The organism is Kribbella italica, from assembly GCF_014205135.1.
In the GTDB taxonomy this organism is placed as follows: Bacteria; Actinomycetota; Actinomycetes; order Propionibacteriales; family Kribbellaceae; genus Kribbella; species Kribbella italica.
The window spans coordinates 7,880,136-8,104,986 of sequence record NZ_JACHMY010000001.1 but is presented as its reverse complement, the minus strand read 5'-3'; the positions used below and the strand labels follow the sequence as shown (position 1 = coordinate 8,104,986).

Below are 224,851 nucleotides of genomic sequence, written 5' to 3'. Positions count from 1 at the left end.
GCTGGACGCGGACCTTCACCTCGACGGCGGCCGAGCTCGCGCGGACCGGCCAGGTCACCCCGACCATCCCGAACGGCTGCGTCTGCGCCGACGCGCTCGACAGCCTCGTCCCGGAGACCTGCCGCAGGGGCAGCTCCCGGTACGACGGTTCGACGTCGTACGCCGACTCGACGTCGTGCGCCGACTCGATGTCTTGCGCCGAAAGGGGCGCGGCATCGGCCGGCGCCGGATCGTTCCAGGGGACGTGGATCACCGGGACGAACAGGGCGAGCCCGGTCACCGCGGTCAAGGTCAGTCGCAGGGATGGTGTGACACGCATCGGAGAGCCTCCGGCCGTTCTGTTCGCTGATGAGCAGCTGTGACAGATTATGCGCAAGGAGTGATCGGATCTCCGGGATTGCCGTCACCCTGCGTGGCGTGTCCGCGCGCGCCGGGCTCAGTCGGCGAGCAAGCCGGCTTCGTGGGCGAGGATCGCGGCCTGGACGCGGTTCTCGCAGCCGAGCTTGGTGAGGATCCGGCTGATGTGCGCCTTCACCGTGCCGACCCCGAGATAGAGCGCGGCGGCGATGTCGGCGTTCGACGCGCCGGTGCCGACCTGCCGCAGTACGTCGCGCTCGGTCGGGGTGAGGGGCGCCAGCCGCGCGGCCGCGTTGCCGTGCTCGGCCGAGACCAGGTGGCGTTCGACCAGTCTGCGGACGATCGAGGGCGCCAGGATCGACTCACCGCGGGCGGCGACCTGGACCGCGTGGATCAGGTCGGCCGGCCCGATGTCCTTCAGCAGGAAGCCGACCGCGCCGGCGGCGAGCGCCTCCGCGACGTACCGGTCCTCGCCGAACGTCGTCAGCACCACGACGTTGGTGTCCGGGAACCGACGGGCGATCTCGGCCGCCGCGGTCAGTCCGTCGCCGCCCGGCATCCGCAGGTCCAGCAGCGCGACGTCGACGGCCTGCTCGCGGCAGGCGCGGACGGCCGCGACACCGTCGGGGACCTCGGCCACCACCTCGACGTCGGGCGCGTGCTCGAGGATCATCCGGACGCCCGCGCGCAGCAACGCCTCGTCGTCGGCCAGCAGGACCCGGATCACCGGCCTACCTTACGACGAAGGCGACCACCAGAATCACCAGCGCGAGGACGACCGGGACCGCGAGGACCAGCGCCAGGCAGCCCGTCCCGAGCAGCCTGGGCAGCGTGAGAACCTCCGCGTCGTCGATCACCGTGGGCTCGGGACCAGGAGCGGGGAGGTCGGGTTCGGGCAGCAGACCGGCGGGGTGCACGGGCAGATCGACGGTCAGCGCGAATCCACCGGTCCGGGTCGGGCCCGCCGCGATCGAGCCGCCCAGCAGACAGATGCGTTCGTCCAGCCCGGCCAGGCCGCGACGGGTGCCCGGTACGGCGCGTTGCGCCGCGGCGCCCGGTCCGTTGGAGATGGTGACCCGGATCCGCTCGTCGATCCGGAGTACGTCGACCACGGCGTGCGCGCCGGGGGCGTGCCGGTGGACGTTCGTCAGGCCCTCGCGGACCGCCCGGTGCACGGCGTACCGGGTGCGGGGATCGGCCTCCGCGAGATCGGCGCCGTTCCAGACCAGCTCGACGTGGACCCCCGCGCGCCGCGACTCCTCCACCAGGGCGGCGAGGTCGGCGCGGGTGCCGGTGTGCGTGCCGAGCCCATCGGGCAGGTCGCCGGCCGGTCCGGCCGAGACCCGGAGCAGGCCGAGGATCTGCCGCAGCTCGTCGAGCGCCGTACTCGCGGTGGTCCGCAGCAGCTCCGCCTGGGCCGTCAGCTGGGGCGCGTCCTTGCCCACGGCAAGTTCCAGCGCGCCCGCGTGCAAGGAGATCAGGCTGAGCCGGTGACCGAGCAGGTCGTGCATCTCCCCCGCGATACGGGTCCGCTCGACGGCCCGGGCCTGGGCTCCGACCAGGGTGCGCGAGCGTTCGAGGTAGTCGTTGCGGTCGCGGAGCAGTCGGGTCTCGGGGCGCCGGTAGCCGAGCAGGACACCGGCCAGTGCCGGTACGCCGATCAGGAGCGCCGACATCACCGCGCCGAGGGCGAGCAGGCCCGGGGTGGGGTCCTCCCCTTCTGACCAGAGGCTGGTGCCGAAGGTGACAACCGTCGCCGCTGTGACGACAGTCCACAGTCGCCACAGCGGGCGGGAGCGTCGGCCGGCGGTGAACGCGATGATCGACGCGCTCAGCACGGGCGAGAGAGCGGGGAGAAGGCAGAGCAGCGCCGTACCGAGCAATGCCCACAAGGGCCAGCGGAACCGCAGCAGCAACAACACACCGGCGGCCAGAGCGGCGACGACGGTCCGGATCGGGTCGGGACCACCGAGCGCGATCGGAACCAGCCCGGTCCCGGCGACGAGCAATACTAGCAAGGTCTCGCGCACCACGACGGCACGGGGCGTGCCCTTCAGCTCGGCGAGAGCACGGGGGCCGGCGCGCCGGAGCTCGGCGACAGCGTTGGGTCCGGCGCGCCGGACCTCGGCGACAGCGTTGGGTCCGGCGCGCCGGACCTCGGCGACAGCGTTGGGGACGGTGCTCCTGAGCTCGGCAACAGCACGGGGAGCGGCTCTCCTGAACTCGGAGACAACGCGGGGAGCGGCGTGCCGGAGCTCGGAGACCGCCGTGCGCAGTTCGGTCCGGAGCGCGGAGAGTTTGGGGGCCGTCGGCATCAAGTTCTCCATCGTCGGTCGGCTGGCCTGGACGATTCTTCGGGCCGGTCGCGGCGGACGACAGTGCCGATCGGCTCGCGCTGCTGTCCGATCGGCCATGATACGAGCCGATCGGCAGGCGCGACGGAGGCGGCGAGCTGACTAGCTTCGAGACATGGAGATCGACCACACGACCGAGGCAGTCCGCATGTTGTCCCGAGCACTGGCCCGCGCGGCCCGGCTCGGCCACCCCACAACCGGGACCGAACACCTGCTGTTCGCCCTCCTGGACGCCGAAACCCCGACCGCCAAGGCCCTGGCCCCCCGCCTGAACGACGCCGGCGCCCTGATGGGCACCCTCGCGGCCCAAGACCCACCCGACTGGATCAGCACCGACAACGCGGACCCGGCTGCGCCGGCCGGCAAGCCTCGGACGACCGCGGGCATGGCCGCCGATGCGGATACGGGTGCGAGTGCGGATGTGGAGCACCTGGTGGCCGCCGTGCTGCGGGAGGCGGATTGGGGGCGGAAGAAGCGGGCGATCGCGGCGGCGGCTGCTACGCCTGCGTTGCGGGCGTGTCTGAGTGGTGCGGTTGTTCACGCTGGCGGGCAAGTCGTCACCTCCTCGCACTTCCTCGCCGCGTTGCTCGATCTCCCCGGTTGCCGTGCGGTCGAGGCGCTCCGCCTGCGACGCGTCGACCGGGCGGCCGTCGCCGCGGCTCTCGATCTCTCGGCCGGCACCTCACCTGCGGCAGCAGCGCACGACGTACTGCGTAGAACCGGCAGCTTCCCCGGCGGCCTCACCGGCCGGCTGGCGAAGTGGATGCGAGGCAGCGAGACACCGATGCTGTTCGGCGCGGCAGCAGAAGCTAGGCGTCAGGCCCTACGCCGCGGCCGCGGCGAGATCGACTCCGCCGACCTCCTGCTCGGCGTCCTGTCCCTCGACCGACTCCTGCTCCAGGCCGGTCGCGACGAAGGAACCCCCGCAGACACCGGCGCCGCGACGCTGGCCGCTGAGGGGATCGTCCTCAGCAGGTTGCTCGCCGCCGCGGCGGTCGACCCTCCGCAACCGTTCGAGCGCCCGTTCCCGGTCCACAGCTCGGCCCGTCAGGCCCGCACCCGCGCCCGCCTGATCGCCTCCGACGAGAACGCACCCGAGATCGGCACCGCGCACCTGGCCGCGGCTCTGCTGGAGGAGCAGAACGGCCCGGTCGCCGCCCTACTGACGGCCGCCGGCATCCACAGACCCGCATCCCCCACGGCACCGCGCCCGTAGCCCGGCCGACCCGCCCCGCCCGGCCTAGCTCCCCGCGGCGCCGCCCCGTACCCCGACTGATCCGCGGCGCCGCCCCGCCAGCCCGACTCTCCCGCGGCGCCCGCCCCTGTATCCCGGCTGACCCGCGATGCCGCCCCGCCAGCCCGACTCCCCGACGGCGCCGCGCCTCGAGCCCGACTGACCCGCGACGCCGGGCCGCCGGCACGAGATCCTGCGGCACCGCCCTCGTACCCGACTTACCCGCGACGCCGCGACGCCGGGCCGCTGGGCCGCTGGGCCGCCGGGCCAAACTCCCCGCGGCACCGCCCTGCACCCCGACCGATCCACGCCGCCGCCGGCCCAACTGCCCGCGGCACCGCCCTGTACCCCGACTGATCTGCGGCGACGCTCCGCCGTACCGTCCTCGCCGCGGCACCGCCCCGCCAACCCGGCTTGCCCGCGGCGCCGCCCCTCGTACCCCGACTCACCCGCGACGCCGGGCCGCCGGGCCGCCGGCCCCAACTCCCCACGGCACCGCCCTGCACCCCGACTGATCCGCGCCGCCGCCCCGCCGTACCGACTGACCCCCGCCGCCGCCCCGCCGTACCGTCCTCGCCGCGGCGCCGCCCCGCCAGCCCGACTCCCGCGGCGCCGCCCTCGTACCCCGACCTACACGCGGCGCCGCCCGGCCGGTCCTCCTCCCCGCCTAGACTGGCTTCGGAAATCGAAGTGAGGGGTGTGGATGCGGAACCAGTTCCGGCTCGAGGATCTCTCCTGCCCGTTGTCGACGACCGTGCGGCATGTCGGCGAGTGGTGGACGTTGCTGATCCTCCACGACGCCTTCGACGGGTTCACCCGGTTCGACGAGTTCGAGCGGAATCTGAAGATCTCCTCGAGCATGCTGACCACGCGACTCAAAACGCTCGTGGACGACGGGCTGCTGGAACGCCGTCAGTACCAGGAGCGTCCGGCCCGGTACGAGTACGTGCTCACCGAGCTGGGCCGGTCGCTCCGGCCGGTGATCGTCGCGCTGGCGGCGTGGGGCAACGAGCGGCTCGCGCCGGCCGAGCGGACGATGATCCTGGTCGACTCCGAGACCGGCGAAGAGGTCGAGCCGGTGCTGGTCGATCGTGCCACCGGGCAGCCGGTGGACGGGCCACGCTACGTGTTCACCTCCGGCCCGGCGGCGAGCCGCGCGATGCGGGAACGCTACGAAGAACGGTGAACACCTGTTCACGCAGGGGAAATTGGACCGACTCGGTACGCTCGTCCTACCGCACCCTTCAAGGGCACGTCGAGGAAGGCACGTCATGGAACTGATTCTGCTGATCGCGGTGGTCGTGATCGCAGTGCTGGCTTACCGCTCCTACCGCCGGACCCAGCTGCAGACCAAGCAGCGGGACGAAGTGACGTCGGCGGAGCTCGAGTCGGTCAAGCGCACCGCGGACGAGGACATCACCAAGTTCGGCGAGGAGCTGCAGGACCTCGACCTGGACATGGTCGGCAAGGACCTCGGCGACGGCGCCCGGCAGGACTACCAGCGCGCACTGGACTCCTACGAGTCGGCCAAGTCGGCGGTCGCCCAGGTCACGGCGGCGGACCAGATCAAGCACGTGATCGAGATCCTCGAGGACGGCCGGTACGCGATGGCCTGCGTGCGCGCCCGGGTCAACAACGAGCCGCTCCCGCAGCGCCGCCCGTCCTGCTTCTTCAACCCCCAGCACGGCCCGTCCGTCGAGGACGTCACGTGGGCCCCGGCCGGCGGAGCGCCGCGCGAGGTCCCGGCCTGCGCCGCGGACGCCGAGCGGGTCCGCGCCGGCGCCGACCCGGACATCCGCAAGGTGATGGTCGGCCCGCAGCGCGTTCCGTACTGGCAGGCCGGACCGGCGTACGCGCCGTACGCGCAGGGCATGTTCGGCGCGCTGGGTGGCGTGATGACCGGCATGTTCATCGGCACCATGCTCGGCGGCATGTTCGCCGGCGGCGGCTACGGCGACATGGCCGGCGGCGGCTTCGAGGGCGGTGACGGCGGCGGCGACATGGGCGGCGACGGTGGCGACGGCGGCGGCTTCGACTTCAGCGAGGACCCGGGCGGCGGCGACATGGGCGGCGGCGACTTCGGCGACTTCGGCGGCTTCGACTTCTGAGCCAAGCACCACCGACGGCCCCTGGGAGCACTGGGCAGATTCTCGGGGTCCTCGCAACACCTGATGGTTTTATGTGGTTGTCAGTAGATCACGCAGGCGCTCGGCTGGGGTTTTCCAGTCGAGCGTTTTGCGTGGTCGGCCGTTGAGTTTCTGGGCGACGTGTTCGAGGTCTTCGGGACTGTGGGCGGACAGGTCGGTGCCCTTGGGGAAGTACTGGCGTAGCAGGCCGTTGGTGTTTTCGTTCGATCCCCTTTGCCAGGGCGAGTGCGGGTCGCAGAAGTAGACCGGAACGCCGGTTGCCACGGTGAACTGCTTGTGGGCGGCCATCTCGCAACCCTGGTCCCAGGTCAGCGAGCCACGTAAATGTGCGGGCAGGGTCTGGATCAAGACCACCAGCACGTCGCGGACCTCTTCGGCGGTGTGCCCGCCGGGCAGGTGCCCGAGCATGACGTAGCGGGTCGAGCGTTCGACCAGGGTCACGATCGCGGACTCGTTGCGGGTGCCGACGATCAGATCGCCTTCCCAGTGGCCAGGAACCGCCCGGTCCTCGACGTCTGCAGGGCGTTCGGAGATCATCACCATCTCGTCGACGAACCGGGGCGTGCGCTGCTCGGGCCTGCGGCGGGGTTTGCGGCGGGTGCGCCCGGTGCGCAGCGCGACCGTGACCTCGCGGCGCAGCCCACCACGGGCCTGGACATAGATCGCCTGGTAGATCGTCTCCGGGCTCACCCGCATGCCCTCGTCGTCGGGGAACTCCATGACCAGAGCCTGACAGATCTGCTCAGGTGACCACTGCTCCCGCAGCTTGCCCGCGACGTAGCCGCGCAGCCGGCCCTCCTGGGCCAGCATCGATTCCTTGGGCCGTGCACGACTGGCTGCCCAGGCCCGCTGCGCCCGGTGCGGCCGGTAGACGCCCTCGACCGAACGGGCGTCGATCTCGCGTTTGACCGTGGACGCCGACCGGCCCAGCGCCCGCCCGATCGCCCGCAGCGAATCGCCCCGGCGACGCAGATCAGCGATCAACTCCCGCTCGGTCACCGTGAGGAACCGAGCATGCAGCTCGGCCTCGACGGCCGCAAGACACGGCCCTGCCGCAACAGCAATGGTGGTCACACCGGTCTTGTAGTCGATCCGGCGACCATCAGTGTGCAGGCGCGCGTCACCGATCTTGCGGACCCCCCGGTCCCAGTCCTGCGCAGTACGCTCATGCACCCCGACCTGCCGTGCCGCATCGCGGCGCCGCACCCCGCCCGCACGCAACCGGTCGTACTCCGACCGCCCCGGATGCCCGGCCGTGCCCGTCTTCCCACGACCACGCACACCAGCCCGCCGAGCCCACCCGTACGCCGTCGCACGACTCACCCCAACCACCCGAGCAGCACCCGAAATACTGCCGCCCTCACGATCCAGCACCTCGAAGAACCTCGCCCTCAACTCCCCAGAAACCACGATCCCCACAACTCCCTGAAAATCCAGGGTGTTGCGGGGATCGTTAGAACCTGCCCTGCTCCCGGGGGCCGTTGTCTTGCCGTGGGCGGCGGACGCGCCTAGCGTCGAGAGATGCACGAGCTCGCCATCACGGAGAGCGTTGTCGATGCGATCGTCGAGAAGATCGGCGACGGACCGGTCGCCGCCGTACGGCTGGAGATCGGCAAGCTGTCCGGCGTGGTGGCCGACTCGGTCCGGTTCTGCTTCGAGGTGGTCGCTCAGGGCACCGGCCTGCAGGACGCCCGGCTGGACATCGACGAGCCGCCGGGGCGGGCGTACTGTCGAAACTGTGGTGACGAGTTCGGCCTCGACGAGCCGATCCTCCTGTGCCCGTGCGGCAGCGCGGACCTCGACATCCTCAGTGGCGAGCAGCTGAGAATCATCTCGGTGGAGGTGCCCTGACATGTGCAGCACCTGCGGTTGCGGTCAGCCGGACGGTGCCGGGACCCGGCTGACCGTCGTGCACGACCACCAGCACGACGACGAGCACGGGCACGGCCACGATCACGGCCATGGACATGGACATGGGCACGGGCACGGGCACGGGCACACCGAGGAGCTGACCGCCCCGGAGACCAGGACCGTCGTGCTCGAGCAGGAGATCCTCGCCAGGAACGACGCGCTCGCGGCCGCCAACCGGCACCGCCTGCAGGAGCACGGCATCGCCGCGGTGAACCTGATGAGCTCACCCGGCTCCGGCAAGACCACCGTGCTGGAGCACACCATCCGTGCGATCGGCGGCCGCCGCCCGGCGCTGGTCGTCGAGGGCGACCAGGAGACCCTGTACGACGCCGAGCGGATCCGTGCGACCGGCAGCAAGGTCGTCCAGATCAACACCGGCGCCGGCTGTCACCTGGACGCGCGGATGCTCGCCTCCGGACTGACCCGGCTGGAGCCGCCGGACGGCGCGCTGGTGTTCGTCGAGAACGTCGGCAACCTGGTCTGCCCGGCGCTGTTCGATCTCGGCGAGGCCGCGCGGGTGGTGATCATCTCGGTCACCGAGGGCGCCGACAAACCGGCCAAGTACCCGTACATGTTCCGCACCGCCGACCTCGTCCTGCTGAACAAGGTCGATCTGCTCCCGTACGTCGACTTCGACGTCGACCTGTGCCTGCGCCTGATCGACGAGGTCCGCCCTGGCGCGCGGGTCCTGCAGGTCTCGGCCACGAAGGGCACCGGCATGCCAACCTGGTACGACTGGCTGGACGCCCTCTAACGCCACTTTGTGCACCCACCGGCCACGATTCGACGCTCACCATGACTGGTGAGTGCTCAAAGTCGGGGGTGGGTGGGCGCGTCCTCGCGGATGGTGGTCGCTGCAGGCATCGTTCGTGTGCGGCCGCCGGCGGCCAGCAGGAGACCCGCGGTGAGGGCGAGCCACAGGTAGGCGTTGCCCGCGACCTGTTCCAGCATGTTCCAGTCGAGTTCGCGGTTGCCGCGGCGTGGGACCCACCAGATCGGCGCGAGCATCAGCAGGCCGAACCAGGCCGCCGCGGTCTGCACCGGGAACCGCCGGCCGACCCGCGTGCCGGTGAGCAGCGCGACGCCGAGCGGGATCATCCAGACCCAGTGGTGGCTCCACGAGACGGGCGAGCAGAGCAGGCTGATCATGCCCGCGATCGCGGTGGCGCCGAGCCGCTCACCGCGCAGCCACAGCGCGCGGGTCAGCCACAGTCCGGCGACGACCGTCAGCAGGACGACAGCCTTCCAGGCCAGGCCGCCGCCGTCCATGTCGCCGGTGACGCGGATCAGGAATCCGTTCCAGGACTGGTTGCCCGAGTAGGCCAGCCCGCCGATCCGGGCGGTGTCGGACAGCAGCTTGGTCCAGTACTCCCACGCTGCCGACGGCGCGATCAGGAACCCGGCCAGCACGGTCACGGCGAACGCCGCCGACGCGTGCGCGAGCGCGCGCCACTGCCGGGTGACGACGAGCATCCCGAAGAACACCAGCGGCGTGAGCTTGATGCCGGCCGCGATCCCGATCCAGATCCCCCGGCGCGGCCGGCGGACCTCCAGTACGTCGTACAGGATCAGCGCACAGAGGATCAGGTTGATCTGTCCGTACGACAGGGTCTCGCGGACCGGTTCGATCAGCAGCGACGCGGCGCTGACGGCGATCAGCCCGGCCGGGCCCCACGAGCTCGCCGGCGGGAGGCGGCGCAGGCACAGCCGCCAGATCACCACGATCGCGAACAGCGAGACCGTGATCGACACGCCGTACGCGACCGGCCAGGGCATCACCGCGACCGGGACCATCACCATCGCACCGAACAGCGGGTAGGTGAACGGCATCGTGATGTCGCGCATCCGGGCCGCGTACAGCGAGGCCGGGTCGTCGAGCACCATCGAACCGCCGAGCCGGTAGACCTTCAGGTCCGCGCCGGTGTGGTCCCAGACGAACGGCAAAAGGATGCCGACGGCAACACAAACTCCCACGGTCAGCCACCAGCGGCGCTTGACCGGGTCCCCCAGGATCCCCTGAATCACCCGCCGAGCGTGACAGGACGAAGGGGTCAGACCGGCCTAGACCGACTGGCAGCTTGATGTCACGGCGTGTCGGGAACTTTTCACCGAATAGGTGACAAGAGCAACAACAGCCAGAGTCGCCGCTATCAGATAGGCGTTGCCGGCCAGTTGTTCCGAGAAAGTCCACTCCAGTTCGCGATTCTCGTGGTTCGGCGGCCACCAGATCGGCGCGGCCGCGAAGACCGTGCACCACAAGATGCCGAAGGCAACCTTCAGCCGGCCGGGCAGTCGCTGCAGGACAGCGACACCGAGCGGGATGCACCAGACCCAGTGGTGGCTCCAGGAGACCGGCGAGCAGAGCAGGCCGAGGAGACCGCAGACGGAGACGGCGGCGAGCCGGTCGCCTTGGTCCCAGAGGATCCGGCAGAAGTAGAGGCCGGCGAGGGCGGTCAGCGCCACGAGGACGAGCCAGACCGGGCCGCCGCCGTCGAGGTCGCCCTGGACCCTGACGAGGAAGCCGTTCCAGGACTGGTTACTGGAGAAGGCGAGTCCGCCGACCCGCGTGGCGTCGGAGACCAGCGAGGTCCAGTACGTCGCAGCCGCGCGCGGCGTGACGGCGAAGCCGATCAGCACGGTCGCGGCGAACCCGGCGGTCGCGTAGGCCAGGGCCTTCCACTGCCGGGTGACGACGAGCAGGCCGAAGAACACCAGCGGCGTGAGCTTGATGCCGGCGGCGATGCCGATCCAGATCCCGCGCCGGGAGTGCTTGGTGTTCAGCACGTCGTACAGGATCAGGGCGCAGAGCATCAGGTTGATCTGCCCGAAACCGAGCGTTTCCCGGACCGGCTCCAACAACAGGGACGCGGCAACCACTCCGAGCATCGCTGCCGACGGCAACGAAACGCAGAGCCGCCAGACCGCGACGAGCGCAACCAGTGTGATCGCGGTCCATCCCACCGCGGCAGCAGGCCACGGCACCAGCGCGAACGGCACCATCACCACCGCCGCGAACGGCGGGTAGGTGAACGGCAGCGGAGTACCGGCCAGGCGTACGTCGTACAGGGCTTTGGCATTGTCCAGCAGGGTCGAGCCACCGAGCCGGTAGACCTTCAGGTCCACCATCGCGTGCCGCCACAGCAACGGCAGAACGATGCACGCGGCAACACACACGACCATCGCCGCGACCCACCGCCAGTTCCCCCGCACGGTGGGAACGATACCGCCGGACCGGGTGACGCCTCGGACTCAGCAGATGCGGGGCAGCTGTTCTCCGATCGGGGTGTCGACGACGCGGGTGGCGCCGAAGGTGGTGCGGGTGACGACCATGCCGGGGTGGTCCGGCACGCACTCGCCGATGACGGCCGCGTCGACGCCCAGCGGGTGGGCCTGGAGCGCGGCCAGGACGGCGTCGGCGTCCTCCGGGGCGACGACGGCCAGCAGCTTGCCCTCGTTGGCGACGTACAGGGGGTCGAGGCCGAGGAAGGCGCAGGCGTTGGCAACGGTCTCGGGGATCGGGAGCAGGCTCTCGGTCAGCTCGATGCCGACGCCGGCGGCCTTGGCGATCTCGTTGAGCGAGGTGGCGACTCCACCGCGGGTCGGGTCGCGCAGGACGTGCAGGTCGAGCGTGACGTCGAGCATCGCGGCGACCAGGCCGTTCAGCGGAGCACAGTCGCTGACCACCTCGGTGCCGAACGAGACGCCCTCGCGCACGCTCATGATCGCGATGCCGTGCACGCCGATCATGCCGCTGACGATCACCACGTCACCCGGTACGGCGCGCTGCGGGCGGATGTCGACGCCGTCGGGGACCAGACCGATCCCGGCGGTGTTCACGTAGACGCCGTCGCCGTGGCCGGAGTCGACCACCTTGGTGTCACCGGTCGCGACGATGACGCCGGCCCGGCGCGCCGCCGTCCCGAGGTCGGCCGCGATCCGGCCGACCACGGACAGCTCGACGCCTTCCTCCAGGATGAACCCGCAGGACAGGTACGCCGCCTGCGCGCCCGACATGGCCAGATCGTTGACCGTGCCGTTGACCGCGAGGTCGCCGATGCTGCCGCCGGGGAAGAACAGCGGCTGCACGACGAACGAGTCGGTCGAGAACGCGAGCCGCGCGCCGCCGAGCGTGACCACGGCGGAGTCCGCCATGCCCTCGAGCAACGGGTTCGCGAAGGCCGGGACGAAGAGGTGCTCGATCAGCTCGGCCGACAGTTGCCCACCGCCACCGTGTCCCATCACCACGGCCGGGTGGTCGCGCAACGGCAGCGGGCAGGTCCACCCGTCGAAGTTCGGCCGGGCGGGATCGGGAAGCATCACCTGCTCAGCCAACGGAACTCACCACCTCGGGCGTCTGCAGCCGCCGGTAGAGGTAGTACGCCGCACAGGCGCCCTCGCTCGAGACCATCGTCGCTCCCAGCGGGTTCCTCGGCGTACAGAGCGTTCCGAACGCCTCGCACTCGTGCGGTTTGATGTGTCCCTGCAGCACCTCGCCGCTGCGGCAGACCTTCGACTCCTCGGTGTCGATGTCCCGGACCTGGAACCGGTACTCGGCGTCGTACGCGCGGTACCGCTCGGACAGCCGCCAGCCGCTCCGCGGGATCATCCCGATCCCCCGCCAGGCGCGGTCCGTCGTCTCGAACACGTCGGAGAGCATCGCCTGGGCGGCCGTGTTGCCCTCGTCGGTGACCGCCCGCCGGTACGCGTTCTCGACCACGTGCTCACCGCGCTCCAGCTGCGTCACCGTGCGCAGGATCCCGGCCAGGATGTCCAGCGGCTCGAACCCGGTGACGACGATCGGCACCTGGTACTTCGCGGCCAGCGGCGGGTACTCCGAGACTCCCATCACGCTGCACACGTGCCCGGCCGCGAGGAACGCCTGGACCCGGCAGTTCGGCGACTCCATGATCGCGGAGATCGCCGGCGGCACCCGGACGTGCGAGACCAGCAGGCTGAAGTTCGCGATGTCCTGCTTCCTGGCCTGGTACACCGTCATCGCGTTCGGCGGCGCCGTCGTCTCGAAGCCGATCCCGAAGAACACCACCTCACGATCCGGGTTCTCCTTCGCGATCCGCAGCGCGTCCAGCGGCGAGTAGACCACCCGGACGTCACCGCCCTCGCTCTTGATCCGGAACAGGTCGCGGCCGCTGCCCGGCACCCGCAGCATGTCCCCGAACGAGCAGAAGACGACGCCGGGCTGGGACGCGATCTCCAGCGCCTTGTCGATGATCTCCAGCGGCGTCACGCAGACCGGGCAGCCCGGCCCGTGGATCATCTCGACGCCGTCCGGCAGCAGCTGGTCGATCCCGTGCCGGACGATCGTGTGGGTCTGCCCGCCGCAGACCTCCATCATCGCCCACGGCTTCGTGACGGTCGCATGGATCTGGTCGACCAGCTTCTTCGCCAGCACCGGATCGCTGAACTCGGCCAAGTACTTCATGTCATCGTCTCCTCTGTCCCCGGCGGCCGCCGTTCGCCGGCCTGCTGCGCCGCGAGTCCCCAGTGGTCCCCGAACTCCTCCTCCAGCGCGCCCAGCTGCCGGTACAGCGCCAGCGACTGCCGCGCCGACTCCTCGTCGAGGCGCTGCAACGCGAACCCGACGTGCACGATCGTGTACTCGCCGACCTCCAGGTCGGGCAGGTAGGCCAGGCAGACGTCCTTCAGCACACCGCCGAAGTCCACCATCCCCATCCGCGTGCCGTCCTCTTCCCGGATCTCCACGACCCGTCCCGGAACCGCTAGACACATGCTGTTTCCTCCTTCGGTACGGGGACGCGGGCCGCGACGGCCAGCTGACCGAGTGCGATCCCGGCATCGGTCGGCGGGACCCGCCGGTGCCGCAGTACGGCGAAGCCGGCCGCGCGCAGCGCCCGGCTACTTGCTGAAAGCAACAATTGGTTGACGAACACCCCGCCGGACAGCGCGACCGTCGACAGCCCGCGCGCGGCCCGGGCCTGCTCGGCGACCTCCACCATCACCTCGACCAAGCCTTGGTGGAACCGTGCCCCGATCACCGTCGGCGGCACTCCGTCGACAACATCCCGCACGACGGCCGCGAGCACCGGCGCCGGGTCGATCAGCCCTTCTGCCCAACGGAAACCGTAGGCCTTGCCGAACGGCGCTACCGCGGAAACGCCTTCCAGCTCGATCGCCGCCTGCGCCTCGTACCCGGCGCGGTGGCACACCCCGGCCAGCGACGACACCGCGTCGAACAGCCGGCCCATGCTCGACGTCGGCGCGCACGCCAGGTTCCGGTCGAGCTGCCGCTCGAGGCGATCCAGTTCGTCTCCCGTACAGGCTTGCACCGCCGGCAGCCGCCGATCCCACTCGATGCCGGCCGCGTGCAAATGCGCCAAGGCCATCCGGCACGGGTTCCGGACCCCCGCATCGCCACCGGGCAAGGGAACGTACGCCAGGTGCGCGTACCGCTCGAACCCGTCGTAGTCGGCCAGCAGCACCTCACCGCCCCAGACCGCGCCGTCGTCGCCGTACCCGGTCCCGTCGAAGGCGAAGCCGATCACCGGCCCACCGTCGTACCCGTGCTCGGCCAGCACCGACGCCAGGTGCGCGTGATGATGCTGTACGCCGACCACCGGCCGCCCGTCGGCGTGCAACTGTGCCCACTGCCGCGACCGGTACGCCGGATGCTTGTCCGCCACCAGCACCTCCGGCCGTACGCCGGTCAGCTCCTCGAGATGCCGTTCGGCCCGCTCGAAGGCGGCCAGCGTCGCGAGGTCGTCCATGTCCCCGACGTGTCCCGACAACCACGCGTACCGCCCACCGGCCACGGCGAAGGTGTTCTTCAGGTCTCCACCAACGGCCAGCACTTGCCGCACCGGGAACGGCAGCGCGACCGGGAACGGCGCATAGCCGCGCGAGCGCCGTACGGGCAGCTCCAGCTCGTCCACCACGCGGACGACGGAGTCGTCGCACGGCACGTGGATCGGCCGGTCGTGCCCGAGCCACGCGTCCGCCAGCGGTGCCAGGCGGTCCAGCGCCTCGGCGTCGTCGATCACGATCGGTTCGCCGGAGACGTTCCCGCTGGTCATCACGAGCACGGTCGGCCCGGGCTGGTCGAAGAGCAGCCGGTGCAGCGGCGTGTACGGCAGCATCACACCCAGGTCCGGGTTGCCCGGCGCGACCTCCGCGACGACCGCGGAGCACACGGTACGGCGCAGCAGCACGATCGGGCGCTGGTGCCCGGTGAGCGACGCCTCCTCGGCCGGCCCGATCACCGCGATCTGCCGCGCGGTCTCCAGGTCCGCGGCCATCACCGCGAACGGCTTGTCGCCACGGTCCTTGCGTTTGCGCAGCATCCCCACAGCCGCCGAGTCACCCGCGTCGCAGACGAGGTGGAATCCCCCGATCCCTTTGACCGCGAGGATCCCGCCGCCGGTCAGCACCCGATGGGCCGCGGCCAGCGCGTTCTCGTCGTACGACGGCCCGGCGCCCGGACGCGAGAAGCTGAGCCGCGGCCCGCAGGCCGGGCAGGCGATCGGTTGCGCGTGGAACCTGCGATCGGCCGGGTCGGCGTACTCGCGCGCGCAGTCCGGGCAGAGCGGAAACCCGGCCATCGTGGTGGCGGTGCGGTCGTACGGCAGGCCGGTGACGATCGTGAAGCGCGGCCCGCAGTTCGTGCAGGTGACGAACGGGTGCCGGTACCGGCGGTCCGCCGGATCGTCCTGCTCGGCCGCACAGTCGTTGCACTGAGCAACATCCGGCGAAACCAGCGTACGGCCCGCCCCGCGGGTCGAGTCCCGGATGACGAAGACAGTGCCACCGCGGGCCGGCACCTCCTCCCACGCCACCGACTCCACCACGGCCAACGGCGGCGCGTCCGTCCCGATCCGGCGCCTGAAGGTTCGCACCGCCTCCGGCGCGCCCTCGACCTCGGCGACCACACCGGCCGCCGTGTTCGCCACCTGTCCGGACAGCCCGAGCTCGCGGGCCAAGGCGTACACGAACGGCCGGAAGCCGACGCCCTGAACCACGCCGGACACGGTGATCCGGACCCGGAAACGGGAACCCTGAGCAGCCGTGGCACCCACCACCTGCCGATGGAATTGTCAGGAATGTCTGGTGCAGGCCGATCGCAGATGGCGAAATCGGTCATCGACGGACTCTTTCCGAAGCCTAGACCCGGACCCGGCGTGGGCACCAGAGGGACAATTCGGAAAGGCCGGGGTCCGTTATCCGGCCGGCGGCGGCCCGAACACCGCGTGCACCCGGCGCAGGTCGCGCAGCCTGGGCTCGGTGTCACCGCGCAGCCACCGGCTGATCGTGCGGACCGAGACCCCGGCCCGCTGCGCGGCGGCCTCCTGCGAGAGGCCCTGCCGGGCCAGCACGGACTCCAGCCAGCTGGCGAACGGCTTGTCCCCCACCCGCGGCGACGCCCCGAGCCACGGCCGGGTCGCGCCGTGCAGCACCTCGACCTCCACGCCGTCGGGGAAGATCCGCACGGTGACGTCGAAAGCGCCGTTGTCCGGGCCCGCGGCGGCCAGCAACGCCGTGGTGATCGCGTCGTACAGCGCTGCGCTCTCGACCTGCTCCAGGACGACCGGTTGCAGCGCCTCGCGGACGAACAGCTCCGCGTCCGGCAGCGCACCCGGCCGGGCCGGGAAGGTGTGGGAGACGACCACCACCGGCGCGACGAACAGGCCGTGGTCGGTGTCGCCCGGCGGGAGGTCAGACATTTGTGCACGGCTCTCAGGGGTGATCCGATGCTCAACCGTAGCCCTCGCGCCACCCCTGGTCGACGCGCTCCGGGAAATCACCTAGCTTAGGCTTACCTAATACTCGAGGAATGTCGCGGAATCGTGGAATCCGGGATTTCCCGACAATGCCATTAATATCCGACACAAGTGTCTGTCCCGGTGCCCGGTCGCGACGTAGCCTCCGAAGGGAACTCCCTGTGACGAGGAGGCCCGGACGATGTCGACGACCCTGGAACCCGAGCAGGCGCAGCAGGAGGCCGACGAGGGTGTCGTGCACATCCTCTGGATGAACGGTGGCCTGAGCTGCGACGGCGACTCCGTCGCGCTCACCGCGGCGACCCAGCCCAGCATCGAGGAGATCGTGCTCGGGGCGTTGCCGGGACTGCCGAAGATCGCGGTGCACTGGCCGCTGATCGACTTCGAGTGCGGCCCGGAGACCGGCGCGGACAACTTCATCGAGTGGTGGCACAAGGCCGACCGCGGTGAACTGGAGCCGTTCGTCCTGGTCGTCGAGGGCTCGATCCCGAACGAGGCGATCAAGACCGACGGGTACTGGGCCGGCTTCGGCAACAACCCGGCCACCGGTCAGCCGATGAAGACGTCGGAGTGGCTGGACCGGCTGGCGCCGAAGGCCACGGCGGTCGTTGCCGTCGGCACCTGTGCGGCGTACGGCGGGATCCACGCGATGGCGGGCAACCCGACCGGCGCGATGGGGGTGCCGGACTACCTGGGCTGGAGCTGGAAGTCGAAGGCGGGCCTGCCGATCGTCTGTGTGCCCGGCTGTCCGATCCATCCTGACAACCTGTCGGAGACGTTGGTCTACCTGCTCTACCAGGTGGCCGGTCAGGCACCGATGATCCCGCTGGACGCCGAGCTGCGGCCGCAGTGGCTGTTCGGCGCGACCGTGCACGAGGGCTGCGACCGCGCCGGGTACTACGAGCAGGGCGACTTCGCCAAGGAGTACGGCTCCCCCAAGTGCCTGGTGAAGCTGGGCTGCTGGGGACCGGTGGTCAACTGCAACGTCCCGAAGCGCGGCTGGATCAACGGCGTCGGCGGCTGCCCGAACGTGGGCGGGATCTGTATCGCCTGCACGATGCCCGGCTTCCCGGACAAGTTCATGCCGTTCATGGACGAGCCGACCGGCGCCCGGATCTCGACCGCGGCCAGCACGGTCTACGGCACCGTCATCCGGCGGCTGCGCAAGATCTCCCAGCACCAGAAGAACAAAGAGCCCAAGTGGCGGCACACGGGCCCGAACCTGACCACCGGCTACGAGAAGGTGCGGCAGCCATGACCACCACCGAACCGAAGATCGGCCAGCACCTGGAACCCGATGCCGGCAAGAGCTCCGATGTCGTCGAGATGGCCTGGGACCCGATCACCCGGATCGTCGGCAGCCTCGGCATCTACGCGAACGTCAACTTCAAGTCCAAGACCGTCGAGCAGTGCCACAGCACGTCGTCGATCTTCCGCGGCTACAGCATCTTCATGAAGGGCAAGGACCCGCGCGACGCGCACTTCATCACCAGCCGGATCTGCGGCATCTGCGGCGACAACCACGCCACCTGCTCGGTCTACGCGCAGAACATGGCGTACGGCGTCGCGCCGCCGCATTTGGGCGAGTGGATCGTCAACCTGGGCGAGGCCGCGGAGTACATGTTCGACCACAACATCTTCCAGGAGAACCTGGTCGGGGTGGACTACTGCGAGCGGATGGTCAAGGAGACCAACCCCGGCGTCCTGGAACTGGCGAACCGGACCGAGGCGCCGCACGCCGGCGACCACGGCTACAAGACGATCGGCGACATCATGCGGTCGCTGAACCCGCTGGAGGGCGACTTCTACCGCGAGGCGCTGCACGTCAGCCGCTACACCCGCGAGATGTTCTGCCTGATGGAGGGCCGGCACGTGCACCCCTCCACGCTGTACCCCGGCGGGGTGGGCACGGTGGCGACGATCCAGCTGTTCACCGACTACCTGACCCGGCTGATGCGCTACATCGAGTTCATGAAGAAGGTCGTGCCGTTGCACGACGACCTGTTCGACTTCTTCTACGAGGCGCTGCCCGGCTACGAGCACGTCGGCGAGCGGCGGGTCCTGCTCGGCTGCTGGGGCAGTCTGCAGGACCCGGCGATCTGCGACTTCGACTACAAGACGATGGACGCCTGGGGCAAACGGATGTTCGTCACCCCCGGGATCGTGGTGGACGGCAAGCTGGTCACCAACAACCTGGTCGACATCAACCTCGGCCTGCGGATCCTGCTCGGCAGCTCGTTCTACGACGACTGGGCCGGCGGCGGTCACGAGAAGTTCGTCGACAAGGACCCGCTGGGCAACCCGATCGACGTCCGGCACCCGTGGAACCAGCACACGATCCCCAAGCCGCAGAAGCGCGACTTCGCCGGCGCCTACAGCTGGACGATGTCGCCCCGCTGGTTCGACGGCACCGACCACCTCGCGCTCGACACCGGGGGCGGACCGCTCGCCCGGCTCTGGTCGACCGCGCTGTCCGGCCTGGTGAACACCGACTACGTGCAGGCCACCGGGCAAAGCGTGAAGATCCAGCTGCCCCGGACCGCGCTGAAGCCGGCCACGGAGTACGAGTGGAAGATCCCGCGCTGGAGCAACGCGCTGGAGCGCAACCGCGCGCGGACCTACTTCCAGGCGTACGCCGCCGCGCTCGCGCTGCACTTCTGCGAGAAGGCGATGGCCGAGGTGCGGGCCGGCCGGACCGAGACCTGGACGCCGTTCAAGGTTCCGAGCGACGCGATCTCGTGCGGCTTCACCGAGGCGGTCCGCGGCGTGCTGTCGCACCACATGGTGATCCGCGACGGCAAGATCGCGAACTACCACCCGTACCCACCGACCCCGTGGAACGGCAGCGTCCGGGACAGCTACGGCACCCCGGGCCCGTACGAGGACGCGGTCCAGAACACGCCGATCTTCGAGGAGAACCCGCCGGAGCGGTTCAAGGGGATCGACATCATGCGGGCGGTCCGCAGCTTCGACCCGTGCCTGCCGTGCGGCGTACACATGTTCGTCGGCAACGGGCGGGAGAAGACTCATCTGCACTCGCCCACCCTCGCGGTGAAGCCGTACTGACATGGCAACGTCCAACGGTCGCGACGTCCAGGAACTGAGCGAGCGGATCGACGTGCTGCTGGACGAGGTCCAGCGGCGCGCCGAACCCGAGATCACGGCCAAGGTCGAGGAGCTGGTCCGAGCGGTGCTGGCGCTGCACGGCGCGGGCCTCCAGCAACTACTGGCGCGGCTGGACGAACCGCAGGTCCGGAGCGTGCTCGAGGACGACCTGGTCGCGGGCCTGCTGCTGCTGCACGACCTCCACCCCGACGACGTGGCGACGCGGATCCAGCACGCGCTGGACAGCGTCCGCCCGTACCTCGGTTCGCATGCCGGCGGCATCGACTACCTCGGCATCGACGACGACGGCGTGGTGCAGCTGCGCCTGCAGGGCAGCTGCGACGGATGTCCCGGTTCCACCGCGACGGTCCGGCTGACCGTGGAGAACGCGGTGCTCGACGCCGCGCCCGAGGCCGTCGCCGTCGCGGTGGAGGGAATGGTCGAGACCAAACCGCGGCAGACGCTGCTGACGATCGAGCCGTTCCGGCCGCAGTCCGAGGGCTGGCACCCGGTCACGCTCGTCACGGCGCCCGGGCAGGTGCAGAAGCTCGTGGTCGCCGAGCTCGAGCTGCTGGTCGCCAACCTGGCCGGCACGTTCTTTGCCTACCGCAACAGTTGCCCGGTCTGCTCGTCGGTCCTGCAGCACGGCCGGCTCGAGGGTGACCTGCTCACCTGCCCGCGCTGCACCGCCCAGTACGACGTACGCCTGGCCGGTCGTGCGCTGGCACCGGTCGGCGCCCCACCGCTCGAGGCGATGCCGCTGCTGCCGGACGGGGTCGAGTGGAAGGTCGCCATCCCGGGGAGGCAACCCGCGTGAGACCGTCCTCGACCCTGAGAGCCCTCGCCCGACCGAAGCCACGTCCCGCCCGGCCGGCTCTCGGGGCGGACGCCGGGGCCGGGGCGGGGATGGACGCCGGGGTCGGGGCGGGGGCCCGGACCGGGGCCGGCGTGGACGCCCCAGCCGGGGCAGGGTTGAGCGCCGGGGCGGGGGTGGATCCCGTGGCGGTTCTTCGAGGGTTCACCGGCGGGGTCCGGGCGCAGCTCGCGCCGGGTGAGCAGTGCGAGATGTGCACGGTCCCGATCGGGCCCGTGCACCCGCATGTGGCCGACGTACCGGATCATCGGCTGCTGTGCACGTGCCGCCCGTGCTACCTGCTGTTCGACGTCGAGGCGGCGTCGCGCGGGCACTACCGCGCCGTACCGGAGAACTACCGGCACGACGTGGACTTCGCGATGACCCCGGCGCAGTGGGAGGCGCTGGGCATCCCGGTCGACCTGGCGTTCCTGTTCCAGCAGACCGATCAAGGGCGGCACGTCGCGTTCTACCCGAGTCCCGGCGGGGCCACCGAGTCGCTGCTCGATCTGGCGAGCTGGGCGGAGGTCGTGGCGGGAGATCCGCTGCTGGCCGGGCTCGTACCGGATGTCGAGGCTGTGCTGCTGCGGCGGTTGGACGACGGGTTCGTCTGCTACCTGGTGCCGATCGACGCCTGCTACGAGCTCGTCGGGCTGGTCCGGCAGTACTGGGAAGGGTTCGCCGGCGGCGAGGAGGTCTGGCAGCAGATCGACGCGTTCTTCGCCGGAGTCGCGGAGAAGTGCCGTGGTTGATCTCGAGTTCACCTGCCTGGGGGCCGATGCCGACCGGTACGCCGCGACGCCGACGATCCAGTTGCACCTGCGCATCACCGAGACGACCGGGACGCCGGTGCACGCGCTCGCGCTGCGCTGCCAGATCCGGATCGAGCCGATCCGACGCCGGTACGACGACACGGAGGGCGAGGCGCTCGCGGACCTGTTCGGGGAACGGGCGCGGTGGGGCGAGACGCTGAAGCCGTTGCAGCTGGCGTTCGTGACGCAGATGGTGGCCGGGTTCACCGGGTCGGCCGACGTCGACCTGGCGCTGCCGTGCAGCTACGACTTCGACGTCGCCGCGCACAAGTACCTGTACGCGCTGCGCGAGGGCGGCGTACCGCTGCTGCTGCTCTTCAACGGGACGATCTTCACCGGGCGGCCGGGGACGTTGTCGGTGACCCCGGTCGCATGGCAGAAGGAGACGTCGTACGCGCTGCCGGTGCCGGTGTGGCGGGCGGCGATGGACCAGCACTTCCCGGGGGCCGCGTGGTTGCGGCTGCGGCGCGAGACCTTCGACAAGCTGTACGACTACCGGGCGCGGGAGGCGCTGCCGGGCTGGGACGACGCGATCGAGCGGCTGCTGAAGGAGAAGCTGGGATGAACCGCTTCGACGGGGTGCAGCAGGTCGCAGACGCGGTGCTGTTCGAGGGGTACGTGCTGTACCCGTACCGGGCGTCGGACGGGAAGAACCGGGTGCGCTGGCAGTTCGGCGTCCTGATGCCGCCTGGGTACGCGGATCCGTCGGAACGGTCGTGGTCGCAGACCGACTGCCTGCTGGACGGGTCGGAGGCTGTGGTGACGGTCCGGCTGCGGTTCCTGCAGGCGCAGCGTCGGACGGTCCTGGACGCCGCGGGAGGTGAAGTCGAGGCGCTGGAGACTGCGGACGCGACGTACGTGCCGTGGGACGAGGCGGTCGAGCAGAGCGTGGACTTCGTGGTGCGGCTGCCGGACCTTCCGCTGCGGAAGGGGTTCTCGATCCCGGGTGGGAGCATCTCCGAGGATCTGGGCGTCGGGCAGCTTCGCCGGACCCGCGAGCCGTTGGCCGGGGTCGTCGACCTGAGTGTTTCTGAGCTGCCCGGACCGTACGGCGTCTGCCGGCTCAGGCTGCGCGTCGAGAACACCAGTGCTGACGGCGATCGCGAAAGAGCTGGTGCCCTGCAGCGGGCGCTGATCGCTCATCACGTGCTGATCGCCGCGGAGGGAGCGCGGTTCCTGTCGTTGCTGGAGCCGCCGGAGTGGGCGACCGGGTATGTCGCGGCGTGCGAGAACGTCGGGATCTTCCCGGTGCTCGCCGGTGACCTCGTGCTGTCGTCGCCGATCATCCTGTACGACCACCCGCGGATCGCGCCGGAGAGCCAGGGCGACCTGTTCGACGCGACCGAGATCGACGAGATCCTCAGTCTGCGGACGATGACGCTGACCGACGAGGAGAAACGTGAGGTGCGCGGGACCGACCCGCGGGCCGCGGCGATGCTCCACCGGGTGGACGCGATGCCGCAGGAGCTGCTCGACCGGCTGCACGGGACGTTGCGGTACGTCCGGGAGGTCACAACGCCGGAGCCGGCGGAGGTTCCGTGGTGGGATCCGGGCAACGACGCCACGGTGTCGCCGGAGACCGACACGGTGCAGGTCGGCGGGGTTGCCGTGGGCAACGGCGTACGGGTGCGGCTGCGGCCGGGGATCCGGCGGGCGGACGCGCAGGACATGTTCCTCGCGGACCGGGTGGGGACGGTGGTCGCCGTACTGGCCGATGTCGACGGGCAGACGCATGTCGCGGTGGCGCTGGACGGTGAGGAGGGTGAGGTGCAGCGGTCGCACGGGCGGTACTTGTACTTCGCGCCGGACGAGCTGGAGCCTTTGGTGGGTGCGGGATGAAGGTGCTGATCGCGGGGTTGGGGAACGTGTTCTGCACCGACGACGCGTTCGGGGTGTCGGTGATCGAGGTGCTGGCGCGGCGGTCGTGGCCGGATGGGGTCGAGGTGCGGGACTTCGGGATCCGCGGGATCCACTTGGCGTACCAGCTGCTGGAGCCGTACCAGCTGGTCGTGCTGGTGGACGTCGTCCAGCGGGGTGAGGTGCCGGGCACGGTGTACGTGATGGAGGCCGAGCCGGGCGCCGTACCGGAGGACGAGGTCGCGATGGACGCGCACGATCTCGGGCCGGACGCGGTGCTGGCCCTGGTGCCGCGGTTGGGTGGGACGTTGGGACGGGTCGTCGTGGTCGGGTGCGAGCCCGCCGAGCTGGGGGCGGGGATCGGGCTGACGCCGGCGGTACAGGGCGCGGTGGAGACCGCGGCCCGCCTGGTGACCGACCTGGTCGTTGCCGAGCGGGTGTCGCCGTAATGTGCCTCGGAATCCCGGGCCGGATCGTCAGCACCGTCGAGGGTTTCGACCTCGGGCAGGTCGAGGTGGCCGGCGTGCTGCGGGAGATCAATCTGGCGCTGCTGGACGGGCCGTTCGTACCGGGTGAGTACATCTTGATCCACAGCGGGTTCGCGCTGGAGCGGATGACGGCCGAGCGGGCCGCCGATGCCTTGGCGTTCTTCGGCGGCGAGTGATGATCACCGCGACGACCGCCGCCGGGCCGCTGCTGTTCGTCCGGTACGCGATGGCGCCGAACCTGCTCGGGTACTGCGGACCGGACGACGCGGGGGCGCTGATCACCTCGTCCGTTCGGGGCGCTGTGGACGAGGTGCGCGATCTGGCCCGGCAGTTCGAGAGTGCGTGGCCGTGCTTGCAGCTCATCGCCCGTGCGGCCGGGCTCGACGATCCGCTCGACCAGCGGGTGGTGGAGGCGTACTGGATCGGCAGTCCGCTGCTCGACGATCTGGGCGCGATGTTCGCAGCGGGTGGGCGGCCGCACCACAGCTACCAGGTGTTCTGCGTGTATCCGTGGGTCGCGTTGCTCGGCGACGGGCGCGCGAGTGGACAGGCGCTGCACGTGCTCGACCAGTGCCGGATCCGGTGGGGCCGGGTGGTCGCCGACACCGGTTCGGAGGTGGTGGTCGAGTCGCGGCCGCTGACCTGGAGCGGACAGGTCCTTGCCCTTGGCCCCCTTCGCCGGGAGACCGTCCGGCGGCACGACCTGCTCGACCCGCTCGCGCCCGGTGAGTGGGTCTCGCTGCACTGGCAGTGGGTGTGCGACCGGCTCACGGCCGAGCAGCTGACCGCGCTGCGCGGTTGGTCGGCGTACCACCTGACGATCGCCAACACCGGACTCACCCTTGGATGAGAGGTCTCTCAGATTCGGCTCACGGGTCGCTCATGGTGGCCCGGCACTGTTCTGGGTATGGCAGAACACAGCGAGGCCCTGGAGTTGCTCACCGGCCCGGCGGCCGGCGAGATCCTCGGTGCCGCGGTCGAGGCCGCCGGTGGAGAGCTGATCGATTGGCGTTCGACGGAGGTTGCTCACCACGCCGAGACCGCTACCGTCGCCTACCGGGCGACTGTCTCGTCAGCAGGGGTTGTCACCGATGAGGTGTTCGGGGCAACTGCCGGCGGGCAGATACCGGCCGGCGTCACGGTGGTCGGAGACGCTGAGACACAGATCGGTGTCTGGAGCGCTGCCAACGATCCTCGGCTTCCTGGGCTGCGGGGTGCGATGGATCCTGTCGCCGTCTCGTCGCTCTTCAGCCGGTGTGGGCTTGGTAGCGGGCCGGTGTCTGTTCGGTTGCGGGCTTATCGGCCGTTACGGCGGGCTGTGGTCGAAGCGATTGGGCCGCTCGGGCGGCTGTTTCTGAAGGTTGTGCCGAGCGGCGACGGGCAAGCGCTGCACGACCGGCATCGACTGCTGACGGGCGCCGGCGTACCGGCTCCTCGGAGTCTTGGGTGGACCGACGACGGGCTCGTCGTCCTGGAGGCGCTGGGTGGGCGGACGCTGCGGTCGGCGTTGCGGTCCGGACATGTCGGCACCGATCCGGCCGAGTTGACCCGGATGCTCGATCGGTTGCCGTCCGAGTTGCTCGAGGCTCCTCGGCGGACTTCCTGGCTCGAGCGCACGTCGTACTACGCACACTCGATCGCGCAGGTCGTACCGGAGCTGGCCAGTTGGTCGGCCGGCCTGTCGTCGGCGATTGTTGCTGAGGGCATCATTGGACCGACGGTTCCTGTGCACGGCGACTTCTACGAGGCGCAGGTGCACGTCGACCAGTCCGGCGCGATCGTCGGACTGCTCGACGTCGACACGGCCGGGCCGGGTGATCGGCTCGATGATCTGGCCTGCCTGGTCGGGCATCTGAGTGTGCTCGCGCAGGTCCTGCCCGCGAACGCCGACGCCATCGACGGGCTGGCCGAGCACTGCCTGTCCACCTTCGACCGGCAGGTCGATCCCGATCAGCTGCGGCTGCGGATCGCCTCGGTCGTCCTCTCACTCGCCACCGGGCCGCACCGTGTGCAGGACGCCGGCTGGCAGCAAGCCACCCGGGAGCGGGTCGCACTGGCCGAACGCTGGTACGACGCCGCTCACCGGGTTCACCGGAGCTCCGTGCTCCCCCTCGAAGAAAGGAACCACCATGAGAGCAACGCGTAAGTGGGCCGTAGTCGGAACCGTCGCCGCGATCTCCGGCATCGGAATCGGTACCGCGGCGTACGCCGCTCCCACCGATCTGAACGACCCGGCCACGACCCAGCCGGCTCAGACGACCACCCTGAACCAGGGCGGCGCGGCCCAGCCGGCCGCTGGCTCGGTGCAGTCCGCCGACACCCCTGGTGAGACCGCCAGCACCAACACCCCGGGCGAGCCCACCTCGGCGAACACTCCCGGCGACACCGCCTCGGCCAACACCCCGGCCGGCGCCACGTCCGCCAACACCCCGGGCGACACCAACTCGGTGAACACCCCCAACGACACCAACTCCGCCAACACTCCCGGCACCGTCAACTCCGCCAACACGCCGGGCACCGCCGACTCGGCGAACTCCCCGAACACGCCCAAGGCGTCCGGCAACCCCGGCACCGCCGACTCGGCCAACTCCCCGAACAACGCCAACTCGGCCAACTCCCCCAGCTGACAGCACAACCTGTGCCCGGACCGGCCCCCTCTCCGGCCCGGGCACAGCCCATCTCCCAACTGGTGAATGGGCTGGACCGTCTACAGGTGCCGGTGGGGGCGGTTCGGGATGTCGGGGCCGAGGATCCAGCTGGGGGCGCCGCTGCTGTCCGGCGTACGGCGTACTGCTGGGTGGTGGTCGGGTTCCCAGTGGGCCGGGTGCTCGGTCAGGCCGAGCAAGTAGGTGACCGTGCATTCGAGGGCCGCCGCGAGCTCGGGCAGGCGGACGACGTCGACGCCGGCGCCGTGCTCGAAGGAGCTGAGGGTCTTGTTCGTGGTCCGGATCCCGCGCCGGGCCAGCCGGGTGACGACCTGTTTCTGGGTCAGCCCCAGCTGCATCCGCCGGGCCCGGAGCCGGTGCGTGACGATCAGGTGCCGGTTCAGGGTCGGGCCACCCACCTCGTCGAACATGCGGGACCTCCCGTCGGTTCCACGATCCTCCGGGTCAGGAGGTCCGTCAATCACCGACCGGCCACGAAGCACTACGAGGGCGCTTCCATCTCCGCGAGCGCGTGCACGGTGTACCGGGCGAAGTTGAACACCGGCGCCCGGCCGAGCAGCCGCTCGAACTCCTCGTGCGAATCGACGTCGTAGATCCACGCCCCGCCGTGCGATCCGACCACGTGGTAGCGCGCGAGCACCTTGCCCTCGCGCTGCAAACGTTCGCCGTACTCCGGCATGGCGCCGACCGCCCGCGCCATCTCCGGCGACAGCAGGCTCAGCTCCATCTGCCAGAGCACGAGGAACTTCATGACCGCAGATGCAACCGTCGCGCCGCTTCGGCGATCGAGCCGGTCACCGACGGGTAGACGGTGAAGGCCTGCGCCACCTGGTCGACCGTCAGGCGCCCGGCGACCGCGAGCGAGATCGGGTGGATCAGCTCGGACGCGCGCGGGGCGACGACCACGCCGCCGACCACGATGCCGGTGTTGGGCAGGCAGAACAGCTTCACGAAACCGTCGCGGACGCCCTGCATCTTGGCCCGCGCGTTGTCGGCCAGCGGGACCTTCGCGACCATCGCCGTACTGCCGCCGGCGTCCAGCGTCGCCTGGGTCAGCCCGACCGTCGCGATCTCCGGCGCGGTGAAGACGTTCGACGAGACCGTCGACTGGTCCAGCGGCGCGACCGCGTCGCCGAGCGCGTGCGACATCGCGATCCGGCCCTGCATCGCGGCCACCGACGCGAGCATCAGGACGCCGGTGCAGTCGCCCGCGGCGTACACCCCGCGGCTCGACGTCCGCGAGACCCGGTCGACGCTGACGAAGCCGCCGTCGTCGAGCGACACGCCCGACTCGACAAGTCCCATGTTTTCCGTGTTCGGCAGCGAACCGACCGCCAGCAGCGCGTGCGAACCGTGCACCGTCCGGCCGTCGGTGAGCGTCACCACGACCCCGTCGCCCTGCCGCTTCACCGACTCCGCGCGGGAGCGTCCGAGTACGGTCAGCCCACGGCGGCGGAAAACGTCTTCCAGTACGGCGGCCGCGTCGGCGTCCTCGCCCGGCAGGACCCGGTCGCGCGACGACACCAGGACGACCTCGCTGCCGAGCGCGTCGTACGCGCTGGCGAACTCGGCGCCGGTCACGCCGGACCCGACCACGATCAGCTTCTCGGGCAGCTCCTGCAGCTCGTAGACCTGCTCCCAGGTCAGGATCCGCTCGCCGTCCGGCTCCGAGCCGGGCAGGATCCGCGGCCGTGCTCCGGTGGCGATCAGGACGACGTCCGCCTCCAGGCGCTCGTCGCCGACCACGACCGTCTCCGGCCCGTCGAGGCTGCCGCGGCCGTGGATCAGGCGGATCTTCTCGTCGGCCAGGCGGCGGGCGATCCCGTCGGACTGGGCGGCGGCCAGCGCCTTGACGCGGCTGTTGACGACGGTGAACTCGACGCTGACCGAGTTCGCCGGGTCGTCGTCGCCGTCGTCCACCCGCAGGCCCAGCTCGCCGGCCTCCACCACCTCGGTCATCACCTCCGCGGTGGCGATCAGAGTCTTGCTGGGGACGCAGTCGGTGAGCACGGCCGAACCGCCGATCCCGTCGGAATCGACAACCGTCACCTCCGCTCCCAGCTGGGCGGCCGCACTCGCCGCTTCGTACCCGCCAGGACCGCCACCGATGATCACAACTCGCGCCACGAGAGGCCATTGTTCCGTATCCTGTGATCTCGTGACCCTGTACGCCGCGTTTGCGTCGAATCTGGACCCGAATCTGATGTCCGACCGGTGCCCGTACTCGCCCCTGCGCGGGACCGGGTGGATCGTCGGCTGGCGCCTCACCTTCGGTGGGGAGGAGCTCGGCTGGGAGGGCTCGATGGCCACGGTCGTCGAGGACCCCGCCGACCCGACCAACCAGGTCTTCGTCGCCCTGTACGACGTCCACCCCAAGGACGTCGAGCGCCTGGACGAGTGGGAGTGGATCGACCAGGGCGTCTACCGCAAGATCCAGGTCCGCGTACAAACCCTGGACGGCACCCAGCTGGCGTGGATGTACGTCCTGAACGCCTACGAGGGCGGCCTCCCGTCGGCCCGCTACCTCGGCATCCTCGCCGAAGCAGCCGAGGCAGCAGGCGCCCCGGACGACTACGTGGCCGACATCCGAGCCCGCCCTTGCCAGTCTTCAGGTCACTGACGTACCGGGCGGTATCGTGCGGTGGTGACCGTCAACGATGCCGTTCTGATTCGTAGTGCTGCTGAGGCGTGGCTGGCTGAGGATCCCGATGGGGACACTCGGGCCGAGCTGCAAGGGCTGTTGGAGGCCGGGGACGAGGCCGGGCTGGCCGATCGGTTCGGGGGGAAGCTCGAGTTCGGGACGGCGGGGCTGCGGGGGGCTGTCGGGGCCGGGCCGAATCGGATGAACCGGGTCGTGGTGATCCGGGCCGCCGCGGGGCTGGCGGCGTACCTGAAGGCCAACGGGCTCACCGACGGTCCCGTGCTGATCGGGTACGACGCGCGCCACAAGTCCGACGTGTTCGCGCGGGACACCGCCGCGGTGATCCGCGGAGCCGGGCTCGACGCCGTGCTGCTGGATCGGCCGACGCCGACGCCGGTGGTCGCGTTCGGGATCCCGCACCTGAAGGCCGTCGCGGGCGTCGTGGTGACGGCGTCGCACAACCCGCCGCAGGACAACGGGTACAAGGTCTACCTCGGCGACGGCTCGCAGATCGTCCCGCCGGCCGACCACGAGATCGCCGCCGCCATCGACGCGGTCGGCGCGTTGGCCGAGGTCCCGCGCGGCGAGGACTGGCAGACCGCCGGCGACGACCTGCTCGACGCCTACCTGGACCGGATCGCCACGCTGGTCCCCCAGGACGCGCCGCGCGACCTCAAGGTCGCCTACACCCCGCTGCACGGTGTCGGCCGGCTGCTCGTCGAGGACGCCGTACGCCGGGCCGGCTTCGCCGCTCCCGCGGTCGTCGCGACGCAGGCCGACCCGGACCCGGACTTCCCGACCGTCGCGTTCCCGAACCCCGAGGAGCCCGGCGCGATCGACGCGGCCCTGGAGCTGGCGCGCGCCGAGGGCGCCGATCTCGCGGTCGCGAACGATCCCGACGCGGACCGGTGCGCGGTCGCCGTACCGGATCCTTCGGCCGACGGTGGCTGGCGAATGCTGCGCGGTGACGAGCTCGGGGCGCTGCTCGGCGAGTTCCTGCTGTCGTCACGGCCCGACGGGGTCGCGGCCTGCTCGATCGTGTCGTCGTCGTTGCTGGGGAAGATCGCCGCGGCGTACGACGTGCGCTACGCGGACACGCTGACCGGCTTCAAGTGGATCGGCCGGGTGCCGGAGCTGGTCTTCGGGTACGAGGAGGCGCTCGGCTACTGCGTCGATCCGGCGGCGGTGAAGGACAAGGACGGGATCTCGACGCTCGTCCGCGTGCTCGAGCTCGGCGCCCGGGCGAAGGCCGAGGGGCGCACGCTGCTCGACCTGCTGGACGACCTGGCGAAGAAGTACGGGCTGCACGCGACCGACCAGCTGTCCGCGCGGGTCGAGGACCTCAGCCTGATCGCCGCCGCGATGGACCGCCTGCGCGCGACCCCGCCGACGACGCTCGGCGGCCACAGTGTCGACCGCATCGACGACCTGAGCGAAGGCAGCGAACACCTGCCCCCCACGGACGGCCTGCGCTACACGCTCTCCGAAGGCGCCCGTGTCGTCGTCCGTCCGTCCGGCACCGAGCCGAAACTCAAGTGCTACTTGGAAGTCGTCGTCCCGGTCGACGGCGACGACGTACCGGCAGCTCGCGCGAAAGCAGCCGAAGAACTGACCGCCATCAAGCAAGACCTCGCAGCAGCAGCTGGAATCTAAGAATAGAAAGTTGAAGGGCCCCTCAGCTGAGGGGCCCTTCAACTTTTTGTACGAAGTGAGGGAGTACCTGGCGGGAAACTCCCTGCGGTTGAGGTCCTAGCGGACCGCGGCGGCTTCCTGGTCGGCCTGCTCGGAACGCAGCGAGCTCTGCAGGGACGAGTGCAGGATGCGCAGCGTGCTGGTCGACTGCATCAGCGCGTCACGCTCGTCGGGGTTGCGGTTGGCCAGTGCGGTGATGTCGTTGATGCTCGCCTCGATCCGGGCGATGCGGTCGGCGACCGTCCCTTCCTGGCTGCTCGCGCGGCGGATCGCCTCGGACGTGACCGTCCAGACGTCCTCCTTGTCGTTGGTGCGGCGCGACAGGTCGACCATCTGGCTGAGCGCGGCGAGATCGCTGTCGATCTGGCTCCGCTCGACCGGTGCCGTGATGCCCGCGGTCGACTGACGGAGCCGGGTGACATGCCCGGACAGCTCCGACCAGCTGCACTTACCGCTCTTGATCTTGTCCAGCACCTTGGTGTACTCGGTGTTGAACTCGTCGTAGTTCACTGTCCTTGACTCCTGCCGTTCGACGTTCGACCCAGACTCTAAGGCGTGCGGACCCGAAACACGGTAACCACACGATCGCAGATCGTGCACGTGTCGGCAAAACGCGAAGGCGCCCGGAGAGCCAACGCTCTCCGGGCGCCTTCGTTACGGCTGAGGCCTAAGCCTTCACCGAACCGAACTCACCGCGAATCAGGCGATCCGGGTGGCCGGGACCGACCAGGTCTGGCAGCTGCCCGGGTGGGTGTTGCGCCCGTTGCCGGTGAAGCCGGCCAGCGACCAGAAGTTGTGGTTGGTCCACGACCCGTGGTCACGCGGGTAGCCCGGCATGTCGCCGGAGTGCGAGACGACGTACTTCCACTCGGTGAGCAGACCGCCGCTCATCGGGTAGTACGCCTTGTTGGCGCCGATGTAGGCCGAGCCGAGGCAGGACGCCTGCAGCTCACGACGACGGCTCTCGGCCAGCGACGCGTCGTACGACATGTTGCTGCCCCGCCAGTGCGACGCGGTCAGGATGCCGGTCATGCTCTGGACGTGGTGCCCGTACTCGTGCGCGATGGTGTTGGTCGCGTAGGCGACGGTGTACGTCGGGTTCTGCGCGTACCAGGTGACCAGCTGACGCCACGGGATGTAGATCGTTCCACCGCGGTAGGAGCAGTAGAACGAGACCCAGCCGGTGACCGGGCCGCAGGCGCTCTTCACGGTGTTGTAGCCGTGCACGACCAGCGCCGGCTTGACGTCCCAGCGGGCGCCCATCCGCCACAGGTTGGGCTTCCACGCGGCGTACAGGCAGCGGACGAGCTCGGACTCGAAGTACCGGACCCGGGCCTCGGTGTTCAGGGCGACGTTCGGCCGCTTGCACTTCGACGCCGCGATGTTGCCGGTGCCGTAGAGCTTGTTGTTCTTGACGGCCTTCAGCGCGCTGGCCGCGTTCCAGCCGGCGTCGCGGCCGGCGTTCGGCACGTTCGCCGGGGTGTCGATGACACCCGGGACCGGCCGTTCTGCCTGGACGGCAGCCGGCGAGGACTGCGCCGCCTGCGCGTTCGGCATCGCGAGGACCGCGCAGCTGGCGACGGCGACGGCGCCGGCCAGGACGCGCAGCTTCTTGCGGGAGAGATAGTTCATGCGCTCCACTCTCGAGTACTGGGGGGACATACCGAAGCCATCCTGGATCACTGAGAGGTTCACTCCGGCCCGAACACGGGTTCCGACGCAGCATCCGGGCGTGAAGTTCCCCTCACCGCGCCGGTGGTCAGCGGAGGATCTGGGCCACCACGGCGACGACCGCCAGAACCGCGATCGCGGCCAGTTCGGGAACGGCCCAGGTGGTGACGACCTCGCCCTCGGCGGTGGCGGCGTGGCGTTCGCGGTGGTTGTCGATCCGGTCGACGACGAACTCGGCGCGGCTGATCGAGTTCTCGGCGCCGAGCTTGCGGCCGCCGACCCGGCTCTTGCGCAGGTCCTTCATGACCAGCTGGACGCCGGGGCAGCGGATCTTGCCGGCGCTGGTGTGCACGCGCAGGATGTCGGTCACGTCGGCGTCCTCGATCCGGTGCCACGGGACGTGGTGGTCGCGGACGTGGTTGCGGATCAGCAGGCCGTCGGGGCGCAGCGTCACCGAAGGGCGCACCAGGCCGACGTACGCGACGAGGATCAGGATGCCGATCAGCGCACCGACCAGCAGGCCACCCGCCGTCCGCCACTCCACCACGATGTCGACCAGACCGGCCAGGCCGATCACCATCACGACGACGCCGGTGATGCGGTTCGACGCCGACAGGTACTGCTCGTTCTCGGTCACCTTCGGTTTCACCCGGACAAGGTAGCCGTTCGGGCCCAGTCGGACGAGGGGAGGCTTCGCGGACGAGGATCGTCCGGGTAGCGGTTTAGCGTGCTGTGCATGAGTGATGACCGGAACGCGACCGAGTACCCGTGGGAGCCGCCGATGGCCGGGACGGAGGTCGAGCACCTGCTGGGATCGCTGAACCGGATGCAGGCCACGTTCCGCTGGAAGGTCGACGGACTGGACGCCGAGGGGCTGAACCTGCGGATCGGGGCCTCCTCGCTGACTCTCGGCGGGCTGCTGAAGCACCTGGCGATGAACGAGGACTACCTGCTCCGGGTGAAGTTCCTGGGCGGCAAGCTCGGTTCGCCGTGGGAGGAGCTCGGCGCGGACGGGAGCGAGACCTGGGAGTTCGACACCGCGGCCCACGACTCCCCCGAGCAGCTCTACGCGTACTTCGACGACGCCGTGGCGCGGTCGCGTCAGGTGGTCGCGGAGGCGCTGGCGAACGGTGGTCTGGACCAGGACGCCGACGTCGCCTGGCCGGAGGGCAACCACGCCAGCCTGCGACGGCTGCTGTTCGACCGGTTGGAGGAGTACGGCCGCCACACCGGCCACGCCGACCTGCTGCGTGAAGCGGTCGACGGCCGGGTCGGGGAAGACCCGCCGGCAGGCTGGCGTCCGGTCTCGGGGACTTACGCCGTCGAGTAGTACCTGCGACCCAACAGGTTCGTGCGACACACCCTAGACTGCGAAAGGTGACGACTACCGACAGCTCCCCCGGCGCAGGGGTGGACAGCCTCGCCGACGTGACCTCGTCCGAGGACCGGTTGCGCAGGTTCCTGCTCGGTCTGCCGGGTGTCGACCAGGTCGGCGCCGAGGCGCGGGCGGCGACGCTGAGCACCCGGTCGATCAAGACCACCGCGAAGGCGTACGCGCTGGACCTGGCGATCCAGATGATCGACCTGACCACGCTGGAGGGCCAGGACACCCCGGGCAAGGTCCGGGCCCTGTGCGCGAAGGCGAAGCGGCCGGACCCGGCCGATCCGACCGCGCCGCAGGTCGCCGCCGTGTGTGTCTACCCGGACCTGGTGGCGACCGCGAAGTACGAGCTGCGCGGCTCCGGGATCAACGTGGCGAGCGTCGCGACGGCGTTCCCGAGCGGCCGGTCCAGCCTGGCGATCAAGATCCAGGACACCAAGGACGCGGTCGCCTCCGGCGCCGACGAGGTCGACATGGTGATCGACCGTGGCGCGTTCCTGTCCGGCCGGTACGGCCTGGTCTTCGACGAGATCGCCGCGATCCGCGACGCCGCCGGTGACGCGCACCTGAAGGTGATCCTGGAGACCGGCGAGCTGGTCACCTACGACAACGTACGCCGCGCGTCCTGGCTGGCGATGCTGGCCGGCGCCGACTTCATCAAGACGTCCACCGGCAAGGTCTCCCCTGCCGCGACCCTCCCGGTCACTCTGGTGATGCTCGAGGCGGTCCGCGACTACCACGAGGCGACCGGCCTGCACATCGGCGTCAAGCCCGCCGGCGGCATCCGTACGGCGAAGGACGCGATCAAGTACCTGGTCACCGTCAACGAGACGGCCGGACCGGACTGGCTGGACCCCGAGCTGTTCCGCTTCGGGGCGTCCAGTCTGCTGAACGACCTGCTGATGCAACGCACCAAGCTGGCCACCGGGCACTACCCCGGCCCCGACTACTTCACGCTGGACTGAGGCATGAGCAGATTCGAGTACGCCCCCGCGCCGGAGTCGCGCGCCATCGTCGACATCAAGTCGTCGTACGGGTTGTTCATCAACGGGAGCTTCACCGAGGCGACCGACGGCAAGCCGTTCAAGACCGTCAGCCCCGCGTCCGAGGAGGTGCTGGCCGAGGTCAGCGAGGCCGGACCGGCTGACGTGGACAAGGCCGTCCGTGCCGCGCGGCGCGCGTACGACAAGGTCTGGGGCCCGATGGCCGGCCGCGACCGCGCCAAGTACCTGTACCGGATCGCCCGGCTGATCCAGGAGCGGTCGCGCGAGCTGGCCGTGCTGGAGTCGCTGGACAACGGCAAGCCGATCCGCGAGTCCCGCGACGTCGACCTGCCGCTGGTGGCCGCGCACTTCTTCTACTACGCCGGCTGGGCCGACAAGCTCGAGTACGCCGGTGCCGGCGAGGACCCGCAGCCGCTGGGTGTCGCCGCGCAGGTGATCCCGTGGAACTTCCCGCTGATGATGCTGGCGTGGAAGATCGCGCCGGCGCTCGCGGCGGGCAACACCGTCGTACTGAAGCCGGCCGAGACGACGCCGCTGACGGCGCTGGCGTTCGCCGAGATCTGCCAGCAGGCCGATCTGCCGCCGGGTGTCGTGAACATCGTCACCGGCGCCGGACGGACCGGGCAGGCGCTGGTCGAGCACGACGGCGTCGACAAGGTCGCGTTCACCGGGTCGACCGCGGTCGGCCGCTCCATCGCCCGCTCGGTCGCGGGCACGGACAAGAAGGTGACGCTCGAGCTCGGCGGCAAGGCCGCGAACATCGTCTTCGAGGACGCGCCGATCGACCAGACCGTCGAGGGCATCGTCAACGGCATCTTCTTCAACCAGGGCCACGTCTGCTGCGCCGGTTCGCGGCTGCTGGTCCAGGAGAGCGTGTACGACGAGGTCCTGGCCCGGCTGAAGCGTCGGATGGGCACGCTGCGGGTCGGCGACCCGCTGGACAAGAACACCGACATCGGCGCGATCAACTCCGCCGAGCAGCTGGCCCGGATCCGCGAGCTGTCGCAGGTCGGCGAGGACGAAGGCGCCGAGCGCTGGTCGCCCGAGTGCGAGCTGCCCACGCAGGGGTTCTGGTTCCCGCCGACGGTCTTCACCGGCGTCTCGCAGGCGCACCGGATCGCCCGCGAGGAGATCTTCGGGCCGGTCCTGTCGGTGCTCACCTTCCGCACCCCGGCCGAGGCCGTCGAGAAGGCCAACAACACGCCGTTCGGGCTGTCCGCGGGCGTCTGGACCGACAAGGGATCGCGGATCCTGTGGATGGCCGACCAGCTACGCGCCGGCGTGGTCTGGGCGAACACGTTCAACCGCTTCGACCCGTCCTCGCCGTTCGGCGGGTACAAGGAGTCGGGCTACGGCCGCGAGGGCGGCCGCCACGGTCTGGAGGCCTACCTTGCCCACTAAGTCGGATGCGCGGCTGGACGTGCGCAAGACCTACAAGCTGTACGTCGGCGGCGCCTTCCCGCGCAGCGAGTCGGGCCGGTCGTACGTCGTGAACGATGCCAAGGGCAAGTTCCTCGCGAACGCGTCGCAGGCCTCCCGCAAGGACGCCCGGGACGCGGTCGTCGCGGCCCGCAAGGCGTTCGGCGGCTGGTCGGCCCGGACGGCGTACAACCGCGGTCAGGTGCTCTACCGGATCGCCGAGGTGATGGAGGGCCGGCACGACCAGTTCAGCGCCGAGGTCGCCGCGGCCGAAGGCCTGTCGCTCGCGAAGGCGCGTCCGCTGGTGGACGCCGCCATCGACCGCTGGGTCTGGTACGCCGGCTGGGCCGACAAACTGGCCCAGGTCGTCGGCTCGAGCAACCCGGTGGCCGGCCCGTACTTCGACTTCTCGGTGCCCGAGGCAACAGGTGTCGTCGCGCTGCTGGCTCCCCAGGACTCCAGCCTGCTCGGCCTCACCAGCGTCCTCGCGCCGGCGATCGTCTCCGGCAACACCGCGGTCGTCGTGACGTCGTTCGAGCGCCCGATCCCCGCGATCACGCTCGGCGAGGTGATGGCCACCTCGGACGTTCCCGGTGGGGTCGCCAACATCCTCACCGGCTCAGCCACCGAGATCGGCCCGTGGCTGGCGTCCCACATGGACGTCAACGCCATCGACCTGTGCGGCATCGAGTCGGCGGACGAGGCCCGCGACCTGGAGGCCGCCGCCGCGGAGAACCTCAAGCGCGTCCGCCGCCCGGCCGACGAGGACTGGCTGGAGTCGCCGGGGCTGTCGCGGTTGACGCAGTACCTGGAACTGAAGACGGTCTGGCACCCCATCGGGGTGTGAGGTCAGCCTTGGCCGGGGTTGTGGATAACCCCGGCCAAATCCTGCCGCTCGCTTGTACCATAAGCAAGGAAGGGCAGAAGGCGGGCGGCGGCGTCAGCGGGGGCCACGTGCAACCGCCAGCAAGGCGGGCGGCGGCGTCAGCGGGGCCGACGGGCAACCGCCAGCAACGAACCGCCGGCGGGCAGCGGCAGACCGGCCCGGATGAGCACGCTCTCCAGCCGCATCGCCGTGTAGCACGCGCGGTTCAGCGGGGCGGCCATGCCGAGTTCGCCTTCGACGTCGGCGTTTTCCTTGCTGCGCAGACGGGCGGCCATCATGGCGGGCAGCAGCAGCGAGACGAACGACGTCACCTTGACCGGCTCGAAGCCGGCAGTTTGGAGTTCGTCGATCAGCATGCGGCGGCTGTAGCGCTTGACGTGGTGGGCCGCGACGTCGGCGGCGCTCCAGAGCCACTGGTGCTGCGGCACGGTGACGAGAATCCCGCCGCCGGGCCTCACCGTCTGGAACATGCCCTTGAGCACCAGCGGTGCGTCCTCGATGTGCTCGATCACGTCGAACGCACCGGCGACGTCGAACTCCGCGTCGTACGGGTTCCGCGTCGCGTCCATCTGGCTCAGCTCGACGTCCGGCATCCTGACCCGCGCGTTGACCAGGCCTTCCTCGAACAGCTCGGTGCCGGCCAGCCGCCAGTCCGGGTGGAGCTGCCGGACGCGGTCGAGCACGTAGCCGTTGCCGCAGCCGAGCTCGAGGAACGAGCCCGCGCCGGGGAAGTACTTGTCGAGCGCCCAGTTGATCAGGTCGCTGCGCGCCCGGTACCAGAAGCTGTTCGCCTCCAGCGCGAACAGTTTCTCGAAGTTCGCCGGGTCGTACCCGCCGCCCGTGCCTGCGTCCACCATGCTGCAACCTATGCCGCGCCGGTACGACGCGCCAAGGGGTCCGCGGTGGTCGCTTCGGAGCACTCGCCGCACCAGATCGCTTCGGAGCGCTCGCCGCACCAGATCGCTTCGGAGCGCTCGCCGCACCAGACCGCTTCGGAGCGCTCGCCGCACCAGACCGCTTCGGAGCGCTCGCCGCACCAGACCGCTTCGGAGCGCTCGCCGTACTGGACCGAAACCTCGGTGCGGCAGCGGGTGCGCGGCACTAGGGTCGGGCCATGATCTTCGCTGCCAAGCCGAAGCCGGGTGACAAGGTTGCCGTGGTCTCGCCGTCCGGTGGACTGCCCGAACTGTTTCCGGCGCCGTACGAGCTCGGGCTGCAGCGGCTCCGGGCCCTCGGCATCGAGCCGGTCGAGTACCCGACCACCCGTCGGCTCGCGACGACACCCGCCGAGCGCGCCGCCGATCTGCACGCGGCGTGGGCGGACCCGTCGATCCGGGCGGTGTTCGCGAGCATCGGCGGCGACGACCAGATCACCGTGCTGAAGCACCTCGACCCGGAGGTCTTCCGCGCCGACCCGAAGCCGTTCTTCGGGTACTCCGACAACACGAACCTGCTCAACTTCCTGTATTCGTTGGGAATTCCGGCCTTCCACGGCGGCAGCGTGATGGCACAGCTCGGCCGCGGCGGCGCGCTGCACCCGGACACCGAGAAGTCGTTGCTCGCGGCCCTTTTCTCCTCGGGGCCGTTCGAGCTGACGCCGGCGTCCGGCTGGACGGACCGCGACAGCGACTGGACCGACCCGCGCACGTTCGAGTCGTCGCCGGCCCTGTTCCCGGCGACGGACTGGCAGTGGTCGGGCCCGTTGACACCGGTCAGCGGACGGCTCTGGGGCGGGTGCCTGGAGATCCTCGACTGGCAGTTGGCGGTCGGGCGCTGGATGCTGCCCGTCGACGAGTACTCCGGCGTCCTCTTCCTGGAGACCAGCGAAGAACTCCCAACCGCGGCCCAGGTCCACCGCATCCTGCGCAACTTCGGCGAACGCGGTCTGCTCCAGCGCTTCCAGGCCGTCCTCTGGGCCCGCCCGAAGGGCTGGTCGCTCGATCAGCCGGTCGCCGACGAGGTCGCCACGGCGTACACGCAGGACCAGTACGCCACCGCCCGTGCGACGGTCGCCGAGTACAACCCGGATGCGGTGTTCGTCAGCGGGCTCGACATCGGGCACACGGATCCCCAGCTGATCCTCCCGTACGGCGGCCAGGCCGACCTTGACCCGGCCGCCGGCCGGATCACCGTCACCTACTGACTCAGCGGATCTCGGTGCGGGTGAGGGCCGGGTTGGGGTCCGGGTAGCACTTGACCGGGGACTTGATGGTGACGAACTTCCACTTGATCGTCGCCTGCAGGTCGAGGCCGGGATTGTCGAAGCTGGAGCCCTGGAGCCTGGTCTCGACGACCCCGGAGCGTCCGGCCTTGAGGTGCACGGTGAGCTGCGGCAGCTTGTACGACGATCCGCCGGCGATCGGCCCGGGGACACGCAGCGTGGCGACGCCGTTCGCGGCCTGGATGCTCGGGGTGGAGTTGAGGCCGGAACCGCCGGAGAGCCAGGCGGACACGTACTGCGCGTTGGCCGGAATCGGGATCCGCAACGACAGGTCGCGGACCTCCTTCAGCTTGAACCCTTTGACCTCGCCCGGCAGCGACCCCGGCTTGAGGTCGACCACGACGTAGAAGTGAGCCCCCGGGCGGACGGTCGCGGGAGCTTTCGCCTCGGCGCCCTGGCGCAGGGAGAGCTGGTGCTGTCCGAACTTGGTGTCCGCCCGGCACGCGTAGCTGACCGCCGAGCCGGCCGCCTGCGCGGGCAGTGGGACGAGGATCAGCCCGACAACCATCACGGGAGCAATTAACTTCCGCAGAGTAGTCATACGATCACTCTAAGCAGTCAACCCTCAGTTTGAGGCCTACCGTCTCAGCCAGTGAGCCGTCAGCGCCCAGCCAAGTACCAGGCCCCCACAGCCGCCGCCGCAAACACCACCGGCACCAGCACAACCAGCAAGAAGCCCCTCAAGTACTTCCTTCGCCGGCCGCGGCGGGACGTTCCGACAACGGTCTCCGGCGAGACAGCGGCGACCGGCCCACCCCCCGATCCCGTGGACAACCCCGCTACCGACCCACCCGCGCCGACCGTCGTACCGATCTCGTCCTGATCGCCGGTCGTCGTACGCAGAGAGGCCAGTAGCGGCGCCTCCTGCTCCAACCGGTAGGCCTCCGCTTCCAACCGCTCGGCGAGCGTATGAGCCTGACCCCAGCGGTCGCCCACCCGGTAAGCCAGGGCCCGCGCGAGGAGTTCGTCGACCTGCCCGATGGCGTCGTGCAGCAACGGGCGGAGGCTCGGTGGATCCTGGTCCGGGTCACGGCCGACCACGTCGGTGATCGACGACGCCACGAACGGCGCGCGCCCGGTCAGCAAGGCATAAGTGACAGCGCCCACGGCGTACACGTCCGCACGCTCGTCGAAGCCGCCATCGCCGCGCCCCTGTTCAGGCGCCATGTACGACGGCGTACCGACAGCTTCGGTCAGACCGGAGGCCTCCGCGGCCCGCTTGGCCAACCCGAGATCGGCCAGGACGATCCGATGCGTCCCACCACCGGACTCCTTGCCGCCCGACGGCCGCAGCAGCAGGTTCGCCGGCGTGATGTCGCGGTGCACGACGCCCTCGGCGTGCAGCGCGGCAACGGCCCGCGCGAGGTCGGCGCCCCACCAGAGCGCGTCGGCCGGGTCGACCGGCCCAGAAGCCAGTACGTCGGCCAGCGTGCCGCCGTCGACGTAGTCCATGACGAAGTACGGCCGCCCATCCTCCAGCGCGCCCAGATCGAAGACCCGGACCACCCGGTCGCTGGCGATCCGCCGCATCAGCCGCGCCTCGGACAGGAACCGCTCGCGCACGTCCGCCCGCGAGGCCCAGTTGTCGGCGAGCACCTTCACCGCGACGTCCACGTCCAGGTCGTCGTCGTACCCGCGCCAGACCGTCGCGAAAGCACCCGCGCCGACCTTCGACCGCAGGCGATACCGTCCGATGGCGTCCATCGGGACTATTCTCGGTGACGGAGAGGATCATGGCGAACACCTGGGGGAGCATGAACGACGAGCTCGAGGAGTTGGCCGCGCGGGCGGCGGGTGGGGATCAGGCCGCCCTGCCGGAGCTGCTGCAGGCGATCCGGCCGCAGGTTCAGCGCCGGGTGGCCAAGTTCCTGCCGTTCCGGGAGGACGCCGAGGAGGCCGCGCAGGACACGCTGATGACGGTCGCCACCAAGATCCACACCTTCAAGGGCACCGGCACGTTCGCCGGCTGGCTGACGATCGTCGCGACCAACCAGGCCCGGCAGACCTACCGCACGCTCAAGCGGCGTTCGGTCGAGCAGTCGGCCGAGGTGCTGCCGGAGGCGATCGACCCGCGGACGACGTCGGTGATCGCCGGTTCGCGCCTCGACCTGCTGGAGGCGCTGGAGCAGCTCGAGTCCCACCACCCGCAGCTCGTCCAGCCGCTCGTCCTGCGGGATCTCGGCGCACTCACGTACGCCGAGATCGCCGAAGAGCTCCAGGTCCCGCTCGGCACCGTGAAGGCCCGTATCCACCAGGCCCGCAAGGAAGTCGCCCAGCGCCTCACCGTCCGCTGACCGGCGGACACCCGGCCCGGAGCCGCAGAGTCCGGGCGCCGGAGTGAGGGGTGGACCCGGCGCGCACGTCGAGGACCACGCTGCAGCCGACACATCTTCCAAGTACCGACCACCAATCGGGGGCCGGTACTTGGAAGGTTTGGGGTGAGGCCTGTCAGGTGCTGTCCTCTAGCGGGCCTTGAACTGCCGCGCGCCCGGGTCGACCGTGGTCTGCCGGATCGCCGGCTGGGGCGCGACGCCCATCCACTTCTGCAGGATCGTCGTCGCCTCCACCCGTTGCGCGGTCGGCAGTCCGCCGATGCTCGACCCGTGGTTGCCGGCCGGCTGCGTGTACCAGTGCGAATCCCGCGTCCCCGGCCCGGGCGCGAACTTCTCCGCGCTCCACGGGTCGTTCTCGCCGTACACGAACAGCATCCGCCGCGCCTGCGTCTTCACCCAGAGGTCGACGTCGAGCATCGCGAACGGCTCGTGCCGCGGCTCGATGCTGTCCGGTACGGCGGCCGGCGCGTCACCGGCCTCGCGGTACCGCAGCAGGCCCTTCAGCCACGTCGTCTTGCTCGCGACGTCCGGCCAGTTGAGCTGCTGCGTCGCCTGGAAGTAGTACGGCAGGAAGCCGGCCGTGCCCTCGTCGGAGTAGAACGCCCAGCCCGAGACCCGGTCGATGAAGTCGAACAGCTGCTGGTCCGTCGCCGCCGCGGTGCCCGGCACCGACGGGCAGCTCGCCTGCGTGTCGTACTGCCAGAAGGCGAACGGCGTGTCCAGTACGGCGGCCTCCAGCGCGCGGTCCGCCGAGCCGAAGGTGCTCTCGTAGGTCAGTCCGTTCGCGGCGGCGTACTCCTTCAGCTTGGCCAGCATCGCGGGCCGCCGGAGCAACGTGTTGCGCTGCAGGTTGCGCAGCGCGAGGTTGCACTGCGGGTCGGTCCCGGCCTCCTGGATGAAGGAGACGTACGAGTCGCGCTTGTTGATCACGTCCTGCGGCGCGACGTACGCGACCGTGGCGTCGACGTCGTTCGGGTAGAACCGGCGGTGGTAGACAGAAGTCATCCCGCCCTTCGAGGCGCCGGTCGACACCCACTTGCCGCCGTACAGGGCCTTCTTGAAGGCCTGGACGATGCGGTGGTGGTCGGTCGCGGCCTGCCAGATGTTCAGCTTCGACCAGTCCTGGCTGGCCGGCGTCGAGTCGTTGAAGAAGCGCTGCTCGACGTTCAGCTGGTTGCCGTCGACCAGCCGCGTCGGCTCGGACGTGAACGCGCCGCCGACCCCGCCGTACCCGGTCGTGTGCAGGACCGTCGGGCGGGCGAAGTCGCGGTGCCACAGCGTGACGCGTTGCTCGAACTTCTCGCCCCGTGGTTTCCGGTGGTCGGCCGGCTGCGTGTACCAGAGCACGAAGAACGGTTTGCCGCTGATCACGGCACTGCTTTCGATCCGCAGCCCCGGGATCGTCGCGAGTTTCGCGGCGACGTCGTCCACGGTGGCGGCCGAGGCCACCACCGGCGTGAGCGACGAACCGATCAGGGCGGCAACAAGTACGGCGACAACACTGACAACGAACCGGCGCATGACGGCTCCTCTGCTGGGGGCGACAGCTTCACAGACTAGGCCGGATCGCCTGTCACCGCGAGATGTTCGTCCACAGGCTCCGGGCCTCGACCGTACGGTGGAGGTCGTCGGCCGCATCGGCGACCGCGCGCCGGATGCCCGGCGGGACGGTGTCGTCGGCAACGAGTGATGCGGCCTGTCCAACCGTGCGCTCGTCCACCGCGAACCGGGGGAAGAACCGGCCGGCGGTGAGCCCGACCGCGATGCCCGCGCGAATCTTCGCGGTCCCGGCGATCTCGGCGAAGTAGCGGTCGACGTACGGCGCGGTGAGCTCGGCCTGCGCCGGGTGCCAGAAGCCGGCGCAGAGCGCGTACAGCTCGTTGACGCCGACCGCCGGGTCGGTCATCACCCGGTTCCAGGCGGCCTCCTTGCCGTCCGGCAACGCGGCGCGGCATTTGGCGGCCTGGATCGTGCCTTCGCTCGAGTGGTCGCGCGCAAGTTCGGCGTCGATCTCTTCTGCGCCGAAGGCGCCAAGGCGGACCAACTGCAGTGTCAGGGCCCAGCGGAGATCTGCATCGACCACCAGACCGGCCGGACTACTTGAGGAGGTGGCCGGGCTGCTTGAGGATTGGCTGAGCCAGGCCTGGAGAAGATCGGCGTCGGTCGTCGTGGCGATGACACCGCGGGCGATCGCGAGCTGCAGACTGCTGCCGGGCGGGCAGGTCGCGAGGCGCTCGGTCAGTGCGTTGGCGAGTTGTCCGCGGAACGGCTCGTACGGAAGAGCGCGGCCGAGCAGGCTCTCCTCGGCCCAGCGCAGCAGCGATCCGACCGCGATGTCGCTGCCCTCCGTGGGCAGCGCCGCGAGCAGGATCTCCAACGCCTGCTGGGGATCCAGGTCGCCGTCGGCGACGGAGTCGCGGATGCTGTTCCAGATCACCGCGCGGGTGGCGCCGTCGGCGATCAACGGGAGCACCTTCGGCAGCGCCGCCAGGCTCGCGGCATCGAGCCGGACCTTCGCCCAGGTGTCGTCGCCGGCGTCCGGTACGACGAGCACGGCCGACGGGTCCAGCGCGACAGGGACCTCGTCGGCGTCCAGCAGTACGTCGACCGAGGCCGGCCGGCCGGCTTCGTCGTACGCGCCGACTGTCAGTCGGTGAGGGCGCTCGGCGTCGTCCGGCCTGGTGCGATGCAGTACGACGCCGTTCGCCGTACGGGTGACGCTGATCGTGTCGAGCCCGGAGGTGCGGAGCCACTGCGCCGACCACTCCGCGAGCCCGACGGCGCCCGCCTCGGTCAGCTTCGCGACGAACTCCGGCAGGTCCGCGTTGCCGAACTCGTGCGCGGCCAGGTGCGCGGTCACGCCGCGCAGGAACACCTCGTCACCCAGGTACGCCGCCAGTTGCTTCAGCACCGCCGCGCCCTTGGCGTACGAGATCCCGTCGAAGTCCTCCAGGGTCTCGCGCGCGTCCTTGACCGGATCGGACGCGACCGGGTGCGTCGACGAGCGCTGGTCGGCCTGCAGGCCCCACCACTTGCGAACGTAGCCGAAGTCCTCCCAGTGCCCGCGGTGGTCGGTGACGTCGTGCGAGACGCGGTGCGCCATGTACTCCGCGAACGACTCGTTGAGCCAGAGGTCGTTCCACCACTTCATCGTGACCAGATCGCCGAACCACATGTGCGCCAGCTCGTGCACGAGGATCCGCGCCCGGGTGCTGCGCTCGGCGTCGGTCACCTGCGACCGGAAGACCAGGGTGTCGGCGACGGTGACGCAGCCCGGGTTCTCCATGGCACCGAGGTTGAAGTCGGGCACGAAGACCTGGTGGTACTCGCCGAACGGGTAGCGGTAGCCGAACAGCCGGTGGTACTCGTCGAAGGCCTGCCCGGTCACCGTGAACAGGTCCTCGGCGTCGCGCTCCAGCGCCGGCGCGAGCGACTGGCGGCAGCCGAGACCGAGCGGGATCCCGTCGTACTCGGAACGGATCAGGTGGTAGGGCCCGGCGACCAGCGTGACGAAGTACGTCGACAGGGGCTTGGTCTCGGCGATCTCCCAGCGGCCTGGGGCGATCTCCTTGGCCGGTCCGTTGCCGAGCACGATCCAGTCCTGGGGAACGGTCGCGGTGATCCGGTACGGCGCTTTGAGGTCGGGCTGGTCGAAGCACGCGAAGTACCGCGGCGCCGACTCCAGCGACGACATCCCGTACAGGTAGACCCGCCCGTCGGCCGCGTCCACCGACCGCTGCATCCCCTCGCCGTCGTGCGCGTACTCCATCACCGCGTCGACGACCAGCTCGTTCTCCCCCGCCAGCCCGCTCAACGGCAACCGCCCGTCGTCCACCAGCCCGACGTCGACCGGTACGCCGTTGAGCGTCACGGACCGCAGCTCGCGGGCCTTCACGTCCACCCACGTCTCACCGGCCGTCGCCGCGAACCACACGGTCGACACCGCCCGGAACGTCTCGTCCCCACCGGTGAAGTCGAAGTCCAGGTGATACCCCCGGACCTCGACCACAGTCGCCCGGGCACGCGCATCGTCCACAGTCAGAGCAGGCATCCCCCGAACCTAGCAACCAAGAGGTCGCGGAACCCCAGCCCGGCAGCCCGCAGCTGCCAGGCTTCACACCACGCCGGGGCTGCAGGCCGCGCGCCCACCGTGCCGATCGGTGTCGGGCCGGACGATCGGCCGGGGCTGCAGGCCGTGCCGGCCGCGCCAGGGCTGCGGGCCGCGCCGCGCCAGGCTGCGCAGCCCAGTCCGGCAGCCGCAGGCTGCCGGCTGCGGCCGGCCCAAGCTGCTAACGCACCCCGCAGTAACCGGTGAAGCACGCGGTGGGTCGCGGGCAGGGCGTGGGCTGGTGACAGCGACCTACGCTCTCGGGCCCAGGGGGTCCTCGTCGGCTGGTGGGGTCGGCGTACGGCGGGTGTCGCTGGTGAGCGAGCGCTCGGGGAGCCACAGGACGAACGTGCTGCCGACGCCGACCTCGGAGTACAGGGAGACCGAGCCGCCGTGGGACTCGACGATCTGGCGGACGATGGCCAGGCCCAGGCCGGCTCGGCGTTGGCCGGTTGACGGGACGGTGGCGGGCGACTGGCGCTGGCCCGAGCGGAAGAAGCGGTCGAAGACGCGGTCGGCGTCCTCCTCGGCGATGCCGGGGCCTTCGTCGCGGACGGCGATCCAGGCCCAGCCGTTGCGGCTACCGACGGCGAGGACGAGTTCGCTGCCACCCCGGGCCAGGCGGACGGCGTTCGACAACAGATTGTCGACGGCCCGGCGCAGCGCCGACGCGTCGCCGGCGGCGATCGGGCCGGGCGCCAGCCGGCGTACGAGGTGGATCTCGCGGTCCGCGGCCAGGAGCGCGTACTCCTCGGCGGCCTCGCCGGCGATCCCGGCCAGGTCGATGTCGGCGTCGACGAAGGCCGGCGACGAACGGCGGGCGGAGGCGAGCAGGTCCTCGACCAAGCGGGTCATCCGCTGGATCGCGCGGGAGACGATCGCGGTCGCCTGCGCCCGGTCCTCGACCGGCGTGTCATCGTGAGCCAGGACAGCGTCGACGTTCGCCTGGATCACCGCCAGCGGATTCCGTAGCTCGTGCGACGCGTCGTCGACGAGCTGGCGCTGGGCGACGAACGCCGACTCCAGCCGGACCAGCATGTCGTCGACCGTGTCGGCGAGGTTGCGCAGCTCGTCGCGCGGACCGGTCAGCGCGATCCGCCGGGACAGGTCGGTCGCGGAGATGTCCTGCGCGGTCGCGGTGATCGCGCGCACCGGCCGCAGCGCGCGACCGGACAACCACCAGCCGGTCCCGAGGCTGACCAGGAACAGCACGCCCATGCCCGCCGCGGAGTAGTTCCGCATGGTCTGCAGGGTCTGGTAGTTGACCGCCGACTGGATGCTCGAGATCTCCGCCGCCTGGATGATGTACCCGGGCTTGAGCTTGATCTCGCCGTTGTTCGCGTAGGTGACCTTCTTGACCGTGATCGGGTCGAGCGGCTTCGGATCCAGGTACGCCGACAGCGCGAAGTACAGCCCACCGAGCAGCAACGCGGACAAGGCGATCAGCACCGCGGAGTACGTCAGCGTGAGCCGGAAACGAATGGTCTGCGCCCAACGGGGCAGCCTCGATGTCACCCCGGTCCGGAAGATCTTCATGTCTCACCTCGTAGCCGGTAGCCCCGGCCGATCACCGTTTCCAGCAAGGGGTCCTCGCCCTCCTGGGTGAGCTTGCGCCGCAGCGTCCCGACCGTCACGCGCACGCTCTGCGTGAAGGGGTCGGCGTTCTCGTCCCACACGTGCTCGAGCAGTTCCTCGGCCGACACGACGTGCCCCGGCCGGGACATCAGATACCGCAGTACGCCGAACTCCTTCAGCGTCAACGGCAGCTCCCGTCCGGCCCGGGTCGCCAGGTGGCGCGCCGAGTCGAGGACGAGATCGCCCACGTGCAGCTGCGTCGACCCGTTCGTCACGTCGCGCCGCAGCAGCGCGCGGATCCGGGCGAGCAGCTCGACCAGCGCGAACGGCTTCGTCAGGTAGTCGTCGGCGCCCTCGTCCAGCCCGCGGACCCGGTCGGCCAGCGAGGCCCGCGCGGTCAGCATCAGCACTCGCAGCTCGCGCCCCGACGCGACCTCGATCTCGCCCCGCCGTACCGCCCGGCACAGGTCGAGGCCGTTGGTGTCGGGCAGCGTGATGTCCAGGATCGCCAGGTCGTACGCCGTCGTGGCCAGCTTCTCGACCGCCTCGGCGCCGGTCAGCGCCGTGTCGACGGCATAGCCGGCCCGGCCGAGTCCCGAACGCAGAGCGCTGACCAGGCCTTCCTCGTCCTCCACCACCAGTAGTCGCACAAGCCAAAGGTAACGGCGATCGCGGCGTGCTCCGGGATGCGCTTTCGTTCGCCTTTCGTTCGGCTTTCCGGTCGTTTTCGCGGCCAGGTGATGAATTGGTCGCACGATCCGATCAGAAGGAGTCACAGATGAACTTCCCCGGAAAGCGTGTCCTGCTCGGCAGCGCGGTCGCCGTCGCGGCCCTCGGCGTCGGTGGTTTCGCGTACGCCGCCGGCAACGACCCCGTGCCGTCGCAGGGCTACGTGACCGTCGAGGACGGCGCGACCACTCCGTCGCCGGGCACTGGTCAGGGCACCGAGGGCCAGACCCGCGACGGCCGCGACTGCCCCGAGAAGAGCGGCGGCCAGGCCCAGCCGGAGCAGAGCCAGGGCCAGCCGTCGCAGCCCGAGCAGAGCCAGACTGATCCCCAGGGCAACGCATGACCGCAGTACTCGAACGCGCCCTCTTCGAGGTGAAGCGGGTCGTGGTCGGCCAGGACCAGCTGGTCGAGCGGATGATGGTGGGCCTGCTGGCCCGCGGTCACTGCCTGCTCGAAGGGGTCCCCGGCGTCGCCAAGACGCTCGCCGTCCGGACCCTCGCGGAGGTGATCGGCGGCCGGTTCGCCCGCCTGCAGTTCACCCCCGACCTGGTCCCCGGTGACATCGTCGGGACCCGGATCTGGCGGCCGTCGGCGGAGGGGTTCGACACCGAGCTCGGTCCGATCTTCGCCCACCTCGTGCTCGCCGACGAGATCAACCGGGCCCCGGCCAAGGTGCAGTCGGCGTTGCTGGAGGCAATGGCCGAGCAGCAGGTCAGCATCGGCGGGGTGAGCTACCCGTTGCCGGAGCCGTTCCTGGTGCTGGCGACGCAGAACCCGATCGAGTCCGAGGGCGTCTACGCGCTGCCCGAGGCGCAGCGGGACCGGTTCCTGCTGAAGATCACCGTCGACTACCCGAGCCCGATGGAGGAGCTCACGATCCTGCAGCGGATGAGCTCGCACCGGCCGCACGCGAACGCCGTACTGACGCCCGACATGGTCCGTGAGTTGCAGGAGGCAACGGAAGACGTCTTCGTGCACAACGCGGTCGCCGAGTACGTCGTACGGCTGGTGCATGCGACGCGCGAGCCGCACCAGTACGGGATCAACGATCTCGGTGGTGTGCTGGAGTTCGGGGTGAGCCCGCGGGCGACGCTCGGACTGGTCGCCGCCGGCCGCGCGCTCGCGTTGCTGCGCGGGCGGGACTACGTGTTGCCGGCCGACGTGTACGACGTCGCGCACGACGTGATGGCGCACCGGCTGGTGCTGACCTTCGACGCGCTCGCCGACGGGGTCGATCCCCGGGTGGTGGTGTCGCGGGTGCTGCACGCGGTCGAGCAGCCGCACGTCGTACCGGCTGATGACGGGCCCGGGATCAACGCCGTGCAGGGATTCGACGCCACGGGTGGAACCGCGGCATGACCGGCCCAGATCTTTTGGCGGGGCGCGAGCGGGCGCTGCGCTCGCTCGAGCTCTCCGTGAAGCGGAAGCTGGAAGGCTTCCTGCACGGCGAGATCACGGGCCTGCTCAGCGGTCCGGGCAGCGAGCCGAACGAGGCGCGGCCGTACCAGGCCGGGCAGGACGACGTCCGGCGGATGGACTGGAACGTGACCGCCCGCTCGCTCGAACCGCACGTCCGGGCGCCGCTCGCCGAACGCGAGCTGGAGACCTGGGCGCTGATCGACGCGTCGGCCAGCATGGACTTCGGTACGGCGCTGAGCGAGAAGCGCGACCTCGCGATCGCTGTGGTCGGCGCGGTCGGTCTGCTGGCCGACCGCCCCGGCAACACCCTGGGAGTCCGAGTAGCCCTGGGCAACCAAGTCCGAAGGATCCCTGCGGTGGGCGGATCAGCCGCACTCCGCCGGACCTTCCGCACACTGCTGTCGTTGCCCAGAGCAACACCAGGCGAGCACCCGGAAACAGACCTCGCCACCGCCATCACCAGATTCAACCGAGAACATCCCAGACCAGGTCTGCGTGTGGTCGTCTCCGACTTTCATACTTCCGATTGGGGAGATGCCCTGCGTCGCCTCGGCGCTCGGCACGAAGTGATTGCAGTCGAGGTGCTCGATCCTCGGGAGCTCGAGCTTCCTGAGGTCGGGCTGCTGACGGTGGTCGACCCCGAGACGGGCCGGCGGCGGGAAGTGCAGACGTCCAGCAAGAGACTGCGGCGGCGGTACGCCGACGCGATGGAGGCGCACCGGGAGCGCACCGCGCAGGCGATCCGGGCCTCGGGAGCGGCGCATCTCGTACTGCGGACCGACACCGACTGGGTGCGGGACGTCGCGGCGTTCGCCTCCGCCCGCAAGCGGGCCGCCGCCCGCCGAACCCCTCGAGGGAGGACCGGTATCCGATGAGATTCGAGCAACCCCTGTGGCTGTGGCTGCTGCTGGTCGCGGCCGCCCTGGTCGTCGCGTACGTGATCGCCCAGCGCCGCCGCAGCCAGTACGCCGTACGCTTCGCGACCCTGCCGATGCTGGAGAAGGTCGCCCCCAAGCGGCCCGGCTGGCGGCGGCACGCGCCGGCGTTCGCGTTCCTGGCCGCGATTGTCGTCCTGACCATCGCGATCGCCCGCCCGGTCACCGACGTCCGCGTCCCCCGCGAACGCGCGACAGTCGTGGTGGCGATGGACATCAGCAACTCGATGGCCGCGACCGACGTCTCGCCGGACCGGTTCAGCGTCGCCAAGGAGGCCGCGACGCAGTTCGTCCGCGACCTGCCCGAGCAGTTCAACGTCGGCCTGGTCTCGTTCGCCCGGACGGCGACCGTGGTCGCACCGCCGAGCACCAACCACCAGGCCGCCGTCGACGCGATCGAGCAGCTCACGCTGTCCGACAGCACGGCGATCGGCGAGGCCGTCCTGACCAGCCTGCAAGCGGTCCGGTCGCTGGACAGCCAGGCCGCCGAGGACCTGCCGCCGGCGCGCATCGTGCTGCTGTCCGACGGCTCCAACACCTCGGGGCGGTCGATCGACGAGGCGGCGCAGGAGGCCACCACGGCCGGCGTACCGGTCTCGACGATCGCGTACGGCACCCCGGACGGCACGATCGATCTCGAAGGCCGGTCGATCCCGGTCCCCGTCGACGCCGAGTCCCTGCAGGGGCTGGCCGAGACCACCAGCGGTTCCTTCTACGCCGCCGAGAGCAACGAGGAACTGCGCGACGTCTACTCCGACCTCCAGTCGTCGATCGGCTGGACCACCGAGGAGCGCGAGATCACCAACCTGGTGGCGGGAGTCGCCCTGGCCGCGGCGCTGCTGGCCGGACTGGCGTCGCTGCTGTGGTTCTCGCGGCTCCCGTGAGCACCCCCTGATCGTCAAGGAGCACTAGTGAGTCCACATCTGGGTCACCCCTTCCGCGGGCCGCACTACCAGCCCGGTCCGCCACCGGCCGCCCCGCCTCCTCCGGAGCAGCAGGCAGCCTTCCCGTTCCCCGTCACCCCGGCCTCCGCCCCGCCGGCTCCCCCCTCTCCGGCCGTGGCACCTCAGGCCGGGGTGACGGCCAAGCCGGTACGCCGTACCGGCCGCACGCTCGCCGCCGGGATCGCGCTGTCGATCCTGGCCGGCGGGCTGGCCGGTGCGGTGACCGGCAACTGGGGCGACGACACCCCACCCGCCGCGACCGCACAGTTGCCGCAGGCATCGGCTCCGTCGGCGGCCGGCGGCGGTGGTCCGTCGATCGCGTCGGCGGCCGAGAGCGTGCTGCCCGGCGTGGTGTCGGTGCGGGCCGGCCGGGCGACCGGCTCGGGCTTCGCGATCGACTCCGAAGGCCACGTGGTCACGAACGCGCACGTGGTGGAAGGAGCCCGCGAGGTCTCGATCGTGCTGTCGAACGGGCGGACGCTGGACACCGAGATCATCGGCGTCGACGCGGACAACGACCTGGCGGTGCTGCAGGTCTCCGGGAACGCGTCGAGCTCGGGACTGCGGTCGCTCCCGCTCGGCCGGTCCGCGGAGCTGAAGGTGGGCGACCCGGTGCTCGCCGTCGGGTCCCCGCTCGGGCTCGAAGGGACCGTGACGGCGGGGATCGTCAGCGCGGTCAACCGGCAGGCGCGGTTCGGCGACAGCGGTGCGCGGCAGACGGCGATCCAGACCGACGCGGCGATCAACCCGGGGAACTCGGGCGGCCCGCTGGTCAACGCCGCCGGTCAGGTGGTCGGCGTCAACACCGCGATCGCCACCCTCGGCAGCTCCAGCCGCTCCGGCAACATCGGCATCGGCTTCGCGATTCCGGTCGACCGGATGACCACGATCGTGCGGGGGCTGATCGACTAATCGGCTGGACGACCGGCCTCGCCGGCTGGTCTGATCAGGCCCAAGCACCTCGGCCCGCCGCGGATTCCATGCCACGCGGCGGGTCGAGGCTCGTCTACGGGTGGAACGGCGGCCGGTGGTAGATCGCGCCGGGCGCCCAGAACGGGCCGATCTCGTAGTACTCGTACACCCCGCTGAAGTAGTCCGGGGCGTCGGTCAGCTCCGGGTCGTACGCCGGTGAGCCGACCAGCGTCGACTGGTCGCGCTCGATCACCACCTGGTCGTCGTCGACCGAGCGGACCAGCTCGACCGGCACCAGGCGCGACTCCTTGCCCAGGCCGAGGAAGCCGCCGTCGACGACCTCGAGCAGCCGGATCTTCTCCTCGTCCTGGTCGAGGAACAAGCCGTCCACCTTGCCGACCTTGTCGCCCGCGGCGTCCACCACGGTCCGGCCCCGGATGTCGTCGCCCGGGTCGGCCAGCACCAGATCGGTGGACCCCAGCTTCACCAGCGATACCTGCGGCTGCTCAGTCATCGTCGTTCTCCCTTCCGGCCCTCCGGTAGCCGGAAGCCGCGCTGGTCAAACGGTCGCTTGCCTGCGCAGTACGCCGGAAACCGGCGCCGGGCCTGGATCGCCGTCGAGGTGCCGCCGCACCCAGTCGTCCAGATCGAAGGCCGCCTCCGCCGGATCGCACAGCAGGTGCTCCCGCCACCAGTCCCCACCGCCTCCCGCCGCGCTCCCGCGCCCCGCCGCGTCCCCGCCTCCCGCCGCGCTCCCGCGCCCCGCCGCGTCCCCGCCTCCCGCCGCGTCCCCGCGCCCCGCGCTCCCGCCTCCCGCCGCGCTCCCGCCTCCCACCGCGGCGCCGCGCCCCGCGCGGGGCGGGTGCTGCGCGCGGACGGCCTGCTCGGATCGTCCGAGGGCAGCAGCGATCTCCTGCCAGCTGCTCCCCCGGAGCCTGGCGAGCGCGACCACCGACTCGACGTACCGGTCGGCCGCCTCCAGGACCGCGCGGGCCGCGCCGAGTTCCTCGGCCGCAGCCGGGACCGCAGCTCCGGCGGTTTCCGCGAGCTGACACGCCTCGTACGACAGTGCGACGCGTGCGACGGCCTCTTCCATGGTTCGAGCATCGAGGCCGACGGCGAGCGGCACAATGCGGGATTCCCGCAGTCAGCCTCTGTCCAGGGCATAGGCTGACTCCATGCGCTACGACCTCGAGGACCTCAGGCTCTTCGTCCACGTCGTGACCGAAGGGTCCATCACCGCAGGCGCGCGACGGATGCACCTGAGCCTCCCGTCGGCCAGCGCCCGGGTCCGCGCGCTCGAAGCGCAGGCCGGTCTGCCTCTGTTGATCCGCGAACGCAGAGGCATCCGCCCGACCCCGGCCGGCAGCACGCTGGCCCGGCACGCCGAGGCCGTGCTCGCCGAGACCATCCGTCTCGACAGCGCGATCGCCGGCTACACCGCTGCCCCGCGCCGACCCGTCGTACTCGTCGCGGGCGCCTCCGGGATGCACCGGATCGTCCCGCTCGCGCTGACGACGTACCTGCGGGCCTACCCCGAGTACGACGTCTCCGTCTCCGAACACCGGACCCCGGAGAGCCTCCGCATGCTCGCCGAGGGCGAGGCCGATCTGGGCATCGTCCTGCACGACGAAGCCGAGGACACCGACCTGACCCTGGAACCCCTCAGCGAAGACCACCTCGTGGTCATCGGCCAAGCGGGCGGCGTACTCACCGGCCGTACCGGCATGACGTACCGCGAGGCCGCCGAGCACCCGATGGTCGGCGTCTCCCTCGACTCGTCCCTACGCCAGTGGATCGACCGCCACCTCCCGGCCAACGCACCGGTCCCCCGCTACCGCACGCTCGTCCCCGACCTGCACACACTGATCGCCCTGGCGACCTCCGGCGCAGGCCTCGCCATCACTCCCCGCCGAGCGGTCACAGCGAGCCCCGACCTCGACATCTGCCCATTGACCGACCCCTGGTCACTACGCCGCCACCTACTGGCCCACGGCACCCGCCGCCCAGCCTCCCGCCGAGCAACAGACGCCCTGGCCGACCACATCCGCGCTACAGCCAACAGCTGACCCACCCGCTCCCGGCTCGCCCACGCCCGCCAGCGTTCGGCACGCACCCAGGCCCCTCGCCTCGAGTGCCGACCCCCGTCAGCCTCAGGTACGCCGTACAGCCAGCCCGTCTGCTAGTTGACCTTGACCGTCGCCGCGCCAGACAGGCCGGCGGCGTGCTGGGTGGTCGCGGCCCGCAGGACGCGCACACCCCAGCTCCCGGCCGTCGGGAACGCGTAGCCGAGCGACGTCACCGTGCTGGTTGGTACGGCGACGCTTCGGACGATCGTCCACGTCGTCGCCCCGGGCTTACGAACCTGCAGGTGCGCGACGGCTCCGGCGTCGTACGGCGACGCGGCGACCTGGTAGGTGACGGCCTTGCCGCGCGTTGCCGAGGTCGGCACGCTCCGCCAGACCACCGTCGCGTAGGAGACCGCGGCGATCACGGGCGAAACGACCGTCTCACTCGGCACCGAGGACGCCAGGACGGCCCGGAAGCTGCCGTTGGCGCCGCTGGTGAACGGGATCGAGGCGATGCCTCCGGCAACAGTCTTGACTGAGCCGACGGTCCCCCACGCGGTGCTGCCGACCGCCTGCCGCTGCAGAGTGACGGTGATCCCGGCCGGCGCCGCGCTCCACGCTCCGGTGGTGTGGTTGTCCTGAACGGTCACCTTCGCGGTGCCGCGCGCGCCGTACGCGACGGCCGGCGCGGAAACGACAGCCCGGCGAGCGGCGTACACCTGAACCGGCTGGCTGATGAGCTTCCGGTAGGCGCCCGTGTCCAGGGAGAAGCTGATCCAGCTCGCACCTGAGACCTTCGGAGTGACCGGCGCCGACGTCCGCAGAGGCCCAGGTGCGGTCGTGCAGAACCGACCCATGCCGACCGAGTCGGCAGGCTTCGGCGCGGACAGCTCGATGTCGCAGGTCTGCAGCGGGTAACCCACCGGGCCATCGGCCGACAGCGTGACCGTCGACTTCCGCCCGACCACCAGCGTCGGCGCGACGGCCTTGGCCTGGAAGTCCGACACGACCACCGACCGCTTGGTCTGCTTGCCGATCAGGCGACCGGCCTGGTCGAACAGAGTCAGTTCGACCTGATGCGTTCCGACCGGCAGGTCGGCGCCCTGCATGCTGACGCTCACGGTTTGCTTCGCGGTTGGCTGCTGCCAGTTGTTCGACGACCATCCCGGTGTCACGGCGATCACGCGCTCGACGCCGTTCACCGTCAACTTCACGGTGGCCGGCCGGCTCCCGCTCAGCAGCGGTCCCTGGACAGTCAGCCCGCTGCCGAAGCCGGACCACCCGAGCACCAGCGGCGCGTCGCCTGGGGTGAAGCCCGCCTGGTTGGCGTGCGTGACGAAGACCGATGAAGCGCGGCCCTGGCCGTAGAAGCCGTCGGTACCGCGGGCCTTGGTCTCGACCCGGTACAGCCCGTCGGCAAGGTCCGACAGGTCCAGGTCGAACAGCGCGTCCTTGCTCAGTCCACGGCTGACGCTGAACGGCGCCGAGGAGGTCATCCGGGTCACGCCGGCGCTGTCGATCAGCCGGAGCTCGGCGACCGCGTCGGCGGGCGCGTAGTCCACGCTGACCCGGAAGGTGCCGGTGGCGTCGGCGACGCCACCGTCGAACAGCTCACCGGCGCGGACGTACTTGACGTCCGAGATCGCCGTCGGACCGCTGATGTAGAGCGTCCCGCCGCCGTAGGCGACCAAGCCGCCGACGGTTGTCAGCTTCGCGGAGAGCAGCGCCGACCCGAACCCAGGTCGCGGGGTGTTCCACTCGCCGAAGCGCAGCGCGACGGTCACCTCGCACCCGTCGGCACACGACCCGGCCGGGATGTCGACCGCACCGGACACGTCGTACCCGAGGGTGACGTCGACCCGCCCGCTGGACTCACCACCGAGGTCGACGGCCAGCCGCACCGTCAGGTCACCGAGCGGAACCGTGCTGTTGGCGGCCGGGCTCAGCACCGTCACCGACGGCTCGGCCGCCGCCGAAGCGGCCGCGGTGGCGGCCGGCAGCGCGAACACGACCAGCCAGAGCGAGAGCACCGCGGGCAAGGCGCGGCGGAACAACGAACGCATGAGAACCCCCAGAACGAACGGCGCACGCGCGCCTCACCGGCCTATCGTTGCCCAAGGCCCGTTCGTTACACCGCGCGGAGCGGCGACTCCGGCTCGCTCACGAGTACCAGCCCCGGGTGCGGAAGCGGCTGGGACCGTAGGCCAGGAAGCCGATGCCGAAGGCGCCGACGAGGCCCGGCAGGACGTAGTCGTAGCCCCAGTCGGTGGCCTGCATCCGGGTCGGCTCCTGGGGGTCGTAGACGACGTCGATCGTGCCGCCGACAGTGGCGTCCACGAAGTTCGTGGTGCTGTCCTCGATCGTCTCGCCGGCCTTTGTGGTGTACCGGACGTCGATGCGTTCGTTCTTGCCGTTCGTCTTGTGCAGCACCGTGGCCGGAACGACCTCGCCGCGGTGCTGGAGGTAGTAGACGTCGCGCGCCAGCCAGCACCCGAAGGCCAGCGCGACGCAGCCGACCACGAGGTAGAGCACCCCGTCGAAGTCCCACTGCCGCCCGCTGCGCCCCTCGCGACGCTGCCGGGCGGCGACGCGCTTGGCCCGGCGCCGGGCCGCTTCGGCCCGGCGGGCTTCTGGTGTCTTCCTGCTGGTCATCGATCCTCCCCGGTAGGTCCGGGGTGGGACGTCCCGGCCGGTGGAGGCGTTCCCTAGGGCTGGGTGAGGAGCGGGCGGGTTCCGTTGAGGACGGCAGCGTAGCGGGAGCGGACCTCGGCGGCCTCGGTGTCGGTGAGGATCGACGACTCGGGCTTGCCGACGGCAACAGACCAGGTGGGTGGGGTGTCAGCATCCGACAACGCCCACGCCGCCTGGCGAGCCGCGCCGAGGGCGACGTACTCGCCGGGCTCGGGCAGCACGACCGGTGCTCCCAGCAACGCAGGAGCAAGAGCCTGTACGGCGCGGGAGCGCGCCGCGCCGCCCAGCAGCAGCACCCGCTCGACCGGAAGGCCCTGCGCCCGCAGGGCGTCGACAGCATCGGCCAGGCCGCACAGCATGCCCTCGACAGCCGCGCGGGCCATCGTCGCGGGCTGCATGGTCGCGCGGGTCAGCCCGTAGACCAGGCCGGTCGAGTGCGGCAGGTCAGGGGTCCGCTCGCCGTCCAGGTAGGGCAGCAGGACCAGCCCGTCGCTCCCGGACGAGTTCAGAGCCGCCTCGTCCAGCTCGGCCAGCTCCATGCCCAGCAGGGTCGCCGTGGCCGACATGACCCGCGCCGCGTTCAGCGTGCAGACCAGCGGCAGGTAGCCCCCGGTGGCGTCGGCAAAGCCGGCGACCAGCCCGCTGGGATCAGCGGTTGGCGTCGTACTGGTCGCGAAAGCTGTGCCGCTGGTCCCCAGCGACACAGCAACGTCACCCGGCTGCAGGTCGAGCCCCAGGGCAGCCGCCATGTTGTCACCGGTCCCGGCCGCGATCACCGCACCGCCGACGGTCTCCCCGACGATCTCCCGAGGCCCAGCGACCCGCGGCAGCGCCAGCGGTCTGCCGAAGGCACGCTCAACCAGGTCAGGCCGGTACGAGTTGGTCGCCGGCGACCACCAGCCGGTCCCGGACGCGTCGCCGCGGTCAGTGGTGAGGTCCCCGATCCCAGCGCGCCCAGCAGCGAGCTGGTGAGTCAGCCAGTCGTGCGGCAACGCCACAGCCGCAGCCCGGGCCGCAGCCTCCGGTGCGGCCGTCTGCACCCAGCGCAGCTTGGTCACCGTGAAGCTCGGCACCGGCAGCGACCCGATCGCCTCGGCCCACGCCTCGGCACCACCCAGCTCGGCGACCAGCTCCGCGGTCGCGTCGGCCGAGCTCGTGTCGTTCCACAGGACCGCCGGGTGCACGGTCGAGCCGTCGCCGTCGAGCAGCACCATCCCGTGCTGCTGCCCACCGACCGACAGCGCCTGTACGTCGTCCAGCAACCCCTCCGACGCGATCTGCCAGGCCTTCAGCCACTCGGCGGGGTCGACCTGGGTGGCGTCGGGGTGCGGCGCACGTCCCTCGCGCAGCACCTCCCCGGTCTCGGCGTCGCAGACCACGACCTTGGTGGCCTGGGTGGAGCAGTCGACACCGGCAACCAGTTTCGGCTGTGTCATCAGACGGAGTTCCTCTCGGAAGCGGCGAGCAGGCGAAGGACCTCGCGGGCCAGGTCGGTCGTGGTCACCAGCGTGGTCACCAGTCCCGACCGGACGGCCGCGATCACCGCGGGAGCCCGGTGCGCGCCGGCCGCCAGCGCGACCCGCTCGGCTGGGCGGCGCAACTGGTCGACCGACACCGCGATGATCATCTGCTCCAGCGGTGACTCGACCAGTTTGCCGCCCACGTCCAGCAGATGCCCACTCACCTCGGCCACGGCGCCTCCCACGACCCCTTCGTCGCGGACCGCCTCCGACACCGCGTCCCACACCGTGGAGCAGCCGGCCCGCCAGGCACCGATCGCGACGACGGAGATGTCCAGCCCGTCGGCCATCGCCAGGGTGTCGGCGATCCCGGGCTGCCGGCGCAGCGCGGTCACCGCGGCGACGTCGTCCACGACGAGCGGCGCGTGCACGGCGTACGCCGTACCGCCGGCCAGCTCGGCCGCGCGGCGGGCCAGGTCGACCGTCGTACCGCCGCCGGCCGGAGAGTGCAGCGAACCGGCCATCTGGATCACCGTGCAGGAGGGCAGCGCGTCGAAGTGGTCGACCATCGCGTCGACCGCCCGGCTCCACGTCAGGCCCAGCAGGTCGCCCGCACGGACCAGTGGCATTACCGTCCGGGCAGCAGCCTCCGCGACCTGCGCCCGGACCTGCTCAGCCGACCCTGTCGCGGTGGTCGCGACGCAGCGCGGGATGCCGAGCACAGCGGCCAGCTCCTCGGACAGCCCCCGGTCGACTGGGCTGGGACTCTTGATCTGGATCTGGACGATCCCCCGCTCCCGGGCGCCCTCCAGCAGCCGGGCGATCTTGAAGCGGCTGAGGCCGAGCTGCTTGGCGATGTCCACCTTGGAGGCGTTGTCCAGGTAGTACCGCCGGGCGACGTCCGCCAGCAGCTCGTCGTCCTCCCCCCGCCAGCTCTCGACCCCCTCCCCGCTCATCCGGCCAGGTCCTCCAGCGTCGCCCGGGCGCCACGCTCGTGCAGGGACGCCAGCGACGCCTTGTACGCCGTCACGAACCGCTCGTCGTCGACCAGGTCGCCGAACAGGTCCCGGTCGGAGACGAACACCAGCGGGTCCTCCCGGTTGTGCTGGGCGCGCTCGACCAGCTTGTCGCGCAGCCGGTCGACCACCTCGATCGGCTCGCCCTGCTCGTCCACGCCCTCGGCGTACCGGGCCCAGGAGGCCACCACCAGGGCAGACCGCTCGACACCACGGTCGGCGGCCAGCTGCTCGCGGATGACGGGCACCAGCCACTTGGGGATCCGGTCCGAGCTCTCGGCGCACAGGCGGGCCAGTGTGTCCCGCACCTCCGGGTTGGCGAACCGCTCGATCAGCTGGTGCTTGTACTGCTCCAGGTCCACCCCCGGTACGGCGGGCAGCGTCGGCTGGCCCTCCTCGGTCATGTAGCCGAGCAGGAAGTCGACGAACAGCTTGTCCTGGCACACCTCGTGCGCGTACCTGTAGCCGGCCAGGTATCCGAGGTAGCACAGCGCCTGGTGGCTCGCGTTGAGCAGTCGCAGCTTCATCAGCTCGTACGGCTCGACGTCCTCGACCACCTGCACCCCAACGTCCTCGTACGCCGGTCGCACGCCGCCGAAGTCGTCCTCCAGCACCCACTGCGTGAACGGCTCGCACACCACCGGCCAGCCGTCCTCCACCCCGAACCGCTCGGCCAGCGCCTCGCGGTCGGAGTCGGCGGTGACCGGCGTGATCCGGTCGACCATGCAGTTCGGGAACCGCACCTCGGCATCGATCCAGTCCGCCAGCTCGGTATCGCGGAGCCGGGCGAAGGCGGTCAGCATCTTCTTCGCGACGTGCCCGTTGCCGGGGATGTTGTCGCACGACATCACCGTGAACGGCTTGGTGCCCGCCGCGCGGTGCCGGGCCAGCGCCTCGACGACGAGCCCGAACGCCGTACCGGGCGTGGCACCCGGTTCCAGGTCGGCGGCCAGACCCGGGTCGTTCGCGTCGAGCTCCCCGGTCACCTGGTTGACGTGGTACCCGCCCTCGGTGATCGTCAGCGAGACGATCCGCGTGGCCGGGTCGGTCATCCGGGCCAGCACCGCCTCCGGGTCGTCCGGGGCGAACAGGTACTCGACGATCGAGCCGATCACCCGCGGCTCGAGCGTGCCGTCCGGGGACTTCACCACCAGCGTGTAGAGGCAGTCCTGCGCCGCCATCACGTCGGCCATCCGCCGGTCCTGCGGCAGGACGCCGACGCCGCAGATCCCCCAGTCGAGCGCCTTGCCGTCGGCCATCAGGCGGTCCAGGTACATCGCCTGGTGGGCCCGGTGGAACCCGCCGACCCCGAAGTGGACGATGCCCGGGCTGACCGTCGTACGGTCGTAGGCCGGAACGCCCACCTGCGGGTCGAGCGAGGACAGCGTGGCGGAACTGAGCTTCTGCAAGGTCACTTGACGGCTCCCAGCGACAGGCCCTGGACCAGCTTGTCCTGGGCGGCGAAGCCGGCGATCAGGACGGGCAGCGACACCACCAGCGAGGCCGCGCAGACCTTGGCCAGGAACAGCCCCTGGCTGGTGACGAAGCCGGTCAGGAACACCGGTGCGGTCTGGGCCACGGTACCTGTCAGCACCCGCGCGAAGAGCAGCTCGTTCCAGCTGAAGATGAAGCAGATCAGCGCCGCCGACGCGATGCCCGGCGTGACCACCGGAGCGACCACGGAACGCAACGTCCGGATCAGCCCGGCGCCGTCCACCGAGGCCGCCTCCAGGATCTCCACCGGCACCTCGGCCAGGAAGCTGCGCAGCATCCAGACCGCGATCGGCAGGTTCATCGAGGTGTAGAGCACGATCAGCAGCCAGATGTTGTCCAGCAGCCCGGTGAACTGCGCGAACAGGTAGATCGGCAGCAGCCCGGCGACCACCGGCAGCATCTTCGTGGACAGGAAGAAGAACATCACGTCGGTCCACTTCTTCACCGGCTTGATCGACAGCGCGTACGCCGCCGGGAACGCCAGCAGGATGACCAGGACCGTGGACAGGATGCTCGCGGTCAGCGAGTTCGCGATCGACGGCCACGGACCGCTGTCGAAGAACGACCGGTAGCCGTCCAGCGTCAGCGGCGCCGCGACGGCCGGCGGGTTCTTGGCCGCGTCCTCCTCGGCGTGGAACGAGGTCAGCGCCATCCACAGCACCGGCAGCACGAACAACGTGCCGACGATCCAGGCCAGCCCGCTCAGCGCGACCCCGCCACCGCGCCGCTTCTTCCCCGTCACGATCGTCACCGTGTTGCTCATCGGCCCTCCTCCTTGAACAGCGACGAGACCGAGCGCAGCGCGAACGTCGCGATGATGATCGTGCCGATCACGACGATCACGCCGGCCGCCGAGGCCCGGCCGTAGTCGTGGGCGGTGTAGAAGGTCTGGTAGATCGTGTACGGCAGGTTCGCCGTACCGAGTCCACCGGACGTGATGGTGAAGACGGCGTCGAAGTTCTGCACCACGTAGATCGAGCCGAGCAGCGCGCTGAGCTCGAGGTACTGGCGCAGGTGCGGCAGCGTCATGTAGCGGAAGATGTCCCACTGGCTGGCGCCGTCGATGCCCGCGGCCTCGATCACGTCCAGCGGCCGGCTCTGCAGCCCGGCCAGCAGGATCAGCATCATGAACGGCGTCCACTGCCAGACCAGCGCGAAGATCACCGACCACAACGGCTGGTTGCTGATCCAGTCCGGTTGTGGCGCGTTGTCCCCGAAGATCCAGGTCAGCAAGCCGTTGAAGAGCCCGTACTCCGGGTTGTAGAGCGCGTGCTTCCACAGCAGCGCGGCCGCGACCGGTACGACGAGGAACGGCGTGATCATCATCGTCCGGACGATCCCGCGGCCGCGGAACCTGCGGTCCAGCAGCAACGCGATGCCGAGCCCGAGCAGCAGGCTGATCAGGACGACGGCCGCGGTCAGCAGGATCGTCACCAGGATCGCCTGCCGCGTGTTCGCGTCCGTCAGCACCCGCCGGAAGTTGTCGATCCCGGCGAAGCCGCGCTCGTCGGGGTAGTAGGCGTTCCAGTCCATGAACGAGGTGATGATCGTGACCACGAACGGCAGCTGGGTCACGACGATCATGAAGATCAGGGCCGGCAGCAACGGCGCCCGCCGGGCCCAGTCGCCGGTCTTGCGCAGCATCGTGGACTGCGATCCAGGCGGACCGGCGGCGTGCCGGCCGCTGGGGCGTGCCTCGGTGTCGACACTCATGACGGCTTCCTCACTTCGCTTCTCGGGAGCGATAGCGCTCCGCCACGTCGTCGGCGAGCACCTGCCCGCGTTTCAGCGCCTCGTCGACGCTCATCCGGCCGGCGATCGCCGAGCTGACGTCCTGGCTGACCTGCGTCCCGAGGTCGGGGAACTCGGGGATGTCGACGAACTGGATCCCGATCGCGGGCCGCGGCTGGACGCCGGGGTTGCGCGGGTCGGCGGCCTCGATCGCCTGCCGGGTCGGTTCGGCGAACGCGCTCGCCTCCTTCACGTACTCCGGGTTGGTGTACGTCGACGCGCGCTTGCCGGCCGGGACGCGGGACCAGCCGAGCTCCTTGCCGACCAGTTCCTCGTACTGCTTGCTGGAGGCCCAGGAGATGAACTTCCAGGCGTTGTCCTTCTTCTTGCTGGCCTCCTGGATGCTCCAGGACCAGGCGTACAGCCAGCCGGAGCTGTCGGTCTTCACGACCGGCGCCGGGGCGTAGCCCATCTTGCCCTTGACCGGTGAGTTCGGTGCCTCCAGCGAACCGGCGGCCGACGTCGCGTCGTACCACATCGCGACGTTGCCCTGGACGAGGTTGTTCAGGCACTCGGTGAAGCCGGCCTGCGGTGCGCCGAGCTCGCCGTGGTTACGGACCAGGTCGACGTAGAACCTGGTCGCCTCGGTGAACTCCGGGGCGTTGACCTTGGCCTGCCAGTCCTCGGTGAACCAGGTGCCGCCGAAGGTGTTCACCACGGTGGTCAGCGGCGCGAACAGCTGGCCCCAGCCGGGCTGGCCGCGCAGGCAGATGCCGCGCATACCGGGCTGGGCGTTGTCGACCTTGGCCGCGATGTCGGCGACCTGCTGCCAGGTCGGCTTCGCGGGCATCGTGACGCCCTTGGACTGCAGGATGTCCTTGCGGTACATGAGGAAACTGGACTCGCCGTAGAACGGCTCGCCGTACACCTGGCCGTCGGCGCCGCTGAGCGACTCCGTCATCGGCTTCAGGACGTCTTCCTGGTTGAAGTTCGGGTCCTTGGCGATGTAGTCCGACAGCGGCGCGATCCACTTGCTGGTGGCGTAGATCGGGATCTCGAAGTTGCTCAGCGAGGCGACGTCGTACTGGCCGGCCTGGCTGGAGAACTCCTGGCTGATCTTGTCCCGGACGTCGTTCTCCGGCAGGACGGTGTAGTTGACCTTGATCCCGGTCTCTTGGGTGAAGTTGTCGGCGGTGAGCTTCTGCAGGTCGATCATCTGCGGGTTGTTCACCATCAGCACGTTGATGCTGTCGGCGCCCCCACCGCCGGCCCCACCACCCCAGCCGGCACAACCACCGGCCGTTGTCACCAAGGTGAGGGCCAGCACGACCGCCCCCACCCGCTTCCGCTGTTCCAGCACGAGCTGCTCCTTCGTTCCGTCGGACTCGCTCATCTGAGCAGGGCGTTGCTCAAAGTAGAGTGAAGCGTTTGCGCGGGGGTGGTGTCAAGAGGTCGCGCCGCATGAGAGCGCCTCGATGCTCACTTGAGCGAAGGAGGTTGAGGGTGAAGCTGAAGGCGGGCGAGCAGGTGGTGCCGGCTAGCGGTCTTCGGCGCGCGCGGCAGCCGCCGCACGCCGGGTCTCCTCGACACCCTCGAAGTAGGACGTCTCGAGCCGCCGGACCCAGAACGGGGTGAATACCGCCGGGAGGTTGGGCCAGAGGCCGAAGGCATCCAGCTCGCTCACCGCCACAACCAGCACGCCGACGGCCGTCAGGCCGATCACCACCCAGACCCCGAACTGGCTGAGCAGGCGGCCGTCGCCGGGCTCCGGTGCAGCGCTCTCCACCAGCGGGATCCGGGTGAGCGCCGAGGCGGTGAAGAGCGCGCAGGACGCCAGTCCGATCGCCAGCAGCGTCACGGCCACCCAGGTCTGGCCGGTGCCCCAGACGCCGTCGAGCCGGACCACGTGGATCGCCTGGACGCCGAGGGTCACCGCAATGAAGGCGTACGCGAGCGTGCCGGGGCGGGTCAGCCGGTTCGGCATGGGGTGGGCTCCGCTCGTGGGGGATGGCTCGCCGGTGACATCGGTGTTCGGATGCCTGGTGTTACCCGGGCGTTCGGGATGACGGAGAATGGCCCGGTGAGTGCGCGTGTTGTGCTGCTGGCCGGGCCGTCCGGGACCGGGAAGTCCCATCTGGCCGAACTGGTCGGGCTGCCGGTGGTCCGCCTCGACGACTTCTACCGTGACGGCGACGACGACGCGATGCCGCGGTCGCCGCTCGGGATCGTCGACTGGGACGACCCCGCGTCCTGGGACGCCGGGCGCGCGGTCGACGCGCTGGAGACCCTGTGCACGACCGGCACCGCGGAGCTGCCGACGTACGACATCAGAGCGAACGCGACCGTCGGGCACCACCGCGTGAGCACCGCCGGCCACCCGCTGGTGATTGCCGAGGGCATCTTCGCCGACCAGGTCGTCGCCGACCTGAAGAGCCGCGGCCTCCTGGCGGCGGCCATCTGCGTACGCCACCACCGGATCGTCACCTTCCTCCGCCGCTTCCAGCGCGACCTCCGCGAACACCGCAAGCCGCCGTTCACCCTGCTACGGCGTGGATTGCTGCTCCTGAAGGACGACCCACGCGTAGTCCGCCGCTGCCTCGACGCCGGCTGCGAACCCCTGAACCCCAAGGCCGCCCGCCGCCGCATCGCCGACCTGCTCGCCGCGGCCTCGACGCACTGAAGAAGACTCAAGCAGTACCGGTGCGGTGCCCGAAGGACGGTGTCGTCAGGACCGCCGACGCATCGGCGGCAGCCGACTGGACCAACGCCCGGATCCGCTCGGAAGCCTGGTCCGCAAGGGTGAACTCCGTCCCCAGCACGCCGATCGCCCCCAGCACCTCGCCGTTGCGGTGATAAACCGGCGCCGCGACCGACCGCAGGTGAGTAACGTCGTCCAGCCGCACCACCGCATCCGGCGTGCCTGAGAAGATCACCTGACCGAAGGCCGTCTGCTCGATCGCGCTCGTCACCCCGGGCCGTACGGGAATCCCGAACGGGTCCACCGACTCGGCCGCGTCGACCACCACCAGCTGACCGCCGTACGGCTGAGCGAAATGCGCACTGAGCCCGGTCGAAGTCCGCAGCGACTCCAGCGCGGCCCGCACGACCTTCCGCCACGGCGCGTCGGACAGCGCAGCCGCCGCGATCCCGAGGAAGCGCGGACCGATCCGGTACGTACTGTCCGGCTCGGCGACGACGAATCCCTGCGCCACCAGATGCTGCAGCAGCCGGTAGACCGTGGCCTTGGGCAACTCGGTCCGGGCCGCGAGATCGACGATCCGGTGACTCCCGCCGCGCTCGGACAGCGCCACGAGCACGTCCAGCACCTTGACCGCCGACGCCCGCGGCGAGTTTTCCGAACCACTGTCGCTCGTCATGATCACAGGTTATTGTAAGCAACCAGCGTTTCGTCAGATGAAACCAAAGTTTCATTTTCCAGCCGCAATGGGCGACGAGTCCCCGCTCGTCGAACCCCGAGGAGGACTGCGCCGTTGAGGAACCTCCAACCACCCCTGTCGCGCCGGCGACTGCTCCAAGCGGCCGCCGTCGGCGTCCCACTGCTCGGTCTGCCGACCCTCCTGGCCGGTTGCGGAGCGGACTCGCAGGCCGGCACCGGACGCCGGATCCGGGTCTCGCAGTCGGTCGACCCGACCACGCTCGACCCGCAGAAGCAGGGCGGGATGACGACGATGAACGTCCTGATCAACCTGTTCGACACCCTCACCGCGCGGGACGTGCACAACGAACTGGTCCCCCGGCTGGCCACCAGCTGGACGGCGGTCGACGACCACCACTGGCGGTTCGTGCTGCGGCGCGGAGTGACCTTCCACAACGGTGAGCGGTTCGACGCCCAGACCGTGAAGTTCAGCATCGAGCGCCTGCTCGACCCCAAGACGCAGTCACCGATCGTCGAGCTGCGCTACGTCACCGGCGTCCGGGTCGTCGACCGGTACACGGTCGACTTCGTGCTCGACCAGCCCGATCCGGTGCTCCCGGCCAAGCTGTCGCTGTTCGGCGGCGTGATGGTCCCGCCGAAGTACCTGGCCGACGCCGGCGACGAGAAGTTCGCCGCCGCGCCGGTCGGCACCGGCCCGTTCCGGTTCGAGAGCTGGAAACGCGGTGTCAGCATCCGGATGCGCGCCTACGAGCAGCACTGGGAGAGCAGACCCGGGTACGACGAGCTGGAGATCCAGACGATCCAGAACCCGGCGTCGGCGCTGGCCGCGTTGCAGAGCGACGAGGTCGACCTGGTGACCGGGCTGGTCCCGGACGCGGCGCTGCAACTCGAGGGCTACAAGGGGGTCCGGGTCAGCTCGTTCCCCGGGCTGCGGATGTCGTACCTGTCGCTGGACACCACCGATCCGGCCTTCTCCGACGTACGGGTGCGCCGGGCCCTGAACCACGCGATGGACGTACCGCTGCTGGTGAAGGCGACGCTGAACGGTCACGGCCGCGAGGTGCCGACGATGATCCCGCGGGAGTCGTTCGGGTTCGATCCGGCGATCGCGCCGTACAGCCGCGATCTCGACCAGGCCCGGCGGCTGCTCGCCCAGGCCGGCCACCCCGACGGACTGTCCACCACGCTCACCGCGTCCAGCACGGACGCGACCACGGCGCAGGCGATCTCCGGCCTGCTCACCAAGGTCGGCGTCCAGGCGAAGGTCTCGCTGCTGGACCCGTCGACGTACTCCCAGCGCCTGACCAGCGACAACCGCAAGGCGCTCGGCCCGATGTACCTGGCGTCCACCACCGGCTGGACCCTCGACGGCTCCAGCCCGGTGCAGTCCAACGTCCGGACCGGCCGCCGGCAGAGCCGCTGGACGAACCCGCTGGCCGACCAGCTGATCGACCGCGAGGAGAACTCGATCCGCCCCGCGGACCGGCAGAAAGCCTTCAGCTCCCTGCAGCGCCTGCTCTCCCAGGAGGCCCCTTTCGTGTTCCTCTACCAAGCCGACACCATCGTGATCTCCAACGACCGGGTGCGCTGGACGCCGAACGTGATCGGCCACCTCGCCCTGCAGAGCGCGGTGCGCGATGACTGACCTGATCGCGTCTCCAGCTCCCGCCGTACGGCGGACCGGCCGGAACCGGACCCTGAGCCTGGGCCGGACGGTGCTCGGCAAGATCGTCTCGTCGCTGATCGTGCTGCTCGTGGTCGCGACCGTGGCGTTCCTGCTGGTCCGGATCTCCGGCGACCCGCTGGCGCTGCTGCTGCCGCCGGACGCCACCAAGGAGCAGGCCGATCAGCTCGCCGCCGAGCTCGGCCTGAACCAGTCGCTGTTCGCGCAGTACGTCGACTACCTCGGCGGCCTGGTCCAGGGCGACCTCGGCCGGTCGATCTTCTTCGACCAGCCCGTGGTGTCGCTGATCGGCGAACGTCTGCCGGCCACTGCCCTGCTCGCGGTCTCGTCCCTCGTCCTGTCGCTGCTGATCTCGTTGCCCGCCGGCATCCTGGCCAGCGTCCACCGCGGCCGGATCACCGACACGATCATCAGCGGGATCGTCCTGATCGGGCAGTCGACCCCGGCGTTCTGGGTCGGCATCGTGTTCATCCTGCTGTTCGCCGTCCGGCTGCACGCGCTGCCGGCCGCCGGGTACGGGAGTGTGGCGCACCTCGTGCTCCCGACCTTCACGCTCGCGATCTACTCGATCGCGGTGGTGGCCCGGGTGCTGCGAACCTCCTTGGCCGAGGAACTGTCGGCCGACTACATCCGTACGGCGACCGCGAAGGGGCTCACCCGCAGCCAGGTCGTGATCGGCCACGGGCTGCGCAACGCGTCGCTTCCCGTCGTCACGGTGGTCGGGCTGGAGCTCGGATCCCTGCTGGGCGGCGCGATCCTGACCGAACAGGTCTTCTCCTGGCCGGGGATCGGCCGGCTCACGGTCGAGGCGATCGCCAACCGCGACTTCCCGCTGGTCCAGGGCGCGGTGCTGTTCTTCGCGCTGGTCTTCGTCGTGGTCAACCTGCTCGTCGACCTGTCGTACACGCTGCTCGACCCGAGAGTGAGGCTCGGCCGATGATCGTTCGCGTTCTCCGGGCCCGGATGGCCGTGCCCGCGTTGATCCTGCTGGCCCTGGTCGTGCTGTGCGCGATCCTGGCGCCGGTGGTCGCACCCGACGATCCCAACGCCCAGGACCTGCTGACCAGACTGAGACCACCCGGCTGGACCGGCGGCCACCTGCTGGGCACCGACAACCTCGGGCGCGACGTGCTCAGCCGGCTGATCTACGGCGCCCGCATCTCGCTGTTCGTGGGGCTGGCGGTCGCGCTGATCTCCGGCACGATCGGCGCGGTGATCGGGATCGTGGCCGGTTACCGCGGCGGCTGGGCCGACCGGGTGCTGATGCGGCTGGCCGACGTCCAGCTCGCGTTCCCCTCGATCCTGCTGGCCCTGGCCGTGGTCGCGTTCCTGGGCAACGGCCTGTGGGTGGTGATCATCGTGCTCGGGGTCACCAACTGGGTCTCGTACGCCCGGGTGACCCGATCGAGCGTGCTGTCGCTGCGCGAACGCGACTTCGTCCTGGAGGCCCGCGCGATCGGCGTCGGGCCGGCCACGATCATGCGGCGTCACCTGCTGCCCAACGTGTTCGCGCCGCTGATCACGATCGCCGCGCTGAACGTCGCCTCGGCGATCGTGGTCGAGTCGGCGCTGAGCTTCCTCGGCCTCGGCGTACCGGCCGAGATCCCGACCTGGGGATCGATGCTGGCCGACGGCCAGCTGTACCTCGGGACCTCCTGGTGGATCGCGGTGTTCCCCGGCCTGGCGCTGATGCTGACCGCACTGTCCATCAACATCACCGGCGACGCGATCCGCGACGCCGTCGACCCGAGGGCGTACCGCCGATGAGCGCACCGATCCTGACCGTCGACGACCTGCGCGTCGACTTCACGCTGCCCGGCCAGACCGTCCACGCCGTCCGCGGCATCTCCTTCGAGCTGCGGGCCGGCCGGACGCTGGCGATCGTCGGCGAGTCCGGCAGCGGCAAGTCGGCCACGGCCTGCGGCGTACTGCGGCTCAACCCCGAGCCGCCCGCGACGTACCCGACCGGCAAGATCCTGTACGACGGCCACGATCTGCTCCGCCTGCCCGAACCGGACCTGCGCACGATCCGCGGCGACCAGATCGCGATGGTCTTCCAGGACCCGATGTCCAGCCTCAACCCCGTACGCCGCATCGGCGCGCAGGTCGCCGAGGTCCTGTGCCGCCACCGTGGCGGACGCGCGTCGCGGTACCGCGACGAGGTCCTCGCGGCCCTGACCTCCGCAGGCATCGACGACCCCGAACGCCGCGCCGCGCAGTACCCGCACCAGCTGTCCGGCGGTCTGCGGCAGCGCGCGATGATCGCGATGGCCCTGGTGGCCGGCCCGCGGCTGCTGATCGCCGACGAACCGACCACCGCGCTGGACGTCACCGTCCAGGCGCAGATCCTCGACGTACTGGCCGATCTGCAGCAGGAACGGCAGATGGCCCTGCTGCTGATCACTCACGACCTCGGCGTGGTCGCCACCATGGCCGACGACGTGCTGGTGATGCGAGCCGGCGAGGTCGTCGAGAGCGGCGACGTGCTGTCGATCCTGACCGACCCGCAGCATCCCTACACCCAGCAGCTGCTGGCCGCGACACCCCGACTGCGCGAGGAGACCCCGGCATGACCGACCAACGGGTGCTGCTCAGCACTTCCCAGCTGTGCAAGGAGTACGACGTCCGCGGCCGCGCCCCAGTCGTTGCTGTAGACAACGTTTCGCTCGAGCTCCGGTCCGGTGAGACGCTCGCGGTGGTCGGCGAGTCCGGCTCGGGCAAGACCACGCTGGCCCGGATGATGCTCGGCCTGCTGCCGCCGACGTCGGGCCGCGTCGAGGTCGGTGGCCGGGATGTGTTCCGGTTGCCGGCCGCTGAGCTGCGCGCGCTGCGCCGCGATCTGCAGGTGGTGCTGCAGGATCCCTTCTCCAGCATGAATCCGCGGCTGCGCGTGGTCGACATCGTCGCCGAACCGCTCGTCACCCACGAGCCGCAGCTGCGCGGCCGGCGCGGCCGGGCCGAGCGGGAGGCGCAGGTCGCCGAACTGCTGACCGCCGTCGGGCTGGAGGCGAACGTCGCCTCCCGGTACCCGCACGAGTTCTCCGGTGGCCAACGGCAACGAATCTCGATCGCGCGGGCGCTGGCGCTCCGGCCCGAGGTGATCGTCCTGGACGAACCGACCAGCGCGCTCGACGTCTCGGTCCAGGCGCAGGTGCTCGACCTGCTGTCGTCGCTGCAGCGCGAGTTCCACCTGAGCTACGTGTTCGTGTCCCACAACCTGGCCGTGGTGCGGAAGCTCGCCGACCGGGTCGCGGTGATGCGGGCCGGAGCCGTGGTCGAGACCGGGCCGGTCGCCACGGTGTTCGACAGCCCGTCCGACCCGTACACGCGGGCGCTGCTGGACGCCGTACTGGAACCGGATCCGCGACGCGCCCGGCGCCGGCGGACGCTGGACGTGGCGTGAGGCCCGGCGAAGGACAGGCGGCTAGGCCCGGCGAAGGACCGGCGGCCAGGTCCGGCGAAGGACCGGCGGCCAGGTCCGGCGAAGGACCGGCGGCGCAGCTCGAGCGGCGACGGCGAAGGGACGGCTCACTGGCCGGACAGGCGGGACAGCACCAGGCCCGCGCCGCCGAGCAGCGCGACGTCGTCGGCGGCCGTGTCCGCCGCCACGACGCGCGGCCGCTCGGCGAACTCGGCCCAGTCGCTGACCGCACGCAGCCGTTCCTCGATCCGGCCGAGGAACTCGCCGCCGCCCACGGCCGCGTCGCCGTGCACGATGTAGAGGCCGGGAGCCAGCAGGTGCTGAACGGACGAGAGCCCGACGGCGAGGTTGTCGGCGTACTCGGCCATCAGGCGGCGCGCGCCGGTGTTCTGGCGGGCGGCGGCGATCAGGTCGCCCACGCCGGTGATCTCGCCGAGGCCGCGAACCGTCGCCTCCTGCCGCAGCCAGGTCGAGGTCGCGATCGTCTTCCAGCAGCCGAGGTTCCCGCAGGAACAACGCCGGCCGCCGACCGCGACCGTGATGTGCGCACCGCTGCGCCCGCCGAGCGGCGCGATCACCTTGCCCTCGTGCAGCAGGCCGACGCCGAGCGTGTCACCGGTCGCGACCGAGGCGAACGACGCGCGGCCCGCGCCCTGACCGAACCAGCGATCGCCGAGCACCTGCAGCCGGGCCCGGTGGTCGACGAAGACCGGGCAGCCGAGCAGCTTGGTCAGCGAGGCCGCGATGGGATACCCGGTGAAGCCCGGCCGGTCGTCGATCCTGCGCAGTACGCCGGTCGTGTGGTCGACCAGACCGGCGCTGGCCACTCCGACGCCACACGGATCGCTGCCCGCCAGGCAGCCTTCCACGGTGTCCTGCAGCGCCGCACGCAGGACGCCGGGGTCGTCGGTCGCCGGGAACTCCTGCTCGGCGCGCTGGACGATCCGGCCCGCCGGGCTCACCAGGGCCACCCGGACCGAGCCGGCGAGCAGCTCGACGCTGCCGATCAGAGACTCGCCCGGCGTTACACCGTCGCCGCGGTCGGCCTCCGCGGTCTCGGCGCCGACCGGCTGCAGGTGCCGATTGCTGCGGGGCACGTCGGCCATCGTTCCATCCTGCCTGAGCACTCGGGTCCGCGTCGGCTCCCGGCCGCGCACCCGAGCTCCGGCCCGTCCGATCGGAGATCGTTGCGATGACTGTACGACACCTCGCCCTGCTGCCCCGCGGAACCGTCAGGGCGCTGGCCGCGGAGGACGCCGTGGCTGTCGTACCGATCGGCGCGGTCGAGCAGCACGGCGACCACCTGCCGCTCGGGACGGACTTCCTGGTGGTGGAGGCGGTTCTCGACCGGGCGCTGGAGCAGCTGGACGACGACGACACCACCTGGGTCCGGCTGCCGACGATGACGTTCGGGCACAGCCCCCACCACCTGTTCACGGCCGCGGTGAGTCTGCGGCCGTCGACGTTGTCCGACGTACTGGCCGACGTCCTGTCCTCGTTGAGCCAGACCGGCTTCCGGCGGATCGTGATCGTCAACGGGCACGGCGGCAACGACGAACTCGTTCGGCTGGCAGTGAAGGCGCATGCCCTGCACACCGAGGGGACCGCCGCTGCCTGCTCGTACTGGACGCTCAGCGCGGAGACCACCGCCGACGCCGCGGCCGCCGAGCGACCCGAGCGGACGCCGGGCCACGCGGGCTGGTTCGAGACGTCGCTGATGCTGGCCGCCCACCCGGAACTCGTCGCCGACGACCGGCCGTTCCAGCCGTCCGACCCGCCGCCGCTCTTCGACCGCAGCCCGGCGCCCGGCCTCACGGTCGAGCGGTACGGCGAGTGGCCGCGCGTCGGCGGCCTCACCGACGACCCCGCGGAGGCGACCGCCGCGACCGGACGGTTGCTGCTCGGCCGCCGGGTCGCCGGGCTGGTCGCCGCGCTCCGCGGCCTCGACCAGGCGACCACATCCGCACCCGGCGACCGACTCCCATCCACCGACCGCGAAAGAGGTCCGCACGCATGATCATCACCGGCATCGACGTCCAGGTCGTCAACCTGCCGCTGACCAGTCCGTTCCGCAGCTCGTTCGAGACCAAGACCGGCGAGACCCGGACCGTCGTCCGGATCCGCACCGACGACGGTCAGGTCGGCTGGGGCGAGACGATGTGGGGCGCACCGGTCGCCCGGCTGACCGAGCAGCTGGCCGCGTCGCTGATCGGCAAGAGCCCGTTCGCGCTGGAGGAGTTCCACGCGACCCACACGATGGTCCCGTTCTTCTACGGGTACGTCGGGTACGCCGCGCTGGCCGGCCTCGACGTCGCCTGCTGGGACCTGATGGGCAAGATCACCGGCCGTCCGCTGACCGACCTGATCGGCGGCCGGGTTCGCGACACCGTCCCGATCACCGCGCTGATCACCCGCGCGGACGCCCCGGACGCGAACGACGCGGACCTTCCGGCCGCGCTCGCCGACCATGCCGCGAAGGTGGTCGCCGAGGGCGGCTTCACCGCGGTCAAGCTCAAGGGCACCAAGGACGTCGACGGCGACGTACGGATCATGCGGGCGCTGCGCGACCGGCTGCCCGAGGCCGAGCTGCGGGTCGACCCGAACGCCGCCTGGAGCGTGCCGGAGTCGATCCGGGCCGGACTCCGGCTCGAGGAGCTCGACCTGGAGTACCTCGAGGACCCCTGCTGGGGCATCGACGGGATGGCCCAGGTCCGGGAGAAGATCCGGATCCCGCTGTGCACGAACATGTGCGTGGTCGCGTTCGAGGACTTCGCGCCGGCGATGCGGCTCGGCGCGGTCGACGTGATCCACGGCGACGTCTACAAGTGGGGCGGGATCAAGGCGACCAAGGACCTGGCCGCGCACTGCGAGACCTTCGGGCTCGGGATGAACCTGCACAGCGGCGGCGAGCTCGGCATCGCGACCGCGGCGCACCTGGCCGTCGTCGCCTCCACGCCGGTGCTGAACCGGGCGATCGACAGCATGTACTACCTGCACGACGACGACATCATCGACCCGATCCCGCTGCACGACGGCCGGCTCACGGTCCCGGACGGCCCCGGCCTCGGCGTACGGGTCGACGAGGACAAGCTCGCCCACTACGCCGCGCTGAACGCCCGCGAAGGCGATCTGGTCAAGTGATGCCGGTGATCGAGGAGCTGCTGACCGAGGCCCGCCGGCGCCGCGCGTTCTCGGCGGCCGCATGGTCGGTGGGCACCACCGACCAGACGCACAGCCGGGGACTGCTCGGTACGACGGCCTGGAGCTCGGAGGTCGCCGTGACCGAGGACAGCCGGTGGGACCTCGCGTCCGTCACCAAACCGGTGGTCGCGATGGCGGTGCTGTCGCTGGTCGAGGACGGCGTCCTCACCTTGGACGACACGATCGCGGACCACCTGCCGTCGTACGCGGGAACCGACAAGGCCGGGATCCGGATTCGTGAACTGCTCACCCACACGTCCGGCATCCCTGGGCAGCAACCGCTCTACCGGTGGGCCCGGACGCGGGACGAACTGCTGGCCGCCATCCGTGCGCTGCCGCTGCTGGGTCCGCCCGGCGCGCAGGTTGCCTACAGCTCGCAGGGCTTCATCCTGCTCGGACTGATCGCCGAGGCCGCCGCCGAGGCGACGCTCGACGTACTGGTGGCCGAGCGGGTCACGCGGCCTGCGGGGATGAGCGGGACCGGGTTCGGCGTCCCTGATCCTGGGGTTGCTGTGGCCACCGAGGACGATCCGTGGCGCGGCCGCGTCGTCCAGGGCGAGGTTCACGACGAGAACGCGGTGGTGCTCGGCGCACCGGCCGGACATGCCGGGCTGTTCGGCACGCTGGCCGATCTGGAAGCTCTCGGCCGAACGCTGTGCGCACGGGGGTGCGGCGCTGCCGGACGGGTGCTGACGGAGGCCGGGTACGCCGCGATGATCGCGCCGCGGACCGATCAGCTGGCGTCGCGGCGGACGCTGGGCTGGCAGGGCGTGGACCCGGTCGACTCCGTGGCCGGTGATCTGATCGGGGCTCGCGGCTACGGGCATCTGGGGTTCACCGGGACGTCGTTGTGGGTGGACCCGGAGCGCGGCAGCTACGTGGTGCTGCTGACCAACCGCGTGCACCCGACCCGGCAGAATCCGGCCATCGGGCGCCTCCGCCGTACGGTGAACAACGCGGGCTTCGCACTCGCCAGTGGCTGAGCACCCGGTGACCCGTCGCTCACGGCGGGTTTTGTTGTTCGGTGGTTGCCTGGCGTTCACCTTCTTCTGATGGGGTCCGAGCGAGGAGTTCCCTGACCTGGCGGAGGAGTTGTGAGGCGGACTGGGCCGGGCGTGACCGTACTGGTCGTGTGCGCCCTGCTGGCGTTGCCGGGCTGCGCGGGTGGTGACGCGGGAGCCGTCACCACCGGTACGGCGAACAAAGCCGCCGCACCCCCGGCCCCGACCGCGCCACCGACCCCCGCGGCGGCGAAGAGCGCGCTGGCGGGGCTCGTCGTCGTACCGAACGGGTACGCCGCGGACGCGCGCGAGCTGAGTGGGCCGTTCACGCTGCAGTCGTTCCTCGGCACGCTCTCCGGCGTACCGGCCGAGGACCGTGCCCTGCTGCTGAACGCGAGCTTCAAGGAGGGCTACCAGGCGGTGCGGGTCAGCCCGGATCGCGAGAAGCAGTACACGATCCGCCTGTTCCGGACCGGCTCGAAGCGCAAGGCGCAGGACCTGCGCGCCGGCTTCCGGAGCCAGGACAACTTCACCGGCAAGTACGGCGTACCGGGCGTTCCCGACGTCCGCACCGGCCGCCGGGTCGGCCCCAACGGCGTCCCCGACGAGGCCGAGGCCGTCGCCCAGGCCGCGTTCGTCACCGGCAACCTGCTCGCCCAGATCACCGTCCGCCAGACCGGCCCGATCGCCGGCAACCTGCAGCCCGACACCACGCTGGCGACCGCGCTCGCTCAGCAGCAGTACAAACGCCTCACCACCAAGCCTTCCAGCTGATCAGCCGTCAGCCCGGAGGTAGTGCGCCCAGTATCCGCGCCAGGGCCCGTACCGCTCGGACAGCTGGATGAGTTCTTTCTCGTCGAGCGCCCGCCCGTAGACACGGGCCGCGGCGCGCAGGAACTCCTTCTCCGTCGGCATCTCGTCCATCCGGCCCAGACCGCGGATCAGCACGAACATCGACGACCACGGGCCGATCCCCGGCAGCGACAGCAGCTGCTCCTTGGCTTCCTCGTACGGCGCCTCACGCAGCTCCGTCTCGGACAGGTCGAGCCAGCGGCGGGCGGCGCCCTGCAGGTACCCCGCCTTGCGCACGTTGCCGATCACCTCGGCCAGGTCGTCGAGCGCCGCGACCTGCTCGGCGTCGGGGAACGCCGGGTAAACGATGCCGTCGGCCTCGAACAAGTTGCCGGTGCGCTCGATCAGCGCCGCTTTCGCCTGCACCGCAACGGCTCTCGGCGTCCGCTGCGACAAGATGGCCCAGGCAACGTTCTCCCACGGCGAGCTGAACTTCACCTGGTGGTACCCGTACAGCCGCTCCACGACCGGCCGAAACGCATCGTCCGCCAGCGCGTAGAAGTCCTCCAGCTCGTCGTCCAAACTCAGAAAGAACCGAATCCGATCCAGCGCCGCCTCGACGGCCGCATCCCCTCGCGCGCCGGTCAGCCGAACGTCCACCGCGCTCCCCTGCGCCGACACCTCGGCCAGCACGGTCTCCCCACCCACCCGCAGCGCCTTCACCAGCCGACCACTACCGACCTGCTGCTCCCCAGCAGTAGGCGAGAACCCACCGACAAACCGCAACGACAACCCGAAGTCGAAGGGTGCCGCCGCGGTCAGCTGATGCTCGGAAGAGGTCATAGAACCCACCATGCCCCACCCCACCGACACTCCGCCGGGGGGGGGATCCGGCTCTCTACCTCACGCTTTTCCCGCCGGCCGCGGCGGGACGTTCCAGCCACGTGATCCGGCGAGACAGCGGCGACCAGCCACAAGCGGGTCAGGCAGTGATCCGATCGATGATCAGCTGCTGGGCCTCGTACGGCGTACCGATGTCCACGGCATCCGCCAAGGACTCCAAAGCCCGCTCGAAGCGCGAGGCGTCGTCGGCGTGGAGCGTGAGCAGCGGCTGACCCGCCGTCACCTCGTCGCCCGGCTTCGCATGCAGCTCGATACCCGCGACCGGTGAGACCGGATCCTCCTTGCGCGCCCGCCCAGCCCCCAGGCGCCAGGCAGCGACACCGACGGCCAGCGCGTCCAGTCGGCTCAGTACGCCGGTGGACTCCGCCTTGACCACGTGCTGCTCCGGCGCGACCGGCAGCTCCGCGTCCGGATCGCCGTCCTGGGCGGCGATCATCCGGCGCCACACATCCATCGCCGACCCGTCGCGCAGCTTCTCCGCCGGATCCACCCCGGTAACCCCAGCGGCCGCGAGCATCTCCGCCGCCAGCGCGACCGTCAGCTCGACGACGTCCGCCGGACCACCACCGGCGAGCACCTCCAGCGACTCCCGCACCTCGAGCGCGTTGCCAGCGGTCAGCCCGAGCGGTGTCGACATGTCGGTCAGCAGCGCGACCGTCCGGACGCCGGCATCCGTGCCCAGGGCAACCATCGTCTCGGCCAGCTCCCGCGCGTCGCCGAGGTCCTTCATGAACGCGCCGGTGCCGACCTTGACGTCCAGCACCAGCGCGCCGGTCCCCTCGGCGATCTTCTTGCTCATGATCGAGCTCGCGATCAGCGGGATCGCCTCGACCGTCCCGGTCACGTCGCGCAGCGCGTACAGCTTCTTGTCGGCCGGCGCGAGCCCGTCGCCGGCCGCGCAGATCACCGCGCCGACGTCCTCGAGCTGGTTCATCAGCTCGGTGTTGGACAGCGCGGCCCGCCAGCCGGGGATCGACTCCAGCTTGTCGAGCGTCCCGCCGGTGTGCCCGAGTCCCCGCCCGGACAGCTGCGGTACGGCGACGCCGCACGCCGCCACCAACGGTGCCAGCGGCAACGTGATCTTGTCCCCGACTCCGCCGGTCGAGTGCTTGTCCGCGGTCGGCCGGGACAGCTTCGCGAAGTCCATCCGCTCGCCGGACGCGATCATCGCCGCGGTCCAGCGGGCGATCTCGCGCCGGGTCATCCCGTTCAGCAGGATCGCCATCGCCAGCGACGACATCTGCTCGTCGGCGACCGCGCCGCGGGTGTAGGCGTCGATCACCCAGTCGATCTGCCCGTCGCTCAGCTCGCCGCGATCACGCTTGGTCCGGATGACGTCCACCGCGTCGAAGCTCACTGGTCCTCCAGGTTCTCGGGCCCGAACGCCTCGGGCAGCAACTCGCTCAGCGGCCGGCTGCCGGTCTTGGACTCCAGCAGCAGGTTCGGCCCGCCGTGCTCGTGCAGCAGCTGCCGGCACCGTCCGCACGGCGTCAGCAGCTCTTCGTTGTGATCCACACAGGTGAACGCCACCAGGCGTCCCCCACCCGTCGCGTGCAGCGCGGAGACCACTCCACACTCAGCGCACAAGGTCAGCCCGTACGACGCGTTCTCGACGTTGCACCCGGCAACCACCCGCCCGTCGTCCACCAGAGCCGCCGCCCCCACGGCGTACCCGGAGTACGGCGCGTAGGCGCGGCGCATGGCGTGGACGGCAGCCTGCCGGAGGGCAGGCCAGTCGACGTCCTCATTCCGTGACGTAGGGCTCACCGTCCGCCTTCGGCGCTCTCACTCGGCCGACCAGACCCGCAACGGCGATGACAGTGGCCAGGTACGGGGCCATCAGCAACAACTCGCCGGGGATCGGGGTCTGGATGATCTGGAGCTGCGACTGCAACTGCGTCGCGAACCCGAAGAACAGCGCGGCGACCATCGCGCCGATCGGGTGCCAGCGGCCCATGATCAGCGCGGCCAGCGCGATGAACCCGTTGCCCGCGGTCATCTCCTTGGAGAACGACCCGGCGTACCCGACGGTGAAGAACGCACCGCCGAGCCCCGCGAGCACCCCCGCCCACAGGACGGCGGAGTACCGCACCCGCTTCACGCGAATGCCGACCGTGTCGGCCGCCTTCGGGTGCTCGCCGACCGCGCGGACCCGCAGACCCCAGCGGGTCTGGAAGAGCACGAACGTGACGACGGCGACCGCGAGGTAGGTCAGGTAGACCAGGATCGTCTGGTTGAACAGGATCGGCCCGACGAACGGGATGTCACCCAGCCCCGGGATCTTCACCGCCGACAGCACGGTCGGCGTGTTCAGGTTCTCCGCGTCCTCCTGCAGGAACTGGTCGAAGAGATACCCGGTGATCCCCGACGCGAACACCACGAGCACGACGCCGAGCACGACCTGGTTCACCAGGTACTTGATCGAGAAGACCGCCAGCAGCGACGCCATCAGCACGCCGCTCACCGCCGCGGCGATCAGCGCCGCCGTCGCGCTGCCCGTCATGCTGGACACGACCGCCGCCGTGAACGCGCCGACCAGGAACTGCCCCTCGATCGCGATGTTGATGACACCGGCCCGCTCGCACAGCACACCGGCCAGCGCGCCGAGGATCAGCGGAGTCGCGAAGTTCAGCGTGCCCTGGAACTGGTTCGCCAGCGGGAACGTCTTGCCCGCCGCCGCCCAGCACAGGAACGCTCCGATGAAGCAGATCCCCAGGACGACGGCCAGCCAGCCCGAGTACTTCTGCGGCACCCGGCGCACCACGTAGGCGCCCGCGGCAACAAGTCCGAGCAGCCCCAGGAAGATGGCCACCGGCTGGGCCGGTACGCCGAGCAGGTTGTTCTGCAGGTCGCCCGAGACCAGCTGGAAGGTCGCCTTGCCGCCGTTGGTGACGATCGCCAGCCCGAGCCCGATCAGCGCGAACACCAGCATCAGGCCACCGACGCGCAACCGCCGTACGCGGTCGGCCGGTGCCTCGATCGCCGCCGGTGCGGGCTCCCGCACCGTGTCCTGGACAGTCGTGTCGCTCATCCGTTCCAGCCTTTCGCGAGGACGGCGCCGGAGCCACGTTCCTTGGGCAGGAACCGGAAGACCGAGCGCACCAGCGCCGGGGCCGCGACGAACAGCACGATCACGGCCTGCAGGACGGTGGTCAGGGTCAGCGGGGTCTGGGTCTGCAACTGCATCTGCAGACCGCCGGCGTTCAGCGCGCCGAAGAGCAGCCCGGCCAGGACCGTGCCCAGCGGCGTACCGCGGCCGAGCAGCGCGACCGTGATCGCGTCGAACCCGATCGACGCGGCGACACCATCGGTCAGCGGGAGATCCGTGCCGAGCACCTGCTGAGTGCCGGCCAGACCGGCGAGCGCACCGGCCACGACCATCGCGACCAGGTAGGCGCGACCGACCGACATGCCCGCCGTACGGGACGCGTCCGCGTTGGCACCGACCGCGCGCAGCTCGAAGCCGATCGTCGAGCGGTTCAGCAACCACCAGACGAAGACCGCGGCCAGCAGCGAGAGCAGGAACCCGACGTGCAGCCGGGTGTCACCGAACTGCGGGTACTGCGCGTTGGAGTCGACGATCGGGCTGATCGGGTCCTCGCGGCCCGGGCGCTTGAAGGCCGTTGTGGTGAGCAACCACTGCAGCAGGTAGATCGCGACGTAGTTGAGCATGATCGTGACGATCACCTCGTGCGCGCCGGTCCGCGCCTTCAGCAGACCGACCACACCGCCCCAGATCGCACCGCCGATCAGGCCGGCCACGATCGCCAGCACCAGGTGCAGGACCGGCGGCAGGTGCCACGCGAACCCGACGTACGCCGCCAGGATCGCGCCGATGATCAGCTGGCCCTGGGCCCCGATGTTGAACAGCCCGGTCCGGAAGGCCAGCGAGACCGCGAGGCCGCCGCAGATCAGCGGGGTCGCCTGGGTCAGCGACTCCGCGATCGGGTTCAGCCCGCCGAGCGCGCCGACGGCCAGGGCCTTGTACGCCTCGCCGACCGCGGTCAGCGCGGCCGACAGGGTGTCCTGCGGCGCGGCGCCGAAGTACGCGACGGCGGCCTTCACCTCGTCGTCGCCGACGATGATCAGGATCGCGCCGACGACCAGCGCCAGCACGATCGCGCTCAGCGAGACCAGTCCCTGCACCGCCCAGGACGGCAGCCCGCTCGCGGCCGGCTCCTTCACCGGGCTCGCGGGCGCCGGTGGCTGGGCCGGCTCGGTGGTCGTGTCGTTGCTCATCTAGATGGTTCCCAACGTGGTCGGGTTCTCGGTCGCCACGACCTCCGCCTCGCGCTTGGAGGCCCCGGCCATCATCAGGCCGAGCTCGTCGCGAGGGGTGTCGGACGGTACGACGCCGACCACCTTGCCGCGGTACATCACCGCGACCCGGTCGGACAGCGCGGCGATCTCGTCCAGCTCGGTGGACACGATCAGCACCGCGGTGCCCTGGTCGCGTTCTTTCACGATCCGGGTGTGCAGGAACTCGATCGAGCCGACGTCGACACCGCGGGTCGGCTGCGAGGCGACCAGCAGCTTCAGCGGCCGGGACAGCTCCCGGGCCAGCACGACCTTCTGCTGGTTGCCGCCGGACAGCGACGAGACCGGCAGGTCCGCGCCCTGCGTACGGATGTCGAACTCCTCGATCCGGGCGTGCGCGTTCTTGTCGATCTCGTCGGTACGCAGCGACAGCCCGCGACCGAACGGCTCGTTGCGGAACAGGTCGAGCACCAGGTTCTCGGCGACGGTGAAGCTGCCGACGAAGCCGTCGTGGCCGCGGTCCTCGGGGACGTACCCGATCCCGGCGTCGAGCCGGTCCCGGGTACTGCGGCCGGTCAGGTCGGCGCCGTCCAGCGAGATCTTGCCGGCCGCGATCGGGGTGAGCCCGAGCAGCGCCTCGGCGAGCTCGGTCTGACCGTTGCCCTGGACACCGGCCACGGCGAGGATCTCGCCGGCCCGGACCTCCAGGTCGACCGCGTCGACGGCGGTGAACCCGCGCTCGTCGATCACCGTCAGGCCCTCGATCGTGAGCACCGGCGCGCCGGGCTGGGCCGGCTCCTTGTCCACCACCAGGTCGACCGCGCGGCCGACCATCAGCTCGGCCAGCTCTTCCTCCGACGCCGACGGCTCGGCCTGGCCGACCACCTTGCCCCGGCGGATCACGGTGATCTTGTCCGCGATCGCCTTGACCTCCTTGAGCTTGTGGGTGATGAAGACGATCGAGGTGCCGTTCTCCTTCAGCTGCCGCATCACCGTGATCAGCTCGTCGATCTCGGCCGGGGTGAGCACCGCGGTCGGCTCGTCCAGGATCAGCACCCGGGCGTCGTTGGTGAGCGCCTTGATGATCTCGACCCGCTGCTGCACCCCGACCGGGATGTCCTCGACCAGGGCCTCGGGGTCGACCTCGAACCCGTACCGGTCGGACAGCTCGCTGACCAGGGCGTGCGCCTTCTTGCGGTCGAGCACACCGCCGGGGTGGGTGTTCTCCCGGCCGAGCATGATGTTCTCGGCGACGGTGAACACCGGGACCAGCATGAAGTGCTGGTGCACCATGCCGATGCCGTGACCGATCGCGTCGCTGGGCGAGGTGATCGCGACCTTCTCGCCGTCGACCACGATCTCGCCGGAGTCGGGCTGCAGCAGCCCGTAGAGCATGTTCATCAGGGTCGACTTGCCGGCACCGTTCTCGCCGAGCAGGCAGTGGATCTCGCCCGGTTCGATCACCAGGTCGATGTGGTCGTTGGCGACCAGCGAGCCGAAGCTCTTGGTCAGCCCCGAGAGCTCTAGATGCATCTGCGGCCTCTCTTCAGACGGCGAGCCAGGAAGGCGAACCCGGTGGGGTCCCGCCTTCCTGGCTCGCACCGTACTACGGAGATGTCTCCTGGGTCAGGAGGCCTTCGGCTGCGCCTTCGACGCGACCGGGACCTTGCCACTGATCAGGTCCTTCTTCAGCTGGTCGATCTCCGACTTCAGCTCGGCCGGGATCTTGCTGTCGAACTCGTGGTACGGCGACAGCCCGGTGCCGTTGTTCTCCAGCGTGCCGACGTAGGGCGTGGTGTCGAACTTGTCGTCCACGGCGGCCTTGATCGCGTCCTGGACCGAGACGTCCATGCCCTTGAAGACACTGCTCAGCAGCACGCTGCAGTACTCCGCGGCGCTCTCGCAGCCGTCGGTGTCGACCCAGATCGCGTTGACCTTGCCGTTGCTGGCCTTCGCGGCCTGCAGACCGCCCAGTCCGGCCGGACCGGCGACGGGGAAGATGATGTCGGCGCCCTGGGTGATCAGGTTCTGCGCCGTGTTCTGGCCCTTCGCCTTGTCCTCGAAGTCACCCGCGAACAGCCCGGTCTGCTTGGCGTCGTCCCAGCCGAGCACGGTGACGTTCTTGCCCTTGGCCTGGTTGTAGTAGCGCACGCCCTCGGCGTACCCGTCCATGAAGATCGTCACGGTCGGGATCTTGATCCCGCCGAAGGTGCCGACCTTGCCGGTCTGGCTCATGCCGGCGGCCAGGTAGCCCGCCAGGAAGCTCGACTGCGCGGTGTTGAAGGCCAGCGGCTTGACGTTGTCGGCCTTCGGCAGCGTCGCCAGGTCTCCCGGGTCGACCAGCGCGAACTTGACCGAGGTGTTCGCCTTGGCCGCCTCGAAGGTGGAGTCGTTCAGCTTGAAGCCGACCCCGACGATGATGTTGCACTTCTGCGTCACCATCGCCTGCATGTTGGTCGGGTAGTCGTTGTCCGACTTCGACTCCGCCTTGGCCTCGGTGACACCGAGCGACTTGACCGCGTCCTCCAGGCCCTTGTACGACGTCTGGTTGAACGACTTGTCGTCGAAACCGCCCGAGTCGGAGACCATGCACGCCTTGAAGTCCTTGTTGGCGTCGTTCCCTCCGCCGGCCGAGTCCTCGGTCGGCTTGCTGCCACACGCGGCGACGGCGAGCGTCAACGCGCTCACGATCGCCAGTCCCCGCACGTACTTCTTCACCGGACGTCTCCTTCGTCGAACCGATTGCAAGGTGTGCCGCACGCCTTCCCCAGCGTGCCGCATCCGCAGACTATAGGGGCCACCCCTGCTTTCTTTGAACGTCACGAGAGCCTCGATACCGGAAAGTGACCGGCCGGTGCGTCACACGACCGCAATTCCTCCGGTCCGTCGCCACCTGTCACCGTCCGTGACCATTCCCCGGTGACAATCTCGTGACAATTGGTCACTCTACGTAGTGCTTGCCTGCAGCAACCTGCAGAATCATTGCCTCAGGCCCGTAACCCGGTGTGGGCTGAGCCCTACTGGGTGCGACCGCGATCGGCGGTCGCCGGTTCGAGGGGAAACCACGATGAACGTACGCAGCAGACGACTCGGCACCGCCGCGGCAGGGCTGATGGTCGCCGCCACCACTCTCACGGTGGTCCAGGCGCCCGGGGCGAGCGCCGCCACCAGCTGCAGGTCCGGTACGCACTGGAAGGCCTGCAGCACGATCACCCAGCGCATCCCGGTGTCGTTCGTGGTCGGCTACAAGCACTCGTACCTCAACCAGCTCGACCGGACGGCGACCGGTTCCTGCTCGTCGACGACCAGCAAGACCGTCAGCTTCGGGGTGAGTGTGGGAGTAAAGGCCGAGGTCAAGGCAGCGATCTTCGCGAGTATGGAGGCCTCGCTGACCGCCGACGTCTCGACCTCGATGCAGACCGGTTACAGCGCCGGGTTCACGTTCCCGGTCAAGCCGAAGAGCCGGGTCTACTGCGAGCGGGGCATCTACAAGGAGAACGTGAAGGGCAACAGCACCTACTCGTGGTACGGGGGTGGCGCGGGCACCACCCGGCAGTCGTGGACGGCGAGCGCCCCGAGCATCGCCGAGTGGCGCATCCACTACTGATCGGCACCACGATGACAAGGACGGCAGCGGCCTGGGTGGGTACGGCGTGTGCCGTGCTCGTCCTGGCCACCGGGTGCGGCCGAACGGGATCCGGGCCGGCGGCGGAGTCCTCTCCGCCGGCCGCGATCCCGACCGTCGCAACGACCGCACCGGGTGACGACGTGACGGTGACGGCGCAGCCGGGTGACCAGGTCCTGCTCACCAAGTCCGGCAGCACTGCGGGCAGCACCCCGTTCAGCGGGAGGTTCGGGCCGGAGTACTCGCTATACGCCCGGTGCCGCGGCGAGGGTGCGATGACGGTGACTGGCCTCGGCGACGAGCCCTGGACGGCCACCTGCGACGGCATTCCGACGCAGCTGACTGTTCTCACTGACGACCGCGTGGTCAACCTGCGGCTGACCACGGTCACCGGGACGAGATGGAGTTTCGTGGTCGCGCGGAGCAAGTCCGCGTCCGCTGGGTGATCCGGGTGTCCCATCGGCCGGATGAGATGATCGGCCGATGGGAAACTCGCACCACCTGTTGCTGTCCGACGTCGCGGCTCGCGTCGAGGAGGTGCGGGAGCAGTCGATCGCCGTACGGCGGGATCTGCACGCGCACCCGGAGCTCGGGTGGCACGAGGTGCGGACGACCGAGGTGATCAGGCAACAACTCGTCGACGCCGGGCTGTCGCCGCAGGTGCTGCCGACCGGGACCGGGCTGATCTGCGACATCGGGTCGGGCGACTCCTGCGTGGCCCTGCGCGCCGACATCGACGCGCTGCCGGTGCCGGACGCGGTCGGGAACCCGTGGCGTTCGACGATCGACGGCGTCGCGCACGCCTGCGGCCACGACATCCACACCTCCGCGCTGGTCGGCGCGGCGCTCGTGCTGGCCGGGATGGCCCGCGACGGGCTGCTCGACCGGCGGGTGCGGCTGATCTTCCAGCCCGCCGAGGAGGTGATGCCCGGCGGCGCGCTGGGCGTGATCGCCGCCGGCGGCCTGGACGGCGTACGGCGGATCTTCGGGCTGCACTGCGATCCCCGGCTGCAGGTCGGTCAGGTCGGCCTGCGGGTCGGCGCGCTGACCGCCGCGGCCGACCGGATCCTCGTTCGGCTGACCGGTCCGGGCGGGCACACGTCCCGCCCGCACCTGACCGGCGACCTGGTCTACGCACTCGCGACGCTGGTCACCGAGCTTCCCGCAGCGCTGTCGCGCCGCGTCGACCCGCGCGCGGGGATGTCACTGGTCTGGGGCCGGATCACCTCCGGCTCGGCCGCGAACGCGATCCCGGCGCGCGGCGAGGCCGAGGGCACGTTGCGCTGCCTCGACGTGAGCGCCTGGCGGCTGGCCGCCGAGCTGATCCCGGGGCTCGCCGAGCAGCTGGTCGCGCCGTACGGCGTACAGGTGGACACCGAGGTCACGCACGGCGTCCCGCCGGTGATGAACGACGCGGCCGCGATCGAGGTGTTCCGGACCGCGGTCGAGCAGACGCTCGGCTCGGACGCGCTCGCGCAGACGGATCAGAGCCTCGGCGGCGAGGACTTCGCGTGGTACCTCGAGCACGTGCCGGGCGCGATGGCGCGGCTCGGCGTACGGCCGCTGGGTGAGGACCGGGCGGCCGACCTGCACACGCCGGGCTTCGACCCGTCCGAGGACGCCATCACCCTCGGCACGAAGGTCCTGGTGTCCTCGGCGTTGCTGGACTAGAAGGCGTCGGTCGGGACGTAGACGCCCCAGACCTCGCGGAGTGCGTTGCAGACCTCGCCGACCGTGGCGCGCGCCTGCAGGGCCTCCTTCATCGGATAGAGGCAGTTGTCGTTGCCTCGGGCAGCGTTCTGCAGATCGGTCAGCGCCTTGTCGACGGCGGCCTGGTCACGTTCTGCACGCAGCTTCTCGAGCCGCGCGACCTGCTGCGCCTCGATCGCCGGGTCGACGCGGAGCGGCTCGTACGGCTCCTCTTCGGCGGCCTGGAACTTGTTGAGCCCGACAACGACCCGTTCGCCGCTGTCGATCTCCAGCGCGATCTTGTACGCCGACCGCTCGATCTCCTGCTTCTGGAAGCCCTTCTCGATCGCGGCCACCGCGCCGCCGTACTCCTCGACCTGGTCCATCAGTTCCCGCGCCGCGGCCTCGACCTCGTCGGTCAGCGCCTCGACGACGTACGAGCCGGCGAACGGGTCGACCGTCGCGGTCACGTCGGTCTCGTAGGCCAGCACCTGCTGCGTGCGCAGCGCGAGCCGGGCCGCCTTCTCGGTCGGCAGCGCGATCGCCTCGTCGTACGAGTTGGTGTGCAGGGACTGCGTGCCCCCCAGTACGGCGGCCAGGCCCTGCACGGCGACGCGGACCAGGTTGACCTCGGGCTGCTGCGCGGTGAGCTGTACGCCGGCCGTCTGGGTGTGGAAGCGCAGCATCAGCGACTTGGGGTTCTCGGCGCCGAACTCGTCGCGCATCACCTGCGCCCAGATCCGGCGGGCGGCGCGGAACTTCGCGACCTCCTCCAGCAGCGTGGTCCGGGCGACGAAGAAGAACGACAACCGCGGCGCGAACTTGTCGACGTCGAGCCCCGCGGCGACCGCGGCGCGGACGTACTCGATCCCGTCGGCCAGCGTGAACGCGATCTCCTGCGCGGGCGTCGCCCCCGCCTCGGCCATGTGGTAGCCGGAGATCGAGATCGTGTTCCAGCGCGGCAGCTCGGCCTGGCAGTACCCGAAGATGTCGCTGATCAGTCGCAGCGACTCCTTCGGCGGGTAGATGTAGGTGCCGCGGGCGATGTACTCCTTGAGTACGTCGTTCTGGATCGTCCCGGTCAGCTTGTCGCCGCTGACGCCCTGCTCCTCCGCGACGAGTTGGTACAGCAGCAACAGCACGGACCCCGGCGCGTTGATCGTCATCGAGGTCGACACCTGGTCCAGCGGAATCTTGTCGAACAGGATCCGCATGTCGTCGATCGAGTCGATCGCCACGCCGACCTTCCCGACCTCCCCGTGCGCCAGCTCCGCGTCGGAGTCGTACCCCATCTGCGTCGGCAGGTCGAACGCGACCGACAACCCCATCGTCCCCGCGTCGATCAGCTGGTGGTACCGCTGATTCGACTCCTTCGCCGTCCCGAACCCGGCGTACTGCCGCATCGTCCACGGCCGCTGCGTGTACATGGTCGGGTAGACACCGCGCGTGAACGGGTACTGCCCCGGCTCCCCCAGCTTCTCCGCCGGATCGAACCCGTCGAGCGGCCCGTACACGGGCTGGAAGTCCGACCCGGACTCGGTCTGATGGCTCATCCCCCCACGGTAAGCCGCCCAGTGCCGGTACTGGTACGCCTGGCCTGGTGAGATCGAGCACGCACCGTGAGCGAGGTCTCAACCCAGGGTGGAGTGACGCCCGGTGTTCGGCTGGGCGCTACCCGTGGTCGCTTCGTGGTCACCCGGGCGTCATCGGCAGGCCCGGACAGTGTCGTCCACGGATCGGCGTTCGGTCATGGAGGCGTCGCCGAGGGTTCACCGGGGGTGGGGAACCTTTCAGGCGTGCGCATCGTGATGGTCGCTGAGTCCTTCCTGCCGCAGATCAATGGCGTGGCGAACACGGTTCGTCATGTCGCCGACCGGTTGCTCGCGCGGGACCACGAGCTGCTGATCATTGCCGCCGGCCCCGGGCCGGACAGTTACCACGGGGTGCGGGTGATTCGGGCCCGGAGCTTCGGGATCCCTGGCTACAAGGAGTTTCCGGTCGGGCTGCCCGATCCGGGGATCGAGCGGGCGATGGCCGACTTCAAGCCGGAGCTCGTACATCTCGCGTCGCCGTTCATCCTCGGCGCGTACGGGCTGCGGGCCGCGCGCCGGCTCGGGCTGCCGACGGTGGCGATCTTCCAGACCGACATCGCCGGGTTCGCCCGGCAGTACCCGTGGTTCGCCAAGACCGACCGGGCCGTGTGGGCCTGGCTGCGGCGGACGCACTCACGCGTCGACCGGACGCTCGCGCCGTCGTCCGCGGCGATGCAGCAGTTGGTCGAGGCCGGCGTACCGCGGGTGCAGCACTGGGGTCGCGGCGTGAACCTCGACCTGTTCGATCCCTCCCACCGCGACGAGCAGTGGCGCCAGGAGATCTCCCCCGACGGCAAGCCGATCGTCGGGTACGTCGGCCGGCTGGCCGCCGAGAAGAAGGTCCGCCGGCTCGCCGAACTCACCGATCTCGGCTGCCACGTCGTGATCGTCGGCGACGGCCCGGACCGCCACTCACTGGAGCACAATTTGCCTGAGGCAACATTCCTGGGAATGCGGCGCGGCGCCGAGCTGGCGTCGATCTTCGCCGGGCTGGACGTGTTCGTGCACACCGGTGAGCACGAGACGTTCTGCCAGACCATCCAGGAGGCGCAGGCGTCCGGAGTCGCGACGGTCGGCCCGGCCGCGGGTGGTCCGCTCGACCTGATCCACCCGGGCGAGAACGGGCTGCTGTTCGAGCCCGGGCAGGCCGGATCGCTGCGGGACGCGGTGTCGTTCCTGCTCGACAACCCCGACGCGCGGGCCTCGATGGCCGCGCACGGGCTGCGCCGGGTGCAGACCCGGACCTGGCCCGCGGTGGTCGACGACCTGGTCGACCGGCACTACGCGGAAGTGATGGCGGCCCACACCGCAGGCCGTCCGGCGAACCCCCGCGCGGCGCGGGTCCGGCGGGCCGCATGACCCACCAGCTCACGCCGTACGGCGAACGACCGCACGCCACGGGCCTGCGGATCGCCCAGCTGGCGAACTTCGTCGGGCCCACGTCCGGCGGCATGCGGACTGCGATCGAGCACCTCGGCCAGGGCTACGTCGAGGCCGGCGCCGAACGGATCCTGATCACGCCCGGCGAACGCGACAGCGTGACCAAGACCGAGCACGGCACGATCGTCCGGATGAAGGCGCCGAAGGTCGGCGGCGGCTACCGCCTGATCACCGACCCGTGGCGGGTGATCGAGACCCTCGAACGCTTCGAGCCGACCACGGTCGAGATCTCCGACAAGTCGACGCTGCTCCCGGTCGCGCGCTGGGCCAAGAAGAACGACATCGGCTCGGTGCTTTTCAGCCATGAACGCCTGGACGCGATGCTGTCGCTGCGAGCGGCTCGCCAGACCCGCCGGAGCGGGGAGGTCCTCAGGCCGGGATGGTGGGGCGGCGAGCCGGGCCAGTACCGCCAGTTCGGCGTGGCCGCCGGAGTCGGCGCGCTCTACAAACTCCTCAGCCGCACGTACGACGCGGTGGTGGTGACGTCGCGCTACGCGGCCGCCGAGTTCGACGAGGTCACCACGCCGCTGATCCGGATCCCGCTCGGCGTCGACCTGGAGACCTTCCACCCGTCGCGCGCCGAGCCGGTCGACGACGGGCTGCTGAAGCTCGTGCACGCCGGCCGTCTGTCGCGGGAGAAGAGCCCGCACCTGGCCGTCGCGACGGCCGCCGAGCTCCACAAGCGCGGCGTACCGCTGCGGATGGACGTGTACGGATCCGGCCCGCACCTCGACGAGCTCATCGCGATCGCCGGCAGCGCGCCCGTTCACTTCCACGGGTACGTCGACGGCCGGACGACGCTCGCCCGGCACCTCGCCGAGGCCGACATCGCCCTGTCGGTCTGCCCGGGCGAGACCTTCGGCCTGGCCGTCCTCGAAGCGCTGGCGGCCGGCACTCCGGTCGTCACCGCGAACACCGGCGGCGCGCGTGAACTGGTCGATGCGACCTGCGGGCGCTGGGCTCCGGCCAACCCGCGCGCGCTCGCGGACGCCGTACAGGAGCTGACGACCGTGCCCGGCCGCAGAGCCGCGGCCCGGAAGCGGGCCGAACTCTACGACTGGGACACGTGCGTGCAGCACATGCTCAAGCTGCACACCCAACTGACTCAGAACAGGATGGCCGCCTAGGTCAGGTGGTCGTAGTCTCCGCGGGCCCACGCGGCATGCCGGTCCGCGGAGAACCGGACGACCTGCTTGGCGTCGACCGGGATCGCGCCACCGAAGTTCCCGTACAGGCGGTCGTAGGCGAACACGTCCAACGCCTTCGCGACCCGGTCCACGACCGCACCCGACAAAGGGATCCGGTTCGGGTACGAACGCATGAAGCTCACCGACGTCCGGTCCGGATTCGCGAAAAGGGTGTCCCCGGCAAGGATCACACCCTTGCCGTCGGCCCCTTCCGCCCAGTGCACGATCGCACTGCCCGGGAAGTGTCCCCCCGGCTGAATCAGCGTGACCCCCGGCAGCAGGTCGAGCTGGCCCGACCAGGTCCGGATCACCGGGTCCTGCCGGGCGACCCACTCGGCGTCGGCCTCCGACACGTACACCGGTACGTCGCCGAGCCGCTTGCTCCACTCCACCTGTACGCCGTACATGTGCGGGTGGCTGGCGATGATCGCCTTCACCTCACCGAGCGCGCGTACCCCCTCGACGGCCGCGTCGTCCAGGTAGCCGATCGGGTCCCAGAGCAGGTTGCCTTCCGGCGTCTGCACGAGCATCGACTGCTGCCCGATCCCGGCGCCCGGCTCGGAAGTGATCCCGTGCAGGCCGGGCTCGACCTCCTTCAGCTTCACCGTGTAGCCGGCCGCGGCCAGCTCCTCCAGCGTGGTCCAGTGCTGGCCGTCGGCCGGCACCCACTGCCGCTCGTCGGCGCAGATCGCGCAGACCTCGACCTGCTCGCTGTGCTCGACCGCGCAGGTCGCACAGATCCAGAAACCCACCGTTGCCGCCTCCTCACTGTTCGGTCTCGTCAGCCCGTTCAATGATCCTGAACCCCGCTGGAACTCACCTGCGCGCGACCGATGTCACACCTGAGCGGTCCGGAACAGTCCAGGCAGGGGAATAGCATCAAATGTAAGCACACCAGCATCGTGGGAGGTTCGGCAGTGGCCGGCAAGCCAGTAGGCACGCTTTACCGGGGCCGCGAGGGCATGTGGTCGTGGGTGGCGCACCGGATCACCGGCGTGGGGATCTTCTTCTTCCTGCTGGTGCACGTGCTCGACACCGCGCTGGTCCGGGTCTCCCCGGAGGCGTACAACGAGGTGATCGGCACCTACAAGAACCCGATCGTCGGCCTGATGGAGGTCGGTCTGGTCGCCGCGATCCTGTTCCACGCCTTCAACGGCATCCGGCTGATCCTGGTGGACTTCTGGGCCAAGGGCCCGCGCTACCAGCGGCAGCTGATGATCGGGGTCGGTGTCGTCTGGGTCGTGCTGTTCGTGCCGTTCGTGATCCGGCACCTGATGCACGTCTTCGGAGGCTGACATGACCGACATCGCTCAGCCCCGCTCGTCGAGCCGGTCGCGTTCGCTCAAGGGCGGCGGCCGCAACCGCTCCGGCCAGACCAACTTCGAGCTGTACGGCTGGCTGTTCATGCGGCTGTCCGGCCTGGCGCTCGTCGTACTGGTGCTCGGCCACCTGTTCGTCAACCTGATGCTCGGCGGCGGGATCACCGCGCTGGACTTCGGGTTCGTGGCCGGCAAGTGGGCCAACCCGCTGTGGCAGGTCTGGGACCTGCTGATGCTGTGGCTGGCAATGCTGCACGGCACCAACGGGATGCGCACGATCATCAACGACTACGCCGAGAAGGACCAGACCAGGTTCTGGCTGAAGGCCCTGCTGATCACCGCCTCGATCGTGATCGTCGTGCTCGGAACCTTGGTCATCTTCACCTTCGACCCCTGCCTAGACCCGAACAGCACACTGACGGTCTGCAAGTAAGGACATCTGAATATGCAGCGGCACCAGTACGACGTAGTGATCGTCGGCGCGGGCGGCGCGGGGATGCGCGCGGCCCTGGAGTCCAGCAAGCGGACCCGGACCGCGGTGCTCACCAAGCTCTACCCGACCCGGTCGCACACCGGCGCGGCCCAGGGCGGCATGTGCGCCGCGCTGGCCAACGTCGAGGAGGACAACTGGGAGTGGCACACCTTCGACACCGTCAAGGGCGGTGACTTCCTGGTCGACCAGGACGCCGCCGAGGTGATGTGCCGAGAGGCCGTCGACGCGGTGCTCGACCTGGAGAAGATGGGCCTGCCGTTCAACCGGACGGCCGAGGGCAAGATCGACCAGCGCTTCTTCGGTGGCCACACCCGCAACCACGGCGAGGCCGTCGTACGGCGCTCGTGCTTCGCGGCGGACCGTACCGGCCACATGATCCTGCAGACGCTGTACCAGCAGTGCATCAAGCAGAACGTCGAGTTCTTCAACGAGTTCTACGTGCTGGACCTGCTGATGGTCGCCGGTCGTGCGACCGGCGTGGTCGCGTACGAGCTGGACACCGGTGAGCTGCACATCTTCAGCGCCAAGTCGATCGTGTTCGCCTCGGGCGGTTTCGGCAAGGTCTTCCGTACGACGTCCAACGCGCACACGCTGACCGGTGACGGCATGGGCATCGTGTGGCGCAAGGGCCTGCCGCTGGAGGACATGGAGTTCTTCCAGTTCCACCCGACCGGTCTGGCCGGCCTCGGCGTACTGCTGTCGGAGGCGGCCCGTGGTGAGGGCGGGATCCTGCGCAACGCGGACAACGAGCGCTTCATGGAGCGGTACGCGCCGACGGTCAAGGACCTCGCGCCGCGGGACATGGTGGCCCGCGCGATGGCGAACGAGGTCCGCGAAGGCCGCGGCTGCGGGCCCGACAAGGCGTACGTGATGCTCGACCTGACCCACCTCGAGCCCGCGCACATCGACGCGAAGCTGCCCGACATCACCGAGTTCGCCCGGACCTACCTCGGCGTCGAGCCGTACACCGAGCAGATCCCGGTCTTCCCGACCGCGCACTACGCGATGGGCGGCATCCCGACCAACATCCGTGGCGAGGCGCTGGCCAACAACGACGACGTGATCCCCGGCCTGTACGCCGCCGGCGAGGTCGCCTGCGTGTCCGTGCACGGCGCCAACCGGCTGGGCACGAACTCGCTGCTCGACATCAACGTGTTCGGCCGCCGGGCCGGGATCGCGGCCGCGGAGTACGCCGGGACCGCGGAGTTCGAGGAGCTTCCGGAGCGGCCCGAGGACTTCGTCGTCGACCTGGTCGAGGGGCTGCGCAACGCCACCGGGGACGAGCGGGTGGCCGCGATCCGGACCGACCTGCAGGCCACGATGGACATCAACGCGCAGGTGTACCGGACCGAGGGTTCGCTGAAGCAGGCGCTGGTCGACATCGAGGGCCTGAAGACCCGGTTCGCGAACGTCGCCGTACAGGACAAGGGCAAGCGGTTCAACACCGACCTGCTCGAGGCCGTCGAGCTCGGTTTCCTGATCGACCTGGCCGAGGTGCTCGTGGTCTCGGCGCTGGAGCGCAAGGAATCCCGCGGCGGGCACTTCCGCGAGGACTACGACAAGCGCGACGACGTGAACTTCATGCGGCACACGATGGCGTACCGCGAGGTCGATGCCGAGGGCAACATCAACATCAGGCTGGACTACAAGCCGGTCGTCCAGACTCGCTACAAGCCGATGGAGCGCAAGTACTGATGGACGTCAAGGTTAAGATCCTCCGGTACAACCCGGAGGTCACCGAGGAGTCCGAGTGGATCACCTACTCGGTCACCCTGCAGCCGGGCGACCGTGTGCTGGACGCGCTGCACAAGATCAAGTGGGAGCAGGACGGCACCCTCACCTTCCGCCGCTCCTGCGCGCACGGCGTCTGCGGTTCGGACGCGATGCGGATCAACGGCCGCAACCGGCTGGCCTGCAAGACGCTGATCAAGGACCTGAACCCGGGCAAGGAGATCACCGTCGAGCCCATCAAGGGCCTGCCGGTGCTCAAGGACCTGGTCGTCGACATGGAGCCGTTCTTCGACGCCTACCGCGCGGTGATGCCGTTCCTGGTCACCGACGGGCACGAGCCGAGCCGCGAGCGGATCCAGTCCCAGTCCGACCGGGAGCGCTTCGACGACACCACCAAGTGCATCCTCTGCGCGGCCTGTACGACGTCCTGCCCGGTGTTCTGGTCCGACGGCCAGTACTTCGGCCCGCAGGCGATCGTCGGCGCGCACCGCTTCATCTTCGACAGCCGCGACGAGGGCACCGAGCAGCGCCTGGAGATCCTGAACGACAAGGAGGGTGTCTGGCGCTGCCGCACCACCTTCAACTGCACCGACGCCTGCCCGCGGGGCATCGAGGTCACCAAGGCCATCCAGGAGGTCAAACGAGCTTTGATCTTCCGTCGGGTCTGAGGGAAAGGAGCTTCCGCTCTCAGCCGTGCACCAACCACCGCGCTCGTCGTTCCAACCGACGGCGGGGTGGTTTGGGCGGCGATCGGCAGTCCACACCCCGACCCCGGGAAGGCAAGGAGCTGCCGCTCCCAGCCGCGCACTAACCACCGCGCTCGCCGTTCCATCCGGCGGCGGGGTGGTTTGGGCGGCGATCGGCAGTCCACACCCCGACCCCCGGAAGGCAAGGAGCTGCCGCTCCCAGCCGCGCACCAACCACCGCGCCCGACGTTCCATCGGACAGCGGAGTGGGTGGGCGGGCGCACGGTGACCTGGCAGGTGCGCCCCGGCGCCCGGGGACAAGGAGCTACCGCTCCCAGCCGCGCAGCAACCACTGCGCCCGGACGTTCCATCCCACGGCGGGGCTGGTCGACGGCACACTACGACCGGCAGAGACACCCCAACCCAGGACGGCCACAGACGGCTGTTCGCTGAGGTGATCAGCCGGACGTGCTGCTTGTAGCTTTCGCCAAGGAGACAGCGGACTACAAGAGTGGCTGAGCGATCTGTAGATAGCCGAGACGGCCGGGGAACAAGGGGATCAATCAGCTGGTTGCCTCGTTCCACTCGATGTCGCTCGGCCGATCACCGCCGGTCGTCAGGAACTCCTTGACCGCCTGACGGATCAGGTCGAGCGAAAGCTCAGAGTCCTTGGGGAATGGTCGCTCGCTTCCCATGTAGTAGTACGTCAGCTCGTCGTAGCGACTGCGCTCGCCGGCGGCGTAGAAGCTGCCCGTATCTGCGAGATACCGCAGACCCCCGACCTGATCGCGCTCGTTCACGGCGACTAGCAGCTCGTGGTCGGTGGACCCTTTTTCGTTGGTGCGACCGTCGACGTACAGCGCGGCAACCGAGTTCTCGAATGGCTCGCGCAGGAGCGCATCGATGAGGCGATCGACATCCTGCGGCGTAGTGATCCACACCGGGTCGTCTTCGTGAGCGAAGGTGAAATAGCTCCTGATCTTCGTCATGGGGTCTCCGGAACTCCTCGGAAGGTCTTCTCGTAGTCGTCTGGTCCGTAGATCGTCAACTCGCTACCCGGCGGCAAGAACTCGGGCAGGAGGGTCGTGCAGCTCATATCTTTCACGCACGGCCGATTGTTCAGGTAAATGGTTGCTCGGGTGATGCCTTCGCGTCGCATCTTCATCGCGAACTTGAGCTCGACGTCAGCGGCCGTGCTCAGTTTCGCACCGCGCCGTACGCGTCCGAGACGCTCGGCGTGACGCTGCGCTTCGCCGTACTCCTCTTCGTGCTGGCCGCTGATGAGATCATGTTCCCCGCCGTCGCCATCGATCCACCTGCCACGGGTCTTCACTCGCTGGCCTTGTACGACGACGCGCCTCGGCAGCTTGTCTACTACTTCTCGGCCGCTCCTGACGCCTTGGCGTGGCGACCTTTCATCCTCCCGCCTTAACTTGTCGCCGGCCCCCGCCGTCTTACCCGATTTGCCCCCTTCCGGCTCCGGCTGGTCGTCGTCCGGCCGACGATCCGTGGGCGGCGTGCTGCTGCCCGGCGCATCCGCTCGACGAGCGGTGCCGTCGCCGGTCGGCCCGGTGGTGCGGATGCCGTCGACCATCTGCTGTGCCCAGCCATGGGCCTTTGGCGGCGCCTGCGAGAGGTAATTCGCGGCAGCTTCACAGGCCCGGGCGGCGGCGTCGAGCTGCTGGGCGACCATAGTCGCGCTGCCGCCGGACAGCTGCATCACTATCGCGGCGTGGTCGCGGCAGATGCGGACCCGGGCGTCGAGCGCGGCGATGACGCGGGGGATCTCGTTGAGGCTGTCAACGAGTCCTTGGGCTACTCGTTGGAGTTCGGACGGCACGAGTGCGGCCTAGAGTTGGTTGGCGTAGCTGGCACAGCCGTTCGAGGCGATGTGTAGCGACTCGACGGCTTGGTCGACGGCCTTGCCGGCGGTATCGAGGATCTGGGCAATGTCGCGGTCAACACCGGTGGTGGTGCCGGCGATCAGGGCTTCGACCTGCGTGCTGCTCTGAGCGAAGCGCTGCTTGAATCCGGCCAACCCACCGGCGGCCTGTTTGGCTTCGTTGGCGATTTGGTGGAGTTGCATCTGGAGTTGCTGGACCTGAGACATGTGCTACCTCGCTTCGGGCAGTTGGGGCGGATAGACAGGCCGCGCCGTGCCCGGGACTCGACGACCGGACAGGACGGCGCGGCAACTCCCAGGCGAGTCAACGCCTCTAGCGGGAGGTTGGAGCGGCGGAACCGGTGAGTGTGCAGCGATCACATTGCACCGAAGGGCTGAGGACGACTCCCTACCGGCTCCACCAGTTCATGGAGTGTCGCTCGCGATGACGACCCGTGTGCCAGTCGCCCGCTCGAAGGTGTTCCTGACGTCGTGGGTCACGGCGAGGGCGTCGAAGTGCAAACGACTCGGGAGGACGACGGTCGTCACCTCGTACCGGTTGACTGCCTCGATCAGAGCTTGAAATGCCGCTGGCGTCGTGTCGGTCTCGTCGACATAGATCGTGCCCATCGCGAAGCCCTCGGCCTTGGCGAACTCTTCCAGCTGGTCCTTGAGGTCGGCCAGCTCGCCATCGGTCATGAGTAGATGCTTGAGGATGTACCCGAGCAGAAGTGGACGCGTGTAGTCGGTGTCGCCGCTCAACACCCCTCGTCCGTCCACTGCCTGAACTTGGCGACCAGGCGCTCCCAGAGCCGATCCCACCATGGTCGGCGACACTGCCCCGTCACGAGAGCTTTGCATCGGACACCGCCGGCTCGATGGTGACCCGCAAACTGGCAAAGCGCCGAGTCATTGCGGCCTGGTGCCGCAGCGCAGCCACTGGCTCATCGGTGTACTCCGCGATGACGTGCTCACCGAACCAGACTCGGACACAGCGGTCGGTGGGGAGTGGAGCTTCCGCGAGGGTCGTCATTCGCCGCTTACCTCCATCGCGATGTCACGGAGTATGAAGGCGTAGAGCACACTGGCCAGCAGCCAGAGGGGCCACATCAGGTGGTACATGGTCCACACATCCCCGTCGAGCAAGTCGGTTGTCGGAGGACAACCATCCAATGACGCTCGGTGATGGGAAACGACACCGGCGCATACGCCTATCTGCGGATATGCGTGTCGTACATATGAGCGTCGGTGACCGGTAGTGTTGGAAGGGTGACGCGTCCGGAGAGGCGAGCCTGTCGGTCATGCGGCGCGCATCTGGCAGCGGACAACCGTGATGATCAGTGTGGGCCGTGCCTTCGGCGCGCTCCGGACCTGATCCTGGTCGCTCCTACCTTGCCTGATGACTTCTGGCAGGATTCCGCGTTACTGGCCGCTGCCGCCGAGCGCCACTTCGGCCAACTGCTCCTCAGCTACCGCAAACTCCAACGGCCGGAGCCGACGCAGGCCCTTGTCGGGCAGTGGCTCGGACTCACCCAGGGCCAGGTCAGCCGCATCGAGCGCAGCAAGACGCCCGTGCACGACCTGGACAAGCTCGATCGCTGGGCGCACGCGTTGCAGATTCCGCCGCGTTTGCTGTGGTTCACGCTCAGTCATAAAGCATCTGATGCATGTAACGACATTGAAAAAGTCTCTAACCTGGAAAGAAGTTACCCGCCCGACCACGAAGGACCCGACGTGCGCCGGAGAGACTTGTTCAAGACCGCTGGGGCGGTCGTCGCCGCCAGCAGCAGTTGGCTGTCCGACACCCCATGGCAGCGCCTCAGTGACAGCGTTCTGCGCGGTCGCGTCGTCGACCGCACAACCGTGCAGTTGGTCGAAGACCGGACCGCAGAGTTTTATACGGCCGAGGAGACGCGCCCGGCACGCGACATCTTGCGAGACCTCCAGAAGCACCGGCAGATGCTCGACTCGCTCCTCGCCAACACCCAGCAATCCAACCTGCGCGATCGTCTGCTGGTGGCGATGGGGGAAAGCGACGCACTGCTTGGCTGGATGCACTTCGATCTCGGCTCGGCCGAGCCAGCCGTGAATGCCTGGCGACGCGCCTTGCAGCTGGCCAACCAGACCGGCGACGGCGCGCTCGCCGCCTGTGCCCTCGGTTACTGGAGCTACCTGGCGGCCGGTCGCGGCGACAGTCGATCCGCAGTCGGCATGCTCGAGCGGGCCGAGTCGGCAGTCAGTGGCATGAACGCGCCGGCCACTCGGTCGTGGATCGCCATCCGCCTCGCGGAGGAAACTGCTCGCTCCGGCGAGTCGACCACATCACTCCGCGCCCTCGACCGGGCGATGACCGCCTTCGACTTCGCCAGCCCGCGGACCGAACGTCCCTGGACCGGCTTCTTCACTGCCAGCCGACTCGGTAGCTCAACGGTCGCGACGTACACCCGGCTGAACCACAGCGAGGCGGACGCCGCGGCCAACTCGCTCCTCGGATCGCTTTCACTTGGCGACAACAAGGTGCGTGGACTGGTGCTGGCCGAGCTGGCGACAGCGGCGGCGCATGCCCGCGACTTCGAGAAAGCTGGCGACCTCAGTCAAAGCGCAATCCGGATCGTCACGCGCACCGAGGCCAACTTCGCTCGCAAGAAGCTGGAAGATCTGGCATCGAGCTTGCCCGCCGGGACAACACCGGCACTGCGGCTGCGGCGTCAGATCACGGCTGGCTTGAGCGCGTCTCGTTCGTAATCCACTTCAAGTAGTCGGGATTGCCGGCCGTGACCGGCAGGAAGACAAGCTCCGGGACGTCGTAGCTGTGATGCTCGCGAATCCAGCTGGTAACGACTTCGGCCAGCTCGCCGGTGGTCTTGATCCAGAGCTGCCACTCAGTGTCGGTCTGGACGGCGCCCTCCCACCGATAGAAGCTCTTGATCGGGCTTGAGATCTGGACGCAAGCGGCCAGCTCGTCTCGTACCAGGCCTGCGGCGAGGGTCTCCGCGGCCTCTTCGCTGTCGGTCGTGGTGATGCCTACAACGTAAGTGGCGTCGGACACGCGTGTCTCTCCCTTGGTCGCTAGGTAGTCAGCCTAGCGAAATCATCCGCACGCAGGATCGCTAGCCCTGGCCTTTCAGTAAGCCATTGATTGTGGCGAAGGCGTCCCAGCCATCGACTGGATCGGGCTCCCCGTCCGGCATCGGCACAACTGTCCACGCCACGGCATTCGGCCGCTGGCCGGTGCTCAGGAATTCGATCGCCGCAGCCCGAGCCTCGGCCGTTGGAATCGCGCTATCGGTATCCATCCTTGTCGGCACAGACCCCATGTCGAACTCGGCGTCCATGGGCTCCGCGAGCGTGCCCACGGAGCGGTACAGCTCGTCGCCCGCGTCCAGGCCCTCACTGAACCTCAGTGAGCTGAAGTCCTGCCCCAGACCAATCGTCAGGACCTCATGAGCGGGCGACTCAAGCTGGAGCCACGTCGGGCGAGCAAGCGCACCGACCTTGTCCAGCAGAGCCACCAGATCACCACCCGAGGTGACCTTGACAGTCTCGCGCTCGTAGAAGCCCGTCAAAGTGTTGCTCACGCCATCCCCTTCCCGGTCCCCCGGTGGACCTTCTGGTCGCCGGACCAGTACACCGTAAAGTTGTGATCCCGCCTGGGAGCTGTGCGTGCTTTGCGCGGGTCACGGGAGTCGAACCGCGTATCAAATCGAACCCTTCAGTCGCCTCGCAGGGCATGGTTTGATACATCAATCTTCTTGAGCGAGTGCTTATCGGCGGCAGTGGCGACGTGATGGGCGTCGATGCAACCCAACCGGTCGTTGCGTACTTGTGAGGTTTGCCCGAGGCGGCACGTGGTGACCCTCTCTTCTTGGGTGCAGACAGTCGCCCGTGGCAACTTGCTGGGGAAGATATTTCCCGTGCTCACCACGCTTGAATCTCCGCAGCCGGCGGTCGCCGACCAGTCGGCTGCTCCGCGCGCGTCGTTCTACGCCCTCGTGGACCGTCTACGGTTGCGCTGGTTCCGACTGCACCGTCGCCGGCTCGCCGAGGCGCTGACGGGCGTCACATCGCTGATCCTGGCGCTCACCGCATTCGCTGTCGCTGGTCGTCTCTGACGTTCGGCCGGCATCAACAGCACTCGAATTCCTCTGCTGAACCCTCGAGGCCCTGATGGGCCCCGGGGGTTCGGCATGTGCCCCCGCGCGCACGCGGTACACCGTCGTACCGAGGTGAACATGTCGGCTGCGCAACGACCGTTCGGCGTACAGGTCTCGGACAGCGCGCGGGTGTGTGTCGACAGTCAGGTGACAGCGGGCTGACACCGGGGCCGCCTTAGCTGGAAGGCGTTCCGTTAGATCCGCTGACAGAAGGAGCGACATGTACCGCAAGCGTGTAGCAGCCACCCTGGCGTGTGGACTCGCCGTCGCGGGATTCGGCGCCATCAGCCCGGCGAACGCGGCCGAGGCCGCACCGGCCGCCGGGAACGTCCGGATGTGGGAGGACCCGGACTTCACCGGCAGCCAGTACGTCGACGCGACGCCCGCCAACTGCCCGGACGGCTGTGACATCGACGGCTGGGACGGCGACAACGAGATCTCGTCGGTCCGCAACGAGACCGCCTGCACGATCCGGCTGTACGCCGACGACAACTTCGCCGGCCGCTCGGTCGACCTGGCCGCGAACACGAACTACTCCAACCTGGAGCAGGTCGGCTTCGACAACGACGCGGAGAGCTTCCAGTTCGTCTGCTGACCTGAACGTCGCTCACGGCGCCCCGGAGACCACTTGGTCTCCGGGGCGCTGTGCTGTGTTCACGAAACAACCGAGCCAACCTGCAACCAACCGGCCACCGCCGGGAGTCGTCCCACCGTGAACAGCGAACAAGGGGTGGGTGTGAATGACCCAGGACGAGAGCCTGCGTGACCTGTACGACGGCTGCTACCGCCGCCTGGTCGCGCAGCTGTACGCGATCTGCGGGAATCTCGGCGAGGCCGAAGACGCTGTCCAGGAGGCGTTCGTGCGAGCGGTGGAGAAGCCGCGCCGGTTCGCCGCCGTGGACAACCCGGAGGCCTGGCTGCGCGTGGTCGCGCTGAACGTGGTGCGCAGCCGCTTCCGCCGCCTGAACCGCTACCGCGGGTTGCTGGCCAAGGAGGCCGCCTCGACCCCGCCTATCGACGTACCGGGTCTGTCGCCTGACCACGTGCACCTAGTCGACGCGCTGCGGCAGCTGCCGCTGGAGCAGCGGGAAGCGATCACGCTGCACCACATCGTCGACCTGCCGGTGCGGGAGGTCGCGATCCAGCTCGGGGTGCCGGAAGGCACGGTCAAAGCCCGGCTGACCCGAGGGCGGGCACGGCTCGCGCCACTCGTACAGGAGTTCGCGGACGACATCGAGGTCGAGGGGCAGGTCAACCCCCGCGCGCCGGTCCGGGACGCAACCGGCCGCTGGTGGGTGGTCACCGGCGAATGGCTCAGCGGATCACGCAGCGACATCGCCTGGACCGACGACCGCGGCCGGACCTGGAAGCACGCGCCGCTGGACCCCGAAAACCCGGCCAGCACCCTGGCCGTCAGCCAGAACGGGCAGACCGCCGTCGCGACCTCATGGGGTGACGGGGCGACGCTGGAGAAGATCGAAGCCGTCCGCCTGTCCACCGACGCCGGCCGGACCTGGCGGACGGTGCAAGATCCTCCGGACTTTCGGGACGGTGGTCCGCTGGCGTTCAGCGACGGCACGGCCCTGCTCCTTGGTCGCGACAGCGATGAGACCAAGCCCTCCAGCTACCGGATCAGCCCGAGCGGCGAGTTCACCGGCCGCTCCGTGGTCGCCGCCCTGAACTCGCTGCAGGGCGACGACAGGCTCCTCTACGGGCTGGTTGCGACCGGTCCGCAGAATCTGGACCAAGGCCGGTCGGTCGCGACCAGCACCGACCGGGGTGCGACCTGGCGATCGTTCGAGCCTCGGTAGTCAGGGGTGCATCCGCGCACCCTTGAGCACCTTGTCCACGGCGTTCTTCGGGCCGTGCAGGGCGATCCCGACCAGGTCGAGCTCGCCCTGCCGGACCGCTTTCACGGCCGCGCGGTTGTCGCGATCGTTGCCGGTGGCAAACAGATCGGCGGTGAAGACCGAGTGCTTCAGCTCCCGCCCGAGCACTCGCCCGTGCGAGACCGTCATCTGTTCCTTGGACCCCTCGAACACGAGCACAGGCTGGCGGAACATCGGGAGGTACGGCGTACCGTCGGCGTCCTCGTACGGCAGCCCGGTGAGCTCGGGCATCGTCGCGGCCAGGCCGGACACGAGGAACGCCGTCACGTTCAGCCGTTGCCAGGTCGCCAAGTCGTCCCGCAGCAGCACCGCGAGCTTGGTGTCGAATCTGATCTGTTCATCCACAGGCTCCAACTTGCCGCGTCGGACGGCCCGCTGGCTTGTACGTTCTTAGCAATACGGCGGATTGCTGGTGACGGCGGTGGCGACGCGGAGGTAGAGGTTGAAGAGGCGGTAGAGGTGGAGCATGTCGCCCTGGGTTGTGATGGTGCGGTCGTCGGTTTTTTCGAGGCCAGGGATGGCGAGGAGGTGAGAGGCGACTGAAGCGGACTGCCAGCGGACGGTGAGCTGGTGGACGGTCTTGGAGAGGGCCGGCGAATCAGCCTCGGCGGCGAGGGCGGGAGCGGCGGCGGGCCTGGCGGAGGCTGGCCTGGCGGGGTCGGGCCTCGTGGGGAGAGTTGTGAGTGCTCTCTGGACGGTCTGTTCGATGCCGGAGCGGGACTCGGCGACCGGGACCAGTTGGGCGGCGAAGCGGTCTTTGGCCTGTTTGACGGGGTAGGTGTGGATCTGGGAGTCCCAGGCCGTCGCTTCGGTGCAGGCGGTGTTGTCCCCGGTGAGGGCGGCGACGGGGACGCCGTACGTCGATGCCGCCGCGTGCAGGAGGCCGATCTCGCCGGTCAGCTTGTCGTCGAGCCAGATGTCCTCGATCTCGTGGCCCATGAAGCTGTGGCTGAGGACGCCGAGAGTCCCGGCGCGGGCGTGGAAGCCCACGCAGACCACGGCGTCGAAGTCCACAGTGAGGCCTTCGATCATGCCCATCGGCTTCGGGCGGCCCTTGATCAGCAGGGCGCGCGGGTCAAGCAGGTCGGGCAGCAGGTTGCGCATCGGGCCGTGGGCGTCGTTGACCAGCACGTACGACGCGCCGGCGGCGTACGCGCCGCGGACGGCGGCGTTGACGTCCTCGGTCATCAGGCCGCGGCCGCGTTCGTAGTCGCGGCCGGGTGGCTGGACGTCCTCCGCGTCGACCAGGCCGGTGATGCCTTCCATGTCCGCGCTGATGTAGACCTTCACCCGAGTCCCCCGCCCTCTCCGCAGCCGTCCGCAGGCAAGCGTAGTGTTCCGAAGGGTGAGCGCGAGTGCGCAGGTCAGGGCCTGGCGACCGGGACTGAACGGTGTCGTCGAGGTCCTGCACGCCTACTTCCCGTCGCACGCGTACCCGAGTCACACCCACGACGCGTGGACCATCCTGCTCGTCGACGAGGGCGTCGTCCGGTACGACCTGGACCAGCGCGAGCACGACCTGAGCCGCGCGCAGGTGTCGATCCTGCCGCCCAACGTGCCGCACGACGGCCGCTCGGTCCGCCCGGAGGGATTTCGCAAGCGGGTGCTCTACCTGGAGCCCGACCGGCTCGGCACCGAGCTGACCGGCGCTGCGGTCGACCAGCCGGAGTTGCTCGACCCCCTGCTCCGGCAGCGCATCGAGCAGCTGCACGGCGTACTGGCTCTGGGCCAGGAGCCGCTGGAGGCCGAGAGCCGCCTCACCCTGATCGAGGAGCGACTGCGCCAGCACCTCAGGCGCCAGGTCATCGCACCGCCTGACCGCCGGGACGCGGGAGTCGCCAGCCGGCTACGCGAGGTGCTGGACGCGCACCTGCCGGGCGGGATCACGCTGGACGAGGCGTCGACGCTGGTGCACGCGCATCCGGCGCACCTGGTCCGCGCGTTCAGCCGGGAGTTCGGCATGCCGCCCCACCGGTACCTGACCGGCCGCCGCGTCGACCTGGCCCGACGCTACCTACTGGAGGGCCGCCCGGCCGCCGAGGTCGCGACGCTGGCCGGCTTCTACGACCAGTCCCACCTGACCAGGCACTTCCGCCGCATGCTCGGTGTGACTCCGAGCAGCTTCGTCAGACCTTGATGTCCTCAGTACGCCGAGACGCCTTGTACGCCTTCACGCCCCACGTACCGAGCAGCCCGGCGATCAGCAGGTTGACCACGATCAGCACGGTGTGCGCGACGTAGTACCCGGTCGGGCGGTCCTCCGTGGTGGCCAGGTTCTTGATGAAGGTCACGTACGTGACGACGTTCCAGACCGCGATCGCGATCAGCACCAGGGCATGCTTACGTTCCAGTTTCACCCTGCCAGTGTGCACGTAGGGGGCGGCCGCGCCTCACTCGGCCGCCCCACCAGAGGGGCGAGCTCTCTACGTGGGAACGACCTTTGTCCAGAGCCGCGACAGCGGCAAGGGAATTAAGCTACCGGCGGGTCACATCAAGGGTTTACCTCTGCGCGACGTCGCTTCCACCCCGGTCGACGGTGCGCAGCAGCTGGGTCCGGTTGGCGACGCCGAAGCGCCGGTACAGGCGGGTGAGCTGCGACTCGACCGCCTTCACGCTCAGGTACAGCGCGGCCGCGATCTCGCGGTTGGTGGAGCCGTCGCGGACCATCGCGACGATCTGCAGCTCGTTGTCGGTCAGCTCGGACGGCTGCCGGCTGCGACTCGGTACGTCGAGCCGCGCGAGCTCCGTCTCCGCGACCTCGCGCCAGGCGGGTGCGCCGTACTGCTCGAACTGCTCGATCGCGTCCAGGAACGCCGTCCGGGCCACCGACCGCCGCCGCGCCTGCCGCGCGACTCGCCCGCGGGTCAGCTCGCAGCGTGCGAGGTCGAGGGGGTACACGTGGTCCCCCGCGGTCGCGATCGTCTTCTCCAGCAGGTCGAGCGCCGCCGCCGGGTCGCCCTGCTTGGCGATCAGCAGCGCCTCGGAGCGTGCCAGCCCGACCCGGACGACCTCGCGGTCGAGCGTGTCGGCCCGCTCGCGGATCTCCGCGATCAGCGCGGCCGCGTCGTCCAGCCGGCCGGAGGCGACCAGCGCCTCGGCGTAGTCCGCGTGCCACGGGATCACGGCCGGGTCGTACGGCATCGCGGCCTCGCCCGACTCCGCGATCGCGTCGAACGCCTCGACCGCGCGCTGCGGATCACCGACCAGTACGCCGACCAGCCCGACCGCGGACAGCGCCGGACCGGTCCACTCGTCGTTGCCGATCACGCGAACCGCCTCGAGCGACCCCTCGGCCATCTCGCGCGCCATCGTCGCCGTACCGCCGGCCCACTCGGCGCGCGCCGCGATCACCATGCCGACCTCGGGCTCGTCGCCCAGGTCCTGCATCAGCTGGAGGCACTCGTGCCCGGAGGCGAGCGCGTCGGCCCCGCGGCCGCTGCGCTCGTAGATCGCGGTCGCCGAGATCAGGATCCCGGCCAGCCAGCGCACCGCGCCGCCGACCCGGACCTCCTCGACCAGCGTGCTGATGCCCTCGATCGCCGCCGCGTTGTTGCCGCGGAACAGCTCGCGCATCGCCGCCATCTGCCGCGCGTGCACGACGCTCTTGGTCAACGGCAGCCCGATCGCCAGCGCACCGGCCTGGTCGAGCAGCCGGTCGGACAGCTGGCCGCCGCCGACCGCGATCTCGACCGGGTGGGCCGCGCTCAACGCGTCGACCAGCGCTTCGGTGTCGCCGCAGCGACGGGCCAGCTCCTGCGCGACCCGGGCGTCCTCGCGGGCGTCGTCGAGCCGGCGGTCGAAGTACGCGCTGTGGCTGCGCATGATCCGCACCTGCGCCTCGAGCCGGTCGTTGCCCTGGGCGGCCTCGAAGGCCTCGGCCAGCAGCTCGATCCGCTGGTCGCGCTCCGGCCAGGCGGCGTCGACCAGCAGCAGCAGCGCCGGCACCTTGACCTCGGCAACGGTCGCGGCCTGTACGGCGAGCCGAGCCATCTCCGCCGACTCCACCAAGTGCCCAGCGGCCGCGGCGTCGTCAGCGGCTTGCGTCAGTCGGCGGGCCCGGTCGTCCGGCGCGTCGGCCGGGGTCCTGTCGGCCGCCAGCTTCCAGAGCGTCGCGGCGGCGCCCAGCGCCCCACGAGCGCCCGCGGTCGTCCCGGCCTCCTCCAGTGCGGCTGCGAGGTCCGCGTCGGCCTCCTGGGTCGCCAGGGCCCGGTGAGTGGCGTTCTCGACCGGCTCCTCGACCACCGCGGCCAGCCGGGCGTGTGCCTGCCGTCGCGCGGCGGACGTCGCTTCGGCGTACACGAACTCGCGCAGCAGCGGGTGGTTGAACCGCAGCCGCTCCGACGAGACGTCGATCAGCCCGAGCCCCTCGGCCTCGGCCAGCTCGAGGTCGACCGAGTGGCCGAGTGACGCGGCCAGCTGCGAGGTCGTGGGGCGCGGGGAGGCCGAGGCGTGCAGCAGGAGCTCGTGTGTCGCCGGGCTGAGGTCGGCCAAGCGGTCCCCGAGCAGAGTCTTCAGCCGCGAAGACACCGGGAGCGGGTCGTTCGGCGAGACGCCCTGCGGGTGCCGCAGCACCGCACGGCCCAGCTCGAGCGCCATGAACGGGTTGCCCGCGCTGGCTGCGTAGATGCGCCGGGCGGTGCGCACCGGGAGCGGGCTGGAGAGCCGGTTGCGCAGGAGAGCCAGTACGTCGGGCTCGGCGAGCGGCGGGACCTCCAACTGCAGCACCGGCTCAGGGCACGCCTCGGCCATCCCCGGCAGGTCGCCGTCGGCGACCTGCTCGGTGGCCAGCATGTGCACGCCCTCGGTCAGCCGGCGGGCGCAGAAGGTCAGCACTTCGAGACTGGACGGGTCGACCCACTGGATGTCGTCCACGACGAGCAGCACCGGCCCGGACGCCGCCAGGCGCCGCAGTACGTGCAGTACGGCGAGGCGCACGGCCAGCTCGTCCCGGACCGTGTCCGGCGCGCTGGCCTTGAGCAGCGCGACCTCCAGCGGCTGGCGGAGGTGGTCGGGCAGCACCTGCCAGGCCAGCTCGAGCTGGTTGGACAGGAGGTCCAGGAGCGTGACGTACGGCAGGCCGGCCTCGCTCTGCGACGGCGCGGCGCTCAGCACCCGCCAGCCGGAGCGGGCACGGTCGGCGACGAGCGCCCGGCCGAGGGCGGACTTGCCGATACCGGTCGGGCCGTAGAGCAGCACGGAGCCACTGGTCTCGAGCTGCGTCCGCGCACGCTCGACCAGTCCGGCGCGCCCGACCAGCTCGTCGTCAGTCATCGATCAACATTCTCCCCGAAGGATTACATTCGCGGACATCACAGTCGAGTGCCACTGGACACGGCGAGTGTCACATACGGATATCCGGACGCCACCCCTTCGTTACCCATCTGTTCACGGCGAGTCCGGTTCGGCCGTGCACAACGTCCGGCGTGTCGCCCGCAACGACGGTGAATTCTCCGGTGGGGCTCAACTGAGAAAAGCCCGGAGAAGAGCGGCGGTGCCGGCCAGGTGCAGCCGCATCGCCTCGCGGGCCGCGGGCGCGTCGCCGGCGAGGATCGCGTCGACGACCTGCTGGTGCTGCTCGTCGGAGTGCACGATGTTGCGTTCCAGCAGCGGGATCGCGTCGAGCAGGGCGTTCAGCCGCATCCGTACGTCGGCGACCGCCGAGGTGAGCGACGGCGAGCCGCTCACCTCCGCGATCGCGAGGTGCAGCCGCGAGTCCATCCGCCGGTAGTCGGTCAGCCTGGCGGCCGCGGTGTCGGCCAGACAGCGCGTGAGGTGGTCGCGCTCGTCGGCTCCGAGGGAACGGGACGCCGCGGCTTCGGCAGCCCCGAGCTCCAGCGCCGACCGCAGGACCAGCGCATCCTCCAGAGCGTCCTGGTGACCGCCGCCCCACTCGTCGCCCAGCTCCTTGGCGAGCTTCTTCGGACCGACGCGGCGCGGCCGCGGCAGGCGGGTGTTGACGAACGTCCCGCCGTACCGGCCGCGGCGGGACTCGACGTACCCGGCCTCGGTGAGCGCGCGGATCGCCTCCCGCAGGGTGACGCGGGAGACGTTCAGCCGCGCGGCCAGGTCACGCTCGGACGGCAGTCGCTCCCCAGGCCCGACCACGCCGAGCTTGATCGACTGCAGCAGCCGCTCGACGGTCTCCTCGAACGGGTTGCCGGACCGCACCGGCCGGAACAACGCCTCCCCAGCACGCGCTTCCTCGACCACCGCACCACCTCTCCCCGTCCGACCCCCTCACCCTAGATCCCGGCGGGCCTAGAGCGGTGTCACGTACGAGCCTGAGATGCCGCCGTCGACGAGGAACGTGTTGGCGGTGATGAACGACGAGTCGTCGGAGGCGAGGAACGCGACCGCGGCGGCGATCTCCTCCGGCTCGCCGAAGCGGCCCATCGGGACGTGCACGAGCCGGCGCTCGGCGCGCTCGGGGTCGGTGGCGAACAGCTCCTGCAGCAGCGGCGTGTTCACCGGCCCCGGGCAGAGCGCGTTCACACGGATCCCCTGCCGGGCGAACTCGACGCCCAGCTCGCGGCTCATCGAGAGCACCCCGCCCTTGGACGCCGAGTACGAGATCTGCGACGTCGCCGCGCCCATCACCGCCACGAACGACGCGGTGTTGATGATGGACCCCTTGCCCTGGCGTTGCATGTACGGGATCGCCGCCTTGCAGCACAGGTACACCGACGTCAGGTTGACCTCCTGTACCTTGCGCCACGCCTCCAGGCCGGTGTCCAGGATCGAGGCGTCCTCGGGCGGCGAGATCCCCGCGTTGTTGAACGCGATGTCGACCGACCCGTACGTGTCGAAGGCCTGCCGGAACAGGCTGTCCACCGCGGCTGCGTCGGTCACGTCGGTCGGCACGAACAGCCCGCCCACCTCGTCGGCCGCGGTCTTGCCGGCCACCGGGTCGAGGTCGCCGATGACGATCCGGGCGCCCTCGGCTGCGAGCCGTCGTACGCTCGCCAGGCCGATGCCGCTGGCTCCGCCGGTGACGACCGCGACGCGGCCCTCGAGGCGGTGTGCTGTGACGTCGGTCATGTCAGTCCTCCGTGCTGATGAAGATGTTCTTGGTCTCGGTGAACGCGGCCAGCGCGTCCGGGCCGAGCTCGCGGCCGAGCCCGGACTGCTTGAAGCCGCCGAACGGCGTCGAGTAGCGCACCGACGAGTGCGAGTTGACCGACAGGTTGCCGGCCTCGATCCCGCGGCTGACCCGCAGCGCACGCCCGACGTCCCGGGTCCAGATCGAGCCGGACAGCCCGTACGCCGAGTCGTTGGCGCGCCGGACCGCGTCGGCCTCGTCGTCGAACGGGACGACCACGACGACCGGGCCGAAGATCTCCTCGGTCAGCGCCGGCGCGTCGTCCGCGAGGCCGGTCAGCACGGTCGGCGGGAACCAGTACCCCGGCCCGTCGGGCGCCGTACCACGAAAGGCGACCGACTCGGAGTCGACGTACGACGCCACGCGCTCGCGCTGCCGCGCGGAGATCAGCGGGCCCATCTCGGTCGTGGCATCGGCCGGATCGCCCACGCGGAGGTCCTTCACCGCCGGCTCGAGCAGCTCCAGGAAGGTGTCGTGCACCGACCGCTCGACCAGGATCCGCGAGCGCGCGCAACAGTCCTGCCCGGCGTTGTCGAACACGCCGTACGGCGCCTGCGCCGCGGCCTTCTCCAGGTCCGCGTCGGCGAAGACCACGTTCGCGGACTTGCCGCCGAGCTCCAGCGTCACCCGCTTCACCTGGTCGGCACAGCCGGCCATCACCTGCTTGCCGACGCCGGTCGACCCGGTGAACACCACCTTGCGCACCGCCGGATGCGTGACGAACCGCTGCCCGACGACCTTGCCGGCGCCCGGCACGATTTCCAGCACGCCCGGCGGGATCCCGGCCTCCAGCGCCAGCTCGCCGAGGCGGATCGCCGTGAGCGGGGTGAGCTCGGCCGGCTTCAGTACGACGGTGTTGCCGGCCGCCAGGGCCGGCGCGAAGCCCCAGCCGGCGATCGGCATCGGGAAGTTCCACGGCACGATCACGCCGACCACGCCGAGCGGCTCGGCGACGGTCAGATCGATGCCTCCGGCAACGGGAATCTGCCGGCCGAACAGGCGCTCGGGCGCGGCCGCGTAGTAGTGCAGGACGTCGCGGACGTTGCCCGCCTCCCAGCGGGCGTTGCCGATCGTGTGGCCGGCGTTCTCGACCTCGAGCGCGGCCAGGTTCTCCAGGTCGGCGTCGACCGCGTCGGCGAACCGGCGCAGCAAGCGGCCGCGGTCCGCCGGGACGACGGCACGCCAGGTGGTGAACGCCTCGGCAGCGCGGGCGATCGCCGCGTCGGTCTGCTCCTCGGAGGCGAGCTCGACCGTGCGGACGACCTTCTCGGTGGCCGGGTTGATCACGTCGTACGTCACGCGGTTCCTCTCCTCGATGCTTCGGCGACCAAGGCGGTGAACAGCCGCAGGTCGTCGGGGTTCTCCTCGGGGTGCCACTGCACGCCGAGCGCGAAGGCCTTGTCCTTGACCTCGGCGGCCTCGACCGTGCCGTCGCCGGCGCGAGCCGTCACGTGCAGGTCGTCGGCGACGACGTCGAGGGCCTGGTGGTGGTAGCAGTGCACGGTGGTGCGGTCGCCGAACAGCTCGGCGGTCAGGGAGCCGGGGTCGATCTTCACGTCGGTGCGGCCGAAGATCGCGGGCGACGGGCGGTGCTCGTCGTGGCCGACCGCTTCGGGCAGGTGCTGCTGCAGGGTGCCGCCGAGCGTGACGTTGAGCATCTGCAGGCCGCGGCAGATCGCGAGCAGCGGGAGATCTTTCTCCAGGGCGGCCCGGATCAGGACGGCTTCGTGGTCGTCGCGGCCGGGTCGGGTGTCGACGGTCTCGGAGTGCGGCACAGCGCCGTACGAGGTGGGATCGACGTCGCAGCCGCCCGCGATCACGAGACCGTCGAGGAGGTCGAGGATCGACGGGTCGGTGCCGACCGGCGGGAGCAGGATCGGTGTACCGCCGGCCGCGACAACGGAGTCGAGATAGACCCTGGGGAGAAGTGCGGCGTCTCGCTCCCACACGCCCCAGATGGTTGGTTCGAGATAGGTGGTGATGCCGATCCGGGGCTTACAGCCGTTCGAAGCCACGGACGCGCTCCCAGTCGGTGACGGCGGCGTCGTACGCGTCCAACTCCACCCGGGCCGCGTTGAGGTAGTGGTCGACCATCTCGTCACCGAACGCCTCGCGGGCCAGCTTCGAGCCGCCGAACAGCGCCGACGCCTCGCGCAGCGTCGTCGGGACGTGCGGTTTGTCGCTGGTGTAGGCGTTCCCGGCCAGCAGGGGCTCGAGCTCCAACTCGTTCTCGATGCCGTACAGGCCGGACGCGATCAGCGCGGCGACGGCGAGGTACGGGTTCACATCGCCGCCGGGTAGGCGGTTCTCGACCCGGAGCGACTGGCCGTGGCCGACGACGCGGAGCGCGCAGGTGCGGTTGTCGAGGCCCCACGCGACGGCGGTCGGGGCGAAGCTGCCGGGCTGGAAACGCTTGTAGGAGTTGATGTTCGGCGCGAGCAGGTAGGTGAGCTCGGGCAGGCAGGCGAGCTGGCCGGCGATGAACTGCTCCATCAGCACGCTGAACCCGTGCTCGCGATCCCCGGCCAGCACCGGGTCGCCGTCCGCTCCGCGGAAGCTCAGATGGATATGACAGGAGTTGCCCTCGCGTTCGTCGTACTTGGCCATGAAGGTCAGGCTTTTGCCGTGCTTGACCGCGATCTCCTTCGCGCCGGTCTTGTAGATCGAGTGGTTGTCGCAGGTCTTCAGCGCTTCGTCGTACCGGAACGCGATCTCCTGCTGGCCGAGGTTGCACTCGCCCTTGGCCGACTCGACGTACAGGCCGGCGCCCTCCATCGAGTTGCGGATGTCGCGCAGCAGCGGCTCGATCCGCGCGGTGCCGAGCAGCGAGTAGTCGACGTTGTACTGGTTCGCCGGGTCGAGGTCCTTGTAGGTCTTGGACCACGCCTGCTCGAAGGTGTCGTTGAACACGATGAACTCGAGCTCGGTGCCGACGTACGCCGACAGGCCGCGCTCGGCGAGCCGGTCGAGCTGCGCCCTGAGGATCTGCCGCGGGCTGGCCGGCATCGGTGTGCCGTCGAGCCACTGGACGTCGCAGATCACCAGCGCGGTGCCGTCGAGCCAGGGCAGCAGCCGGAGCGTGTCGAGGTCGGGGGCCATCAGCAGGTCGCCGTACCCGCGTTCCCACGACGACATCGCGTAGCCGTCGACGGTGTTCATGTCGACGTCGACGGCGAGCAGGTAGTTGCAGCCCTCGGTGCCGTGCTGCAGCACCTCCTCGAGGAAGTAACGCGCGCCGCAGCGTTTGCCCTGCAGCCGGCCCTGCATGTCGGTGATCGCGACCAGCACGGTGTCGATCGTGCCCTCCGCCACCAGGTCCCGCAGTTGCTGCACGGTCAGCTTGCCGGTGCTCGATGCCACGGTCGGTCCCCCGGGGTTCTATTGGTCTGCGGTCAGTCCATTGACGCAAGCCTCCGGCGCGATGTCAATGTGCCCGTTCCCTTGACACAGGGGTCCCGCGCGAGGAACCTCATGGCCATTCCTAGTGGTATGCCCGTAGACCATTGGAGCCACGATGAGCCGGAAGACCTCGCGCGTCGACTACCAGCAGGTGGGCAAGGAGTACCTGGAGCAACGCCAGCTGCGCCGGGGCGCGGCCGGCTGGGTGCTGCTGGCCGGGCTCGGTGTCGCCTACGTCATCTCCGGCGACTTCGCCGGCTGGAACTTCGGCCTGGCCGAGGGCGGCTGGGGCGGGCTGCTGATCGCGACCGTGCTGATGGCCACGATGTACACCTGCATGGTGTTCGGGCTGGCCGAGCTCGCGTCGGCGATCCCGGTCGCGGGCGCCGGGTACGGCTTCGCCCGGCGAGCACTGGGTCCGCTGGGCGGTTTCGCCACGGGGACGGCGATCCTGATCGAGTACGCGATCGCGCCGGCCGCGATCGCGACGTTCATCGGCGGGTACATCGAGGCGCTCGGGCTGTTCGGGCTCACGTCGAGCTGGCCGGTCTACCTCGGGTGCTACGTGATCTTCATCGGCATCCACCTGTACGGCGTGGGCGAGGCGCTGCGGCTCACCATGGCGATCACCGCGGTCGCGGTGGTGGCGCTGGTGGTGTTCGTGATCGCGATGATCCCGCAGTTCGACGCCAACAAGCTGTTCGACATCGTGCCGAACGACGCCGCGGGGGCGAACGAGTTCATCCCGTTCGGGTACGCCGGGGTGCTGGCCGCGCTCGTGTACGGGATCTGGTTCTTCCTGGCCGTCGAGGGCGTGCCGCTGGCCGCCGAGGAAGCGCGCGACCCCGTGCGCGACATGCCGCGCGGCATCATCACCGCGATGGGCATCCTGCTCGTCTTCGCCGCGCTGATGCTCGTCTTCACCGCCGGCGGCGCCGGGTCATCGGTTGTCGCCGACTCGGACAATCCCTTGCCTCTGGCTCTTCGTACGGCGTTGGGTGGAGACCCCTGGGTCGCCGACTTCGTCAACTACGTAGGCCTCGCGGGCCTGGTCGCCAGCTTCTTCTCCATCGTCTACGCGTACTCCCGCCAGCTCTTCGCCCTGTCCCGCGCCGGCTACCTCCCGCGCTTCTTGTCCGTCACCGGCAAGCGCAAGACGCCGTACCTGGCCCTGCTCGTCCCCGGCGCCATCGGCTTCCTGCTCGCCGCCATCACCCAGGACGGCGCGCTCCTGATCAACATCGCGGTCTTCGGCGCCACCGTCTCGTACGTGCTGATGACGCTGTCCCACATCGTCCTCCGCGTTCGCGAACCCGACCTCGCCCGCCCGTACCGCACCCCCGGCGGCACCGTCACCACCGGCATCGCCCTGGTGCTGGCGATCATCGCCGTCGTCGCCACCTTCTTCGTCGACAAGTTGGCGGCTGCCATCACCGCCGCCATCTTCCTCGCCGCCATCGCCTACTTCTGGTTCTACAGCCGCCACCACCTGGTCGCCTCAGCCCCCGAAGAGGAGTTCGCCGCCATCCAGCAGGCGGAGTCGGAGCTGTCGTAGCGAGAACGGCCGCTAGCGCTTAGAGCGTTTCGGGAGGCGGTCGGCGAGGCTCATGGCGGCGATGTTATCGGCGCGGCGAGTCATCCGGCCGCACGTCAGCAGGTGGTCGCGGGGGATGGTTGCGCTTGCTCTTCCAGGACCAGTGTCGTGGGGTCGAAGGTTGATCGGTGGCTGCAGCCGTCGTACGTCGTGACCTCGACGGACCGTGCGTCGACGAACCGGAACGTCGGGACGACGGTTCCGCTGTCGAGGCCGTTCACGCTGCTCCCGTCGTCGTACCAGACCACGGATTCCTGCGACAGCAGACCGCGGTCCCGCCGCAGGCGCACGTCGGATCCGCCCAAGCCCCACACGCGGACGAGCTCGTAGCGGCCGTCCGGTGACGTCACCCGGTCTCGCTCCGGCCCCGGCAAGAGCTCGGCCGTCAGCCACGCAGCGCCCCCGGCGAACACCAGTCCCACAGCTCCGAGCACGACCGCGACGATCGTGACGGCACGGCGTCGCCAGACGAGGACTGCCGCCGTCGCGACGGCCACTGCGGACAGGCCGGTCGAGGCGGCGGTGAAGAACCCCGCGTACCGAAGGTTGAACGGGTCCCACCAGGACAGCACACACGCCGGTACCAGGATCGCAACGGCCACCGCCGGCACCACGACCACCCGTCCACGGACCACGAATCACTCCTCCGTCCGGCAGTCCGCGGGGATGCTCCGCGAAGCGCCGATGGTATCCAGCGGCCGGGTCGCGCTGCGGGACGAGTGAGTGACTGTGTCCGGTCCGGCGCAGTACTGCCGTGGCACTGGTGGGTCTTGGGAAACGGCGGGATGGTGCTGAAAATCGGGTGATTCGGCCGCACCGCCCAAGCGGCCCGATCTGGAGGAGCGCGTCATGCGATCTTTCGTCACCCGTCCCCGCGCGTTCGCCGTACTGCTGGTCGGTACGGCGCTCGCGTTCAGTCCACTCGGTGGTCAGGCCGAGGCGAAGTTGCCGGCCGACGCGACTGGGAACCCGTGCTACAGCCCGGCCGAGTCGACCTCGGCGCGTGGTGGTCAGGAGGCCGACCACCGGGAGTTGAGCGCGGCCGAGCAGAAGGCCGTCGAGGCCCGGACCGCCGAGCTGGTCGCGGCCAAGCGGGCCCGCGGGCTGGCGCCGGCGCCCGGCAAGCTGGCCGCGGCGAACGTGCCGGTCTACATCCACGTCATGCGCAGCAGCACCGGCGCGGGTGACGTCACCGCGAGCCAGATCACCCAGCAGATCGCGGAGCTGAACCAGAACTTCGCCGGCGGCGAGTCCAGCGCGGCGGCGAACACCGGGTTCACGTTCTCACTGGCCGGGACCTACCGGTACAACAACTCTACCTGGCACCGCGACGGCCAGAGCACGACGTACCGGGCGCAGACCCGCAAGGGCGGCAAGAACGCGCTCAACATCTGGCTGGTCAACTTCAGCTACCTCGGCATCGCGACCTTCCCGTGGGACTACGCGAGCAACCCGTCGATCGACGGCATCCGGGTGCAGTACAGCTCGCTGCCCGGCGGTTCGTCGACGAACTTCAACCTCGGCAAGACCGCGACCCACGAGGCCGGTCACTGGTTCGGGCTCTACCACACGTTCCAAGGCGGCTGTACGTCGACGAACGACTCGGTGAGCGACACGCCCGCCCAGGGCAGCGCGAGCAGCGGCTGCCCGACCGGCCGGGACTCGTGCTCGCTGCCGGGCCTGGACCCGATCCGCAACTACATGGACTACTCCTACGACTCCTGCTACAACCAGTTCACACCGGGTCAGAGCACCCGGATCAGCAACATGTGGACGGCGTACCGGGCCTGATCCCTCACGTTCTCCGTGGCCGGTCCCCTTACCTTGGCAGGGACCGGTCACGGACCGTACGGCGGTTGGTATGCCAACCGCCGCGTGACTGTTGGCCTGGAGGTTGTCTAGAGTGCCGCCGATGCGTGTGCTCCTGACGGCGTGCGCGACCACCGTGATGCTGGTGGCCGGCCCGCTCACAGCGACCGCCGCCGCCCAGGGCTCCCGGAGCCCGGTCGGTGGCGTCCAACTGACCGCGCAGTCGAAGGTCGTCGCCGCCGGTGCGACGCCGCCGGCGGTGCAGGCCGGCTCGTACGTCGTGGCGGACCTGGACACGGGGACCGTGCTGGCGGCCAAGGCGCCGCACGCGAAGCTGCGGCCGGCCAGCACGCTGAAGACGCTGACGGCGCTGGTGCTGCTGCCGCGGCTCGACAAGGGCGACGTCGTGGTCGGGTCGGACCGTGACGCGGGGATCGAGGGCAGCAAGGTCGGGGTGTACCCCGGGCTGCGGTACTCGGTGGACCTGCTGTTCCAGGGGATGTTCCTGGCGTCCGGGAACGACGCCGTGCACGCGCTGGCCGAGCACGACCAGGGCGGGACCCCGGCGACGATCGACCGGATGAACAAGAAGGCAACCGAGATCGGTGCGCTCGACACGCATGTGACGGACCCGACGGGGCTGGATGCGGACGGGCAGGTGTCGTCGGCGTACGACCTCGCCTTGTTCGCGCAGGCGGGGCTGGGGCGGCCGGACTTCGCGAAGTACGCGTCGACGAAGTACACGAACTTTCCGCTGGCCAAGGCGGGGACGTACCAGGTCGCGAACCAGAACAAGCTGCTGTTCAACTACGACGGGGCCCTGGGGATCAAGACGGGCTACACGACGCTGGCCCGCAACACGTTCATCGGCGCCGCCCGGCGGGACGGGCACACGCTGGTCGTCACGCTGATGAACTCACCCCACGGCATCACCGAGGACGCCACGAAGCTGCTCGACTGGTCCTTCAGCCACTACACGGCGCTCAGCTCGGTCGGCACACTGGTCAAACCGGCGACGGCGGCCAAGACCGGCCCGAACGTGTCGAAGAAGTCCGCCGCTGGTACGCCGCTGCCGAAGCGCACGCAAGCGGCTCTGATACCGGCCCTGGCCGTGCAGTCCCTGGCGTTGAGGATCCCGTCCTGGGCGTACGCCGCGCCGCTGTTCGTGCTCCTGGCCCTCTTCCTGCGCAGGCCGAGATCGCTGAAGATTCACAACAAGCGAAGCAGGAGCAGAAGGCACTAGCTGCCGAGCATGTGGTGGGGAGGGAGGGGCGCGCGTCCCCGGCCGCTGCCTTCGGCGCGGGAACCCGGCGGGCGCGTCAGCGGCGTAGCGAGCGCGCTGCTCTGGCCAACTGGACGGTGATGGCTGTGGCTGTGGCGCCGAGGAGGGCTCCGGCGGCTACTGCGACGGTGTCGGCCTTGCGGGCCGGGATCGGGACGACCTTGAACTTCTTGCCGGGTGGGCCCGGGAGGAGGCCGTTCTCGTCCGGTTCGGGGTTGGTGGAGCCGTTCGTCCGGCGGCGCGGTAGCACCTGCTCGGTCTCGAAGGGCATGGCGGCGCGGGCGGCTTCCTCGGCTTCGCCGGTGTGCCAGCGGTGGTCGAGAGTCGCTTCCTTGGTCCACGCGGCGATCAGCATGATGACCCGCGTCATCAGGTAGATCCACACCAGCAGCGCGAGCGGCAGCGCCAGAGCGCCGTACGCCGCGTTGCTGCCGATCACGTTGTTGACGTAGGCGTTGCCGAGCTTCTGGGCGGCGAAGAAGACGATGCCACCGGCAAGGGCAGCGATCAGTGCCACCTTGCGGGGCAGGATGATCCGCGGCATCGCCGTCTGCAGATACAGGAACAGGACCGCGCCGGCCGCGATGCCGACCACCACGCTGATCGCCCCGAGGCCCCAGTTCGCCAGCCAGGTACCGTCCAGGTCGATCCACTCGACGATCTTCTTCGACAGCCCGGACAGCACCGACGAAGCCAGCGTGGCGAGAACGCCGATCAGGCCGAGGCCGACCAGGGCGCCGAGGTCGGTGACCTTCAGCTTGATCGCGTTGCCCGGCTGGTCGTCCAGCTCGTGCATCGACCGGATCGAGGCGCGCAACGAGTCGATCCAGCCGAGGCCGGTGAGCAGCAGCGAGACGCCGGAGATCAGCCCGATGGTGCCGGCGTTCGCGATCAGCGCGTCGATGTCGATCTGGTCGCCGATGCCCGGCAGGTTCTTGGCCAGGGCCTTCTTCATCACGTCGATCGCGTCGTCTTCCAGCAGCTTCCCGACGACGGCCGCGGCCAGCACGATCAGCGGGAACATCGACAGGAAGCCGAAGAAGCTCGTTGCCCCGGCCAACCGGTTGCCGCGCCGGTCGCCGTACCGCTTCCAGGCCCGCCACAGCTGGGTGCGGCTGAACCGCGCCCAGACCGCCTTGCCCCGTTCCTTCACGCCCATTGCTCTCCTGTACCCGTCCTGCCCGCCTGTACGCCGTACAGCCTGGCAGGTGGTTCAGCCCTTGAGCGGGAAGGCGCGCTGCGGGCGCCAGACGCCGTCGGCGCCGTGCTCGTACCGGCTGAACGCGGAGACGTCGAAGGCGCAGTCGTAGTCCGCGAGCAGGTCGTACGCGCGGTCCAGCGCCTCCTTGTCGAGGTCGTGGGCCACGGTCACGTGCGGGTGGTACGGGAACCGCAGGTCGACCGAGAGCGGGCCGGAGCGAACCTGCGACTGCAGGACCTCGCAGGACGAGATGCCTTCGGCCAGCGTGACGAACACCACGGGAGAGATCGGCCGGAAGGTCGCCGTACCGCGCAGACGGATCCGGAAACTCGGGAACCGCGCCGCCAGCTCGAGCAGGTGCTCGTCGATCCGCGGCAGATCCTCGTCCGGGACCTCGGTCGGCGGGAGCAGCGTCACGTGGGTCGGAATCGAGGAGGCCATCGGGTCACCGAAGTCGGCCCGGTACTTCTGCAGCTCCGAGCCGAAGGGTTCGGCGATCGGAATCGCGACACCGATCGTTGCCATCCGCCTACCGCCCCGAGCCCGGGGCGCTGGTGGAATGCGCCGCCGGCGCAGGAGTGAGATCGAGGACGGCTGCTGGCATACCCCGATTCTGACACCGTCCGAGGTCGCATCAGTACCGGGGACGGTGTCGGGTTACTCATACGAACAGCTCTGAGGGGGGTTGAGGCCGGCGTGGATGCGGCCGGGCCGTCGCTGGTGGCTGAGGCCGCGGCGGGCGGGAGGGAATGCGAGAGACGGTGGTGCCGTCGAGCGGCGGCCGGGGGCGAGTTGCCGGGGTTCGGTGGGGCGGCGTTGCCCGGATGAGGACGTTGCCGGGTGCGGTGGGCGGCGTTGCCGGGTGCGGCGGGCGGGGGCGTTGCCCGGGTACGGCGGGCGGCGGCGCTGCCCGGGGGTACGGCAGCCGGTGGGCTTCCCAGGGAGACGGCAGCCGGCGGTCTTCCCAGGGGGCCGGCGGCCGGCGGCCTTCCCGGGGTACCGCACCCCGGCGGCCTTGCCGGGGTGCGGCGGGCTGGGCGTTGCCGTTTGTGGTGGGCGGGGGCATGGCCGTGCCTGGTGAGTGGCGGCGCTGCCGGGTGCGGTGAGTGGCGGCGTCGCCCGGATGCGGTGAGTGGCGGCGCTGCCGGGGTGCGTGGGTGGGTGACGGCGTTGCCGGGTGTGGTGGGTGGGGCGTCGCGGGGTGGGTGGGCCCGGGTGGTCGTAGGGTCGGGGGATGAGTTCTCGTCAGGCTGTGGTGGTTCCCGGTGGGGAGTACGGGCCGCAGGGGCCGTTGCTGATGTTTGCGGGCGAGGCTGCTGAGCGGCGGGGGGCGACGATCCATCCGGTGCAGTGGCAGAACCGGGAGGCTGCGACGACGCTGACCGAGGAGCAGTTGCTGGCGTGGGTGATCGGGCAGGTGTCGCCGCACCTGCCGATCGGGGTTGCCGGTTCAGGGCTGTTGCTGATCGGGAAGTCGCTCGGGACGCACGCGGCGGCGTTGGCGGCCGAGCGAGGGCACCCTGCGGTGTGGTTGACGCCCTTGCTGCACCACAAGCAGGTTGTCGATGCGCTGGAACGGTCCCGGGCGCCGTTCCTGCTGGTGGGTGGGACCAACGATCCCCTGTGGGACGGCGACGTGGCCCGCCGGTTGACGCCGCACGTACTAGAGATCCCGGAGGCCGACCACGGAATGTACGTCCCGGGCCGACTCGCCGCGTCCGCCGCGGTGCTCGGTGAGGTGACCACAAAGATCGAAGACTTCCTCGACGAAGTCGTCTGGCTCTAGGCGTTCACCGCATGATCCAGTTCTTCGACTCCAAGTAGGCCGCGTGCCAGACATCACCTACGCAGAGTTCCAGGATCTGACGGCCTCGATTCAGCACAACGCCGTCCATCTGGAGACGCGTGACGCGTACGGCACCGAGACCGAGTTGCCGCACATGGCCAAGTGGGCGGCCGGCGAGCCGGACGATCTCGACTGGCTGCAAAGCTGGTGCACGAAGGTTCGCAACCATGTGAAGAACGGCAGAACCGTACGGCGAGCAAAAATCGTCTCCGAACCGCTGAGTGACTATCAGCGCTGGGCGTACACCCTGATCGGCCCGATGGTCGAAGCCGGTGAAGACATCCGACGGGTTCCGCGACGATCGACCTCGTCGATCGCCATTCCCGGTAACGACTTCTACGTGCTCGATGACAGGTTGGTCGTCTTCCTCCACTACGCGGGCTCCGGCCTGAACATCGCCCTGACCACGTCAACAGACAGCGCCGATCTCGACAGATGCCGCAGCGCCTTCGAACAGGTCTGGGCATTGTCGATCCCCCACCGTGACTACAAGCCCGAGTAGCGCTGCCCAGAAAGGCCGCGGAAGCTCTCGGAACCCGGCTCCGTGAACTGCGCAAGGATGCCCGGTCTGGCCGGCCGGGACGGGCTGGCACTTCGCGGGTCAGCAACTCGAGCACGGCACACAGGCGCCTTTCGACGAAGACCTCGGGCTTTGTTGTGCGACGTGCGCGCACCAGGGCGCCTCGGCGCTTGACGAGATGTTCTTCACTACTTCCTCAGCCCGAACAGCCGACAGCAACCACTAAACTGTTCTTCTTCTCTGTTCTTCTTCTCTGTTCTTCTTCTCTGTTCTTCTTCTCTGTTCTTCTTCTCTGTTCTTCTTCTCTGTTCTTCTTCTCTGTTCTTCTTCTCTGTTCTTCTTCTCTGTTCTTCTTCTCTGTTCTTCTTCTCTGTTCTTCTTCTCTGTTCTTCTTCTCTGTTCTTCTTCTCTGTTCTTCTTCTCTGTTCTTCTTCTCTGTTCTTCTTCTCTGTTCTTCTTCTCTGTTCTTCTTCTCTGTTCTAGGCCGTGGTGGCTGGGTTGCCGTCGACTGCGGCCTTTAGTTTGGGGACGAGTTGGTCGAGGACGATTGGCAGGCTGAGGATCGAGACGAAGCTGGTGGCGCCGTAGAGCTGGTCGTCGTAGTTTTCCTCGACGAAGACGTCTCGGCCCTGGGTGCGGACCGGGAGGTTCTTGTAGAGCGGGTCGGCCTGGAGCTTTGCCGTGCCGCCCTTGGTCGGGAACCAGACGAGCGCCTGCTGGTCGAGCAACTTGATGCGCTCCTTGCTGATGTTGGCGCCGAACTTGTCGCCGATCAGGCTGTCCAGGTCGGCCGGTAGCGTGAAGCCGAGGTCGGTCAGCAGGCGTGAGCGTGGGTCCTGGCTGCCGTAGATGAAGTACCCCTCGTACGGCGTCGCCATCAGCGCCGGCTTGCCCTGGAACTCGGGGTGCTCGGAGCGGACGGTCGCGAAGCGGGCCTCGATGCCCTTGACCAATTCGTCGGCCTGCTTCGGCTTGCCGACGGCCTGGCCGACCGTGCGGGTCACGTCCTGCCAGGCGACGCCGTAGTCCGGTACGCCGGGCGGCTGCGCCACCGTCGGGGCGATCGCGCTGAGCTTCTTGTAGTCGTCGGCGGTGACGCCGGAGTACAGCCCGATGATCAGGTCCGGCCGCAGCGCGGCGATCTTCTCGAACTGGATGCCGTCCTTGTCGCTGAGCACGGTCGGCAAGGGCCGGTCGCCGAGCTTCTCCTTGGCCCACGGGAACAGCGCGCCGGGCTTCTCGCCGAACCACTCGGTGGTGCCGACCGGCGCGACGTCGAGCGCGAGCAGCGCGTCCTGGTCGACGAGGCCGACCGAGACGACCCGCTGGGGCGCCGCCTTGACCTCGGTGGCGCCGAACTTGTGCTTGATCGTCGCCGGGAAGGCGCCGGTCTCGGAACCGGCGGTCGACCCGCCCTCGGCGGCGGGCTCGTCGGCGCCGGACCCGCAGGCGGTGAGAACGAACGGGACGACGGCCAGCAACGCGAGCGGTCGCAGCAGGGAGCGCATGGGAACCTCACAAAGACACAAGGGAAGGAATGCACCGACTGGGCGGGACACTGTATTAGGTTGCCCTAACCTTAGCTGGGCGACTATTTGAGGCGTCAGGCGGTGTGGGTCGACCACTTGAGGCGTCAGGCGGCGTGGGTCGACGACCTGAAGCGCCAGGCGGCGTGGGGTCGACGGCCTGAGGCGTCAGGTGGTCGTTCAGTCCCGGTGGTACTTGGTGACCGATTCGTCCTGCTTCACCTGGTCGGCGACGGCCTGGATGCGGGCGGTCCACTCGTCCACGCGGAAAGCGCCGGCCAAGAACTGGCCGGTCAGATCCCCGGCCGCCTTGCCGAGCGTCGGGTACCAGTCGTCGAAGTACCAGCCGATCGCCTGGTCCCCCGCCGCGGTCAGCAGGTCGCGCGCCGAGCGCAGCGCCGTACTGATCTCCTGACCGTCAGCAGCACCCCGTACGACGGTCAGCCGGTTGGTCTCCTTGGTCACCTGCCCGGCGACCTCCCGCGACAGCATCGCCCGCAGGTACTCGACGCCGCCGGGCTCGTTCGGCCCCTGGGCCGGGACCAGCAGCGGCGAACCAGGCGCGACGTGCACCCCGCGCGGCAGCGCCGGCGAGCCGTCCAGCGGCGGCAGCGCGAACATGGTCAGCCCGAAGCCCGCCGGGATGACCGGCTTCATCTCGTTCTCCAGCCAGTTCCCGCACGGCAGCAGGCCGGCCTTGGACTGCATCAGCCGGGTCTGCGAGCCGGTGTGGTCGAGCTGGGCGCTTCCCGTGGCGATCAGGCCGCGCCGGGCCAGCTCACCGAACGCGGTGATCGCCCGGGTGACGCTCTGGTCCTTCCAGGCGCCGTCCTCGAGGTTGTCGATCCGCTTGGCGACGTCGTGCCCGCCGGTCTTCACCGCGAGCGTCAGGACCGCCTCGAACACGTAGTACGGGTGTACTCCGGCGTACGTGAAGGCGCCGAGCCCGGCAGCCCTCATCTCGGCGCCCAGCGCGAGCAGCTCGGGCCAGGTACGCGGTACGTCCCAGCCGCGCTGCTGGAAGAGCCGGGCGGAGTACCAGAGGCCGTAGACGTCGACCAGGTAGTTCAGCGACCGCAGCGACCCGTCGTACCGGCCGGAGTCGAGCATGCCGGGCAGTACGACGTCCTCGACGGCCTCGTCCTTGTTGTCCCAGGACGGGGCCGCCAGCAGCGGCCCGAGGTCGGACAGGTGCCCGTCGGCGACCAGGCGGCTCACGGACAGCGCCTTGTCCCCGGTGTTCAGTACGACGTCAGGCGGGCTCCCCGCCGCGAACCGCGACTGCAGCAGGTCCCGCAGCTGTTTGGTCGGCGTGACGGTGACGACCGCCTGCCCGTACTTGGCCCGGTACTGCGGGGCGCCGAAGCCGCCGTACTCCTCGGAGACGACGACCTCGAGCGGCCGATCGGCCACCACCCCGAACGGGTTGTCCTTCGTCCGGGCCGGCCCACTGGGCTTCTCGGTCGAGCAACCAGTAAGCAGGGCGCTCGCGAGAGCGCCCTGCAGTACCGTACGCCGCTTCAGCACGTCCGAAGGCTACTTCACGCCTCCGGCGGTCACGGAGACCTGCAGCTGACGCTGGAAGATGATGTAGACGACCAGCACCGGTGCCACCGTGATCACCACGGCCGCGAACAGCGCACCGAAGTCCACCGCGTACCCGGCCTGCGACGCGAACGACGCCATGCCCTGCGAGAGCACGTAGTTCTTCGAGTCGGTGTTCAGGGCGACGGGCAGCAGGAACTGGTTCCACAACCCCAGGAAGTTGAAGATGGCGACCGAGGCCATGCCCGGCCGGGCCATCGGCAGCATCACCGAGAAGAACGTGCGCCACTCGCCCGCGCCGTCGATCTGCGCCGCCTCGTAGATCTCGTGCGGCAGCGCCTTGAAGAAGCTGTGCAGGAAGAACACGGTGAACGGCAGCGCGAACGCGACGTAGGTGATGATCAACCCTGGCAGGGTGTTGAGCAGCGCGAAGTTCTTCAGCACGAAGAACAGCGGCACGATCGCCAGGAAGACCGGGAACGTCAGGCCGGCCAGCATCGAGTAGTAGATCAGCCGGTTGCCGGGGAACGAGAACCTCGCCAGCACGTACGCGCACATGGCGCCGAGGATCATCACCAGCACCAGCGCGGTGCCCACGACGATCACGGTGTTCGCGAAGTAACGGCCGATGCCGGCCGTCGTCCAGGCGTTGACGTAGTTCTCGAAGCGCAGCTGGCCCGGCAGCGACAGCGGGTTGCCCAGCACCTCCTGCGTCGACTTGAACGAGGACAGCACGGTCCACACCAGCGGCAGGATGACCAGCAGCGACCACAGGATCAGCGCGAGGTGGGCGACGGTCGCCACGCCCCGGCCCTCCGGGGCGCGCTCGCGAGGCGCCCGGGAGTCGGCCACGACGGCCCGGTCGGCGGTGGTTGTCGTCATCGGCGTTTCACCTTCCGCTCGCGTCCGCCGGTCAGGGCGTTCACTGTGAAGACCAGGAGCGCGAACAGCATCGTCACCGCGGCGAGGATCACGCCCATCGCCGTCGAGTACCCGAACTGCCCCTTGGTGAAGGCAGTGGTGAACAGCTGCTGCGGCATCACCAGGGTCGAGTTCTGCGGCCCGCCGCCGGGGTTCAGCGCCTGCATGTAGACGAACCCGTCGAGCGCCGCGATGCCGAGATAGATGTACGCCGTCTGCACGTTGTCGCGGATCAGCGGCACCGTGATGGACACCGCGCTGCGGAACCGGCCGGCGCCGTCGATCCGGGCCGCCTCGAACACCTCGGGCTCGATCCCCCGGATGGCGGCGATGAACAGCACCATGTAGAAGCCGACGAAGCCCCAGATCATCACGAACATCGAGGCCGGCATCGCGGTCCGCGCGTCACCGAGCCAGGCGTAGTTCTCGAACCCGGACAGGCCGACCTTCGTCAGCAGCGCGTCCAGGACGCCCGAGCCGGGGGTGAACACCTGGGCCCAGATCAGGCCGATCACGATCGCGGGGATCACGTACGGGAAGAACGAGATGATCCGGTAGAAGCCGGCGTACCGCAGTCCCCGGACGGTCCCGGTCCCGGAGCCGCCGATCGTCACCAGCGTGGCCAGCGTCAGCGCCAGCACGATCGTCACGATCGGTACGACGATGACGAGCAGGACGTTGTTGCGGACGGCCTTGAGGAAGATGTCGTCGTGGAACAGCTTCACGTAGTTGTCGAAGCCGACGAAGTTCATCCCCGAGCTGAACCCCGACCAGTCGGTCAGCGAGTACCACAGCGCCTGCACGAACGGCGACACCACGAAGATCACGAAGACCGCCACCGGCAGGCCGAGGAACACGAGCATGAAGCTGGCCCGGTCGAAGGTCAGCGGCCGGCGGCGCCGCCGGACGGCGGACCGCGTGGGTCCACCGTCCGGCACGACATCTGGCGTCATGGTCACTTGGTGACCGGGATCTTCTTGACGGAGCTGTCGTTACGCACCTTGTCCGTGATCTGCTGCAGGCCCTTGGTCAGGCCCGCCGCGTCGGTCTGACCGGACAGGAACGAGTTCCAGACCACGAGGTTGTCGGTGTTCATGCCGTACAGGCCGACGAACTGGTAGTCGAAGATGTTCGTCCCGGCGGCGTCCAGCATCGCGGTCTGCGACTGCAGCGCGGTCGACCCGAAGCCGTCGGCGGGCACCAGGCCCTTGACGATCGTCGGCGCCAGCCGCGTCTTGGCGAAGTTGGTCGCCGCCTCCTTGGACAGCATCGCCCGCAGGAGCTCCTTGCCGCCGGCAACGTTCTTGCCCTTCGACGGGACGATGAACGGCTCGCCGGCCGCGCTGCGCAGCGACTCGTACGGCAGCTTCGGGCTGGCGGTCAGCGTCGGCTCCGGGATGCCCTTCATCTGGAAGCCGCTCTTGGTGGCCTTCTTCATCTCGTTCTCGATCCACGAGCCCGAGGGGTAGAGCACGGCCTGCTGGTCGTTGCTCCACTTGGCCTGCGCGGCGGTGAACTGGGTGCCGGAGCCACCGGGAACGAAGTACCCGCTCTTGACCATAGTCTCCATGGCCTTGAACACGCCCTGGATCTGCGGCTTCGACCAGCAGTCGCCCTCGAGGTTCTCCAGCGACAGCCGGACCTCGTCGCCACCCTCCTTGATCGCCGAGTCGACGGCCAGGGTGTGGTAGTAGGTCGCCGACTCCTTGCCGAAGACGAACAGGTACTTGCCCTTGGCCTTGGCCTTGGCGCCGAGGTCGAGCAGCGCGTCGTAGGTCTTCGGCGGCTCCCAGCCGTTCTCCTTGAACAGGCTCTCGGAGTACCACAGGCCGTACAGGGTCAGCACGTAGTTCATCGCGACGAACTTGCCGTCGAAGGTGCCGGGGATCTTCGCGCCGGGGTAGAGGGTGTCGGCGATCTTGGTGCCCTCGTAGTTGTTGGCCTCGAAGACGTCGTCCAGCGTCTCCAGCTGCTCCAGGATCGTGCCGAAGCCGATCTGGGCCTTGCCGGAGTTGTCGATCAGGTCCGGCGGGTTGCCACCGACGAAGCGCGGCTGCAGCTGCTGGGCGATCTCGGTGGACGGAGCGACCTTGACCGTCGAGCCCGCGAACTTCTGCTGGACGAGGTTGGCCGCGAACGACACGTAGTCGTAGCCGTACCCACCGTTGAAGATCACCGCCTCGACGGTCGCCTTGTCCGCCATGCCGAACGGGTTGTCCGCGGTCTTGTCGGCGCCGCCGCCGGTGGAACCGCTGTCGTCGCTGCCGCTGCCGGCGCAGGCCGCCAGGAGCGTGCTGCCGCCGGTGGCCAGCAAGGTGCCGACCGCCGCGCGCTGCAGGAACAGGCGCCGCGACAGTTTGTTGGGAGTACTCATGGTCCCGCCTTCCGAGTGTGTTTCAGGCAGTACGACGGATCCGGCCGGCGTACTTTGCTTCCAGGGCGTGGTTGTGGTCGTCGCCGCCGGGAATGTTCGCGGACAGGTAGACCGGAGGGTTCTCACCGGCTTCGGCGAAGCGGCGCAGCACCTCTGCGACCAGCATCTGCGCAATCAGCGCGGCGGTGATGGACGACACGGCGCAGACCTTGCCGATTCCCGGCAGGTCGAGCACGGAGTCGCCGTACGGGGCGTGGTTGTCGAGCACCACGTCGGCGAAGTCGATCAGCTTCTTGCCCGACGGGTGCCGCGAGTCGACGCCGGCGGTGTGCTGCAGCGACGTGATCGCGATCAGGGGGTGACCGTTCTCCTTGACGACGCTCGCCAGCTCGACGATCGAGCCGTTGACGCCGGAGTTGGAGGCGATCACGAACAGGTCGTTCTTCTGCGCGGCGCTCAGCTCGTAGAGCCGGCGCGAGATCGACGGATCGCGCTCGAGCTCGCCGCCGCGCAGCAGCTCGACCGGCTCACCGCCGAGCAGGACCAGGTCGCGCAGCGCGAGCCGGTTGGTAGCGATCAGGCCACCGGCACGGCCGGCGATCTCCATCGCGAGCGCCTCGGAGTGACCGGACCCGAAGGCCTGGATCACGCCGTCGTTGCGCAGCGACGTGACGAACAGGTCCGCCGCGTCCTGGATCGGGCCGTCGATCTGCTCGGTGACGGCGGCCAGGATCGGTGTCAGAGTGTGAACATACGACTGCGCACTGACGCCACCGGTCTCGGTTCCGGTCCCCGCGTGTGCGCCCGTACTGCCATCTGTCGTGCTGGCCATCAGAGGCCCCGCCCCTCCACTAATGTGTTCGTCGCGACACACTTCGTGCCGACAAGTGCGCAAGTTTGCGGTTTGCTGGACAGAACTTTTCTCACCTGGCAGCTAAAGTCAAGGCTCATCTCACTCTTCCCTCCAGATCGGGACCGTTGCGTGACCTTGCACGTTATTGTCCATTAACGGCTCTGATTGAGCAGTTTGGAGCACCGCCTATGTCCGTCGACCACGCCCTTCCGGAACCACAGGACACAGTGGTCCTGCGACCTGCCACCACACTGGTCCTGGGCGGTGACCTCGGCGGCACGTCCACCCGGATCGTGATCGCTGATCATGACGGCAACGTAGTCGGTCGCGGGGCTGCCGCGGGCGGAAACCCGACCAGCCACCCCGCCAGCGCGGCGGCGAACTTCGGTCAGGCCATCCGCCAAGCGCTCACCGGCCTCGATCCGGCCCTCGCGCTCGACCCGACCACGGTGAAGGCCGCGGTGATCGGCGCGGCGGGCGGTTCCGCCCTGTCCAAGCCGGAGGTCGCGGCGCAGTTCGACGCGGCCTGGTCCGGCGCCGGGCTGGTCTGCACACCCCGCTACATCGGCGATCTCGAGGTGGCGTTCGCCTCCGGGACGCCCGAGGCGGACGGCGCCGTCCTGATTGCGGGCACGGGCAGCGCCGCCGGCCTGGTCCGCGACCACCGCCTGGTCCGTACGGCGGACGGCCACGGCTGGCTGCTCGGCGACGACGGGTCCGGCTTCTGGCTCGGCCGGGAGGCGCTGCGCAGTCTGCTGCGCGCGCTCGATCTGGGCGAGCCGATCGGCGGGCTGGGCGAGGCCGTCGTCCAGGCCGTGCTGCCGGATCGCCAAGAGGGGGGTGTCGCGGAGCGTGAAGGCTACGATCTGCTGCGTGACGACCTGATCAGGACCGTGAACTCGCGCCCGCCGGTCCTCCTGGCCGAGCTGGCCCGCACGGTGGTGGCGGCGTACGACCAGAACGACAAGACGGCACACGCCCTGGTGAAACGCGCAGCCGAACTGCTCACAGAAACGGTCAGCCGGCTGCGGACAACGTCGGACAACGGCCCTCTGGTGCTCGCGGGCAGCGTCGCGGGCGAGTCGTCCCCGGTCGGCCGGTTGCTGCGGCAGAGCATCCGCGACCACTTCCACGGCGAGGTCCTGACCGCCCACGACGGCGTCGGCGGGGCCACCTGGCTCGCCCTCGGCGCCCTGGACCCGGCGCTGGCGACCCGCGACAACCACACCCGCTTGGTGGCCCCACCCGCCTGAGCGTCATCGGCGCCGATGGGATGATGGCGGCGTGACTGCTCTGACCACTCAGGCGACTCGGGTGACTCCGCGGCGTGGTGGGCAGTGGTTGCTCGACCTGCTCGCCGTGATGATCGTGTCGACGCTGATCACGGTCGGGAGCCTGATCGTCCTGGTCAAGGCGGGCGCGTACGGCCGCGGCCTCGGGACCGTCCTGGGTGTCCTCTTCCTCGGCTCGGCCTTCGTCCTGCAGATCGTGAACGAGATCCTGCTCCCCCGCCGCAACGGCGGCCGGACCGTCGGCATGCTGGCGTTCGGGCTCCGCACACTGACGCTGGAAGGCACGCTGCCGAGCTGGAAGCAGTTCCTGGTCCGGTACCTGCTCTGGGTGGTCGACGGCCTGTTCTGGGGGCTGGTCGGGTTCGTGGTGATCTGCTGTACGCCGTACCGGCAACGGGTCGGCGACCTGGCCGCCCGGACGGTCGTGGTCCGGTCGACGGTCTCAGCCGACGAGGCGGTTCTCCCAGGCCCAGACGGCGAGCTCGGTGCGGTTGCGCAGCCCGAGCTTCCGCTGGGCGCCGGCCAGGTGCGACTTGACGGTCGAGAGTGACAGTGTCAGTTCGTCGGTGATCTCGCTGTTCATCCGCCCGCGCGCGACCGCGCGGACCACGTCGGCCTCGCGCTCGGTCAGCGGGTGCTCCACGGGCGCCGTCGGCGCGGCTGCCTGGGCGAAGCGTTCGAGCAGCCGGGCGGTGACCGACGGGGAGACGATCGACTCGCCGTCGGCGGCCGCGCGGACCGCCTCGACCAGCAGCCGCGGGCCGGCGTCCTTGACCAGGAACCCGCAGGCCCCGGCGCGCAGCGCGGCGTACACGTTCTCGTCGACGTCGTACGTCGTGACCACGACCACGCGCAGCGGGTCGGCGACGCCGGGACCGGCCAGGAGCTTGGTCGCCTGGATCCCGTCGATCAGCGGCATCCGGATGTCCATCAGGACGACGTCCGGCCGCAGCTCGCGGCCGCGCCGGACCGCTTCCTCGCCGTCGGCGGCCTCGGCGACCACCTCGAAGTCGGGCTCGGACTCGAGGATCAGGCGGAAGCCGGTCCGGACCATGGCCTGGTCGTCGGCCAGCAGGATCCGTACGGGCATGGCGTCCTCTCCTTCAGTGGAACCGCTGCTCGACCGGCAACGTGGCGTGCACCCGCCACTCGTCCGTGGGGCCGGCGCCGGACGACAACGTACCGCCCAGCGCCTGAGCCCGCTCGGCCATGCCCACCAAGCCGTACCCCTCACCGCGTTCGGCCTGCGCCGGCACGGCGTTGACGACCGTGAGCTCCAGCGCCGCGGTCAGACCCTTGCGTCGCAGTCCGGCCGAGACCTCGATCGGTGACCCCGGTACGGCGTACCGCCGCGCGTTGGTGACCGCCTCCAGCACGATCCGGTGCGCGGCGGTGATCAGGGCCGGGGGCAACGACAACCGGTCGACCTCGGGGGTGGTGGTCAGCCGAACGCGCGGGTCGTTGCCGCAGGCCTCTTTCAGCTCCGCCAGCAGCGCCGGGCGAGGCGGGTCGTCGCCGGTCCTGGTGTCGCCCGGCTCCTCGGTGCGCAGCATGCCGACCAGCCTTCGCATCGCACTCAGGGCCTCGCCGCCGGCCTGCTCGATCTCCGGGTAGGAACCGGGCCGTTCGTCGCGGCGGGCGGCGGCGACCTGTGCGCCCTGCGCGAGGACCACGATCCCGGTCACGTGGTGCGCGACGAAGTCGTGCAGCTCGCGGGCCAACGTGAGCCGTTCGGACTCGCGCGCGCGGGCCAGCTCCGCGTCGTACCGGCCGTCGGCGTCGCGCAGGACGAGACCGGTCGCCACGCTGCCACCCCACATCAGTGCGGCCGGTACGGCGAGCAGGGCCCAGGACGAGTCGAGTCCGAAGCGAAGCGGCGCCGCGATGGTTGCGGCGACGCCGACCAGTACGACGAGCGGGGCAACGGACCGCGAAGGGAGCTGGTGGCAGACGGCTCCGCACAGCAGGGCCAGCGCAAGAGCCTCGGTCAGCGGCGACTGTGCTTGGACGGGTGCTCCGGCCCAGTCCGCGAGTCCGCTCACGACGCTGACCAGCAGTGAGGCCGATGCGACGACGAGGGTGAGCAGCGCGATCCGCCCGAAGTGGCGCCGGAGGACGGCGACCACGGCGGCGCCCACCCCGATCGCCGGGGTGATCGACGTGAACGACGCGGCGAGCAGCCCACCGTCCGGTGCCGGGTGGACCAGCGTGATCGCGAGGTCGGCCGCGGTGAGCAGCGCGAGGCCCACGATCTCCGCGACCAGCGGTGCCCGCCGGCGGTGGGCGACGACGCGGCCCGTGCCCGAGCCGGATCCACGGGTGCGGCCAGGACTCGTCATGGTCCCAGCATGCCTGCTGCGACCGTCTCCGCACGTCAGCTCGACGGCTGGACTCCACCCTGGCCGAAAGGACGAGGGGCCGCCGCGGATCCGGCCGTTCGGTCGTGCCGCGGCGGTGCGCGCCGTCATTACGTTCGGGGCGAGAAGGTTCGTTCACCGTGAGGAAGGCCAGGTTATGAGACGCCTACGAGTAGGACTCGCCGCCGCGACGTCGATCTCGTTGCTCGCCGTAGTGTTTCCGCTGACATCGACCGCCGGCACCACTGCCGCCGCCCCCGATCTGTCGAAGTACACCGGGCAGAAGCTGACCTGGGGTCAGTGCACCTTCGAGGCCGAGGTACCCGTCCAGTGCGCCCAGCTGACCGTGCCCCGGGACTGGGCGGCACCGGACGCGGGCAAGGACCTGAAGGTGTCGGTCAGCCGGGTCTCGGCGACCGGCGCGAAGGACGACTACCAGGGCGTCGTCCTGACCAACCCGGGCGGGCCCGGTGGTCAGGGCACCGGACTGGCCGCCGGGCTGGCCAAGCTGCAGCCGACGCTGAACGCGCAGTACGACGTACTGGGGATGGACCCGCGCGGCACCGGGCAGGAGGGCGCTGCCGGACAGGCCGGGCTCGGCATCACCTGCCAGGTACCGAGCGGCCGGGTGCCCGAAGGACCACAGGACGCTCGCGACCGGTCGGCCAAGAGCATCGCCGACCACCAGCAGATCCCCAAGGCGATCGCCGAGGCCTGCCAGAGCGTCGCCGAGGCGCCGTACATCACCACCTGGCAGACCGCGCACGACATGGACCTGCTGCGTCAGTTGCTCAAGGCACCCAAGTTGAACTACCTCGGGTACTCGTACGGGACCTGGCTGGGCGCGAAGTACGCGTCGCTGTTCCCGGCCACGACCGGCCGGATGGTGCTCGACTCCAGTGTGGACTTCCAGGGGCGGCTGCAGGCCGACTTCGAGGACTTCGCCCGGATGGGTCAACGGCAGAGCGAGAAGCTCTACCTGCCGTGGCTGAACCGGAACCTCCCGGAGGTGTTCGGCACCACGCCCGCCCAGGCCGCGGCCGCCATCGAGAAGGGCCGCGACAAGGGTGCCGTGCAAGGTCTGGACCCCGACACCTACGACAGTCTGCTGATCGGCAACGGAAGTGCGATCGGCTGGATCCTCAACGCCCTCGTGCTCTCGGTGGTCATCGAGGGCGACCAGGCCGGACAGAAGAAGCTGGCCGCGTTGCCGGCCGGACTGCGGAGCCTGGCCGACACGGTGTCCCGCCAGCGGTTGGGCGTGCCTGTCGCGAAGCTCACCACCGCCGCGGTCGTGAGGGCCAACCTCGGCCAGGACACCCCGGACTACCAGCAGGTGCCGATCACCCGGTTCGCGGTGGCCTGCGGCGATCAGGTGACCAAGTCGACCCAGTGGTACAAGGCGCTGAGCGACGTCCAGGGGCCGAAGTACCCCTTGTTCGGCTGGCAGTACGGGCTCAGCGAGGTGTGCGGTCCGTGGTCCGACGCGCCCCAGCAGACCCTGCCGGAGCTGCCGAAGTCCGTCCGGGGCAACGTGCTGGTGGTGCAGGGCGAGTTCGACCCGCAGACGTCGTACGAGCAGGCGATGAACGCGGTCCGCAAGGCGCCGGGCGTCGACGTACTGCGGGTGGACGACGCGGCCTTCCACGGGCAGTACGGCCTGGAAGGCAACCCGTGCGTCGACGGCGTGGTGAACACCTACTTCTTGTACGGCTCGAAGAGCGGCAACAGCCTGTGCCCGTCGGTGCCGCTGCCGGGTGAGAGCAAGGTCTACCCGGTGCGCGGACCGGTCGACAAGTACCTGGGCACTCATCGGGCCGGCCGCGCCGGGGCGCTGAAATCGGTCGACAACCCGCTGCGGCTCGAGCTGTCCGACCAGATCTCGGCAGTGAACCAGCCGATCAGGTAGCGATCGGCCGTAGCTCGACCGCAGTGAAGGCCGCCTCCGGGATGCGGGCCGCGATCTCCTCGGCCCGCTCCTCGGAGGCGACGTCGATGATGAACACGCCGGCGAGTTGCTCCTTCGCCTCCGTGTACGGGCCGTCGGTGGTGGCGCGGACGCCCTCGCGGACGCGGACCACCTTCGCCCGCGACGGCGCCTCCAACGGGTCGGCGGAGATCAGTTCGCCGTTCGCGGACAGTTCGGCGAGCAGGTCGTCGAGCTGCTGCGTGAGCGCCTTGCGCGCGGCCACGCGGCCGAAATGTCGAGCCGTCGGTGGCTGTGGCGACGTACCGTCCGAACCAGCACCGATGCGAAGGACTGTCCGATGAGAGAGACCGATCTGCGCCTGCCCGACGGCCGCGCGCTGCACGTGTACGACACGCATCCGGGCGACGACCACCGGGTCCCGGTCGTCTGGCACCACGGCACCCCCAACCTCGGGACACCGCCCGCGCCACTGCTGGAGGCCTCCGACTGGCTCGGGCTGCGCTGGGTCTCGTTCGACCGGCCCGGGTACGGCGGGTCGACGGTCGCGCCCGGCCGGACGATGGGCTCGGTCGCCCGGGACGCCGAGGACGTCGCGGACGCGCTCGGACTCGGCCGGTTCAGCGTGATGGGCTACTCCGGCGGCGGCTCGTACGCGCTCGGTTGCGCGGCGACGCTCGGCGACCGGGTGCAGGCGGTCGTCAGCCTGGCCGGCATCGCGCCGTACGGCGTACCGGGGCTGGACTGGTTCGGCGGGATGATCCGGTCCGGCGTCACCAATCTCCAGGCGGCGCGGACCGGCCGCGTGGCGCGGGCAGCGTTGGCGGACGAGGACTACGACCCCGAGTTCGCGCCGGTCGACCTGGCGCTCTTCGACGGGCCGTGGGGCTGGCTCGGGCAGATCGCCGGGCCTGTCGCGCTCACGGCCGGGCCCTACGGGCCGATCGACGACGACGTCTCGTACCTGCTGCCCTGGGGCTGCGACCCGGCCGGGATCACCGCACCGGTGCTGCTGCTGCACGGCGGCATCGACCGGATCATCCCGCCCACGCACGGCGACTGGCTGGCCGAGCACCTCCCGTGCGCCGAGCTGAACCGGTACGACGCCGACAGCCACATCTCGATCCTCGGCCACGCCGAGTCCGCCCTCGACTGGCTGCGCGACCACGCCGACGGGCCGACGGCGTACCCGCTGGGCTGAAAGGGCGGGCGCGGCGGCTGAGGCGTGTGCGAGCGGGTACTTAAGCCTGATGAGGCGCGACGTACTGGTGGCGGAGCGGTACCGGGTGGGTGATCCCCTCGGGCGCGGTGGCATGGGCGAGGTGTTCCGCGCGACCGACGAACAGCTCGGCCGGGAGGTCGCGCTCAAGCTGCTGCTGCCCGCACGGCGGGAGCCGGAGATGGCCGAACGCTTCCACCGTGAGGCACGGGCGGCGGCGTCGCTGTCCGACCCGCACGTGGTCGCGGCGTACGACTTCGGACCGTACGAGGACGGCTTCTTCCTGGCGATGGAGCTCGTCGAGGGCCGGACCCTCGCGGTCGAGCTGCGGCTGTCCGGCCCGTTCGGTCCCGACCGCGCGCTCGACGTGATCCGGCAGAGTGCGGCCGGGCTGGCCGCGGCGCACCGCAACGACATCGTGCACCGCGACCTGAAGCCGCAGAACCTGCTGATCACCGCCGACGGCACGGTCAAGGTCACCGACTTCGGCATCGCGCGGTTCCTCACCGACACCACGACGACGCTGACCGCGACCGGGCAGATCCTCGGGTCGATTCACTACCTGGCCCCCGAGCGTGCCCAGGGGCTCCCCGCGGGCAAGGCCTCCGACGTGTACGCGCTCGGTTGTGTGCTCTACCAGCTCGTCACCGGCCACCCGCCGTTCCAGGGCGACCAGCCGGCCGCGGTCATGTACCAGCAGGTGTCGACCGAGCCGACCCCGCCGAGCGACCTGCGGCCGCGGCTGGCCGGCGAGTTCGAGGCCCTGCTGATGAGCATGCTCGCGAAGAACCCGGACGACAGGCCGACCGCGGCCCAGGTCGCCGGTACGGCGGTCCTGCCGGACGGTCGCGGGCCCGCCGGTACGGCGGTCCTGCCGGACGGTCGCGGGCCCGCCGGTACGGCGGTTCTGCGGGACGGTCGCGGCGCGGCGGACCGCAGCTCTGCCGTCTCCGGCGAGCCGGACTCCGGCAGGCCCCGGCGTTTCCCCGGCGGGTGGTCTCGGCGGAGGCTGATCGGCGCCGGCGCCGCGGTCGCCGTCCTCGCCGGAGCCGGGGCGGGCGTCGTACTGGACCACCGCGACCGGCGGCTGCCGGAGACGAACAACCTGACGCCGCCGTCGACCCAGCGGAGCACGCCGGTCGTGCCGCCGACCCCGAAGCCCACCTCGACCCGTCCTCCCAGCACCACCACCGTCACCACCGAGCGGCGGGCGAGTACCACCAGCAAGCCCGTGGCCGACCCGTCCAAGCCGCCTGGAAACGGCAAGCCGAGCAAGCCCGGTAAGCCCGACAAGCCCGGCCAGAGCAAGTCGAAGACCAAGAACCCGAACAGGCCCTAGCCCTATTCCAAGCAAAAGCTTGACATCGGATCCAGGCTGCCGCATATTCCAAGCATGTCTTTGGAATCTGAGGATCCCCGTCGGCGGCGGTTGCTGGACGATCCGCTCGCGATCCGGGCGATGGCCCACCCGGTGCGGCTCGACCTGCAGGCGTTGCTGGGCAAGGAAGGGCCGCTGACCGCGGCCGATGCGGCGCGGCGGCTGGGGATCAGCCAGGCGCTGGCCTCCCACCACCTGCGGCAGCTGGCGAAGTACGACTTCGTCGAGCCGGCGCCGGGCAAGGACAACCGCGAACGTCCCTGGCGACTGGTGTCCACGTCCCAGACGTGGCGCAGCGCGCGGCTGACCAGCGAGGGCGCGGCCGCCGCGGACATCCTCGAGCAGCTGATCGCCGAGCGCGCGCTGAACAACCTGACCGACTGGCAGCAGCGGCGCCGGAGCGAGCCCGACGTACTGGTGGAGAACTCGGGGATCAGCCACACCGGGATCTACCTGACCGGCGAGGAGCTGGCCGAGCTTGAGGAGCAGATCGGCGGGTTGCTCCAGCGGTACGTCGACGAGCGGCCGATCGACGACAAGTCCACCCGTCCCGCGGGCAGCCGGCTGATCGACATCACCAGGATCGTGAGCGTGCTCCCCGAGGAGACCCCATGAAAGACCTGTGGGCGGTACTGGTCCGGCGCCGCGACTACCGGCTGGTGCTGAGCGCCGGGCTGATCTCACTGACCGGCGACTGGATCCTGCGGACCGGGCTCGCCTTTCACGTCTACCAGCTGACCGGCTCGACCCTGGCCTCGGGCGGACTGCTGCTCGCGTCGTTCGTGCCGCTGGTGGTGCTGGGCTCGCTGGCGGGTGTTTTCGTCGACCGGTGGGACCGGCGGCGAACGATGATCGTGGTCAACCTGCTGCACGCGATCGTGCTGCTGCCGCTGCTCTTCGTCCGCGACGAGAGCGGGCTGTGGGTGGTCTACGCGATCGTGCTCGCGCAGAGTTGCCTGCAGCAGTTCTTCCGGCCGGCCGAGCAGTCGCTGGTGCCGCACCTGGTCGACCCGCAGCAGTTGGTGACGGCGAATGCGTTGAACAGCCAAAGCAACGACATCGCCCGGTTGACCGGCGCCGCGCTCGGTGGAGTGCTGGCGACCGCGGGCGGGATGCCGCTGCTGGCGGCGGTCGACGCGGCGACCTATCTCCTGGCGATGGGCTTGCTGTGCGGCGTGAAGCACCGGGCGGTGGCCGTGGTGCGGGAGCGGACCTCCGGCGCGGTGCAGCGGTTGAAGGCGGAGTGGATCGACGGGCTGCGGATCTGCCTGAGCAGCAGGGCGATGCGGATCGTGTTCGTCTTCGGGCTGGTGACCGGCGTCGGCGAGGGCGCGATGAGCACGCTGTTCGCGCCGTTCGTGAGCGCGGAGCTGGGCGGCGACAGTACGGCGTACGGGTTGATCGTGTCGGCCCAGGCGGTCGGCGGGATCGCCGGCGGGCTGGTCGCGGCGGCGGTCGGCGCGCGGTTCGCGGCGGCGAGGCTGTGGGGTGTGGGGGCGATCCTGTTCGGGCTGATCGACCTGGCCCTGTTCTGTTACCCCTTGTTCTACGACGGTTTGACTCCGGCGTACGTGCTGATGATCGCGGTGGGACTGCCCGGCGCGTTCGTCGTCGCCGCCTCGATGACCGTGGTGCAGCGACTCACCGACGACGCCTCACGAGGTCGCGTCTTCGGCGCGCTGTTCGCCGCCGAAGGGCTCGCCGTACTGGTCGGGATCACCGCGTCCGGGCTGCTCGGCGAGGTCGTCGGCATCATCCCGGTCCTGATCTTCCAGGGCCTCGGCTTCACCGTCGGAGGGCTGGTGGTCCTCGCCCGGAGCAGTCTGCTCGAGGAGAAGGCACCAGCCCTCGTCGGCGCTAGCTGACCTCTTCGGTGGCCGCGACCCGGTGGACCCGGACCCGGGCCACCCGGCGGCCGTCCATCTCGGTGACGGTGATGTTGTAGCCGTCGACGGCGCCTTCGTCGCCGACCGCGGGAACACGGCCGAGCTGGGCGGCGAGGAAGCCGGCGACCGTCTCGTACGGGCCGTCGGGCAGCTCGACGCCGGTCTCGTCGGCGAAGTCGTCGAGGTTGAGCAGCCCGTCGACCTCGACGTCACCGCTGCGCAGGCGGGTGGTCTCGCCCACCTCCTCGTCGTACTCGTCCTTGATGTCGCCGATCAGCTCCTCGACCAGGTCCTCGAGCGTGACGATGCCGGCGGTGCCGCCGTACTCGTCGAGCACGATCGCCAGGTGCGTCGAGCGGCGGCGCATCTCGGTCAGCGTCGGCAGCAGCTTCGCGGTGTCCGGCAGCATCAGGACGTCGCGCGCGAGGTCGCCGACCCGGACCGACCGCGACGCGACCGCCGGGTCGAACAGGTCCCGCACGTGCACGAACCCGACGATGTCGTCGGCCGAGCCGTTCATCACCGGGTAGCGCGAGTGCGGCCGCTCGGCGGCGAACTTGACCGCCTTGTACGCCGGCATCTCGGCGTCGACGAAGTCCACCTCGGTCCGCGGCAGCATCAGCTCGCGCAGCTGCCGGCTGCCGGCCTCGAAGACGTCGTCGACGATCCGGCGTTCCTCCTCGCCGAGCGACTCGTGACCCGACACGAGGTCACGCAGCTCCTCGTCGGTCATCACCTCACGGTTGGCGTTGGGGTCGCCGCCGAGCGCGCGGACCACCAGGTCCGTCGACCGGGACAGCAGCCAGATCACCGGCCGGACGGCCGAGGCGATCCGGTCGACCAGCGGCGCCAGGCCGAGCGCGAACGTCTCGGCGCGCTGCAGCGCGAGCCGTTTGGCCGCCAGCTCGCCGATCACGATCGACACGTAGGAGATGGCCACCGTGATCAGGACCAGGGCGACGGTGCTCGCCACGGACTCGGGCAGGCCGAGGTCCTGCAGGTGCGGAGCCAGCCCGTCGGCCAGTGTCGCGCCACCGAAGGCGGCGGACAGGAAGCCCATCAGGGTGACGCCGATCTGCACGGCGGACAGGAAACGGTTGGGATTCGCGGCGACCCGGGCGACGGTCTCGCCGCGCCGGCCTCGGGTGGCGATCGACTTGATCTGGCTCTCCCGAAGGGAGACCAGGGCCATCTCGGCGGCGGCGAACACACCACCGATCAGCACGAAGACGAAGATCAAAACGATGTTGAGCAGGGTCTCGTTCATGGGCTGGGAGTTCCTAGCGTCCTCTCCGGGCCAGCGGGAGAGGACGCGGGAGTAGGGCGACGTCCATCGATCAAGAGTAGCGGCGCCGGGTCTCACGATGCATGTTCAATTCTGTTGGTTTATGATCATTCGCATGACGACGCGTGGCGCGCGACGGACAGACACCAAGCTGTCCGACGGCCGGGACCTCATCTACTACGACCCGGCGGACGCTCCCGTGCGGGTGCCGCTGGCCGACACCCGCGGCCTGGCCGCCCCGAAACCGCAGGTCGACCTGCGCACCGATCCGCTCACCGGCGACATGATCACCTTCGCCACCCACCGCAACACCCGGACCTACCTGCCGCCGGCCGACCAGTGCCCGCTGGACGCCAGTACGCCGGACAACCCGACCGAGATCCCCGACCACGACTACAACGTGGCCGTCTTCGCGAACCGGTTCCCCTCGTTCGCCGGCCCCGGCCGGACCGAGGTCGTCTGCTTCACCAGCGACCACACCCAGTCGTTCACCGACCTGTCCCAGGGCCAGGCCCGGCTGGTCGTCGAGGCGTGGGCCGACCGGGTCGCCGAGCTGAGCGCCCGGCCGGACGTCGAGTACGTGTTCCCGTTCGAGAACCGCGGCCGCGAGATCGGCGTCACCCTGAGCCACCCGCACGGCCAGATCTACGCCTACCCGTTCCTCCCGCCGCGGATCCGCACGCTGATGGCCCGCGCCCGCGAGCACTTCGAGGCGACCGGCGGCAACCTGTTCGCCGACATCCTGGCCGCCGAGCGCAAGGACGGCACCCGCGTCGTCGCCGAGAACGAGACGTGGACGGCGTTCGTGCCGGAGGCCGCGCGCTGGCCGGTCGAGGTCCACCTGTACCCGCACCGCCAGGTCGCCGACATCAGCGAGCTGACCGACACCGAGCGCGACGACTTCGTCCAGCTGTACCTCGACGTACTGCGCCGCTTCGACGGCCTGTACGACGACCGCCTGCCCTACATCGCCGCCTGGCACGCGGCGCCGGTCCGCGTCGACCGCGAGCTCGGCTACCTGCACCTCGAGCTGCTGTCGATCCGCCGGGCCGCGGACAAGGTGAAGTACCTGGCCGGCTCCGAGTCGGGCATGGGTGCCTTCATCTCCGACACCCGCCCCGAGGACGTCGCCGAGACGCTTCGTAAGGTCGGCTCGTGAGTAGCTTCGAAGAGGTCTTCGGTACGACGCCGGACGGCGCCTGGCGGGCTCCCGGCCGGGTCAACCTGATCGGCGAGCACACCGACTACAACGACGGCCTGGTGCTGCCGATCGCGTTGCCGAACGAGATCTCGGTCACGGCGTCGGCGCGGGACGACGGCATCGTCGCGGTCTCGTCGAACGGGCAGCAAGCGGTCATCGAGTTCGCCCTCGACTCACTGACGCCCGGATCGGTCACCGACTGGGCGACGTACCCGGCGGGCATGGCGTGGATCCTGCGCGAGTCCGGCTACGCGATCGGCGGCGCGAACCTGTTCGTCGACTCCGACCTGCCGACCGGCGCCGGCCTGTCGTCGTCGGCCGCGCTGCTCTGCGCGACCGGTGTCGCCCTGCTGGGCCTGCGCGGCATCGAGGTCGACCCGGCGGAGGTCGCGCGGCTGGCGCAGAAGGCCGAGAACCAGTACGTCGGTGCGCCGGTCGGGCTGATGGACCAGATGGCGTCGATGTGCTGCACCGCCGGGCACGCGCTGTACTTCGACATCCGCGCGATGTCGACGACGCAGATCCCGTTCGACCCCGAGGCCGACGGGCTCACGCTGCTGGTGATCGATGTGAAGGCACCGCACCGGCACGTCGACGGCGAGTACGCCGCACGACGCAAGAGCTGCGAGAACGCGGCCGCCGCGCTCGGCGTACCGGCTCTGCGGTCGATCGCCCTGGCCGACCTCGACGACGCCCTGTCGCGGCTGTCCGACGACGTCGACCGCCGGCGGGTCCGGCACGTGGTGACCGAGATCGACCGCGTCGAGCAGGCCGTCGCCCTGATGCACGCCGGCCGCCTGCGCGACGTCGGCCCGCTGTTCACGGCGTCGCACGCCTCCCTCCGCGACGACTTCGAGATCACCGTGCCGGAACTCGACGTAGCCGTCGACACCGCCCTGGCCGCAGGCGCCCTCGGCGCGCGGATGACGGGCGGCGGCTTCGGCGGCTGCATCATCGCGCTGGTCGAGACCACCAAGGCGGACGAAACCTTCAAGGCGATCGAGAAGGCCTTCGCCGACCACGGCTTCCGGACACCGACGTCGCTGGCAGCAACTCCGTCGCCTGGTGCTTCCAAGCTCTCTTAGGAAGTAGCGAGCACCAGTTCGCAGCCCGTGTCTCGCATGGACTTGCGGGCTGATTGGGTGAGCCCGGTGTCGGTGACGATGACGTCCAGGTCGTTCCAGGTGGCGAACGTGCTTAGACCGACCGTGCCCCACTTGGTGTGGTCGGCGACCAGCACGACCTCGCGGCTGGCGGCGATGAACGACCGGTTCGTCTCGGCCTCCATCAGGTTCGGCGTACTGAGACCGTGCTCGGCATCGACGCCGTGCGCGCCGAGGAACAGCATGTCCAGGTGCAGCGACTGCAGCGCGGCCGTCGCGATCGGCCCGACCAGCGCGTCCGACGGCGTACGGATCCCGCCGATCAGCACGACCGTCCGGTCCGATCGGCCGTTGCCGTGGAAGACGTCGGCGATCCGTGCCGAGTTGGTCACGACGGTCAGGTTCTCCACGCGCAGCAGCTGACGCGCCAGCGCGTACGTCGTCGTACCGGCTCCGATGCCGATCGCACTGTCCGGCCGAACGCGCCGCGCGGCCTCCGCAGCGATCGCCTGCTTGGCGCCCGACTCCTGCGTGAGCTTCGCGTCGAACCCGGGCTCGTGCGCGCTGCGCAGCCCGACCGACGTCGCACCGCCGTGCACCTTGTGCAGCAGGCCGCTGGAGTCCAGCGCGTCCAGGTCGCGGCGGATCGTCATGTCCGAGACCCCGAAGCGATCGACCAGTTCGGCGACCGTGACCGCGCCCCGGCTGTTGACCTCGGCAACGATCGTGGCCTGCCGCTGGGCAGCCAGCTGACCGCCCCGGCCGCGGGTCGGTTCGGCGTTTCCGGCAGCGTTCACAGGCACAGACTACGGTCTGCGACGCGTCGGCGCAGTGGGAAAGTGTTGTTTCCTGTGCGGCCCACCCCGAAATAGCGTTGCCTCCCGACCGTCCCGGGCGTCACGCTGCGGAGATGCGATTCCCCGACGACGTCCCCGTGCTCACCGACGGCCCCGTCACCCTGCGCGCCCACACCACGGCCGACATCGGCCCGGCGTACGCGACGTGCCAGGACCCGGAGATGCAGCGCTGGACGACCATCCCGGTGCCGTACCTGCAGGAGCACGCGGTCGCCTTCCTGACCGAGCAGATCCCGGCCGGCTGGGCCGACGGCAGCTCGTACTCCTGGGCGATCGAGTACGACGGCCGCTACGCGGGGACCGTCGACCTGCGCGACCGCCAGGGCGGCGTCGGCGAGATCGGGTTCGCGGTGTCGCCGTGGGCCCGCGGCAACGGCGTGATGACGCGCGCGGTGAAGCTCGCGGTCCGGTACGCGTTCGAGGCGGCCCGCTGGCACCGCGTCGTCTGGCGCGCGTACGTCGGCAACTGGGGATCGCGGCGGGTCGCGTGGAAGGCCGGGTTCCGGTCGATGGTGACGATGCCCGACGAGGGCCTGCAGCGCGGCGTACGACGTGACGAGTGGGTCGCGTCGATCACCCGCGACGACGAGCCGGAGCCGCAGGGCAACTGGTGGGCCATCCCGGTGGTCGAGGGCAACGGAGTCCGCCTGCGCCCGCTCGAGGCGAAGGACGCCGAACGGGTGATGGCCGCGTGCAACGACGAGCGAACCAAGCTGTGGCTGGCCGGCCTGCCCTCGCCGTACGGGCTGGACGACGCGCACGGGTTCATCGAGGGCCGGCTCGCCCTGGCGGCCGGCGGCGACGGCGTCTCGTGGGCGATCGCGGACCCGGAGACCGACGAGCTGCTGGGCAACGTCAGCGCCTTCGACCTGCGCAACCGGATCGACCCGACGATCGCCGAGATCGGCTACTGGGGTCACCCGGACGCGCGCGGCCGCGGTGTGATGTCGGCCGCGGTCGGGCTGGCGATCAAGCACGCGTTCACGCCGCTCGACGACGGCGGACTCGGCCGGCGCCGGCTCGTCCTGTACGCCGCCGCGCCGAACTCGGCGTCCGCGCACGTGGCCGAGGTCAACGGTTTCACCCGCACCGGCCTGGCCCGCGCCGCGAGCCCGCGCCGCGACGGCCGGTACGAGGACCTGATCTGCTTCGACCTGCTCGCGACCGAGCACCCTGACTATCGGAAACTGCTGGAAAACGTGGTGGATTGAGCGAGTCGTCCACAGTGTGAGGCGGATTTGTTCGACTGGCGACACCGCTTCCCCTCGCCGTCCGGCGCCAGGGCTGCTTGAATCGACAGGTGAGAGATCGTGAGGAGCTCGTCCGCCGCTGGCAGGCGGGGTGGTCGGTGTCGAGGGGCTGGACCAAGGTCGAGGACGACAACGACGGGATCCTGACCGTGCGCGCGGGCGAGGACAACCGTGCCATGGAGTACGTCGTGCTCGACGCGGACGACAAACCGGAACGGGTCGAGCGTGCGGCCGAGCTGGCGATGGCTGCCGGTGGTGGCCGGGGCGCCGGCTGGATCACGCTGGCCACCGACGACCGTGAGGCCCGGGTCGACCAGTTCGAGGAGCTCGGGCTGGAGGTGCAGCGCGAGCAGGACTGGTTGATGACCATCCAGCTGTCCGAGCAGCCGGCGCTGCAGCTGAACGACCGGTACGCCCTGCACACCGAGCTGGAGTCCGACCTGATCGTCTGCCGGGCCACCGTGCACGGCGGCGTGGTGTCGAGCGGCCGGATGGCGGTGGTCGGCGAGGACGCCGTGGCGGACCGGATCGAGACCGATCCGCAGCACCGGCGGCGCGGCCTCGGCAGCGCCGTGATGGCGTCGCTGGTCGAGACCGCCGCGGCGCACGGCGCCAAGCGCGGCATCCTGATCGCGTCGATCGACGGCCTGCGGCTCTACCGGAGCCTGGGCTGGAAGGTCGTCGCGGACATCGTCATCGCACGCTGCTGAGTGCGCCTGGCCTGCGCGCTCCTTCCTTCTGCACTGAGGGTACAAGTTTGCGATCCGAGCTGTGGGACTTATCCACAGCCTCTTCGCTAGCTCCCGCCGCGGGCCGCCTCGACGGTCGCGCGGAGGGCGTCCTCGGTCGGCACGGGCCGGATACCGAAAGCTTCTTCGGCCTGGGTCGAGTCGAGGACGAACGGCGCCCGGAACTGGTACTGCAGTTCCCGGATCTCCTTGGCCTGCGGGTTGAACAACCCACCGAGCCACAGCACCGCGCCCGGCATCTCCGTCACGCGCGCTGCTGGCAGGCCCGCCAGCCGGGCCGCGTGTGCTGCCAGGTCCCGGATCGACACCGGCGGCGCCGTCGGCACCAACCACGTCCGGCCCCACGCGTTCTCGTCGTCGGCGACGGCGAGCAGCGTCCGCGCGACATCGTCGACGGCCGTCCAGCTGTGCGGCGCGTCCAGATCGGCCGGTACGGCGACCTGCTTGCCCTTCAGCACCCCGGGCAGCACAGCGACCGTGAAGAACGACAGCGCACCCGCGCCCAGGTAGTCCGAGCCGCGCACTTCCGCCGTACGGATCCGGCCGGCGCGGTGCGCCGCGAGAGCGTCGGCCCAGACCTTCGCGCGGACCTCGCCCTTGGCCGAGTTCGGCCGGTCCGGGTCCTGCTCGCGCATCGGCCCGTCCGGAGCGCCGTACGGGTAGAGGTTTCCGGTCGTGACCAGTACGGCGCCGGTCTGCTCGGCCGCCGCGATCAGTGAGGCGCCGAGCGCCGGCCACTGCGAGACCCACTGCGGGTACGGCGGACCGCCAGCACTCACCAACGTGCTCGCGCCGGCCACGATCGCGCTCAGCGCCGCGGGGTCGGACGCGTCCGCGGCCACCTTGGTGAGTGCTGGGTGATCGGGTCCGCTGCCGGAGCGGGTGACGAGCTTGACCTCTTCGCCGCGGTCGACGAGCAACCGCGCGACCGCCGTACCTACTGGCCCTGCGCCGACGACCACGTGCATGACTGGTCTCCCCAGAATTGTGGACTAGGGCTGAACGCTAGTACGTCAAAGGTCTGTAAGGGCCGGAACGTCCTTCGTCACAAGGGCTCGTCCGGACTGGCGATCTCCGCTACGTTGCCTCGGGTGTCCAACACTCAGTACGACGAATTCCCTGGCCACCAAGGTCCTCGGCGCGCGAAACGACGTGGTGTCGCCGGACCTGTGCTCGCGGCTCTCGTCGTCCTCGGGCTGGTCGCGGGTGGCGGGTGGTACTTCACCCGGGACGGCAAGGACGCCGCGCCCACCAGCCAGGACGAGCCGCTGACCGCCGTCACCTCCGGCACCCCGCCCGCCGGCGACGCGACGCCCACGCCGACTCCGAGCGCGACCCCGACGCCGACACCGACGGCCACGCCGAGCAAGACGCCGTCGAAGACGCCGAGCGCGACGCCCACGCCGACCCGGTCGACCACGGCGCCGAGCCGCGGCACCACGCGGACGCCGAAGCCGTCGCCCAAGCCGACGAAGTCGTCGCCGAAGCCGAGCCACTCCAGTACGCCGAAGCCGACCACGACCAAGCCGGCTCCGGTCGGCGGCACGATGGAGAACCAGGTCCTGCAGCTCACGAACAACGAGCGCCAGAAGGCCGGCTGCGGGCCGCTGCGGACGAACAGCGCGCTGGCCCGGGCGGCCGAGGACCACGCCGCCGACATGGTCGACAACCACTACTTCGACCACAACAGCCAGGACGGCCGCAGCCCGTTCGACCGGATGAAGACCGCCGGGTTCAAGGGCGGTTCGATGGCCGAGAACATCGCCGTCGGCTACAGCTCCGCGGCGGCCGTGGTGAAGGGCTGGATGAACAGCGAGGGCCACCGCAAGAACATGCTCAACTGCAGCTACTCGATGATCGGGATCGGCTACGACAACGGCCAGGTCAAGCCCGACTGGGGCAACGGGAGCTGGGTGCAGGACTTCGGCGGCTGAGGGCGAATCTTCGGGGTGCGTTAAGACCGATCGAACGCTTGTAACAGTGGCCTTGCTGATCGGTTAAGGTCTCTGTTCGGTAACCAGGGGGGCCTGGAGCTACGCGCGGGGATCGACGAACGACTCGGTACGAACGAACGAAGAGGATTTCGCCCACCCATGACGGACTCGCCAACCCCTGGGCGACACCGGAGCAGAAGAGCAGCGCGCAAACGCAGCCGAGGCCTGATCGGCCCGGTCGTGAGTGCCCTGTCGGTGTTGCTGGCCATCGGACCCGTGGTCTACCTGATGTCGCACCGCGACGGCTCGGACGTCGCCGACGGGCAGACCAAGGTCCTCAACGTCTCCGAGGACAACGCCGGCCCCGCGGCCGTCGACGACAGTTCCGCACCGGGCAAGCCCGGCAAGCCGCTGGTCACCGTCACCAAGACCCTGCCGAACGGCGTCACCACCACGATCGCCCCGACCGGTACGCCGGCGCTGGGATCGGCCGAGTCGACCACCACGTCGACGGCCACCACCGCGCCGAGCACCGTGGTCACCTCCGCGCCGGGCGGCGTCGTCACGGTGACGGTCAAGCCGAGCGGCCGGCCGACGATCGCCGGCGACAGCGCGAAGCCGAAGCCGAAGCCGTCGACCACGAAGTCGACCACCAAGACCCCACGGCCGCCGACGACGACCCAGACGACGCCGGACGACCCGCCGCCGCCCCCGTCGGGTGGTGGCGGCACCAGCGCGATCGAGCGCGACGTACTGGACCTGACCAATGCCGCCCGCCGCAACCAGGGCTGCCGCCCGCTCCAGCTGGACGACAGCCTGGTCGAGGCAGCCGGCCGGCACGCGTCGGACATGGTCCGCCGGCACTACATGGACCACACCAACCCTGACGGCCAGGACCCGGGCGACCGGATCTCGGCGGCCGGATTCCGCGGCAACGGCTGGGGCGAGAACATCGCCGCCGGCTACAGCACCGCGCAGCGCGTGTTCAACGCCTGGATGAACAGCGACGGGCACCGGGCCAACATCCTGAACTGCAAGTTCAACCGGATCGGCATCGGGTACGACGAGGGCCAGGTCAAGTCGGAGTGGGGCCCGGGCAGCTGGGTCCAGGACTTCGGCAAGGTCAGCAGCTGATCGCCGGCTCCTGTCGAGCGCGACACGCGCTGGGTTTTTGTCAGGACAATGTTTTGTCGCCGGACCACTGCCCGGCCGGTGCGGTTTGTCGAACCGCGACAGCCGGCGGCGGCTTGGTCGGCGCACGCAACGGGTAGATCCGTCCTTGCACTTCGCTCGGCGCCCCTCACTGGCGCCCGGCAACCTCACCGCGAGACGCATGAGGCACGTCTTGGGGGCGACCGTGAAAGGAACACGCAGGTCATGTCAGAGCCCGGAGCCACCGCTCGGCGCCGGCGCAGCCGAAGGGCCGCTCCGCAACCGTCGCGGGTCCGCCGTCCGCTGATCGCCATCGCATCCGTCATCCTGGTGATCACCCCGATCTCCTGGATCCTGCTGCACCAGCCGCAGAGCGACCAGGCCGACGCGTCCGTCCCGTACGTCACTCGCGACGACGACACGTACATCACCGCGTCGACCGATCCGGTGGTCGACACGACGGACGCGCCGCCGACCGCCGTACCGTCGACTCCGCCGACGCCGGGGAAGACCCCGTCGACGCCTGGTGTGACGCCGCCGCTCACGCCAGGTCAGACGCCTGGTACGCCGGGCACGGCGGACCCGACGACCACCCCGACCGACGGACCGACCGGCGAGCCGACCGACCCGCCGACCTCGGGGACGACGACGGCGCCGCCTCCGAGCAGCGAGACCCAGAACCCGCGCCCGACCAAGACCCCGACCCGGACGCCGACGGACGACCCGACCCCGTCGACCCCGCCGCCGAACAACGACGACGGCAACATGAGCGGCGCCGAGGTCGAGCTCTTCAGCCTGGTCGACAACGCCCGCCAGGACCGCGGCTGCGCACCACTGCAGCGCAACAGCAGCCTGTCGAACGGCGCCGGCAGCGACGCCGACACCCGGGCGAGGAACGGCCAGGTCTCGGACGGCGGTAACAGCTACGCCGCGACCGGTGGCGATGGCATGAGCGCCAAGTCGGCGTTCGACAAGCTGAAGTCCGAGCGTGGCGGCACGATCTTCAACTGCGGCCTGGACGAGCTCGGGGTCGGCCGCGGGGACTCGACCCGCGAGGAGGGCGGCGCCCTGTGCGATCTTCTCGACGTTGGGTGTACCGAGAGGACCCGTGTCGCCTGGGTCGTCGACTTCGACTAGGTGAGATCATGGGGAAAGGTGCTTGAGCCGCTCCCCCGTGCGGGGATAGCTTGAGCCTCCACCGATCCGTGGGAGGCCGGATGTCCGGGGAGCGCGACGATCTCGATCCGGCCCGGCCTGCGCTGTTCGGGATCCCACCCGACGCGCTGGCCGACGAACGCCCCGACAACCGCCCCGGCGAAGCCAAACGCATGGGCCTCAGCCGCCACACCGAGGAAGGCGCCGTCCTGGCGTTCGCCTCCTCCCTGGACCGAGCCAAACCAGGCCACCGCATGGTGGCCTGGCTCCTGCTCGTCATGTTCAGCGCCCCCGCGCTGTACACCTTGATCACCCTCCTCTAGCCGAGCGAAGCGAAGGCTCGGGGCGACGTGCTTCCCCCCGCCCTCACTCCCTGACCCGGTCGCCCTACTGCTGGCTGAGTTGTTTCTGGAGGTTCTCGTCGAGGGCTTCCAGGAACTGTTCGGTGGTGAGCCATTCCTGGTCGGGGGCGATCAGGCGGGCGAGGTCCTTGGTCATCTGGCCCTGTTCGACGGTTCGGACGCAGACCTGCTCGAGGGTCTCGGCGAAGCCGATCACCTCCGGCGTACCGTCGAGCTTGCCGCGGTGCTTGAGGCCGCCGGTCCAGGCGAAGATCGACGCGATCGGGTTCGTCGACGTCGGTTCGCCGCGCTGGTGCCGGCGGTAGTGGCGGGTGACCGTGCCGTGCGCCGCCTCGGCCTCGACGGTCTGCCCGTCGGGCGTCATCAGCACCGACGTCATCAGCCCGAGTGACCCGAACCCCTGCGCGACCGTGTCCGACTGCACGTCCCCGTCGTAGTTCTTGCAGGCCCAGACGTACCCGCCGTCCCACTTCAGCGCCGACGCGACCATGTCGTCGATCAGGCGGTGCTCGTACGACAGCCCACGCCGTACGAACTCAGCCTCGAACTCGGCCTCGTAGATTGCCTGGAAGACGTCCTTGAACAGCCCGTCGTACGCCTTGAGCACCGTGTTCTTGGTCGACAGGTAGACCGGGTAGTCCCGCCGCAGCCCGTACGCGAACGACGCGCGGGCGAAGTCCTCGATCGACTTGGTGAAGTTGTACATCCCCAGCGCGACCCCGCCGTCCGGCCCGTACGTCGCGACGACGTGCTGGATCGGCTCCGACCCGTCCTCCGGCGTGAACGTGATGGTCAGCTCGCCGGCGCCGGGGACCGTGAAGTTGGTCGCCTTGTACTGGTCGCCGTGCGCGTGCCGCCCGATCACGATCGGCTTGGTCCAGCCGGGCACCAGCCGCGGCACGTTCCGGATGATGATCGGCTCCCGGAACACGACGCCGCCGAGGATGTTGCGAATCGTCGCGTTCGGCGAGGCCCACATCTCCCGCAGCCCGAACTCCTCCACCCGCGCCGCGTCCGCCGTGATCGTCGCGCACTTCACCCCCGCGCCGTACCGCTTGATCGCCTCCGCCGCCTCCACCGTCACCTGGTCGCCGGTCGCGTCCCGGTGCTCGATCCCGAGGTCGTAGTACTCCAGCTCGAGATCCAGCGACGGCCGAATCAACCGCTCCTTCACGAACCGCCAGATGATCCGCGTCATCTCGTCCCCGTCGAGCTCCACCACCGGCCGCTCCACCTTGATCCGCCGCACGCGATCCTCCACTATCTTGACATCAAGACATCTCTCTTGACATCAAGATAACCCGCTGCGGGCCGCATGTCACGCCGGGCCCTGGAGTAACCCCTCGCGCCGGAGAGAATGCGCGCATGACACGTTCGGTGGAAGAGTCCTGGGGCCTGATCACCAGCTGGCTGGAGCAGAACCTGCCCGCCGCGCATCAAGCCCTCGAGCCACCCGCGTCCCCAGCCGCCATCGATGCGATCAGCAAGGAGGTCGGCCGCCCGCTCCCGGCCGACCTGCTCGCATGGCTCGACCTGACCAACGGCATCCGCGGGCCGGCGACCTTCGGCAACCTGCTGCCGCCGTTCTACACCCCGCTGATCTGCGAGGGCATGCTCACTCGCCATCGGATGATGCACAGCGTGTACGCGGACCTGCCGCACGAGGACGCAGACAGTCCGGCAGGGTCGTACTCGTTCGTCTGGCTGGACACGTTCCTGCCGCTGGCCGCATCGGGGACCGACGTCGACCTCTTCGTGGACCTGAGGGACGGCGAGCTGCACGGCTGCGTCGATGAACTCGACGCGACCGAGGGCAGCACCGGGCCTGTCTGGCCGAGTACGGCGGCCATGCTGTCCCAGGTCGCCGACGCGTTCGTGCTCGGTCAGCCCGTCCAGTGGGCCTACGGTTCAGGCGACTCGACCGAGTACCGGCCGCAGCTCGAGGACGGCCGTCTCAGCTGGGACTAGCCGATCGAGTGGTCTTTCCAGAATTGGGTGAGGTCTTTCGACGTTGCGGCTTGGGCGGCGGATTTGAAGGCTTGGGGAGTGGCTACGCCGTACCAGTGGGCCGCCGTGTAGGACTTGAGCATCTTGGCCATCGCCGCACCGCCAAGGGTTCGTTCGAGGTCGTGGAGCATGCAGGCGCCGTACGAGTAGACGTACGCCGACCAGCCCGGTGTCTTCGACCAGTAGCCCATGTCGTTCGTGATCAGGTGGTCGAGCGGGCCGGGCCAGCAGTCGGGCTGGTTGTCGCCGGTGTGGATGTACGACGCGTAGACGGCGAACGACTCGTCCAGCCACGGGTCGGCGTACTCGTTGTTGCCGACGATGCCGTAGAACCACTGGTGGGCGAGTTCGTGGACGACCGGGCCTTCCTCGTTCGGCGGGGCGATCAGCAGGACGAAGCCGGGGTACTCCATGCCGTAGAACGATTCCCAGTTGTCGTTCAGCACCAGGTCGACCTCGCCATACGGGTACTTGCCGAAGCGGCGGCCGAAGTCGTCGAGGGCGGCGGCCGCGCGGGTCTGCGCGTCCTTGATCGCGGCGGGCGGCACCACCTGAGTCCACGACGTGCGGATGGTGACACCGCCCGGCGACTTCGTGACGGCCTGCTGGAGCGGTCCGACGGCCCAGGCGAAATCCCTGACCTGCTTGGCTTTCGAGATGGTCGTCGTACGACGGGAGGTCGTGACCGTGCCGGTCGCCGGAACCAGCAGCCCGCCCGGGTGGTCGAGCCGGACGGTGAAGTCGGCGGCGAGCGTGTAGTAGCTCTCGCCGATGCCGACGTCAGGCTCGAGGTGCCAGCCGGCCTGGTCGCGAACCGCCAGCACCGGAAGGGCGTTGCCGAAGAAGCTGTACGCCCCCGAGCGCCCGAACTGCTCGGCCCGCGCCGGCGCCGTCATCGTGACGTCGAAGGCGACGCTCGAGCGTTGCCCCGGCCGCAGCGGCTTCTTCAGGCTGACCTTCACGGCGGTGCAGTTCACCGTCAGCGCCGCCGCGGTCCCACCGTCGAAACGGCTGACCCTGACCGGCGACGACTTGCAGCCGTCCCACGCGTTGCCCCAGAGCCGCAGATACACCTCACGCAACGGCGTGTCGCCGGTGTTGGTGAAGGAGATCTTCTCCCGCCCGGTCCAGGTCACACCGGTCGCGTCAGCGGCCAGCCGGACGTCGTACGCCGCCTGCCCGGGCGTCCGCGCGGCGGCCAGCACCTGCTCGTTGCCTTCAGCAACCGAAGCGACCGACGCACCCGCAGAGGGCGCAGCACCCGAAGCCACCGCGCCCGGAGCCGTCAGCCCCGTGGCCAGACCGGCGAGCACCACACCCAGCACCACAACTCGTCGCACGATGACTCCCCAGGGTCAGCAGGTGCGACGAGACTACCGAGTCGACGGCGCAGGATCAGGACCCTCGGGCAGCCATTCACCCACAGTGAAAGAGTCCCCGACCGCGACCACCCCGGGCGTCAGCACCGCGGCCTTCATCCCGAAGCTCACCCCGCCCCCGTACGACGGCTCGCGCCGGTACTTGGCCAGCGTCCGCGTCGGCTCCGGGCCGCTCTTCTGCCCGGTCGACTGGTCCACCGTCGGCACCGCGCAGCGGATCGCCCGCGCCGCGTACCCGAGCTCCAGCGAACCAGCAACAGCCCGCAGCACCCGGTCCTCGGTGTGCGGCGTGGTCCAGCCGGAGACCACGAGGTTCGGCCGGAAGCGGTTCATCGGGATCGCCTCGCCGCCGGACTCGACGATCCGCGCGTTCAGCTCGTCGAGCGACGCCAGCGACGTGATCAGCAGCGCATGCGCGTCGCCGAATCCGGTCTGCCCGGCATGAACGCCCCATCCCGGCCGCTCGTGCTCCGGCGTCACGCGGACCAGCGACGCCGGTCGCCCGAGCCGCTCGGTGAACCACGCGTCGGCCGCCGGGTCCTGCACCACGCCGGCGCCGAACCACTTGGCGAACAGGCTCACGTCGCGCCGCTTCCCGTCGTACGCGACCTCGATCTCCAGCGCATCCGAAGAGCCGTCCGACAGCCGCAGCCCGTCGCCGTCGAGCACCTCGACCCGCAGCGGCGCCATCGCGGGCAGGCTGCGCTGGCTGTAGAAGGCGCCGTCGGGGCCGACCAGCATGAAGCTGCGATCGTGCTTCAGCCCGGTGACGCCGATCTCGGCGCGGTCGGCGGAGACGCCGGCCAGGCCCTTCACGGGGTAGTAGGTCAGCGCGGAAACTCGGACGTCGGCCACCGGCCCACAGTAATCTCCGCCGGGGCCGCCGGACGGCAAAGCTGACGCCGAATTGTTCAGTTAGCCGAAGGTGCCCGAGGGCGCCGCGGGCGAGACGAAGGTTTCGCCGTCGGTCAGCGGGTCGGCCTTGCCGGCCAGCTCGGGCAGCGGCATCACCTCGTACGGCGGTTGCGCGCGCCGCCCGGCCGCGGTCAGGTCCGGCACGGGCTGCCGCGATGCGACCAGCACGACGTTGCCGAAGGACTTGCCGCGCAGGACCTTCCGCTCGGCCAGTACGACGCCGTCGCCGAAGGTTTCGCGGGCCGTCGCTGCCACTCGCCGGACGAAGGCCAGGCCGGCCGATCCGTCGATCAGGTTCTGGACCAGTACGCCGCCCGGCCGCAGGACTCGCGCGCACTCGGCGGCGAACTCGCGGGTGACCAGGTTCTCCGGGACGGCTTCGCGGACGAACGCGTCGACGATCAGCAGGTCGACGGAGTCCTCGTACACACCGCTGATCCCCGCCCGGCCGGTCTCCGGGCGGACCTTGATCCCGGACCGCTTCGGCAGCGGCAGCGCCTCACGGACGAACTCGGTCAGGTCCTCGTCCGGTTCGAGCACGATCTGCCGCGAGCGCGGGCGCGTCACGGCGACGTACCGGGCCAGCGACAGCCCGGCCCCGCCGACGTGCAGGACGGAGATCGGCTGCTTCCGCGCGGCGACGGCGTCCACCACGTCGCCGATCCGGCGCATGTACTCGAAGCTGAGGTGCGTGGGGTCGGCCAGATCCACCTGGGACTGCAGCGAGCCGTCTACCCGCACGACGAACGTCCCGTCAGCGGCCGGCTCGACGGTCGCTGTGCCCGACCCGACTGTGCGCTCCATCCCAGCATCCTTTCACTCTGGAACGGAGCGCACGCCGGGACTACTCGGACGTCGCGGCGACCGCGATGTCCGCGTTGTCGGAGAAGAGGCCGTCGATGCCGGCCTTGCGGTACGCCGCGATCTCGGCGAACAGGTTGCCGGAGTCGCTGGCGACCGTGGAGCTGCGCAGGTTCGGCGGGAGGAACGAGTTCTCCACGCGGAACGTGTACGGGTGGACGACCAGGCCGGCCTTGTGCGCGTCGCGGACCAGCGGCGTGGGCGTGCCGAGCTTGCCGGTGGCGTCGACGGGGATGACCTGGTCCTTCGACGGACCGACGCCGTCGGCGTACCTGGCGACGTCACGCAGACCCCGCGCCGACACGACGTCGGCGTACGTGCGCTTGTCCCCCGCGACGACGAAGTCGTACGGCGCACCGACCGAGCTCGTCAGCTGGACGAGCGGAACGCGCAGCTGCTTGTCGAGGGCCTTCAGGTTCGCGACCTCGAAGGACTGCACGTAGACCTTCGCGTCGGAGCGGTTCAGCCCGTTGCGGTTCAGGACCTTGACCAGCTCGGGCTCGAGCGCGAGGCCCTGCAGCTGGAAGTACGTCGGGTGCTTGGTCTCCGGGTAGATCCCGATCGGCCGGTCCAGCTCGCGCGACAGCCGCTTGGTCAGGTCGATGACCTCCTGCAGCGTCGGGATCTGGTACCGCCCGTTGAACACGGTGTTGTGCTGCCGGATCGCCGGGATCCGCTCGGTCGCGCGGAGCGTCTTCAGCTCCTTCAGCGTGAAGTCCTCGGTGAACCACCCGGTCAGCGCGACACCGTCCAGGATCTTGGTCTTCTTCCGCCCGGCGAACTCCGGGTGCGCCGCGACGTCCGTCGTCCCACCGATCTCCGGCTCGTGCCGGGTGACCAGCACGTGGTCCTTGGTGGTGACCAGGTCCGGCTCGACGAAGTCGGCGCCCATCCGCGCCGCCAGCTCGTACGACGCCAGCGTGTGCTCCGGGCGGTAGCCGGACGCGCCGCGGTGGCCGACCACCACGAACCGGTCGCGCCGCTGCGCGGACGAGGCGTCGTGCTGGGTCGCGGCCGAGACGTCCTGCTGTCCCACCGGCGCCGAGCCGCCGGACACCTGCGGGACGACCAGCGCCGCGCCGACGGTCAGCGCCGAGGCGCCGATCGCGACGAACTGCCGGGAAAGCTTCATCCGAGTTCTCCTTACACGTCAGGGGACTGTGACGCCCTCGGGCCACCCTCGGGCTACCTGGAGACCTCCGGGCAGCCCTCCATGGTCCACCTGGCGTCCACCGGGTGAACGCTACCGCCGTACGCCGTACCGGAGGTGGCAGGAATCACCGGCCCCACCGTCGCCAGCGGGCGTGCGGGTTGCTAGCGTCCGAACTACAGCCAGTCGAGTTCCCAAGGAGCGTGTCGTGAGCACTACCCCCGTGAAGGTGGCCGTCACCGGCGCCGCCGGTCAGATCGGTTACAGCCTGCTGTTCCGGATCGCGAGCGGTGCACTGCTGGGCCCGGACACCCCGGTCGAGCTGCGGCTGCTGGAGATCACCCCGGCGCTGAAGACGCTGGAGGGGGTCGTGATGGAGCTCGACGACAGCGCGTTCCCGACGCTGGCCGGCGTCGAGATCGGCGACGACCCGAACGTCATCTTCGACGGCGCGAACGTCGCCCTGCTGGTCGGCGCCCGGCCGCGGACCAAGGGGATGGAGCGCGGCGACCTGCTCGAGGCCAACGGTGCGATCTTCACCGGCCAGGGCAAGGCGCTGAACGACCACGCCGCCGACGACATCCGGATCACCGTCACCGGCAACCCGGCCAACACCAACGCGCTGATCGCCAAGAGCAACGCGCCGGACATCCCGGCCGAGCGCTTCTCCGCGCTGACCCGTCTGGACCACAACCGCGCGCTGGCGCAGCTGGCCCGCAAGACCGGTACGCACGTGACGGACCTGAAGAAGCTGACGATCTGGGGCAACCACAGCGCGACCCAGTACCCGGACATCTTCCACGCCGAGGTCGGCGGCAAGAACGCGGCCGAGGTCGTCAACGACCAGACCTGGCTGGAGAACGACTTCATCCCGACCGTGCAGAAGCGCGGCGCGGCGATCATCGAGGCCCGCGGCGCCTCCTCGGCGGCGTCGGCCGCGGCCGCGACGATCGACCACACCCGGGACTGGCTGCGCGGTTCGGCCGACGGCGACTGGCTGTCGATGGCGGTCGTGTCGGACGGCTCGTACGGCGTACCGGAGGGCCTGATCTCGTCGTTCCCGGTGACCACCAAGGACGGCAACTGGGAGATCGTCCAGGACCTGGAGGTCAACGACTTCTCCCGCGGCCGGATCGACGCGAGCACGACCGAGCTCGGCGAGGAGCGCGACGCGGTCAAGGCGCTCGGCCTGATCGGCTGACCCAGAACGCTTGCAGGCGAAGGCCCCCGGGATCCCCGGGGGCCTTCGCTCGTTCTAGCGCAACCGGTACGCGTTGAGCACGGTCTGCGTCGCCGTGTTGCCGTCGCGGTCGACGACCACCGACTTCAGCGAGACGAGCTGACCGGTGGGCGTCTTGAAGACCGCCTTGTACTTGCCCTTCCCCGCCGGCAGCACACTCGCCCGCTGCCAGGTCTTCCCGCCGTCACCCGACACCTGGACGACGACCGACTTGGCCGGCGTCACCTTCGCGCCGGGCGCACTCGTGACGGCCAGGTCCAGCACGCTGACCGGCTGCCGTTTGACGGCGTTCCGCTCGTCGACCCGCGGCGTGAAGCGCACGGCCTTCAGCGGCAGCAGCTCCTTGGTCTCACCGGTGTCCTGCGAGCTGAACGTCCAGACGCCTTCCATCCGGTTCGCCAGCTGCAGCATCGGCCGGTTCTGCACGATCTCCAGCCGGTACGACGCCTTGCCGGCCGGCACGTCCTCCAGGTAGAGCTGCCCCGGGATCGGCGACTCGTCGTACAGCTTGCCGTCGCGGAACAGCTTGGTGCTGCTCGCCACGACCTCGTCCGACATCCCGTCGTGGCCGTCCCCGTCGCCGTTCGGGAACAGGAACAGGTCCATCACGTTGCCCTCGCGGTAGACCCCGCCGCCGGCGACGTCCATCGTCGCGGCCGCGGCGCCCCAGCGTTCGCCGTACGAAGCACCGGGGCGGAAGGACGCGTCGGTGGACGAGTACGCCAGCGGGAAGGTGTAGTACTCGCCGTCCTCGACGAACGTGTTGACCTGAGCCGCCCAGGTGACGCCCTTGGCCTCGAGCAGGTGGGTGACCCGGCTCGGCACGCTGTACGGGATCGGCCAGCCGGAGGCGCTCATCTGCAGGCCCGGCAGGGCTCCGAACCGCTCGTCGAAGACCTGCTGACCGGCGTGGTCCGCGGTGTAGAGCGTCGACAGCTCGGCCAGCTCGTGGTCCCGCACGGTCCGTTGGTAGCCGGTGAAGTAGCTCCCGGTCCGGCCTTGCAGCAGGTCGTACGTGTACGGCGTGTTGCGGAAGTCGCCGTTCTTGCCGGGCACACCCCAGCGGGACGCGACGAACGACCTCATCTGGTCGGCGGGAACCGCCGGGCCCATCGACCCGACGAACATCTGGTCGAGCCCTTGCGCGTAGGTGGAGTTGCTCTGCACGAATCCGCCGATCGGGCGTTCGTAGCCGATCTCGGCCCGCGCCAGCCGCGCGTCGGACCTCGGCAGCGTCATCCGGACCGGCCCGGCCTTGCGCGCGTCGACCGCGACGGTCGTCGCCCGGTCGACCACGAGCTTCGGCCAGACCAGCTGGTAGATGCGCTCCTTGGCGTCGAGCAGGTTGCCGTCGACGAAGTACTCGCCCTTCGGCAGCCGCAGCTTCGCGGTGCCCTGGGCGTCGGTCCGGACCGCGACGAACTGCTCACCGTCCAGGCCGAGCAGGGTCGTGTAGTTGACGGCGGTGCCCTTGCCGTCCGGGCCGAGGTGCTTGACGGTGACGTCGTAGCTCTCGATCTCCTTCTCGACGGCGAGCGGGACGCCCAGGCTGGTGCTCCCACCGGTGGCGACCAGGCGGCCGGCGTACTGGCCGTCCGCGCCTTGGTGCCGGGTGTCGGAGGTGACCGTGACGGACGCCGTGCCGCCCGCGGGCACGGTGACGCTCTGCGCCGCGAGCTTGAACGCGGTCGCCGGGGCCGGCTTGCCGTCCGGGCCGGTCGCGGTGAGCTGCAGCTTCAGCGTGACGGCAGCCGTGCCAAGGTTGCGGAAGGCAACCTGCTTGGCGACCGGCTTGTCGTCGGCGTGCGGCCACAGCGCTTTGCCGAACGAGAGGCTGCCCGGCGTTGCCGTCAGCAACTGGGTGATCGCCTGGCCTGCGTCGACGCGGCCGGCGCCCTGCTGGTAGACGGTCTGGCCGGCGATGACCTTGGCCGATCCCATCACGACGGGCTTGAGCTCGTTCGCCTTCCAGGCCGGGTGCTGCTGCGCGAGCAGCGCGGCGGTTCCCGCGACGTGCGGCGTCGCCATCGACGTACCGGACAGCATCAGGTACTGCGTACCGACCGGGTCGCCGATGTCGGCGTCCTTGGCCCGCGCGGCGACGATGTCCACGCCCGGGCCGGTGACGTCGGGCTTGATCGCGCCGTCGCCGACCCGCGGACCGCGGCTGGAGAACTCCGCCAGCTGGTCGGACTTGTCGACCGCGCCGACGGTCAGCGCCGCGTCCGCGCTGCCGGGTGACGAGACGGTCCCGTCACCCGGCCCTTCGTTGCCTGCCGCAACGACGAACAGCGTGCCGGTACGCGCGGTGAGCTGGTTGATCGCGGCCTCGATCGGGTCGACCTCCGGGGTGTCCGGGCCGCCGATGCTGAAGTTGACGACCTTCGCCTTCTGCTCGACCGCGGCCCACTGCAGCCCGGCGAGCATCGCCGAGTCCGAGCAACTGCCGCCGTTGTCGCAGACCTTGCCGTCGAGCAGCGTCGCGTCCGGCGCGACCCCTTTGTACTTGCCGCCCGACGCCGCACCCGAGCCGGCCACCGTCGACGCGACGTGCGTGCCGTGGCCGAACTGGTCGCCCGAGGGGTCGGTGGTGAAGTTCTTCGTGGCGCCGATCCGGCCCTTGAAGTCGGGGTGCTTCGGGTCGATGCCGGTGTCCAGGATCGCGACCTTGACGCCCTTGCCGGTGAACCCGGCCTGCCAGGCCTTCGGCGCGCCGATCTGCGGGACGGACTTGTCCAGCAGGACCTTGCGCTTGGCGTCCAGCCAGACGTGATCGATCGCGGCGGCGTCGCGGGTCTGTCCGGTGACCTGGCGGAGGAACTGCCCGGTCGTCGACTTGTCGACCGTGACGGCGGTCGCGCCGATCGCGGGGAGGTCCTTGGTTTTCGTTGCTCCTGGCAATGGCTTTGCCGCTGAACGACCCTGGGTGGAGACGATCAGCGGGATCGTCGTCGACCGCTGGTCGTCGTACCCCATCTCCAGCAGGCCGGACACGTCGAACAACCGCCGGTCGAGCTTGCCCGACGTCACCGCCGAGCTGACGTCGAGCGGAAGCACCGACAGCCGGCCGCGCGACCGCTGCAGCTTGAAGACCACCTTGTCCCGGCCGGGACCGGGGTCGACCGTCACGTTCTTGCCGTTCACGACGACTCGGTCGCCGGTGACCAGTGTGACGACTTGCGTTGACCGACTCGTGGCCGACGGCAACGCTCCTGCGTCAGGCTGCTGCTGCGCGTGTGCTCCGGGCCCTTCCACCACACCGATCGCCAGCGCTCCGGCCAGTACGCCGGTTGCCGCCGTCAACCATCTCTTCCTGCGCTCCATCTCCCGCTCTCCCCTCCGTCACCGGACGGTGACGACACGGGTACGACGCGTGTGCGGAGAGAAAAGATGCCGCGGATTCTGGAGCGTGCCCGTTCGGTCAGCCGTTCGGGACGATCAGGCCGAGCACGAGGATCGCGGCACCGGCACCGAGCAGCAGCGCTGCGTCGAACATGCGACCACGAACGTGCAGCAGACCGGCCTGGTCGTCGTTGAGCACGAGACGGAGCAGCCCCGCGAGCAGGACACTGCCGGAGAAGGTGAGGATGCCGTTCCGCCAGTTGTAGAACGTGAGGATGACCAGCCCGGTCAGCCCTGCCAGCACACAGATCGCCAACGGCCACTCACTCCGCCGCTGCTGCTCGGTCGCGGCGGCCATCAGCCGACCGTTCCGGGGCGGGAGGCGGCTGCGTCCGGCGTGGGGGTGGTCATGCGGCGGAGCCGGTGGCTGCTTCGGCGGCTTCGATGACGTTGGTGAGGAGCATGGCGCGGGTCATCGGGCCGATGCCGCCGGGCATGGGGGCGATCCAGGCAGCGGCCTCGCGGGCGGCCGGGGCGATGTCGCCGACGATCTTGCCCTCGGCGCTGCGGCTGGTGCCGACGTCGAGCAGGACCGCGCCCGGCTTCACCATGTCGGCGGTGATCAGCCCGGCCGATCCGGCGGCGGCGATCACGATGTCGCCGGTGCGGACCACGGAGGCGAGGTCCTTGGTGCCGGTGTGGCACTGGGTGACGGTCGCGTTCTCGGACTTGCGGGTGAACAGCAGGCCCATCGGCCGCCCGGCGGTGACGCCGCGGCCGACCACGACCACGTGGGCGCCGGCGATCGGTACGTCGTACCGGCGGAGGATCTCGACGCAGCCTTTCGGCGTACAGGGCAGCGGGCCTTCCTGGCCGAGGACCAGCTTGCCGAGGCTGACCGGGTGCAGGCCGTCGGCGTCCTTGAGCGGGTCGATCAGGCCGAGGATCTCGTTGGTGTCGACGTGCTTGGGCAGCGGCAGCTGGACGATGAAGCCGGTGCAGGCCGGGTTCTCGTTCAGCTCACGGACCTTCGCGGCGATCTCGTCCTGCGTGGTGTCGGCCGGCAGCTCGACCTCGATCGAGGAGATCCCCACCGCCGCACAGTCCCGGTGCTTGCCCGCGACGTACGCCCGGCTCCCCGGATCGTCCCCGACCAGAATCGTCCCGAGCCCCGGCACGATCCCCTGCTCCGCGAGCTTGGTCACCCGCACCTTGAGCTCGTCCTTGATCGCCGCCGCCGTCGCCTTGCCATCCAAAACCTGAGCCGTCACAGCACAGGAGTCTGCCACGCCTCCCACCGACCCCGTGACCTACCCAGCACCACACGCCAGCAACTACTTGAGAGGAGCGGCAAGCCCACATCCGCCCTTCCGATTCACGTCCACCACCGCCGCCCACGGCTCCCGACCACGAGCACCACCGCCGAACCACATCTGCCACAGCAAGTACCGACCCCCGACCCCCGCACAGCTGCTCTCGGACCAACCTGCCGAGAGGCTCACGAATCCCCACCCCAGCGCACATCCGCGAGCTTGCCTCGCCCCCAGCCCACCTCCTCCCGCGCCCAACCAACAACCCAAACCACCCCCAGCCCCATCCCGAGCACCGTGACCCGCACCACAACTCCTGACCGATCGGTTGAAAACTGGCCGATCGGTCAGCCATGCTGGTTGACATGGCAGAGAACACCCCCGCCCGCGAGCGCACCCGGCGGGAGATCGAGCAGCAGGCGGTCGCCCTGTTCGCGAGCAAGGGGTACAGCGCGACCTCGCTGCAGGACATCGCGACCGCGGCCGGCTGTTCGAAGGCGACCGTGCTCTACCACTTCAACGGCAAGGCCGCCGTCCTGGCCGCCGCGCTCGAGCCGTCCAAGCAGGCGCTCAAGGAAGTCATCGCCGAGGCCGAGCGGCTGCCCGCCGAGGAGGCGCAGGAGCTCGCGATCGTGCGGTTCAGCGAGCTGGCGGTCGGCGCGCGCGGGCTGATCGCCGTACTGTCCGACATCCTGCCGACGATCGACGAGATGCCCGAGTTCGCCGAGCTGATCGGCGAGGGCATCCGGCTGACCGAGATCATGGCCGGCCAGAGCCACGACCAGCTCGAGCTGGACGTCGCCAAGTTCGCCATCAACGGCCTGCTCGGCGAGTGCCGGCACCCGGGCGAACGCTCCGACGCCGAACTGCTGGAGCTCTGTAACACGGCACTCCGCCGCCTGCTCAGACCACCGGGCCGGCCCGCGTGAACCCCTCGCCGGCACCTCGCCACTCCTTGCCAACGCCCCCGCCTCATTCCCTTGCCCCTCACCACCCCCGACTCGATCACTTGCCAGCTCCCCGGCCGCCCCGCCTGAATCCCTTGCCCGCCCGGCCCACCCGAAACGGATGTAGCGACTGATGGCCAATCTCCTGTACCGGCTCGGCCGGTTCTCCTACCAACGCCGGCGGCTCGTCGCCGCGATCTGGACCTTCGTGCTGGTCCTGCTCGGGGTCGGCGCGCTGACCCTGGGCGGCCAGACCGCGAACACGTTCTCGATCCCGGGCACCGAGTCGCAGCGAGCGCTCGACGCGCTGGCCAAGGACATGCCGGCCGCCAGCGGCGCGTCGGCGAGCGTGGTCGTCAAGGCCCCGGCCGGCAAGACGCTGATGGACCCGCAGGTCAAGGCCGCGGTCGGTGTCACCGTCGCCAAGGTGGCCAAGGTCCCCGAGGTCGCCGGCGCCGTCGACCCGTACACCGCCAAGGCGATCAGCCAGGACGGTTCGACCGGACTCATCCAGGTCTCGTTCACCAAGTCCGCCGACCAGCTCTCCGAGGAGAGCACCAAGGCGTACGACGGACTGAACGCGCTCAGCTCCGGCGACCTCCAGGTCGTCCCGGGCGGCGCCGTGGTCGGTGGGCCGCCGGAGATCGGCAGCACCGAGATCATCGGCGTCGCGATCGCGGCCGTCATCCTGGTGATCACCTTCGGCTCACTCGTGGCCGCGGGCATGACGTTGCTGACGGCACTCATCGGCGTACTGGCCGGCATGGCCGGGCTGTTCCTGGTCACCGCGTTCACCGAGGTCTCGTCGACCGCGCCGATCCTCGCGCTGATGCTCGGCCTGGCCGTCGGCATCGACTACGCGTTGTTCATCAGCTCGCGGCACCGCTCGCAACTCGCCGAGGGCATGGATCCGGAGGAGTCGGTCGCGCGGGCGACGGCGACCGCCGGCTCCGCCGTCCTGTTCGCCGGTGCGACGGTCGTGATCGCGCTGGCCGGGCTGAGCCTGGTCGGCGTACCGTTCCTGACCGCGATGGGTCTGGCCGCGGCCGCGACCGTGCTGACCGCCGTACTGGTAGCCCTGACGCTGCTTCCGGCCATGCTCGGCTTCGTCGGCAACCGGGTGCTGCCGCGCAAGCTCCGGAACCACGGCGCCCACGCGGCCGAGCCGGTCGCCGCCAAGGAGGGCTTCGGCTTCCGCTGGGCCCGGCTGGTGACCCGCTTCCGCGTCCCGATCGTTGCCCTGGGCATCCTCGGGCTCGGCGCGCTGGCGCTGCCGGTGCAGGACATGCGGCTGGCGATGCCGGACGGAGCGACCGCGTCGGAGAGCTCGAACCAGCGGATCGCGTACGACCTGTCCGCGGCCGCCTTCGGTCCGGGCTCGAACGGCCCGCTCGTGGTCGTCGTCAAGACGCCGAACGCCCAGCAGTCCGAGGCGCTGGTCGGTCAGGTGCTCGGCGCGACGAAGGGCCTGAAGGACATCGTCGCGGCGCAGCCCGGCCCGGCGAGCGAGGACGGCGCGACCCGGCTGATCAGCGTGATCCCGGCCAGCGGGCCGGCGAGCGAGCAGACCGCCGACCTGGTCGGTGACCTGCGGGACACGCTCAAGCCGCTGTCGGCCAACGGCGCCGACATCTCGATCACCGGCAACACGGCGATCGGTGTCGACGTCTCGCAGAAGCTGACCGACGCGCTCCCGACGTACCTGCTGGTCGTGATCGGGTTGTCGTTCCTGCTGCTCCTGCTGGCGTTCCGGTCGATCCTCGTCCCGCTGAAGGCGACGCTGGGCTTCCTGCTGACGATCGGCGCGACGTTCGGCATCACCGTCGGCGTCTTCCAGCTCGGCTGGGGCGCGGCGCTGTTCGGGGTGGACTCGCCCGGCCCGCTGGTCAGCTTCCTGCCGATCATCATGATGGGCATCCTGTTCGGCCTGGCGATGGACTACGAGGTGTTCATCGTGTCCCGGGTCCGCGAGGAGTTCGTGCACGGCAAGCACGCCACCGAGGCGACCGTCGCCGGCGTCGGGCACGGCGCCCGGGTGGTGACCGCGGCCGCGCTGATCATGGCGGCGGTGTTCGCGGGCTTCATCCTGGTGCACGACCCGATCATCAAGACGATCGGCTTCGGGCTGACCGTCGGCGTCCTGATCGACGCGTTCGTGGTCCGGATGACGATCGTCCCGGCGGTGCTGTCGCTGCTCGGCGACCGCGCCTGGTGGTTCCCGAAGTGGCTCGACCGGATCACCCCGAAGGTCGACATCGAGGGCGAGTCCCTGCGCGTGGACGAGGCCGGGAAGCCGGCCGAGAAGGATCTCGTCGGCGCCTGAGGCAGGGCCGGGCGTACGGCGTGCGCGAGCGAAGGGCCGGGCGGCTGCCCGGCCCTTCGCCGTGTCCGGAATGTCCGCGCTCTTGCTGAGGTTGCGGTGGTTAGTTTATTCTTTAACTACCTGCTCAGCGAGGAGACCTTCATGCCTGCCGTGACCGTCAGCGACATCACCGTGCTGCCCCGCGTCCACCAGCCCGACCCGGCCGTGTCCCGTGAGCGCGCGGTCCGCTCGGTGACGTCGGCCCCGAGCGGGTACGAGGGCGAGGGCTTCCCCGTCCGCCGGGCCTTCGCGGGCGTGGACCTGCGGGACCTCGACCCGTTCATCCACATGGACCAGATGGGCGAGGTCGAGTACGCGCCGGGCGAGCCGAAGGGCACGCCGTGGCACCCGCACCGCGGCTTCGAGACCGTCACCTACATGCTCGACGGGATCATGGAGCACCAGGACTCCCAGGGCAACGGTGGTGTGATCACCAACGGCGACACCCAGTGGATGACGGCCGGTTCGGGCTTGCTGCACATCGAGACCCCGCCTGAGCACCTCGTCGTGAGCGGCGGACTGTTCCACGGGATCCAGCTGTGGGTGAACCTGCCGAAGGCGCAGAAGTGGGCGGCGCCGCGGTACCAGGACATTCGCGGTGGCGACTCGGCGCTGCTGTCGACGCCGGACGGTGGTGCGCTGATCCGGGTCATCGCCGGTTCGGTCGGCGGGTACGACGGGCCGGGGTCGACGCACACGCCGATCACGCTGGTGCACGCCTCGGTGAGCCCGGGGGCGGAGATGGTGCTGCCTTGGCAGGCGGACTACAACGCGCTCGTGTACGTCTTGGCCGGTCAGGGCACGGTGGGTGCTGAGCGGCGGCCGTTCCGCAAGGGGCAGCTCGCTGTCTTCGGTCCTGGCGACACGATCCGGACGGCGGCGTCGCCGTCGCAGCCGGTGGCGGAGCCGAACCTCGACGTCCTGGTGCTCGGCGGCCGGCCGATTCGCGAGCCCGTCGCGATGGCCGGGCCGTTCGTGATGAACACGCGCGACGAGGTCGTCCAGGCCTTCGAGGACTTCCAGGCGGGGAGGCTCGGCACGATCCCCGCCGTACACGGTGCTCCGACCGACCTGCGCGAGTCGAACTAGCCTTCGGGGTAGAAGACGAAGATCGTGCAGCCCTCGGTGGTTTGAGGGATGTGGCGGCTGCCGGCCGGGCAGTGGATGAAGCTCCCGGCCGGGTAGTCGCGCAGGCCGTCGTTGAAGACACCGTCGACGACGTACACCTCTTCGGGACCCGGCTCGTGCACGTCGACGCCTTGCCAGGTTGAGCCCGGATCCATTTCCAGGACGTGGGCCGAGGCGCCGGCGGGGCTTTTCCACAGCGAGCGCAGCCGGATTCCGGGGAAGATCTCTCGGGTCGGTCGGTCGTCCGCTGGGGTGGTCCACTCGAAGTCCATGACTGCCAGCCTGCCGCGATGGATGACTGGCAGACAGTGTCAGGAAAGTCTTCATCGGGTACTTTTTTGCCATGGCGGTTCATCGGGTCGTCGCGCTGGTCAAGGCGCCGCAGAGCACGTTCGAGCTGGGCTGTGCGGCGGGTGTGTTCCGCGGCGACGACTACCGCTTCAGCGTGTGCACAGAGACGCCGGGCGCCGTGCCGACCACGAACGGTTTCGACCTGGTCGTGCCGGCGGGGCTGCGGGCAGTCGATCGCGCCGACACGGTGATCCTGCCGGGCTGGTTGCCGATCGACGAACCGCCATCGACGGCTGTCCTTCGCGCGCTGCAGCGGGCCCATCGGCGTGGGGCTCGCCTGGTCAGCATCTGCTCCGGTGCGTTCGCGCTGGCCGCGACCGGTCTGCTGGACGGGCGGGCTGCGACCACGCACTGGGCGTACGGCGACGAGTTGCAGCGCCGGTTCCCCGCCGTACGGGTTGATCCTGATGTGCTCTACATCGACCACGGCGACCTCGCCACCAGCGCGGGCTCCGGCACCGGGCTCGATCTGTGCCTGCACCTGGTCCGCACCGATCACGGCGCCGCGTACGCCGCCCGCGTGGCGCGGCGGATGGTGATGCCGCCGCAGCGCGAGGGCGGGCAGATCCAGTACCGGGTCGAAACGCCCAGCCCCGCCGTCGATTCCCTCGGTCCACTGCTCGACTGGGCGGCCGACCGGTTGTCCGAGCCGTTGACCGTCGACGACCTCGCCGCCCGCTCCGCGATGTCGCCCCGGACCCTCACCCGCCGCTTCACCGAACAACTCGGGACCACCCCGGGCCAGTGGCTGCTCGCCCAACGCATCGCCCGCACCCGCCAACTCCTCGAGACCACCGACCTCCCCGTCGAGACCATCGCCCACCAGGTCGGCCTCTCCACCGCGGTCAACCTCCGCCGCCGCTTCCAGTCGGCCCTCAAGACCACCCCCAGCGCCTACCGCCGGGCCTTCAAGAACTGAGGCCCCGACCGTCGTACGCGCTCCGGCCGACGCCCATCACTGGTCAACCCCCTCCAACGCTGTCCCGGGCGGTGTCTCTGAGCGTGGGCTTGGGCGGCCGCCGCTGCTTGATCAGTGGTGCACGTCGGCGACTCGCCGCGGCGGCGGGTGACCTGTGGGAGGTGTAGACCGGTTGGTGGGGTGATGTGGATGCGTCGCGTGCTGGTGGTTCTGGTGCTGCTGCTGGTCGCCGGGTGTTCCGGGCCGGGTGAGGTGCGGGTCGACTTGGGGCCGGCTGTGGTGCCGGCTGATGCGGTGGCTCACGTGAAGGTCAGCGGGCTGGGTGGTGGCGACCGGGTCGAGGTGGTGGCGGAGGCTACCGATCAGGCGGGGAAGAACTGGCGCGCCTCGGCGTCGTACAAGGCTGATGACCATGGGTTCGTCGACCTCGACCGGACCGCGCCGGTGAGTGAGAGCTACGCCGGGGTGGACGGGATGGGGTTGTTCTGGGCGATGAATCCGCCGGACGGCGACCCGCAGCGGCAGCTCTACCTGCCCGAGGTGAACGGCGACGGGCCGCGCGAAGTGGTGCGGATCAGCGTGCGGGACGGCGAGAAGACGCTCGCCACGGCGACGCAGACCCGGCGGTGGGCGACCGACGAGGTCACCGTCCGGACGCTGACGTTGGCGAAGGACAAGGTGGTCGGGCGGCTGTTCCTGCCGAAGCCGGACGGGAAGCGGCATCCGGGCGTGTTCCTGCTCGGCGGGTCCGAGGGCGGGATGAGCCAGGCCGCCGGGGCCGCGCTCCTGGCCTCGCACGGGTTCCCGGCCCTGACCGTCGCGTACTTCGCCGCGCCGGGACTCCCGAAGACCTTGCAGGAGATCCCGCTAGAGTACTTCGCGACCGCGGCCAAGATCCTCGCGGCCCAGCCGGCGGTCGATCCCGCGCACGTCGTCGCGCTCGGCGCGTCCCGCGGCGCCGAGGCCTCACTGCTGATCGCGCAGACCTTCCCCGACCTGATCCACGGCGCGGTCCTCTACGCCCCGACCTCGAAGGTCGCCCCCGGCTTCCCCGACTACCTCGCGAACTCCTGGACCCTCCACGGCCGGCCGCTGACCACCGACACCCTCATCCCGGTCGACCACGTCAGCGGCCCGGTCCTCGCCATCGCCGGTACGGCGGACGGCATCTGGCAGTCGGCACCGGCCGCCCAGCTGATCGACACTGAGCTCACCACCGCCCACAACCCCTATCCCCACAAGGCTCTGATCTACCCCGGCGCCGGCCACAACGTCGGCACGTTCCCGTACCTGCCGCAAGGCACCCAGTTCTACGAGGCCCTCGCCGACCACACCGCCTACCTCGGCGGTGACCGCCCCACCAACGCCGCGGCCCAGGCCAGCTCCTGGCCGCAGGTCCTCGCGCTGCTCCGCAGCCTCTAGAAGTTGTCGAGGCTGATGTACAAGGGGATCCGGTCGTCGTCGGGATCCGCGCCGTAGTCCAGTGCGAACGACCGCGCGGCCGGCGGGCCGCCGTACTGCGGGTTCAACTCGCTGGACGACAGGCTCATCGTCATCAGCGCGACGTCGACGTACGGGTCGCCGAGGCCGAGCCGGCCCAGATCCAGTACGCCGGTGAACCGCATCGTCTCCGGGTCGACCAGGATGTTCGGCATGCAGTAGTCGCCATGCGTGACAACCACCCGCGAGCCTGGGAACGGCGAGTCGAACGGGCAGTCGGTCAGCGAGTGCAGTTGCCGGAGGCACTCAGCGACAGCCCGCAGTACGGCGGGCCGCTCGGCGGCGGGCCACGGCTGCGAGGCGTCCCGCCCGGGCAGGGCCGTGGTCAGCATCCAGTCGTTGCCTCGATCAAGCAATGGTGGGCACCCGAAGCCGGTTGCGCCGAGCCAGGCGACGCGGTCGGCTTCGTCGGCGACATCCGATCCGGCCTTGTAGTACAGGGTTTCCGTCGCCCGCTCGAGGCGGACAACGGTCGCACCGGAACACCCGACGTTGACCGGTTCGGCATGCCGTGCGCCGAACCGGTCGGCCAGGGTGTCGAGGTCCACCCCGACACCCTAGGCCTTCGTCAGCGAGATCTCACCGGAGATTCCGGTGCAGGGCTGTGATGAGCTCGCCGTCGGACGTGTCTCCGTCCAGCGACCAGATCATCGCGCCGCCGAGGCCGCGGTGGTTGATGTAGCGGGCCTTGCGCTTCATCTCGACCGGGTCGTCCCAGGTCCAGAACGTCGTCCCGTCGAACAGCCAGGCGAAGCCGGCCTTCTCGTCGCGGTGGACGGTGAAGTTGGCCAGCTGGGCCTTGAGCAGCTTGTAGTCCTCGTAGCCCGCCTCGTACGTCGCGGGCGCAGCGGCGGTCGCGGGCTGGAAGAGGCCGTTGTTCTGGTTCGTCACGCCGGTCCAGCCGCGGCTGTAGAACGGGACGCCCATCACCAGCTTGTTCCGCGGCGCACCGCGGGACAGGTACGCGTCGATCTTCACCTGCGAGCTGAACTCGGCCGGCGCGGGATCACCGGCAGGGCCGTCGATCGCGGACTGCTGGTTGGTCTGCAGATCCCAGGTGCCGTGGTAGTCGTAGCCCTGCGTCGTCCCGAAGGTCAGGTCCTTGAAGATCTTCTTGACCTCGAACCCGTTGTCCACCTGGGCCGGTGCGGCCGGCAGGAACGCCGACAGCGTGTGGCGGTTCTTGAACGGCCACGACGACCGGTCGAGCTGCTTGCGGTACTCGCGCACCAGCGCGGTGAAGTTCTGCTTGTCCTCGGGCCGGATCACGTTGCCCGGGTTGCCTTCGCTGCCCGGCCACTCCCAGTCCAGGTCGATGCCGTCGAAGACACCCTTCGCGGCACCGGCCGGCGCACCCGGCAGGTTGCCCTTGATCCACAGGTCCAGGCAGGACTTCACGCTCGCGGCCCGGCTGGCGGGGGTGAGCGCGGCGTCGGAGAAGTACTTCGACCCGGTCCAGCCGCCGAGCGAGATGCTGATCCGCAGCTTCGGGTACTTCTTCTTCAGCTGCTTGAGCTGGTTCAGGTTGCCCGACAGCGGCTGACCGGCGACGTCGGCCTTGCCGTTGACGCTCTGCTCAGCGGTGAACGGCCGCTGGTAGTCGGCCCACGGGTCGCTGCTGATGCACTTGCCCTGCTCGTCCAGGAACCCGAACGCGTAGTTCAGGTGCGTCAGCTTCGCAGCCGTGCCGTTCTTCACCAGGTCGCTGACCAGGAAGTTGCGGTCGTAACCGCTCCACTGCGTGTAGTACCCGACCACGCGCTTGCTGCTGCCGTGCGCTTCGGCCGGTACGGCCGTCAACCCCACCGGTGCCACCACGGCCAAGGCCGTGAGCACCACGAAACTCCGACGACGTTTCACTGACATCGATCTCCCCACCGGGCGGTCACATCGGGACAGGTGCGGCTCACCCTAAGTGCCACCGAGGAGTTCGGCAATGTCTCTACCGAAGTCAGTTCGCCGTCCAGGATTTCCCCACGTCCTTGGGTTAGTCGCTCGACCGGCGGACCACGAGCTCGAACCGGCTCGTCACGTGCTCGGCCGCTCGCTCCGGCGCGGCCAGCCGCCGGACCAGCAGCTCGACGCCGCGCCGCGCGATCTCGTCGACCGACGGTGCGACGCTGGTCAACGGCGGATTGCTGTACCGCGCTTCCTCGACGTCGTCGAACCCGACCACCGCCAGCTCACCCGGTACGTCGATCCCGAGCTCGGCGCACCCCACCAGCGCGCCGAGCGCCAGCGAGTCGTTCAACGCGAACACCGCGTCCGGGGCCTTCGCCCGGCCGCGCGCGCCCGGCCTGCGCACGAGGTCGATCATCCCCGCCCGTCCGGCCTCCCGGGTCCACGGGATCGCCAGCTCGCCCGCTGGATCCAGGCCCGCTTCGGCCAGCGCCGCCAGGAAACCCCGCCGCCGCAGCCGCCCCGACTTGTTCGCCTTCGCATCTCCGAGCAACACGACCCGACGCTTGCCCACAGCAACCAAATGCGCGACCGCGGCGTGGGCCCCCTCGACGTTCGGGATCGCGACGTGGTCGAAAGGCCCGTCGAGCTGCCGGTCACCGATCAGCACCAGCGGGTACGCCGAGCCGGCCGCGAGCCGCGCATCCGCCTTCGTCAGCTCGATCGCACTCAGCAACGCACCGTCCGTCAGGCTGCTCCGCCCACCCCCGAGCACCAGCCGCTCACGCTCCCGCCGTCCACCCGTCACCTCGACCATCACGGTCAGCTCGTGCCGCTCGGCCTCCTGTACGACCGCCTCGGCCAGGTCCGCGAAGTACCGCTCCCGCAGACTCGGTACGCCGAGCGCGATCAGCCCGGTCCGCCCCAGCCGCAGCCCGCGCGCCGCGGCGCTCCGCTGGTACCCGAGCTCGTCGATCGCCGCCTGGACCTTCGCCCGCACCTCGGCCGACACGTGCACGTACCCGTTGACCACGTTCGACACGGTCCGCGGCGACACCCCGGCGTACCGGGCCACGTCGCTCTGCCGCACCACCACCCGCGCTCCTCACACCCGCGTCCGCCGACCACTCTCGAAGGCTTCGATGATCGCAGTACCGACCTCCAGCGCTCGCAGCCCCGCCGTCGCGGGCACCGGCGGCCGCTCGCCGCGACGCAGCGCCGGGAGCAGGACGTCGAGATGCCGGTCGAAGGTCTGCTCGAACGACCGGCTCCGATCGTCGAAGTAGCCCGCCTCCCACACCTCGCGGGTCGGGTCGCCGGCCTTCGAGAATGTGTAGCGCTTGACCGTGTCCTCGACCAGCAGACGGCCGGCGCGGCCGTTGACCTCCAGCTGATGCGTGCCGGGATACGCGTACGACGAGTCGTAGCTGCCGACCAGCGATCCCACCGCGCCGCTCGCGAACCGCAGCACCGCGGCGATCGTGCCGCCCTTCAGCTCCGCCGACACGGCTTCGATCGGGCCGCCGAGCTGTTCGAGCATGTCGATGCCGTGGCACTGCGTCTCGATCAGGTTCGCGTACGGGTGGTGCGCCGAGCTGCCCTCACCGGCGAACCGCCAGGTCAGGAACTCCAGCTCCCCCAGACGCCCGGCCGTCACGTCGTCGTACGCGCGCTGGACCGGTACGGCGTACCGGTGGTTGAAGTTGATCGCGAAGAACGTGTCACCGGCCTCCTCGAGCAGCGTGCGCCCTTCGGCGAGGTCGAAGACGAGTGGCTTCTCCACCAGCAAAGGGATTCCGCGGGTGAGCAGGTGCCGGGTCAGGGCGAAGTGCTCGGTGTTCGGCAGGCAGACCGCGACGAGCTCGGGCTGTACGTCGTCGATCATCCGGTCGACGTCGTCGTACCCGGTGGTGTGCCATTCGGCCGCTCGAGCCTGCGCCCGGCCGAGATCGCGCGACCAGATCCCGGCCAGCTCGGCCTCCGGGTGCTGCGCGAACGCCCGCGCGTGCTGGCGTCCCCATCCACCGGCGCCGACCACGGCGACGCGCACGGGCTCATGCATCCTGCGTCACCACGACCTTGCCCGTCTCCCCGCCGAGGAAGGCCTCGAAGGCCGCCTGCGTCTCGGACAGGTCGAAGGTGTGGGTGATCACGCGGCTCACCTCGTCGAGGTTGGCCAGCAGGATCTCGTGATTGGTCGCCAGATCGGCGTACGGGAAGTACTCGCTCCCGATCACGCCCGCCTCGTTGGCCACCAGGTCCGGCGAGACCTCCAGCTCGAGTCCTTGCCCATGGCCCACACAGACCAGCACGCCACGCCGCCCTAGTTTCCGTACGGCGGCCTGCCGCGCCTCCGACCGCCCACTCGCATCCACCGCCGCGTCCACCAGCGGCAGATCCTCTGGTTGCACCGGCATCGCGCCCAGCCCTGCCGCGAAGTCCAGCCGCCACGGCGACGGATCGCTCACGTACACAGGGAAATCCGCACCGAACCGCAACTTCGCCATCAGCAGCACCCCGAGCCCCACCGGGCCGACCCCCGCGACGTACAGATCCTCGATCCCCGGCCGCAGCAGCAACGCCCGATCCAGCGCGTGCCCGCTAGTCCCCATCAAGTCCAGCAACGCCGTCGCGGTCGCGAACGGAACCCGCTCGTCCACCGCGAAGAACACCCGCTCGTCCACCACTTCGTAAGGCCCCAACCCGCCCGCCCGGTTGAACCCCATGTCCCCCTGCTTGGCGAGACACACGTTGGTCGCCCCCGCCCGGCAACTCCGGCACTCGCCACAGAACACCATCAGGTAAACAACTCCCCGCGTCCCCACCGCCGTCGACGTCCCCGCTCCCGCCGCGATCACCTCCCCCGCAGCCTCATGCCCCTGCACCACCTCGGCCCCACCCGCGAAAGCTCCCCGGTCACTCCCACAAATCGCATTCGCCCGGCACCGCACCACCAACTCCCCATCCCCCGGCTCCGGCGGCTCCACCTCCCGGAAGTCCACCCGCCCACCACCAACCAGCACCGCCGCCGTCTTCGCCATACCCCTGTGATTCCACCCTTTGCCACGTGGCAAACCTGCGACTTCTCAGCCTGTGGCAACAGCCTCGGTCTCGGTCGTTCCGTCGAACGCCGAGAAGGCGACCGCAGGAGTACGGTCGCCTTCTCGGATGGAGAAACTCAGTGGAAGAAGTGCCGCGTCCCCGTGAAGTACATGGTGACGCCGGCCTTTTGGGCGGCCTCGATGGCGGCCTCGTCGCGGATGGAGCCGCCGGGCTGGACCACCGCGGTGACGCCGGCTTCGAGGAGGACCTCCAGGCCGTCGGGGAACGGGAAGAAGGCGTCGGAGGCGGCGACGGAGCCGGCGGCGCGTTCGCCGGCGCGGGTGACGGCGAGGCGGCAGGAGTCGACGCGGTTGACCTGGCCCATGCCGACGCCGACCGACGCGCCCTGCGCGGCGAGCAGGATGGCGTTGGACTTGACGGCGCGGCAGGCCTTCCAGGCGAAGGCGAGGTCGGCCAGCACCTCCGGAGAGGCTGCTTCGCCGGCGGCCAGGGTCCACGCGTTCGGGTCGTCGCCCTCGGCCTGGAAGCGGTCGCTGTGCTGCAGCAGCAGCCCGCCGCTGATCGCGCGCATCTCGACCAGCTCGGCGTTCGACCGGGGCGGCGCGACCAGCAGGCGGATGTTCTTCTTCGCGGAGAGGATCTCGACCGCGCCGTCCTCGTACGCCGGGGCGACGAGTACCTCGGTGAAGATCTCCGCGACCTGCTTGGCCAGCTCGACCGAGACCGGCGCGTTGGTCGCGATCACACCGCCGTACGCCGAGACCGGGTCGCACTCGTGCGCGCGCCGGTGCGCCTCGGCGATGTCGGCGCCGACCGCGATACCGCACGGGTTGGCGTGCTTGATGATCGCCACCGCCGGCTCGGCGAAGTCGTACGCCGTGCGCCGCGCGGCGTCCGCGTCGACGTAGTTGTTGTACGACATCTCCTTGCCGTGCAGCTGCTCGGCGCCGGCCAGGCCGCCGCGGCCGTTCAGGTACAGCGCGGCCGGCTGGTGCGGGTTCTCGCCGTAGCGCAGCACGGCCTTCTTGTCCCACGCCGATCCGACCCAGGCCGGGAACACCGAGCCGTCGCCGGTGTCGGTGAGCACGCTGCCCATCCAGGACGCGACGGCGACGTCGTACTCGGCGGTGTGCACGAAGGCCGCGGCGGCCAGCTTCTGCCGCTCGGCCAGCGAGAAACCGCCCTCGTCGAGCACGGTGTAGATCGCGTCGTACTGCGCCGGCGAGGTCACCACGGCGACGTTCGCGTGGTTCTTCGCGGCACCGCGGACCATCGACGGGCCGCCGATGTCGATCTGCTCGATGCACTCCTCGGTGGAGGCACCGGAGGCGACCGTCTCGGTGAACGGGTACAGGTTGCTGACCAGCAGATCGAACGGCTCGACCCGCATCTCGGCCAGTTGCTCGACGTGGTCGGGCTTGCGGACGTCGGCCAGCAGCCCGGCGTGCACCTTCGGGTGCAGGGTCTTGACCCGCCCGTCCAGGCACTCGGGGAAGCCGGTCAGCTCCTCCACCTTGGTCACCGGTACGCCGGTCGCGGCGATCCGCGCGGCCGTGGAACCGGTGGACACGATCTGGACGCCGGCCTCGGACAGCGCCTTGGCGAGCTCCTCCAGACCGGTCTTGTCGTAGACGCTGATCAGCGCCCGGCGGATCGGCCTGCGGTCGGTGCTCACTTCAGTCGAACCTTTCGTCCGGTGATGGTCCAGCCTTGGCGAACCAGCCGGCCGACCCAGTCCACCAGCTGGTGGCGCTCGACCTCCTTGATCCGCTCGGTCAGGGTTTCTTCGGTGTCGTCGTCCTCGACGCCGACGACGACCTGGCCGATGATCGGGCCGGTGTCGACGCCGCCGTCGACGAAGAACAGCGTCGCGCCGGCCACCTTCACGCCGTACGCGAGCGCGTCGCGGGGGCCGTGGATGCCGGGAAAGGCCGGCAGCAGCGCGTTGTGGGTGTTGATGTAGCGGTCGCCGAAGGCGGCCAGGAAGTCGTCGCCGACCAGCTTCAGGAACCCGGCCGAGACGACCAGATCAGGCTGGTACTGCGCGACCGACGCGGTCAGCGCGCGGTCCCAGTCGGCCCGCTCGGCGTACTCCTTGACCTTGTGCACGAACGTCGGCACGCCGGCCGCCGCGGCCTTGCCGAGACCGGCGATGCCGTCACGGTCCGCGCCGACGGCGACCACCTGGGCGCCGTACGCGGGATCCTGGCAGGCGTCGAGCAGGGCCTGCAGGTTCGAGCCGGAGCCGGAGACGAGCACGACGAGGCGTGCGGCTTCAGGCGTAGGCGCCACCGGGTCTGTCACGCGCCAAACCTTATCGCCCGGGCTCAGCCCGCCGACCGCCGCCCGTTCACTCGAGGTGGTCGGGGGCCTTCCGGCGAGCCGCCAGTACGCCGGCCGCGATCGCCGCGCCGATCGCCATCCCGGCCCCGAGCAGCCCGGCGGCCGGGAGCGCGCTGGAGACGCCGAAGTCGGCCATCCGTCCCGGGCCGGCCGACCCACCGGCCAGCAGCATCAGGATCAGCAGTCCGACACTCGCCAGCAGCGCCGACATCGCGCCGCGCAGCGCGAACGCGTCCCAGCCCAGCGCGTCGGACTCCGGCGCGGCCAGTCCACGCCGCGCCACGACCAGCCCGGCGACGGCTCCGGCGAGCAACGGGACGATCGCGGTCAGCACCAGGAAGTACGTCGGCGTCCCGCCGTCACTCGGTACGGCGGCCAGCAGCGGCAGGGCGGGCAGGTTCCCGACGTCGACGCCAGTCGGCGCGATCGACGTCCCGACGCCGAGCTGGAACCCCGGCCCGGCCAGGAACGACACGAAGTAGACGACCAGGTTCGGCAGCAGGCCGAGGCAGATCGCGAACAGAACGACGGCCCCGACGACGCCCGTGTCGAGCAGGTCCAGCATCGCGGTCACCCGGGAGAACCGGATCGCCAGCAGGACGCCGTACAGGAGGGAGGCGAAGGCGATCACGGTCAGTACGGCGGCCGCGGCAGCCGGTACGACGTCGCGCAGCCCCGTCGGAGTGGCGTCCGCGAGATCTTGAGCAGCACCGGACTCGACCAGAATCCCCGCCGAACCCGCGACGATCGCGAGCGAGGCGGCGCCGAGGAACGCCGACAGCGGCGAGATCTTCAGCGCGCCCTCGGAGGTGAGCAGCGCGATGATCAGCGCTCCGAGCCCGTACGTCGCGGCGAACACCCCGGCGGCGGTCAGCAGGTCCTTGCCCCGGTCGGCGGCGCTGATCCGTGCGGTGAACCGGCCACCGCGGTACAGGCACCAGCCGACGAAGGCGGTCAGGCCGAGCGGCGCGACCGAGATCGCGGCGCCGTTCAGGCTGAGCCCGGACTTGTGGGCGAGCAGCCACACCGAGGCACCGGCGCGGACCGCGCCGGAGGCTCCACCGAAGGTCGCCGCCAGCCAGCCGATCACCGCGACCGCGGCGCAGGCCAGCAGCCCGGCCAGCAGACAGGCACCCGCTCCGACGACAGCAGCGACCACCACCGGCCTGGGCGGGACAGTCGGCGCGGGCTGGGCGGGCCCGGGCGCCTGGTGGGATCCGCCGTCACGGGCGCCCGGACGGCTCAGCATGTCGGTCATGCCTACGCCTCGCTAGCGCTCGGCTTCGGCACGACCGACTGGTCGGCTCTACTCTTTGGTCGCTCGCTACGCTCGCTCATCGAACTCCCATCGTCCCCCTCCTCCGGACACAGCTCGTTCTGACACGCCGGATGTGGAAGACTTCCCCGAGCTGACCTCGGCGTGGCTCGTTCGTCCTAGGGGCTACCAGGTACATTCGGCGTGGACCAGGGGTTGAGTCAGGAGGTCTGGAGTCATTGTCCGGTTCCCACCGTGCGCCCCGCGGCGGAGGTCGCGCCGCGGCGCGTGAAGCGCGGCGCCAGCAGTCCCGCCGCCGGAACCAGCTGATCGGCGCCGGTGCGGCGGTCGTGCTCGTGCTCGGCGGTGGCGGCGTCGCCGCGGTGAACGCCTTCGGCGGTGACGACTCCCCGGGCGACTCCAAGTCCAGCAGCCCCGACGCCGACAAGGGCGGCGAGAACGCGCTGGCCGACGCCAAGGTCCTGATCGACGGGCCGGCGGCCAAGCCGCTGACCGCGACCGGCAGCTGGGCGATCGCCGCGACCGCCGACGGCAGCAGCGCGCCGGACAAGTCGTTCGTCTGCCAGGCCCAGCGCTTCGCCGACCCGGCCGGGATCCGGACCTGGGTGCGGACGTTCAAGAACGCCACCACCAAGGACACCGCGGTCCAGTACGTCGAGGTCTCCAACGACACCGCCGCGGCCGGCAAGTCGTACACGACGATCACCGGCTGGCTGAGTCAGTGCAACACCCCGCAGTTCCGCCTGGTCGCCAGCTACACCGCCGAGGGACTCGGCGAACGCGGCGTGATCGCGGTCTTCGGCCAGCCCAACGGCTCCAAGAGCAAGTACCGGACCGTCAGCGTGACCACGGCCGGCCAGGCCACGATGGTCTTCGAGCACGACACCATCGGCGGTACGCCGCCCAAGCCCGACGGGGTCCTGGCGACGGCCAGCGCCGGGCTGAAGCGGATCTGCGCCGAGACCGGCGCGGACTGCGGCGCCGGCACGCTGGCCGCGAAGGCCGGGCTGCTGCCGACCCAGGAGACCGCCGGGTTCATGGCGCCGATCGACCTGCCGGTGCTGTCCAGCATCGAGAAGCCGTGGGTCAGCGTCGACGGCGAGGTCCGCTCCGGCACGCTGTGCGAGAAGATCGACCTGAAGAAGGCCAAGGCGACCAAGCACAAGACGCAGACGTACGTCGTACCGGACGCGCCGGTGCCGACCGAGTTCGGGATGGACACCACCGTCGCCAAGTTCGCCACTCCGGCCGCGGCGTCGGCGTTCGTCACCCAGATCCGCAAGAACGTCGACGGCTGCGCCAAGTCCACCTCGACCGCGACGGTGAAGTCGACCGGCTCGATCAGCGTGGGCGCGCTCAAGGGCGAGGCCTGGAAGGCCAGCTACGACACCGGCGGCGGCAAGATCTTCACCTTCCGGATCGGCATCGCCGGCTCCGGGGACCGCGCGGTCTACCTGCTGTACCCGGTGCTGAAGAACCTGGACATCTCCGACAGCGTCTTCACCGACGTCCTCGGCCGCGCCGCGGACCGCTCGGCCACCTTCAAGTAGGCCAACGAAAAGGCCGCGGTCCCGAGGACCGCGGCCTTCCGTCGTACGCCGTACTACTTGCTGAGCCCCTGCATGATCTCGCGCATCAGGTTGGCGGTCTCGGTCGGCGTCTTGCCGACCTTCACGCCGACCGCCTCGAGCGCTTCCTGCTTGGCGGCCGCCGTACCGGACGAGCCGGACACGATCGCGCCCGCGTGGCCCATCGTCTTGCCCTCCGGCGCGGTGAAGCCCGCGACGTAGCCGACGACCGGCTTGGTGACGTTGTCCTTGATGAACGCCGCCGCCCGCTCCTCGGCGTCGCCGCCGATCTCGCCGATCATCACGATCGCGTCGGTGTCCGGGTCGTCCTGGAACGCCTGCAGCGCGTCGATGTGCGTGGTGCCGACGATCGGGTCGCCACCGATGCCGATCGCGGTGGAGAAGCCGAAGTCGCTCAGCTCGTACATCATCTGGTAGGTCAGCGTGCCCGACTTCGACACCAGACCGATCCGGCCGGCGCCGGCGATGGTCGCCGGGATGATGCCCGCGTTGGACTCCCCCGGGGTGATGATGCCCGGGCAGTTCGGCCCGATGATCCGGGTCTTGCCCGAGGCCTGCGCGGCGGCGAAGAACGCGGCGGTGTCGTGCACCGGCACGCCCTCGGTGATCACCACGACCAGCGGGATCTCGGCCTCGATCGCCTCGAGCACCGCGTCCTTGGTGAACTTCGGCGGTACGAAGACGACCGACACGTTCGCGCCGGTCTCCTTGATCGCGTCCGCGACGCCACCGAACACCGGGACGGCGCGGCCGTCGAAGTCGACGCTCTCGCCGGCCTTGCGCGGGTTCACGCCGCCGACGATGTTGGTGCCGGAGGCAAGCATCCGGGTGGTGTGCTTGGTGCCCTCGGAGCCGGTCATGCCCTGGACGATGACCTTGCTGTCCTTGGTCAGGAAGATAGACATGTTCAGCGATCCCTTACTTCGCAGCCAGCTCGGCGGCCCGCTTGGCGGCGCCGTCCATGGTGTCGACCCGCTCCAGACCGGCCAGGCCGGCCTCGTCGAGGATCCGGCGACCCTCGTCGGCGTTGTTGCCGTCCAGGCGGACGACCAGCGGCTTGCTGACCGCTTCGCCGCGGCCCTCGAGCAGCGCGAAGGCCTGGACGATGCCGTTGGCGACCGCGTCGCAGGCGGTGATGCCACCGAAGACGTTGACGAACACGCTCTTCACCTGCGGGTCGGAGATGATGATCTCCAGACCGTTGGCCATCACCTCGGCGCTCGCGCCACCGCCGATGTCCAGGAAGTTCGCCGGCTTCTGGCCGCCGAACTCCTCACCGGCGTACGCGACGACATCCAGGGTGCTCATCACGAGGCCCGCGCCGTTGCCGATGATGCCGACGGAACCGTCGAGCTTCACGTAGTTCAGGCCCTTGGCCTTCGCCTTGGCCTCCAGCGGGTCGGCCGCCGAGGAGTCGGCGAACTCCGCGAACTCCGGGTGCCGGAACTCGGCGTTCTCGTCGAGCGAGACCTTGCCGTCCAGCGCCTCGACGTTGCCGTCCTTGAGCTTGACCAGCGGGTTGACCTCGACCAGCGTCGCGTCCTCGGCCAGGAAGACCTCGTACAGCTTGACGATCTCCGGCGCGACCGCGTCGATGATGTCGGCCGGGTAGCCGGCCGCCGTCGCGATCTCGCGGGCCAACGCCACGTCGACACCGCTCGCCGGGTCGATCGAGATCTTGGCGACCGCGTCCGGGTTGGTGTGCGCGACCTCCTCGATCTCCATCCCGCCGGCGGCCGACGCGATGCACAGGTAGTTGCGGTTGGCCCGGTCGATCAGGAAGGAGAAGTAGTACTCCTCCGCGATCGCGGCCGCCGGAACGATGTTCAGCGTCTTGACGATGTGGCCCTTGATGTCGAGACCGAGGATCTCGCGGGCCCGGGCCTCCGCCTCGTCGGGCGAGGTGGCGATCTTGACCCCGCCGGCCTTGCCGCGGCCGCCGGTCAGCACCTGGGCCTTCACGACCACCGTGCCGCCACCGAGCTTCTCGGCCGCCGCGCGGGCTTCCTCGGGCGTGTGGACGACTTCACCGACCGTCGTCCGTACGCCGTGCTTGGCGAAGACAGTCTTCGCCTGGTACTCCATCAAGTCCACGACTGTGGTCCCTCTCTCGCCTGTTCGAGTTGGGCCGCGGCAGGCAGCGGTGCGGAGAGGCACGGTCGCCGGCGCGTTCCGTCGGGCTGAGACTAGCCACCCCGGCGCGCGTGGCAACAGCCGGGGTGCACGCTGAGACCACTGTCACAGCCTGCTTGCCGACTCGTGACACGCTGGTCGGCATGACTGAACGATCAACCAGACCAGCTGACGACTGGTGGCGTAGTGCCGTCGTCTACCAGGTGTACCCCCGGTCGTTCGCCGACGCCGACGGTGACGGCACCGGGGACGTGAACGGGATCCGGGCCCGGCTGCCGTACCTGGCCCAGCTCGGGATCGACGCGATCTGGATCAGCCCGTGGTACCCGTCCCCGCTGCTCGACGGCGGGTACGACGTGTCCGACTACCGCGACATCAACCCCGAGTTCGGCACGCTGGCCGACGCCGACGCGCTGATCGCGGAGGCGCACGCGCTGGGGATCCGGATCCTGATCGACCTGGTCCCGAACCACTGCTCCTGGGACCACCCGGCCTTCAAGGCGGCACTGGCCGCCGGCAAGGGCTCCCCCGAGCGTGACCTGTTCTGGTTCCGCGACGGCGTCGACGGGCAGCCGCCGACGAACTGGCCGGCCGCGTTCGGAGGCGGGGCCTGGCAGCAGATCGAGGACGGCCAGTGGTACCTGCACATGTTCGACATCAGCCAGCCGGACTGGAACTGGGACCACCCGAAGGTCGTCGAGGAGTTCGACGCGATCCTGCGGTTCTGGTTCGACCGGGGCATCGACGGCTTCCGGATCGACGTCGCGGACTCGATGGCCAAGGACGCCTCGCTGCCCGACGTACCGCTGAAGGACGGTCGGCCGACCCACGACAAGTACGTCGGCAACCCGTTCTACGACCAGCCGGGCGTGCACACGATCCACCAGCGCTGGCGCGCGATCGCCGACGAGTACGCCGGTACGCCGCAGGGCCCGCGGGTCTTCGTCGCCGAGGCCTGGCTGTCGCCGGCCGAGCGGCTGGCGCAGTACGTGCGTTCCAACGAGCTGCACTCGGCCTTCAACTTCGACGTACTGCGCTGTGCGTGGGACGCGAAGGAGCTGCGGCAGGTCATCGACTACACCACCGAGAGCCTGTGGGCGGTCGGTGCCCCGGCGACGTGGGTGCTGAGCAACCACGACACCATCCGGCACCGCACGCGCTACGGCCGGGCGCTGCAGGACGCGCTGGCGGAGGCGGGCGACGTCCCGACCGACCTGACGCTCGGACTGCGCCGGGCGCGGGCGGCGGCGCTGCTGGAACTGGCGCTGCCAGGTGGCGCGTACATCTACCAGGGCGATGAGCTGGGCCTGCCCGAGGTGGAGGACCTGCCGGAGGAGGTGCTGGACGACCCGACCTGGGAACGCTCCGGCCACACCGTCCGCGGTCGTGACGGATGCCGGGTGCCGATCCCGTGGAGCGGCAGCGAACCGCCGTACGGGTTCGGCGACGGTACGGACCAGCCCTGGCTGCCGCAGCCTGCCGACTGGGCGCCGCTGACGGCGGCGGCCCAGGAGAGCGACCCCGCCAGCCACCTGAACCTGTACCGGGCCGCGCTGAAGATCCGGCGCGCTGAAGAGGCTCTCGGCGAAGGCCGCCTCACCTGGGACGACGACGCTCCCGCCGGAGTCCTGTCGTTCACGCGCGACCCGGGCTTCCGGTGCGTGGTGAACCTCGGCAGCTCCCCGATCGAGCTACCCGCCGGCGAGATCCTGCTCGCGTCGGAGCCGCTGCTCGAGGGCGAGCTCCCGGTCGACGCGACGGTCTGGCTGAAGGTCTGATCTTTCGGAGAACGAGAACGGCGCCCCGGGAGTCCCGGGGCGCCGTTCCTGTGTTCGGTGTTGCTGCGGTCAGCGCCGGTCGCGATCGCGCCGGTCGCGGTCTTCCTGCTCCCGCCGTTCCCGGTCCTCACGATCGCGGCGGTCGGCCTCTTCGCGGTCCCGGCGGTCCCGGTCTTCCCGATCGCGCCGTTTCTGCTCGTCGCCGTAGCTCACTTCACACCTCCAGCTGTCAGACCAGCGACGATACGCCGCTGGAAAATCAGCACCGCGATCACCAGCGGGATCGTGACCACGACGCCGGCGGCCATCTGGGTGCCGAACGGCTGGTCGAAGCCCGAACTGCCCTGGAACTTCGAGATCGCCACGTTCGCCGTCTGGATCGACGACTTGTTCACCATGCTCAGCGCGATCAGGAACTCGTTCCAGGCCGCGATGAAGGTGATGATCGCCGTGGTGAACACACCCGGTGCCGCCAGCGGCAGGATCACCTTGTAGAAGGCCTGCGCCGGCGTACAGCCGTCGACCATCGCCGCCTGCTCCAGTTCTCGCGGCATCTGCCGGAAGAACGTGGTCAGTGTCCACACCGCCAGTGGCAGCGCGAACGACAGGCTGGGCACGATCATCGCCTGGTAGGTGTTGATCCACTTGATGTCGATGAACAGCTTCAGCAGCGGGATGACCAGCGAGATGCCCGGGAACATCGACGTGGTGATGATGATCGCCAGCACCACGTTCTTGAACCGGAACTCCAGCCGGGCCAGCGTGTAGGCCGCGACCAGCCCGACGATCAGCGTCAGGACCGTCGTTACTCCGGCCACGATCAGGCTGTTCAGCAGGGCCCGGCCGAAGCCGACGCCCTCGCCGAAGACGGCCTGCAGGTTGTCCAGCGAGAACGGCGCCGGGATCAGCGAGTTGTCGAACTGGTCCAGCGGCCGGCGGAACGCCGACACGACCATCCAGTAGAACGGCGCCAGGCAGTACAGCACGATGATCGCGACACCGACCAGCGGCAGGTACTTGCGGACCGGGCTCGCCTCGGCCGCCTTGACGTCGATGCTCATCCGACCCCACCTCCTCCGCTGGCCGATCCGGCCATCGACGTGGTCACGGCGCCGTCGAGCGACGTGTCACGGTCCTGCTTCCTACCGTTCTTGCCGTTCTTGCCGTTCTTGCCGTTCTTGCTCTTCTTCTGCACCCGGTCACCGAGAATGTCCGCCCCGAGCAGCTTGACGAAGGCGTAGGCGACCACCGCGACGTACAGGAACAGGATCGTCGCGTACGCCGACGCCGGCCCGTACCGGGTTCTGGACGCTTCGTCGTACGCAAGCATCGACAAGGTCTCGACCGAGTTCTTGTTCGCGCCGACCAGCACGAACGGCAGGTCGAAGATCCGCAGCGTGTCGAGGATGCGGAACAGGACGGCGACCAGCAGCGCCGGCTTCACCAGCGGCAGTGTGATCCGCACGAACGTCTGCCACGGATTGGCGCCGTCGACCTTGGCCGCCTCGTACACGTCTTCGGGAATGGTCTGCAGGCCCGCGAGCACCAGCAGCCCGATGAACGGTGCGGTCTTCCAGGTGTCGGCCACGATCACCGACAGCACCGACTGCCAGCCCTCGGTGGACCACAGGATCTGCTGTCCCAGCAGGGCGTTCGCGATGCCGTCGGCCTGGAAGATCCACTTCCACAGCAGCGCCGACACCACGGTCGGGATCGCCCACGGCACCAGGATGCTGGCCCGGACGATGCCGCGGCCCTTGAACGCCTTGTGCATCACCAGGGCCATCGCCACACCGAGCACCGTCTCGAGTGCCACGCAGGTGACGGTGAAGAACGTGGTGTTGTAGAAGGCGTTCCAGAACCGCTCCCCGGTCTCGCCGGAGAAGATCGCGGTGAAATTGTCCAGCCCGACGAACTGGGAGCCCTCGACGACGAAACCGTCGGCGTCGACCTGCGTGCCGCTGGTGTACAGCGACTCCCGCAGCGCCGAGATGATCGGGTAGACCACCACCAGGGCGAGAACGAGCAGGGTGGGTGACAGCAGCAGCGCGGCCAGTTTGCCGGTGCCTTCGTCGAACGTGGTCTGCCGTTTGACCTTGCCGGTCTTCGCCGGCAGGGCGGATGCACTCATCTCAACCTCCTTCAAGCTGCCTGATCTCGCAGGCAGGGACAGGCCGGGGCCGGTACGTGGGGAGTCCCGCCACGCACCGGCCCCGCCAGTTCGATCACTGAGTGATGAGCGAGCTCAGCTTGGTCTGCAGCTCGGTGAGCGCATCCTTGGGCGGAGTCTTGTTCGTCATCGCGCCGTAGGCCGCTTCCTGGATCGCGGTCGTGACATCGCCGTACTTGATCACCTTCGGCCGCGACTTCGCGGACTCGATCGACGCCTTCAGCGGCGCCAGGTACGGGAACTGCTTGTTCAGCGCCGGGTCCTCGTACAGCGAGGCCCAGGTCGGGGCCTGCGACGTCTTCTCGACGTTGGCCTTCTGGCGCTCCTCACTGGACATGAACTTGATGAAGTCGGCCGCGGTCGCCTTGTTCTTGGTGAACTCGGAGATGCCGTAGTTGTGGCCACCCAGCGTCGAGACGCCCGGTCCGGACTTGCCCGGCAGCGGCGCGACCTGGAACTTGCCGGCCACCTTCGACGAGCCGTCGGTCTTGCCCGCCAGCGCGTACACGTACGGCCAGTTGCGCAGGAAGACGAGCTTGCCCTCCTGGAACGCGCGCCGGCTCTCCTCCTCCTTGTAGGTGATGGAGGCGGCCGGGAACTCCTTGTCCTTGAAGCCGTTCACGAGCTGCTCGAGACCGGCCAGCGCCTCCGGGGTGTCCACGTTCGGCTTGCCGTCCTCACCGACGACCACACCACCCGCGGAGTTCACCGCCTCGGAGAAGTTCACCGTCAGGCCCTCGTACTTCTCGAACTGACCGGCGTAGCAGCTGGCACCCTTGGCGTCCGGCAGCGCGAGCACCTTGGTGCAGGCGGCCTGCATCTCGTCCCAGGTCTTCGGCGGCGCCGTGATGCCGGCCTTCTGCAGCCAGTCGTTGCGGTAGTACAGCAGCCCGCCGTCCGACGTCACCGGTACGGCGTACAGCTTGTCGCGGTACTTGCCGGTGTCAACGGTCGACGGCAGCAGCTTGCCCAGGTCCGGGAACTGGTCCTCGGGCAGCTCGGCGATCCAGCGGTTGGCCGCGAACTCGGCGGTCCACACCACGTCCAGGTTCAGCACGCTGAACGCGTCGGACTTCGCCTGCGCGTTCTGCACCATCTGCTGGCGCTGGGTGTCGGCCGACTCCGGCAGCTCCTTGATCTCGACCTTCTCCTCCGGGTGCTGGGAGTTCCAGGCGTTGACCTGGTTCACCAGGTTTCCGGAGGTGTCCTTGCCGGTGGCAAACGTGATCGGGCCGCGCCCTTCGAGCGCTCCCCCGGCCGATCCGCCGCCACCGCTGTCCCCGTCGTCACCGCCGCACGCGGACGCCAGCAGCACAAGGCTGCCGGTCATGGCCAGAGCGACCGCCCGGCGTGCGTGTGATCGTTCAAACCTCATCGTGTACCTGCCCTCTCCCGATGGGATCTCACTTGGTCCTGCGCAGGTCGTCCACAGTCCCCCACCACGCTGCGATCCGCCCTGTCCGGACAGTAACCGAGATCGGGGGCGATGTGTCCTGAGCCACACACCTGACCGATCGTCTGTACGGACAAACGCATGGCTGTATGCGACCGCGATTCGACAGCCCGCACAACCAGGTGTTTCTTAACGATTCGGTATTACCGATTAGTAACTAACCGGATGGGCACCAGCAGTTCACGCCGATCACAGACTGTGATCAGGCGGTGGTGGCGGAGGCGTCGCCGACGTTGCTACGGACCCAGTCGACGATCTCGTGGGTCGGCGCGCCCGGGGTGAAGATCCGGCGGACGCCGAGCTCGGCCAGCGGGGCCAGGTCGGCCTCGGGGATGATCCCGCCGCCGAACACGACGATGTCGTCGGCGTCCCGGGCGGCCAGCAGCTCCCGGACCTTCTTGAACAGCGTCATGTGCGCGCCGGACAGCACCGACAGGCCGATCGCGTCGGCGTCCTCGGCGATCGCGGTCTCGACGATCTGCTCCGGGGTCTGGTGCAGGCCCGTGTAGATGACCTCCATCCCGGCGTCGCGCAGCGCCCGGGCGACGATCTTCGCGCCGCGGTCGTGCCCGTCCAGGCCCGGCTTGGCGACGACGATGCGCAGGGTGCTGGTGGCAGGCATGGATCGGGCCTTTCAGTACTGGAGCGCCGCGTTGCGTCCAGTTTCGCAGGTTATCCGAGCGGCACCTCACGGATAAGACACGAAGGCGTGTGTTCCCCGCCACGCGTTCTGGGAACCGGTTACCGTGAAAGAGAAGTCAGACCAGTTGCGCGGGGGGTCTGGTGCAGGAGTGAGGAGTCGCCGATGAGTGCCGAGGCGGTTGACGAGGGCTTTTCGACCGGTGCCGTGCGCAGCGGCCTGCGCGAAGCACTCGAAGGACTCCGGTACGGCGCGCGCTCGGCGCTGTCGCCGCGCGTACTGCAGGGCGCGGCGGTCGAGATCGGGTGGCTGACCACTCATCTGGCCATGTACCCGCTCGGCCTGGTCGGCCGCGCCGGCAGCCGTGCGGACCGGCTCTCCCTAGACGGCCTCACCCCGGCTCAGCGCAGCCTGCTCGTCGGTGACGTCCGTGCCGCCGGTACGCCGATCCTGCTGGCGCACGGGATCGTCGACAACCACACCGTCTTCACGCTGATGCGGCGGCAACTGCTGCGCCGCGGGTTCACCCGGATCCACACCTTCTCCTACTCGCCCCTGACGCTGGACGTGCGCTCCACCGCCGAGCGGATGGCCGCCGAGGTCGAGGCGCTGTGTGAGGAGTACGGGTCCGACCAGATCCACATCGTCGGCCACAGCCTGGGCGGCCTGATCGCGCGGTACTACGTCCAGCGCCTCGGTGGGGACGAGCGGGTGCACACCTGCGTCACGCTCGGCACGCCGCACCAGGGCACGGTCGCCGCCCGCCTGCTGCCCTGGCCGCTGGTGAAGCAGTTGCGGCCCGAGAGCGACCTGATGGACGAGCTCGCGGAGCCGGCTCCGGACTGCCGGACCAGGTTCGTGGCGTTCTACAGCGACGTGGACCAGCTGATCGTCCCGCAGCGGAGGGCGCGGATCGCGCACCCGGACCTGATCGCGCGGAACGTGCGGATCCGTGGGGTCGGGCACCTGTCGCTGCCGTTTCACGGCGACGTGGTGCACCAGATTTCTGGTGTTCTGGCTCACCTTGACGACGAACAGGTCGCCTGAGCGGTTCGCCGTACGGCGTTCACGGCTGCTCACTGTCCGGACACGCCTGATCACGGAAAACAGAACTTGCCGGATCTTTGTCAGGATCTCGGCCCGAAACTGGTTGACCTAGCAGGTTGTCAGGCGGGTGAGCGGATGCACGTGCAGCGGCTCATGCAAAAGTTTCGTGAAGGAGAGGGCCGAACAGGGGTGGCAGGGTTTGTCGCCTCGTGACCCGTCCGTTATGGTGCTTGAGCCCGCCAGGGGAATAAATCTCCCGGCGAGCGGACAGTGCCCCTCCCCTGTGACCGAAAGGCCACGTTGTGTCCCAGCACCGTGCCGCGGGAAACCGCGTCACGCCAGGCAACAGTGCTGCGCGCAAGACCGGCGCATCACGTCACGCCAAACACCGTGTTGCCCGGCGTAACACCCCTAGCAGTACCCAGATCGTTGGTCTCACCGCAGCGCTCGCTGCGGCGGCAGGCGCTGTCGGCTTCAGCCACAGCTCCCTGGCGTCGCCGACGCAGGCGAACTCAGCGGTCAACATCGCCGCACTGTCGGGCGGCAACAGCCTCTCCGAGGTCACCACGGCCCGGATCGAGCGCCGTCAGCTGGCGACCCGTGACTCCTCCCGGGTCGCGCTCACCAGCACCGACACCACCAAGAAGCAGGCCGCCGCGGACCGCCTCTCCAAGGCCCGCGCCGCCAAGCTGGACGCCACCCGGGCGCTGACCGCCAAGCGCGCGTCGTCGCTGGCCGCCGCCAAGGTCGCCGCGGCCGCCGCCGCCGAGAAGCTCCGCGAGTCGGCCTCCCGCTGCGAGATGATGATCTCCGGCTACCACATCACCGCCACCTTCGGTCAGGGCGGCAGCCGCTGGGCCGCGAACCACACCGGTACCGACTTCGCCGCCCCGATCGGCACGCCGATCCGCTCGGTGATGAAGGGCGAAGTGGTCTTCGCCGACTGGGCCGGCGCCTACGGCCGTCAGGTCCAGGTCGAGCACGCCGACGGCACCGTCACCTGGTACAACCACATGTCGAAGTTCAGCGTCGAGGTCGGCGAGACCGTGTACGCCGGCGACCAGGTCGGCGCGGTCGGCGTCACCGGCAACACCACCGGCCCGCACCTGCACTTCGAGGTCCACCCCGGCGGCGGCTCGGCGATCAACCCGATGCCGTGGCTGCGCGAGGTCTGCGGCCTCAACCCCTGATCCACCCCGCTCGCCGCCGGTGCTCGTGACCGGCGGGCGCACCGGTTCGCCGACGGGCCGTCGTACCTCCTAGGGTGTGCGGCATGCGTCCGGCGGCTGGTGAGGTTCTGCACTTCTCCGAAGACCCGGCGATCGAGGTCTTCCGCCCGCACGTCGCCGCCACCGCTCTGCAGCAGGCGCCGTACGTCTGGGCCGTGGGGCACGACCGTGCCCCCGACTACTGGTTCCCCCGGCAGTGCCCCCGCGCGATGGCGTGGGCGGGCCCCGGCACCACCCCCGACGACCTCGCCCGCATCATCGGCCCGGGTTCCGTCCCCCGCGTCCACGCGATCGAGTACGGCTGGCTCGAGGCGATCCGCACGGTCGAGCTGTACGCGTACCGGCTGCCTTCGGCGTCGTTCGTCGAGCACGACGCCGCGATGGTCGCCACCACCGAGGTCGTCCCCCTGGGTCCGCCGGAACGCGTCGGCGACCTCTTCGCCCTGCACGCCGAGGCCGGCATCCAGCTCCGGGTCCTGCCCAACCTGCACGCCTTCTGGGACGAGGTCGTCACCAGCACCCTCGAGTACAGCGGCATCCGCCTCCGCAACGCGCTTCCGCGGCCGGCGGCCCCACCGACGTAGCCCCGTGAACGCGCCGCGGCCCACTCTCAGCGACCGCCGCCCGGCCGCCGCAACCTCACCCCACGCGGCCTGTTGGCCGCTGAGCCCCGCACCAGCACCCCCCACCAGCAACCCCCGCCTGGATGGCGCCGACCGTGGCGTGTGGGCTGGCGCGGCATGCCGGAGGCCGATCGGCGGGGGGCGGACGGCGATCGGCGGGGGCGGGCGGCGTACGGGTCGGGAAGGGGTGGTGGCACCATGTGCCGGTGAGCAGCGCGGGCGCAACGTACCGGGAGACGGCTGAGGCCGCCTGGCAGTGGACGCTCGGGCAGGTGCGGTGGGCGGACGACGGGCCGTGGATTCCGACCAGTGGTGTGAGCGGTGCGGAGCCGCAGGTCCCGGACGACCGCGACGGGATGCACAGCGGGATCGCCGGGCTGGCTCACACGTTGGCGGAGATCCGGCTGAGCCGGCCGTGGACGGCCGCCGAGAGCGAGCTCGCTGATGGCATCGCCCACCGGCTGGTCCGGGGGATCCCGAGCAGCTCCGACATCACGTACTTCGACGGGCTGGTCAGCACGATCGGCGCGATGGTCGCGATCGGGCGGCTGGACGGCGTACGGGCTGCTGTTGCGCGGTTGCAGGAGCTCGCGGAGGACGACGGCTGGCCGCAGACGTTGATGCTGCCGCCGCGGTTCGCGCCGGGTGCGCGGATCCACGACATGACGCTCGGTACGGCGGGAGTGCTGCTCGGCGGCGTGTGGGCGGCACGGCACGGCGTCGACGCCGGGCGCGAGCTGGCCGAGCAGGCGGGCGGGATCCTGCTCAGCGAGATCGGCTTGGCCGGAGCCGGAGCCGGAGCCGGCGCTGGTGCGGGGGCCGGAGCTGGAGCCGACTTCGGCTGGCCGTTCGTGCCGCGGCGCTTTCGGGACGAGCCCGGCGCCGTGATGCCGAACCTGTCCCACGGCCTGGCCGGGATCGCGGCCACGCTCGCGTCCGGCGGCCTCGCGCTGGGCCGGCCTGACCTGGTCGCCGCCGCCACGACAGTTTCCGAGCAGCTGGTCCCCCTGGGCGGGACCGACGGCCGCGGCTTCGTCGTCCAGCGGTACATCCCGACGGAGATCAACGACGAGGACGAGTTCACCTACACGTGGTGCCACGGCGCATCAGGCACGTCGCTGGCCTTCGCCGCGCTGGACACCGCGGGAGTCGAGTCGGTCGCCGGCGCAGCGCCCGCGGAGTGGCGTGAGCGCTGCCTGTACAGCGTCCGTACGTCGGGCCTGCCCGCGCGACTCCACCCAGGCTTCTGGGACAACGACGGCCGCTGCTGCGGCACCGCCGGCGTCGGCGACATCCTCCTGGACTCCTGGCACCGCACGGGTTCTGCCGACGATCTGGCCTTCGCGACGCTGCTTGCCGACACCCTCGTCGAGCACGCCCTCCACGAGGGCGGCACGTACTGGCGCTTCACCGAGCACCGCAACGAGGACCCGCTCCTCCCACCAGCCGTCGGCTGGATGCAGGGCGCCGCGGGAATCGCGGCGTACCTGCTGCACACGGCCCGCGTGGTCGAGCAGGGTGCAGCGGCTGAGGCCCAGCCGCGGATGGACACCTGGTGGGCCACTCCCACCGACGCCCACCACTGATCAACGCCCTCAAGACCCGCCTGTTCGGGGTCGCTCACGCCTGAGCCATCGGTCGCCGACGAGGTTGATCAGTGGTGCATGTCGGCTAGCGGCGCCAGACCTCGGCGGTGGTGAGGAAAGCGGACGACCCCGGCCGGTCGTGCGAACCGTCGACCTGGACGAAGCCCGGGACGGAGGCGCCGCCGATGGAGACCGTGGCGGAGCGGACGGGGGCGATCACCAGGCTCAGGCTGTGCATGCCCTCGGCGAGCTGGAAGGTGTCGGTCGCGAACAGGCGCCGGTCGAGTACGCCGCCCATCTCGATCTGGATGTCGGCCGCCTTGGCGCTGAGGCCGTCGGCGAGGTTCATCGAGACCTGGACGAGGTCGCGTTCGACCGCCGGTTCGTGCCACGGCAGGCCCTGGACCTCGAGGAACGAGCGAACGAAGTACCGTTCCAGCCAGGCGGCGAGATCGACGTCCTCCGAGACCACGCGCACGATCCCGTCGAACCAGAGCACCACCGCCGTACCGGATCCGCGTACCGACCAGTCGACCATCCAGATCGACGCGTACGCGGTGACCTTCCCGTGCTCGTCGAACAGCCGCAGCCCCGGGTTCGCTCCCGCCAGGATGATCCGGCGGTTGGAGCTGTCAGCTGCCTTGGGCATGGGAGGACCTGTCGTCCGGGGAGGGCCGAAGACCCAGAGTGACCCACGGCAGGCTCACCGCGCAACGCGAACGCCCGAATCCTTGCCGGCTTCGTGGGAAGATCACCGTCTCCCCGCTCCGAGGAAGGTCCCCGATGCCGTCAGACGGTCCCACCCAGTGGACGACCACACTCCGTGAACACGGCCGCCTGGTCGTCGGCCCTGAGCGCACCCGTCTCACCCTCAGCCTCGTCGTCTCCGGCGGAATCCTCCTGGTCAACGGCACCCGCACCGTTGGCCACCTGTCGAGCGGCGCCGACTGGGACTTCTTCGCCTACCTCCGCACGATTCTCGCAGTCGGCGCGGCGATCGCACTGCTGATGATCCTCAACAACCTGCGCACCCGCCGCTGGACCCTCGTGGTCGACGGCACCGGCGTCACCCTCGGTCCGCAGCACCTCGTCTGGTCCGAGATCACCGGCGTCACGTCGGCCAAGGAACAGGTCACAGTGCAAGGCACCGAGGACCTCCGCATCACCAACAACACCGTCCGCGACCCCTCGGCCCTCGCCCTCTGGCTGACCACCGAACTCGAAACCCGCCACTAGCTCCCGTACGACGAACCGCCGCTCACTCCCGCGGTACGACGGCCCCTCGCCGTGGGACGATCGCCGTCTCCAACTCCCGGCCGCAGCTCGGCGTCCCGCGCAGTCGACGAGCCCGGAGCACCCTCTCCGAGGAGGTCCGGTCCTTGCCGCCCGACGGTCCCACCGAATGGACGACCACGCTCCGAGACACCGGCCGCCTGGTCATCCGCGCCCGCCGCTTCCCCATCCTGATGCTCGTCGTCTGGTCGGGTCTCCTGATCACCAACGGCACCAGCACCGTCGCCCGCCTCACCGGCGCAGAACCTTGGGGCGGCCTCGCGTACTTCCGGGCCGTCTTCGCCCTGGTCGCCTTGATCGTAGTCGCGGGCTTCCTGTTCTACCTGCTCACCGGCGCCTGGACCCTGACCATCGACGCCGAGGGCGTCACCCTCGGCCGCCGCCATCTCGCGTGGCCTGCCATCACCGCGATCTCAGCCACCGAGCAAGCAGTCACCGTCCACGGCGACGCCAACCTCCGCATCACCGGCAACACCCTGAAGGACCCGAAAGCCTTCGCCCGCTGGCTCACCACCGAACTGGAAACCCACCGCTGACTCCAGTACGACGACCCGCCGCGCACCCCGCCTCGGGCGCCCAATGGCAGCGGACCACGCTGGCCCGGATCTACCTGCGCGACGCCGGCACCGTACGAGGAACCTCGCCGGACCGGCGCTGCGGCCTGACGATCCGCTACGCCGCCGAAGGCACCCAGGCTCCCGTCCACCCGCCGCCCAAGCCACCCGGGCTCCCCGTCCACCCGCCGCTCGAGCTCTCTTCCGGCCGCCGCGATCTCAACCACCAGCGACCTGCCCGGCCGCATGCACGCCGACCTGTAGTACCGGCGTACTAGATCTTCTCCACCGGCGCATACCGCAGCAGCAGCCGCTTCACGCCCTCCGAGCCGAAGTCGATGTCCGCCTGCGCCTGCTGCCCCTCGCCGCGAACCACGACGACCGTGCCCATCCCGAAGCTGTCGTGGACCACCCGATCGCCCGGGTTCAGGTTGATGACCGGCTTGTCCGAGGCCGACGGCGTACGCCGGGCCGGCTCGTACCGGCTCGGGATCCCACCGCCGGCGCGGGTCCCCGTCCCCGACCAGCGGGTGATCGCGGACTCGTCGCGGCGCCAGTCGAGCAGCTCCGACGGGATCTCCTCCAGGAACCGCGACGGCGGGTTGTGCTGCGGCGCCCCGAACGCCGAACGCACCGCCGCGCGCGAGATCGACAGCCGCTGCCGCGCGCGCGTGATGCCGACGTACGCGAGCCGCCGTTCCTCCTCGAGCTCCTTCAGGTCGTTCAGCGACCGCGAGTGCGGGAAGACGCCGTCCTCCATCCCGGTCAGGAACACGACCGGGAACTCCAGGCCCTTCGCCGTGTGCAGCGTCATCAGCGTGACCACTCCACCGTCGTCGGCGGCATCCGGGATCTGGTCGGCGTCCGCGACCAGCGCGACCCGTTCGAGGAACGCCTGCAGGTCCGACGGCTCGGCCGCCGCGGTCTTCTCCTCGACGAACTCCCGCGCGACCGAGATGAACTCGTCCAGGTTCTCCACCCGGGTCTCGTCCTGCGGGTCCGGCGACTTCTGCAGCTCCTCGTAGTACCCGCTGCGATGCAGCGCGACGTCCAGGATGTCGTCCGGCGGCGCCCCCGAGTCGACCATCGCGGTCAGCTCGTCGAGGATGTCCACGAAGGCCTGGACGGCGTTGACGCTGCGCGACGCCATCGCCGGCGCGTCCTGCGCCCGCCGCATCGCCTGCGCGAACGAGATCCGGTCCCGCGCGGCCAGCGCCTCGATCGCCGCCTCGGCGCGGTCGCCGATGCCACGCTTGGGCACGTTCATGATCCGGCGCAGCGAGACGGTGTCCTCGGGATTGACCAGCACGCGCAGGTACGCGAGCGCGTCGCGGACCTCCTTGCGCTCGTAGAACCGGACGCCGCCGACCACCTTGTACGGATGGCCGGTGCGGATGAACACTTCCTCGAACACCCGCGACTGCGCGTTGGTCCGGTAGAACACCGCGACGTCGGACGGCTTCACCTTGTCGGCATCGGCCAGCCGGTCGATCTCGTCGGCGACGAACTGCGCCTCGTCGTGCTCGTTGTCGGCGACGTACACGGCGATCTGCTCGCCCTGGCCCTGGTCGGACCACAGGTTCTTCGCCATCCGGCCTTCGTTGCGGCTGATCACCGCGTTGGCCGCGGTCAGGATGGTCTGGGTGGAGCGGTAGTTCTGCTCCAGCAGGATCGTCTCGGCGCCGGTGAAGTCCTCCTCGAACGCGAGGATGTTGCGGATCGTGGCCCCGCGGAACGCGTAGATCGACTGGTCGGAGTCACCGACCACCATCAGCTCGGCCGGCGGCGCGGTCGGGCCGTTGGGCCCCGGCTCGTCCTCGCCGCAGAGCTCGCGGATCAGCGTGTACTGCGCGTGGTTGGTGTCCTGGTACTCGTCGACGAGCACGTGACGGAACCTTCGCCGGTAGTACTCCCGGACCTCCGGGAAGGCCTGCAGCAGGTTGACCGTCGTCATCAGCAGGTCGTCGAAGTCCAGCGCGTTGGCCTGCGCGAGCCGCTCCTGGTAGATCCGGTAGCACTCGGCGTATTTCTCCTCCAGGTGGTTCTCGGCCTTCGAGGCGGCCGACTCGTGGTCGACCAGCTCGTTCTTCTGGGTGGAGATCCAGTTCAGGACGGCGCGCGGGTTGTACTGCTTGACGTCGAGATCGAGCTCGCGGCAGACCAGCGTCATCAGCCGGCGCGAGTCGGTCGCGTCGTAGATCGAGAACGTCGACGAGATCCCGAACCGCTTGATGTCCCTTCTGAGAATCCGCACGCAGGAGCTGTGGAAGGTCGACACCCACATCAGCTTCGCCCGCGGGCCGACGAGGTCGACCACGCGCTCGCGCATCTCCGCGGCCGCCTTGTTGGTGAACGTGATCGCCAGGATCGCCCCCGGGTGCGCGTCCCGCGCCCCCAGCAGGTACGCGATCCGGCGCGTCAGCACGCGGGTCTTGCCCGACCCCGCACCGGCCACGACCAGCAGCGGTTTCCCCGCATGCACCACCGCGGCCCGCTGCTGAGGATTCAGCCCCTCCAGCAACGCCTCAGGGTCGGCCTTACCCTTCCTGGGCTGCTCGAGCGGCACCGGAAGCTCATCAGGAGAAAACAGCGTAGTCATCGCCCACCAGGGTAGGCGCTCCCTCCGACAGTCTCCGTACGGCGGTCCGTCCTACCCCTCGGATCCCCGAGGTCGTCGATCCGCTGAACGACCACCAGGAAGGCCTCCGCCTCCCCCACCTTCCCCGCGAACTCCGAAAATGCCACACCACCTGACCACTGCGCGGCAGTCTGTCAGGTGGTGTGGCTGATCCGGCCCGGCGGGGAGCCGGACGCTGCTCGGTTGTTCAGTACCAGCGCAGGTCGCGGCGGGTCGAGTTGCAGGCCTGGACGAAGGTTTGTTTGCCGTCGCCCAGGCAGCCGCCGGTGGCCTTGTTGATCAGCTGGATGGTGCCGTCGGACTGCCGGCTCGGCAGCCACTGCTGCCAGTTGCCGTTGTTGCAGCCGATCGCCCGGACGTCGTACGTGTTGCTGTAGTCCAGGCACAGGCCGGTCGCGACGTTGCGGAGTACCCGGTAGCTGCCGATGGAGCTGACGTTCCACTTCTGATCGGTCCGGGCGGTGCAGGCGTACGCGTTCACCATCCCGCCGGTCCCGGCCGGGTTGGTCAGACAGCGAGCGGTCTGCAGGTTCTTGAACGTCTGCGCCGCGGCCGGTACGGCGCTCGCCGGCTCCGGAGCCGGTACGGCGTGGGCCGGCGCACCGGCGGTGGTCGCCGCCAGCAGGCCGGCGGCGAGAACGGTGGTGGACAGCAGGGCGCGGGCGAGCGGTTTCGCCTGCCGGTGAACGGTCGTCATCACAGACCTCCGACGCTGTTGACGGTGAACGGCGCGTCCCAGATCGCCTGGTTGGCGCCGACGAGGTAGTTCCGGCCGGTGCAGTTCGCGTTGCTCCAGACCCGTTGCGTGCCGGTGGTCCGGTTGAAGAACGAGCGGCTGCCGAGGTACGCCGGATCGACCTCGACCACCCGGCAGGAACCGGAGGCCACCCGCGGAATGTGCTTCACGTGACGCTCCGGGGTGTAATTCTCCCGCGCCCAGAAGCAGGTGTAGCCACGCCAGGAGTCACCGCACTGGGTGATCGCCTCGGTGCCTGTCTGCGTCGCACCGGCCGGCACCGGTCCGGTCAGCAGCGAGACGCCCGTCACGACGGCCATCGACTGGGCGAGTAGTCGGAAAGGTGTTCTCATCACTGTCCCCCAAGGACGGCGGGCCGCACGGCCCGCGGCTGATCTGACGTCATCGATGATCGCGACGACCACTTTCAGATCGCTGTCAGGCGATGCGGCCCTGGCCGGGTGCCCAGAAGGGGTACTCCGGCCGGCGTGTTGGCTGAGAGCAGAGTTGCTTGCAGCAGAAAAGCTGGGGTACGGCGTACCGGCCCGGTCATGGTGGACGCATGGCTGATGACAACAAACCACCCATGTTCGGGGAGCAGGCCCGGATGCAACTGTTGCGGCGGCGGGTCGTCGTGATGGACGGGCCGCTCGACGACGACAACGGGACCTTGATCGCGACGCAGTTGCTGACGTTGGCGGCGGAGGACCCGGAGACCGACATCGCGTTGTGGATCCACTCGCCGGGTGGGTCGGTGCCGTCGATGCTGGCGATCCGGGACGTGATGCGGCTGGTGCCGTGCGACGTGGCGACGGTGGCCCTCGGACTCGCCTGCAGCGCGGGGCAGTTCCTGCTGTCGGCGGGCGCCAAGGGAAAGCGGTACGCGCTGCCGAACGCGCGGGTGCTGATGCACCAGGGGTCGGCGGGGATCGGCGGGTCGGCGGTGGAGATCGAGATCCAGGCCAACGACCTGCGGCACATCCGCGACACCGTGCTCGGGCTGATCGCGGAAGACACCGGGCAGCCGGTGGAGACCGTGTACGAGGACTCCCTGCACGACCACTGGTACACGGCGCGCGAAGCGGTGGAGTTCGGCTTCATCGACCAGCTGGTCGACTCGTTCGACCAGGTCATCCCCCTGCGGACGGAGACGGCCCGATGAGCAGCTACATGATTCCCAACGTGATCACCCAGAGCGCGCGCGGCGAGCGGATCATGGACGTCTACTCGCACCTGCTGTCCGAGCGCATCATCTATCTCGGCACCGGCATCGACGCCGGCGTCGCCAACGCGATGATCGCGCAGCTGCTGCACCTGGAGGCGGACCGGCCGGAGCAGCCGATCAACCTCTACATCAACTGCGAGGGCGGCGACATGACCGCGATGCTCGCGATCTACGACACGATGCAGTACATCAGTTCGCCGGTCTCGACGTTCTGCATCGGCCAGGCGATCGCCGCCGGCGCCGTCCTGCTCGCGGCCGGCGAACCGGGTCAGCGCGCGGTGGTGCCGCACGCGCGCGTCGTACTGCACCAGCCGGCCGCACGCGGTCAGGGCACGATCCCCGACCTGATCCTGCAGGCCGACGAGGTCGTCCGCGTGCGGGCGGAGGTCGAGGCGATCCTTTCGACGCACACTGGGCAGTCGATCGAGCAGCTTCGGCACGACACGGACCGCGACCACGTGCTCCGGGCCGAGGCGGCGCGCGACTACGGGATCGTCGACACGGTGATCCAGCACCGGCGCGCGCTGGCGACCTTCGCGAGCTGAGCGACCTGCCGAAACTCCCAGTACGCCGGCCGACCGCGCGGCCGGCGTACTGGGCTCCGCCGTCAAGCAGGCCGTTGCTTGAAGGTTCTCCTAAAGTGGTCGGGTGAACGTACCCGCGGCAAACCCCCGTCCGGACCACGAGCTCGAGCGCGTACTGGTGATCGCCGCGCACCCGGACGACATCGACTTCGCCGCGGCCGGTGCCGTCGCGACCTGGACGAAGGCCGGGATCGAGGTGCACTACTGCCTGGTCACCGACGGCCAGGCCGGTGGCTTCGAGCCGGACCGCGACCGCGCCGAGATGCCCGCCGTACGCCGGGCCGAGCAGACCGCCGCGGCCGCGCACGTCGGGGTCGACCAGCTGCACTTCCTCGGGTACGCCGACGGCGAGGTCGAGCCGAGTCTCGCCTTGGTCCGCGACATCGTCCGCATCACCCGCAAGGTCCGACCGCAGCGCCTGGTCAGCTCCTCACCGGAGCGCAACTGGTCCAGGCTCCCGGTCTCGCACCCCGATCACCTGGCGACCGGCGAGGCGACCGTCCGCGCGTTCTTCCCCGCGATCGGCAACCCGTACGCGTTCCCCGACCTCGACGAGCCGGCCTGGGACGTCGACGAACTGTGGCTGATGGAACACCCCGAGACCAACCACCACGTCGACATCACCGACGTGATGAACCAGAAGTTCGCCGCCCTGGAGTCCCACCACAGCCAGCACCGCGACCCGACCCACCTGTTCGCCCGAGTCCGCGACCACCTCGCCCGCAACGCCACCACCGCCGGCCTCCCCGACGGCCACTACGCCGAACTCTTCACCGTCATCCGCCTCTAGTGCGGAAGGCGCCCAGAGGGCCGCCGCCCGGCCCTAGGTCGCAGCGCGGGGTTAAGCGTTTGCAGCAGAGCGCTGGAGGCGTGAGGCTCCTCGCATGACGAATCATTTCGAGGTGGTGGGCGACGGGCCCACGGTGTTGCTGGTGCATGCGGGGGTGGCGGATTCGCGGATGTGGGGGCCGCAGGTCGAGGATCTGGGGCGGGATCATCGGGTGGTGACGGTCGACCTGCGCGGGTACGGCGAGACGCCGCTCGCCGCCGGGGCGGCGTACTCGGACGCGGGGGATCTGCTGGAGCTGCTCGACTCGCTCCAGGCAGAAGGCGAGCCGGTGGCTGTGGTCGGGGCGTCGTACGGCGGGAACGTCGTACTGCAGGCGGTCAGTCGGGCGCCGGAGCGGTTCAGCCGGGTGGTGCTGCTGGCGCCGCCGGTTGACGGGGTGGAGCCGACTCCTGACATCGGCGCGTTCTGGGACGAGGAGGAAGCGCTGCTGGAGAAGGGCGATGTCGACGCGGCGACGGCGCTGAACGTGGAGACCTGGCTCGGGCCGGAAGCTGACGACACAGCGAAAGAGCTGGTGTTCGCGATGCAGAAGCGGGCCTTCGAGGTGCAGCTGGCGGCGGGGGACGTGGAGAACGAGGAGTACGAGGTCACGCCGGACAAGATCACGATGCCGGTGAAGCTGTTCGTCGGGGCGCACGACCTCGAGTTCTTCAGGGCGGGCGCCGAGCACCTGGCCGGTCAGCTGCCGGACGTCGAGCTCACCGAGCTGGACTGGGCGGGACACCTGCCGACGATGGAGCGGCCGGAAGAAGGCGTCGCTCTCGTGCGCGAGGCGCTCACCAAGTAGCAGCGAAAGGCCCCGGACCACCAAGGGTCCGGGGCCGAAAGCATCATGAAGCTCAGTCCGCGAGCGCGCCCATCGGGTCCCACGCGGGCAGCACGATCGGCGCCTCGTCGAAGGCCGCCTGCAACGCCGCGGGCAGCGCCGAGCGCCGTACGGCGATCTCGAACACGTGCTCGCCGAACCACGAGTCGTTCATCGTCCAGAAGCCGCTGTCGGCCTTCTCGTCGCCCCAGCTGTTCTCGACCCGCCAGCGCCGCGGCGCGCCGTCGACCACGTCGACGCCGGTGAACAGCATCGCGTGCGTCATCAGCGTCTCGTGGTGCAGCAGCCGCTCGGCCTTGTCGAGCGTGAACGACGTGTCGTACACGGCCTCGTAGTCGTACAGCGCCGCGTCCCAGAACCCGAGGTCGGCCGACATCTGCTTGCCGACGTCGCAGCCGAACCAGACCGGCTCGCCGCCGACGATCGCGTCCTGGGCGAGCTGCTTCATCAGGTCGATCTCGACGTTCAGGTAGACCACCGGCGGCGCGTCGATCACGTTGCCGAGGTAGTCGACGGTGAACGTCTTGCCGGTCGGGCTGGACTCGCGCGGGTCGTGCACGATGCAGACGTAGTCGTCGACCGGGAGCGTCACGTACGACGCCGCGAACTCGGCCGGGGTGGTCCAGCCGTCGCGGTGGAACGTCTTGTCGCTGTCCTTCCACTGCCACAGGAACTTCTGCGGCGGCGTCCCGAGGTGGATGCTCAGCACGCGGTGGATGGTGGTCAGCAGCTCCCGCTTGTGCGCGCGCTGCGCCTCGACGTCGTCGAGCTTGCGCAGGTCGCGCGCGCCCTGGCGGAGCAGCCTGCGCAGGGTGTCGTTGAGCTGGGCGGTCGACGACGAGCTCTCGGTCTCCGGCATCGCGGTCTTCGGCACCAGGCCGTGCTTGCGGACCAGCGCGACGAACATGTTCCACTGGCCGCCGTCGCCGATCGGGTCCGACAGCAGGTGCGCGACGGTCCGGTCGTCGACGTCGCGGCCGGTGGTCTCGATCGCCGCTTCCAGGAAGAAGTTGGCGCGCTCGAACTTGTCCCAGAACAGCAGGTAGTTCTGGGAGAACTCGAAGTCCTTCACGCCGAGCTTCTCGGCGGTGTCGGCCCGGAGCAGGTTCAGGCCCGCGAACAACCAGCAGCGGCCGCTCTTCTTCTGGTTGGTCACCTTCCAGTCGTCCAGCAGGTTCGACACCGAGTGGTCGATCGAGGTGACGACCTGGCGATCCAGGGCGATCTTGGCGACCGGCGTTTCCGTGACGGCGTTCTGCATCACCCGGTACTGCGGGTTCGACGCGAACTCCTTCTCGAAGAGCGCCAGCTGTTCGGCAGTGAGATTCCGCTCCATAACCAACGACGGTATCTCAGCCCCGAAGCCCCTCGCTCCTCCGCCGGGGTGGCGCATGTGTGCCCTGTCCGGAACCCGCCAGCCCCGTCCCATTGGTCGGCACGGCGTCCTGCGGCAGAGTCCGTACGCCGCACTGCCGCACAGCCAGGCCGGCGTCGTACGGCGTACTCGGCGGACAGCTCAGACCAGGCGGCGGTCGGTGGCCCAGCGGGTGAGTTCGTGGCGGTTGGACAGCTGCAGCTTGCGCAGGACCGAGGAGACGTGGGTCTCGACGGTCTTCACCGAGATGAACAGCTCGCGGGCGACCTCCTTGTACGCGTACCCGCGGGCGATCAGCCGCAGCACCTCGCGCTCGCGCTGCGAGAGCCGGTCGAGGTCCTCGTCGACCGACGCGATGTCGATCGCGCCGGAGAACGCGTCCAGCACGAACCCGGCCAGGCGCGGCGAGAACACCGCGTCGCCGTCGGCGACCCGGCCGATCGCGTCGACCAGCTCGGTGCCGCTGATGTTCTTGGTGACGTACCCGCGCGCGCCGGCGCGAATGACCCCGATCACGTCCTCGGCCGCGTCCGAGACCGACAGCGCCAGGAACTTGATCTCCGGGTGCCGCTGGTGCACCTGCTTCATCACCTCGGTGCCACCGCCGCCGGGCAGGTGGACGTCGAGCAGGACGACGTCCGGCTCGTTCGCCACGATCGCCTTGACCGCGCTGTCCACGTCGGCGCCCTCGCCGACGATCTCCACCGCGGTGCCGATCTCGCTGCGGACTCCGGCCCGGAACATGTCGTGGTCGTCGATGACGACCACCCGTCGTTGACTCATCTGTCCATCTCCAGTCGCACTTCGGTGCCTGTTTCCGGGCTCGACCGCACCGTCGCGCGGCCGCCGTGCCGTTCCATTCTCCCCATCACACTGTGCCGCAGACCGAGCCGGTCCTCCGGTACGCCGTCGGTGTCGAACCCCTTGCCGCGGTCCCGGACGAAGATCTCCGCCCGGTCGCCGTCGACCTCGACGAACACGTCGATCTTGTCCGCGCCGGAGTGCTTGGCCGCGTTGACCATCGACTCCCGCGCCGCGCGCACCATCGCCGACAGCCCCTCGGTCAGGTCGCAGTCGCCGACCGTGACCACCTCGACCGGTACGCCGTGCGAGTCCTCGACCTCGGCCGCGGCACGTTTCGCGGCACCGGCCAGGGTCTTGTCGGTCTGGTCGTCCTCGTCGTACAGCCACGCCCGCAGCTCACGCTCCTGGGAGCGGGCCAGCCGCGTCACCGCCTTCGGGTCCGCCGCCTGCTTCTGGATCAGCGCCAGCGTCTGCAGCACCGAGTCGTGCAGGTGCGCGGCCATGTCGGCGCGTTCCTGCGACCGGATCCGCTCGCCGCGCTCGGCGTTCAGGTCGCGGCTCAGCCGGTGCACCCACGGGCCGGCGATGACGCCGAGGCCGACGACCGCGAGCAGCAGCGCGACCAGGACGTCGCCGACCTGCGAGAGGCGGCCGTTCTGGACGAGGAACACCGTGATCGCCGTACCGAGCAGGATCACGCCCACGACGACGCGGACGATCGACTTCATCCCGCCGCCCTTGCCGAGCAGGTTGCCGAGCGTCGGCGCCTTGTTCGTCCAGGCGGCCTTCTGCGTCTCGTCGGCCTGCCGCCAGATCAGCGCGAGACCGGTCCCGGCGAAGACCAGCGGCCAGAACATCTTGCCCGCGATCCCGAGTCCGGCGGCCTGCAGGAGCAGCAGGACGCCGGCCGAGACGACCACGATCGCGATCAGCTGGCCGCGGTTCTTCTCGCGGCGCCGGGTCCGCGCCTCGGTGACCGGCGGCGGAGGAACGTCGGAGCGCAGGTTCTGCCGGGTGTGCGCCGCCAGCCCCGGCGCGGCCGGGACGGTCGGAGCCGCCAGCGGCATCAGGAACCACAGCGCCGCATAGATCAGTACGCCGAACCCGCCGAACACCGTCGCCCCGATGAACACGAGCCGCACCGCGATGTCCGGAACGCCCAGGTGATCGGCGATCCCGCCCGCGACCCCGCTGACGACCCGCCCCTCGAACCGCCGGTAGGCGCGCCGTACCGGCGGCGGCTCCGGAGCGGGACCGGGCTGCCCGTACGGCGGACCGCCGGGCTGACCCAGCCGGCCCGCACCAGGCGGCCCGTACCCCGGCTGACCCGGCCGGCCGGCGCCAGGCATCCCGTACGCCGCACTGCTGGCCGGACCGCCGTGCCAGTGCCGGTACTGCTCAGGCCCTCCGGGCGCTGCCTGCTGGCCGGCCCCGGCGGACTGGTTCTGCCCGTGCGGCGACCCGGCGGGGCCTCCTGCACTGGAGGATCCGCCGGGGGGCGCGGCTGCGGCTGGTTGGCTCATCACCACGATCGTCACATGCGGACCGGGCCGACACCAGCAGGCTTGTCCCCGGACGCCACCTCAGCGCGGGCCCCCCGCGGTCAGGGTCGGATCGGGGACAACCCGGAGTCTCCGCCTGGGATCCGCGCCGACCGGCAAGTTCCAGGGGTCGGCAGAGGGGGATCCCCGATGTCGCCGGGGCCCGGCGCGAGACACTATCGGTGTCATGGAGCAGAACCAGAGCGGCTTCGATCGCACCCAGCTGCGCGACGTGCAGAGCTGGCGACGGAGCAGAAGCGACCGGATGGTGTCCGGCGTCTGCGGCGGCGTGGCCCGCGCGCTGAACGTCGACCCGGTGCTGGTCCGTGTCCTGATGGCCGTCCTGGTGCTCGCCGGCCCGGGCATCCTGTTCTACGCCGCCGGCTGGATCCTGCTGCCCGACGAGGGCTCGGACCGGGCCCCGGTCGAGGGCCTGCTCGGCAACCGCGTCCGCCCCGACCACCCGTGGCTGTGGCCGGTCGTCCTCGGGATCTGCGTGTTCCTGGCGATCGCGGTGATGTCGTCCTTCGACGTCGGCAAGCTGATCCCAGGGCCGCTGGTGGTCCTCGTACTGATCGTGCTGTTCCTCTTCAAGCGCAAGCCGAAGAAGGGCGGCGGTGCGCACTGGTCGCCGGCGAACCTGCACGGCCGCCCGCAGGACGCCAGGCTCCCGCAGCCCGGCACCCCGCCGTACGCCCAGAACCAGCAGACCACGCAGTACGTCGCTCCCCAGAACAGCCCGCCACCTCCCCCGGCGGGCATGTCGTCCTCGGCCACCCGGCGACCACAGGACCGCACCGTCGAATCGGTCCAGCCGGTGTGGACCGAGGACGACCCCCTGGGCCTGTACGTCGACGAGCCGCCCACCACCACCTACACCCCGGTGCCGACGCGGCCCGCCGAGCCGCCGGTCAAGGGCATGCGTGGGGTGAAGCCCGCCGTCCTCGCGCTGACCGGCCTGGCGATCGCGATCGCCTGGATCGCCGGTTCGTCGACCCCGACGATGCTCGCGATCGGCCTCGCGACGCTCGGCGCCGGGATGCTGATCGGCGGGTTCCTCGGCCGCACGATGGCGCTGCTCCCGCTCGGCCTCCTGCTCGCGGTCGGCGTCGCGGCCGCCACGATCTTCCCGAGCGTGCCGCGCGACTTCAAGGACGTCAACGTGGTCGCGACACCGGACCAGCCGATCACCGCGACCAGCAACAACTACACGTTCGACGCCGGGTCGGTGCACGTCGACATGACCAAGTCGACGTTCGCTCCCGGTGCGCACATCACGATCGACGGCGGCCTCGGCGAGGTCGTGCTGAAGCTGCCGGCCAACGTGGACGTCACCGGTACGCTGAGCGCGCAGGCCGGCGAGGTGATCGGCCTGGGCGGGCAGCGCGAAGGCGGCCACGAGGCCAAGGTCGTGCTGAACGACCTCGGCGCCGACGGCAAGGCCGGACCGCAGAAGGTCGTCATCGACGCCCAGCTCAAACTCGGCAGCATCACGGTGGAGCGCGGATGAGGAAGACGAAGGCGGACGTCCCCGGCGTCATCACCGGCACCGTCCTGACCGGCGCCGCGACCATCTACCTGCTCAACGAGGAAGGCCTCGTCCAGACCGACGACCTCGGCCTGACCGCCGCAATCCTCCTGGTCGTCGCCGGCGCGGTAGGCCTGGCCGCCTCCCGCCGCAGTTAACGCTTTGCGGTTCGGCAGTTCACGCTTCTAGGATTCCGGTGTGTCCACGCCCGAGGCCGACAGAGGCTAGCCACCGACTGTTCGGTGGCTGATCGTTCGCCCGCACCGCAGCCGGTGCGGGCTTCAGCCTGTTCCGGGCCGTCGGCGATGTGTGTTCCCGCGCGGCAGCTCTGCCGCGTCCATCGCTCTCGTGGTCGTGGAGTCCTCGATGCCCTTGCTCTTCAATCTGCCCAGCCTGCTGTACCTGCTCGCCCTGGCCGTGTTCGCCCAGGCGACCTCCGAATTCATGCTCTCCGGGCTCACCCCGGAGATCGCCACCGATCTCGCCGTCTCGATCCCTACCGCGGGCTGGCTCACGTCGGCGTTCGCGCTCGGCATGGTCGTCGGCGCGCCGACGATCGCCGTGCTCGGCCGTCGCTGGCCGCGGCGCCTCACGCTGCTGGTGACCCTGACGGTCTTCCTGCTCGCCCATGTCGTCGGTGCGCTGGCCGACGACTTCACTCTGCTGCTGATCACGCGCCTGGTCGCGGCGCTGGCCAACGCGGGGTTCCTTGCTGTCGCACTGGCGACCGCGTCCACGCTGGTCGAAGCGAAGGGCCGCGCGACCGCCGTACTGCTGGCCGGTACGACGCTCGCCTGCATCGCCGGCGTACCGGCCGGGGCCTGGCTCGGGCAGCACCTCGGCTGGCGCTCGGCGTTCTGGGCCGTCGCGCTGATCTGCCTGCCCGCGCTGGTCGCGATCTTCCGGTCGATCCCGAGCGACCGGATCACGCCGTACGACGACGCACCGGCCGACGCGACGCAACCTCCCGTCGCGCGCCTTCGCCCGAGCGCGCGGCTCGTCGTACTCCTCGCGCTCGGGGCCTTGGTGAACGGGGCAACCTTCTGCACGTTCACCTACCTCGCCCCGATCCTCACCGAGGTCACCGGCCTCGATCGCTCCTGGATCCCGGCGTTGCTGATGCTGTTCGGCCTGGGCTCCTTCGCGGGCGTCACCCTCGCCGGCCGGTACGCCGACCGCCAGGCGCACGGCGTACTGGCCGCTGCGGGGGTCGCGCTCCTGCTGGGCTGGTGCCTGTTCGCCTCGACCGCCCAGTTGACGGCCGCCGCTGTCGCGCTCGTCTTCGTTCAGGGTCTGCTGTCGTTCGCGGTCGGATCGACGCTGATCTCGCTCGCCCTGTACGCCGGCGCGGAGTCGCCCGTACTGGCCGGCGGCCTGGCCACGGCCGCGCTCAACGTGGGCGCCGTACTGGGCCCTGTTGCGGGCGGTATCGGCATCACCTTGACCGGTGACCGAGCGCCCCTGTGGTGCAGCGCGATCCTGGTCGCCGCGGCGTTGCTGACGGCGCTCGTCACGTCGACGCGCACCACCGTCCAACCCCGTCCGGATGGCCCGGCCGACGCTCTTCCAGGCGTGGGCGGCGGGGAGAACACACCGTTGGACGGTGGTGCACGTCGGACACCGGTCCGGCGTACCGAGGCAGGTTCGGCTAGTCTGGTGGACCGCTCGGCACGGCCGCACTCCGGCTGACGGGCACCGGAGGGACCCGAGTACGCGGGTCCCGTTGAGGGTCACGGGAGTTTCCAATGGTGCGCGGCACCGTGAAGTGGTTCAACGCCGACAAGGGCTACGGGTTCTTGGCGGTCGACGGGCAGGACGACGTGTTCGTCCACTGGAGCCGGATCGTCTCCGACGGGTACAAGACCCTCGAGGACGGCCAGCAGGTCGAGTTCGAGGTCGTCGACGGCCCCAAGGGCCGCGAGGCCGACACGGTCACCCCGGTCTGACCCTGGCCAACCTCTCCCCCTGCCCCGGCTAGCGTCCGAAGAATCTCGCTGCGTCCGAAGAACCGAGCCCTATAGCCTCGGGTTCTTCGGACGCAAGCGGGTTCTTCGGACGTCAGGGTGCGCGACGCGGGAGCGGGTTTCCGGACTGCGAGCGTCGGCGGCAACCGATAACCTGAGCGCCCACGCCTTTGGGAGGGGTTGCCGCGGTGAGCGAGCCGGTGCACGTGATCAGGAAGCTCGAGAAAGCACTGGTCGACGACGACTTCTCCTGGTCGTTGCTGCTGGTCGGTGAGGACCAGACCGACAAGCTGGCCACGCTGACCGGCGACCTGCGCGGCCCGTTCTCGACGACCGGGGACGGCAAGCAGATCACGTCCGGCTTCTCGTACTGGGGAATCGGCCCGACGATCGCCTGGGCGAACGCGACCAACGACCCGTTCTACCTGGTGATGAAGGCCGGCGCCGAGTCGTTCCAGCGGCACTGGCGACAGGTCCGGCCCCACGTCGACCACGGCGGGTTCCACTTCGTCAGCCTGGGTGTGGGGACGGGCGTCAAGGACCGCACGATCGTCGCCGATCTGCACCGGTACAACCCGGACATGTTCTACATCCCGGTCGACATGAGCTCGGAGATGCTCCGGCTCGGCACGCTCGAACCGGTCCGCGGCGCGGGCTTCCCGATGGCGCAGGTGCTGCCGGTCCAGCTGGACTTCTCGATCGCCGACAACGTCGAGCAGCTCGGGCAGATGCTGGCCAAGCTCGTCGGCGATGAGCCGCTGCTGTACGGGCTGACCGGCAACACGCTGGCCAACTTCGAGAGCGATCTGGAACTGCTGCAGACCCTCACGAAGGTGCTCCGCCCGCAGGACCGGTTGCTGCTCGAGGTCGCCAGTACGAACGCGCTGAACGCGGAGACGGCGAAGGAGGCCGCCGAGGAGTACCACCAGACGCGGGCGTTCGCGGAGTTCGTCACCAGCGCGCTGCGGTACAACACCGACCTGCGGATCGAGCTGGACAACCTCGACTTCCGCGGCGAGGTCGAGGACGACGACGCCCTGCTGGTGAAGATCGTCTGGCAGAACAACACCCCCGACCAGATCGTGATGGGCCTGCCGGACCACACCGCCGTCCCGCTCGACAAGGGCGACACGATCCTGCTCTACACGACCCGCAAGTTCTCCACCGACCGGCTGAAGAAGCTCACCTCCGCCTGCGAGCTGAACCCGATCGAGCACGCCCGCTCCCGCTTCCGCCGCACCCGCCGCCCAAGCCCCTTCGGCCTCGACCTGCTCCTGCTAGCCCCCGGCTCCGCCCAGACCACCAGCTCCCTGGCCGACGACATCTGGCGATGAACACCCGACCAACCGGTACGCCGGGGAGCGGCGCCGGGCGTGGCCCCGGCGCGGACGGTGGGCGGCCTGGCGCGGACCCCGCCGAGCGAAGCGAAGGCGAGACCGGCGCGCCCCGCTCCCAAGTACCGGCCACCGACGAGGGCACCAGACCCGACACACCAGCGGGCGCCGAGCGAAGCGAAGGAGCCGACGACAGCCCCCGCCCCTCCACCCCCGAGCGGCGGATCGCGACCGCGCGGCTGCGGGCGCTGGGGCGCCTGCGCCGACTCACCAAAGCGTTGCCCGAGGCAACAAACAGGCCCGCCTGGGCGGCGTACCCCCGTACGGTCGTCTCCGTCGTCAGCTACGGCCTGCTGGCGGTGGCGTTCGTTCTCGGCGTGATCTGGTTCTTCAAGCCCGACAACAGCCGCTGGGAACCGGCCGTCAACTCACTCACCCTGATCGCCGGCCTGACCGGCATCTTCGTCGAGCGTCTCACCGCCGCCGCCGAACGCCGCAGCGAGGTGCTGCGCGCCGTCGCCGACGAGCTGCAGGAGAACACCAAGCTCCTCGCCGACGAACGCTTCTCACCCACCCCGCCGAGCCACCGCCAGGTCTACCCCCGCCTGGTCGTCTCGGCCGTCGATCTCGCGCTCGTCTCCGGCGCCCTCGGCCTGCACCGCGACGCCGAGCTCGTCGGCCTGCTGCACCGCTGGCGCGACACCGTGCACCTGTTCAACCGGCGCCTCGACCTCACCGAGATCAGCACGTTCTCGAGCACGATCACCAGCGCCGAGCTCGCCGCGTTCCACCGCGCGCTGAACCACGAGAACAGCTACTTCGCGACCACCCGCCAGATGCTCGAAACCCTGCTCGCCCGCCTACCCAAGGACGCCTGACGGCCGAATCACGGTCACACCAGCCGGCGTACCAGCCGACAGCTCGTCCAGCGCAGCCGGTACGTCGTCCAACCCAATCACCCGCGTCACCAGATCAGCCGGCCTCAGCACACCGGACGCCACCATCCCCAGCATCTCCGGATACGTGTGCGCCGCCATCCCGTGACTCCCGAGCCACTGCAGCTCCTGCCCGATCACCCGCGAAACATCCAGCCGTACGCCGTCCGGCAGCAACCCGACCTGCAGATGCCGCCCCCGCGGCCGCAACACCCGCAACGCCTGCTGCACGATCTCGTTCGACCCGAGCGCATCCATCGTCACCCGAGGCCCACCGCCGGTCAGCGCCCGAATCTCCTCCACAGCATCCGGCCCAGCCTGCACGATCTCCGCGGCCCCGTACTTCCGCGCCAGCTCCAACGCCCCCGGATTGGTGTCCACAGCAACCACCCGCGCCCCGAGCGCGGCTGCGATCATCACCGCCGACAACCCCACACCCCCGCACCCGAACACCACGACGTCCTCACCGGCCTGCACCTTCCCCACCTGATGCACCGCCCGGAACGAGGTCGCGAACCGGCACCCCAACCCCGCCGCCGTGTCGAACGACATCCCCTCCGGCAACCGCACCAGATTCACCGCGGCGAACGGCAGAGCGACGTACTCCGCAAACGACCCCCAGTAGTTGAACCCGGGCTGCAACTGGTTGGGGCAGACCTGGTGATTCCCCTCCAAGCACTGCTCACACTCCCCACAAGCACAGATGAACGGCGTCGTCACCCGATCCCCGACCGCCCACCCCTGCACCCCGTCCCCCACCGCGGCGATCGTCCCCGCCACCTCATGCCCCGGCACATGCGGCAGCACGATGTCCGAGTCATGCCCCTGCCACCCGTGCCAGTCGCTGCGGCACAACCCGGTCGACTCGACCTTCAGCACCACCCCACCCGCGGCAACCTCAGGCTCCGCAACCTCTTGCACCGTAGGCAGTACGCCGTACCGCTCAACCACAATCGCTCGCATCCCGCCATCCTCAGGCCACTCCACCCCGCACCGCTACCCGACCCGGATCTCCACCACTCACCAACCACCCCGGGCCCCGCCTCCCCAGGCGTGAACCAACCGTGTCAACTCTCGCAGACAAGGGTTGGTGAGTGGTGCAGATACCGCAGCGGCGCCTGATCCGTGGTGCACCTCGGCCCGTCCGTCTCTTAGGATCGCGAGGTGCCTGAGAATCCCGAGTTCGACCACCTGTTGCACTGCGTGCCGGACGTCGCCGCCGGCGCCGAGGCCTACACCGCCGCCGGACTGCCGGCGCACGTGAACCCGCCGTACCTCGGTTTCCAGAACGCCGGGTGGCGTCTCGACGAGCGGTACCTGGAGATCCTCACGATCGTCGACGCCGACGAGTTCGCGACGTCGCCGTTCGGGGTGTCGACGATCTCCTGGCAACCGACGATCAACCAGCTGATCGCCGCCGGTGGTGGCGCGCTGAACTTCGCGATCAACGTCACCGACGTCACGGCGACCCAGGAACGGCTGCTGGAGCAGGGCGTTCCGTGCCAGCTGCACACGTTCACCCGCGAGGGATCGCCGGTCTCCTTCCAGGAGCTGATCCTGCTCGACGCCCCGGCGTGGGCGCCGTTCTTCATCACCTACACGCCCGACCGCGTCACCCTGGTCAAGCAGTACGCCGCGCACCTGGTCGACCGTGGCGCGCACGACCTGACCGCCTTCGTCATCGAGACGCCTGACCCCCAAGAAGCAGCACGCTGGCTCAGCGAGCTGACCGAGCTTCCGGTGAACGACACCAAAGTCGAGCTGCCCGGCGGCGCGGTGTGGTTCGAGGAGGGTCCGGCCGACCGTCTCACGGCGCTCGTGCTCACCGACCGGCCGCTGACCAAGCAGATCCTCGGCCTGGAGCTCCGCGGTGTTTCGTGAGGCCCGCACCGAAGACTTCACGGCGATCGCCGGCCTCTACCACCAACTGCACCCCGAGGAGCCGGTGCTGACCGACCGCTCGGGCTTCGACCGGATCCTCGCGTCGGAGGCGTTCCGGTTGTCCGTGCTCGAGGTGGACGGCGACGTCGTCGCGACGACGTACCTGAACCTGGTCCCGAACCTCACGCGCGGCAGCAGACCGTACGCCGTGGTCGAGAACGTGGTCGTCGAGGAGAGCCGCCGCGGCACCGGGCTCGGCCAGCAGATCATGGCGGGCACGCTGCAAGCGGCGTGGGACGCCGGGTGCTACAAGGTGATGCTGATGACCGGCTCGAAGCGTGAGTCCACGCACGCGTTCTACCGGGCCTGCGGATTCCGCGACGACGTGAAGCAGGCGTTCCAGGCGCGCCCGCCGGCCTAGAAACGCCGAAGCACCCCTCGGGATCGAGGGGTGCTTCGGAGGAAGTTCAGCAGCCGCCGGCCACGGCCGGGATGATCGAGACCTGCCCGCCGTCCTTGATCGCGGTCTGCAGTCCCTCGGAGAACCGGACGTCGTCGTTGTCGACGTACACGTTGACGAAGCGGCGCAGCTCGCCCGAGTCGTCCAGCACCCGGCTCTTGATGCCCGGGTACGACGAGTCGAGCGACTCCAGCACCTCGCTCAGGGTCGAGCCTTCGACGGAGACCTCGGACGCGCCCTGGGTGTAGGGCCGCAGGATGGTCGGGACGCGGACACTGACGCTCACTGCAGACCTGCCTTCACGAAGGCGTCGTACGACGCGGGAATGGTCACCTTCGGGCCGACCCGGTCGGCCACCGCGTCGAGCGTCTTCAGCCCGTCGCCGGAGTTGATGATCACCGTCTCGGCCTCGGGGTCGAGCTGCCCGGTGGCGATCAGCTTCTTCAGCGTCGCGACGGTCACCCCGCCCGCGGTCTCGGTGAAGATGCCCTCGGTCCGGGCCAGCAGCTGGATGCCCTCGACGACCTCTTCGTCGCTGACGTCCTCGATCACACCACCGGTCCGGCGGGCGACGTCGAGCACGTACGGCCCGTCGGCCGGGTTGCCGATCGCCAGCGACTTCGCGATCGTGTCCGGCTTCACCGGCTTGACCACGTCGTGCCCGTCGCGGAACGCCTGCGCCACCGGCGAGCAGCCGGTCGCCTGGGCGCCGTAGATCTTGTAGTCGGTCGCGTCGACCAGGCCCAGCTTGCCGAGCTCGGTGAAGCCCTTGTCGATCTTGGTCAGCTGCGAACCGGACGCGACCGGGATGACGACCTGCTGCGGGATCCGCCAGCCGAGCTGCTCGGCGATCTCGAACGCGAGCGTCTTGGAGCCCTCGGAGTAGTACGGCCGCACGTTCACGTTGACGAACGCCCAGCCGTCCTCCTCGCCGGCGATCTCCGAGGCGAGCTTGTTCACGTCGTCGTAGTTGCCCTCGACGGCGACCAGCGTCCCGCCGTACACGGCGGTGGTGATGATCTTGGGGCGCTCGAGGTCCTTCGGGATGAAGACGACCGAGCGGATACCGGCCCGGGCGGCGGCCGCGGCGACGGCGTTGGCCAGGTTTCCGGTCGAGGGGCAGGCGAAGACCTTCATGCCCAGCTCACGGGTGGCGCTCAGGGCACTCGCGACCACACGGTCCTTGAAGGAGTGCGTGGGGTTGCCCGAGTCGTCCTTCACCCAGAGCTTGCGCAGGCCCAGCTCGCGGGCCAGGTTGCCGGCGTCGATCAGCCGGGTGTAGCCCGGCTCGGTGTTCGGGTAGCTGGCCACGTCGACGGGGACGGGCAGCAGCGGCTGGTAGCGCCAGATGTTCTTGGGTCCGGCCTCGATCTGCTCGCGGGTGATGGCCGGGAACTCGTACCCGACCTCCAGCGGACCGAAGCACTCCATACACGCGTAGAACGGGCCGAGCTCGGACTTCGCCCCGCAGGCCCGGCAGCTCAGGTGCGTACCGTTGCCGAAGGCCCCTTCACGGATGGTGTGCGGGGTGGTGGCGGTCTGGCTCATGGAGAGGTTCCTCCTCATCTTCCCCGGGCGCCGGATCTCGGCGTGGGACGGATTTGGCACCGGTCCACCGCGAGCACCCCAGGACGGGGCCTCCACGGGGAGGGTTGCCGGGACTTCAACGGGCCGTTTCCCTCAGTCCCTCTGGATGAGCAGGTTCGAGGTTACCCAATCGGGTCCATATTGTGTCCTGTGATCCCACCATCCGAGACGGCCGGTCTCAGCCCGGACGACGCTCCCGGAAGGTCCGCCGGTACGCCGACGGCGACGTCTTCACCGCCTTCGCGAAGTGGTGCCGGAACGTCACCGGCGTCGCGAACCCGGCGGCCAGCGCGATCTCCTCGACCGGCGCGTCCCCGGTCTCCAGCATCGCCAGCGCGGCCTGGATCCGCTGGGCGATCAGCCACCTGGCGGGCGTCGTACCGGTCTCGCGGGTGAAGTGCCGCAGGTAGGTCCGCGGCGACAGCCCGGCCTCGCGGGCCAGATCCGGTACGCCGATCGGCTCGGCGAGGTGCTCCAGCGCCCAGCCGAGGCTGCGGGCGACCGGGGCGTCGATCGGGTCGGGCGGCATCGGGGACTCGATGTACTGCGCCTGGCCGCCGGACCGGTAGGGCTGGATGACCAGGCGCCGGGCGACCGCGTTCGCGACGGCGGCGCCGAGGTCCTTGCGGACGAGGTGCAGCGCGAGATCGAGGCCGGCCGCGCAGCCGGCACTGGTCAAGACGTCGCCCTCGTCGGTGTAGAGCGGCTCGGGGTCGACCTTGATCGCCGGGTAACGCTCGCGGAGCTGGTCGGCGTACCGCCAGTGCGTGGTCGCGCGGCGGCCGTCGAGCAGACCGGCAGCGGCCAGCGCGAAGGCGCCGGAGCAGATCGACACGATCCGGGCGCCGCGGGTGTGGGCGCGCCGAAGGGCCTCGACGAGCTGCGGGGAGATGGTTTGCGCCGGGTTGGCGATGCTCGGCACGACGACCGTGTCCGCGGCGGCGAAGTCCTCGAGCCCGTACGGCGTACTGAGTGTCGCGCCGCCGATCACGCGGATCGGGTCCGGGGTCTCGGTGCAGACCTTCAGCTCGTACCAGGGCTCGTCGATGTCAGGCCAGACCAGGCCGAACACCTCGATCACGATGCCGGCCTCGAAGGCGGTCATGCCGTCGTACGCGAGCACGGAGACGGTTCGCTGGGGCATGTCGTAATCTTAGCGGTCAGCGTCCTTTGCGCCACTTCTGCGGTCGCGCCGAAGCTCGGACGATGGAGTCATGTTCGAGAAGCTGAAGGACTTTCTGGCCGGGATCCACGCCGCGTCCGCCGTCCGGCACGGGGTCGAGCCCCCGGCGCGAGCACGCAACCGGCCGGCTCCGGCCTACGGTCCGGCGCCGCGTGTCCGCGGCCGAGCGCCCCGGGTCCCGGACGTGCACCACTGACCAACCTCGCCATCCACGGCGTGTCGCCCCCCGACACGCCGTCCGCGCGGAGGTTGGACAGTGGTGCACATCGCGGTCAGGCCTCGCGGTGGTGTTCGAGCATCCGCATCAGCGGGGTCGCCGCGATGCCGTGCACCACCACGCTGAGCACGACGGTGAAGCCGACCGTCGCCCAGAGCCAGGGCAGGTCGTCGGCGAAGTCCGAACCGGCGTACGCGAGGTAGAAGATCGAGCCGACACCCCGGACGCCGAACGACGCCGTGACCCAGCGCTCGGAGCGGCGCATCGGTGTCTTGCGCAGGCTGAGCCAGGCGGTCAGCGGGCGGATGACGACGATCAGGGCGACGCCGATCGCGATGCCGGTCAGGTCGAGCGGTTTGAGCAGTCCGCCGGTCACCGCGACGCCGAGCAGCAGCAGGATTCCCCAGGTCAGGATGTGTTCGAGCTGCTCGAGGAAACCGTGCAGGTCCTCGTGGAAGTCGTGCCCGCGTTCCTGGTTGCGCAGAGTCAGAGCGGCGACGAAGACGGCGAGAAAGCCGTACCCGTGCAGCACTTCCGCGAGCCCGTAGACGCCGAGCGTCATCGCCAGGGCGAGCACGGGCTCCCGCGAATCCGCCAGCCGGAAGCTCGGCGACGGCGCCGAGAACGCCATCCGCCCCAGCAGCCAGCCCGCGCCGACGCCGATCGCGACGCCGATCACCGTCTTGCCGACGAGGTCCCAGGCCAGCCACTCCAGCCCCCAGTCGCCGAGTGCGCCCTTGGTCGCGGCGAAGATCGCCAGGTACACCAGCGGAAACGCCAGCCCGTCGTTCAGCCCGGCCTCGGAGGTCAGCGCGAACCGAACCTCGTCGTCCTCCTCCGGCTCGGCCCCTTCACCGGTCGTCGGCCCCTGCACCTGCACGTCGGACGCCAGCACCGGATCGGTCGGCGCCAGCACGGCGCCGATCAGCAGCGCCACCGCCGGCGCCAGCCCCAGCAACCACCCCAGCCCCGCCACCGCGGCAACACACGCCGGCATCGCCACGAACAGCAGCCGCCACGTCACCTTCCACCGCCGCCACCCGATCGGCCGATCGATCGCCAGCCCGACGCCCATCAGCGCCACCAGAATCGTCAACTCCGCCAGATGCTCGGTCAGCCCCGGCTCGGCGATCGGACTCAGCTTCCCCCGGTCCACCACGAACCCCAGCAACAACCCCGCCCCGAGAAACGCGATCGGCGCCGACACGGCGTACCGCCTCAGCAGCCGCGGCAGAACAGCCCCCACCAGCAGCGCAAGCCCCGCCACCAGGTACAGCCCGTCCCCGTCGATCCGCATGATGGGAACCTAGTGCCCACCCACCCGGCCAGGACTCGCCCCACACCGGGTGACACAGGACACCTGAAAGAGCTAAAGGCGGAGAGCTGAGGTGAGGCTAACGACAATGCGGCCGAGCAGGTGGCCTGTGGCTAAGACCGCTCCGGCCGGAAAACAGTGAGAAGTGAATGCCCGGCAAGCTCAACCCCAGCCAGCACGTCTCCGGGCAGGCACCCGCAGCCAGCACGTCTCCAGGCAGGCACCCGCAGCCAGCACGTCTCCAGGCAGGCACCCGCAGCCAGCACGTCTCCAGGCAGGCACCCGCAGCCAGCACACCTCCAGGCAGGCACCCGCAGCCAGCACACCTCCAGGCAGGCACCCGCAGCCAGCACACCTCCAGGCAGGCTCCGCACCAAACTCTTTCCGGCCGGCGCGGCTTCAGCCACCGGCCTCGTGCTCGGCCGCATGGCCGCCGGGCTCAGCCACCACTCTCACCGCAAGCGGTGGGTGGCTCCTGGGGTGTGGGTGGGAAGCGACTTGCGGGGACCGTAGCGGGGGTGGGTGATGCCGGCCAGCTGCAGCAGCGCCTGGACTCGGAAGCGGTGGCCCCGGTAGGGCTCGATGAGTTCGGCCGTGGCGTCGTCGTCGAGCTCTTCGCCGGTGAGGGCGTACGACACGTTGCGGGATACGTGATAGTCGGCGAAGGAGAACGCGTCCGCGTCGCCGTGGGCTCGTTGGCGGACCTCGGCGGCGGTCCAGACGCCGACACCAGGTAAAGACCTCAGGCGGCGCTCGATCTCGGACGAGTCGGACAGCTCCAACGTGCGTTCGAGAGCGCGCGCTCGGGTGGCAGCAGTGATGACAACCCGCGAACGCCGGCCTTCCACACCGGCGCGTAGCCACTGCCACGACGGAATCAGGCGCCACTCCTCCGGCGACGGCGGGACCATCAGCACGCGCCCGTCAGGAGCGACCGGCCCCGGCGCCGGTTCGCCGTACTCGCGCAGCAGCACCCGCCAAGCACGGAACGCCTCCTTGCCGGTGACGACCTGCTCGATCCCCGCCGCGGCCATCGCCTCGAACACCGCACGCGTCCGCGGCACCCGGAAGTGCGGGAACCGCCGCGCCGCGTCAACCAACGGCTGATGCTCGGCCAACGGCGAAAACCCGTCCCACGAGTCCGCCTCCCCCAGCAATTCCGGCACCCCGTCCAACGCCCACGCCGAACCAGGCCCCCAAGCCTCGGCCTCCACCTCGCCCACCGTCGCGTACGGCGTCAGCCGCAGCAGCACCGGCCCATCCGGAGTCCGCGTCGCCCGCCACACCGTCCGCCGCCCAGGCTCGACGACGTACGCCGGATCCCCCGGCCCCTTCCGCAACCCACCGATCACCTGGTGCGGATCCACCGGACGCCCCGACCGCCACCGCCGTACCACCGAACTCACGGCCCCCATCCTGACCTATTGCACCGACAGCGCCGCGAGCAGGCGCCCGCGCATCCAGGGGTACGGATCGACCACCGGAGAACGTGCCTCGAGAACCTCCCGCCGAACCGCGGTCAGCCGGTCCCCGATCACGTAGTGCCTCCCCTTGGTTTCGCCAACAGCCCGCAGCAGGCCCAGTTCGACGAGCCTGCCCAAATCACGGGTGGCGGTCCGCTGCTCGATGTCTGCCCGGCGAACGTAGGTCGAGCGGCGGATCCGGAATCCGAGGGTTGCGTCGAAGAGTTCGTCGGCCACCCGATCGGGCAGCCGGAACGCCGCGATCAGCTCATCGAAGGCGGTCCACAGCCTGGCCGCCTCGCGATAGCGCCGGGCAACGGTCTGGGCCTGGATGTGGTGGGCGCGTAGGTTGAACTTGACCCACAAAGCGGCCGATCTGTCCGGCTGCCAACTGCCGGCGCCGGTCAGGGCGAGCACCCGGTAGTAGTCCTCGGTGTTGCTTCCGAGCCATTCCTCGATGCTGGAGAAGGCCGGCTCACCGATCCCGCACTGCGACAGGACCAGCGTTTGGAGGGCTCGCGCCATCCGGCCGTTGCCATCGCGGAACGGATGGATCATCACCAGATTCAGGTGAGCCATCGACGCCCGGACCAAGCTGTCCACCTGGCTGTCGCCGGCCAGCTCGACCATTAACTCCTCAACCAGCCCTGGAACCTCGTCAGCGGTGGGACCTTCGTAGACGTTTCGACCGGTCTTCTCGTCGTGGACGTAGATCTCACGCTGCCGATAGCTTCCGGGGCTCTTGGACAGGTCATGGCTGAGCATCATGAAGTGCATGGCCCGGACCGCGGCCACATCCAGCCGGAAGTCGGCGTCTCCGGCCATCGCCAGCACGTAACCCAGCGCTTGCCGGTACCCCCTGATCTCGGCGAAGGTCTGTTCGTCCGCGCTCAGTGCGTCCTCGTCGTCAAGGGCGGCGACGGCATCGTCGACCGCGACCTCGTATCCCTCGATGCTGTTCGAGCCCTGGATCGCCCGCGCGAGCATGCTGCGCCGTAGGCCGCCTGCCCAGCGCTTGGGCATCCGCATCACGTCGGCCAACTCGGACCGGTACGCATGGATCTGGTCGAGGACCAAGAGATCTTCGCGGTCTGGTTGCGGCGTACTGAAGATGGTCACCTGATGTCCTAATGTCGCAATTCTTAGGACAAGAGTAGCTCGATGTCCTAAGAATTGCGACATTGGGACAGGCGACTTGGCGAGCGCAATACTGGATCATGACCGCCGCGCAGAAGCTCAAGCTGGTGGTGAACTTCGTCAATCTTTCGACGCTGGCCGGCTTCCTGGTCGCTCTGATCGGTCGCGCGAAGGTCAGCCGCGGCCCTCGCGGCCTGTACTACGCCAACGGCTACAAGCTCGGCTTCCCGATCGCCAACGCCTTCACGGTCGGCAACGTCGTGCTCACCAAGAACGACCGCGCCTACCTCGACGCGCGTCCGGTTCTGGTCAAGCACGAGGAGCGCCACTCCTGGCAGTACTTCTGCCTGATCGGCCTCCCGATGCTCCCCCTGTACGTCGTCGCCGTCGCCTGGTCCTGGGCCCGCACCGGCTGCCCCGCCTCCCGCAACCCGTTCGAGCGCCTGGCAGGCCTCCAGGACGGCAACTACACCGAGCACCCGGTCCAGCCCTTCGGCCAGACCCTGCAGCAGACTTTCCGTCGCCGCTGACGACGCCTTAAGCCCGGGCGGCGATCGCGTCTGACAGGGCGGTGAGCACGGTGACGACACCGGCCGGGTCGTCCACCACGATGTCGGCGGCCTCGGTGAGCGCGGTCGCCCCGGAGGAGCGCGCGGCGACCAGTACGGCGTGCAGGCCCTCGGTGCGGAGCGAGGCGAGCGCCTCGAAGGCGGCGAGATCGCCGAGGTCGTCACCGGCGTACAGCACCGACCGGGCGCCCGTGGACTCCACGAGCCGGCGGATGGCTACGCCCTTGTCGATGCCCGGCGGGCGCAGCTCGAGCACCAGGTTCCCCGGCTCCAGCCGCAGCTCGACCGACTCGGCCAACGCTGTCAGCGGTGCCCGCAGACCTTCCCAAGCACCCGCGGGATCAGCCAGCCGTCGCGTATGGACGGCGAGCGAGCTTTCCTTGTCCTCGACGAAAGCGTCAGCAAACCCGGCAGCCGCCAGCACCGCAGGCAGCTGCTCCCGAGCGACCGCAACCCCGGCAGGCACCGGATCGCTCGTGACCGCGCCGGTCGTCGCCTCCCAGCGCTCCAGGCCGTAGTGCCCGAGCACGACCAGCTGGCCGAGTCCGGCGTGACCGCTCACCCCGGACAGCTCGGTCGCGACCAGCGCCGGCCGACCGGTCACGATCGCCAACTGCGCAACAGAGCGCCCCAGCCGGGCCAGCGCGTCCAGCGCGCCTTCGGCGGCACGCGACCGTGACGGGTCCTCGACCAGCGGCGACAGCGTGCCGTCGAAGTCCGACGCGATCACCGCGCCGGCCGGATCGGCAACGATCGCTTCCCAGCCCTCCCGCCCGGCCGTGGTCGCCAGTACGGGAGTGCTCATCCGGAGTATTCCGAGGTGAGGATGACGGTGAGCCGGTCCTTCTTCATGTTGTCCAGCGCGTCCTTGATCCGCGGGATGCCGAGGTCCTGCGCGAGCTGCGCGGCCTCGGCCTGCATACCGGCCGGGTAGTACACGGTGCTGGTGACGATCTTGCCGTGCCAGTTGTCGGCGCCGGTGACGGTCCAGCCCGCCTGGTTGGCGCGGCCGCCGACCGACTGGGCCAGCCCCTTGCGGCCGGTGTTGTTGTAGATCTCCACCGCGGGCCGCTCCGACGGCGGTACGGCGACGGTCGGCGTCGGCACAGAAGACGGCGTCGAGACCGGCGCCGACGTCGGCGCCGAGGTCGGTGCGATCGGCGGCGCGGTCGTCAGCTCAGCACTCGGCTCCGATGGAGTCGCCGCAGGCGGCGTCGTACTCGGAGTGACCGACGGAGTGGAAGCGGCAGGCTTCCCGTCGTCCGCGACGCTGTCGTTGCCGCGGGTGCCGAACAGCACCAGCAGTCCTCCGACGATCGCGACGACGGCCAGCACCGCCACGAGGGAGGAGAGAACCTGTCCCCGTTCGTCCTTGCGGGTCAAGGTCTAGACCTCGATCCCCAGCCGCCGGGCCGAGCGAGCGCGCTGGCGGGCGGCGCGCAACCGGCGCAGCCGCTTGACCAGCAGCGGGTCGTGGGCGAGGGCCTCCGGCCGGTCGATCAGCGCGTTGAGGACCTGGTAGTACCGCGTGGCCGACATCTGGAACTGGTCGCGGATCGCCTGCTCCTTGGCCCCGGCGTACTTCCACCAGTGCCGTTCGAAGCCGAGGATGGCGCCGTCCCGCTCCGAGAGCCCGGCCACGGCCGGCTGCGCCGTGCCGGCGTCCGGGCCGTTGGAGCTCGCGTTCGCGCTGTCCATCTGCTGGTGACTCCCGTGCGGTCGGTGATCGTCCGTCCGCGCTCCACTCTACGGGTTGAACAACAGCGATGTCATTCACCCGGCAGCGATCCGGCCGTGTCGTTTCCGGTCCTTTCCAGCGTACGGCGAGCCCCGTCCCGGCCCGCTCAACCGTGGCAGGATCTTGGAGGTGAGCTCACCTCGACAGGGCTCCGGTGGTGTGTCACCGGACCCTCGACCCGCCCTCGCATCGGTCGAAGAGCTGCAGGCCCGGATCCGGGAGGTCGATCCTCTCGTCCGTGCGGTCTGTACGCCGAACCCCGCTGCAGCCTCCGACGCGGCCCGTCTGGACACGGAACGTGACGACGGACGCACGCGCGGTCCGCTGCACGGCGTACCGGTCCTGGTGAAGGACAACATCGACACCGCCGACCTGGCCACCACCGCCGGGTCCCTGGCGCTGGCCGACCAGCCGCCCCCTCCGGACGACGCGGTCCTCGTCCGGCGGCTCCGCGAGGCCGGCTGCGTGATCCTCGGCAAGACCAACCTCAGCGAGTGGGCCAACTTCCGCGGCTACGGCTCGTCGTCCGGCTGGAGCGCGTACGGCGGCCTGACGCGCAACCCGTACGCCCTGAACCGGTCCGCCGGCGGATCCTCCAGCGGCTCCGGCGCCGCGGTCGCGGCCGGCCTGGCCGACTTCGCGATCGGCACCGAGACCAACGGCTCGATCGTCTGCCCGGCCGCCCTCAACGGCATCGTCGGGCTGAAGCCGACGGTCGGCCTGGTGCCGCAGCAGGGCATCATCCCGATCTCCCACTCGCAGGACACCGCCGGCCCGATGACCCGCACGGTCGCCCAGTCCGCGGCCCTGCTGACCGTGCTGACCGGCGGCGGCACCGACTACCTGGAGGCCTGCCGCGGCACCGACCTCAGCGACGTACGGATCGGCGTACTGCGGGGATCGCTGTGGGGCTACTCGACCGGGCTCGACCAGGCCACCGAGAAGGCGCTGGAGACGTTCAGCCGCTGCGGCGCGACCCTGGTCGACCACCTGTCGCTGCGGGCGCTCGGTGACGACGACCAGCTGCAGGTCCCGCTGCACGAGCTGAAGGTCGGCCTGGCCAAGTACCTGGCGACCCGCAAGGAGGGCGCGCCGCGGAATCTGGCCGAGCTGATCGCGTTCAACCAGGCTCACCCGGACGAGGAGCTGCCCTGGTTCGGCCAGGAGCTGTTCGAGCGGGCCGAGGAGACCGGCGGGCTGGACTCGCCGATCTACGTGGCCGCCCGGATGTCCGCACTGCGGACCGGCCGTGACGGGATCGACACGTTGCTGCGGGACAATCAGCTCGACGCCCTGGTCAGCCCCGCGTACTCGCCGGCCTGGACGATCGACCTGGTCAACGGCGACCACGTGCTCGGCAGTTCCTCCTCGCACGCCGCGCTGGCCGGCTACCCACTGCTCTCGGTGCCGTCCGGGACGGTCGCCGGACTGCCGGTCGGCATCGTTCTCGGCGGCACCGCCGGGAGTGACTCCACCCTCATTCGCTTGGCCCACGCCTTCGAGACCGCGAGAATCGAGTCCGACGGCCCGTTCCCGACCCCGGAGTTCAGACAGTGGGTATAGACCAGGTCCGTTGGGGTGTAGTTGCTACCGGCAACATCTCGACGCAGTTCACCAACGATCTCGCCGAGCTGGACGACGCGGTCGCGACCGCCGTCGCGTCCCGGTCCCTGGACAGCGCCGACCGGTTCGCCGACGAGCACGACATCGAGCACCGGTACGACGACCACCGGCAGCTGATCGAGTCCGGGACCGTCGACGTCCTCTACATCGGTACGCCGCACCCGCAGCACTACGCGATCGCCCGCGCCGCGCTGCAGGCGGGCATCGCCGTCCTGTGCGAGAAGCCGGTCACGCTGACCGCCCGGCAGGCCAAGGACCTGGTCGCCGTCGCGCACGAGCACGACACCTTGTTCGCCGAGGCGATGTGGATGCGCACCAACCCCGTCGTACAGGCCATGTTCGCCGACCTGGCCAAGGGCGTGATCGGCGAGCCGATGGAGGCTCTGGCCGACTTCGGATTCCACAAGCCGCAGCTGCCCGCGCGACTGCTCGACCCCGCGCTCGGTGGCGGCGCCCTGATGGACGGCGGCATCTACCCGATGACGTTCGTGCACATGGCGCTCGGCCGGCCCGACGAGGTCAAGGCCGTCGGCTCGCTGAACGACGACGGCGTCGACCTGAACGTCGCGATGGCCTGGCGGTACGACTCCGGCGCGGTCGCCGGCCTGACCTGCGGCCTGCGGTCGCAGAACCCGTGGACCGCCTCGGTGAGTGGCCCCGAGGGCAGTTTGCTGCTGCCGAACCGGTTCCACCACCCCGACTACTACGTGCGCAGTACGGCGTCCGGCCAGGAGCGGGTCGACGTACCGACGCATGGCCTTGGGTACCACTACGAAGCAGCCGAGGTGATGCGCGCCTTGCGCGCCGGACAGATCGAGTGTCCGGCCCTGCCGCACGCCGCGACGATCGAGATCCTCGAGCTGCTCGACGAGACACGCCGACAGATCGGGGTCACGTACCCCGGCGACGACGAATACCTGGGTGGATAACAGCAGATGCCGAGCGGACGCAGTTCCTTCGTGGTGGT

The 224,851-nt window shown here is 69.9% G+C and carries 222 protein-coding genes, 1 pseudogene and 1 riboswitch (2 of these 224 only partly in view); of the genes and pseudogenes, 106 read left to right on the top strand and 117 right to left on the bottom strand.

What is annotated here, in order from left to right:
* From HDA39_RS38055 to HDA39_RS38045, 3 genes are all read right to left on the bottom strand, one after another.
* On the bottom strand, positions 1–319 hold the 5' end (the start) of the coding sequence (locus HDA39_RS38055) for an N-acetylmuramoyl-L-alanine amidase (protein WP_184803647.1). It extends 1,334 nt beyond the left edge of the window; only the first 319 of its 1,653 coding nucleotides appear in the window; its start codon is at positions 317–319; its stop codon lies beyond the left edge, outside the window.
* 117 nt (positions 320–436) lie between these two features.
* On the bottom strand, positions 437–1,084 hold the full coding sequence (locus tag HDA39_RS38050) for a response regulator (protein WP_184803646.1): 648 nt from the start codon (positions 1,082–1,084) through the stop codon (positions 437–439).
* A 4-nt stretch (positions 1,085–1,088) separates the two neighbouring features.
* A complete protein-coding gene (locus HDA39_RS38045; protein WP_184803645.1) occupies positions 1,089–2,672 on the bottom strand; it encodes a sensor histidine kinase in 1,584 nt (527 codons plus the stop codon).
* 154 nt (positions 2,673–2,826) lie between these two features.
* Between HDA39_RS38045 and HDA39_RS38040 the strand changes: the two genes are divergently transcribed.
* The 3 genes from HDA39_RS38040 to HDA39_RS38030 all read left to right on the top strand — a co-directional run bounded on the left by HDA39_RS38040 (position 2,827) and on the right by HDA39_RS38030 (position 6,053).
* Positions 2,827–3,927, top strand: coding sequence for a Clp protease N-terminal domain-containing protein (locus tag HDA39_RS38040; RefSeq protein WP_184803643.1), 1,101 nt, complete (start codon positions 2,827–2,829; stop codon positions 3,925–3,927).
* A 721-nt stretch (positions 3,928–4,648) separates the two neighbouring features.
* On the top strand, positions 4,649–5,131 hold the full coding sequence (locus tag HDA39_RS38035; RefSeq protein WP_184803641.1) for a winged helix-turn-helix transcriptional regulator: 483 nt from the start codon (positions 4,649–4,651) through the stop codon (positions 5,129–5,131).
* A gap of 85 nt (positions 5,132–5,216) precedes the next feature.
* On the top strand, positions 5,217–6,053 hold the full coding sequence (locus HDA39_RS38030) for a hypothetical protein (RefSeq protein WP_184803639.1): 837 nt from the start codon (positions 5,217–5,219) through the stop codon (positions 6,051–6,053).
* Between the two features lie 69 nt (positions 6,054–6,122).
* Here the strand turns inward: HDA39_RS38030 and HDA39_RS38025 are convergent, their stop codons facing one another.
* Positions 6,123–7,298, bottom strand: a complete 1,176-nt coding sequence (locus HDA39_RS38025) for an IS30 family transposase (protein ID WP_184805761.1) — start codon at positions 7,296–7,298, stop codon at positions 6,123–6,125.
* 315 nt (positions 7,299–7,613) lie between these two features.
* On the opposite strand from HDA39_RS38025, the gene HDA39_RS38020 reads away from it, so the two are divergent.
* Positions 7,614–7,943: a hydrogenase maturation nickel metallochaperone HypA/HybF gene (locus tag HDA39_RS38020; protein WP_184803637.1), complete on the top strand. Its 330-nt coding sequence runs from the start codon at positions 7,614–7,616 to the stop codon at positions 7,941–7,943.
* Position 7,944: 1 nt separating this feature from the next.
* Positions 7,945–8,757: a hydrogenase nickel incorporation protein HypB gene (gene hypB / locus HDA39_RS38015; protein WP_184803635.1), complete on the top strand. Its 813-nt coding sequence runs from the start codon at positions 7,945–7,947 to the stop codon at positions 8,755–8,757.
* A 56-nt stretch (positions 8,758–8,813) separates the two neighbouring features.
* Here hypB and HDA39_RS38010 read toward each other — a convergent pair whose 3' ends face one another.
* The 7 genes from HDA39_RS38010 to HDA39_RS37980 form a co-directional block, all read right to left on the bottom strand.
* Complete coding sequence (locus tag HDA39_RS38010) at positions 8,814–10,028, bottom strand: glycosyltransferase 87 family protein (protein ID WP_184803633.1); 1,215 nt, start codon at positions 10,026–10,028, stop codon at positions 8,814–8,816.
* 36 nt (positions 10,029–10,064) lie between these two features.
* Complete coding sequence (locus tag HDA39_RS38005) at positions 10,065–11,213, bottom strand: glycosyltransferase 87 family protein (RefSeq protein ID WP_337926060.1); 1,149 nt, start codon at positions 11,211–11,213, stop codon at positions 10,065–10,067.
* Positions 11,214–11,252: 39 nt separating this feature from the next.
* Positions 11,253–12,335, bottom strand: a complete 1,083-nt coding sequence (gene hypE / locus HDA39_RS38000) for a hydrogenase expression/formation protein HypE (protein ID WP_238356257.1) — start codon at positions 12,333–12,335, stop codon at positions 11,253–11,255.
* Positions 12,328–13,443, bottom strand: a complete 1,116-nt coding sequence (gene hypD, locus HDA39_RS37995) for a hydrogenase formation protein HypD (protein WP_184803631.1) — start codon at positions 13,441–13,443, stop codon at positions 12,328–12,330. The genes hypE and hypD overlap by 8 nt, the downstream gene beginning before the upstream one ends.
* On the bottom strand, positions 13,440–13,724 hold the full coding sequence (locus HDA39_RS37990; RefSeq protein WP_202893246.1) for a HypC/HybG/HupF family hydrogenase formation chaperone: 285 nt from the start codon (positions 13,722–13,724) through the stop codon (positions 13,440–13,442). The genes hypD and HDA39_RS37990 overlap by 4 nt, the downstream gene beginning before the upstream one ends.
* 17 nt (positions 13,725–13,741) lie before the next feature.
* On the bottom strand, positions 13,742–16,003 hold the full coding sequence (gene hypF, locus HDA39_RS37985) for a carbamoyltransferase HypF (RefSeq protein ID WP_337926145.1): 2,262 nt from the start codon (positions 16,001–16,003) through the stop codon (positions 13,742–13,744).
* A gap of 189 nt (positions 16,004–16,192) precedes the next feature.
* Positions 16,193–16,696, bottom strand: a complete 504-nt coding sequence (locus tag HDA39_RS37980) for a helix-turn-helix domain-containing protein (RefSeq protein ID WP_184803627.1) — start codon at positions 16,694–16,696, stop codon at positions 16,193–16,195.
* 238 nt (positions 16,697–16,934) lie between these two features.
* Between HDA39_RS37980 and HDA39_RS37975 the strand changes: the two genes are divergently transcribed.
* From HDA39_RS37975 to HDA39_RS37925, 11 genes are all read left to right on the top strand, one after another.
* Positions 16,935–18,011 carry an NADH-quinone oxidoreductase subunit B family protein gene (locus HDA39_RS37975; protein WP_184803625.1) on the top strand — a complete coding sequence of 359 codons (1,077 nt, stop codon included), beginning with the start codon at positions 16,935–16,937 and terminating at the stop codon, positions 18,009–18,011.
* Entirely contained in the window at positions 18,008–19,819 is a 1,812-nt protein-coding gene (locus tag HDA39_RS37970) for a nickel-dependent hydrogenase large subunit (protein ID WP_184803622.1), read from the top strand. The genes HDA39_RS37975 and HDA39_RS37970 overlap by 4 nt, the downstream gene beginning before the upstream one ends.
* 1 nt (position 19,820) lies before the next feature.
* Positions 19,821–20,675, top strand: a complete 855-nt coding sequence (locus tag HDA39_RS37965; RefSeq protein ID WP_184803621.1) for a NifU family protein — start codon at positions 19,821–19,823, stop codon at positions 20,673–20,675.
* 182 nt (positions 20,676–20,857) lie between these two features.
* A complete protein-coding gene (locus HDA39_RS37960; protein ID WP_184803619.1) occupies positions 20,858–21,463 on the top strand; it encodes a DUF5947 family protein in 606 nt (201 codons plus the stop codon).
* Positions 21,456–22,088, top strand: a complete 633-nt coding sequence (locus tag HDA39_RS37955) for a DUF6084 family protein (protein WP_184803617.1) — start codon at positions 21,456–21,458, stop codon at positions 22,086–22,088. The genes HDA39_RS37960 and HDA39_RS37955 overlap by 8 nt, the downstream gene beginning before the upstream one ends.
* The gene (locus HDA39_RS37950; RefSeq protein ID WP_184803615.1) at positions 22,085–23,362 is read left to right on the top strand and encodes a hypothetical protein; all 1,278 of its coding nucleotides are present in this window, start codon (positions 22,085–22,087) and stop codon (positions 23,360–23,362) included. The genes HDA39_RS37955 and HDA39_RS37950 overlap by 4 nt, the downstream gene beginning before the upstream one ends.
* The gene (locus tag HDA39_RS37945; protein ID WP_184803613.1) at positions 23,359–23,829 is read left to right on the top strand and encodes a hydrogenase maturation protease; all 471 of its coding nucleotides are present in this window, start codon (positions 23,359–23,361) and stop codon (positions 23,827–23,829) included. Before HDA39_RS37950 ends, HDA39_RS37945 begins: the two co-directional genes overlap by 4 nt.
* Positions 23,829–24,044: a HypC/HybG/HupF family hydrogenase formation chaperone gene (locus HDA39_RS37940; protein ID WP_184803611.1), complete on the top strand. Its 216-nt coding sequence runs from the start codon at positions 23,829–23,831 to the stop codon at positions 24,042–24,044. Before HDA39_RS37945 ends, HDA39_RS37940 begins: the two co-directional genes overlap by 1 nt.
* Positions 24,044–24,718, top strand: a complete 675-nt coding sequence (locus tag HDA39_RS37935) for a DUF6390 family protein (protein ID WP_184803609.1) — start codon at positions 24,044–24,046, stop codon at positions 24,716–24,718. The genes HDA39_RS37940 and HDA39_RS37935 overlap by 1 nt, the downstream gene beginning before the upstream one ends.
* 57 nt (positions 24,719–24,775) lie before the next feature.
* On the top strand, positions 24,776–26,014 hold the full coding sequence (locus HDA39_RS37930) for a phosphotransferase family protein (protein WP_184803607.1): 1,239 nt from the start codon (positions 24,776–24,778) through the stop codon (positions 26,012–26,014).
* The gene (locus HDA39_RS37925) at positions 25,998–26,495 is read left to right on the top strand and encodes a RodZ family helix-turn-helix domain-containing protein (protein ID WP_184803605.1); all 498 of its coding nucleotides are present in this window, start codon (positions 25,998–26,000) and stop codon (positions 26,493–26,495) included. Before HDA39_RS37930 ends, HDA39_RS37925 begins: the two co-directional genes overlap by 17 nt.
* 80 nt (positions 26,496–26,575) lie before the next feature.
* On the opposite strand, the gene HDA39_RS37920 is transcribed toward HDA39_RS37925, so the two are convergent.
* From HDA39_RS37920 to HDA39_RS37910, 3 genes are all read right to left on the bottom strand, one after another.
* A complete protein-coding gene (locus HDA39_RS37920) occupies positions 26,576–26,944 on the bottom strand; it encodes a helix-turn-helix domain-containing protein (RefSeq protein WP_184803603.1) in 369 nt (122 codons plus the stop codon).
* A gap of 71 nt (positions 26,945–27,015) precedes the next feature.
* The gene (locus HDA39_RS37915; protein WP_184803601.1) at positions 27,016–27,285 is read right to left on the bottom strand and encodes a muconolactone Delta-isomerase family protein; all 270 of its coding nucleotides are present in this window, start codon (positions 27,283–27,285) and stop codon (positions 27,016–27,018) included.
* Complete coding sequence (locus tag HDA39_RS37910; RefSeq protein WP_184803599.1) at positions 27,282–28,661, bottom strand: NAD(P)H-quinone dehydrogenase; 1,380 nt, start codon at positions 28,659–28,661, stop codon at positions 27,282–27,284. Before HDA39_RS37910 ends, HDA39_RS37915 begins: the two co-directional genes overlap by 4 nt.
* Positions 28,662–28,692: 31 nt before the next feature.
* Here HDA39_RS37910 and HDA39_RS37905 point away from each other — a divergent pair, with 31 nt between their 5' ends.
* Complete coding sequence (locus tag HDA39_RS37905) at positions 28,693–29,154, top strand: gamma-glutamylcyclotransferase (protein ID WP_184803597.1); 462 nt, start codon at positions 28,693–28,695, stop codon at positions 29,152–29,154.
* Positions 29,155–29,175: 21 nt separating this feature from the next.
* Complete coding sequence (locus tag HDA39_RS37900) at positions 29,176–30,828, top strand: phosphohexomutase domain-containing protein (protein ID WP_184803595.1); 1,653 nt, start codon at positions 29,176–29,178, stop codon at positions 30,826–30,828.
* Between the two features lie 96 nt (positions 30,829–30,924).
* On the opposite strand, the gene HDA39_RS37895 is transcribed toward HDA39_RS37900, so the two are convergent.
* The 3 genes from HDA39_RS37895 to HDA39_RS37885 form a co-directional block, all read right to left on the bottom strand.
* Positions 30,925–31,377: a hypothetical protein gene (locus tag HDA39_RS37895; RefSeq protein ID WP_184803593.1), complete on the bottom strand. Its 453-nt coding sequence runs from the start codon at positions 31,375–31,377 to the stop codon at positions 30,925–30,927.
* Between the two features lie 189 nt (positions 31,378–31,566).
* A complete protein-coding gene (locus tag HDA39_RS37890) occupies positions 31,567–32,499 on the bottom strand; it encodes a neutral zinc metallopeptidase (RefSeq protein ID WP_184803591.1) in 933 nt (310 codons plus the stop codon).
* A 127-nt stretch (positions 32,500–32,626) separates the two neighbouring features.
* Complete coding sequence (locus HDA39_RS37885) at positions 32,627–33,187, bottom strand: PH domain-containing protein (protein WP_184803589.1); 561 nt, start codon at positions 33,185–33,187, stop codon at positions 32,627–32,629.
* An 87-nt stretch (positions 33,188–33,274) separates the two neighbouring features.
* On the opposite strand from HDA39_RS37885, the gene HDA39_RS37880 reads away from it, so the two are divergent.
* Genes HDA39_RS37880 through HDA39_RS37865 form a run of 4 tightly spaced genes read left to right on the top strand, consistent with a single transcriptional unit; the run spans position 33,275 to position 37,189 of the window.
* Positions 33,275–33,868: a mycothiol transferase gene (locus tag HDA39_RS37880; RefSeq protein ID WP_184803587.1), complete on the top strand. Its 594-nt coding sequence runs from the start codon at positions 33,275–33,277 to the stop codon at positions 33,866–33,868.
* A 47-nt stretch (positions 33,869–33,915) separates the two neighbouring features.
* Positions 33,916–34,884 (top strand): deoxyribose-phosphate aldolase, encoded by a 969-nt coding sequence (gene deoC / locus HDA39_RS37875; protein WP_184803585.1) that lies wholly within the window; start codon positions 33,916–33,918, stop codon positions 34,882–34,884.
* A gap of 3 nt (positions 34,885–34,887) precedes the next feature.
* Positions 34,888–36,324: an aldehyde dehydrogenase family protein gene (locus HDA39_RS37870; protein ID WP_184803583.1), complete on the top strand. Its 1,437-nt coding sequence runs from the start codon at positions 34,888–34,890 to the stop codon at positions 36,322–36,324.
* The gene (locus HDA39_RS37865) at positions 36,314–37,189 is read left to right on the top strand and encodes an aldehyde dehydrogenase family protein (protein ID WP_184803581.1); all 876 of its coding nucleotides are present in this window, start codon (positions 36,314–36,316) and stop codon (positions 37,187–37,189) included. Before HDA39_RS37870 ends, HDA39_RS37865 begins: the two co-directional genes overlap by 11 nt.
* A 137-nt stretch (positions 37,190–37,326) precedes the next feature.
* Here the strand turns inward: HDA39_RS37865 and HDA39_RS37860 are convergent, their stop codons facing one another.
* Positions 37,327–38,085 carry a class I SAM-dependent methyltransferase gene (locus HDA39_RS37860; RefSeq protein WP_184803579.1) on the bottom strand — a complete coding sequence of 253 codons (759 nt, stop codon included), beginning with the start codon at positions 38,083–38,085 and terminating at the stop codon, positions 37,327–37,329.
* 257 nt (positions 38,086–38,342) lie between these two features.
* Here HDA39_RS37860 and HDA39_RS37855 point away from each other — a divergent pair, with 257 nt between their 5' ends.
* Positions 38,343–39,371 (top strand): S66 family peptidase, encoded by a 1,029-nt coding sequence (locus tag HDA39_RS37855; protein ID WP_184803577.1) that lies wholly within the window; start codon positions 38,343–38,345, stop codon positions 39,369–39,371.
* 1 nt (position 39,372) lies between these two features.
* Here the strand turns inward: HDA39_RS37855 and HDA39_RS37850 are convergent, their stop codons facing one another.
* Together HDA39_RS37850 and HDA39_RS37845 are read right to left on the bottom strand one after the other, a co-directional pair.
* Positions 39,373–39,990 (bottom strand): hypothetical protein, encoded by a 618-nt coding sequence (locus tag HDA39_RS37850; RefSeq protein ID WP_184803575.1) that lies wholly within the window; start codon positions 39,988–39,990, stop codon positions 39,373–39,375.
* 59 nt (positions 39,991–40,049) lie between these two features.
* Positions 40,050–41,153 (bottom strand): serine/threonine-protein kinase, encoded by a 1,104-nt coding sequence (locus HDA39_RS37845; protein ID WP_184803573.1) that lies wholly within the window; start codon positions 41,151–41,153, stop codon positions 40,050–40,052.
* Positions 41,154–41,182: 29 nt separating this feature from the next.
* Between HDA39_RS37845 and HDA39_RS37840 the strand changes: the two genes are divergently transcribed.
* A complete protein-coding gene (locus tag HDA39_RS37840) occupies positions 41,183–41,743 on the top strand; it encodes an RNA polymerase sigma factor (protein WP_184803571.1) in 561 nt (186 codons plus the stop codon).
* Between the two features lie 168 nt (positions 41,744–41,911).
* Here HDA39_RS37840 and HDA39_RS37835 read toward each other — a convergent pair whose 3' ends face one another.
* From HDA39_RS37835 to HDA39_RS37820, 4 genes are all read right to left on the bottom strand, one after another.
* Positions 41,912–43,303, bottom strand: a complete 1,392-nt coding sequence (locus HDA39_RS37835) for a S28 family serine protease (protein WP_184803569.1) — start codon at positions 43,301–43,303, stop codon at positions 41,912–41,914.
* A 52-nt stretch (positions 43,304–43,355) separates the two neighbouring features.
* Positions 43,356–45,833 (bottom strand): aminopeptidase N, encoded by a 2,478-nt coding sequence (gene pepN / locus HDA39_RS37830; protein WP_184803567.1) that lies wholly within the window; start codon positions 45,831–45,833, stop codon positions 43,356–43,358.
* Positions 45,834–46,142: 309 nt separating this feature from the next.
* Complete coding sequence (locus HDA39_RS37825) at positions 46,143–47,426, bottom strand: sensor histidine kinase (RefSeq protein ID WP_184803565.1); 1,284 nt, start codon at positions 47,424–47,426, stop codon at positions 46,143–46,145.
* Positions 47,423–48,115, bottom strand: a complete 693-nt coding sequence (locus HDA39_RS37820; protein ID WP_184803563.1) for a response regulator — start codon at positions 48,113–48,115, stop codon at positions 47,423–47,425. The genes HDA39_RS37825 and HDA39_RS37820 overlap by 4 nt, the downstream gene beginning before the upstream one ends.
* A 128-nt stretch (positions 48,116–48,243) precedes the next feature.
* Here HDA39_RS37820 and HDA39_RS37815 point away from each other — a divergent pair, with 128 nt between their 5' ends.
* The 5 genes from HDA39_RS37815 (at position 48,244) to HDA39_RS37795 (ending at position 52,404) form a co-directional block, all read left to right on the top strand.
* Positions 48,244–48,537: a hypothetical protein gene (locus HDA39_RS37815; RefSeq protein WP_184803561.1), complete on the top strand. Its 294-nt coding sequence runs from the start codon at positions 48,244–48,246 to the stop codon at positions 48,535–48,537.
* Positions 48,534–49,553, top strand: a complete 1,020-nt coding sequence (locus tag HDA39_RS37810) for an AAA family ATPase (protein ID WP_184803559.1) — start codon at positions 48,534–48,536, stop codon at positions 49,551–49,553. The genes HDA39_RS37815 and HDA39_RS37810 overlap by 4 nt, the downstream gene beginning before the upstream one ends.
* Positions 49,550–50,488 carry a DUF58 domain-containing protein gene (locus tag HDA39_RS37805; RefSeq protein ID WP_184803557.1) on the top strand — a complete coding sequence of 313 codons (939 nt, stop codon included), beginning with the start codon at positions 49,550–49,552 and terminating at the stop codon, positions 50,486–50,488. Before HDA39_RS37810 ends, HDA39_RS37805 begins: the two co-directional genes overlap by 4 nt.
* Complete coding sequence (locus HDA39_RS37800; RefSeq protein ID WP_184803555.1) at positions 50,485–51,432, top strand: VWA domain-containing protein; 948 nt, start codon at positions 50,485–50,487, stop codon at positions 51,430–51,432. The genes HDA39_RS37805 and HDA39_RS37800 overlap by 4 nt, the downstream gene beginning before the upstream one ends.
* A gap of 174 nt (positions 51,433–51,606) precedes the next feature.
* Positions 51,607–52,404 carry a S1C family serine protease gene (locus tag HDA39_RS37795; protein ID WP_337926059.1) on the top strand — a complete coding sequence of 266 codons (798 nt, stop codon included), beginning with the start codon at positions 51,607–51,609 and terminating at the stop codon, positions 52,402–52,404.
* A 94-nt stretch (positions 52,405–52,498) separates the two neighbouring features.
* Here the strand turns inward: HDA39_RS37795 and HDA39_RS37790 are convergent, their stop codons facing one another.
* Positions 52,499–52,918: a PRC-barrel domain-containing protein gene (locus tag HDA39_RS37790; protein WP_184803551.1), complete on the bottom strand. Its 420-nt coding sequence runs from the start codon at positions 52,916–52,918 to the stop codon at positions 52,499–52,501.
* Positions 52,919–52,963: 45 nt separating this feature from the next.
* Positions 52,964–53,500, bottom strand: a complete 537-nt coding sequence (locus HDA39_RS37785; protein WP_184803549.1) for a hypothetical protein — start codon at positions 53,498–53,500, stop codon at positions 52,964–52,966.
* 82 nt (positions 53,501–53,582) lie between these two features.
* Here HDA39_RS37785 and HDA39_RS37780 point away from each other — a divergent pair, with 82 nt between their 5' ends.
* On the top strand, positions 53,583–54,473 hold the full coding sequence (locus HDA39_RS37780; protein ID WP_184803547.1) for a LysR family transcriptional regulator: 891 nt from the start codon (positions 53,583–53,585) through the stop codon (positions 54,471–54,473).
* A gap of 113 nt (positions 54,474–54,586) precedes the next feature.
* Here HDA39_RS37780 and HDA39_RS37775 read toward each other — a convergent pair whose 3' ends face one another.
* The 9 genes from HDA39_RS37775 to HDA39_RS37735 form a co-directional block, all read right to left on the bottom strand.
* Positions 54,587–56,536: a hypothetical protein gene (locus HDA39_RS37775; RefSeq protein WP_184803545.1), complete on the bottom strand. Its 1,950-nt coding sequence runs from the start codon at positions 56,534–56,536 to the stop codon at positions 54,587–54,589.
* 97 nt (positions 56,537–56,633) lie between these two features.
* Complete coding sequence (locus HDA39_RS37770) at positions 56,634–57,125, bottom strand: DUF3592 domain-containing protein (RefSeq protein WP_184803543.1); 492 nt, start codon at positions 57,123–57,125, stop codon at positions 56,634–56,636.
* Positions 57,126–57,178: 53 nt separating this feature from the next.
* Positions 57,179–58,600 (bottom strand): xylulokinase, encoded by a 1,422-nt coding sequence (gene xylB / locus HDA39_RS37765; RefSeq protein ID WP_184803541.1) that lies wholly within the window; start codon positions 58,598–58,600, stop codon positions 57,179–57,181.
* On the bottom strand, positions 58,600–59,580 hold the full coding sequence (locus tag HDA39_RS37760) for a sugar-binding transcriptional regulator (RefSeq protein WP_184803539.1): 981 nt from the start codon (positions 59,578–59,580) through the stop codon (positions 58,600–58,602). The genes xylB and HDA39_RS37760 overlap by 1 nt, the downstream gene beginning before the upstream one ends.
* The gene (locus tag HDA39_RS37755) at positions 59,577–61,055 is read right to left on the bottom strand and encodes a mannitol dehydrogenase family protein (RefSeq protein ID WP_337926058.1); all 1,479 of its coding nucleotides are present in this window, start codon (positions 61,053–61,055) and stop codon (positions 59,577–59,579) included. Before HDA39_RS37755 ends, HDA39_RS37760 begins: the two co-directional genes overlap by 4 nt.
* Entirely contained in the window at positions 61,052–61,897 is an 846-nt protein-coding gene (locus HDA39_RS37750; protein ID WP_184803537.1) for a carbohydrate ABC transporter permease, read from the bottom strand. Before HDA39_RS37750 ends, HDA39_RS37755 begins: the two co-directional genes overlap by 4 nt.
* Positions 61,894–62,847 carry a carbohydrate ABC transporter permease gene (locus tag HDA39_RS37745; RefSeq protein WP_184803535.1) on the bottom strand — a complete coding sequence of 318 codons (954 nt, stop codon included), beginning with the start codon at positions 62,845–62,847 and terminating at the stop codon, positions 61,894–61,896. The genes HDA39_RS37750 and HDA39_RS37745 overlap by 4 nt, the downstream gene beginning before the upstream one ends.
* A 10-nt stretch (positions 62,848–62,857) precedes the next feature.
* Positions 62,858–64,258: an ABC transporter substrate-binding protein gene (locus tag HDA39_RS37740; protein ID WP_184803533.1), complete on the bottom strand. Its 1,401-nt coding sequence runs from the start codon at positions 64,256–64,258 to the stop codon at positions 62,858–62,860.
* A 144-nt stretch (positions 64,259–64,402) separates the two neighbouring features.
* Positions 64,403–64,849 carry a hypothetical protein gene (locus HDA39_RS37735; RefSeq protein WP_184803531.1) on the bottom strand — a complete coding sequence of 149 codons (447 nt, stop codon included), beginning with the start codon at positions 64,847–64,849 and terminating at the stop codon, positions 64,403–64,405.
* Between the two features lie 96 nt (positions 64,850–64,945).
* Between HDA39_RS37735 and HDA39_RS37730 the strand changes: the two genes are divergently transcribed.
* Complete coding sequence (locus tag HDA39_RS37730) at positions 64,946–65,545, top strand: ATP-binding protein (RefSeq protein WP_184803529.1); 600 nt, start codon at positions 64,946–64,948, stop codon at positions 65,543–65,545.
* A gap of 7 nt (positions 65,546–65,552) precedes the next feature.
* Here HDA39_RS37730 and HDA39_RS37725 read toward each other — a convergent pair whose 3' ends face one another.
* Positions 65,553–66,242 (bottom strand): IclR family transcriptional regulator, encoded by a 690-nt coding sequence (locus HDA39_RS37725; protein WP_202893242.1) that lies wholly within the window; start codon positions 66,240–66,242, stop codon positions 65,553–65,555.
* A 114-nt stretch (positions 66,243–66,356) separates the two neighbouring features.
* Here HDA39_RS37725 and HDA39_RS37720 point away from each other — a divergent pair, with 114 nt between their 5' ends.
* From HDA39_RS37720 to HDA39_RS37700, 5 genes are read left to right on the top strand one after another with little or no spacing between them, the layout of a single operon-like run.
* Positions 66,357–67,907: an ABC transporter substrate-binding protein gene (locus HDA39_RS37720; RefSeq protein WP_202893241.1), complete on the top strand. Its 1,551-nt coding sequence runs from the start codon at positions 66,357–66,359 to the stop codon at positions 67,905–67,907.
* Positions 67,900–68,886, top strand: a complete 987-nt coding sequence (locus HDA39_RS37715) for an ABC transporter permease (protein WP_184803527.1) — start codon at positions 67,900–67,902, stop codon at positions 68,884–68,886. Before HDA39_RS37720 ends, HDA39_RS37715 begins: the two co-directional genes overlap by 8 nt.
* Positions 68,883–69,713 carry an ABC transporter permease gene (locus HDA39_RS37710; protein ID WP_184803525.1) on the top strand — a complete coding sequence of 277 codons (831 nt, stop codon included), beginning with the start codon at positions 68,883–68,885 and terminating at the stop codon, positions 69,711–69,713. Before HDA39_RS37715 ends, HDA39_RS37710 begins: the two co-directional genes overlap by 4 nt.
* A complete protein-coding gene (locus HDA39_RS37705) occupies positions 69,710–70,519 on the top strand; it encodes an ATP-binding cassette domain-containing protein (RefSeq protein ID WP_184803523.1) in 810 nt (269 codons plus the stop codon). Before HDA39_RS37710 ends, HDA39_RS37705 begins: the two co-directional genes overlap by 4 nt.
* On the top strand, positions 70,516–71,349 hold the full coding sequence (locus HDA39_RS37700) for an ATP-binding cassette domain-containing protein (RefSeq protein ID WP_184803521.1): 834 nt from the start codon (positions 70,516–70,518) through the stop codon (positions 71,347–71,349). Before HDA39_RS37705 ends, HDA39_RS37700 begins: the two co-directional genes overlap by 4 nt.
* A gap of 125 nt (positions 71,350–71,474) precedes the next feature.
* Here the strand turns inward: HDA39_RS37700 and HDA39_RS37695 are convergent, their stop codons facing one another.
* Positions 71,475–72,473 (bottom strand): ROK family protein, encoded by a 999-nt coding sequence (locus HDA39_RS37695; protein ID WP_184803519.1) that lies wholly within the window; start codon positions 72,471–72,473, stop codon positions 71,475–71,477.
* An 86-nt stretch (positions 72,474–72,559) separates the two neighbouring features.
* On the opposite strand from HDA39_RS37695, the gene HDA39_RS37690 reads away from it, so the two are divergent.
* From HDA39_RS37690 to HDA39_RS37675, 4 genes are all read left to right on the top strand, one after another.
* Positions 72,560–73,384 carry a creatininase family protein gene (locus HDA39_RS37690; protein WP_184803517.1) on the top strand — a complete coding sequence of 275 codons (825 nt, stop codon included), beginning with the start codon at positions 72,560–72,562 and terminating at the stop codon, positions 73,382–73,384.
* Positions 73,381–74,508, top strand: a complete 1,128-nt coding sequence (locus HDA39_RS37685; RefSeq protein ID WP_184803515.1) for a mandelate racemase/muconate lactonizing enzyme family protein — start codon at positions 73,381–73,383, stop codon at positions 74,506–74,508. Before HDA39_RS37690 ends, HDA39_RS37685 begins: the two co-directional genes overlap by 4 nt.
* Complete coding sequence (locus HDA39_RS37680) at positions 74,508–75,551, top strand: serine hydrolase domain-containing protein (RefSeq protein WP_184803513.1); 1,044 nt, start codon at positions 74,508–74,510, stop codon at positions 75,549–75,551. Before HDA39_RS37685 ends, HDA39_RS37680 begins: the two co-directional genes overlap by 1 nt.
* Positions 75,552–75,662: 111 nt before the next feature.
* On the top strand, positions 75,663–76,343 hold the full coding sequence (locus tag HDA39_RS37675) for a hypothetical protein (protein WP_184803511.1): 681 nt from the start codon (positions 75,663–75,665) through the stop codon (positions 76,341–76,343).
* On the opposite strand, the gene HDA39_RS37670 is transcribed toward HDA39_RS37675, so the two are convergent.
* The 7 genes from HDA39_RS37670 to HDA39_RS37640 form a co-directional block, all read right to left on the bottom strand.
* Positions 76,344–77,204 (bottom strand): DNA-3-methyladenine glycosylase family protein, encoded by an 861-nt coding sequence (locus HDA39_RS37670; RefSeq protein WP_202893240.1) that lies wholly within the window; start codon positions 77,202–77,204, stop codon positions 76,344–76,346. It lies immediately after the preceding gene.
* 139 nt (positions 77,205–77,343) lie between these two features.
* A complete protein-coding gene (locus HDA39_RS37665; RefSeq protein WP_184803507.1) occupies positions 77,344–78,621 on the bottom strand; it encodes a thymidine phosphorylase in 1,278 nt (425 codons plus the stop codon).
* The gene (locus HDA39_RS37660) at positions 78,618–79,031 is read right to left on the bottom strand and encodes a cytidine deaminase (protein WP_337926057.1); all 414 of its coding nucleotides are present in this window, start codon (positions 79,029–79,031) and stop codon (positions 78,618–78,620) included. The genes HDA39_RS37665 and HDA39_RS37660 overlap by 4 nt, the downstream gene beginning before the upstream one ends.
* Positions 79,009–80,295 (bottom strand): ABC transporter permease, encoded by a 1,287-nt coding sequence (locus HDA39_RS37655; protein WP_184803503.1) that lies wholly within the window; start codon positions 80,293–80,295, stop codon positions 79,009–79,011. The genes HDA39_RS37660 and HDA39_RS37655 overlap by 23 nt, the downstream gene beginning before the upstream one ends.
* Positions 80,292–81,503: an ABC transporter permease gene (locus tag HDA39_RS37650; protein WP_184803501.1), complete on the bottom strand. Its 1,212-nt coding sequence runs from the start codon at positions 81,501–81,503 to the stop codon at positions 80,292–80,294. The genes HDA39_RS37655 and HDA39_RS37650 overlap by 4 nt, the downstream gene beginning before the upstream one ends.
* Entirely contained in the window at positions 81,504–83,054 is a 1,551-nt protein-coding gene (locus HDA39_RS37645; protein ID WP_184803500.1) for an ABC transporter ATP-binding protein, read from the bottom strand.
* A gap of 93 nt (positions 83,055–83,147) precedes the next feature.
* The gene (locus HDA39_RS37640; RefSeq protein ID WP_337926056.1) at positions 83,148–84,239 is read right to left on the bottom strand and encodes a BMP family lipoprotein; all 1,092 of its coding nucleotides are present in this window, start codon (positions 84,237–84,239) and stop codon (positions 83,148–83,150) included.
* 349 nt (positions 84,240–84,588) lie between these two features.
* On the opposite strand from HDA39_RS37640, the gene HDA39_RS37635 reads away from it, so the two are divergent.
* From HDA39_RS37635 to HDA39_RS37625, 3 genes are read left to right on the top strand one after another with little or no spacing between them, the layout of a single operon-like run.
* The gene (locus HDA39_RS37635) at positions 84,589–85,128 is read left to right on the top strand and encodes a hypothetical protein (RefSeq protein WP_184803496.1); all 540 of its coding nucleotides are present in this window, start codon (positions 84,589–84,591) and stop codon (positions 85,126–85,128) included.
* Complete coding sequence (locus tag HDA39_RS37630) at positions 85,110–85,592, top strand: hypothetical protein (protein ID WP_184803494.1); 483 nt, start codon at positions 85,110–85,112, stop codon at positions 85,590–85,592. Before HDA39_RS37635 ends, HDA39_RS37630 begins: the two co-directional genes overlap by 19 nt.
* Positions 85,593–85,629: 37 nt before the next feature.
* Positions 85,630–86,817 carry an amidohydrolase gene (locus HDA39_RS37625; protein WP_184803492.1) on the top strand — a complete coding sequence of 396 codons (1,188 nt, stop codon included), beginning with the start codon at positions 85,630–85,632 and terminating at the stop codon, positions 86,815–86,817.
* On the opposite strand, the gene HDA39_RS37620 is transcribed toward HDA39_RS37625, so the two are convergent.
* Positions 86,814–88,388: an acyl-CoA mutase large subunit family protein gene (locus tag HDA39_RS37620; RefSeq protein WP_184803490.1), complete on the bottom strand. Its 1,575-nt coding sequence runs from the start codon at positions 88,386–88,388 to the stop codon at positions 86,814–86,816. The genes HDA39_RS37625 and HDA39_RS37620 overlap by 4 nt on opposite strands.
* A gap of 243 nt (positions 88,389–88,631) precedes the next feature.
* On the opposite strand from HDA39_RS37620, the gene HDA39_RS37615 reads away from it, so the two are divergent.
* Positions 88,632–89,786: a glycosyltransferase family 4 protein gene (locus HDA39_RS37615; protein ID WP_337926055.1), complete on the top strand. Its 1,155-nt coding sequence runs from the start codon at positions 88,632–88,634 to the stop codon at positions 89,784–89,786.
* Complete coding sequence (locus HDA39_RS37610) at positions 89,783–90,994, top strand: glycosyltransferase (RefSeq protein WP_184803488.1); 1,212 nt, start codon at positions 89,783–89,785, stop codon at positions 90,992–90,994. Before HDA39_RS37615 ends, HDA39_RS37610 begins: the two co-directional genes overlap by 4 nt.
* On the opposite strand, the gene HDA39_RS37605 is transcribed toward HDA39_RS37610, so the two are convergent.
* Positions 90,991–91,806: an MBL fold metallo-hydrolase gene (locus HDA39_RS37605; protein WP_184803487.1), complete on the bottom strand. Its 816-nt coding sequence runs from the start codon at positions 91,804–91,806 to the stop codon at positions 90,991–90,993. The two genes, HDA39_RS37610 and HDA39_RS37605, sit on opposite strands and share 4 nt — an antisense overlap.
* 150 nt (positions 91,807–91,956) lie before the next feature.
* Between HDA39_RS37605 and sdhC the strand changes: the two genes are divergently transcribed.
* Genes sdhC through HDA39_RS37585 form a run of 4 tightly spaced genes read left to right on the top strand, consistent with a single transcriptional unit; the run spans position 91,957 to position 95,265 of the window.
* Positions 91,957–92,349, top strand: coding sequence for a succinate dehydrogenase, cytochrome b556 subunit (gene sdhC / locus HDA39_RS37600; RefSeq protein ID WP_460658522.1), 393 nt, complete (start codon positions 91,957–91,959; stop codon positions 92,347–92,349).
* Between the two features lies 1 nt (position 92,350).
* Complete coding sequence (locus tag HDA39_RS37595) at positions 92,351–92,806, top strand: succinate dehydrogenase hydrophobic membrane anchor subunit (RefSeq protein ID WP_184803486.1); 456 nt, start codon at positions 92,351–92,353, stop codon at positions 92,804–92,806.
* Between the two features lie 12 nt (positions 92,807–92,818).
* Complete coding sequence (sdhA, locus tag HDA39_RS37590; RefSeq protein WP_184803485.1) at positions 92,819–94,561, top strand: succinate dehydrogenase flavoprotein subunit; 1,743 nt, start codon at positions 92,819–92,821, stop codon at positions 94,559–94,561.
* Positions 94,561–95,265, top strand: coding sequence for a succinate dehydrogenase iron-sulfur subunit (locus HDA39_RS37585; RefSeq protein ID WP_184803484.1), 705 nt, complete (start codon positions 94,561–94,563; stop codon positions 95,263–95,265). The genes sdhA and HDA39_RS37585 overlap by 1 nt, the downstream gene beginning before the upstream one ends.
* Positions 95,266–95,846: 581 nt before the next feature.
* Here HDA39_RS37585 and HDA39_RS37580 read toward each other — a convergent pair.
* The 4 genes from HDA39_RS37580 to HDA39_RS37565 all read right to left on the bottom strand — a co-directional run bounded on the left by HDA39_RS37580 (position 95,847) and on the right by HDA39_RS37565 (position 97,927).
* Positions 95,847–96,272, bottom strand: a complete 426-nt coding sequence (locus tag HDA39_RS37580) for an Imm1 family immunity protein (protein ID WP_184803483.1) — start codon at positions 96,270–96,272, stop codon at positions 95,847–95,849.
* Entirely contained in the window at positions 96,269–97,123 is an 855-nt protein-coding gene (locus tag HDA39_RS37575) for a DddA-like double-stranded DNA deaminase toxin (RefSeq protein WP_184803481.1), read from the bottom strand. The genes HDA39_RS37580 and HDA39_RS37575 overlap by 4 nt, the downstream gene beginning before the upstream one ends.
* A gap of 9 nt (positions 97,124–97,132) precedes the next feature.
* A complete protein-coding gene (locus tag HDA39_RS37570) occupies positions 97,133–97,393 on the bottom strand; it encodes a hypothetical protein (protein WP_184803479.1) in 261 nt (86 codons plus the stop codon).
* Between the two features lie 198 nt (positions 97,394–97,591).
* Positions 97,592–97,927 (bottom strand): serine integrase family protein, encoded by a 336-nt coding sequence (locus tag HDA39_RS37565; RefSeq protein WP_238356255.1) that lies wholly within the window; start codon positions 97,925–97,927, stop codon positions 97,592–97,594.
* A gap of 630 nt (positions 97,928–98,557) precedes the next feature.
* On the opposite strand from HDA39_RS37565, the gene HDA39_RS37560 reads away from it, so the two are divergent.
* A complete protein-coding gene (locus HDA39_RS37560; protein WP_184803476.1) occupies positions 98,558–99,910 on the top strand; it encodes a helix-turn-helix domain-containing protein in 1,353 nt (450 codons plus the stop codon).
* Here the strand turns inward: HDA39_RS37560 and cutA are convergent.
* Positions 99,879–100,214 carry a divalent cation tolerance protein CutA gene (gene cutA / locus HDA39_RS37555; protein WP_184803475.1) on the bottom strand — a complete coding sequence of 112 codons (336 nt, stop codon included), beginning with the start codon at positions 100,212–100,214 and terminating at the stop codon, positions 99,879–99,881. The genes HDA39_RS37560 and cutA overlap by 32 nt on opposite strands.
* A gap of 61 nt (positions 100,215–100,275) precedes the next feature.
* Positions 100,276–100,743, bottom strand: a complete 468-nt coding sequence (locus tag HDA39_RS37550) for an Imm1 family immunity protein (protein WP_184803474.1) — start codon at positions 100,741–100,743, stop codon at positions 100,276–100,278.
* A 336-nt stretch (positions 100,744–101,079) separates the two neighbouring features.
* Here HDA39_RS37550 and HDA39_RS37545 point away from each other — a divergent pair, with 336 nt between their 5' ends.
* The 3 genes from HDA39_RS37545 to HDA39_RS37535 all read left to right on the top strand — a co-directional run bounded on the left by HDA39_RS37545 (position 101,080) and on the right by HDA39_RS37535 (position 103,130).
* On the top strand, positions 101,080–101,277 hold the full coding sequence (locus HDA39_RS37545) for a hypothetical protein (RefSeq protein ID WP_184803473.1): 198 nt from the start codon (positions 101,080–101,082) through the stop codon (positions 101,275–101,277).
* 262 nt (positions 101,278–101,539) lie between these two features.
* A complete protein-coding gene (locus tag HDA39_RS37540; RefSeq protein WP_184803472.1) occupies positions 101,540–101,914 on the top strand; it encodes a peptidase inhibitor family I36 protein in 375 nt (124 codons plus the stop codon).
* Between the two features lie 145 nt (positions 101,915–102,059).
* A complete protein-coding gene (locus HDA39_RS37535) occupies positions 102,060–103,130 on the top strand; it encodes a sigma-70 family RNA polymerase sigma factor (RefSeq protein ID WP_184803471.1) in 1,071 nt (356 codons plus the stop codon).
* Here the strand turns inward: HDA39_RS37535 and HDA39_RS37530 are convergent, their stop codons facing one another.
* Both HDA39_RS37530 and HDA39_RS37525 read right to left on the bottom strand, forming a co-directional pair.
* Positions 103,131–103,553, bottom strand: a complete 423-nt coding sequence (locus HDA39_RS37530) for a DUF2000 family protein (protein ID WP_420488775.1) — start codon at positions 103,551–103,553, stop codon at positions 103,131–103,133.
* A gap of 45 nt (positions 103,554–103,598) precedes the next feature.
* Positions 103,599–104,498 carry a M55 family metallopeptidase gene (locus tag HDA39_RS37525; RefSeq protein WP_184803468.1) on the bottom strand — a complete coding sequence of 300 codons (900 nt, stop codon included), beginning with the start codon at positions 104,496–104,498 and terminating at the stop codon, positions 103,599–103,601.
* Between the two features lie 55 nt (positions 104,499–104,553).
* Here HDA39_RS37525 and HDA39_RS37520 point away from each other — a divergent pair, with 55 nt between their 5' ends.
* Entirely contained in the window at positions 104,554–105,345 is a 792-nt protein-coding gene (locus tag HDA39_RS37520; RefSeq protein ID WP_184803467.1) for an AraC family ligand binding domain-containing protein, read from the top strand.
* Here the strand turns inward: HDA39_RS37520 and HDA39_RS37515 are convergent.
* The 7 genes from HDA39_RS37515 to HDA39_RS37485 all read right to left on the bottom strand — a co-directional run bounded on the left by HDA39_RS37515 (position 105,335) and on the right by HDA39_RS37485 (position 113,667).
* Entirely contained in the window at positions 105,335–105,565 is a 231-nt protein-coding gene (locus HDA39_RS37515) for an SCO4848 family membrane protein (RefSeq protein WP_184803466.1), read from the bottom strand. The two genes, HDA39_RS37520 and HDA39_RS37515, sit on opposite strands and share 11 nt — an antisense overlap.
* Positions 105,566–105,707: 142 nt before the next feature.
* Positions 105,708–108,479, bottom strand: a complete 2,772-nt coding sequence (locus tag HDA39_RS37510) for a helix-turn-helix transcriptional regulator (protein ID WP_184803465.1) — start codon at positions 108,477–108,479, stop codon at positions 105,708–105,710.
* Positions 108,480–108,668: 189 nt separating this feature from the next.
* Positions 108,669–109,418 (bottom strand): GntR family transcriptional regulator, encoded by a 750-nt coding sequence (locus HDA39_RS37505; RefSeq protein ID WP_184803464.1) that lies wholly within the window; start codon positions 109,416–109,418, stop codon positions 108,669–108,671.
* 48 nt (positions 109,419–109,466) lie between these two features.
* Entirely contained in the window at positions 109,467–110,246 is a 780-nt protein-coding gene (locus HDA39_RS37500; RefSeq protein ID WP_184803463.1) for a 3-oxoacyl-ACP reductase, read from the bottom strand.
* 1 nt (position 110,247) lies between these two features.
* Positions 110,248–111,606 carry an aldehyde dehydrogenase family protein gene (locus HDA39_RS37495; protein ID WP_184803462.1) on the bottom strand — a complete coding sequence of 453 codons (1,359 nt, stop codon included), beginning with the start codon at positions 111,604–111,606 and terminating at the stop codon, positions 110,248–110,250.
* Complete coding sequence (locus HDA39_RS37490; protein WP_184803461.1) at positions 111,603–112,322, bottom strand: gamma-glutamyl-gamma-aminobutyrate hydrolase family protein; 720 nt, start codon at positions 112,320–112,322, stop codon at positions 111,603–111,605. The genes HDA39_RS37495 and HDA39_RS37490 overlap by 4 nt, the downstream gene beginning before the upstream one ends.
* Complete coding sequence (locus tag HDA39_RS37485) at positions 112,303–113,667, bottom strand: glutamine synthetase (protein WP_184803460.1); 1,365 nt, start codon at positions 113,665–113,667, stop codon at positions 112,303–112,305. The genes HDA39_RS37490 and HDA39_RS37485 overlap by 20 nt, the downstream gene beginning before the upstream one ends.
* Before the next feature lie 154 nt (positions 113,668–113,821).
* On the opposite strand from HDA39_RS37485, the gene eat reads away from it, so the two are divergent.
* Positions 113,822–115,261 carry an ethanolamine permease gene (gene eat, locus HDA39_RS37480; RefSeq protein ID WP_184803459.1) on the top strand — a complete coding sequence of 480 codons (1,440 nt, stop codon included), beginning with the start codon at positions 113,822–113,824 and terminating at the stop codon, positions 115,259–115,261.
* 95 nt (positions 115,262–115,356) lie between these two features.
* Here the strand turns inward: eat and HDA39_RS37475 are convergent, their stop codons facing one another.
* Positions 115,357–115,935, bottom strand: coding sequence for a hypothetical protein (locus HDA39_RS37475; protein ID WP_184803458.1), 579 nt, complete (start codon positions 115,933–115,935; stop codon positions 115,357–115,359).
* Positions 115,936–116,149: 214 nt separating this feature from the next.
* On the opposite strand from HDA39_RS37475, the gene HDA39_RS37470 reads away from it, so the two are divergent.
* Together HDA39_RS37470 and HDA39_RS37465 are read left to right on the top strand one after the other, a co-directional pair.
* Positions 116,150–117,091: a zinc metalloprotease gene (locus HDA39_RS37470; RefSeq protein WP_184803457.1), complete on the top strand. Its 942-nt coding sequence runs from the start codon at positions 116,150–116,152 to the stop codon at positions 117,089–117,091.
* 121 nt (positions 117,092–117,212) lie between these two features.
* Positions 117,213–118,352 carry a D-alanyl-D-alanine carboxypeptidase family protein gene (locus HDA39_RS37465; RefSeq protein WP_184803456.1) on the top strand — a complete coding sequence of 380 codons (1,140 nt, stop codon included), beginning with the start codon at positions 117,213–117,215 and terminating at the stop codon, positions 118,350–118,352.
* Between the two features lie 76 nt (positions 118,353–118,428).
* Here the strand turns inward: HDA39_RS37465 and HDA39_RS37460 are convergent, their stop codons facing one another.
* Both HDA39_RS37460 and HDA39_RS37455 read right to left on the bottom strand, forming a co-directional pair.
* Positions 118,429–119,550 (bottom strand): YihY/virulence factor BrkB family protein, encoded by a 1,122-nt coding sequence (locus tag HDA39_RS37460; RefSeq protein ID WP_184803455.1) that lies wholly within the window; start codon positions 119,548–119,550, stop codon positions 118,429–118,431.
* 54 nt (positions 119,551–119,604) lie between these two features.
* Positions 119,605–120,117 (bottom strand): 2'-5' RNA ligase family protein, encoded by a 513-nt coding sequence (locus HDA39_RS37455; protein ID WP_184803454.1) that lies wholly within the window; start codon positions 120,115–120,117, stop codon positions 119,605–119,607.
* Between the two features lie 709 nt (positions 120,118–120,826).
* Here HDA39_RS37455 and HDA39_RS37450 point away from each other — a divergent pair.
* Positions 120,827–121,378, top strand: coding sequence for an alpha/beta fold hydrolase (locus HDA39_RS37450; protein WP_184803453.1), 552 nt, complete (start codon positions 120,827–120,829; stop codon positions 121,376–121,378).
* A 43-nt stretch (positions 121,379–121,421) separates the two neighbouring features.
* Complete coding sequence (locus HDA39_RS37445) at positions 121,422–121,940, top strand: DUF6879 family protein (protein WP_184803452.1); 519 nt, start codon at positions 121,422–121,424, stop codon at positions 121,938–121,940.
* A 497-nt stretch (positions 121,941–122,437) separates the two neighbouring features.
* On the opposite strand, the gene HDA39_RS37440 is transcribed toward HDA39_RS37445, so the two are convergent.
* The 6 genes from HDA39_RS37440 to HDA39_RS37415 form a co-directional block, all read right to left on the bottom strand.
* On the bottom strand, positions 122,438–123,466 hold the full coding sequence (locus HDA39_RS37440) for an iron-siderophore ABC transporter substrate-binding protein (protein WP_184803451.1): 1,029 nt from the start codon (positions 123,464–123,466) through the stop codon (positions 122,438–122,440).
* Positions 123,467–123,664: 198 nt separating this feature from the next.
* A complete protein-coding gene (gene ngcE / locus HDA39_RS37435; protein WP_184803450.1) occupies positions 123,665–125,011 on the bottom strand; it encodes an N-acetylglucosamine/diacetylchitobiose ABC transporter substrate-binding protein in 1,347 nt (448 codons plus the stop codon).
* Positions 125,012–125,020: 9 nt separating this feature from the next.
* Positions 125,021–125,911, bottom strand: a complete 891-nt coding sequence (locus HDA39_RS37430; RefSeq protein ID WP_184803448.1) for a carbohydrate ABC transporter permease — start codon at positions 125,909–125,911, stop codon at positions 125,021–125,023.
* Entirely contained in the window at positions 125,908–126,903 is a 996-nt protein-coding gene (locus HDA39_RS37425; RefSeq protein ID WP_184803446.1) for a carbohydrate ABC transporter permease, read from the bottom strand. The genes HDA39_RS37430 and HDA39_RS37425 overlap by 4 nt, the downstream gene beginning before the upstream one ends.
* Positions 126,904–126,905: 2 nt before the next feature.
* The gene (gene ngcE / locus HDA39_RS37420; protein ID WP_184803444.1) at positions 126,906–128,324 is read right to left on the bottom strand and encodes an N-acetylglucosamine/diacetylchitobiose ABC transporter substrate-binding protein; all 1,419 of its coding nucleotides are present in this window, start codon (positions 128,322–128,324) and stop codon (positions 126,906–126,908) included.
* Between the two features lie 22 nt (positions 128,325–128,346).
* Positions 128,347–129,156 carry a sugar isomerase domain-containing protein gene (locus tag HDA39_RS37415; protein ID WP_184803442.1) on the bottom strand — a complete coding sequence of 270 codons (810 nt, stop codon included), beginning with the start codon at positions 129,154–129,156 and terminating at the stop codon, positions 128,347–128,349.
* A 209-nt stretch (positions 129,157–129,365) separates the two neighbouring features.
* Here HDA39_RS37415 and HDA39_RS37410 point away from each other — a divergent pair, with 209 nt between their 5' ends.
* Both HDA39_RS37410 and HDA39_RS37405 read left to right on the top strand, forming a co-directional pair.
* Positions 129,366–130,430 carry an N-acetylglucosamine kinase gene (locus tag HDA39_RS37410; protein ID WP_184803440.1) on the top strand — a complete coding sequence of 355 codons (1,065 nt, stop codon included), beginning with the start codon at positions 129,366–129,368 and terminating at the stop codon, positions 130,428–130,430.
* Positions 130,431–130,461: 31 nt separating this feature from the next.
* Entirely contained in the window at positions 130,462–131,019 is a 558-nt protein-coding gene (locus tag HDA39_RS37405; protein ID WP_184803438.1) for an RDD family protein, read from the top strand.
* On the opposite strand, the gene HDA39_RS37400 is transcribed toward HDA39_RS37405, so the two are convergent.
* Both HDA39_RS37400 and HDA39_RS37395 read right to left on the bottom strand, forming a co-directional pair.
* On the bottom strand, positions 130,912–131,559 hold the full coding sequence (locus tag HDA39_RS37400) for a response regulator (protein ID WP_184803436.1): 648 nt from the start codon (positions 131,557–131,559) through the stop codon (positions 130,912–130,914). The genes HDA39_RS37405 and HDA39_RS37400 overlap by 108 nt on opposite strands.
* A 13-nt stretch (positions 131,560–131,572) precedes the next feature.
* Positions 131,573–132,808, bottom strand: coding sequence for a sensor histidine kinase (locus tag HDA39_RS37395; RefSeq protein WP_184803434.1), 1,236 nt, complete (start codon positions 132,806–132,808; stop codon positions 131,573–131,575).
* A gap of 175 nt (positions 132,809–132,983) precedes the next feature.
* Here HDA39_RS37395 and HDA39_RS37390 point away from each other — a divergent pair, with 175 nt between their 5' ends.
* A complete protein-coding gene (locus tag HDA39_RS37390; protein ID WP_184803432.1) occupies positions 132,984–134,735 on the top strand; it encodes an alpha/beta fold hydrolase in 1,752 nt (583 codons plus the stop codon).
* Here the strand turns inward: HDA39_RS37390 and HDA39_RS37385 are convergent.
* Positions 134,728–135,018: a YciI family protein gene (locus HDA39_RS37385; protein ID WP_337926054.1), complete on the bottom strand. Its 291-nt coding sequence runs from the start codon at positions 135,016–135,018 to the stop codon at positions 134,728–134,730. The two genes, HDA39_RS37390 and HDA39_RS37385, sit on opposite strands and share 8 nt — an antisense overlap.
* A 75-nt stretch (positions 135,019–135,093) precedes the next feature.
* On the opposite strand from HDA39_RS37385, the gene HDA39_RS37380 reads away from it, so the two are divergent.
* From HDA39_RS37380 to HDA39_RS37365, 4 genes are read left to right on the top strand one after another with little or no spacing between them, the layout of a single operon-like run.
* The gene (locus tag HDA39_RS37380) at positions 135,094–135,954 is read left to right on the top strand and encodes an alpha/beta fold hydrolase (RefSeq protein WP_184803428.1); all 861 of its coding nucleotides are present in this window, start codon (positions 135,094–135,096) and stop codon (positions 135,952–135,954) included.
* Positions 135,955–136,003: 49 nt separating this feature from the next.
* Positions 136,004–137,311, top strand: coding sequence for a serine/threonine-protein kinase (locus HDA39_RS41995; protein ID WP_202893239.1), 1,308 nt, complete (start codon positions 136,004–136,006; stop codon positions 137,309–137,311).
* Positions 137,312–137,365: 54 nt separating this feature from the next.
* On the top strand, positions 137,366–137,965 hold the full coding sequence (locus tag HDA39_RS37370) for an ArsR/SmtB family transcription factor (protein ID WP_184803426.1): 600 nt from the start codon (positions 137,366–137,368) through the stop codon (positions 137,963–137,965).
* Positions 137,962–139,215, top strand: coding sequence for an MFS transporter (locus HDA39_RS37365; protein WP_184803424.1), 1,254 nt, complete (start codon positions 137,962–137,964; stop codon positions 139,213–139,215). The genes HDA39_RS37370 and HDA39_RS37365 overlap by 4 nt, the downstream gene beginning before the upstream one ends.
* Here HDA39_RS37365 and HDA39_RS37360 read toward each other — a convergent pair.
* The gene (locus tag HDA39_RS37360) at positions 139,208–140,503 is read right to left on the bottom strand and encodes a hemolysin family protein (RefSeq protein ID WP_184803421.1); all 1,296 of its coding nucleotides are present in this window, start codon (positions 140,501–140,503) and stop codon (positions 139,208–139,210) included. The two genes, HDA39_RS37365 and HDA39_RS37360, sit on opposite strands and share 8 nt — an antisense overlap.
* Positions 140,504–140,636: 133 nt before the next feature.
* Between HDA39_RS37360 and galT the strand changes: the two genes are divergently transcribed.
* The gene (galT, locus tag HDA39_RS37355) at positions 140,637–141,680 is read left to right on the top strand and encodes a galactose-1-phosphate uridylyltransferase (RefSeq protein WP_238356253.1); all 1,044 of its coding nucleotides are present in this window, start codon (positions 140,637–140,639) and stop codon (positions 141,678–141,680) included.
* Positions 141,677–142,807 carry a galactokinase gene (galK, locus tag HDA39_RS37350; protein WP_184803418.1) on the top strand — a complete coding sequence of 377 codons (1,131 nt, stop codon included), beginning with the start codon at positions 141,677–141,679 and terminating at the stop codon, positions 142,805–142,807. Before galT ends, galK begins: the two co-directional genes overlap by 4 nt.
* Here the strand turns inward: galK and HDA39_RS37345 are convergent.
* The gene (locus HDA39_RS37345; protein WP_184803416.1) at positions 142,804–143,622 is read right to left on the bottom strand and encodes a DeoR family transcriptional regulator; all 819 of its coding nucleotides are present in this window, start codon (positions 143,620–143,622) and stop codon (positions 142,804–142,806) included. The two genes, galK and HDA39_RS37345, sit on opposite strands and share 4 nt — an antisense overlap.
* Before the next feature lie 113 nt (positions 143,623–143,735).
* Between HDA39_RS37345 and HDA39_RS37340 the strand changes: the two genes are divergently transcribed.
* Entirely contained in the window at positions 143,736–144,893 is a 1,158-nt protein-coding gene (locus HDA39_RS37340) for a GNAT family N-acetyltransferase (RefSeq protein ID WP_184803414.1), read from the top strand.
* Positions 144,894–144,982: 89 nt separating this feature from the next.
* Positions 144,983–145,642 (top strand): GNAT family N-acetyltransferase, encoded by a 660-nt coding sequence (locus tag HDA39_RS37335; RefSeq protein WP_184803413.1) that lies wholly within the window; start codon positions 144,983–144,985, stop codon positions 145,640–145,642.
* Between the two features lie 86 nt (positions 145,643–145,728).
* Here the strand turns inward: HDA39_RS37335 and HDA39_RS37330 are convergent, their stop codons facing one another.
* Complete coding sequence (locus HDA39_RS37330; protein ID WP_184803411.1) at positions 145,729–146,649, bottom strand: NAD-dependent epimerase/dehydratase family protein; 921 nt, start codon at positions 146,647–146,649, stop codon at positions 145,729–145,731.
* A gap of 123 nt (positions 146,650–146,772) precedes the next feature.
* Between HDA39_RS37330 and HDA39_RS43975 the strand changes: the two genes are divergently transcribed.
* From HDA39_RS43975 to HDA39_RS37310, 4 genes are all read left to right on the top strand, one after another.
* Positions 146,773–147,615 carry a CAP domain-containing protein gene (locus tag HDA39_RS43975; RefSeq protein ID WP_184803409.1) on the top strand — a complete coding sequence of 281 codons (843 nt, stop codon included), beginning with the start codon at positions 146,773–146,775 and terminating at the stop codon, positions 147,613–147,615.
* A gap of 159 nt (positions 147,616–147,774) precedes the next feature.
* Positions 147,775–148,749 (top strand): CAP domain-containing protein, encoded by a 975-nt coding sequence (locus HDA39_RS37320; RefSeq protein ID WP_184803407.1) that lies wholly within the window; start codon positions 147,775–147,777, stop codon positions 148,747–148,749.
* 243 nt (positions 148,750–148,992) lie between these two features.
* On the top strand, positions 148,993–149,904 hold the full coding sequence (locus tag HDA39_RS37315; RefSeq protein ID WP_184803405.1) for a CAP domain-containing protein: 912 nt from the start codon (positions 148,993–148,995) through the stop codon (positions 149,902–149,904).
* 80 nt (positions 149,905–149,984) lie between these two features.
* Positions 149,985–150,245 (top strand): hypothetical protein, encoded by a 261-nt coding sequence (locus HDA39_RS37310; protein ID WP_184803403.1) that lies wholly within the window; start codon positions 149,985–149,987, stop codon positions 150,243–150,245.
* A 64-nt stretch (positions 150,246–150,309) separates the two neighbouring features.
* On the opposite strand, the gene HDA39_RS37305 is transcribed toward HDA39_RS37310, so the two are convergent.
* A complete protein-coding gene (locus tag HDA39_RS37305) occupies positions 150,310–151,533 on the bottom strand; it encodes an NADP-dependent isocitrate dehydrogenase (protein ID WP_184803401.1) in 1,224 nt (407 codons plus the stop codon).
* 116 nt (positions 151,534–151,649) lie between these two features.
* Here HDA39_RS37305 and HDA39_RS37300 point away from each other — a divergent pair, with 116 nt between their 5' ends.
* Complete coding sequence (locus HDA39_RS37300; RefSeq protein ID WP_184803399.1) at positions 151,650–152,252, top strand: SMI1/KNR4 family protein; 603 nt, start codon at positions 151,650–151,652, stop codon at positions 152,250–152,252.
* On the opposite strand, the gene HDA39_RS43970 is transcribed toward HDA39_RS37300, so the two are convergent.
* Genes HDA39_RS43970 through HDA39_RS37280 form a run of 4 tightly spaced genes read right to left on the bottom strand, consistent with a single transcriptional unit; the run spans position 152,249 to position 156,578 of the window.
* Positions 152,249–153,631: a M1 family aminopeptidase gene (locus HDA39_RS43970; RefSeq protein ID WP_202893236.1), complete on the bottom strand. Its 1,383-nt coding sequence runs from the start codon at positions 153,629–153,631 to the stop codon at positions 152,249–152,251. The two genes, HDA39_RS37300 and HDA39_RS43970, sit on opposite strands and share 4 nt — an antisense overlap.
* A gap of 33 nt (positions 153,632–153,664) precedes the next feature.
* Positions 153,665–154,525, bottom strand: a complete 861-nt coding sequence (locus HDA39_RS37290) for an MOSC N-terminal beta barrel domain-containing protein (RefSeq protein WP_184803397.1) — start codon at positions 154,523–154,525, stop codon at positions 153,665–153,667.
* A gap of 60 nt (positions 154,526–154,585) precedes the next feature.
* Positions 154,586–155,389 carry a spermidine synthase gene (locus tag HDA39_RS37285; protein WP_184803395.1) on the bottom strand — a complete coding sequence of 268 codons (804 nt, stop codon included), beginning with the start codon at positions 155,387–155,389 and terminating at the stop codon, positions 154,586–154,588.
* A gap of 40 nt (positions 155,390–155,429) precedes the next feature.
* Positions 155,430–156,578 (bottom strand): glycerophosphodiester phosphodiesterase, encoded by a 1,149-nt coding sequence (locus HDA39_RS37280; protein ID WP_184803393.1) that lies wholly within the window; start codon positions 156,576–156,578, stop codon positions 155,430–155,432.
* A 226-nt stretch (positions 156,579–156,804) separates the two neighbouring features.
* Here HDA39_RS37280 and HDA39_RS37275 point away from each other — a divergent pair, with 226 nt between their 5' ends.
* Positions 156,805–157,797 carry a malate dehydrogenase gene (locus tag HDA39_RS37275; protein ID WP_184803391.1) on the top strand — a complete coding sequence of 331 codons (993 nt, stop codon included), beginning with the start codon at positions 156,805–156,807 and terminating at the stop codon, positions 157,795–157,797.
* 54 nt (positions 157,798–157,851) lie between these two features.
* Here HDA39_RS37275 and HDA39_RS37270 read toward each other — a convergent pair whose 3' ends face one another.
* From HDA39_RS37270 to HDA39_RS37260, 3 genes are all read right to left on the bottom strand, one after another.
* Entirely contained in the window at positions 157,852–161,160 is a 3,309-nt protein-coding gene (locus HDA39_RS37270; RefSeq protein WP_184803389.1) for a S8 family peptidase, read from the bottom strand.
* A 97-nt stretch (positions 161,161–161,257) separates the two neighbouring features.
* A complete protein-coding gene (locus HDA39_RS37265) occupies positions 161,258–161,536 on the bottom strand; it encodes a DUF3017 domain-containing protein (RefSeq protein ID WP_184803386.1) in 279 nt (92 codons plus the stop codon).
* Positions 161,537–161,585: 49 nt separating this feature from the next.
* Positions 161,586–162,449, bottom strand: coding sequence for a bifunctional methylenetetrahydrofolate dehydrogenase/methenyltetrahydrofolate cyclohydrolase (locus tag HDA39_RS37260; RefSeq protein ID WP_184803384.1), 864 nt, complete (start codon positions 162,447–162,449; stop codon positions 161,586–161,588).
* Positions 162,450–162,853: 404 nt separating this feature from the next.
* Here HDA39_RS37260 and HDA39_RS37255 point away from each other — a divergent pair, with 404 nt between their 5' ends.
* From HDA39_RS37255 to HDA39_RS37245, 3 genes are all read left to right on the top strand, one after another.
* Complete coding sequence (locus HDA39_RS37255; protein ID WP_184803382.1) at positions 162,854–163,417, top strand: TetR/AcrR family transcriptional regulator; 564 nt, start codon at positions 162,854–162,856, stop codon at positions 163,415–163,417.
* A gap of 151 nt (positions 163,418–163,568) precedes the next feature.
* Positions 163,569–165,758, top strand: a complete 2,190-nt coding sequence (locus tag HDA39_RS37250; protein WP_184803380.1) for an MMPL family transporter — start codon at positions 163,569–163,571, stop codon at positions 165,756–165,758.
* Positions 165,759–165,899: 141 nt separating this feature from the next.
* The gene (locus HDA39_RS37245) at positions 165,900–166,886 is read left to right on the top strand and encodes a pirin family protein (protein ID WP_184803378.1); all 987 of its coding nucleotides are present in this window, start codon (positions 165,900–165,902) and stop codon (positions 166,884–166,886) included.
* Here HDA39_RS37245 and HDA39_RS37240 read toward each other — a convergent pair.
* Positions 166,883–167,197 carry a cupin domain-containing protein gene (locus HDA39_RS37240; RefSeq protein ID WP_184803376.1) on the bottom strand — a complete coding sequence of 105 codons (315 nt, stop codon included), beginning with the start codon at positions 167,195–167,197 and terminating at the stop codon, positions 166,883–166,885. The genes HDA39_RS37245 and HDA39_RS37240 overlap by 4 nt on opposite strands.
* 71 nt (positions 167,198–167,268) lie before the next feature.
* Between HDA39_RS37240 and HDA39_RS37235 the strand changes: the two genes are divergently transcribed.
* The gene (locus HDA39_RS37235) at positions 167,269–168,195 is read left to right on the top strand and encodes a helix-turn-helix domain-containing protein (protein ID WP_184803374.1); all 927 of its coding nucleotides are present in this window, start codon (positions 167,269–167,271) and stop codon (positions 168,193–168,195) included.
* 189 nt (positions 168,196–168,384) lie between these two features.
* The gene (locus HDA39_RS37230; RefSeq protein WP_184803372.1) at positions 168,385–169,617 is read left to right on the top strand and encodes an acyl-CoA thioesterase/bile acid-CoA:amino acid N-acyltransferase family protein; all 1,233 of its coding nucleotides are present in this window, start codon (positions 168,385–168,387) and stop codon (positions 169,615–169,617) included.
* Here the strand turns inward: HDA39_RS37230 and HDA39_RS37225 are convergent.
* From HDA39_RS37225 to HDA39_RS37190, 8 genes are all read right to left on the bottom strand, one after another.
* On the bottom strand, positions 169,614–170,243 hold the full coding sequence (locus tag HDA39_RS37225) for a phosphotransferase (RefSeq protein ID WP_184803370.1): 630 nt from the start codon (positions 170,241–170,243) through the stop codon (positions 169,614–169,616). The two genes, HDA39_RS37230 and HDA39_RS37225, sit on opposite strands and share 4 nt — an antisense overlap.
* Positions 170,244–170,274: 31 nt before the next feature.
* Positions 170,275–171,561: a glycoside hydrolase family 18 protein gene (locus HDA39_RS37220; protein WP_184803368.1), complete on the bottom strand. Its 1,287-nt coding sequence runs from the start codon at positions 171,559–171,561 to the stop codon at positions 170,275–170,277.
* 121 nt (positions 171,562–171,682) lie between these two features.
* Positions 171,683–172,690: a substrate-binding domain-containing protein gene (locus HDA39_RS37215; RefSeq protein ID WP_184803366.1), complete on the bottom strand. Its 1,008-nt coding sequence runs from the start codon at positions 172,688–172,690 to the stop codon at positions 171,683–171,685.
* A gap of 9 nt (positions 172,691–172,699) precedes the next feature.
* A complete protein-coding gene (locus HDA39_RS37210) occupies positions 172,700–173,656 on the bottom strand; it encodes a Gfo/Idh/MocA family protein (protein WP_184803364.1) in 957 nt (318 codons plus the stop codon).
* Positions 173,649–174,635, bottom strand: coding sequence for an alcohol dehydrogenase catalytic domain-containing protein (locus tag HDA39_RS37205; RefSeq protein ID WP_184803362.1), 987 nt, complete (start codon positions 174,633–174,635; stop codon positions 173,649–173,651). The genes HDA39_RS37210 and HDA39_RS37205 overlap by 8 nt, the downstream gene beginning before the upstream one ends.
* Before the next feature lie 137 nt (positions 174,636–174,772).
* Entirely contained in the window at positions 174,773–176,332 is a 1,560-nt protein-coding gene (purH, locus tag HDA39_RS37200; RefSeq protein WP_184803360.1) for a bifunctional phosphoribosylaminoimidazolecarboxamide formyltransferase/IMP cyclohydrolase, read from the bottom strand.
* The gene (gene purN / locus HDA39_RS37195) at positions 176,329–176,961 is read right to left on the bottom strand and encodes a phosphoribosylglycinamide formyltransferase (RefSeq protein WP_184803358.1); all 633 of its coding nucleotides are present in this window, start codon (positions 176,959–176,961) and stop codon (positions 176,329–176,331) included. The genes purH and purN overlap by 4 nt, the downstream gene beginning before the upstream one ends.
* 46 nt (positions 176,962–177,007) lie before the next feature.
* A complete protein-coding gene (locus HDA39_RS37190) occupies positions 177,008–178,258 on the bottom strand; it encodes a cell division protein PerM (protein ID WP_184803357.1) in 1,251 nt (416 codons plus the stop codon).
* Between the two features lie 236 nt (positions 178,259–178,494).
* Between HDA39_RS37190 and HDA39_RS37185 the strand changes: the two genes are divergently transcribed.
* Positions 178,495–179,826, top strand: a complete 1,332-nt coding sequence (locus HDA39_RS37185) for a hypothetical protein (protein ID WP_238356251.1) — start codon at positions 178,495–178,497, stop codon at positions 179,824–179,826.
* 53 nt (positions 179,827–179,879) lie between these two features.
* On the opposite strand, the gene sucD is transcribed toward HDA39_RS37185, so the two are convergent.
* Positions 179,880–180,770 carry a succinate--CoA ligase subunit alpha gene (sucD, locus tag HDA39_RS37180; protein ID WP_184803355.1) on the bottom strand — a complete coding sequence of 297 codons (891 nt, stop codon included), beginning with the start codon at positions 180,768–180,770 and terminating at the stop codon, positions 179,880–179,882.
* Between the two features lie 13 nt (positions 180,771–180,783).
* Positions 180,784–181,959 carry an ADP-forming succinate--CoA ligase subunit beta gene (gene sucC, locus HDA39_RS37175; protein ID WP_184803353.1) on the bottom strand — a complete coding sequence of 392 codons (1,176 nt, stop codon included), beginning with the start codon at positions 181,957–181,959 and terminating at the stop codon, positions 180,784–180,786.
* Between the two features lie 182 nt (positions 181,960–182,141).
* Here sucC and HDA39_RS37170 point away from each other — a divergent pair, with 182 nt between their 5' ends.
* Complete coding sequence (locus HDA39_RS37170; RefSeq protein ID WP_184803351.1) at positions 182,142–183,776, top strand: glycoside hydrolase family 13 protein; 1,635 nt, start codon at positions 182,142–182,144, stop codon at positions 183,774–183,776.
* A 69-nt stretch (positions 183,777–183,845) separates the two neighbouring features.
* Here HDA39_RS37170 and HDA39_RS37165 read toward each other — a convergent pair whose 3' ends face one another.
* From HDA39_RS37165 to HDA39_RS37145, 5 genes are all read right to left on the bottom strand, one after another.
* On the bottom strand, positions 183,846–183,989 hold the full coding sequence (locus tag HDA39_RS37165; protein WP_184803349.1) for a hypothetical protein: 144 nt from the start codon (positions 183,987–183,989) through the stop codon (positions 183,846–183,848).
* Positions 183,986–184,837 carry a carbohydrate ABC transporter permease gene (locus tag HDA39_RS37160; protein ID WP_184803347.1) on the bottom strand — a complete coding sequence of 284 codons (852 nt, stop codon included), beginning with the start codon at positions 184,835–184,837 and terminating at the stop codon, positions 183,986–183,988. The genes HDA39_RS37165 and HDA39_RS37160 overlap by 4 nt, the downstream gene beginning before the upstream one ends.
* On the bottom strand, positions 184,834–185,907 hold the full coding sequence (locus HDA39_RS37155; RefSeq protein WP_184803345.1) for a carbohydrate ABC transporter permease: 1,074 nt from the start codon (positions 185,905–185,907) through the stop codon (positions 184,834–184,836). Before HDA39_RS37155 ends, HDA39_RS37160 begins: the two co-directional genes overlap by 4 nt.
* Positions 185,908–186,001: 94 nt before the next feature.
* On the bottom strand, positions 186,002–187,276 hold the full coding sequence (locus HDA39_RS37150; protein WP_238356250.1) for an ABC transporter substrate-binding protein: 1,275 nt from the start codon (positions 187,274–187,276) through the stop codon (positions 186,002–186,004).
* Positions 187,277–187,601: 325 nt separating this feature from the next.
* A complete protein-coding gene (locus HDA39_RS37145) occupies positions 187,602–188,021 on the bottom strand; it encodes a coenzyme B12-dependent isobutyryl CoA mutase small subunit (RefSeq protein WP_184803341.1) in 420 nt (139 codons plus the stop codon).
* Between the two features lie 183 nt (positions 188,022–188,204).
* On the opposite strand from HDA39_RS37145, the gene HDA39_RS37140 reads away from it, so the two are divergent.
* The 4 genes from HDA39_RS37140 (at position 188,205) to HDA39_RS37125 (ending at position 192,524) form a co-directional block, all read left to right on the top strand.
* On the top strand, positions 188,205–189,086 hold the full coding sequence (locus HDA39_RS37140) for an esterase/lipase family protein (protein ID WP_184803339.1): 882 nt from the start codon (positions 188,205–188,207) through the stop codon (positions 189,084–189,086).
* Between the two features lie 302 nt (positions 189,087–189,388).
* Positions 189,389–190,276 carry a M23 family metallopeptidase gene (locus tag HDA39_RS37135; RefSeq protein WP_337926053.1) on the top strand — a complete coding sequence of 296 codons (888 nt, stop codon included), beginning with the start codon at positions 189,389–189,391 and terminating at the stop codon, positions 190,274–190,276.
* Positions 190,277–190,359: 83 nt separating this feature from the next.
* Positions 190,360–190,899, top strand: a complete 540-nt coding sequence (locus HDA39_RS37130; protein WP_184803337.1) for a DUF6886 family protein — start codon at positions 190,360–190,362, stop codon at positions 190,897–190,899.
* Between the two features lie 245 nt (positions 190,900–191,144).
* On the top strand, positions 191,145–192,524 hold the full coding sequence (locus HDA39_RS37125; RefSeq protein ID WP_202893235.1) for a lanthionine synthetase LanC family protein: 1,380 nt from the start codon (positions 191,145–191,147) through the stop codon (positions 192,522–192,524).
* 85 nt (positions 192,525–192,609) lie between these two features.
* On the opposite strand, the gene HDA39_RS37120 is transcribed toward HDA39_RS37125, so the two are convergent.
* Positions 192,610–193,173 (bottom strand): hypothetical protein, encoded by a 564-nt coding sequence (locus HDA39_RS37120; protein ID WP_184803335.1) that lies wholly within the window; start codon positions 193,171–193,173, stop codon positions 192,610–192,612.
* 134 nt (positions 193,174–193,307) lie between these two features.
* Here HDA39_RS37120 and HDA39_RS37115 point away from each other — a divergent pair, with 134 nt between their 5' ends.
* Both HDA39_RS37115 and HDA39_RS37110 read left to right on the top strand, forming a co-directional pair.
* Positions 193,308–193,760: a hypothetical protein gene (locus tag HDA39_RS37115; RefSeq protein WP_184803333.1), complete on the top strand. Its 453-nt coding sequence runs from the start codon at positions 193,308–193,310 to the stop codon at positions 193,758–193,760.
* A gap of 143 nt (positions 193,761–193,903) precedes the next feature.
* Positions 193,904–194,353, top strand: a complete 450-nt coding sequence (locus HDA39_RS37110) for a hypothetical protein (protein WP_184803331.1) — start codon at positions 193,904–193,906, stop codon at positions 194,351–194,353.
* Positions 194,354–194,645: 292 nt separating this feature from the next.
* On the opposite strand, the gene pcrA is transcribed toward HDA39_RS37110, so the two are convergent.
* From pcrA to HDA39_RS37095, 3 genes are all read right to left on the bottom strand, one after another.
* The gene (gene pcrA / locus HDA39_RS37105) at positions 194,646–196,970 is read right to left on the bottom strand and encodes a DNA helicase PcrA (protein ID WP_184803329.1); all 2,325 of its coding nucleotides are present in this window, start codon (positions 196,968–196,970) and stop codon (positions 194,646–194,648) included.
* Positions 196,971–197,196: 226 nt separating this feature from the next.
* Positions 197,197–197,706, bottom strand: a complete 510-nt coding sequence (locus HDA39_RS37100; protein ID WP_184803327.1) for an RICIN domain-containing protein — start codon at positions 197,704–197,706, stop codon at positions 197,197–197,199.
* A complete protein-coding gene (locus HDA39_RS37095) occupies positions 197,706–198,098 on the bottom strand; it encodes a peptidase inhibitor family I36 protein (protein ID WP_184803326.1) in 393 nt (130 codons plus the stop codon). The genes HDA39_RS37100 and HDA39_RS37095 overlap by 1 nt, the downstream gene beginning before the upstream one ends.
* 209 nt (positions 198,099–198,307) lie before the next feature.
* On the opposite strand from HDA39_RS37095, the gene HDA39_RS37090 reads away from it, so the two are divergent.
* The 4 genes from HDA39_RS37090 (at position 198,308) to HDA39_RS37075 (ending at position 201,191) form a co-directional block, all read left to right on the top strand.
* Positions 198,308–198,907, top strand: a complete 600-nt coding sequence (locus HDA39_RS37090; RefSeq protein WP_184803323.1) for a ClpP family protease — start codon at positions 198,308–198,310, stop codon at positions 198,905–198,907.
* A complete protein-coding gene (locus HDA39_RS37085) occupies positions 198,904–199,515 on the top strand; it encodes a ClpP family protease (protein ID WP_184803320.1) in 612 nt (203 codons plus the stop codon). Before HDA39_RS37090 ends, HDA39_RS37085 begins: the two co-directional genes overlap by 4 nt.
* A 103-nt stretch (positions 199,516–199,618) precedes the next feature.
* On the top strand, positions 199,619–200,344 hold the full coding sequence (locus HDA39_RS37080) for a PIG-L family deacetylase (protein WP_184803318.1): 726 nt from the start codon (positions 199,619–199,621) through the stop codon (positions 200,342–200,344).
* Between the two features lie 94 nt (positions 200,345–200,438).
* Complete coding sequence (locus tag HDA39_RS37075) at positions 200,439–201,191, top strand: alpha/beta fold hydrolase (protein ID WP_184803315.1); 753 nt, start codon at positions 200,439–200,441, stop codon at positions 201,189–201,191.
* A gap of 52 nt (positions 201,192–201,243) precedes the next feature.
* Here the strand turns inward: HDA39_RS37075 and HDA39_RS37070 are convergent, their stop codons facing one another.
* The 3 genes from HDA39_RS37070 to HDA39_RS37060 all read right to left on the bottom strand — a co-directional run bounded on the left by HDA39_RS37070 (position 201,244) and on the right by HDA39_RS37060 (position 204,932).
* Positions 201,244–202,566, bottom strand: coding sequence for a C1 family peptidase (locus HDA39_RS37070; RefSeq protein WP_184803313.1), 1,323 nt, complete (start codon positions 202,564–202,566; stop codon positions 201,244–201,246).
* 180 nt (positions 202,567–202,746) lie between these two features.
* Positions 202,747–203,388 (bottom strand): response regulator, encoded by a 642-nt coding sequence (locus HDA39_RS37065; protein ID WP_184803311.1) that lies wholly within the window; start codon positions 203,386–203,388, stop codon positions 202,747–202,749.
* The gene (locus HDA39_RS37060; protein WP_184803308.1) at positions 203,385–204,932 is read right to left on the bottom strand and encodes an ATP-binding protein; all 1,548 of its coding nucleotides are present in this window, start codon (positions 204,930–204,932) and stop codon (positions 203,385–203,387) included. The genes HDA39_RS37065 and HDA39_RS37060 overlap by 4 nt, the downstream gene beginning before the upstream one ends.
* Before the next feature lie 205 nt (positions 204,933–205,137).
* Between HDA39_RS37060 and HDA39_RS37055 the strand changes: the two genes are divergently transcribed.
* From HDA39_RS37055 to HDA39_RS37030, 6 genes and pseudogenes are all read left to right on the top strand, one after another.
* Entirely contained in the window at positions 205,138–206,460 is a 1,323-nt protein-coding gene (locus HDA39_RS37055) for a PspC domain-containing protein (protein WP_184803306.1), read from the top strand.
* Complete coding sequence (locus HDA39_RS37050) at positions 206,457–206,636, top strand: hypothetical protein (RefSeq protein WP_184803304.1); 180 nt, start codon at positions 206,457–206,459, stop codon at positions 206,634–206,636. The genes HDA39_RS37055 and HDA39_RS37050 overlap by 4 nt, the downstream gene beginning before the upstream one ends.
* A gap of 226 nt (positions 206,637–206,862) precedes the next feature.
* Positions 206,863–208,041: pseudogene (locus HDA39_RS37045) on the top strand (Cmx/CmrA family chloramphenicol efflux MFS transporter); the annotation flags it as partial.
* A gap of 182 nt (positions 208,042–208,223) precedes the next feature.
* Positions 208,224–208,424, top strand: a complete 201-nt coding sequence (locus HDA39_RS37040; RefSeq protein ID WP_184803302.1) for a cold shock domain-containing protein — start codon at positions 208,224–208,226, stop codon at positions 208,422–208,424.
* Between the two features lie 206 nt (positions 208,425–208,630).
* Positions 208,631–209,776: an L-histidine N(alpha)-methyltransferase gene (locus tag HDA39_RS37035; RefSeq protein WP_184803300.1), complete on the top strand. Its 1,146-nt coding sequence runs from the start codon at positions 208,631–208,633 to the stop codon at positions 209,774–209,776.
* Positions 209,773–210,654: a hypothetical protein gene (locus tag HDA39_RS37030; RefSeq protein ID WP_184803298.1), complete on the top strand. Its 882-nt coding sequence runs from the start codon at positions 209,773–209,775 to the stop codon at positions 210,652–210,654. The genes HDA39_RS37035 and HDA39_RS37030 overlap by 4 nt, the downstream gene beginning before the upstream one ends.
* Here the strand turns inward: HDA39_RS37030 and HDA39_RS37025 are convergent.
* Complete coding sequence (locus tag HDA39_RS37025; RefSeq protein WP_184803296.1) at positions 210,637–211,674, bottom strand: zinc-binding dehydrogenase; 1,038 nt, start codon at positions 211,672–211,674, stop codon at positions 210,637–210,639. The genes HDA39_RS37030 and HDA39_RS37025 overlap by 18 nt on opposite strands.
* A gap of 201 nt (positions 211,675–211,875) precedes the next feature.
* Between HDA39_RS37025 and HDA39_RS37020 the strand changes: the two genes are divergently transcribed.
* Positions 211,876–212,592, top strand: coding sequence for a VOC family protein (locus tag HDA39_RS37020; protein WP_184803294.1), 717 nt, complete (start codon positions 211,876–211,878; stop codon positions 212,590–212,592).
* Entirely contained in the window at positions 212,582–213,013 is a 432-nt protein-coding gene (locus HDA39_RS37015; protein ID WP_184803292.1) for a GNAT family N-acetyltransferase, read from the top strand. The genes HDA39_RS37020 and HDA39_RS37015 overlap by 11 nt, the downstream gene beginning before the upstream one ends.
* A gap of 46 nt (positions 213,014–213,059) precedes the next feature.
* On the opposite strand, the gene HDA39_RS37010 is transcribed toward HDA39_RS37015, so the two are convergent.
* The 3 genes from HDA39_RS37010 to HDA39_RS37000 all read right to left on the bottom strand — a co-directional run bounded on the left by HDA39_RS37010 (position 213,060) and on the right by HDA39_RS37000 (position 215,783).
* On the bottom strand, positions 213,060–213,338 hold the full coding sequence (locus tag HDA39_RS37010; RefSeq protein WP_184803290.1) for a ubiquitin-like small modifier protein 1: 279 nt from the start codon (positions 213,336–213,338) through the stop codon (positions 213,060–213,062).
* A complete protein-coding gene (thrC, locus tag HDA39_RS37005) occupies positions 213,335–214,600 on the bottom strand; it encodes a threonine synthase (RefSeq protein WP_184803288.1) in 1,266 nt (421 codons plus the stop codon). The genes HDA39_RS37010 and thrC overlap by 4 nt, the downstream gene beginning before the upstream one ends.
* Before the next feature lie 11 nt (positions 214,601–214,611).
* Positions 214,612–214,752, bottom strand: a riboswitch (SAM riboswitch).
* Between the two features lie 65 nt (positions 214,753–214,817).
* Positions 214,818–215,783 carry a GlxA family transcriptional regulator gene (locus tag HDA39_RS37000; RefSeq protein ID WP_184803286.1) on the bottom strand — a complete coding sequence of 322 codons (966 nt, stop codon included), beginning with the start codon at positions 215,781–215,783 and terminating at the stop codon, positions 214,818–214,820.
* A gap of 70 nt (positions 215,784–215,853) precedes the next feature.
* Here HDA39_RS37000 and HDA39_RS36995 point away from each other — a divergent pair, with 70 nt between their 5' ends.
* Complete coding sequence (locus HDA39_RS36995; RefSeq protein ID WP_184803284.1) at positions 215,854–216,018, top strand: hypothetical protein; 165 nt, start codon at positions 215,854–215,856, stop codon at positions 216,016–216,018.
* Between the two features lie 76 nt (positions 216,019–216,094).
* On the opposite strand, the gene HDA39_RS36990 is transcribed toward HDA39_RS36995, so the two are convergent.
* The 3 genes from HDA39_RS36990 to HDA39_RS36980 all read right to left on the bottom strand — a co-directional run bounded on the left by HDA39_RS36990 (position 216,095) and on the right by HDA39_RS36980 (position 219,999).
* Positions 216,095–217,336 carry a cation:proton antiporter gene (locus HDA39_RS36990; RefSeq protein WP_184803282.1) on the bottom strand — a complete coding sequence of 414 codons (1,242 nt, stop codon included), beginning with the start codon at positions 217,334–217,336 and terminating at the stop codon, positions 216,095–216,097.
* 470 nt (positions 217,337–217,806) lie between these two features.
* Positions 217,807–218,769 (bottom strand): DNA-3-methyladenine glycosylase family protein, encoded by a 963-nt coding sequence (locus HDA39_RS36985; protein ID WP_184803280.1) that lies wholly within the window; start codon positions 218,767–218,769, stop codon positions 217,807–217,809.
* Between the two features lie 6 nt (positions 218,770–218,775).
* Positions 218,776–219,999, bottom strand: coding sequence for a Fic family protein (locus tag HDA39_RS36980; RefSeq protein WP_184803278.1), 1,224 nt, complete (start codon positions 219,997–219,999; stop codon positions 218,776–218,778).
* Positions 220,000–220,034: 35 nt separating this feature from the next.
* Between HDA39_RS36980 and HDA39_RS36975 the strand changes: the two genes are divergently transcribed.
* Positions 220,035–220,484: a hypothetical protein gene (locus HDA39_RS36975; protein WP_184803276.1), complete on the top strand. Its 450-nt coding sequence runs from the start codon at positions 220,035–220,037 to the stop codon at positions 220,482–220,484.
* A gap of 7 nt (positions 220,485–220,491) precedes the next feature.
* On the opposite strand, the gene otsB is transcribed toward HDA39_RS36975, so the two are convergent.
* The 3 genes from otsB to HDA39_RS36960 are packed head-to-tail and all read right to left on the bottom strand — an operon-like array spanning position 220,492 to position 222,221.
* The gene (gene otsB, locus HDA39_RS36970; RefSeq protein ID WP_184803274.1) at positions 220,492–221,328 is read right to left on the bottom strand and encodes a trehalose-phosphatase; all 837 of its coding nucleotides are present in this window, start codon (positions 221,326–221,328) and stop codon (positions 220,492–220,494) included.
* Entirely contained in the window at positions 221,325–221,906 is a 582-nt protein-coding gene (locus HDA39_RS36965; protein ID WP_184803272.1) for a LytR C-terminal domain-containing protein, read from the bottom strand. Before HDA39_RS36965 ends, otsB begins: the two co-directional genes overlap by 4 nt.
* Before the next feature lie 3 nt (positions 221,907–221,909).
* Complete coding sequence (locus HDA39_RS36960) at positions 221,910–222,221, bottom strand: DUF3263 domain-containing protein (RefSeq protein WP_184803270.1); 312 nt, start codon at positions 222,219–222,221, stop codon at positions 221,910–221,912.
* A gap of 169 nt (positions 222,222–222,390) precedes the next feature.
* Between HDA39_RS36960 and HDA39_RS36955 the strand changes: the two genes are divergently transcribed.
* The 3 genes in view from HDA39_RS36955 to HDA39_RS36945 are tightly spaced (at most 6 nt apart) and all read left to right on the top strand, a layout consistent with a single transcriptional unit that may run on beyond the window.
* Entirely contained in the window at positions 222,391–223,824 is a 1,434-nt protein-coding gene (locus HDA39_RS36955; protein WP_184803268.1) for an amidase, read from the top strand.
* Positions 223,815–224,813 (top strand): Gfo/Idh/MocA family oxidoreductase, encoded by a 999-nt coding sequence (locus HDA39_RS36950; protein ID WP_184803266.1) that lies wholly within the window; start codon positions 223,815–223,817, stop codon positions 224,811–224,813. Before HDA39_RS36955 ends, HDA39_RS36950 begins: the two co-directional genes overlap by 10 nt.
* A gap of 6 nt (positions 224,814–224,819) precedes the next feature.
* Positions 224,820–224,851, top strand: the 5' end (the start) of a protein-coding gene (locus HDA39_RS36945) for an alpha,alpha-trehalose-phosphate synthase (UDP-forming) (RefSeq protein ID WP_184803264.1). Its footprint extends 1,366 nt past the window's final position; only the first 32 of its 1,398 coding nucleotides appear in the window; it begins with the start codon at positions 224,820–224,822; the stop codon falls past the right edge of the window.

Coding starts and splice junctions, on each gene's coding strand:
- HDA39_RS37090 (WP_184803323.1), top strand. CDS start 198,308: ATGGCTGATGACAACAAACCACCCATGTTCGGGGAGCAGGCCCGGATG.
- HDA39_RS37775 (WP_184803545.1), bottom strand. CDS start 56,536: ATGCGTTCGTTGTTCCGCCGCGCCTTGCCCGCGGTGCTCTCGCTCTGG.
- HDA39_RS37835 (WP_184803569.1), bottom strand. CDS start 43,303: ATGCGCCGGTTCGTTGTCAGTGTTGTCGCCGTACTTGTTGCCGCCCTG.
- HDA39_RS37750 (WP_184803537.1), bottom strand. CDS start 61,897: ATGAGCAACACGGTGACGATCGTGACGGGGAAGAAGCGGCGCGGTGGC.
- HDA39_RS37450 (WP_184803453.1), top strand. CDS start 120,827: ATGAGTTCTCGTCAGGCTGTGGTGGTTCCCGGTGGGGAGTACGGGCCG.
- HDA39_RS37300 (WP_184803399.1), top strand. CDS start 151,650: ATGACACGTTCGGTGGAAGAGTCCTGGGGCCTGATCACCAGCTGGCTG.
- HDA39_RS37930 (WP_184803607.1), top strand. CDS start 24,776: ATGGCAGAACACAGCGAGGCCCTGGAGTTGCTCACCGGCCCGGCGGCC.
- HDA39_RS37280 (WP_184803393.1), bottom strand. CDS start 156,578: ATGAAGCTTTCCCGGCAGTTCGTCGCGATCGGCGCCTCGGCGCTGACC.
- HDA39_RS38030 (WP_184803639.1), top strand. CDS start 5,217: ATGGAACTGATTCTGCTGATCGCGGTGGTCGTGATCGCAGTGCTGGCT.
- HDA39_RS37115 (WP_184803333.1), top strand. CDS start 193,308: ATGCCGTCAGACGGTCCCACCCAGTGGACGACCACACTCCGTGAACAC.
- HDA39_RS37535 (WP_184803471.1), top strand. CDS start 102,060: ATGACCCAGGACGAGAGCCTGCGTGACCTGTACGACGGCTGCTACCGC.
- HDA39_RS37285 (WP_184803395.1), bottom strand. CDS start 155,389: ATGGAGCGCACAGTCGGGTCGGGCACAGCGACCGTCGAGCCGGCCGCT.
- HDA39_RS37570 (WP_184803479.1), bottom strand. CDS start 97,393: ATGTCTCAGGTCCAGCAACTCCAGATGCAACTCCACCAAATCGCCAAC.
- HDA39_RS37065 (WP_184803311.1), bottom strand. CDS start 203,388: ATGAGTCAACGACGGGTGGTCGTCATCGACGACCACGACATGTTCCGG.
- HDA39_RS37915 (WP_184803601.1), bottom strand. CDS start 27,285: ATGAAGTTCCTCGTGCTCTGGCAGATGGAGCTGAGCCTGCTGTCGCCG.
- HDA39_RS37585 (WP_184803484.1), top strand. CDS start 94,561: ATGGACGTCAAGGTTAAGATCCTCCGGTACAACCCGGAGGTCACCGAG.
- HDA39_RS37340 (WP_184803414.1), top strand. CDS start 143,736: ATGCGATTCCCCGACGACGTCCCCGTGCTCACCGACGGCCCCGTCACC.
- HDA39_RS37685 (WP_184803515.1), top strand. CDS start 73,381: ATGATCATCACCGGCATCGACGTCCAGGTCGTCAACCTGCCGCTGACC.
- HDA39_RS37840 (WP_184803571.1), top strand. CDS start 41,183: ATGGCGAACACCTGGGGGAGCATGAACGACGAGCTCGAGGAGTTGGCC.
- otsB (WP_184803274.1), bottom strand. CDS start 221,328: ATGAGCACTCCCGTACTGGCGACCACGGCCGGGCGGGAGGGCTGGGAA.
- HDA39_RS37060 (WP_184803308.1), bottom strand. CDS start 204,932: ATGAGCCAACCAGCCGCAGCCGCGCCCCCCGGCGGATCCTCCAGTGCA.
- HDA39_RS37695 (WP_184803519.1), bottom strand. CDS start 72,473: ATGGCCGACGTGCCCCGCAGCAATCGGCACCTGCAGCCGGTCGGCGCC.
- galT (WP_238356253.1), top strand. CDS start 140,637: ATGACGACGCGTGGCGCGCGACGGACAGACACCAAGCTGTCCGACGGC.
- HDA39_RS37240 (WP_184803376.1), bottom strand. CDS start 167,197: ATGGACTTCGAGTGGACCACCCCAGCGGACGACCGACCGACCCGAGAG.
- HDA39_RS37365 (WP_184803424.1), top strand. CDS start 137,962: ATGAAAGACCTGTGGGCGGTACTGGTCCGGCGCCGCGACTACCGGCTG.
- HDA39_RS37070 (WP_184803313.1), bottom strand. CDS start 202,566: ATGGAGCGGAATCTCACTGCCGAACAGCTGGCGCTCTTCGAGAAGGAG.
- HDA39_RS37965 (WP_184803621.1), top strand. CDS start 19,821: ATGGCAACGTCCAACGGTCGCGACGTCCAGGAACTGAGCGAGCGGATC.
- HDA39_RS37130 (WP_184803337.1), top strand. CDS start 190,360: ATGCGTCCGGCGGCTGGTGAGGTTCTGCACTTCTCCGAAGACCCGGCG.
- HDA39_RS36985 (WP_184803280.1), bottom strand. CDS start 218,769: ATGGGGGCCGTGAGTTCGGTGGTACGGCGGTGGCGGTCGGGGCGTCCG.
- ngcE (WP_184803444.1), bottom strand. CDS start 128,324: ATGAGTACTCCCAACAAACTGTCGCGGCGCCTGTTCCTGCAGCGCGCG.
- HDA39_RS37255 (WP_184803382.1), top strand. CDS start 162,854: ATGGCAGAGAACACCCCCGCCCGCGAGCGCACCCGGCGGGAGATCGAG.
- HDA39_RS38035 (WP_184803641.1), top strand. CDS start 4,649: ATGCGGAACCAGTTCCGGCTCGAGGATCTCTCCTGCCCGTTGTCGACG.
- HDA39_RS37205 (WP_184803362.1), bottom strand. CDS start 174,635: ATGGCGAAGACGGCGGCGGTGCTGGTTGGTGGTGGGCGGGTGGACTTC.
- HDA39_RS37230 (WP_184803372.1), top strand. CDS start 168,385: ATGCGTCGCGTGCTGGTGGTTCTGGTGCTGCTGCTGGTCGCCGGGTGT.
- HDA39_RS37740 (WP_184803533.1), bottom strand. CDS start 64,258: ATGAGCGAGTCCGACGGAACGAAGGAGCAGCTCGTGCTGGAACAGCGG.
- pcrA (WP_184803329.1), bottom strand. CDS start 196,970: ATGACTACGCTGTTTTCTCCTGATGAGCTTCCGGTGCCGCTCGAGCAG.
- HDA39_RS36995 (WP_184803284.1), top strand. CDS start 215,854: ATGTTCGAGAAGCTGAAGGACTTTCTGGCCGGGATCCACGCCGCGTCC.
- HDA39_RS37360 (WP_184803421.1), bottom strand. CDS start 140,503: ATGAACGAGACCCTGCTCAACATCGTTTTGATCTTCGTCTTCGTGCTG.
- HDA39_RS37880 (WP_184803587.1), top strand. CDS start 33,275: ATGAGTGATGACCGGAACGCGACCGAGTACCCGTGGGAGCCGCCGATG.
- HDA39_RS37460 (WP_184803455.1), bottom strand. CDS start 119,550: ATGGGCGTGAAGGAACGGGGCAAGGCGGTCTGGGCGCGGTTCAGCCGC.
- HDA39_RS37150 (WP_238356250.1), bottom strand. CDS start 187,276: ATGACCGGCAGCCTTGTGCTGCTGGCGTCCGCGTGCGGCGGTGACGAC.
- HDA39_RS37500 (WP_184803463.1), bottom strand. CDS start 110,246: ATGACCGACGTCACAGCACACCGCCTCGAGGGCCGCGTCGCGGTCGTC.
- HDA39_RS37220 (WP_184803368.1), bottom strand. CDS start 171,561: ATGTCAGTGAAACGTCGTCGGAGTTTCGTGGTGCTCACGGCCTTGGCC.
- HDA39_RS37390 (WP_184803432.1), top strand. CDS start 132,984: ATGAGACGCCTACGAGTAGGACTCGCCGCCGCGACGTCGATCTCGTTG.
- HDA39_RS37650 (WP_184803501.1), bottom strand. CDS start 81,503: ATGAGCAACGACACGACCACCGAGCCGGCCCAGCCACCGGCGCCCGCG.
- HDA39_RS37610 (WP_184803488.1), top strand. CDS start 89,783: ATGACCCACCAGCTCACGCCGTACGGCGAACGACCGCACGCCACGGGC.
- thrC (WP_184803288.1), bottom strand. CDS start 214,600: ATGAGCCAGACCGCCACCACCCCGCACACCATCCGTGAAGGGGCCTTC.
- HDA39_RS37025 (WP_184803296.1), bottom strand. CDS start 211,674: ATGCGAGCGATTGTGGTTGAGCGGTACGGCGTACTGCCTACGGTGCAA.
- HDA39_RS37670 (WP_202893240.1), bottom strand. CDS start 77,204: ATGACCTCTTCCGAGCATCAGCTGACCGCGGCGGCACCCTTCGACTTC.
- HDA39_RS36960 (WP_184803270.1), bottom strand. CDS start 222,221: ATGGACAGCGCGAACGCGAGCTCCAACGGCCCGGACGCCGGCACGGCG.
- HDA39_RS37440 (WP_184803451.1), bottom strand. CDS start 123,466: ATGCGCTCCCTGCTGCGACCGCTCGCGTTGCTGGCCGTCGTCCCGTTC.
- HDA39_RS37940 (WP_184803611.1), top strand. CDS start 23,829: ATGTGCCTCGGAATCCCGGGCCGGATCGTCAGCACCGTCGAGGGTTTC.
- HDA39_RS37100 (WP_184803327.1), bottom strand. CDS start 197,706: ATGACGACCGTTCACCGGCAGGCGAAACCGCTCGCCCGCGCCCTGCTG.
- HDA39_RS37970 (WP_184803622.1), top strand. CDS start 18,008: ATGACCACCACCGAACCGAAGATCGGCCAGCACCTGGAACCCGATGCC.
- HDA39_RS37860 (WP_184803579.1), bottom strand. CDS start 38,085: ATGGTGGACGCAGGCACGGGCGGCGGGTACGACCCGGCGAACTTCGAG.
- HDA39_RS37145 (WP_184803341.1), bottom strand. CDS start 188,021: ATGCCTGCCACCAGCACCCTGCGCATCGTCGTCGCCAAGCCGGGCCTG.
- HDA39_RS37745 (WP_184803535.1), bottom strand. CDS start 62,847: ATGAGTGTCGACACCGAGGCACGCCCCAGCGGCCGGCACGCCGCCGGT.
- HDA39_RS37120 (WP_184803335.1), bottom strand. CDS start 193,173: ATGCCCAAGGCAGCTGACAGCTCCAACCGCCGGATCATCCTGGCGGGA.
- HDA39_RS37395 (WP_184803434.1), bottom strand. CDS start 132,808: ATGACGAGTCCTGGCCGCACCCGTGGATCCGGCTCGGGCACGGGCCGC.
- HDA39_RS37370 (WP_184803426.1), top strand. CDS start 137,366: ATGTCTTTGGAATCTGAGGATCCCCGTCGGCGGCGGTTGCTGGACGAT.
- HDA39_RS37085 (WP_184803320.1), top strand. CDS start 198,904: ATGAGCAGCTACATGATTCCCAACGTGATCACCCAGAGCGCGCGCGGC.
- HDA39_RS37635 (WP_184803496.1), top strand. CDS start 84,589: ATGAACGTACGCAGCAGACGACTCGGCACCGCCGCGGCAGGGCTGATG.
- HDA39_RS37920 (WP_184803603.1), bottom strand. CDS start 26,944: ATGTTCGACGAGGTGGGTGGCCCGACCCTGAACCGGCACCTGATCGTC.
- HDA39_RS37250 (WP_184803380.1), top strand. CDS start 163,569: ATGGCCAATCTCCTGTACCGGCTCGGCCGGTTCTCCTACCAACGCCGG.
- HDA39_RS37975 (WP_184803625.1), top strand. CDS start 16,935: ATGTCGACGACCCTGGAACCCGAGCAGGCGCAGCAGGAGGCCGACGAG.
- HDA39_RS37055 (WP_184803306.1), top strand. CDS start 205,138: ATGGAGCAGAACCAGAGCGGCTTCGATCGCACCCAGCTGCGCGACGTG.
- HDA39_RS37625 (WP_184803492.1), top strand. CDS start 85,630: ATGGGAAACTCGCACCACCTGTTGCTGTCCGACGTCGCGGCTCGCGTC.
- HDA39_RS37580 (WP_184803483.1), bottom strand. CDS start 96,272: ATGACGAAGATCAGGAGCTATTTCACCTTCGCTCACGAAGACGACCCG.
- HDA39_RS37380 (WP_184803428.1), top strand. CDS start 135,094: ATGAGAGAGACCGATCTGCGCCTGCCCGACGGCCGCGCGCTGCACGTG.
- HDA39_RS37845 (WP_184803573.1), bottom strand. CDS start 41,153: ATGGACGCCATCGGACGGTATCGCCTGCGGTCGAAGGTCGGCGCGGGT.
- HDA39_RS37700 (WP_184803521.1), top strand. CDS start 70,516: ATGACCGACCAACGGGTGCTGCTCAGCACTTCCCAGCTGTGCAAGGAG.
- HDA39_RS37425 (WP_184803446.1), bottom strand. CDS start 126,903: ATGACGCCAGATGTCGTGCCGGACGGTGGACCCACGCGGTCCGCCGTC.
- HDA39_RS37715 (WP_184803527.1), top strand. CDS start 67,900: ATGACTGACCTGATCGCGTCTCCAGCTCCCGCCGTACGGCGGACCGGC.
- HDA39_RS37705 (WP_184803523.1), top strand. CDS start 69,710: ATGAGCGCACCGATCCTGACCGTCGACGACCTGCGCGTCGACTTCACG.
- HDA39_RS37945 (WP_184803613.1), top strand. CDS start 23,359: ATGAAGGTGCTGATCGCGGGGTTGGGGAACGTGTTCTGCACCGACGAC.
- hypD (WP_184803631.1), bottom strand. CDS start 13,443: ATGAAGTACTTGGCCGAGTTCAGCGATCCGGTGCTGGCGAAGAAGCTG.
- HDA39_RS37815 (WP_184803561.1), top strand. CDS start 48,244: ATGAACTTCCCCGGAAAGCGTGTCCTGCTCGGCAGCGCGGTCGCCGTC.
- xylB (WP_184803541.1), bottom strand. CDS start 58,600: ATGACACAGCCGAAACTGGTTGCCGGTGTCGACTGCTCCACCCAGGCC.
- HDA39_RS37870 (WP_184803583.1), top strand. CDS start 34,888: ATGAGCAGATTCGAGTACGCCCCCGCGCCGGAGTCGCGCGCCATCGTC.
- HDA39_RS37040 (WP_184803302.1), top strand. CDS start 208,224: ATGGTGCGCGGCACCGTGAAGTGGTTCAACGCCGACAAGGGCTACGGG.
- HDA39_RS37710 (WP_184803525.1), top strand. CDS start 68,883: ATGATCGTTCGCGTTCTCCGGGCCCGGATGGCCGTGCCCGCGTTGATC.
- HDA39_RS37400 (WP_184803436.1), bottom strand. CDS start 131,559: ATGCCCGTACGGATCCTGCTGGCCGACGACCAGGCCATGGTCCGGACC.
- sucD (WP_184803355.1), bottom strand. CDS start 180,770: ATGTCTATCTTCCTGACCAAGGACAGCAAGGTCATCGTCCAGGGCATG.
- HDA39_RS37540 (WP_184803472.1), top strand. CDS start 101,540: ATGTACCGCAAGCGTGTAGCAGCCACCCTGGCGTGTGGACTCGCCGTC.
- HDA39_RS37725 (WP_202893242.1), bottom strand. CDS start 66,242: ATGACGAGCGACAGTGGTTCGGAAAACTCGCCGCGGGCGTCGGCGGTC.
- HDA39_RS37415 (WP_184803442.1), bottom strand. CDS start 129,156: ATGGCCAGCACGACAGATGGCAGTACGGGCGCACACGCGGGGACCGGA.
- HDA39_RS37310 (WP_184803403.1), top strand. CDS start 149,985: ATGTCCGGGGAGCGCGACGATCTCGATCCGGCCCGGCCTGCGCTGTTC.
- HDA39_RS37825 (WP_184803565.1), bottom strand. CDS start 47,426: ATGAAGATCTTCCGGACCGGGGTGACATCGAGGCTGCCCCGTTGGGCG.
- HDA39_RS37330 (WP_184803411.1), bottom strand. CDS start 146,649: ATGCACGTGGTCGTCGGCGCAGGGCCAGTAGGTACGGCGGTCGCGCGG.
- HDA39_RS37030 (WP_184803298.1), top strand. CDS start 209,773: ATGAACACCCGACCAACCGGTACGCCGGGGAGCGGCGCCGGGCGTGGC.
- HDA39_RS37430 (WP_184803448.1), bottom strand. CDS start 125,911: ATGACGACAACCACCGCCGACCGGGCCGTCGTGGCCGACTCCCGGGCG.
- HDA39_RS37465 (WP_184803456.1), top strand. CDS start 117,213: ATGCGTGTGCTCCTGACGGCGTGCGCGACCACCGTGATGCTGGTGGCC.
- HDA39_RS37320 (WP_184803407.1), top strand. CDS start 147,775: ATGACGGACTCGCCAACCCCTGGGCGACACCGGAGCAGAAGAGCAGCG.
- HDA39_RS36980 (WP_184803278.1), bottom strand. CDS start 219,999: ATGTCGCAATTCTTAGGACATCGAGCTACTCTTGTCCTAAGAATTGCG.
- HDA39_RS37760 (WP_184803539.1), bottom strand. CDS start 59,580: ATGAGCGGGGAGGGGGTCGAGAGCTGGCGGGGGGAGGACGACGAGCTG.
- HDA39_RS37980 (WP_184803627.1), bottom strand. CDS start 16,696: ATGTCTGACCTCCCGCCGGGCGACACCGACCACGGCCTGTTCGTCGCG.
- HDA39_RS37735 (WP_184803531.1), bottom strand. CDS start 64,849: ATGCCGAACCGGCTGACCCGCCCCGGCACGCTCGCGTACGCCTTCATT.
- HDA39_RS37780 (WP_184803547.1), top strand. CDS start 53,583: ATGCGCTACGACCTCGAGGACCTCAGGCTCTTCGTCCACGTCGTGACC.
- HDA39_RS36990 (WP_184803282.1), bottom strand. CDS start 217,336: ATGCGGATCGACGGGGACGGGCTGTACCTGGTGGCGGGGCTTGCGCTG.
- HDA39_RS37265 (WP_184803386.1), bottom strand. CDS start 161,536: ATGGCCGCCGCGACCGAGCAGCAGCGGCGGAGTGAGTGGCCGTTGGCG.
- HDA39_RS37140 (WP_184803339.1), top strand. CDS start 188,205: ATGAGTGCCGAGGCGGTTGACGAGGGCTTTTCGACCGGTGCCGTGCGC.
- HDA39_RS37950 (WP_184803615.1), top strand. CDS start 22,085: ATGAACCGCTTCGACGGGGTGCAGCAGGTCGCAGACGCGGTGCTGTTC.
- HDA39_RS37160 (WP_184803347.1), bottom strand. CDS start 184,837: ATGAGCATCGACGTCAAGGCGGCCGAGGCGAGCCCGGTCCGCAAGTAC.
- HDA39_RS37270 (WP_184803389.1), bottom strand. CDS start 161,160: ATGGAGCGCAGGAAGAGATGGTTGACGGCGGCAACCGGCGTACTGGCC.
- HDA39_RS37095 (WP_184803326.1), bottom strand. CDS start 198,098: ATGAGAACACCTTTCCGACTACTCGCCCAGTCGATGGCCGTCGTGACG.
- HDA39_RS37210 (WP_184803364.1), bottom strand. CDS start 173,656: ATGCATGAGCCCGTGCGCGTCGCCGTGGTCGGCGCCGGTGGATGGGGA.
- HDA39_RS37245 (WP_184803378.1), top strand. CDS start 165,900: ATGCCTGCCGTGACCGTCAGCGACATCACCGTGCTGCCCCGCGTCCAC.
- HDA39_RS38020 (WP_184803637.1), top strand. CDS start 7,614: ATGCACGAGCTCGCCATCACGGAGAGCGTTGTCGATGCGATCGTCGAG.
- HDA39_RS37050 (WP_184803304.1), top strand. CDS start 206,457: ATGAGGAAGACGAAGGCGGACGTCCCCGGCGTCATCACCGGCACCGTC.
- pepN (WP_184803567.1), bottom strand. CDS start 45,833: ATGCCTGCTCTGACTGTGGACGATGCGCGTGCCCGGGCGACTGTGGTC.
- HDA39_RS37680 (WP_184803513.1), top strand. CDS start 74,508: ATGCCGGTGATCGAGGAGCTGCTGACCGAGGCCCGCCGGCGCCGCGCG.
- HDA39_RS38040 (WP_184803643.1), top strand. CDS start 2,827: ATGGAGATCGACCACACGACCGAGGCAGTCCGCATGTTGTCCCGAGCA.
- HDA39_RS37000 (WP_184803286.1), bottom strand. CDS start 215,783: ATGCCCCAGCGAACCGTCTCCGTGCTCGCGTACGACGGCATGACCGCC.
- HDA39_RS37855 (WP_184803577.1), top strand. CDS start 38,343: ATGATCTTCGCTGCCAAGCCGAAGCCGGGTGACAAGGTTGCCGTGGTC.
- HDA39_RS37935 (WP_184803609.1), top strand. CDS start 24,044: ATGATCACCGCGACGACCGCCGCCGGGCCGCTGCTGTTCGTCCGGTAC.
- HDA39_RS37655 (WP_184803503.1), bottom strand. CDS start 80,295: ATGAGCGACACGACTGTCCAGGACACGGTGCGGGAGCCCGCACCGGCG.
- HDA39_RS37595 (WP_184803486.1), top strand. CDS start 92,351: ATGACCGACATCGCTCAGCCCCGCTCGTCGAGCCGGTCGCGTTCGCTC.
- HDA39_RS38045 (WP_184803645.1), bottom strand. CDS start 2,672: ATGCCGACGGCCCCCAAACTCTCCGCGCTCCGGACCGAACTGCGCACG.
- HDA39_RS37315 (WP_184803405.1), top strand. CDS start 148,993: ATGTCAGAGCCCGGAGCCACCGCTCGGCGCCGGCGCAGCCGAAGGGCC.
- HDA39_RS37620 (WP_184803490.1), bottom strand. CDS start 88,388: ATGAGCCATCAGACCGAGTCCGGGTCGGACTTCCAGCCCGTGTACGGG.
- HDA39_RS41995 (WP_202893239.1), top strand. CDS start 136,004: ATGAGGCGCGACGTACTGGTGGCGGAGCGGTACCGGGTGGGTGATCCC.
- HDA39_RS37410 (WP_184803440.1), top strand. CDS start 129,366: ATGTCCGTCGACCACGCCCTTCCGGAACCACAGGACACAGTGGTCCTG.
- HDA39_RS37235 (WP_184803374.1), top strand. CDS start 167,269: ATGGCGGTTCATCGGGTCGTCGCGCTGGTCAAGGCGCCGCAGAGCACG.
- HDA39_RS37155 (WP_184803345.1), bottom strand. CDS start 185,907: ATGAGTGCATCCGCCCTGCCGGCGAAGACCGGCAAGGTCAAACGGCAG.
- HDA39_RS37470 (WP_184803457.1), top strand. CDS start 116,150: ATGCGATCTTTCGTCACCCGTCCCCGCGCGTTCGCCGTACTGCTGGTC.
- HDA39_RS36975 (WP_184803276.1), top strand. CDS start 220,035: ATGACCGCCGCGCAGAAGCTCAAGCTGGTGGTGAACTTCGTCAATCTT.
- HDA39_RS37645 (WP_184803500.1), bottom strand. CDS start 83,054: ATGCATCTAGAGCTCTCGGGGCTGACCAAGAGCTTCGGCTCGCTGGTC.
- HDA39_RS37790 (WP_184803551.1), bottom strand. CDS start 52,918: ATGACTGAGCAGCCGCAGGTATCGCTGGTGAAGCTGGGGTCCACCGAT.
- eat (WP_184803459.1), top strand. CDS start 113,822: ATGAGCCGGAAGACCTCGCGCGTCGACTACCAGCAGGTGGGCAAGGAG.
- HDA39_RS37190 (WP_184803357.1), bottom strand. CDS start 178,258: ATGACCGACATGCTGAGCCGTCCGGGCGCCCGTGACGGCGGATCCCAC.
- HDA39_RS37890 (WP_184803591.1), bottom strand. CDS start 32,499: ATGAACTATCTCTCCCGCAAGAAGCTGCGCGTCCTGGCCGGCGCCGTC.
- hypB (WP_184803635.1), top strand. CDS start 7,945: ATGTGCAGCACCTGCGGTTGCGGTCAGCCGGACGGTGCCGGGACCCGG.
- sdhA (WP_184803485.1), top strand. CDS start 92,819: ATGCAGCGGCACCAGTACGACGTAGTGATCGTCGGCGCGGGCGGCGCG.
- HDA39_RS37850 (WP_184803575.1), bottom strand. CDS start 39,990: ATGACTACTCTGCGGAAGTTAATTGCTCCCGTGATGGTTGTCGGGCTG.
- HDA39_RS37805 (WP_184803557.1), top strand. CDS start 49,550: ATGACCGGCCCAGATCTTTTGGCGGGGCGCGAGCGGGCGCTGCGCTCG.
- HDA39_RS37690 (WP_184803517.1), top strand. CDS start 72,560: ATGACTGTACGACACCTCGCCCTGCTGCCCCGCGGAACCGTCAGGGCG.
- HDA39_RS37455 (WP_184803454.1), bottom strand. CDS start 120,117: ATGGCAACGATCGGTGTCGCGATTCCGATCGCCGAACCCTTCGGCTCG.
- HDA39_RS37800 (WP_184803555.1), top strand. CDS start 50,485: ATGAGATTCGAGCAACCCCTGTGGCTGTGGCTGCTGCTGGTCGCGGCC.
- HDA39_RS37925 (WP_184803605.1), top strand. CDS start 25,998: ATGAGAGCAACGCGTAAGTGGGCCGTAGTCGGAACCGTCGCCGCGATC.
- HDA39_RS37170 (WP_184803351.1), top strand. CDS start 182,142: ATGACTGAACGATCAACCAGACCAGCTGACGACTGGTGGCGTAGTGCC.
- HDA39_RS37770 (WP_184803543.1), bottom strand. CDS start 57,125: ATGACCAGCAGGAAGACACCAGAAGCCCGCCGGGCCGAAGCGGCCCGG.
- HDA39_RS37075 (WP_184803315.1), top strand. CDS start 200,439: ATGACGAATCATTTCGAGGTGGTGGGCGACGGGCCCACGGTGTTGCTG.
- HDA39_RS37785 (WP_184803549.1), bottom strand. CDS start 53,500: ATGGAAGAGGCCGTCGCACGCGTCGCACTGTCGTACGAGGCGTGTCAG.
- HDA39_RS37510 (WP_184803465.1), bottom strand. CDS start 108,479: ATGACTGACGACGAGCTGGTCGGGCGCGCCGGACTGGTCGAGCGTGCG.
- HDA39_RS37810 (WP_184803559.1), top strand. CDS start 48,534: ATGACCGCAGTACTCGAACGCGCCCTCTTCGAGGTGAAGCGGGTCGTG.